Source organism: Thiomonas bhubaneswarensis, assembly GCF_001418255.1.
Taxonomy (GTDB): domain Bacteria; phylum Pseudomonadota; class Gammaproteobacteria; order Burkholderiales; family Burkholderiaceae_C; genus Thiomonas; species Thiomonas bhubaneswarensis.
Map to the genome: position 1 here is coordinate 1 of NZ_LIPV01000009.1, position 164,777 is coordinate 164,777.

Below are 164,777 nucleotides of genomic sequence, written 5' to 3' on the forward strand. Positions count from 1 at the left end.
TATTGATCCGGCACGCTGAAGTTTTCAAGCTGCGTACCTGACGAAGGGGTCTTGGAAGTAGGAGCGCACGCGTTCGGGGTGTGCTGCGACGAAGGCCATATGCTCGTTGGCGGCAGCGTGCAGCTTGGCCTTGGTGCGCACAGGCACCTTGGTGCCGATGGCGTGCTTGAGGTCGGCGTTGAGCCGCTCATCGGGGTTGAGCTCGGGGCTGTAGCTGGGCAGGTAGAACACCTCGATGGCGGCCTGGTGCTCGGCCAGCCAGGCTTTGACGGGCTTGCAGTGATGCACGCCCAGGTTGTCCAGGATGAGAAAGACCTTCTGACCGCGCCTGCGGCCATCGGCCACCAGCGCCTCGAAGAACTCGATGAGCCGCTCGTGGTTGAAAGCACCGTCGATGATCATCCAGTTCGCCCGCCCCCGGTTGGTGACGGTGGAGATCATGGAGAGCTTCTGGCGCGTGCCGCCCACGGCCAGCGTCACCGGGGTCTTGCCGCGCGGGGCGTAGCTCCTGCCGCGCACGTCGGTGTTGACCAGCGCGGTCTCGTCACCCCAGTGGATTTCTCCGCCCTCGGCCCTGGCGCGACGCTCGATGGCCGGGTACTCGTGCTCGAGCCATTGCCGCACGGCCTCAGGTCGCTGCTCGTAGGCGCGCTTGATGGGCTTTTGCGGCGTCAAGCCCCAGCGCCGCAGGTACTCACCGGTGGCACGAATGGAGAGCTTCACACCGAACTCGCGCTCGATGAACTGCATGACCGCTGCGCGTGTCCACAGCGCGAACTCCATCTTCAACTGCTCGGGGCGCTTGTCGCAGATGGTGCGCCGAACAAACGCTTCCTGCTCGGGCTTGAGCAGGCGGCCTTGGCCTGCACTGCGCCCACGCGCTGCAGGCTTGAGGGCCGCCCAGCCACCAGCAGCGAACAGATCTATGGCTTTACGCACCGTCGGGTAGCTCAAACCCGTGAGCGCAACGATCTGCATCACCGGCACGCTCCTCACATGCAACCGCACGACTTGCTTGCGCCTCTCGTGCAGCTGCTCAAGCTTCTGGTAGCGAGCGTCTTCTTTGTCCATAACGCTCTGACTCCGGGATCACCGAAAAGTTCAAACTTCATGCGGCTGGATCAATAGTTCTGCTGCGGAACAACCTGGTGCACCACTTTATCGACCAGCACGACCTTTGGAGTCTGGACGGATGCCGTGGTGCGCAAGAGTCCTTGGTCGCGGCCTACAGTCGCGTCGATCAACACTTTGAGCAACTGCGAGGCTGGGCGGAGCACATGGATCAGGCCCGTCGTCTGGCGGCGGAGTTTGCCCAGTCCGATGCCTTCCGCGATCTGGTGATCAACGGCATAGCGCCGGATGGCTCGGTGGATTGGCCCGCAGCCGGAATTGTTCGCGCATTGCGTGAAGCGGCAGATCAGTTGGCTGTCGACGAGTGGACGCCGGTCGCTACTGCTGGACGATGGATTGCAGAAAGGTATCCCGATCAACTGCCGGCCAAGTATGGGTGCAGCAGTTGGCGGCAGGTCGTGCACGAATCCCGCCTTTTCGAGCTTCGGTATCGGGAAGTGAATGGCCAGCGCGCGGCTTGGTATAGGCCCAAAGAGACATAGCGCCAAACCCGCGCACTCACGCTAAATCACGTTACGCGAAGTGCCCTTGGTTTCTAGCATGAGCAGCGTTTTCCATCGGAACGCTTGCCATGACAGAAATCGAACCTATCTCCATTTGCACATCACCTGACCGGCCACGGCACGGGCATCAAGAAATCGCTGATCTGTTGGCTGCCGCGCTGCTGCGCCTTCGTGCCCGCCAATCGCGCGACATCCCCCAAAACAGCGAGCAGGTTTGCCTTGGCTTCCCCGGCCAACAGCGCGTGAATGCGAACCCCGATCACAACAACGGAGTTCGCCCATGACAGCACACGCAACCTCACCAACGCCCGCCTCAGTCGCCGCCCGCGTCGCGGCTATTCCCCATCTTTCGATGGATGATCTTTGGGCTCTCTGGGACGACCATTTCGATGAACGGCCGAATCACCACCATCGGGTCTGGCTGGAAAGTCGCCTGGCCTACCGGATGCAAGAGCGTGCGTTTGGTGGTTTGAAACCGTCACTGCGTAAGAAGCTCGAGGAGGTTGGGGAAACCGGCATCTTGCCCAAGCAACTGCGCGGCGATAGCCAACGCCTACTGCCCGGTACCGTCCTGACACGCATCTACGACGACATTGAACATCGTGTGCTGGTGCGCGGATCGAATGACTTCGAGTACCAGGGGCAACGCTTCAAGAGCCTGTCCGCTGTGGCCAAGCGCATCACAGGCAGCCATTGGTCAGGCCCGGTGTTCTTTGGTTTGAAGGCACCAGCTTCGAAGAAGGGGGCAGCATGAGCTCTGTGCGTCGAAACCAGATTCCCGCAGTCACGCCAAAGAAGCGCTGCGCCGTCTACACCCGCAAATCCACTGACGAAGGCCTCGATCAGGAATACAACAGCCTCGAGGCACAGCGTGATGCAGGATTGGCCTTCATTGCAAGCCAACGGCATGAAGGCTGGATAGCCGTCGATGACGGATACGACGACGGCGGCTACTCTGGCGGCAACATGGAACGGCCCGGGTTGCGCCGACTGATGATCGACATCGAGGCGGGGAAGATCGATACCGTGGTCGTCTACAAAATCGACCGCCTCACGCGCAGCCTGCCGGACTTCGCAAAGCTGGTCGAGGTCTTCGACCGCAACGGCGTCTCCTTTGTCTCTGTCACGCAGCAGTTCAACACAACCACATCGATGGGGCGATTGACGCTCAACATCCTTTTGTCATTCGCGCAGTTCGAACGCGAGGTCACGGGCGAACGCATCCGCGACAAGATCGCCGCCAGCAAGGCCAAGGGCATGTGGATGGGCGGAGTTCCACCGCTCGGATACGACGTGGTTGAACGCAAGCTCGTCATCAACGACCATGAAGCTGCGTTGGTACGTGACATCTTCCGCCGCTACGCCGAGCATGGCTCGGCTGCGCGACTCGTCCGCGAACTGGAAATCGAAGGGCATACCACCAAGGCATGGGTCACCCAGTCCGGCCGGGAGCGATTGGGGCGCAGCATCGATCAGCAGTACCTCTTTACCTTGCTGCGTAACCGCATTTACCTCGGTGAAATCTGTAATCACGAGACGTGGTACTCGGCCCAGCACGATCCCATCATTTCTCAAGAATTGTGGGACGCGGCACATGCCTTCATTGAGAGGCGAAAGCAGGCACCGCGCGAACACCGAGCCAAGCATCCGGCACTGCTGGCGGGACTTCTCTTCGCCCCGGATGGCCAACGCATGCTGCACTCCTTCGTCAAGAAGAAAAACGGTCGGCAGTACCGCTACTACGTGCCTTACCTGCACAAGCGGCGCAACGCAGGTGCCAGCCTGGCTCCGCATACCCCGGACGTGGGCCACCTGCCTGCCGCCGAGATCGAAGATGCCGTGTTGGCGCAAATTCATGCTGCGCTCTCATCGCCGCAAATGCTGATCGCAGTGTGGAGATCCTGCCAGCAGCATCCGGCGGGGTCGACGCTGGACGAGGCACAGGTGGTGGTCGCCATGCAGCGCATCGGTGACGTGTGGTCGCAACTGTTCCCCGCTGAGCAGCAACGGATCACACGGCTGTTGATCGAACGCGTGCAACTACACGGGCACGGCCTGGATATCGTTTGGCGGGAGGACGGTTGGATCGGATTCGGTGCGGACATCAGCACGCATCCCTTGATCGAAGAGTCCCAAGAGCGTGTCGAGGAGGCTTTGGCATGAATGCCACGACCCACCAGCGCCAGCGCGCCGTCCGCATCGAGATTGGAGCCGAGGCGCGAAGTTATGTCAGCGAGGGGCAGCGGGTCACCTTGGTGCCCCTGACGATCAAGCGCCGCCAGAACCGGAAGCTGCTGATACCGCCAGCCCCCGATATCGCGGACCGAATCGGTGGCTTCGATGTGCCGATGATCAAAACGCTGGGCAAGGCCTTCTACTGGAAGCGCTTGATCGACGATGGCACCTACTCGACGACAACGGACTTGGCGCACGCCATGAAAGTGGAGCCGGGCTGGGCTGCCGAGGTCTTGCGCATGACCATGCTGGCCCCCGATATCGTGGAGGCGATATTCGAAGGACGTCAGCCACGCCACTTGAATCTGCACACCTTGCGTGGCCGCCAAGAGCAACTGCCGCGCGATTGGGCTGCGCAGCGTCGATTGCTCGGTTTCTCCCACGCCTGATCTGCTTCCAGACACACCCGATGACGGCGAGCCATGTGCTCGCCGTTTGCTTTTCTGCACTGGGCCATTGGCGAACCTGGAGTTCCGTCGTGGTTCGCCATTGCGTCCCTTAAAGGTTCGCCACCCGAAGTTTGGAATGACACCTGTTACTCAACAACGTCACAGGAGCATTCCATGCAGACACTAACCAGCGGTATCCCCCGGTCGCCACAGCAGGCGATCAACACCATGTCACCCGGTGATCGCCGCGTGCTCAACGAAAACGAGCTCGCGCAACGCTGGGGCGTTAGCCCCAAGACTTTGCAGCGCTGGCGCAGTGAGGGTCGCGGTCCACGCTACCTGAAGCTGTCCAAGCGTGTCGGCTACCCGGTCGACGCGATCCTCGAGTTTGAGCGCGAAGCGCTGCACGACTCGACATCCGAACGCGCGGCGGTTTGAGGAGAGATGCGATGAATGACATCACCATCTTCCCTGCCGACATCGCTGAGATGTCGGTCAGCCAACTGGCCGCATTGCCGCCCGCGCAGAAACATGAGATCGACAAGAACCTCGATGCAGCCATCGACTGGCTGAAGAAGGCGCGCACCAAGTTCGATGCGGCACTGGATCAGTGCTACGGCGAGCAGGCACGCACTGCGCTGCGCGAATCCGGCCGTGACTTCGGCACCGCACACATCAGCGATGGCCTGCTGCACCTGAAGTACGAGCTGCCCAAGAAGGTCAGCTGGGATCAGAAGCAACTGGCTGAGATCGCTGAACGCATCGTCGCCTCAGGCGAGAAGGTCGAGGGTTACCTCGACATCAAGTTGTCCGTCTCCGAATCCCGCTTCACGAACTGGCCGCCTGCCTTGCAACAGCAGTTCGCCGCCGCTCGCACCGTGGATTCCGGCAAGCCGTCTTTCACCCTTTCCATCGATTCGGAGTAATGACCATGAGCACCAATCTCATCGCCTCGCTGCGTCAACAGCTGCCGTCCATCTACGGCGAACACCTCCCTGACGAAATCCGGTATCGCCGCGCGGACGGTCAGGACGTCGTTGTCCCGCTTGATGCCGCCACTGTGGACGAGCTGGCTTTTGCCATCCAGACGGCCAACGCGGAATCGCTGGCGCTCGGTCGCCGCCGCACCGCGCTGGAAGAACTCCACACCGAGGTACGCAAACGTGCCGCGCGTGGAGCCGACCGTATCGCCGACGTGTCGTGGGAGGGCTGATCATGAGCGCGATCATTCCCTTTCAGTTCGAAGCGCACGCCGTGCGCGTCCAGGTCGATGAATTCGGGCAGCCGTGGTTCAACGCCACCGATGTCTGCGACGCGCTGGAGATGGGCAATCCGTCTCAGGCGATTAAGTCCCACGTCGATGCCGAGGATCTCCAAAAATTGGAGACCCTTACGGCGGGTGGACGTCAACGCCAAAACCACGTCAACGAGTCGGGGCTTTACGCCCTGATCCTCGGCAGCACCAAGGATGCCGCCAAGCGCTTCAAGCGCTGGATCACCGGTGAAGTGCTGCCTGCAATCCGCAAGACAGGCACGTATTCCGCCGCCGCCACGATGGCTGCCTTGCCCGCGCCAACCCAAGATCGCGTCACCGCCATCCTGCTGATCGGCGAAGCGGTCGCCAAGGTACCGGGCGTCAAGACCGGCATTGCAATGGCTGCCACGTTGACCTGCATTCAGGAAAACACGGGCCTGACCACGGAAGTGCTGCGCCGCGCTTTGCCTGCCGCCAACGAGCCGATCTGCTCGCTCAACGCCACACAGCTCGGCAAATTGCTGAGTCGCTCAGCCAAGGCCACGAACCAGTTGCTGGCATCCGGCGGCCTTCAGTTCCGCAACGACCGAGACGAGTGGGAACTGACCGAGGCCGGTGAAGCATGGGCCGAAGCCATGCCGTACTCGCGCAACGGCCACAGCGGCTACCAGATCCTCTGGAATCCGGCGGTCGCGGAACAACTGAAGGAGGTGGCGTGATGTCCCTCCCGATCATTTCCGCACAGCAGCGCTTGGCCGAGCGCAAAGGTGTGAAGTTGCTGATGCTGGGCAAATCCGGCATCGGCAAGACCACCCGGCTCAAAGACCTCGACCCTGCCACCACCTTGTTCCTCGATATCGAGGCGGGCGATCTCGCCGTGGCCGACTGGCCAGGCGACACCATCCGCCCGGCCTCGTGGCCGGAAAGCCGCGACTTTTTCGTGTTCCTCGCAGGCCCGGACAGGTCACTGCCGCCGGAGAGCGCGTTTTCGCAGGCGCATTACGACCACGTCATCGAGAAATTTGGTAACCCGATGCAGCTCGACCGCTACCAGACCTTCTTTCTCGACTCGATCACGCAGCTGTCCCGGCAGTGCTTCGCATGGTGCAAGACGCAACCCGGTGCCACCAGCGACCGTAGCGGCAAACCCGATCTGCGCGCCGCATATGGCCTGCTTGGCCAGGAAATGATCGGCGCACTGACACATCTGCAGCACGCACGCGGCAAGAACGTGGTGTTCGTCGCCATCCTTGACGAACGTCTCGATGACTACAACCGCAAGGTGTTCGTGCCGCAGATCGAAGGCAGCAAGACCAGTCTGGAGCTGCCCGGCATCGTCGATGAGGTCGTGACGCTGGCCGAGATCAAGGCCGACGACGGCAGTGCCTACCGAGCCTTCATCACGCACACCGTCAATCCCTACGGTTTTCCTGCCAAAGACCGCAGCGGTCGCCTCGACCTGCTGGAGCCGCCGCATCTCGGCGCACTGATCGCCAAGTGCGCAGGCCAGTCGCCATTGCCCATGCCCGGCAGCAGCGGCACACCCACTACAGAAAACACCACCGAATCCAAGGAGTAATCGCCATGTCGTCCAACTATTTTGATTTCCAAGATGCCGATCCCCAACAGTCGGGCTTTGACCTGATCCCCAAGGGCGCGGTCGTGCCAGTGCGCATGACCATCAAGCCCGGTGGTTATGACGACCCGGGACAAGGCTGGGGCGGTGGTTACGCCACCGAGTCCTTCGAAACCGGCTCCATCTACCTCGCCGCCGAGTTCGTCGTCACGGGCGGTGATCATGCCAAGCGCAAGATGTGGAGCAACATCGGCCTGCACTCCAAGAAAGGGCCGACCTGGGGTCAGATGGGGCGCAGCTTCATCCGCGCCGCGCTCAACAGCGCCCGCAACGTCCACCCGCAGGACAACAGCCCGCAGGCCGCCGCCGCGCGCCGCATCCAGGGCTTTCATGAACTGGATGGCCTGGAGTTTCTGGCCCGCGTGGACATTGAGAAGGATAGCAAGGGCCAAGACCGCAACGTGGTCAAGATCGCGGTCGAGCCCGATCACCCCGACTACGCAAAACTGATGGGCGTGCCGCCCAAGGCTTCAGGCAGTGCAAGTCCCGGCGCACCGGCGCAGGCGGCTGCGCCTGCGTATCAGGCACCGGCTCCGCAACGCGCACCCGTGACCGGCAAGCCGTCTTGGGCGCAGTGAGGGAGGCCGATGAAATGCTGGGTCTGCAAACGACAGGCCCGGGGATTCGGCCACACCGACAACCGTCACGGTGTCGGCAATCCCCGGCGCTATCCCATCGACTGGGTGTTCTGCTCGCAACGCTGCCAAAACGCGTTTCACGCGCTGTACGGCAACTGGCTGCGGGTCAAGGAAGGTCGCGTCGACAGCAAGGAGGTCGTCATGATCGATCCGTCTGATGTCGAACTGGCCGCGATGAAGAAGTGCCTCAAGGCCTTCGGCGAGGCAGCAGGCGAGATTGGGTTTACCAAGCCGCTGGGCGACTACTCCGAAGCCGAGGCGCTGCAAGTGATCGACGCCATCGTCACTTGCTACACCGAGGCAATGGTCGCGCACCACGAGGCGAGCAAGCACCCGCCGGTACGCGGCATGACGCCTGCGCCCGACCCTATGGCCAACCCGTTCGCGGATCTGGAGGACGACCTCCCCTGGGAAGAGCCGAAGGGGAGGAAGCCATGATCGACTTCAACTCCACATCAAGCATCTCCGGTCAGGTCACCGTCTTGGTCGACGCCGGGATGCAGCGGGCTCGGGCCCGCCAGTCCGAGCGCCTGTACCTCGGGGCCTCGCGTCTGGGTGTGGCCTGTGAACGTGCGCTGCAGTTTGAATACGCCAAGGCTCCCATCGACCACGGGCGCGATATCCCTGGCCGGATGCTGCGGATCTTCGAACGTGGTCACGTCATGGAGGACTGCATGGTCGCATGGCTTAGGGACGGGGGCTTCGACCTGCGCACCCGCAAGGCCGACGGCGAGCAGTTCGGTTTCTCCGTGGCTGACGGCCGCCTGCAGGGCCACATCGACGGGGTCATCGTCGGCGGCCCAGCGGGCTTCGCCTATCCCGCGCTCTGGGAAAACAAGTGTCTGGGCAACAAGTCATGGCGCGAGCTGGAGAAAAACCGCCTCGCTGTGGCCAAGCCCGTCTACGCCGCGCAAGTGGCGATCTACCAAGCCTATCTCGAACTGCACGAGCACCCGGCGATCTTCACGGCGCTCAACGCCGACACGATGGAGATCTACACCGAGGCCGTGCCCTTTGACGCAGCCCTGGCCCAACGCATGTCGGATCGGGCGGTGAAGGTCATTACGGCCACCGAGGCGGGAGACCTCCTGCCGCGCGCCTTCAATGATCCGACCCACTTCGAGTGCCGGATGTGTGCCTGGCAAGACCGCTGCTGGAGGACCCAAGCATGAATACCTCGAATTTGAATCACGTACTTGGCGAGCAACTGATCGACGTGCGCCAGGCGGCACTGATGTTCAACCTGCCGTCGTATTGGCTCTCACAAGCCAAGGAGAGACAGGAGCGTCGCATTCCGCATTACCGCGTCGGCAAATTGGTTCGGTTCAAACCCAACGAGCTGGAAGCCTGGATCGCTGCGCAGCAGACATCACACGAGGGCGCTGCTGATGCTTGATTTCAATGACACATCACCAGCGGGAGAATCGGGCCGGCGCAACGTCAACGACAGCGAGCGGGACGAGATTCGCACCGAACTAATCGCACGCCTGGAATCGGTTCTCACCACGATTTTCCCGGCGGGAAAGAAGCGTCGGGGCAAGTTTTTGATTGGAGACATCCTCGGCAGTCCGGGCGACAGCCTCGAGGTGGTGCTCGAAGGCGAGAAGGCTGGTCTCTGGACGGATCGTGCCACGGGTGATGGCGGTGACATCTTTGCCTTGATCGCCGCTTACCACGGGGCCAACGTCCACACCGACTTTCCCCGGGTGCTCGACGAGGCTGCCGATCTGATCGGTCGTTCGCAATCAGTGCCGGTACGCCGCGCCAAGAAAGAAGCGCCGGTTGATGATCTCGGCCCGGCCACGGCCAAGTGGGACTACTTCGATGCCACCGGCAAACTGATTGCGGTCGTGTACCGCTACGACCCGCCCGGGCGCAAGAAGGAATTCCGGCCGTGGGATGCCAAGCGGCGCAAGATGGCTCCGCCCGATCCGCGCCCGCTGTACAACCAGCCGAGGCTGGCTGCAGCTGGTCACGTTGTGTTGGTCGAGGGCGAAAAATGCGCGCAGGCCTTGATCGCCATCGGCGTGGTGGCAACCACGGCAATGCATGGCGCGAATGCACCGGTCGATAAGACCGACTGGTCGCCGCTGGCGGGCAAATCCGTACTGATCTGGCCTGACCGTGATGCGCCGGGCTGGGATTACGCTGACCGTGCATCGCAGGCGATCCTGAACGCGGGCGCAACCACGGTCGCCATCCTGGTGCCACCCGATGACAAACCGGATGGATGGGATGCAGCCGACGCCATCCCGGAAGGCTTCGATGTGGGCGGCTTCCTCGCCGTCGGCGAGCGGATGCCGGTGATGCGATCGGTCGAGGAGACGCCACCACCGGATCTGCTGACCGGTGTCGACTGGACTACGGAGGACGGCTTGTCCTCGGCCTTCACACGCCGCTATGGCGAGGACTGGCGCTACTGCGCGCTGTGGGGCAAATGGCTGGTCTGGACGGGCGTGCGCTGGAATCCGGATCAGGTGCTCTACGTGTCTCACCTGGCACGCGGGATCTGCCGGATGGCTTCACTCAAGGCGGACAGTCCTCGGCTCAAAGGCAAGCTAGCCAGCTCCGCCACGATCTCGTCCGTCGAGAAAATCGCACGCTCCGATCCCAAGCACGCCTCCACCGCCGAGGAGTGGGATGCCGACGTCTGGTCGCTCAACACACCAGGCGGCGTGGTTGATCTGCGCACGGGCCGGATGCGACCGCACCGGCGCGATGATCGGATGACCAAGGTGAGCACGGCCACACCGCAGGGCGACAGTCCGACGTGGCGCGCTTTCCTGGCCGACGTCACTGGCGGCGACGCCGAGTTGATGGCCTACCTGCAACTGATGGTCGGCTACTGCCTGACGGGCGTGACTAGCGAGCACGCGCTGTTCTTTCTGTACGGGACGGGCGCGAACGGCAAGTCGGTGTTCGTCAACGTCCTGACCACCATCTTGGGCGACTACGCGGCCAACGCGCCGATGGACACGTTCATGGAGGCGCGCACTGACCGGCATCCGACCGATCTGGCGGGTCTGCGCGGCGCACGCTTTGTGTCATCCATCGAAACCGAACAGGGTCGGCGCTGGAACGAATCCAAGGTCAAGGCCATCACCGGTGGCGACAAGGTATCCGCGCGTTTCATGCGCCAGGACTTCTTCGAGTACGTGCCGCAGTTCAAGTTGGTGATCGCAGGCAACCACAAGCCATCGATCCGCAACGTGGACGAGGCGATGAAGCGCCGACTGCACCTGATCCCGTTCACGGTGACGATCCCGCCCGAACGGCGTGACGGCAGGCTGACCGAGAAGTTGCTCAAGGAGCGGGACGGCATTCTGGCGTGGGCAGTCGAGGGCTGCAGCCTTTGGCAACGCCAAGGCCTGAAGCCGCCCGCCAGTGTGGTGTCGGCGACCGAGGAGTATTTCGAGGCCGAGGACGCGCTCGGGCAGTGGATCGAAGAGCGCTGCCTGCTGGCCAAGACCCACCGCGAAGGCGTTTCCGAACTGTTCGCCGACTGGCGCGAATGGGCTGAGCGCGCGGGTGAGTACGTGGGCTCGGTCAAGCGCTTCTCCGAACTGATGGCGGCCCGCAAATTCGAGAAGTGTCGGCTGACCGGGGGCGCACGTGGCATCACGGGCATCGCCCTCAGGCCCAAGCCGTACAGCCACGGCTACCCCTACCGAGATGACTGAGCAATCCGGGCGAGTGACGGATTTGACGGGTTTCCTGATTGACGCGCTACGCGTGCGCGCACGTAAAGGCTGTTCTCCAGAGAACCCGTCGCATCCGTCACTCGCCCACGAACTGGAGCACGACGATGAACACGACGATCTTGGCCCTTGATCTGGGCACACACACCGGGTGGGCTTTGCTCCACCTGGACGGAACTATCACCAGCGGCACGGAGCACTTCAAGCCGCAGCGATTTGAGGGGGGCGGCATGCGTTTCCTCCGTTTCAAGCGCTGGCTCAACGAACTGCTCTCGGCCAGCAACCACATCAACGCGGTGTTCTTCGAAGAAGTTCGACGGCACGCTGGTGTTGATGCGGCGCACGCCTACGGCGGGTTCATGGGACACCTGACCGCGTGGTGTGAGCATCACAACATCCCATACCAAGGTGTTCCGGTCGGCACGATCAAAAAGCACGCGACCGGCAAGGGCAACGCGGGCAAGGACGAGATGATCGCGGCGATCCGCGCGCGTGGCCACACGCCCGGCGACGACAACGAGGCCGACGCGCTGGCGCTGCTGCATTGGGCCATCGCACAGCACGATCTGGAACAGGAGGCGTGAGATGAAGATTCCGACACCCACCTATCGCTGCCCCTTGGGCCGCCGCCAGCCCGCGACCACCGACCTCGAAGCGATGAAGCAACGTGGCTGGCGCGACCAGCACATCCTCGTCGTCAACGCCGCCGACGAACGCTTGGACTTCATCGAGCGCGAGTTCGTCCGGCGCATCGGCGAACGTCTCTACGGACAGGGAGGCGCACACCATGGTTGACCGTCGCGCTGCTTGGACAATCGAAGACGTGGCCGCGCGTTTCGAGGAGGCGGCCAGCACCGGACGACGCCTGCCGCCCGTGCGTGTGCAGGGCTACTTCAACACCTGGCCGATCATCGTGCGCAAGGAGTGGGAAGCCTTCGCGGCCGACGAGACGGTCTATCGACCGTTTCCTCCGACGCCGGACGCCATCGAGCGGATGCTGGAGACGATGAAGTGGGTGCAGTGGCTGGAGGTCGAGCAGCGCCACCTCGTGTGGATGCGCGCCAAGCGCTACGGCTGGCGCGACATCACCATCCGCTTCGCCTGCGACCGCACGACGGCATGGCGGCGCTGGCAGCGCGCCTTGCAGACGGTCACCGACCAACTCAATGGCGTCGTCACGGCGTAGTGATTTGGCGTGATTTGGCGCGCGGGGTCGGCAATGCGTGTGCATCAGCGGCAGTGAGCGGTTTTTGACCCTGCAACAGATTCGCCGATCCGGGGGTAGTATTTCAGCTATCTTCTGGACAGCGGTGACGGCGCGGCGAGCGGCCCGAGGCAAAAGGGGTCCTTCCTTCCCGAATCGCAATGCGGGGGGCGCGAGCGCGGCGCTTTTTTAGCGTCAGGGTGCGAACCAAGGTTCGCACGGTTCGCAGTTCGCACCCGCCAGTTCGCACTAACCCCCAAGACCCGCCCACGGTTTCGTCGGCGGGTTTTCTTTTTTCAGGACACCCTCTTTGAATACGCTCAACGTCGAGTACCGCAAGGTCGAGGCGCTGATTCCCTACGCCCGCAATCCGCGCACACATTCCGATGCGCAGATCGCCAAGATCGCCGCCAGCATCGTCGAATACGGCTGGACAAACCCGGTTCTGGTTGATGGCGACAACGGCATCATCGCCGGCCACGGTCGTCTGGCTGCTGCTCGCAAGCTTGGGCTGGATCAAGTGCCGGTGATCGAACTGGCTCACCTCAGCACCGCGCAGAAACGTGCGCTGGTCATCGCCGACAACAGATTGGCGCTCGACGCTGGCTGGGATGAGGAGATGTTGGCGCTCGAACTGGCGGAGCTTTCCGAAGCAGGTTACGAGTTGTCGCTGACCGGCTTCGAGAACATCGAGATCGACTCGCTGCTGGCTGATGCCACGTCCGCTGAAGCAGAACCGGTGGTGCAGGATGAAGCAGACGCCAACGAACCCGATGCAGCAGACGATGTGCCTGCTGCGCCAGTGGTCGCAGTGTCGCGCGAAGGCGATCTCTGGGCCATCGGCTCGCACCGCTTGATCTGTGGCGACGCCACCGACCCAGCCGTGGTCGCCACGCTGATGCAGGGTGACACCGCGCAGCTTTGCTTCACCTCGCCGCCGTATGGCAACCAGCGCGACTACACCTCCGGCGGCATTGCCGATTGGGATGCACTGATGCGCGGTGTGTTCGCACATCTGCCGATGGCGGGCGACGGACAAGTGCTGGTCAATCTTGGGCTGATCCACCGCGACAACGAAGTCATCCCCTATTGGGACGGCTGGCTGTCCTGGATGCGTCAGCAAGGGTGGCGGCGCTTCGCGTGGTACGTATGGGATCAGGGGCCAGGCATGCCCGGCGACTGGCAGGGCCGATTGGCTCCCAGCTTCGAGTTTGTCTTCCACTTCAATCGCAGCACCCGCAAACCCAACAAGATCGTGCCTTGCAAGCATGCGGGCCAGGAATCGCACCTGCGCGCTGACGGGTCGTCCACGGCGATGCGCGGTAAGGATGGCGAGGTCGGCGGCTGGACGCACAAGGGTCAGCCGACGCAGGACACCCGAATCCCCGACTCGGTGATTCGCGTGATGCGCCACAAGGGCAAGATCGGGCAGGACATTGATCACCCGGCTGTGTTCCCGGTCGCATTGCCTGAGTTCGCCATCGAGGCTTACACCGATTCGGGTGACGTCGTGTTCGAGCCCTTCGGCGGCAGTGGCACGACGATGCTGGCCGCGCAACGCACTGGTCGTATCTGCCGCAGCGTGGAAATTGCGCCGGAGTACGTGGACGTGGCCATCAAGCGTTTTCAGCAAAACCACCCCGGCGTGCCGGTCACGCTTATCGCAGGCTGTGGAATCAAATCGGGCCAGTCCTTCGACGACGTGGCCACAGAACGGCTGGCGCCCACGGAGGTAGAACAATGAGCGCGTCCTGGTTGGCAGACAAGATCGAGCAGTGGCCTACAGCCAAACTGCTGCCCTATGCCCGCAATGCGCGGACGCACTCAGATGATCAGGTGGCGCAGATCGCCGCATCGATTGCCGAGTTTGGCTTCACCAATCCGATCCTTGCAGGCAGTGACGGCATCATCGTCGCTGGGCATGGACGCTTGGCCGCTGCGCAGAAACTTGGGCTTGAGATCGTGCCCGTGGTCGTACTGGATCACCTGAGCCCGACCCAGCGCCGCGCCTTGGTCATCGCAGACAACCGCATCGCGGAGAACGCAGGCTGGGACGATGCGATGCTCCGGATCGAACTGGAAGCCTTGCAACTCGAAGGTTTCGATCTGGACATCACCGGCTTCGACGCCGACGCGCTGGCCGAACTGATCGCGGGCGACGAGCCGGACAATGAGGGCCAGACCGATGAGGATGCGATACCGGAGGTTGGCGAAACTCCAATATCGCGCCCGGGCGATGTCTGGATCATGGGCCAGCACCGCCTGCTGTGCGGCGACTCGACCGTGGCAGAGAGCTATGCCCGGCTGATGCAAGGCGACGTGGCAGACATGGTCTTCACCGACCCGCCGTACAACGTGAACTACGCCAACAGCGCCAAGGACAAGATGCGCGGCAAGGATCGCGCGATCCTCAACGACAACTTGGGCGATGGCTTCTACGACTTCCTGCTGGCAGCATTGACGCCCACCGTGGCGAACTGCCGGGGCGGCATCTATGTGGCGATGTCATCCAGCGAGCTGGATGTGCTGCAGGCCGCCTTTCGCGCCGCCGGTGGCAAGTGGTCGACGTTCATCATCTGGGCCAAGAACACCTTCACGCTGGGCCGTGCCGACTACCAGCGCCAGTACGAGCCGATCCTGTACGGATGGCCCGAGGGTGCGCAACGCCACTGGTGTGGTGACCGCGATCAGGGCGATGTGTGGGCGATCAAGAAGCCGCAGAAGAACGATCTGCATCCGACAATGAAGCCGGTGGAGCTGGTCGAGCGAGCCATCCGCAATTCGAGCCGCCCGGGTAACGTGGTGCTCGATCCGTTCGGTGGTTCTGGCACAACGTTGATTGCGGCCGAAAAGTCGGGGCGCGTCGCGCGGCTGATCGAACTCGATCCAAAGTACGTGGATGTGATCGTGCGCCGGTGGGAGGACTTCACCGGCCAGACGGCTGTCCGCGAGGCAGCAGACCAGGAATTGTGCGCCAGTTGAATGGCTGGCCGGGCTGCTTGGCCTCTTCTTCCTCGGCGATGCGCCGTAGGATTTGCAGGGTGGTGAGATCGCGCGGCAGTGCCATGCACATGACGCGCACAGCCTGCTCGATGGAGATGTCTGGACGCCGGTTGGCAATCAGCCAACGCAGTGCCTGCTCCCGTTCGGTGGCGAGCGCTTTCATCAGGCAGCCATCTCTTCGCAGATTTCGCAGTGGATCACAAAGCCTGTCAGGTAAGGCAGGCCGCGCGGGATGCCGTACTGCTTACTGGTCTGGCGGCCAATCGTCCAGCCCATCCGACGTTGGGTGGCGGCGTTGATCGCATCCTGCAAGGCTTGGCCTTGGTACAAGCCGTTCTGGACGTCGTCGGCAAAGTGGCGTCCGTGGCGACTGTCGAGGAAGGTCCGCACCGATTCGAGGGGCTGGTGGGTGGCGTCCGAAATGGCGTTCATGGCCAGGGGCCATGCGGCGCTGGCGTGTTCGTTCATCGTGCCCCAAAAACCCCAGGCTTCGTTCTGGGTGGTGGGGATCTGGTTGGTGGTCATGATGTTTTCTCCGGGTTGATCGTTGCGACACCTGTAGTAACGCGCTGTTCGATTGAGAAGCCAAGCTGTTCCTGGCTTCTTTCTCGATCAATTTTGCTTACCCGAGACGGGCTACGTAGCGGGCGTAATCACCGCCCTCGGGATTGACGTAGAGGTAAGGGCGTCCGGGAGCAGTGACCTCGACGCAGAGGTAGCCGTCGCCAGTGCCGCCACCCTTGCCACGCAGCCAGTCGCGTGAAACCAGCAGGCTGAGCCCAAAGGCGTCGAATTCGGCAGGGGTGAGCTCCTTGGTCTCGGTGACGTAGACCTTGTGCTGGTCGCTCCCGCCCAGTTCGCCGAGGTCGGCAGGTTTGCGTGCAAACGGCAGGCGGATGCTCAACTCTTCGACCTGGAGGCTTTGGCCTGCGAACTGAAGGGTGCGTGGGGTGCGTTCGATGGTGATGGTCATGGTGCTCATGGCGGTTCTCCTGGAATGGCGTCGTCAATCACGACATCTGTATGAACGCGCTGGTGGGGAGAGAAGCCAAGCTATTCATGGCTCCTCTCGCCATCTTTTTGGCTTCGCCGAAACTCGCTGTGCTAGTTCTCAGGCGATGCGGTAGATCCGCTCGCCACCCTGCGGCTTGTCCGAGACGATGTTCAGGCCGAGCTTTTTCTTGAAGGCTCCGGCGAAGGTGCCGCGCACCGTGTGCGCCTGCCAACCGGTGGCGGTGCAGATCTGGCCGATGGTTGCGCCCTCGGGGCGTTGCAGCATCCGGATCACTTCGGCCTGCTTGCTGTTCTCGCGGGTGCGCGGCTTGACCCACGTTGCTTCTGCGGCGGTAACAAAGGCTTCCAGTTCGGGATCGCTCGCGGCCGCAGGCGCGCCTTCAGCGTTGGCGATGATCCGGTCGAGATTGGCTTCGAACTGACCGACGCCCTTCCTGTTCACGTCGGGACGCGGAATGCCCAGGGCGTCGTAGCCCTCCGCAGCGACAAACCAGTCGGTGCCGTCGGTGGTGATCAGTGCGCGGTTGAAAAGTCCGTCGAGCACCTTCTTGCGTGCGCCGCCTTTGATGTTGTCGGGGAACCAGTCGATCTTGCCGCTGGTGTGTTCAACCGCGTGGGCCAGGATCGCGTGCTGGGCAGGGGTCAGTTGGGTGGTGGTCATGTCTTGCTCCTTCGATGTGGTGGACGGTGATGTGATGAACGCGCTGTTCTCAAGTGAAGCCAAGCGCTTTCTGCTTGGCTTCTTCGCTTCGCAATCAGGTGTTGGCCTTGTCTGACGGGTTGGCATTGCGCCCCTGCTCGAGACCCGCGTTGAAGGCGGCTTCAAGCGCATCGCGTAGGCACCAGACCGCCACATCGTGGAAATCGAGGCTGTCCGAGCGGCGGGTTTCCAGGGTTTCGATGCCCAGCTTGTTTTGTGCAATCTGGGTCAGGAGTTGTTCGAGCTTGCTCATGTCCGTGTCCTTTGATGGTGTTGATGACGAACGTATGAACGCGCTGTTCCAGACGGAAGCCAAGCTCAATCCGCAGGCGAATTTGGCAAATGAGCGAACAAATGATTGAAGGTGCCCCGAAGGGGAGATATGGGTATTTCGATTCGTGCCTACGCACGCCACCGAGGGGTGTCTGATGCAGCGGTGCGCAAGGCCATCGCTGCTGGGCGGATCACGCCGGAGGCAGACGGAACGATTGATGCCGAGCGCGTCGACCGCGAGTGGGCGCGCAATTCCGATGCACCGCGCAATGGCACGGCCACCCGCGCGGTCAAGGTCGCCGTCCAGGAATCCAGCGGGGCCACAGGAGACGGGCAAGCAGCCTCATTGGCAACATCCGCAGCAGGTGGCACGTCCTTGTTGCAAGCGCGGACGGTCAACGAAGTGGTCAAGGCGCAAACCAACAAGGTGCGCCTGGCCCGCCTCAAGGGCGAGCTGGTAGATCGGCCGCAGGCCATCGCCCATGTTTTCAAGCTGGCGCGCGCCGAACGCGATGCCTGGCTCAACTGGCCCGCACGCATCTCGGCACAGATGGCAGCCAAGCTCGGCGTCGATCCTCACACGATGCACATCGCCTTGGAGGCGGCGGTGCGTGAGCACCTGCAGGAACTGGGCGAGATGCGCCCGAGGGTGGATTGATGGACATGGACTACGAAGGCGCCGCCGAGATTGAACGCGCGTGGCGCGAAGGACTGACTCCCGACCCGCTGCTCACCGTGTCCGAATGGTCAGATCGCCACCGGATGCTCTCCAGCAAAGCCTCTGCCGAACCGGGTCGCTGGCGCACCAGCCGGACGCCTTACCTGAAAGCAATCATGGATTGCCTGTCGCCGACCTCGCCGGTCGAGCGCGTGGTGTTCATGAAGGCGGCACAGCTTGGCGCGACCGAGATGGGATCGAACTGGATCGGCTATGTGATCCACCACGCACCCGGGCCAATGATGGCGGTGTGGCCAACAGTGGAGATGGCCAAGCGCAACTCCAAGCAGCGGATCGATCCGCTGATTGAGGAGTCGTCCGCACTGGCTGAACTGATTGCACCGGCGCGCAGCCGGGATTCCGGCAACACCATCCTGGCCAAGGAGTTCCGGGGTGGCGTGCTGGTGATGACCGGGGCCAACAGCGCGGTCGGCCTGCGCTCGATGCCGGTGCGGTATCTGTTTCTAGACGAGGTCGACGGTTATCCGTTGGACGTCGAGGGTGAAGGGGATGCGATCTCGCTGGCCGAGGCGCGTACACGCACCTTCGCGCGGCGCAAGATCTTCATCGTCTCGACGCCGACGATCTCAGGTGCATCGGCTATCGAGCGCGAGTACGAGGCAAGTGACCAACGTCGCTACTTTGTGCCGTGTCCGCATTGCTCCCACCGTCAGTGGCTGCGTTTCGAGCAGCTGCGTTGGGACAAAGGGCAACCGGAGACCGCTGCCTACATCTGTGAGTCATGTGACACCGCGATTGCCGAGCATCACAAGACGTGGATGCTGGAGCACGGCGAGTGGCGCGCGATGATCACCGATGGCGCGGGCAAGACGGCAGGCTTCCACCTGTCGTCGCTGTACAGCCCGGTGGGCTGGCGTTCGTGGCGGGAGATCGCCGCTGCGTGGGAAGCCGCCGTCAGTAAAGAGTCGGGATCGGCCGCCGCCATCAAGACCTTCAAGAACACCGAGCTGGGTGAAACCTGGGTCGAGGAAGGCGAAGCGCCGGACTGGCAACGACTGGTCGAGCGTCGCGAGGACTACCGCGTCGGCAGCGTGCCGCAAGGCGGTCTGCTCTTGGTCGGCGCGGCAGACGTGCAGAAAGATCGCATCGAGGCGTCGGTCTGGGCCTTTGGGCGCGGTAAGGAGTCCTGGCTGGTTGAGCACCGCGTGCTGATGGGTGACACCGCCCGCGACGCGGTGTGGAAGCGCCTTGCTGAAATGCTGGCCGAAACCTGGACACACGCCTCCGGCGCGGCGATGCCGCTGGCCCGCTTTGCACTGGATACCGGCTTTGCAACGCAGGAGGCCTACGCCTTTGTGCGGGCCTGCCGCGATTCGCGTGTGATGGCGGTCAAGGGTGTGCCTCGCGGTGCAGCCTTGATCGGCACGCCGACCGCCATCGATGTCTCGCAGGGCGGCAAGAAGCTGCGCCGGGGCATCAAGGTGTACACGGTGGCGGTAAGCATCGCCAAGCTCGAGTTCTACAACAACCTGCGCAAGAGCGCAGATGTTGGCGAGGACGGATTGACCACGGTGTTCCCGGCCGGGTTCGTCCATCTGCCCAAGATCGACGCCGAGTTCATCCAGCAACTCTGCGCGGAGCAACTGATCACCCGCCGCGACCGCAACGGCTTCCCGGTGCGCGAGTGGCAAAAGATGCGCGAGCGCAATGAGGCGCTCGACTGCTACGTCTACGCCCGCGCGGCCGCATCGGCGGCGGGTCTGGATCGCTTCGAGGAACGTCACTGGCGGGAACTGGAGCGACAACTGGGGCTGGCCAGTCCGCCAGCCCTTGAAGCACCAACTGAATCTATCAACGAGGCCACCCAACGCGGTGGCCTTGCTGTTTCTGGCAACCGTAACACCGGTCGGCGCGTGATCAAAAGCCGCTGGCTGTCCTGACACCTCAAGGAGAAAACATGAGTCTTGCTACCCGTATCGAAAGCCTGGTCATCCGCGTCGCGCAGGAATTCAACGATGTGCGCGCCAAGGCAGGCAACCTGGCCAACCTCACCACCACCGACAAATCCAGCTTGGTCGCCGCCATCAACGAATTGAAGGCGGCCGTCGTTTCCTCGGCGGTGATCGACGATGCGCAGGTCGCCACTACCAGCACCTATTCGTCCAGCAAGATCGTCACGCTGCTCGACGCGCTCAAGGCGGAAATCCTCGGTGGAGCGGACGCCGCCTACGACACGCTGGTGGAAATCCAGCAGCTGCTGCAAAACGGCACCAGTGGCCTGGACGCGCTGCTGACGGCGGTGAACAACCGCGTGCGTTTCGACGCCGCTCAGACGCTGACCGCCCCGGAGCAGGCACAGGCGCGCAGCAACATCGGCGCGGTCGCCGCCAGCGATATTGGCAACACCGACACCGACTTTGTCGCAGTGTTCGAAGGCGCGCTGGTCTGATGAGCCTCGCATCGCGCATCAGTGCGTTGGCCAGTCGTGTCGGACTCGAGGTGAAGACCAAGATCGACGCGACCCACCCCGGCGTGGCCCGGGCGTGGGTGTGTTTCGGCTATGTCGGCACGCAGGTCGTCGTGCGTGCATCGCACAACGTGGCCAGCGTGACCCGGACGGCGGCGGGTCGCTACCGCGTGACCTTCGCCGTTGCCATGCCCGACGCCAACTATTGCTGGACGGCGCTTGCCCGCAGCAGCACCAACAGCGGCACGCAGCGCATTGCCATCGTGCGATCCAGCACCGACCAGAAGACCGCTCAGTACGTCGACATCAGTTGCGCCACCACGTCTGCATCGTTCGACGACTCATCCGAAATCAACCTCACGGTGTACCGCTGATGGCCTACACACAAGCACACCTCGACGCACTGGAAGCGGCGCTGGTCAAGGGCGAAAAGCGCGTGACCTTTGGCGACAAGACCGTCGAGTACCGCAGCGTCGATGAACTCCAGGCCGCCATTGCGGCGGTCAAGCGCGACCTCTTCGAGCAGGCCGTGGACACCGGACTGTGGCCCGGCGCACCACGCCAGATCCGGGTCACCACCGGCAAAGGGTTCTGAGCATGAAGTGGTTTGACCGAATGCGTGATCGGTTACGAAAAGGCGTCGGCATGCGCCTGCTTGGCGGCACGCCGTTCTATGACGGCATCGGCGGCGGCCGTCGCACCCTGGCGTGGCAGGTCGGCAATCCCGGTGCGGTTGCAGCGCTGGCGTTCACCCAGAACGAGTTGCGCGCCAAGAGCCGCGATCTGGTACGCCGCAATGCCTGGGCAGCGGCAGGCGTTGAAGCCTTTGTCTCGAACGCCATCGGCACCGGCATCAAGCCGCAGAGCATGCTGGCCGATCAGCCCCTGCGCGAAGCGATCCACAGCCTGTGGTGGGACTGGTGCGAGGAGGCCGATGCCGCCGGACTGACTGATTTCTACGGACTGCAGGCCTTGGCCTGTCGCGCCATGCTCGAAGGCGGGGAATGTCTGGTGCGGCTGCGCTATCGCCGCCCGGAAGATGGCCTGCCGGTGGGCCTGCAATTGCAGTTGCTCGAACCCGAACACCTGCCAGCCACTCTGAATCAGGAGTTGGCTTCCGGAAACGTCATCCGTGCGGGCATCGAATTCGACAAGCTCGGACGGCGGGTGGCTTACCACCTGTATCGCTCACACCCGGGCGATGGCTCACTGGCTCCGATGTCGGGCACTGGTGGCGTGGTAGGCGGTCTCGACACAGTGCGTGTCCCGGCTGGCGAAATCATCCACATGTTTCGTCCCTTGCGGCCTGGACAGATCCGGGGCGAACCATGGCTGGCGCGCGCACTGGTCAAGCTCAACGAACTCGACCAGTACGACGACGCCGAGCTCGTGCGCAAGAAAACCGCCGCGATGTTTGCGGGCTTCATCACGCGCCTGTCCCCCGAGGACAACCTGATGGGTGAAGGACTGCCGGATGCCAGTGGTGCAGCGTTGGCCGGGCTGGAGCCGGGCACGATGCAGATCCTGGAGCCCGGCGAGGACGTGAAGTTCAGTCAGCCCGCCGACGTTGGCGCGAGCTACGCCGAATTCCTGCGCATGCAGTTCCGGGCGGTGGCAGCGGCGATGGGCATCACCTACGAGATGCTGACCGGCGACCTGACGCAAGTGAACTATTCGTCGATCCGGGCCGGGCTGCTGGAGTTTCGCCGCCGCTGTGAGGCCATCCAGCACGGCGTGATCGTCCACCAGCTGTGCCGCCCGATCTGGCGTGCCTGGATGGAGCAGGCGCTACTTGAAGGCGCGCTGGCGCTGCCGCAGTTCACCGAGAAGAAGCGCGACTACTTCGCGGCCAAATGGATTCCACAGGGTTGGCAGTGGGTCGATCCCAAGAAGGAATTCGACGCGATGCTGACCGCCATTCGCGCCGGGCTGCTGTCTCGCTCGGAAGCCATCTCGGCCTTCGGCTACGACGCCGAGGACATCGACCGCGAGATCGCCGCCGACAACCAGCGCGCCGATGCGCTCGGTCTGGTCTTCGACTCCGACCCGCGCCACGACAAAGCGCCCCAACCATCGACGTTGGGCGCTCCCATGAATGCGGCCGCCACGGTGACCGTGCCGCAAGACCAACAGGACAACTGACATGCAACTCGTTCATCTGGCGTCCCGCCTCTACGGGACGCCGCTCCTCATTGCGCGTCCCAAACTCGACGTGATCCTCTCCGTGCTGGGTTCCCGCATCGGCTTGCCGGATCTGGACATGGCGATGCCGCTGCCCATGCCGCGCCAAAGCGCCACACCGGGTCAGGCTGGCATTGCCGTCATCCCGGTGGTCGGCACGCTGGTCAGACGTTCGATGGGTATCGAAGCCGCCTCTGGCCTGATGTCCTACGGCGAGATCGAAGCCCGACTGGACGCCGCGCTGGCCGACCCACAGGTGGCGGGCATCCTCCTCGATCTGGATTCGCCCGGCGGCGAGGCCTCGGGTGTGTTCGAACTGGCCGAGCGCATCCGCGCAGCCAGCGCCATCAAGCCGATCTGGGCGCACGCCAACGATGCCGCGTACTCGGCAGCTTTTGCCATCGCGGCTGCCTGCCAGCGCCTGACGCTGTCGCAGACCGCTGGCGTCGGCTCGATTGGCGTGATCGCGCTGCACGTCGACCAGTCGGTGAAGGACGCCAAAGACGGCCTGAACTACACCGCTGTCTTCGCGGGCAGCCACAAGAACGATTTCTCCCCGCACGAGCCACTCACTCCCCAGGCCACTACCGCGTTGCAGACCGAGGTGGATCGTCTCTACGACATCTTCGTGAATCAGGTCGGACAGATGCGCGGCCTCGATCCGGATGCCGTGCGCGCCACCGAGGCGGGGCTGTTCTACGGCGAGCAGGCGGTGGCAGCAGGCCTCGCCGACGCAGTGATGCCGTTTGATGCGGTGATGACCGAGTTCACCGACGCGCTGGCGGCCAAGCAGCGGCTGGCGCAGCCCGGCGTGGCCCGCGCCTCGCCGCGAAGCCTGTCCGCGCAAGCCATTTCAAACCCACCCCGAAGCAAACCTTTCACCCTGGAGAACACCATGACCGACCCCAAAGACGACCACGAAAACCCGAGTGATCTGGCCGACACCGACCCACAGGGCGACCAGTCGCAGCTTGAGAGCGATCCGCAATCGACGCCTGCCGCCCAAGCCGCACTGGCGCAGTCCTTCGCCAGCGGGCGCGGCCAAGCTCAGGCCATTGCAGAGATGTGCCTGATCGCAGGCCAGTCCCAACGCACGGCGGAATTCCTCGCAGCAGGCTTCTCGGAAGCGCAGGTGCGCCGCGCCTTGCTCGACGCCCGTGCCGACCAACCCGAAATCGCCTCGCGTATCACCGCCGATGCAGGAACCAGCCAGCACCCGGAAAACAGTCCGGTGGTCGCTGCCGTCAAGAAACTCACCGCCAAGGAGTAAGCCATGCCCACTGTCTCTCAACCCAAGAATCTCGGCGACCTGTTGAAGTACGAAGCGCCGAATCTCTACTCGCGTGACCAGGACACCGTCGCGGCCGCGCAGAACCTGTCGCTGGGCACCGTGGTGGGTCGCGAAGCGGCTACCGCCAAGCTCAAGGCCCTCGACCCGAGCGCCTCGGACGGCACGGAAACCGCCGTTGGCGTGCTCGGCAATGACGTCGATGCGACGCTGATCGACCGTGAGGACGCGATCCTGATCGCCCGCCACGCCATCGTCGCGCGCGGCGCATTGGTGTGGCCGACCGGCATCAGCACTGCGCACAAAGTGGCTGCCATCAAGCAACTCGCAGAACGTGGAGTCCTGGCCCGCGATAGCGCCTGACCCACTTCCAACGCTCCGTTTCACTCCCCCCAAAACCCGCCGCTGGCGGGTTTCGTCATTTCTGGAGATCCCAAATGCAGAACCCTTTTGAAAACCCCGGCTTCTCGATGGCCAGCCTGACGGCCGCCATCAACCTCCTGCCCAACCGCTATGGGCGGCTGGAGCAACTCAACCTGTTCCCTGCCAAGCCGGTGCGCACCCGGCAGATCATCGTCGAGGAGTACGCCGGTCGTCTGAACCTGCTGCCCACCCGCGCGCCCGGTTCGCCCGGCACGGTGGGTGAACGTGGCAAGCGCAATCTGCGATCCTTCGTGATCCCGCACATCCCCCACGACGACGTGGTGCTGCCCGAGGAAGTGCAAGGACTGCGCGCGTTCGGTTCCGAAACCGAAATGGAAGCCATCGGCGGTGTCATGGCCCGCCATCTGGAGACCATGCGCAACAAGCACGCGATCACTCTGGAGCATCTGCGCATGGGGGCGCTCAAGGGCAAGATTCTCGACGCTGATGGCAGTGAGCTCGTCGATCTGTTCGACGAGTTCGACATCACTGCGCAATCGGTGTCGTTTGAGTTTTCGACGGCGGCCGACAACGGGCAAATCAAGACTGCCTGCCTGGAACTGCTGGGGCTCATGGAAGATGGACTCACCGGAGAGTTCTCGACCGGTGTGCATGTGCTGTGCTCGACCGAGTTCTTCCGGGCGCTGACCACCCACAAGGAGGTCAAGACCGCCTACCAGAACTGGCAGCAGGGCGCGGTGCTGATCAACGACATGCGCTCGGGCTTCAGCTACAGCGGCATCACCTTCGAGGAATACCGTGGCCAGGCGTCCTTTGTGCAGGCCGACGGCACGCTGGGGTCGCGCCGCTTCATTGCCGCAGGGGAAGCCCATGCCTTCCCGGTCGGCACGGTGGATACCTTCGCCACGTACTTCGCGCCTGCGGACTTCAACGAGACCGTGAACACCATCGGCCAGCCGTTGTATGCCAAGCAGGAGCCGCGCAAGTTCGACCGGGGCACCGATCTGCACACGCAGTCGAACCCGCTGCCGATGTGCCACCGCCCGGGCGTGCTGATCAAGCTCGTTGCAGCCTGATGGATGTCGCGACGTTGTACGAGGCGGCCCGCAATGCCGGACTGCTGACCGCCGTCACGGTGGCGGGCACCACCGTGCACTGCGCCTTCCGTGCCCCGGATGAAGCCGTGCTGGATGGTTTTGCACTGTCGCGGGACTACCAGATCGACTACCCGGCGTCCTGGCTGACGCTGGCTGCCGGGGACACGGTCGAGGTGGCAGGCAATACCTATCAGGTGCGCGACGTGCGCGCCATCGGCGACGGCACCGAGCGTCGCGCCTCGCTCTCCCAACTCTGAGGAGCTCCACATGAACTCCGTCCGCGAGCGCGTCTTGCGGGAGATCGTCGCACGCCTGTCTTCTGCGATTGCACCGACACCGGTGCTGCGCATGCCTGCCGTGCCGGTCACCCGCGAGGCCAGTCCGGCGCTGCTGCTGTTCGTCGATGGCGACAGCATCACCACCCACGCCAACCACCTTGTCGACCGGCAGCTGTCTGTCCGGCTTGCCGTGGTGGCGCGCGGTGCGGACGCCTTCGACGTCGCCGACCAGGCGCTGGTCGCGGCCCACGCGGCCATGCTCGCCGACCCGAATCTGGGCGGTCTGGCCATCGCCGTGCGCGAGATCGACTGCGAATGGGAGTTCGACGACGCCGACGCCGGGGCCGTCGCGCTGCCCGCCCGCTACGAAATCCGCTACCGCACCCATGCCATCGACCTCACCCAAACAGGATGAACCCATGCACATCGAACTACTGAAACCCCATACCCACGCAGGCAAGCGCCTCGCCGTGGGTGATCGCCTTGATCTGAATGACGCCAGCGCCCGTTGGCTGATCACACAAGGCACGGCCAAAGCGGCCACCCCAGCCACCGATTCCAAACCCACCCGCCGTGATGCCACGTCCGGTGTTCCCACAACTGCAGCCACCCAAGGAGACTGAACATGGCTTACTTTTCCGGACAAGGCCGCGTCTACATCGGCGCACGTGATGAACTCGGCAACCCGGCCGGACTGACCTTCGTCGGCAACGTGCCTGAGCTGAAGGTGTCGCTGTCGGTGGACACCATCGAGCACCAGGAAGCGCAGTCGGGTCAGCGCCTGACCGACCTGCAACTCATCAAGACCAAGAAAGGCGAGTTCGCCTGCACGTTGGAAGAGCTGATCGCCACCAACCTGGCGCTCGCGCTCTATGGCACCACGACCACGATCACCCCCGGTACGGTGACTGGCGAACTACTGCCCAACCCTGTCACGCCGGGCAGTCTGTATCCGTTGACCATGCAAAACGTGTCGGCGGTGCAGATCCAGGACTCAGATGCCACGCCAAAGACGCTCCCGGCCAGCCAATACAGCGTCAATGCCAAGCACGGTTCACTGGTGGTGCTCGATGCCACGTCGGGCGGCCCGTACACCGAGCCGTTCACCGTCGATTACGCCTATGGCGCGGCGCAGAGCACGGCGATGTTCACCCAGCCCTTGCCCGAGCGCTGGATTCGCTTCGAGGGGCTCAACACCGCCGACGGCAACCGCGAGGTGGTGATTGACCTGTACCGCGTGGCCATCAACCCGGCGAAGGAACTCTCGATCATCACGGACGAACTGCTGAAGTTCGAGCTGTCGGGCCAGGTACTGGCGGATCTGACCAAACCAGTCGGCGGTGATCTCGGTCAGTTCGGACGTCTGGTGCTGCTGTGATGGACGGCTTCAAGACATTCCCCCCTGAGCCTGTGGTCGTGACGCTGTCCGGCACCGCGCTGGAACTGACGCCGATCCGTCTGGGTGAGTTGCCACGGCTGCTGGCCGTGGTGCGCCCGTTGGCCGAGGAAATCACCAGCGATCCGGACTGGATGGCGCTGCTGGGACGGCACGGCGATGCCGTGCTGGATTTGCTGGCGATCACTACCCGGCGTGAACGCGCGTGGATCAACGACCTGTCGCTGGAGGACGCCGTGCACCTGGCCGCCGCCGTGTTCGAGGTCAACGCGGATTTTTTCGTGGCGCACGTCGTCCCGGCGATTCAGGGCGCGGCCCAGCGACTCGCGCCGACGCTGCGCTCACTGACGACCTCGGCTGGGACAGTGCCGTCGCCCGCCTGATCCGCGCCGGGCACCGCCTCGGTGACTTGATGGGCTACACGCTCACGCAAGCCCAAGCCTTTCTGGATGCCGACGGACAAATCGAGCGGCAGCAACTTGCCCAGCTGCTCGGCATCAATGCTGTGGCAGCGCAGGGCGAGAAGCGTGGCATCGAACAACTGCAACGCGATCTGCTCAAGGACTGACCTATGCGCCTCTCGCTCACCACCACCGGCTTGTTGGACCCGCGCCAGTTGGCGGCGTGGAGCACCGAGCGGCGTCGTGCCATCCACGCTGCCGTCGCCAAGGGCATGCAATCGGGCGGGCGTGAAGTGCGTGACGCGGCGCGATCCGAGATGCGCAGTGCCTTCACCGTCAAGCGCAACAGCTTCATCTCCTCGATGGGCGTGAAGGTGTTCGACAAGAAGCCCGAACTGCTGCCCGCCTTGCTGGTCGGCAGCAAGATTCCTTGGCTCGGTCTGCATGAAAAAGGCGGTACGGTGAGCGGCAATTTGCTGATACCGCTGCTGCCCGGGCGCATCGGCCTCAAGCGCTTCAAGGCGGTCATTGACGGCCTGATGCGCTCGGGCAATGCCTTCTTCATCGAGAAGAACGGTCGCGTGCTGCTGATGGCCGAGAACATCAAAGAGAACGCCGGGCAGCTGGGCCGCTTCAAGCGTGCCGAGCGTGGTCGTACCGAGGCCAAGCAGATCAAGCGTGGCCAGGAGATTCCCATCGCCGTGCTGGTCAAGCGCGTCGATCTCAAACGACGACTGAATCTGACGGGTGGCGTGCAACGCGCACTACCTGCCTTGGCGCGGGCGATTCAACAAGAACTGGAAAAAGTCTGATGGCAAGCAATCGTGCCCAAATCCTGATCAGTGCCGTCGACCAGACCAAGACCGCTTTCGACTCGATCAAGCGGGGCCTGGGTGGCCTGACCGACACCGCCAAGAGCGTCAACGGCGTGCTGGCCAACCTTGGCGTTGGCGTTTCGTTGGCGGGCATCGGCGCCATGATCAAGTCCAGCATCGACTCAGCCGATGCACTGGACGAGATGGCGCAGCGTACTGGCATCGCGGTCGAATCGCTGTCGCTGCTGGTGCCTGCCGCCGAGTTGTCGGCGGTTTCCACCGAAAAGTTCGAAGCCGGGCTCAAGAAGTTGGCCACCGGCATGCTGGAGGCCGCCACCGGCTCGGAAACGTCCGCGCAGAAGTTCGGTGCGCTGGGCGTGGCGGTGCAGAACCAGGATGGCACCTTGCGCGACAGCGAACAGGTGCTGCTGGATCTGGCCGATCGCTTCAAGGCCATGCCAGATGGCGCGGAGAAGGCGGCGCTGGCGGTCGATATCTTCGGCAAGGCCGGTGCCGAAATGATCCCCTTCCTCAACCAAGGACGGGATGGCATCGGTGCGCTGAAGCAGGAGGCCGCTGAACTCGGGCTGCAGTTGTCTGCCGACACCGCCGCGCAGGCAGGCAACTTCAACGACGCGCTCGACAAGCTGAAATTGGCCACCCAGAGCATTGGCAATCAGATCATCGCGTCCTTGCTGCCTGCGCTGAATGACATGGCCGGTGGCATGGTCGAGTCGGCCAAGCAAGGCGGCACGCTGCGCGTGATCCTGGACGGCGTGGTGCTGGTGCTCAAGACCCTGGCGCTCGGTGTCGCCACGGTTGGCAAGGCCTTCGTCGCCTTGGGTGAAGCGATTGGTGGCGGTGTCGCGGCGGCGGTCGAAGCGCTCAAGGGCAACACCGACGGGGCCAAGGCCATCATTGCCGACCTCAAAGGCAGCCTGATCCAGCGGCTCGATGAGCTGGCGTCCTTCCGCGACAGCCTGTTCGACCCCAAACCCATCGAGGTCAAGGCACCCCGAATTCAGGCCGATCCGGAACTGTTGCAGCGGCTGACCAAACCCAAAGCGGGCAAGGCTGCGCAGGACTCCACTGGCGCGCAGACCACGCTGATGAAAGCGCAGCTGGACGCCGAGTTCGCGCTGCTCAAGGATGGTTTGGCACGGCAACAAATTGCGCTGGATGCTGCGCTCGAAGACCGTCTGGTCTCGGTGCGCGACTACTACACGCAGAAAACGGCCATCGAGCAGCGCGAGGTCGACGCCGAGATCGCCCGCAAGCAGCAGGAGCTGGCCCGCAGTCAGCAGATCGCCACCAACGGCAAGTCGGAAAACGACCGCCTGCGTGCCAAGGCCGAAGTGGCCAAGGCGGAAGCCGACCTGATCACGCTCAACAACCGGCGCACGGACATCGAGCAGGCCAATGCGCGCAAGGCCGCGCAAGCCGAGCGTGAGCTGGCCGATGCCCTGGCGCAGGCGCGTGAAGAACTGGCCCAGATCACCAGCACCGCAACCGATGCCGACCGCAAATCGGCCATCGAGCGCAGCTACCGGGATCTGCGGGCGCGCCTGGCGGCAGAAAGCGATGCCGACGGCGTGTCGCTCGTTGACCGGCTGATCGACGTGAAGGCCGCGCAAGCGAACCTCTCCGCACTGGAAGTCCAGTGGCGGCAGGTCACCGAGCGGATGCGCAATGCGCAGGAGTCGATCCAGACCCAGCAGCAGGCCGGTCTGCTGACCGAAGCGCAGGCGCGCCAACAGATCGTGACCTTGCAGCAGCAATCGGCCACCGAGATGGAGCGCCTGCTGCCGACCATGCAACAGGCGGCGCAGGCCATCGGGCCGGATGCTGTGATCCGCGTGCAGGCGTGGCGCAATGAACTGGAGCGCACCCGGCTCACGGTCGATGAAATGGCCCCGCTGTGGAATCGCATCGGCGAGAGCTTTGGTGGTGCGCTCAACGGGATGATCACCGGCGCGCAGACCTGGCGCAGTGCCTTAGCGAGCATCTTTCAGCAGGTGGCCGATGCCTTCCTGCAGCAGATCGTGATCCAGCCGTTTCAGCAGTGGATCGCCATGCAGGCGCGGATGCTGGCGCTCAAGCTCGGTTTCATCCAGCAGGAGCAGACCGTCGATGCGGCGGCCAGCGCCGCCAAGGTCGCCCAAAAGACCACCGAAACCACCGCCGTGGTGTCGATGGATGCGGCCAAGGCGGGAGCTGGGGCGGCGGCGTCGCAGGCTTCCATTCCCTACGTTGGCCCGGCACTCGCGGTGGCCGCGATGGTAGCCATGGTCGCCGCTGTGATGGCGCTCTTGGGTGGCATCAAGAAGTTCGCGGGTGGCGGTCTGGTCTCCGGCCCGGGTAGCGCCACCTCGGATTCGATCCCGGCACGTCTGTCCGCAGGCGAGTACGTGGTGCGGGCGGCCGCCGTGCGCCAAGTCGGTGTGGCCTTCCTCGACTCGCTCAACGGCTTGTCGGCAGGCCCACGTTTCAAGGGTGGCGAATTGGCCTTCGCAGCGGGCGGACTGGTGCCGGAGGTAAAAGTGCCGCCCGCGCAGCCGCAGATGAATCAGGCCGTGCGCATCGTCAACGCGGTCGATCCGGGTGTGACCCACGACCACCTGCAGTCGCCTGCCGGAGAAAAAGTCATCGTCAACATCATCGGGCGCAATGCACGGGCCATCCGTGCGGCGCTGCAAGGCTGAATTTTCAGGGGAAAGTCCAATGGCACTTCTGTTCATCGACGGTTTCGATCACTACGACCCGCAGGCCGTGGACAGCTTTGGCGATCCGTGGCTCGCACGTGGCAAGGCGGCGTATCTGTCGCCGCAGGCCACCCGGATCAATGGCCGTCGCCCGTCCTCCTATGCCCTGCGTTTGCCGGAAGGTTCGGGGGGTGGCTACGTCAAGAACCTCGACGCCACCAAGACCAGCCTGATCGTCGGGGCAGCCATTCGCGTGGTGCCGTACCAAAACACCTACACCGAGCCACTGCTGCTGGGCGTGCGTGACGCCAACTCGCAGGTCGCGCACCTCGTGAAAATCGGCGAGGACGGTCGGCTCAAGCTCTACCGCTGGCAATACGGCTATGACCAGTTGATCTCTGTCTCAGTCGCAAGCGCTCCGGCGCGCGGCTGGCACTACATCGAGTTGCAGGTCACGCAAGGCACCAGCAACGGTGTGTTGTCAGTGCGCATCAACGGCATCCTGGCCATCCAGATGACCGCGCAGAACACCATTCAGGGCGGCGGCCAACTGCTCACGGCGTTCGTGGGTGCAGTGCCTGGCCAGAGCTGTCCGCTCACCATCGACGTCGACGACTTCTACATCGCCGACACCAGCGGCACGATCAACAACACCTTCCTCGGTGATGTGCGCGTCGATGCCTTGCAGGCACAGGCCGATGGCAGCCTGAACCAGTGGACGGCCAGCCCGGTCGGCACCGCTGCCTGGGAAGCCGTCAGCGACGAGGATGAAGCCACAGCGATCAATGCGCCCAGCGTGGGGCTGCGCCAGTCCTTCGATGTCGAGCCGCTGCCGGTGATGGCCACGCCCGCCATCTACGGTGTGCAACTGACCATGCTGGCGCGCAAGACCGACGCCGGTCTGGGCAAGGTCAAAGGCCTCGTGGTCAGCGGTGCACAAAGCGCCGTCAGCGCCGACATCATTCTGCAGGAGCAACTGGCCTGGCAGAGCACGCTGTTTGAGCGTAATCCGAACGGCAACGTGCAGTGGACGGAGGCCGCCTTCAATGCTGCTGAGTTCGGCGTGGAGTCGGCATGACGGATCGCATCGTCGTTCAAGACCTCGCGGAGGTTTCCAGCAAACCGACGCCGGGAAGCGAACTGCCCGCCTTCCAGAGTGAAGTGCTCTCGCGCGCCACTTTTGGGGCGAGCGCAGCCAGCTTCATGCCGGAAACAGCTGTCGCTCCGCTGCCGCCCAATCTGGCGGCCAGCCTGCTGGCGGAATCCTTGGCGGGCCCCTGGCCACCCATCGATGCACCGATCTTTCTGGTCGAAGTGTTGCGCCGTGATACGGCCTCAAGCGCCATCGTCGCCACCGGTATGGATGCCTTTGGCGACCAGCCTTGGCCGGATGCGCAACGCGGCGTGTTTGCCTTCCGCCATGATTGGATGGAGCCCCTCGTGGAACGGCTGGAGTGGCAGACCAGCGTCACGCGGCTGGCCAGTGGCAACGAATCCCGTCAGGCACGCCGACGTGTTCCTCGGCGCTGGCTCACCTACAAGGTGGGCAACGCCCGGCAGACCGATGCCCTGGTGGCCGACTGGCTGGCCGATCATCTTGGTCAAATGGCGCTGTGGCCGCTGCCGCAGTACCCGGTTCACCTGACCGAGTCCTGCGAACGTGGCGCACTGGCGCTCAGCGTGACGGACGCTGACGGGCGACAGTTCGGGCCACTCTCGGCCAATGTGCATCTGACCTACGACGGGGTGCAGGGCTGGCAGGAAACGGAGAGCAATGGCCGCTGGATTTTGATCATCGCCGCCGATGGATGGCAGATCGCCCAACTTGAGCGTGTGGAAAGCGATCTGCTGTGGCTGACGGAGCCCTTGGCACGCGCCGCAGCCGTGGGCAGCACCATCATGCCCTTGGTGTGGGGCAAGGCCATCGACCCGGCGGATCTCACGCAGTGGGTACCCGGCATGGTCGGCGGCAACATTCCCACACAGATCCAGCCTGCGCCACTGCCCGACCAGGATGTTCTTGATGACCCATGGCTCGACGAGATCCCGGTCTGGCCAGATGGCAACTGGCGTGACGATCCAACGGCCGCAGCGCAAACCACGATCACCCGCCAAGACTTTTCGACTGCAGATCCGTGGGTGCGCCGGGACGATCCGTGGGCGACGACGACTTTGCAGCGGCGCTATCTGGCCAGCTCGCTCGATGAAATCGAGCTCTGGCGGGCGCGGCTATGGCGCACCCAGGGGCGTCTGGAAGCCTTCTGGCTGCCCGATGGCTTGGCCCCGATCCTGTGGGTGACCGTCGAAGCCGATCCCGAGGATGGCTTCCTGCGCGTGGATGGCAAAGACATCTCGGCGTTCTGGCATCGCCCTGCCGCTTGCTTGATCGTGCACCCAGACGGCTATCGGCAGTACGCCCTGACGGCGGCCTGCCATCTGGATCAAGGCGGTGTGCTGGTGCTGCGCTCGGGTCTCGACGACTGGGTGCCCGCAGGCAGCCGCGTCATTCGCCTCGTGCGCTGCCGCCTCGACCACGACGCAGTCGATCTGTACTGGCACAGCTCGACGCTGCTGGAGATCACCTTGACCGCGCGCCAGTTGCCCGAACCGCGTGGCAATGACCGTCAAACCTACGAGGGAGAGTAAGCACGATGAGCCAGAACCCATTGCTGGAAGTCGAGCTATACGCCTTCGCCAGCAACAGCGCGCAGTTCTATCTGACGCCGCACGAATTCGACGTTGATATCGACGGCAATCTCTACAAGAGCCTGGTCTTGGAACGCAACGAACTGGCGCTGGGTGCTGAAGCTGCGAAGGCTGGCTTGGATCTGAAACTGCCGCCGAACTGCGATCTCGTTCGCCATCTGCTCGCCAACTCGCTGACCGGCGACACCACCTCGATCACCCTGCGCATCGGACGGCGCGACACCTGGGGCGACTACTGGTGGATCTCCGGCACGCGCTGGATGGGCCGGGTGCTGGGCGTCGAAGTTGCTGACGATGTCGCTCGCGTTCGCTGCGAGTCGGCGCAAGTCAGTCTCAAACGTATCGGATTGCGGCGGCTCTATAGCCGCAAGTGCTCCCACGTTCTTTATTCCTCGGCCTGCGGGGCTTCGCCGATGACAGCCAGCGCCTTCGTCCTGGAGGTCTATGGCCGCAGTGTCGAACTCGATGGTGGTGTACCGGGTTGGGTCAGCGGCGGCCTGGCCGGTGGCTGGCTACAAACCCCGGACGGTGCGCGCCACATGATCATCGGCGACTACGGCAGCGGCGTCGAGCTGCTGTATCCAGCGGCCCTTGAGCCCGGCACGGAAGTGCTGCTGACCGTCGGCTGCGATCACAGCACGGCCACCTGTCAGACGCGCTTCGACAACCTCGACAACTACGGCGGCTTTCCCGCCATCCCAAGCAAGAACCCGTTTTCGACCGGCGTGTTCTGAATCCCTGGAGAAATCGCCATGTGGTACCTCGTCGTCATCGTGGTGGCGGCGCTGGTTTCGGTCGCGCTCGCGCCGAAGCCGCCCGAGCCCAAACCGGCATCGCTGTCCGATGTCGATGCCCCAACCGCAGAAGAAGGCAGACCGATTCCCGTCGTGTTCGGCACCGTGCTGCTGCGCGGCGCGAACGTGGTCTGGTACGGCGATCTGGAAGCCGAGCCGATCCGCAAGAAAGGCGGCAAGAAATGAGCACCAGCGTGATCGTCACTATCGACGACGTGCGCGCCGTCGGCCTGTGCGTGAACGGCTCGCGTACATGGTTCGAGCGGCATGGCCTGGACTTCCGCGCCTTTCTGCGGAAGGGACTTGATGCCGAAACCCTGCTGGCCACGAATGACGCGATGGCGCTGCGCGTGGTCGAGCACGCGCGTACCCGGCAGGAGATGCACTGATGGGTGGCAGCAGCAAGAAGCAAACCGTCGGCTACCGCTACCGGATGGGATTGCACCTGGTGCTATGCCAGGGGCCGGTCGATGCCGTGCAGGAGATCCAGATGGGCGACCGCACTGCGTGGGGTGATGCCGACCGCGCGCCGCTGTCCACCGGCCACGGGCTGACCAGCCTGAGCATCAACAAGCCAACCATGTTTGGCGGCGACGAGCGCGAAGGCGGCGTGGTCGGCACCATCGATGTGCTTTCTGGTCATGCCGGGCAAGGACGCAACGACTACCTGATGAGTCGCCTCGGCAGTTCCATTCCGGCATTTCGGGGCGTGTTGTCCTTGGTGGCGCGCAAGATCCTGTTCGCGGCCAACAACCCTTACATCAAGCCATGGGCGGTACGGGTGCGTCGCTTCACGGCGGGTTGGTTCGATGCGCCGTGGATGGAGTGGAACGCTGAAGTCCGCACCTGGGATGAGGACGAAGGCCAGGAAATCAGCGTCGGCATGAACCCGGCGCACATCCTGGTGCAGTGCCTCACCGATCCGCACTGGGGCATGGGCTATCCGCAGAGCACCATCGGCTGGAGTTTCTGGAACGCGGCATGGGCTTTGTCGAGTGAGGGCTTCGGCCTCAATCTGATCTGGACGCGCCAGCAGCCCATCGAGAGCTTCATCGGCCAGGTCATCGACCACATTGGCGGCATCCTCTACACCGATCCGGAGCAAGGCACGTTTGAGCTCAAGCTGCTGCGCGACGACTATTGGATCGACAGCCTGCCGCAGTTGGGGCCTGACGAGATTGTGCGGCTGGAACGCTTCGAACGCGCCCAGTGGGGCGAGCTGCCCAATGAACTGACCGTGGTCTACACCGACTGGCAGACCGGCGGTGATGCTGCCGCTACGGTCGAGAACCTGGCCGCCATCCAGTTGCAAGGCGGCGTGATCAATCAGCGCCGCGACTACCCAGGTGTCAACTATGGCCCTCTGGCCGCGCGTCTGGCGCTGCGAGATTTGCGTGCTTTGGGTTCACCCCTGGCGCGGATGAGCCTGACCGTGGCACCCGACACGCTGGAACGCGCGCCGCTGCCCGGTGACGTGTTCCTGCTCAACTGGCCGCGCTTGGGCATCGACCAGATGGTGGTGCGCGTGACCGGCATCGACACCGGCACACTGGGGTCATCTGAGTGGCGCATCGAGGCGATGGAAGATGTGTTCGGGCTGGATAACGCGGTGCTGGCACCGCCACCACCGATCATCGACGAGCCAACCCTGGAGCCGCTGCCGCCCGCGTTGGTGCTGGCGGTGGAAATTCCGTACTGGGAACTGGCGCGCACCTTGTCACGAGCCGAACTGGACTACCTGACCGACACCGATGCTGCGCTTGGCGCATTGGCCGCAGTGGGTGGTGCGGGCCAGCTCAATTGGCAGCTCGCCACCGGTGCCTCGGCCAGTGATATCGCCAGCGTGGCCAGCGAGGACTACGCGCCACTTCTCACGATCGATGTGGCACTGCCTGCCAGTGAGGCTGTTGCCGTCGGTGTGCCAGTGACCGCCATCAGTCAGCCGGAAAGGCTGACCGTGGGCGACTATGCCTATCTGGCCGATGGCAGCGGAGCAATCCGCGAAGCCGTCGCTGTCCTTGACTTCGATACCGCTGCGGCCACCCTTGTCCTTGCACGCGGTGTGCTCGACACCACACCCCAAGCACATGCCTCGGGGACTCGGTTGATCGGCGTTGGTGAATGGCTGGCGTCGGAGGGCGCTGAGCGCGCCCCGGGCGAGTCGGTGTTCGTGGGCGCGATCCCGCGCACATCGACCGATCAGGGCGATCCTGTGCTGGCCACCAATGGGCAGCCGATTGTGCTGACCGGTCGGCAGGCTTTGCCGTACCCACCCGGTCGTATCCGCCTCAATGGCCAGACCGAGCCTGTCGTGGTGGGCGGTGACCTCACCGTCGCGTGGGCACATCGCGACCGCACGCAGCAGACAGCCTATCTCGTGCAGCAAGACGAGGGCGACATCGGGCCGGAGCTGGGCGTGACCTACACGCTGCGCATCCGCAATCGCAGCAACGTGCTGGTTCGTACTGAGACGGGGCTGCTCGGCACCACTTACCTGTGGACGGCAGCAGTGGCCGCGCTGGATGCCGGTGCGCTGGGTGACCGCATCACGGTGGAGATCAGTGCCGAGCGCGATGGTTTGAGCAGCTGGCAGCCGCAGGTGCGGGTCATGGATCGCGCGGGCTACGGCCTGCGCTGGGGACAGTATTGGGGAGGTGTGTGATGGAGCCGCGCATCGATGTTCATCTGCTCACCCTGAACGAGCCTGCCGAATGGCGGGAGGCCTGCATCGCCAGCCTCGAGGACGCACCGATCCAGTTGCACGTTTTGCCCGGCGTTCCGGGGCGTATCGGCGAGGCACGCGCGGCAGGCTATGCACAAGGCACGCTGCCGCTGGTGTCCTTTGTCGATCCCGACGATTTGTACGAAGCCAGTGCCTTCACACAACTGGCCGATGCGCTGGATGCCTGCCCGCAGGCCGTGATGGTCTACACCGACGAAGCACTGACCGACGAGAACGGCCACGACATCGCGGTGCGGCGTCTGGCCTACAGCCGTTGGCAGCACGCGAACAGCGCCAGTCACGTGCACGGCCTGATCGTGATGCGTCGATCCGTCGTCGAAGCCGTGCTCAAGGAAACCACCGACCTCAACAACTTCGCCGACTGGCTGCTGACCCTGCTCGTAGCCAAGCGCGGTGGCGTGCTGTACCTGCCCATCGTCGGGCGTCATTGGCGGCAGCACCCGCAGCAAAGTCATCGCACCGGCGACCCGGAAGCAGTCCGGCGTATTCGTCAAGCATCGAATCTCTGGAGATAAGCCATGTCATCAACCGATCCGAACCTTGGACTCAATTACGGCTGGACGCTCGGCGAGAGCGGCTGGGACACCGGCATGGACGCCAATCTCAAGCGCCTCGGCGCAGTGGTTGGCCTGTCCGTGAAAGACCGCGACCTGACCACGCCACCGGCCAGCCCCGCCAACGGTGACCGCTACCTCATTCCTGCCGCTGCCACGGGCGTGTGGGCAGGCAAAACCAACCAGATCGCGGTGCGCATTGCCGATGCCTGGGAGTACCACCCGCCCAAGATCGGCTGGCTTTGCTACATCGAGGACGAGGCCAAGCTCTCAGCCTACAAGTCCACCGGCTGGAGCGCCGGCATCGCCATCTGATTTCCCATCTTCGTACCCACCAGAAACCCGCCCACGAGGCGGGTTTCGCATTTCTGGAGACTGCTATGACCGAACCCGAACAACAGCCTGCGCTCGTCGAGAACATGCTCCTGCTGCGACGCGAGGACTTCGACGAACTGCTCGACCGCGCTGCGGAACGCGGAGCCGAGCGTTGCCTCGCCCATCTCGGGCTGGAGAACGGCAGTGCCGCGAAGGACATTCGCGAACTGCGCGATCTGCTGGAAGCGTGGCGCGATGCCCGCCGCACGGCGTGGCAGACCACCATCAAGGTCGTGACCACCGGCATCCTGGCCGCGCTGCTGGTCGGTGCCGCCATCAAGCTCAAGCTGATGGGAGGTTCGCAATGATCGAGACCCTGCTTGGCGGCCTCCTCGGCGGAGCCTTCCGTCTCGCGCCCGAAATTCTCAAGTGGCTCGACCGCAAGGGCGAACGTGGCCACGAGCTGGCGATGCAGGACAAGGCGTTGGAGTTCGAGAAGCTGCGCGGCGCGCAGCGGATGGCCGAGATCGGCGCGAGTGCGGACGCAGCGTGGAACGTCGGTGCCATCGAGACGCTGCGTGACGCCGTGCGGACTCAGGGCGAGAAAACCGGCGTGCGTTGGGCCGATGCGTTGTCCTGCAGTGTGCGGCCCGTCATCACCTACTGGTTCATGGCGCTGTACTGCGCGGCCAAGACGGCGGCGTTCGCGGCCGCCGTGACTGCCGGCGCGGGCTGGGGCGTGGCCATCCTGCACGCGTGGACAGAGGCCGACCAGGCGCTGTGGGCCGGCGTCCTCAATTTCTGGTTCCTCGGCCGCGTGTTCGACCGGGTGCGGCCGTGATTGAGGTGCCACAATCGGCCATCGAACTGGCCAAGCGCTTCGAGGGGTTCCACAAGGTGGTGAGGGCTGATCCTGGTCGGGCACAGCCGTACATCTGCCCGGCCGGATACTGGACGATTGGCTACGGCCACCTGTGCGACCCGAAGCATCCGCCGATCAGCGAGGCCGAAGCCGAGGTCTATCTGGCGCGCGATTTACAAACGGCGCTGGCCGCCACTCTGCGCTACTGCCCGGTATTGGCCGCCGAGCCCGAGAGGCGACTCGCGGCCATCGTCGACTTCACCTTCAACCTCGGAGCGGGGCGTCTGCAGACCTCGACGCTACGGCGGCGGGTCAATCAGCGGGACTGGTCCAATGCTGGTGTCGAACTTGCTCGATGGGTCTACGGCGGTGGTAGGGTCCTGCCGGGGTTGGTTGCACGGCGGGCGGCTGAGGCTGCGCTCTTGTCGGGCAAAACAGCGGCCTGAGCAGATTCAATCCTCGCAATCTTGGCTTCTAGCGCAGCAACCTGATCCCGCAGGCGCTGAGCCTCCTTTTCCGCGGTCGCGCGCTGTCCACCGCCGTCCCGAACGGCAGCAATCAGTTCCGATTGCCACCTGTCGCCAGACTCGTTGTTGGTCTTGTCCTGGTAGTAGGCAAGGCCCGAGACAATCAACGCCAGCAGGGCCAGCACCGCGGAAACACCGACCGACCACACAGCGATGGTGATCTGCTTACGCGTTGAGTGATCGGCCTTCTTGTCTCGTTCGTCCAGCTGTTCCAGAAGGACCGTTGCCGCCTCGGCGAGGTCTTTGAGCGTCTTGGCCGACTCAGCCGTCATCTTCCCAGTCAGCCTGACCATCTCAAGCTCTTCGGCCCTTTCGCGTGCCTGGCGAGCAAACTGCTCGTTCATGGCATGGAAGTGATCCATGTTCGACGGGCGAATCTCGACGGCCGGTGAGCCTTTCGTCAATCGCTCAAACGCACTGAGAGTCGACCCGAGGGCGGAAGAACTCTTTCGGACCTGATCGAAGATGCTGCTGGTCGATGCAAGCATCTTCTCCTGCATCTTTCGCAACTGTTGCGAATGTTCTTGGGCTTCGAGCTTCAGCAGTCGCTCCAGGTAAGCCGCTACCGGTTCGGCGACTTCGCGTTCAGGCTTCGCCCCTTCATTACCATCTATCCGTGGCCCACGCAGCACCATTTCCGCGTAAGCCTCAGCCACACGTTCCACTTCTGCGTCCGAGAGCCGATCGACGTCCTCAGTCGCAAGCGGCGGTCGTTCGTCCTTGAAGCCCTTGGCCTCGAGCAAACTCGCAATGTGGGGCAGGAAAGCCCGGATGCGGGCCATAGGCTCCTCGCCGGGCAGCGTCTCCAAGGCGCTAAGGTCCGAAGTACGCAGACCGTACAGGTACAGCGTACCGACGGAGGTCGGTACGCTAGTTGCCGGTCTGAACAGCAGATCGAGATTGAGCCCTTTCTTCCCGGGCTCGCCCTGCTCGCTTCTGGATGAACTATCGTCCTGTGTCATCGCGTCTTCGTATCGAACTCATCGGTGCTGAACGTCACATTGCAATCAGAGTAGGGCCTGTTCGAGCCTATGCTTGCGGGCTTGCCAATCCGGCATCACCTGTCCAAGCAAGGCGAAGAACTCCGGACTGTGATTCTTGTGAATCAGATGGCAGAGTTCGTGGATGATCACGTACTCGACGCAGGGGCGAGGGGCTTGCACTAGGCGTGAGTTCAACGTCATTTGTCCGCCAGGGGACAGGCTTCCCCATCGGCTGCGCATCTCGCGCACCGCTATGCGCGGTTTCTCGTGTCCCAGCCGCTGGAACGTATCGAAGGCGCTTGTCAGAATGGTATCGAACACCTCTCTGGCGCGACCAAGATACCAACGCCGCAGCAGTTCCTTAACTTTTGCGGGCGAAAGCTTTCCAGGGCTGACGACCAGAATTTCCCCGCGCGTCAGCCTCACCTGATCTTGAAGAGCACCGGCCTCATTCGCCCTGACGCGCAAGCGGTACTGCCGCCCCAGGTAGCGATGCGATTCACCGCTCAGGTACTGTCTGGGCGCGGTGTGCCGCTCAAACCGAGAGAACGTTTCCAACTGACGACTAACCCAGCCTGCGCGCAGCCGAAGCTTCTCGACTATCGTTGCGTCGTTGCATCCCCTTGGAGCGAGCACGAGAACCCGCCCTCCCGGGTGTACCTCGATACCCAGCGTTCGCCTCGAGGGGCGTTCTACAACTTCATAGCGGATGACCTCGTCGCCGTAGCAAAACGAGCCGCTCCGTCCGTTCATACCGCCATCCGGTGCCTGGCCAGCTGCATCGTCCGGTCGATGATGTCGTCCATCTCGCCGGTCGTCAGCTGCACGCCTTTCTTGTCCTTGACCTCGTCGTACAGGTAGTCGTCGATCTCGTTCATCGTTCGACGTTGTGCGTCCAAATCGTCCCAAAAGCCCACCTTTTTGTTGCGTTGAATGATCGACCAGATGTCGACAGCAGAGTCGGCAGCAAGCGTCGCTGCTGCATCTTCCGCTTTCACATGGCCGAGCACATAGGGCTTGAGAACGCCGTACAAAGCAAGGGCATTGTCGTTACCGGCCAACTGCGCCGGGGCATCGTCACTGCGCCGGTTGACAACCGCGTCCTTGATCTCACTGACCTTGTTCAGGTACTCCAGATCGGAGATGCGTTTGGCGCGGAAGTCGTCGATAGCCTGCTGAATGAGCTTGGAGAACTTCTCGTAGAACGCGGGGTCCTGTTCCAAGCGCTCGCTGATGGCCTTCTTGGTCGCGTGCGCGATCATGTCCGCCCTGGCGGCCGTGGCCTTGGTCTCTCCTTGTTCTTCGACCACCTGCTTGAACGCCTTCTCATCGAAGATGTTCACAGGTTCATTCAGATGCACCACATCGCTCGCCGAAATGTGCGTGTCCAGCAGCTTCTTGATTTTTGGTTCGAAGTCCCGGTAGTCCACCGACTCGGCGTACCGCAACTTGACGGACGCCTTCAGATTCGTAAACCGCTTCAGATCATTCTTGTACGACTGGAGCTTCTTCTCGGGCGTCGATGCGATGAATTGCTCAGACGACATCGCAATTGACAGCGTCTTGCCGTAGGCCGCCAGTCGCTCATAGAAGGACTCACGCAGCTTTTCGTCCGCCAGCAGCTGCTCGTAGGCCTCCTCGTCGTGCTGGTTCTTGACTTCCTTGAAGAGGTCCCAAAGGTCGGCGTGGTGCTGAGGGAGCTTGCCCACCTCCTCGTTGATGCTGACCAAGGCGCCCGCGAGGTCGGCCTCGTCAAACCCGTCGAGTGCGCTGTAGGTGGTCAGAGCCTGATCGAGTTCACCCAGAATGCCAGCGTAGTCGATGATGTAGCCGAACTCTTTGGGTTGCGTGCCCTCGTCGTCGTCATACAACCGGTTCACGCGCGCGATGGCCTGCAGCAGGGTGTGCTCTCGCAGCTTGCGCGTCAGGTACAGAACCGTATTGCGTGGCGCGTCGAAGCCGGTCAGGAGCTTGTCGACGACGATGAGGACTTCCGGGTCGTCGCCGTACTTGAACAGGTTGATGACCTGCTTGTTGTACTCCTCCTCGGAGCCATACCGCTTCATCATTCGTTCCCAAAAGGCGACGACTTCATCAGCCGGCTCGTCGTCCGTCTCCTCGTTGCCCTCACGGGTATCCGGGGGCGAGATGATGACTTCGCTGGTCACGTGCCCGATCTCGTCGAGGAACTTCTTGTACGTCAACGCGGCCGCCTTGCTCGGGGCGACGAGTTGGGCCTTGAAGCCAGTGCCCTTCCAGTTCTGCCGGAAGTGCTCGCTGATGTCGAAGGCGCGCATGTAGATCACCTGGTCGGCCTTGTTGAGCATCTCCGCTCGGCTGTACTTTTTCTTCAGGTCCGCCTTCTGCGCGTCCGTCAAGCCTTGGGTGTGGCGCTCGAACCAGGTGTCGATGGCCTTCTCGTTCTGCTCCATCTCCACATGCCGCGCTTCGTAGAGCAGGGGAACCACCGCGCCGTCCTTGACTGCCTGATTGATCGCGTAGGTGTCGATCAAGCCGCCGAACTTCGCGAAGTTGTTCTTTTCCTTCTTCATCAGCGGTGTCCCGGTGAAGCCCAGGTAGCAGGCCATCGGGAACATCTGCCTCATGCGCGCGGAGAAACCGCCGAAGTTGGTGCGGTGACTCTCGTCGACGAGAATGAAGACGTCGGCCGACTCTTCGACGTGCTTCCTGATCGACAGCGCTTTGTCGAATTTGTGAATGAGCGTGGTGACGATGTGAGCTTTGTTCTCGGAGACAAGCTCCAGCAAGTGGCGTCCGCTGTCCGCCCGGTCAGGCGTCAGGCCGCAAGCGGCAAATGTGTTGCCGAGCTGCTTGTCCAAATCCACCCGATCCGTGACCAGGACGATGCGCGGGTTTCGGATGTCGGGGTCCAGCGCCAGCGCCCTAGCCAACATCACCATCGTCAGTGACTTGCCCGACCCTTGCGTGTGCCAGATGATGCCGCCCAAACGCCGTCCCACGTCGTCCCGGTGCTTCACCCGTTCGATCACGCGCTTGATTGCGAAGAACTGCTGGTAGCGGGCGACCTTGCGGATGCCCCCGTCAAAGACGGTGAACTGCAGTGCCAGATCCAGTAGGCGCTCAGGCCGGCACAGGCTGTAAAGCGTTCTGTCCTGCTCAGTGACCTGACGCTCGCCCTCCCGCTCCATCGCGTCGAAGAATGCGCGAGCCACGGCGAAGTCGCCCGAGAACAGGGCATCCCTGTCCTGTGGCTTCAGCGGAGCGTTGACCACCGCCGTGACTGCTTTCGCGTCGTCGAACTGCTCACGCCACAACGCCCAGAACTTGGCCGGGGTGCCTGTCGTCGCGTACTGCCCGCCATTCTTGTTCACGCCGACCAGCACTTGCGTGTACGTGAAGAGCTTGGGGATGTACTCCTCGCGCTGGTTGCGGATCATCTGCGACACCGCCTGACCGACCTCCACCTTGGGTGACTTGCACTCGATCACCGCGAAGGGGATGCCATTGACGAACAGCACGATGTCCGGACGGCAGGTTTCCGTGCTGCGCGTCCGCTCGACAGGAAACTCGGCGGTGACGTGGTACTCGTTGTTGGCCGGGTTTTTCCAGTCGATGTAGTTGAGTGTGAAGCTCTTGCTATCACCCTCGATGGACTGCTCCAGCGACACGCCCAGGGTCACCAAGTCATAGATCGCCTCGTTGGTCTTCAGCAGGCCGTCGTACTTGACGTTCTTCAGGCGCTGGATGGCGGTCTGGATGTTCTCCTCGGAGAAGAGATAGCTCTGCCCCTTGTACTGGATGCGGTTGTTCTTCTTCAGCCGCTCGCGCAGCACTTCCTCCAACAGCACCTGCCCAGGCTTGCCGCCCCTCGCTGCCAGCGCCTGCTCGGGTGTGAGATAGGTGTAGCCCAGGTTGATCAAGACCTGCAGGGCAGGGATCTGCGACAGGTACTTCTCATTGAATCGAAATCCTTCCATGTCAGGTCGCTCCCGTCCGAACGTGGGCCGGCATCGTGGCGATCACAACAACCTGGCTCTCTTCGTCCCAAAAGTAATAGATGCGCAAGCAGCGCCGTGGATCGCGGGTGTTGCCACCATTCTTGATGTGCCATTCCACTGGCACTTGGCGGCCACTCCAGGCGAAGTCAAACGTGTCGGCGCCGCAGCGTTCGTTGTGGATGCTATCGGCGATGGGCTTGCGGAGGTCTCCGGCGGCACCGTTCATCCGCGAATCGCGGTACTCGTTGGCCAGCCAGAGCAAGCAGCGGGCTGCCGTTTGTGGATCATCGAAATCGGCAGACTTGGTCTCTCGACGTGCCCTGCTGGAGAGCATGACGCGGCCGCTGAGGATCTCGTCGCACCAATCGGCAAACGTGTCCCAGCTTTCCGGGAGTTGGACGGCTGAGTCTGGCTCATCGCCGCGTTCCTTGATCTGCGCCAGCAGCTGTTGAATCCGGAATTGGGCAGCACGCAGCTGCTGCTGATAGTTCTGAGCCTCTTCGTCAGCGCGCTCGTACTCGGACAGCCACTGTTCAGTCTCAGCCTTGGAGCGTTCCAGATCGTCCTTCAATGCATCGACCTGGATCTGAGCGGCCTTGAGCTGCTCAGCCTCTGATGAACCAGCCTGCTTCAGCCGTTGCCGCTCAAAGTCGAGACTCGATTCCCGGACCGCAGAAAACGCAACAACGTCGTCGCCCAACCGCAAGCGACGTAAGCTTTCATTCGCGACGAGCCAACGCAGCGTTGTGAGGGTTGATCTAGCCCGTTCATCGTCCGCCGCCGGTTCGATGAAGAACAGCCGGTGTGCATACGGGTTCGCATCTTGCGAGAACCCCGGCATGTAGGCGCGCACAGCGCCGTTGTAGACCGACCGGGGCTTGCCAAGCTGCTCCGTCAAGACCCAGGTATGGGCTGGCGGCACGACAACCACCCTTGCAATTCCCAGGGCGGCCTTTGCCAACAAGCGAACATCGAGCCGGGGAGCGGATTCACCCTCAGCGATCGAGCACACCAAGTAGGGCATGGAACGGCTGGGGCTGGTCAGTTCGCCGACCAAGTCCTCCGCGTCGGCCTGGGAGGTGATGAACCAAGGCATTCCATCAATGCGAGCATCACCGTGCTGCAGACCGCAAGCCGTGGCAACTTGCCGTACCAATCCCGGAACAGAAGGTTCAATGGGCAGGAATGCCTCCGGCGTGCTGACCAGAAGCCGCAGGCTGAACAGGGCAGGTCCACTAGTAGGCGCGTATCCAATGACGATTTCGGTGGTCCATGTGCGCTGGGCGACGTTGGCATCCGGCCGATCCACCCGCAGGGCCCACAGTGCGCGGCGGCCATCTTCGAAGCTCGCCCCAAGGCAGGTTCGGCCGCCCCGAAGATGCTCGAAAGATCGCCCCTCTGCCGCAGCAGCCGGCAACTGATCGCCTACCTGTTTCGCGGCCCATGACAGCACCTCACTTCGGGCTGCCCTGGCTGCGGCGACAGCGTCGGTGCCGGAAAGCGCCGCCGCTACACGAAGCAGCTCGCGCTCAAGGACCCGTACGGGCTCCCTGCGCGTGAAGGCGGATGCCTCGCCAGTGCTCCGGAGTTCTGTTTCACTCATCGTCGGCCTCCCTCAGATCACCCACGCCGGATGCTTGATCGCGTTGTAGAAGTCGACGCACTCGGCTTTCGGCGTACGCCCAAGCCTTTCCCTTCGGCCATCGAGCTTGTGAACCAGACCCTCGTAGAACGCCTTTTCCCCCGGATAGGCTTCCGGTAGCGCCGTGAGCTCCAGCCATCTGCGATACACATACGAAACCGCATCGGCAATCTGCACCAGCGAGGAATGTTCCGACCTGATGGCGAATGCGGTGTTGATGACCTGGTCGAAGCGTTCGGGTTGCTTGAGCGGTTGCCACACCGTTTTGCCTTTGACGGTCCTGCTCTGCTGGTAGAGCCCATCGAACCAGGGATTCGCGTAATACAGCCCATCCGACAGCTTGGGCATGTGAACCTTGTTATCGTCGAAGATGATGACGGACAAACCCTTGTTGTTTGACTGCGTCTGCATCTTCTTTTGGATCAGTCCACTGATGAACATGCCGTTCAGAGGCCAGTAATCCTTCGAACCGGGGATCGCATAGGCGCCATCGGCGCACGCCGCATTGAAGGCCTGGAAAGACATACCGAATCCGTAGATCTTCGATACCTCGATGGCCAGATCGCACATGTCCGTGAGGAACTGTTTGCGCTCGTCGGGCGCAACGACGTTCCATCCGCCTTTGCCGTTGATGAAGGCCTTCGTCTTCAGCTCTTTCGGGGCAGCCGGGTGCTTCGCCAGGAACGCAGAAAGGGCCTGATCGAACTGGCTTGTGTACTTGCGCAGGCGATACGCATCGATCAGCAGCCCTGCCATGACGAACACATCACCTTCGCCGGCGTCCCCGGATTCATCGACGTACGCGAACTTCATGCGACCTCCGCTTCGGTGACGGGCACGCGCCAGTCGCCGGTCAGCAGCTTCTGCATGAGGCCGCGCTTTTGCCGACGGAGCATCTCAAGCTGCATCTGCAGCAAGCCGATCTCGCGTCGGGACTCATCAAGGATTGATGCAATCCATTCCTGGTCGGTGCGCTTGGGTAGATCCACTTCCATGCCGGCCAGGGCGGAAAAACGCAATGCCTTGCGGGTGCCACCCTGCGTCTCGCGGGCCAGCAGCTGTGCGAAGTAGCTGGAGTTCAGGAAGTGCGTCAGGAACTCCGGGCACACCTCTTTGGCATAGAAGACGCCATACGCCGGGCTGATGATCCCGGTGTCGTACTTCTCGAGCCGGTTGAAGACGAAGCGCCCGTCGTCGCTCATCGAGCGGAACGTGAAGTCGCCTCGCCGCATGATCTTGTAGCCGGTATTGTCCTGGCTGGTGACCTGCTTGGAGAAGTACTCCGACTGCAGAAACAGGCCGCGCCGCGAGGATGTGAGAACCGGATGCTCGTCATGCCCGGTACTGCGCTCGGAGCGCTCGAGAATCAAGGCACTAAGCTCCTGCGTTTCCCAGTGGGCACGTGCCGCCTTGTGTTCGATGAGCTGCTGAAGAAGCCACCTGTGTCGCTTCTCGCGTGCTGCGATCAATTCCTCGGAGGCATCGATGGCTCGGTCCCACTCGCGGATAAGCGAGTTGATTGCGTCTTGCTCAGCTTTGGGCGGAAGGAGAATAGGCAGCCTTTCTAGGGCGGCCTTGTTCAGCTTGTAGCGCCCAGCTCCCTGACGCGTAAGCGATGAGACGAGACTGCGATGCCTGAAGTAGTTGAAGAACCACTCGGCGCTACACGCGTCCGTAGAGGCGATTACATGCGCGTGATTGTTGACGTTGAACCTGCCTGACACGAGCAGGGTCTGCGGCTTGTTCTCAACGTCAAGGAAATGATCGCCGTCTTCTCCGATGAGGGCGAAAGTGCCTTCGAGCCGGTATTCGGAAAGGCGGTCAAGCTCACCGGTCGGGCCGTAATACGGGTAGCGGCCCGACATTCCTGCACGTTCTTCTTTGGAAATCGGAAGGCGCAGGTCGTTGCGGATGCTGCACGCCTGTCCCACAGCGACCTCGATCCAGTCTCGCGGTTTACCCCTCGCCATCAGGCCACCTCCACACCCAGTTCCAGGAGGTGCCGACGCATCCGGGCGCGGACTTCGGTGAGCTCCTGTTCCAGCTGGTCGATTTCGCGCTGCACTGCCGTGACGTCGATCTCTTCCTCCTCTTCGAAGGTGTCGACGTAACGGGGGATGTTCAGATTGAAATCGTTCTCGGCGATCTCGTCGAGAGACGCCACGTGTGCGTACTTGTCGGAGTTGCGACGCGCGGCCACCGCCGTGACGATCTTTTCGAAGTGCTCCTCGGAAAGCTGGTTCTGGTTCTTGCCGGGGATGAATTCGTTGCTGGCGTCGACGAACAGCACCTCGCGGACGTGTTCGCGCGGGCCGCCTTTCTCACGCGAGCGGTCGAAGAGCAAGATCGCCACTGGGATGGACGTGGTCGGGAACAGGTTGCCGGGCAGGCCCACGACCGCATCGAGCAGGTTTTCTTCGATGAGCTTCTGGCGAATGCGGCCTTCGGCGCCGCCGCGGAACAGCACCCCATGCGGCACGACGACCGCGACCCGGCCCTCCTGAGGCAGCGCGCGCTCGATCATGTTGGTGATGAACGCCCAGTCGCCCTTGGACTTGGGCGGCACGCCGCGCCAGAAGCGGTTGAAGCGGTCATTGTCTGCGTGGTCCGCGCCCCACTTGTCCAATGAGAACGGTGGGTTGGCGACAACCACGTTGAACTTCATCAGCCGGTCACCTTCGATGAGCGCCGGGCTATTGAGCGTGTCGCACCACTCGACGCGGGCGGCGTCCTTGCTGTGGATGAACATGTTCATCCGCGCCAGGGCCCAGGTGGCACCGTTAACCTCTTCACCGAAGAGGGCGTAGTTGTGGCTTCCCTGCGCCTCGACCATCTGCGCCGCCTCGATCAGCAAGCTGCCGGAACCGCAGGACGGGTCGCAGATGCGGTCGCCTGGCTTCGGGCGCGCCAGTGCCGACAACAGCCGTGAGACCATCTTCGGCGTGTAGAACTCGCCGGCCTTCTTGCCGGCATCCGATCCAAAGCGCTCGATCAGGTAGATGTAGGTGTTACCGATGACGTCTTCGGAGACCCGGGTCGGGCGCAGGTCGAGCTTGGCGAAGTCCTCCAGCAAGGTCTTCAAGCGGCGGTTGCGATCCTTGGCCTTGCCGAGGTTGGCCTCGCTGTTGAAGTCGATGTTGCGGAAGACGCCCTCGAGCTTGGCCTTGTTCGCGTCCTCGATGTGGTCGAGCACGATGTTGATCAGCTCGCCGATGTTGGGCTCATTCCGGCGCTCGTACAGCGCGTTGAAGTCGCCCACGAAGCGGTCGAGTACTTTGCCGGTATCGGCATCCTTCAGCTCGACGTAGGGCAGGACGAAGCGCTCGCGCTCGAGCTTGCGGCGGATGCGTTCGTCGTCATCGCCGTACTGCGCCTTGTATTCAGCGTAGTGGTCGTTCCAGAGGTCGCTGATGTACTTGAGGAACAGCATCACGAGGATGTAGTCCTTGTACTGCGCAGGATCGACAACCCCTCGGAACGTGTCGCAGGCGGCCCACGCGGTGGCGTTGACTTCTTGTTGAGACAGTTTTTCGGTCATTCCTTGCTCTCCTAGATGGTCGCTGGGCGGGGTTCCCAATACTGGGCACCCCGCTCTTTCATCAGCCGGGGATGTTCTTGGGATCGTTGCCGTGGCTGTCGGACTGACCGATCTTCCCGTCGCGGTTGTGGATCTTCAGTTCCGACCCCTCGCGCTGGCTCATACGCCGTGCGGCGTCGATGGCCTCCTGCTTGGTGTCGTGGTGAGATCCGGCACGAGTCGCCCCGCCGCGCTTGTTGTCCCAACCACCGTTGGGGTTCGGCACGACGTGCCGCGTGTTGCTGGATGAAACCTTGTTGGCCATAATTGATACCTCGAACGTTGTGTTGAACGACGTGCCGGTCTGAGTAGGTCCAGTACTCGGGCCGGCTTCCTCACCCGCCATATATCAGCGGGCCTCCTGCGCTTCTCGCAGCAGGATTCCTTCGAGAAGCGCCTTTCGGCGCTCCTTCAATTCTTGAAGCAGGGCTGCCTCGCGCGACGCGAGCTGTGCAATCTCGACGATGAGTCGCTGCCGATCAAGCGGCGGCAATGCCACTACGAGGCCATCGAGCACACTCTTGCCGATCATCTTCACGGCCGTTCCGGCTGCCTGCCCGGAAAGCACCGCCTGCGTAGCCGGGTGGTTGATGAACCACTGCAGGTAAGCCGGCTCGACGATTTCCGTCTTCGGCCGGATCAGAAGCATCGGGGCAGCAAGTACCGCGCGGCCAAGGTCTCCCCCAGCAAGCGCGGCCGAGTTGGTCATCCCCCGCGACCGAAACAACAGGTCTCTCTCCTGGACCAGATGGCGATCCTTCAGATCGGGCATCTGAACGCGCGCCAAGCCCTCGGGGTGGAGAAGGTTGGTGTCATCGATGTCCTTCATCTGGATCACGGCGACGTCGCCCTCCGCATCCGTCTCCAGACGGCTACGGAACGAGTAGCCCATGCGGACCTCGGCGATGTCGACCAGCAAGGCATTCATGGTGCTGTAATCTGATTTCTGTGTTCAAGAATTTGTTCCATGAGCGAATGGTAGGCGCACAAGACAAGCTCGTCAAGTGCTGTAACGGCTTTTCTGGAAATCCATGTCACCAGCCTTTGGCAGTGACTCTGGCGAGGGCAGGTGCGGCCAAATCATCGAATCCGCCCCTCAAGGCCGAGAACGGCAGCAGGCGCACGCCGATGCACGAGATAAATGGGGCCGCCTGGCAAGCCTGGTGGATGCACTGGCGGCGCATGGCTACGCGACCAAGTGCTTTTCCCGTCCCGGACAGGACAGACTTCGGGGTGGTGGCGGCCGCAGATTCGCAGGCCACCGGCGAAATTAGCGAAATCAGCGAAATTAGTGCCGTGACAAGCGCTTGCGGCCGATCCGCCAAAGCGAAACCAGCGAAAAAATCCCCCGTCCGCCACTACGCCGTCGCCAGCCGGTACACCCGCAGCGGCGCGCCCGGCGCACCGTCGGCGCGTACGCCCCACTGCACGGTGATCTTGGGCGGCGTGCTGACCAGCAGGTGCTCCAGGCTGGCGTCGATCCGCGCCTTGGTCACCTTGCCCCGGAAGCACTCCGCGCTGATCTGGCTGCGCGTGGCCTGGCCACGCTCGCGGAGGAAGGCCAGCACGCGGTTCGACAGTTCCAGCACCAGCGCCAGCTTCGCCTCCTCGGCGGCGCTGACGAACACGAAGCGCACGGATGCCGTGGCGTGGCGAATCCATGCCGTCGCCGCGTCGATGTGCTGGGCATCGATGCGGGTTTGCAGATCGGTCAGCGCCATCAGCATCGCCAGCCGTAGCAGCATCGGGGCGCGGCGCTCCAGCAACGCTCCGACTGCTCCGTCGCCGAAATCGTCGTTCAGTTCGCCCCGGTAGAGCTGGGCGTAGCGCCATTGCGCCTGCGGCGAGAGCTCCATCCGCAGGTGGTCGCGCTGGTCGTGCCGATTGGCACGAACGAAGGCCAACACCTCGAGCGTCCTGCGCGCCAGATGCTCCACCACCGCCTGCGGCGTCTCCTTCGGGAACGGCAGCATCCGCGTGCGTTCGGCCCAGATCATCAGGAAGCGATTGGCGAAACCGTTGGTGAGTTCGCGCGTGCTCATCAGGCCCGTCAGTTCGCTAGGCGAGATCGCGCCACTCAGGCAGACGTGCGGTTGGCTCGCGTAGAGCCGGTTCGACTTGGTGGCGGGCTTGAGATCGACGCCATCCCAACAGTCGCGCAGCGCCGCCGACAGCGTGTTGCCGTCGCGCCGCCCTTGATGTAGCACGTTGGCGAACTCGGATTCGACCACCCACAGCCGCTTATCCTCGATGGCGGGCACGTCCTGCCGACCTTGCCGGTAGCCGTCGTGCATCAGCGCCACCAACCCTTCGCGGCTGGACAAGCCGCCGCGATGGATCTGGGGCGCAAAGACTGCGTCCATCGCGCGCAGCGCCTGATCGATGCGCAGCACCAGAGACACCGCGTCGCCCTTGCGGCCACGGCCCGAGCGCCCGACGTGCAAGCAGAACAGCCGTGCGTGGTGCCAGGTGTTGCCGATGGGCAGGTACACGCCGCGTCCGACCGCACAGGACAGGTAGGCCATGAAGTTGGCGGCGATGGCGCAGGCGTTGGTCTCTGTGCCTTCGCTGCCCGCGTGAGCCACGTCGCCGATCAGGCCGTAGAGGCAAGCCGGATCGGCCTCGGGCGCGTTGCGGTGCGCGACCATCGCCGCACCGTCGCCGTCATCGGCGTCGTCGAACGGTGGTGCCGCGTGCGATGGCGAAATGGCATCGACGATCCGACGCATTCTTCATTTGCCGTCCAGCGCCACGGTCTGGATGATGTTCTCGAACTCGGCCAGCACGTCGGGCTGGCGCTGCGACAGGAAACGGAACACCGCCTTGTTGTCGATCAGCTTGCCGAGGTAGCCGCGCGCCAGCACGAGTAGCAGCACGTCCTGACCGTAGGATTTTTCGACCAGCTTCAGTTGCCCTTGGATGTTTCCCATCTCGCGCTCCATCTTCACCATCTGTTCCGCCGTGACGCCGGATATCTTCCGGGGCCGCTTCTCGCTGACCAGCAGGTGCGGCGGCGTGGCTGCGAGAAGGGCTTCGGCGTAGGCGACCGTCATGTTGTTGGCAGTGAGCATCAATTCCACGCACTCGACCTGCCGGGTCGGTTTGAGTTTGCGCAGCACCGAACCGAGGTTGGCAGAGAAGTGCTGATCCTTCAGCATCTCGACCGCCTCCGGGCAGATGCCTTCGAGCAGGCTCACCTTCTTGTGGATCTGGCTGATGTCCACATTCAGCGCCTTGGCCAGCCGCTCGGGCGAAACGCCACGCTCGACCGCTCGCCGAAGCATGTGGTGCTCCTGAATGGACGAGATGCGGTTGATCCGGTTGTTGTAGGTGTAGCTTTCGTCGTCGGTAGCGATCAGGCACGGTGCGTCGACATAGCCGAGCTGCCGCAGCGCCAGCAGGCGCATGTGCCCGTCGAGCAGGATGTGCTGGCCGGTGGCCTTATCGGCCTTGCCCACGCTCAAGGGTTCGATCAGTCCGACTGCTTCCATCGAGGCCATGATCTGCTTGAACTTGCGCGAGGTATTCAAGCCCTCCGGCGTCTTGCGCGACGGCAGAATCCGATCCAGCGCAAGCGTGATCGGCTCTGGGATGAACCCCAGTGGCAGTCGGCTCATGCCGCGTGGCCTCCAGCCCAGACGCGCTCGGCCAGTTGCTTGGGCAAGGTGTCCAGGCCTTCGGCGCGAAGTAGGTTGGAGAAGTGCTCGTCGGCCAGCAATTGGCGCAGCGCCTCGATCACGAACAGCAGGCGCTGCTGGGTGAATTCGGCCTTCTTGACCATCAGCTTCTGCCGCTCAACCTCGTGCTGGTAGTTGCGCACGAGGCTGGAGGTGGTGACGGACGCGCCCTTGCGTGCTGGCCGATGGGCCAGCGTTTTGCCCAGGGTGCTGCGCCGCTGAAGTACGCGCCGCGCCTGCATCAGTTGCCCGCCGCGCAACTGGCCGCTTTCGTAGGCGTCCTGCAAAGCGGCCTGCACCTCTTCTTCGTCGCTTGCGCCCGCAATGGTGATGGCGACGTTGAGCGGAACCCTGCCGGCCTCGACGGCGGCCAGCAGGCGTTCCTCGCTCTTTTCGAAGAGGAGCAGGATGCCTTTGATGTAGTCGAGGCTCAGGCCGGTTTTCTGGGCGATGACGCGCTTGTCGTAGCCCTGCTGGCTCAACTGCTCGATGCTCATCAGCAGTTCCAGCGCACTGTATTTCCGGCGGGCGATGTTCTCGGTCAGGCTCATGATGAAGGCGTCTTCGTCATTGACCCGCACCACCAGCGCAGGGATTTCTTTCTCGCCGAGCGACTTGAACGCCTTGAGCCGCCCTTCACCGCAGATCAGCAGGTAGCACTTGCCGTCTTCGAGATCGTCGCGCGGCGTGACCGTGACCGGCTTCTTCAGACCGACGTTCTTGATGTTGCCGACGATCTCCTCGAACACGCGGCCGTTGCGGTCGCGTGGGTTGAGCACCGCGATCTGGTCGACCGGGATCATTTGCAGCTCGGAAGCGTGGTGCATTTTGCTCATGCGACTCTCCTCAGACGGCTGCGCTCGGCCATGCCGTAGAGGTAGTCCAGGCTGTCGAAGCGGTAGCTCTCGAATTCGAGGCCGTTGTGATCGGCCAGGTGGATGCGTGCCCGACCGAAGTCCAGACGCGGCAGCAGGTAGTAATCCAATGCCGCCTGATTGCTGTCATCCAGACGCACGGCGACCGTGATGTCGGGCGCGAGGCTGGTGTCGAAGCGCACCTTCCAGCGGCGGCGGTCGTTGTCCAGCAACTGGCAGCGCGATAGCACCAGCGAGACGGTGAACTCGCGGTTGACCGTGAGCAGGTCGGTCGCCGGATCGCGCACGACCGCGCCGCCGACCTCAGCGATCATCCGCTCGGTCTGGCCGACGATCTCCGGGTGCAGGCGGCGCAGGAACTGGTTGACCTCCAGATACTGGTAGTCCCGATCCGGCGTGAAGCCCACCGTCTGGTACGCGCGGATCAGGCTGCCGAAGCGGTGCGCGTAGGCCGCTGCCGACGGCATCCCCTCGGCCTCGTCGATGATCAGGCCGGAGAGGTAACCGTGCTGCTGGAAGAGCCGTCGCAGTTTCTCGATCAGTTCCTCGTCGCTGAAGCGGTGGGCGCGCTCCCGCAGGATGCCTTGCGCCGTGTAGAACAGGTCGGGCGGCACGATGCCCTCGAACGCGCCTTCTTTCTTGATCCACATCTCCGGGCGGTTCACCACGCGCACCTTCTTGAGCTTGAAGGAGCGCCTGTTGTAGACGTTGTTGCCGATGTATTTCTCGTTGGACAACACCTCGCGCACCGTGGCCCGCGTCCAGTCGCGCCCGAGGTCGGTCCGGATGCCGCGGGTGTTGAGCCGGTCGGCGATCTCGGATTCGAACAGGCCGTCCTCGACGAACCAACGGTAGATCTGGTTCACGACGGCCACTTCCTCGTCCGGGCCAGGCTGCAGGATCACGCGGTCGGTTTGCAGGCTCTTGTGCTCACCACGCGAAAGCTGCCCCTTCACCGAGCCGGACTGGTCGATCAGCACGCGACGCAGACCGTAGCCCGCTGGCCCGCCTTGGCGGAATCCGAGTTCGATCAGGCGGCACTGCCCGGCGAACACCTTGGCCGAGAGCTCGCGGCTGTATTCGCCCGCCATTGCACGCTTGACGCCTTTGACGATGGTGGACACCGGCGAGCCGTCGTTCTCAAACTGCTCGGCGCAGTAGGCGACTTGAATCCCGGCGCGGCGGCAGATGTATTCGTAGTAGGCGCTTTCGTCGGCGTCCTGGAATCGGCCCCAGCGGCTGACGTCGTAGACGAGGATGATCTGGAAGTCGGCCTTGCCCGCCTGGACGTCGCCGATCAGTTGCTGGAGCGCCTGCCGACCGTCGATGCGCAGACCGCTCTTGCCCTCGTCGGCGTAGGTGCGGACGATCTCGATGTTGCGCCGGGCGGCGTACTCGCGGATTTTGTCGGCCTGGTTCTCCGTCGAGTATTGCTGGTGCTCGGTGGACATGCGCACGTACTGCGCGGCGCGGAATACCGGCCCCAGCTGGCTTATAGGCGATTCGTTCGATTGCATAGACCCGGTCACTCCGTGATTGGCGATCTCGGGTCTGCCGCCCCTTCAATGGACGCGCCGCCGCCGCACGGCGGCAACGCACACGGTTGGGATCGTTGCCATGCAGGATGTTCGAGAGAACCCGTTTTGGAAGCAAAGTTACGGGCGAATCGACGAGGCGTCGATCACGTCCTCTCTTGACACGTCCATCTTGCACGGACACGTCACGCAGACCGGCGTGATCTCGACGACCCACGAGTCGCCGTTTTCCCTCGGCAACGCCGGATGCCGCGTGATGCGGTACAGGCCGCTCGGCAGGTCGCACGCGTCCATCTTTGCAAGCTCCCCGTTTCGGCCCTGATCCCGCGAACGCTGCTGCTCGTGGTTGCGTTGTGCGTATTCGGGCCGAGCGTCACGGTAGTTGCGCCAGTAGCCCTGATTGCGCTGCGACCACGCCTGCTGCGCGGCGCGCTGGTTGATCCGGTAGTCGGGATCGGACTGGAGCTTCGCCCGCTGCCATTGGCGCTTGCGGGCGCGCTGGCAGTCGGGCGCGGAACAAAAGGATTGGTCGGGAACTTGCGGGCGGGGTTCGAAGGGCTTGCCGCAGCAGGTGCAGTGTCGGGTCATCGTCGGGTCTCCATGCAAATCCGCACGGAAGCCGCGACCGATCACCGTCGCCGGATGATCACGCGGGCGATCAGGCGCTCATGGGAGCGAGGCCGCGCAATTACTCATGGGCGACCACTTCCATATAGGGCCGTATCACGTTGGCGACCCGGCACACCTTGGCGTACCGCCACAGATCGTCCGCCGACGCCTTGCGCGCCCTCCAGGCATCTTTCAGCGCCTCCATCGCCACATCCCGACCGATCTTGTTGCGGTGCTTAAAGCAGTCCACGACCGTCTTGGCCGCGCTGTAGACCCGCAGCGTCACGCCGTCGTGCCGGTGTTCCTCGATGCCTGCTGCGTGGGCATCTCCCGTCATCTGCGTCATCCTGATCGGCGGCCAATCGATACGGGGCGCGTGGCAGCCTCGCGGCATGGCGATCCAGACTTGGCGTGGCAGTTGGGTGGTCAGCCCGTGGAATTGCAGCGCCGTCAGCAGGCAGAACACGGCCTGCGGCGCTTTGGCCGCCACCACCGCGAGGCTTTCGTGTTCCGAGACCGGATGGCCGGGTAGGCGGTACAGGCCGCGCCCGACCCGGTCCAGCAGGCCGGCGGCGATCAGGCGCGTCAGGGCGACCCGTGGCGCGTAGATGGCCTCCAGATCGCTGGCGCGCAGCAAACCCTTCTGGCTGGCCAGATCGAGCACGCGCTGGCTGTGGGTGTCGGCGGGCATGGCTGGGCATGTTCCATATATTCTCTCAATGTAGCATTTTGGAGAAAACTAGGAACATCGCGCTGCTGGATGCGGCTATTAGCTGCCGCATTCGCCGCATATCACGCGGAGAATGACTTGCCTTTGCGGCGAATAAGGTGTTTAATCTCCGCATGGATAGCGGAGAAAAACTCTACATCTGGCAGGCCGAAGACTGGCCCAACTGGCGCTACGACCTGTCGGCGCTCACTGGGCCGTTGACCGAGGTCAGCCGCGCCCAGGGCGTGCTGCTGGGCCGTCTGGCCGACGTGGGCATGGCGCTGCGCGATCAGGCCAGCCTTGCCGCGTTGACGGAGGACGTGGTCAAGACCAGCGAAATCGAAGGCGAAGTGCTGAACGTCGAATCGGTGCGTTCGTCGATTGCTCGCCGTCTGGGCGTGGACATTGGCGCGGTCGCGCCGGTGGATCGGCATGTCGAAGGCGTCGTGGAGATGGTGCTCGACGCCACTTCGCGCAGCGCCGAGCCACTGACCGTCGAGCGCCTGTTCGGCTGGCACGCGGCCTTGTTCCCGACCGGGTACTCGGGCATGAATAGGCTCGCCGTGGGCCAGTGGCGCGACGATGCCGCCGGGCCGATGCAGGTGGTTTCCGGCCCGGTGGGGCGGCGCAAGGTTCACTTCCAGGCTCCGCCCGCCGACGTGCTGCCCACCGAGACGGCGCGGTTTTTGGCATGGGCCAACGAGGAAACGGGCGAGCCCGCACTCATCAAGGCCGGGCTGGCGCATCTGTGGTTCGTGACGCTGCACCCCTTCGACGACGGCAACGGACGCATCGCCCGCGCCGTGGGCGATTTGTTCCTGGCCCGCGCCGACGGCAGCCCGCAACGCTTCTACAGCCTGTCGGCCCAGATCCAGCGCGAGCGCAAGGACTACTACGACGTGCTGGAGCGCACGCAGAAGAGCACGCTCGACGCCACCGGCTGGTTGTCGTGGTTCCTCGACACGCTCGGGCGCGCGGTCGCCAGCGCGCAGTCCACGCTGGACGCCGTGCTGGTCAAGGCGCGCTTCTGGCAACGCTGGCCGGGCATGTCGTTGAACGAACGGCAGGTGAAACTGCTCAACCGCCTGCTCGACGGCTTCGATGGCAAGCTCACCAGCAGCAAGTGGGCCGCCATCGCCAAGTGCTCGCCCGACACCGCGCTGCGCGACATCACGCAGTTGCTGGAACTGGGCGTGTTGAAGAAGTCGCCCGGCGGCGGGCGCAGCACCGGCTACGAGCTGGCGGGCCCGTAGACCGATGAGTGGATGCTGCGGTCAGACGGGCAGCGCTGCCAGGGCCTGCTGCAACGATCTGCGCTGCTCACCCGGATCGATCTGCGCGTGGATGCCCTGCTCCTCAGCCTCTTGCGACCAGCGTTTGACCCACGCGATCACTTCGTCGTAGTCGAAACGGATGAGTTTCTCGACCCGACGATGCGGGATGCCCAAAGCCTCTCGCACTTGCTTCTGCGTGAAGACGTACAGAGGCAGCGCAGTCACATACGAAATCTCGCGTGCATCCATCAGCTTCGGCCCGGAAGGATGACGTCGGTGGCTTTCGCCTAGGTTGCTGCCCGGAGGGCCCGGGACTCGAAATCGAAGATTTCGTCGATGGGATACACAACCCGCTTGGACATCTTCTTGACATCCTCCCCCGCCTAAAGTCGGGGTATTCCTACGGCGCTCACCCCGGCATCGAGCCGGAATGAGTCGCTTCGGTGGGTTCCTGGGCCGAGCGCGCAACCGCTGCTCGTATCTCCACAGGCGTTACTTCCGGCATGCCCTGCCGTAGGCTGCCTTGGTTGTCGGCAGCAACGCCATTATAGGACGGCGCAGCCGTCCGCGCTATCCCTCCCCGGCATGAATGCCGGGGTCTCTCGCGCAGAACGATGAATCGAGGCCCGCGGCCTTCGCTGCGCCAGCGCTGCAGCGTCTTGGGGCTGAGGTTCCAGCGCGCGGCCAGCTCGGTTTCGTTCATCATCATCTTCTGCATGGTTGACTCCGTCAGTGGTTGAAGGCAACGCATTCAGGCGTGAAGTCGGCCACGAAGCCAAGTCCTCGGCAGGGCCTCCATGCAGTTTCAGCGCAATGAGAACGTCAGCGGGTTTTATATATGTCCCTGTCCATTCCGCCGATACCCACCGCTATGGGGATGTCTCGGCATGGTTGAAGATAACGGGTTCAAGGATGCGGTAGAATCCACCACCAGTATGCTCGGGCCTCCTGTCACCAGGAGGCCCTTTTTCTTGGCTCGCAGATGTGCTTTCATGGCGACCATCATGAGCCTGTCCGAATCCCCTGACGCCCCGAACGACCGACCTGACGCCCTGGAGTTGTCCGCGCGCATCCGGCGCGGGGAGTTGAGTGCGCAAGAGGCCCTGCAACAGGCGCTTGCCCGGTGTGATGCGGTCAATCCGCGTGTCCAAGCCGTCAACAGCGATTTGCGCACTTACGCGCAGGGCCGCGTCGATCAGATCAACGGCTCGCTCGCGCCCTTTGCCGGTGTGCCATTCCTGCTCAAAGACTTGGGCATGGATCTGGCGGGCTACCCCACCAGTCAGGGCAACGCTCGCCTGGCCGAGCATCCGGCTACGCAGACCGATGCCGTCGTGCGTCGCTGGGAGCAGGCAGGTCTGGTGATTTTCGGCAAGACCAAGGTGCCGGAGCTGGGACTCAAGGCCATCACCGAGCCCACGGCTTTTGGTCCGACGCGCAACCCATGGAATCTCGACCACACACCTGGCGGCTCGTCCGGCGGTGCGGCCGCTGCCGTGGCGGTCGGCATCGTGCCAGTGGCTGCGGCGGCCGATGGCGGTGGTTCGATCCGCATCCCTGCGGCGTATTGTGGGCTGTTCGGGCTCAAACCCTCCCGAGGTCGGGTGAGCTGCGCACCGCAGTTCGACGAGTTGTGGGAAGGGGCGGTCAGCACGCACGTCATCTCGCGCAGCGTGCGCGACAGCGCGGCCCTGCTCGACGTGATCTCAGGCGCAGAGCCAGGCGATCCTTTCGTGGTTGCGCCTCCGGCACGTTGCTATGCCGAAGAAGTCCACCCACCGGCAGCACGCTTGCGCATCGCGCTGAGCACCGCCTCGCCGATTGGCGGCGAGGTCGATGCGGCCTGGTCGCGGGCGGCTGCCGATTGTGCGGCGCTGCTGCAATCGCTCGGTCATCGGGTGGAATGGGTCGACCCCGTGGGCGACGGCATGCAGTTGGCCCGCGACTACCTGACGATGTATTTCGGCCAGGTGGACGCCCAATTGCGCTACTGGAAGCAGCGCGGCGTGAGCGCCTCAGCCTTCGAGACCGACACACAGGCACTCGCGCTCATCGGCCGTGGGCTTCCTGCGGGAGAGTATGCGCTCTCGCGCGCACGCTGGAACGCGCCGATGCGCGCGCTGGGTGAGTTGTTCAGCCGCTCCGACCTCTATCTCACCCCGACCTGCGCGCAACCGCCGGCTCGCATTGGTGAGCTGGCCACGCCAGACTGGCAACGTGCGGTGTTAGGCGCTCTGTTGCGTTTCGGCCTGGGCGGGGTGTTGCGTCGCAGCGGCATGGTCGAGCGTCTGGCCTTCGAGAATCTTCATCGCACGCCGTTCACGCAGTTGGCCAACCTCACGGGCACACCGGCCATGTCGGTGCCCTGGGATCTGGACGCGGGCGGGCTGCCCCTCGGCGTCCAGTTCGTCGCACAGTGGGGGCGGGAAGACCTGCTGCTGCAGGTCGCCAGCGAACTTGAGCAGGCGCATCCCTGGGCGCACCGGCGCCCGCCCATTTTCGCCGCATGAAAAAAAGGACGCCGAAGCGTCCTTTTTTCGAGCAGACCCCGATCAGGCCGCGGCCAGTTGGGGCCTGGGCTTGAGCAGCAGCTTGGCGAACAGTCGCGCGTACACCTGAACGGTCTTGAACTGCACGAACACCAGCGGCGCCATGAGCAGGTAAAACACCCATGATCCCGCGCCGACCAACTTGGGCATGACCAGGCCGAAGGTGAGGAAGAACATGCCGAAGACGAAGAAGGCCACGCCCGGGCAGATCAGCGCGAAGGCGCCCGCGTTGGACTTGGCGCCGCCCGCGTAGTCGGCAAAGTAGTTGAGCTTTTTCATCACGGCATAGCCGATCATGCCGAACAGCACCTGCAGCGACACGATCACCGCGGTAAACAGTAGCAGATCGGTGGGGTGATGGGCATTGCCGAACTGGTGCGACAGACCCATCGACCAGCGAATCCAGGTGATGCCCAGCAGGGTGAGAATGGGGATCAGAATCCAGAGACTGCCCGCGGCCTGCGGCGCGATGCCGTGGCGCAGAATCGCATCGAAGCCCAGCACCACCTTGATGACCAGCAGCAAAATCGCCGCGCTGGCGAAGAAGATCGACAGCACCATCGCGATGGCGTTGATCTCGCGGTGATGACTCATTGCGCCTGGTGCGGCGAGGCCGACGGCAATCATCGCCAGCGCGAAGATCGACACCATGGGTGCGAGCGAATTGTTCTCGGCGAAATCAAACTGCGCGTGCACGAACAACCGGGTGAAGTAGGCGCCCAGGATGCGCAGCGCATAAATGCCCACGGCGAGGAAGGCCGCGATCGCACCGGGATACATCCACTCGACCACCGACCAGAGATTGGGCACGAACACGGCGCCGAGCACGAAACACACATTGATGGTCATGGCCAGCGTGAGCGGCACCGCCATCAGGCTGATCTCGGCGTTGGAGGTGAGCAGCTTCTGATAGGCCGCGGTCTGGCGGAAGAGCCGGAACTCACGCAGGTTCCACGCCAGCAGCCAGAAATGCAGCGCAGCAAACAGCGCGATGGCGACCAGATCGATGCCGATCAGCGCCGAGACCAGAGGATTGTCACCAGCCGTCAGCGCGGGCCACAGATGGTTGAACGTCACCATCGGCGTGTCCGGGTGCGGCAGCAGAAACATGGGATAGATGAAAAACGACACCGAAAGCCCGCCAGCGCCCAGCGCGGCAAGGAAGTACATCGGTGAATAGCGCTCTCGAAGGTTGTTGACCAGCATGGGTAGCACTCCTGGGAGAAAGGGGAAGACAAGGCCTGCGATATCTGGATACTGCAGGTTGCAAAGAGTTACATCATACCCGGTGGAGTATATCCCTACACATATGCGTCATTTTTGATGAATCGCAATGCACTGAAAAATGTTTCCGAAAAATCAAGGCACTCCGACTGCGGCGGGCTTGGAGGCCTACCGCCGCAGAGCGATGGGAGCCAAGCGGCTCAAGCGGTTTCCGGGAAGAAAAACACCTCGCTGACCCAGAGCGCCGAGCCCCGGTAAACAAAGGATGACCGGCGCGCCCAATGCGGACCATCGCGCTGTGCCGCGTGCCGAACGCGGCACAGCGGGTGAGAAGCGCGCAGCAGTCGCACCCGCAGATCGCTGCGCCTTGTCTGCGCGCGGGTAAATACCGCATCACCCACCGGCTTGATGCCAAGGTGGCGCAGCAGCCGCCAAGGCCCACGCAGAGCGTCCAGACGGCAGACGCTGTGACCCAGCACTCTGGGCACGCCGTCGGCGATCAAGAGCACATCGCGGCGCCAGACCTTGCGACCTTGCGGCAATCCGAGCAGCGGGTATTCGTCGCGCAGCGCCCGCGCCGCCCCATGCCGCAGCAGCCGCAGCTCGAACTGCGTGCTGTGCTGGCGCAGCCTGCGGGTGAGCGAGCCCGCGTCGGTCAGCCAGCTCTCCAGCCCGCTGCGCCGCGCTGCGGGCCGTGCCGGTGGCCAGGTCTCTGAAGGGGGGGAGGCGATGCGACGGACGCGGTGCACAGGCATGGTCAACGAAATAACGGATCGCGCAAGGCGTCAAACGAGATGGCGGCCGAAGAAGGCCAGCGCGCGCTCGCGGGCGAGCTGGGCAGCTGCCGGGTCGTAGCTGGCCCGCGCGTCGCAGTTGAAGCCATGTTCGGCGTCGTAGACATAGAACTCGGCCGTGGGATTGGCGGCACGCACGGCTTCGCGGTCGGCCTCGGAGATATGGGCATCGCGCAGGCCGTAATGGAATTGCAGCGGCCCCTGCGCCTTTTCATTCACCAGTTGAACATTACGCCCGCCGTAATAGCTCACCGCGGGCAGGCCCAGTCGAATGGCGGCGAGGTAGGCGATGCTGCCCCCCCAGCAGTAACCGACGACCCCAACCTTGCCCGCCGACGCCACGGCTTGCGCTGCGGCCTGCACCGACGCCAGCGCGCGGTCGAAACCCAGCGCAGAAACCAGCGTCCGGCCCTTTTCCATGCCGGGCCCGTCATAGTTCAGTTCGACATCTTTTTCCAGTGTGTCGAACACGGCAGGCGCAATGGCGAGATAGCCCGCCGCAGCATACCCGTCGACCACGCTGCGAATGTGTGCGTTAACTCCGAAAATCTCCTGTACCACGACAACGCCCCCCTTGGGCTTGCCCGCAGGTTCGGCAAGATAGGCGCCGATGGTCTGGCCATCGGCCGTTTGCAAGGTCAGTTTCTTGTTGGGCATGAAAAGGCTCCTTCAGGGAATGTGAACAGAGGAATGCAAGGGTCCCGCATTTGGCCACGGAAGGGTTTGCGCTCCATCCGCTTCCAAACAACCAACCATTGTGCGGCTGAATACGCCCCGATGCAGCGCTCCCGGCCTTACCCTGATCTGGCGATGGCCCATGCCCTACAGCAGTTGCACACCGTCGAGATGCGTAGCGACGCTGTGGCGCGCCATCTCCACGAGATCGTGCACATAGGAACGCTGCGCCAGCTCACGTGGCACCGTGGCGTGAAGCTCACTCCACAGACCGCGCACCCCGATGCGCCGCGCGACCACATAGCCGCTGTCGATTGAGGGTTTGAGCGCCCAGTTGGGCAGCGCGGCAACGCCTCTGCGGCTGGCGACGAGTTGCAGAATGGCGATGGTCAGCTCAGCCGTGCGCCGCGCCAGTTGAATGCCCGCAGGCTGCAACACTTCGCGGATCAAGTCGATGTGCTCGTCGGGCGCGGGGTAGGTGATCAGGGTCTCGCCCTGCAGATCCTGGGCACGGACACTGCGTCGCGCGGCAAGCGCATGCCCCGGCGGCAACGCGAGAAGGATCTCGAAGCGAAACAGCGGCAGCGTGGCCCATGATCGCCCGGTGCCGCGCCGCGCGCCGATCACCACGTCGGCCTTGTCCTTGCTCAGCAGCGTCAGCGGGTCGCGATGGAACCCAGAGACCAGATCGATCTCGACGTCGGGCCAGCGCTGGCGAAAGGCATCGAGCACAGGCATCAGCCACTCGAAACAGGTGTGGCACTCCAGCACGAGCCGCAGCGAGCCCGAGGTATCGCCCTGAATCCTCTGGAGATCCCTCTCCGCAGCCGTTTGCGCCTCGATCATATGCCGGGCCAGCGCCAGCAGGCGCTCGCCCGCGGGGGTGAAACGCAATCCCCGCGCATCGCGGAGCATCAAGAGCATGCCGTAATGGTCTTCAAGGGCGCGCAACTGATGCGACAGCGCCGAAGGCGTGAGATGCACGGTCTGTGCAGCAGCGTTGATGCGGCCGGTCTCGGCGATGGCGAGGAGAGAGCGCAAATGGCGGAGTTCGAGCATGGCAGGTTCAAGCGTGAATTTCATTCAGCATAACGCGAAAAATCATCGCTTGATTCATGCCACGCCATCTCCGACACTGCCGCCCGATCCGTTCTGATGAAGGAAAACCGCCATGACCACCACCCATATCCTGGGCTATCCCCGCATCGGCCCGAAGCGCGAACTCAAGTTCGCCCTCGAAGCCTTCTGGCAAGGCAGGAAGACCGCCGCCGAGCTGCAGTCCACCGCCGCAGCGCTGCGCAGCAGCCAATGGCGTGCGCAGCGCGATGCCGGCATGCGGTTCGTCAGCGTGGGCGACTTTGCGCTGTATGACCACATGCTCGACACGGCAGCGCTGCTGGGCGCTTTGCCCGCGCGCTTCGGCTTCGATGCCCCAACCCTCAGCCTGCAGCAGTCCTTCGAGCTGTCCCGAGGTAACGCCGCGCAGCCCGCGATGGAGATGACCAAGTGGTTCGACACCAATTACCACTATCTCGTCCCCGAGCTCGACGCGCAGACTTCGTTCGAGCGTGGCACGCAGAACCTGCTCGACCGCGTGCGGGAGGCGCTGGCGGCCGGTTACAAGCCCAAGCCCGTGCTGGTCGGGCCGCTGACCTTTCTCTGGCTGTCCAAATCGCACCAGAGCGAATTCGACCGCCTCAGCCTGGCCCCGGCGTTGAGCGCAGCCTATGCCCGCGTGCTCGCGCAGCTGGCCGAACTGGGCGTGGAATGGGTGCAGCTCGACGAACCCGCGCTCACCCTCGAACTCGACACGCCGTGGCGCGACGCCCTGCCGGTGCTCTATGGCGCGATTCCTGCCCAGCATGGCGCGGCGCGACCTCGGCTGTTGCTGACCACGTATTTCGCTTCGGTGACCCTCGCGCCCGCCACGCTAGCCACGTTGCCGGTTGACGGTGTGCATCTCGACCTGGTGCGGGCACCCGAGCAAATCGCCACCTGGCGCGACGCGCTGCCGCCGCAGTGGGTGCTGTCGGCCGGCATCATCGATGGCCGCAATGTGTGGCGTACCGACCTGGCCGCCGCCTTGCAGTCTCTGCGCCCGCTGCAAGCCGCTCTGGGAGAGCGGTTGTGGATCGCCCCTTCGTGCTCGCTGCTGCACGTGCCGGTGAGCCTGGGTGCAGAAGACGGCGCCGACGCAAGGCTCAACCCGGAAGTGCGCCCCTGGCTGGCTTTCGCCGAGGAGAAACTCGCCGAACTGGCCACCTTGGCGACCGCGCTCGACCAGGGAGAGGCCGCCGTCGCAGCGGCGTTGCAGGCGAACGCGACCGCGCTTGCTGCGCGGCGCGCCTGTCCGCGGGTGACCTTGCCCCAGGTGCGCAGGCGCGTGCAGTCTTTGACCGAAGCCGATGCCCGGCGCGCCTCGCCCTATCCGGCGCGCAGCGCCGTGCAGCGTGAGCGCCTGCACCTGCCCGTTTTGCCGACCACGACCATAGGCTCGTTTCCGCAGACCGCAGACATACGCGCCGCTCGCGCCGCCTGGCGGCGTGGCGAGTTGCGGCACACCGACTATCTGCAAAAAATGCGCGACGAGATCGCCGCAGTCATCCACAAACAGGAAGTCATCGGCCTCGACGTGCTGGTGCACGGCGAGCCCGAGCGCAACGACATGGTGGAGTTCTTCGGCGAGCAACTTTGGGGCTACACCTTCAGCGCCCACGGCTGGGTGCAGAGTTATGGTTCGCGCTGCGTCAAGCCGCCGATCATCTGGGGCGATGTGTGGCGCCCTGAGCCGATGACGGTGGACACCGCCCGCTACGCGCAGTCGCTCTCGGCCAAGCCGGTCAAGGGCATGCTCACCGGGCCGATCACCCTGCTGCAATGGAGCTTTGTGCGCGACGACCTGCCGCGCGATGAGGTGGCGTTGCAACTGGCGCTGGCCGTGCGCGACGAGGTGAACGACCTGCAGAACGCCGACATCTCCATCATCCAGATCGACGAGCCCGCACTGCGCGAAGGTCTGCCGCTGCAGCGCAGCGCCTGGGCCGCCTACCTCGGCTGGGCGGTGCGCGCCTTCGGCGTGGCCGCCGGGGTGGCGCGCGACCACACGCAGATCCACACGCATATGTGCTATTCAGAGTTCAACGACATCCTGCCGTCGATCGCGGCGCTGGACGCCGATGTCATCACCATCGAAACCGCGCGCTCGAACATGGCCCTGCTCGACGGCTTTGGCGCCTTCGCCTACCCGAATGAAATCGGCCCCGGGGTGTACGACATACACTCGCCCCGCGTGCCCACTGCCGACGACATGGCACGCCTGCTGCGCCGCGCAGCTCAGCTCATCCCACCCGAGCGCCTGTGGGTCAACCCCGACTGCGGCCTGAAAACCCGCGCCTGGCCCGAGACCGAGTCGGCGCTGCGCCATATGGTGCGGGCCGCAAGCGAACTGCGCGAGGAACTGCGGGTGCAAGGCCACATCACCCCGCCAGCGGTGCAAGACCTCACTCAGCCCAGGCCGCGCAGCACCTGCTGCGCCACCGACTGCGCCTGAGCGGCATACCCGCCGCCGAACAGCAACGCATGGTTGAGCAGGTGATAGAGCTGATACACCGGGCGGCGACGGGCGTAGCCGGGGTGCAGCCCGCGACCGGCAGCGGCATAGGCCGACCAGAAGGCCGGGGGCGGCCCGCCGAACAGATCCATCATCGCCAGCTCGGCCTCAGCGTCGCCGATATACACCGCGGGGTCGAACACCACCGGCTCGCCCGAGGCCAGCATGCCCCAGTTGCCGCTCCACAGATCGCCGTGCAAAAGACTGGGCTGCGGCGCGTAACCATCGTCGAACAAGGCCGGCCAGCTTGCGATGACCTGATCCACGCCATCGCAAAGCGCGGCGCAGCCTGAGCCGGCCTGTCGCAGACGCGAGCACAGCGCCCCCAGGCGTTGGCAGTTGAAAAAGTCGATCCAGTCGCGGCACGGGCGGTTGCACTGGGGCGTGGCGCCGAGCCAGTTGTCGGCAGGCCAGCCGTAACGCGCCTCGCCCGGCAGCACAGGCACAGCGGCGGCATGCAGCGCCGCCATGACGCGCCCGAACCTCGCACCGAACCCGGCCGCGGGCGGCCGCAGATCCAGCCACTCCAGCCCCAGCAGGCTCAGGCCGCTTTCGGCGTCGGTGTGCAGCCACAGCACCTCGGGCACGCGCACGGTTCGCGTGGCTGCCAGGGCGCGCAGCCCCTGCACCTCGGCCTGCAGCAAAGCTCCCTCCGCACCGCCCGCCGATTTCAGAAACGCGCTGTCGCGTCCGTCGTCGATACGCCACACCGCACAGAAGCCGCTGGACGCCAGCGCGTTGGCCCGCCAGGCTCGGCCCGTTGCGCGCTCGAGAGCCGCTTCGAGACGGCGAGCGCCTTGGTGATGGGCTGTATTCATGGTTCTCAATCAGGGCATGCCTGCTCGCGACGGATTGACGACTTGGCCTCAACCTTGCGCATCAAGCAGGAAATCACATCTGGATCGGTTTACATTGTGAACTATGCTCGTTTCGCATTCGGCCTAGGAGTCTGTCGGGCTCGGGGCGCGGATGGCGAAAAAGGGGCATGTGGATGCCATGTGGCGGCGGCTTTGCTGTCCCATTTTGCAGCCCGCGATCCTCAAGCCCGACAGACTCCTAGCTCGACTTTGCATCAACCCATGCTGCCCTCCGAGATCTTTCAGTCCTGTATCGACGACGCCATTCAGCGCTCCGACGAGCTGATGCGCTCGGTCGTGCGACAGGTCATCGAAGCCCTGGAGCAGCAGGCCGAAAACGCCGGATCGGGGCGGGACCGGCAGCAGTTTTCCGACATGAGCCACGCGCTGCGGCAGAACGAGGGGCCGCTCATACGCGCCTTCGTCGAGCGCTTTCATCAAGTGCTCGATGAGGAGATCCGCGGCCAGAAGCCGCTGTCACCCAGCGAGCTTCAGCTCGAAGCCCTCAGTCTGGTGGACGAGTCCGATCTGGAGGAGGGGGTGGAAGTCTCGCGGCTCACGCACATGCTCGAATCGGAGGCGCAGTGGGAGGTGCGCGACCTGGGGGCGCGGCTCGACAGCCTGCGCGCCGGCGAGCATGCCGCGCCGCAGTCCAACCCGCTGCGGCCCGAGGTCTTCAGCAAATCGCTGCACCATGCGCTCGGCGTGGTCGACCTCGATGCCGAAGAGCGCCTGGGCTTGCTGCGCGCTTTCGGCAAAGGCATGTCGGCGGCGTTGAAAGACACTTACGCGCTCTACAACAAGCGTCTGGCGGAGATGAAGGTCGAACCCGCGCAGTACCGGCAGCCTCGCCGCGCGGCGGCCCGCCCCGCTTTGGGCGCTGGAGATGGGTCGACCGCAGCTGCGGCTGCTCCTGGCGGTGCGGAGCTGAACCTCGAAGCCCTGCAGCAGATGCTTGCTGGGCGGGGCGGCATGGCGCAAGTTGGTCAGGCCGAGGGGTTTGCGCCATCGGGGTTCGGTCCGTCGAGTTTCGGGCCGTCGGGATTCGCGCCATCAGGCTTCGGCCCGTCGGTCTTCGGTCAGGCCTATGGGCTCAACCCCCAGTTGCGCGACGCGCTCGACCGCCTGCTGTTGACCGACCGCCTCGGCCTGCGTGAAGTGAACTGGCGCGATGAACCGGGCGCCGACGCCGCGGCGGTCAACCTCATCGAGCGCCATCGGCAGAGCCTGTACGAAGTGGCCAACCGCCCGCTGGAGCGGCTCACCATCGACGTGGTCTCGCTGCTGTTCGATCACATTCTGGCCGATCCCAAGCTGCTGCCTGCGGTCAAGGCGCAGCTCGCCCGGTTGCAGATTCCGGTGCTGCGTCTGGGTCTGCGCGATGCCAGCCTGTTCAGCTCGCGCAACCACCCCACGCGCAAGCTGCTCAACCGGGTGGCCGAATACAGCGCGGGCTTCTCCAGTGTCGATGAGCCCGCAGCCCAGCGTTTTCTGCCCTTTCTCTCGCGCATGGTCGAGGCGATCGTCAATGCCGAGGAGGAAGATGCCTCGGTCTTCGCGCAACAACTCGCCGACCTGCAGCGCCACATAGCCGAAAGCGCCGCGGCGGTCGAGCAGCAGCAGGCCGACGCCGTGGACGCGCTGCGCCGCGCCGAATTCCGCAGCCTGCTGCACGGCGCGCTCTACCGGCATCTGCACGATGTCTTCGCCCGTCTGCACACCCACCCGCAGTTGCGCGAGTTCATGCTCGAACACTGGTCGACGGTGCTGGCCGAGTCGGTGCTCAGGCATGGTGAAGATGCCGACGTCACCCAGACCTACAAACAGACCGCCAGCGATCTGATCTGGAGTGTGCAGCCCAAGACCCTCGATGCCGACCGCAAGGCCCTGCTGAAACTGCTTCCCATCCTGGTGCAGCGCCTGGGCCAGGGGCTCGACCTGATCTCGCTGCCCACAGACAAGCGCCAGGAGTTCATGTCCTGGCTGATGGACGCGCAGGCCCAGGCGATACGCGGTCAGGGCGAGGCGCAGCAGGCCACCTCGCGTGACGATGCCCTGCTGCTGCAGCGCGAGTGGGCGCGCCTGCTGCATCCGCAACCCACCGCCAACGCAGCCAGCGCCATGCCCGAGGCCGTGGTGCGTCATGAGGAAAAGCTCACCAGCGGGCTGATCGAGGCTGCCGACGTTCCGGCCGAGTCCGCGCCGCCTTCGGCAACCGCCCCCGCCGATTCGCAGCAGGGCCCGGCCAGCGCGCCTCCGGGCGAGGCGGCGCTGCTCTCGCCCGCCGAAGTGGCGGGGCTGATCGCCTCGCTCGACATCGGCACCTGGGTGCAGCTGCAGATTCAGGGACGCAGCGCCCGCGCCCAACTGACCTGGCGCAGCCCGCAAGGCCTGTTCTACATGTTTTCGAGCAAGGTCGGCGGCCGGGCGCACTCCATGACACGGCGCGCGCTCGAACGCATGGCGGCGCAAGGCCTCATCCTGCCGCTGGAAGCGCAAGGCCTGATGGATCGCGCCATGCAGGGCGTGGCAGAACAACTGCGCGAACGCCAGGGCGCCGAGCCCGGCTGAGTCGGGCAGGTCGCCTCAACCGACCTGCCGCGCCAGTGCGGCGCAGCGCTTACACCTGCAAACACCTTCAAACGACCTGCTTCGATATATTGCTGCAAACATTCCGCATGAGCGCCCAAGGCGCCATGCTCGTTCATGTTCATGCGAAAACATAGGAGCCATTGATGCAGCGTCGTATTTTGTTGAAACTTTCCCTCACCGCCGCCCTGGGCAGCATCAGCGGCCTGAGCGCCGTGAGTGCTGCCGCCGCCGAGCCGGTGTTGTCCGTGGCGTACGCGGGCTCCATGGGCGCCTTGATGGACAAGGCGCTGGGCCCGACCATCGCCAGGCAGGAGCATGTGCAGTACCAAGGCAAGGGTGCGGGCGCGTATGGTCTGGCTCACCTGATCGCCGCCAAGCAGATCAACCCGGACGTCTTCGTCTCGATCACCCCCGGCCCCATCGAAGTGCTGCAAAAGGCCGGGCTGATCGACACCGCCGTCCCCGTGGCCAGTACGCAGATGGTCATCGCCTACAGCGACAAGAGCAAATTCGCTGCGGACTTCAAGGCAGCCGCGGCGGGCAAGGTTCCCTGGTACGAGGTGCTGCAAAAGCCCGGCCTCCTGTTCGGCCGCACCGATCCCAAGACCGACCCGCAGGGCCGCAACATTGTGTTCACCATGCTGCTGGCCGAGCAGTATTACAAGCAGCCGGGTCTGGCCGACAAGATTCTGGGCCCGGTCGAGAACAAGCAGCAGATCTTCACCGAGCCTTCGCTGCTGTCGCGCCTGGAATCAGGACAACTCGACGCCACGTCCGGCTATCTGAGCGCCGTGATCTCGCACAAGCTGCCCTACATCAAGCTGCCCGAACAGATCAATCTGAGTGATCCGGGCATGATCCAGGACTGGTACAGCAAGGTCCACTTCAACATTACCCTGCCCGACGGCAAGACCGATACCCTGTCCACCCAGCCGCTGGTGTTCTATGCCGCCGTCCTGAAGAACGCACCCAACCCCAAGGCGGGCGCCGCTTTCGTCAAGCTCATGACCAGTGCCGAGGGTCAGGCGCTGTTCAAGCACTACGGCTACAGCGCGCCCAAGGGAGGCGATCTGCACCCCTGAGCGAATTCGCCAGCGTGGACACGGGGGCCCCGCCCGCACCATCGGCTGCGGCGACAATGTCGCCATGCCCATGAGCCCTCTCGACACGGTCGCTGCTCCGCTTGCCACTCACCCGCACGGCGCGCTGAATGCAAGGCGCGCCTGGGGCATCGCCGGGCTCGGGCTGGCTGGGCTGCTTTTTCTGAGCCTGCCCTTTCTCGGGCTTTTCTTGAGCACGCCCTGGCCGCGCCTGCACCTGCAGTCGGGCGACCTCGACGCCGTCTGGGTGTCGGTGAGCTACTCCCTCATCGCCGTGGCTGCCGTGGTGGTGTTCACCACGCCGGTGGCCTGGTGGCTGGCGCGGCACGACTTCCGCGGCAAGTGGTTCGTCGAGATGCTGGTGTTGCTGCCCTTGCTCACGCCTCCGCTGGCCATGGGCCTGCTGCTGGCGATGAGTTACGGGCCTTACAGCTGGCTGGGCCAGCCTCTGGGACATCTGGGCCTGAGCCTGACCAACACGCCTGCCGCCTTTCTGCTCGCCCAGGTCTATGGCAGCGCGCCGTATTACATCGTCGCGGCGCGATCGGCCTTCGAAGGCGTACCGCGCGAGCTGGAGCAGATTTCGCTTACTCTCGGGCAGTCGCCCTGGCGCACATTCTGGCGCATCACCGTACCGCTCGCCGGGCTGGGGCTGGCCGCGGGTGTGGCGCTGGCGTGGGTGCGGGCCTTGGGCGAGTTCGGCATCGTGCTGATCGTGGCCTACTACCCCCAGGGCATTCCGGTGAAGCTGTGGGTGAACTTGCAGGACACGGGCCTGCAGGCGGTCTATCCGCTGCTGTGGCTGTTTTTCCTCATCGGACTGCCTCTGCCCTTGCTGCTGGGCGCATGGTCCAGGCGCGCGCAGAGAGGGCATTGAGCCATGAGTCTGCCGGTCAGCCTTCGGGTGCGTCAACCGATTTCGCTCGACGTCGACTTCGAGGTGCGCGGGTTCACCGCGCTGCTGGGCGCCAGCGGCGAAGGCAAGTCCACCGTGTTGAAGGCGCTGGCGGGGCTGATTCCCAGTCAGGGCACACCGTTCGGCAACCTGCCGCCGCAACAGCGCCCCGTAGGTTATCTGCCGCAGGGCTATGCCCTGTTTCCGCACCTTCGCGCCTGGGAAAACGTGGCCTATGCCTGGGGCGGGCGACTGCTGGCGCGGCGAGATGTGGCGGTCGATCTGCTGCAATCGGTCGGCCTGGGTCAGCAAGCGGAGCTGCGGCCCTCGCAGCTCTCAGGTGGACAGCAGCAACGCGTGGCGCTGGCGAGGGCGCTGGCCCGTCATCCCCAGGTGCTGCTGCTCGACGAGCCAACCTCGGCGCTCGACGCCAATACCCGCGACGACGTTCTGGCCGAACTGGTCTCGCGCATGCACGAGCTGGGCATTCCGGCGCTGGCGGCCACGCACGACGCCAGCCTTGCGGCCATGTCCGACTGGGTGGTTCTGCTCTCTGACCGTCGCGTCATCCAGCAGGGGCCACCGGCCGAGGTGTTCGCGCATCCGGCCTCGGCCGCCGCGGCGGCGCTGCTCGGCGTGCGTAACCGCTTTTCGGGCCAGGTGGTGCAACACGCACCCGAGCGCGGCCTCACGCTGCTGCACTGGGCGCAGGCCGACCATTCCCTCTGGGTGCCCTTGCTGCCTTCGAGCAACATTGGCGATGGGGTCGACTGGGCCGTTTCCCCCGACGATGTGCGCCTGCCCTCGATCAAGCCGGGCCAATCGGCAGGTTCGGAAAACCCGTTGAGTTGCCAGGTCGAACACAGCGTGGTGCAAGGCGCCAGCGCCCTGCTCGCCCTGCGCTGCGGGCAGGCGCGGCTTTGGCTGCGGGCGCCGCTGCGGCTGATCACGCATTTAGGCCTGCATGTCGGCTCCGAGGTCACGGTACAGGCCCGGCCCGAGCATCTGCTGTGCTGGCCGCGAGCGAGCGATTAAGGTTCGCGCAGCAGCTTCTGCAGCACCTCCAGATCGGGCTGGATGGCGCGCAGCGCCTTGCGCTCCATGCGGCGATAGATCGAAAGCACCTCACGCCCCAGAGGGGTCAACTGGGCACCGCCGCCGCCTGCGCCGCCTTTGGAGGCTTCGACCAAGGGCTCTTTATAGGCCTGATTCACACTGTGGATCAGCAGCCAGGCCCGCCGGTAGCTCATGTCGAGCGACCTTCCGGCGGCGGAAATCGAGCCCGTGCGCTCAAGCGCTTCGAGCAGCGCGGCCTTGCCCGGGCCGAGCGCCACGCCTTGTTTGATCTGAAGTCGGACACGCGTCGAGTCGATGCTTTGCGCCTCGGTCGATGTCGGCGACCCGTCGGTCATTCCAGTCTTGTTCATAGGCGTAGCGTAGCGCCTGGCCTTGCCTTCGGGTAGGCCGTTGATGCACGCTTTTGCCCGACTTGCACCCGCGTTGGCAACAACTCTAAGAGGCTTTTTTGAGCAGTGCCAGTCCCTCGGGCACGTTCACCAGGGTCTGCACCACGTCGAGGCCGTAGCGCTCGCCCATGCCGAGAGCGATCTGCAGCGGCAGGCCGTCGCTTTGCCGCAGCCAGATGCGCAGGGTGGCGCTGCTCTGCTCGCTGCGGGCATCGAGCAGCACACAGGCGATTTCCTGCCCCTGCCAGCGCAGCGAGACCGGTTTCGGCACGACACGCGCAGTCTGCACCTTGTTGTTGATGAGCAGCGGCACGGTGAAGGGCTGCGAAGGCAGCGGCCGCTGCAGATAGCCCCAGCTCAGGGTCAGCGGATCGGTGAGTCCCCCTGGCGCCATTGCCGACTGCAGCTTGGCGGAGGACGCACTCTGGCTACCTGACGAAACCAGCATGCGGCCCTGTTCGATCTGCATCCGGGTGGCCGGGTCGTCTCCGCGCTGGTTGCTCGCGGCGAGCAGTTCGGGCACACCCCGGCGCACCTCGCCGCTGGCGCTGCGCACCCAGTGGAGCCTGCGCAACAGTGCGGCGAGCACACCGCGCGGCGAAAGCGTGCTGTCGATGCGGTAAGAGCCGTTGCCGTCGCTCGGCCAGGAGACCTTGTCCTGCGCCGTGGCGATGCCTTCCTGGCCGCCGAGCAAGGCCAGCAGTTGAGCGCCGCGCGCATCGCTGCCCTGGCCGTCGGCTTCGAGACGTACCTGCCATTGCGCCGTCAGGCTTGCATCCGCCCCGGCCTCTTGCGCCATGGCGGGATGCGGTTGAGCCAGCAGGCCAGCAGCGAGCAGCGGTGCCACGAGCAGCATCAGGCGCCAGCGGGCCCGGAAGCTGAGTAAGGGTATGGGGAGAGCGTTCATGACCGCACAACGCATGGCGAGTCTTGCTGGCCGACATGGGGATGGCCATAAAACACTATTTTGTGTTGAAAACACAAAAATAAGTCATTTTATTTATTTTATTGACTTGCCTAGCATCATCGCATGTCTTCACTGGTCGTGGTGCACATCATGTCATCCTGGAAACCGCTCAACCGCCTGCACTCTCCCGTCGAACTGGTGCGTCAGTTCACGCCCAACTGGTTCACCGTCAATATGGGCACGGGCATCACCTTCCTGCTGCTCGCCCAGTTTCCGGCGCACATCACGGGTCTGCACGCACTGGCTTACGGGCTTTTCATCGTAGATGCCGTCCTGTTCGCGGTGTTCATGGGTCTTTTCACCGCGCGTTGGGTCTTTTTCACCCAGGATGCGATGCCTCTTCTGCGCCATCCGGTGCAGTCCATGTTTCTGGGTGCGATTCCGATGGCGCTCATCCCGCTGGTCAATGGGCTGGTGCTGTTCTACCCAGCCCAGCCGCTTGCTGCGCAGTGGGCCCTGCACCTGTGGTGGATCGACGCCGCGCTCTCTCTGCTCACCGGCTGGCTGGTGCCCTGGTATCAATTCACTGCCCAGGATCACAGCCTGGACCGCATGACGGGCGTGTGGCTGCTGCCGGTCGTCCCGGCGGAAGTGGCGGCATCGAGCGCCGGTTATCTGGCGCAGCACCTGCCCGCCGCGCAGGCCCAGTCGCTGGTCGTGGCCGGCTATGCCCTCTGGGGCATGTCGGTGCCGATCGCCATGGGCATCCTGACCGTGCTCTACCTTCGCCTCGCGCTGCACAAACTTCCGCCCAAGGAACTGGGTGTCTCGACCTGGCTGAGCCTGGGCCCCATCGGCACGGGCGCGTTCGCCCTGCTCACCTTGGGCGCCGCCGCGCCACAGGCCTTTGTCGGCACCATCATGGCACCCGTGGCCAATCTGGCGGGGCCGCTGGGCGTGATCGGGGCGCTGATCCTCTGGGGGCTGGGGCTGTGGTGGCTGGCCACGGCCATTGTGCTCACGGCCATTCAGGTGCGCCGCGGCCTGCCCTTCAACCTCGGCTGGTGGGGATTCACCTTCCCGGTGGGGGTCTATACCGCCGCCAGTCTGACACTGGGGTTGCGCACGGGCATGCCGTTCTTCACGGCGTTCGCCGCCATGCTGATCGTCGCTCTGGCGGGCGCCTGCACGGTGGTCGCCGTCCGCAGCGCCCACGGTCTCTGGCACGGCCATCTGGTGCAGGCGCCCTGCCTGCGCAGTGCCGAACTGGTCACGGCCCAGGCGACGTCGAGCCGCTGAATCTACGCGAACGACAACGCCCGCGCGAAGCGGGCGTTGTCGTTGCGTATCGACCTGACCAGGGACACCATGCGCCCCGAGCCCCGCAGCCTCAGTCTGCCGCGTAGATGTCGCGGTCTTTGGTTTCAGGCAGGAAGAGCAGGCCGATGATGAAGGTGCCCGCAGCCACGATGACCGGATACCACAGGCCGTAGTAGATGTTGCCGTTCTGCGCCACCAGGGCAAAGGAGATGGTGGGCAGCAGTCCGCCGAACCAGCCATTGCCGATGTGATAGGGCAGGCTCATCGAGGTGTAGCGGATGCGGGTGGGGAACAGCTCCACCAGCGCGGCGGCGATGGGGCCGTACACCATGGTGACGAAGATCACCAGCAGTGCCAGGATGGCTACCACCATGAGCGTGTTCATCTGCGCCGGATCGGCCTTGGCCGGGTAGCCCGCAGCCTTGAGCGCGGCGCCGATTTCTTTCTTCAGCGCGGCTTCCTTGGCCTTGAACTCGTCGGGCGGAAGATCCTTAGCGCCGACCACGGTGATGGTCTTGTCGCCGATCTGGATCACGGCCGGTCCGGCGCCGTTCTTGGTCTCATAGTTGGCCGAGTTGGCCGCCAGCATCTGCTTGGCGATGTCGCACGACGAGGTGAACTTTGCCGTGCCGGTGGGGTTGAACTGGAAGGTGCACTGTGACGGGTCGGCCGTGAGCGTCACCGGCGAGTTCTGCACCGCCTGATACAGCGCCGGGTTGGCGTAATGCGTCAGCGCCTTGAACAGCGGGAAGTAGGTCAGCGCCGCGATCAGGCAGCCCGCCAGGATGATGGGCTTGCGGCCGATCTTGTCGGAAAGCGCACCGAACACGATGAAAAAGGGCGTGCCGATCAGCAAAGCGGCTGCGATGAGCAGGTTGGCCGTGACGGCATCGACCTTGAGCGTCTGCGTCAGGAAGAACAGGGCGTAGAACTGGCCCGTGTACCAGACCACCGCCTGACCGGCGACCAGGCCGAGCAGCGCCAGGATGACGTACTTCAGGTTGCCCCAGCGGGCGAAGGCTTCGGTCAACGGCGCCTTGGACGACTTGCCCTCGGCCTTCATCTTGACGAAGGCCGGAGACTCGTTGAGCTTCAAGCGAATCCACACCGAGATGCCCAGCAGCAGGATGGACACGAGGAAAGGCACGCGCCAGCCCCAGGCGTTGAACACCTCTTCACCCAGCAGGGTGCGCGTGCCCAGAATCACCAGCAGCGACAGGAACAGGCCCAGTGTCGCGGTGGTCTGGATCCAGGCAGTGTAAGCGCCGCGCTTGCCATGGGGCGCATGCTCGGCCACGTAGGTGGCCGCGCCGCCATACTCCCCGCCCAGCGCCAGACCTTGCAGCAACCGCAGCACGATGAGAATCACCGGCGCGGCCGCACCGATGGCCGCGTAGTTGGGCAGCACGCCGACGATGAAGGTCGACATCCCCATGATCAGGATGGTGACCAGAAAGGTGTACTTGCGCCCGATCATGTCGCCCAGGCGGCCGAACACCAGGGCGCCGAACGGACGCACGATGAAGCCGGCCGCGAAGGCCAGCAGCGCGAAGATGAAGGCCGAACCGGCGTCGAGCCCGGCGAAGAACTGCTTGGCGATGATGGCCGCCAGCGAACCGTACAAATAGAAGTCGTACCACTCGAATACCGTGCCGAGCGAGGAGGCGAAGATCACCTTTTTCTCGCCGGACGACATGGGGCGCGCCGCTGCGCCCATCGTGATGGAAGCCATGCTCAAGTCTCCTGTGTGTGGACATGGGCGTGGCGCTGCCCCGCAACGCTACGCATCAGCCTCGCCGCGGTGAATTGTTACCGCACGTCACGAGGATGACGGATTGTTTTCACGGTAACTGACCGCGCGCTGACAACGACGCCGATCAAAATTGAGGGAAATCACTTAGCTGCATCGCAGCAATTCTGTCTCCCTGCTGCTTTGCAACATGATCGGAGGCCCAAAGCCTCGGAAGATGGATGATTGTTGCATTGCACAAACCCAACTTCCCGCCAACGCGGAGCACAAAAAAACCGGCCCGCAGGCCGGTTTTTTCCAGGAGAACCGCTCAGCCGGGAAGACCCACGGTCGGATTGCCCAGGTTGGTCCACTCGTTCATCGAGTTGGCGTACAGCTTGCTGTTCTTGTTGCCCATGATCTCGTGCACCACGAACCACGCACCCGACGCCAGGTGGCCAGTGTTGCAGTAGGTGGTGGTGGGCGCATTGTCCATGATGTTGTACACGCCGAAGATGTGCTTGTAGTCGGCGGCCGTCATGAAACGGGTCACCCCGTCCTTGGTCTGGACGATGGCGTCGGTCGGGAAGGATTTGGCGCCAGGCAGATGACCGGCCGACTTGTCGATGCCCTTCTTGAATATGCCGAGATATTGCTGGGTCGGACGCGCGTCGATGAACTGCTCGGAGCCGCTTTTCAGACCAGCCTTGACCTGATCGATGGTAGCCAGGATCGCGTTGTCCTCACCCGTGGCCTTCCAGTCGCCCGCCGCCTTCGGCGCCGGCGCGGTGCTCACCTTGTAGCCGGCGTTGAGCCAGGCTGCCGTGCCGCCATTGAGAATTGCCACCTGGTCGGCGGGTTCGCCGAAATAGCGCAACTGGAAATACAGCCGGGTGCCCATGTCCATCGGCGCCAGGCCCTCACCCTCGGGCACGATGACAATGGGCTTGCCGGCGTTGAGTCCGGCCTTGTCCATGGCGGCGGTGAAAAAGTCCGCCGTGGGCATCAGGGCCTTGAGCTTGACGCCATCTTCCACGCGCGTCTGGCGGATATCGCCGAAGTCCACCATGATCGAACCCGGCACATGCCCGCCGACTTTCATCACAGCGTTGTTCTTGCCCATCTGGGGCTGGGAAGTGAACATCTTGGCGGGGTTGTCGCCGATGGTCACGACGGTGACTTCATTCAGGTGCGCCTTGAGCCACTGCGGCGTGACCAGCGGGCCGGGCACGTTGGCGGCGAAGGCAGCATGGGCAGCACCCAGTCCGATGGCTGCTGCGATCAGGGTTTTGGCAAGTTTCATTTGGCTCCTCACAAGGTTGGGACATTCGCCGATTTCAACGATCAGCGATAGGTTCGGCTCTGCTGCCCTTCGGGTCGCAGGGCGCTGCATCGTCCGCCGCACGGCACTGAGCTGTGCGGCGGTACGCATTCGGCGGGTGATGCGCGGTACGCGCAGTGCAGCGGCGCGCGCTGCGAAAAGTCTCCACACTCAGTCTTGTTGTGATCTGCGCCCCGGCCTTGGGGAAACCACGGCGCGCTCCCTGCTCAACGGGGCGGCGTCATCCGGCGGTACAACCGAATCACGCCTGGCCAAGCTTCACGGCAACGAGGAGCAAAACTTGGATGGCTGCACTTTATGCAGATGAAAGGGTGGAAACTAGGGCCAGTATGTATCAACTGTGACCTGGCGTTTCCAAGACACGCAGCCCTGCCCGGTTTTGCAGGGCGTGAAGCAATTCACGCTTTTGCCGAGGCGAGCGTAAAGCGACCCGCACAATCCTCGCGCCCGCGCTCACCTGATTTTTAAAGTACCGTCATGCGCAGTTCGAAGCTTCGTTCAGCGCCACGTTCAATCGGTCCACCCCCGACAAAACAAGGAAACACCATGGGACTGCTCGCCTGGCTGCGACGGCATGACGCCGGCCTTTTCCCCGCCACCGATACCCACCTCGCCCCGGACATCGATCCGCACGAGGATCTGTTTGAAGGCCTCTATCTCGGCCAGGCGGTGCAGGGCCACCTCGCCTGGAAGAAGCGGCTCAAGGGCATCGTGCTCGAAGGCCGACAGGATGACGCGGATATCTCTCAGGTTGCATCCGACGATCTGTGCGCGCTCGGCCAATGGCTGCATGGCCATGCCAGACAGCGCTACGGCAGATTGCCCCAGTACGCGCGCCTGCGCAAAATCCACGCCGAGTTTCATCTGACCGCAGGCAAAGTACTGCTTTACAGCAGCAACGGCCAACGCGACGAGGCCGAAAAGATGCTGCGTGGCGCGTTCAGCGCCCTTTCAGACCAGGTTCAACTCGAACTGGTGAGGTTCTACGCTAGCGTTCAGCCAAACTGAGGAAGCCCGAGGAATGTAAAAAATCTGTCGGCAAGGCAGGAACGCCGTAGGGATTTGCCAAGTTTTCCCGCAAAATCCAGGACGCGTGTGCGGTATTCGCGCACCTCCCCACCCCTACCAAGGAGCACCGTATGTCGCTGATGCAAGATTTCAAAGCCTTCGCCATGAAAGGCAACGTCGTCGATCTGGCCGTTGCCGTGATCATCGGTGGCGCGTTCGGCAAGATCGTCGAATCCCTCGTGAACGACATCATCATGCCCATCGTTGGCGCGCTGATTGGCAAGCTGGACTTCTCCAACCTGTTCCTGGTGCTGGGCAAGGTACCCGAGGGCACCGAGATGACCCTGGCGGCGGTGAAAAAAGCCGGCGTACCGGTGCTGGCGTACGGCAGCTTCATCACCGTGTCGGTGAACTTCCTCATTCTGGCCTTCATCATTTTCATGATGGTGCGCATGATCTCCAAGCTCAAGCACGCTGAGCCGCCTGCGCCGCCCGCCCCGACGCCGGAAGACACCCTGCTGCTGCGCGAAATCCGCGACGCGCTGAAGAAGTAAGAGTAAGCCCCCAAGCCCGACAGGCTCTTAGGTCACCCCTGGTTTGATTCACTCGATCCGGGGCAGCTCCACCCAGAAGGTGGCGCCTTGCCCTGGCGTGGACTGCACCCCGGCGGTGCCGCCGTGTTTCTCCGCCACCAGACGCACGTAGTAGAGACCCAGGCCGGTACTGCCGGAGTGCGAGCCGGCTTCATCGCCGCCACGGCTGAAGCGCTGAAAGAGGCGCTCTACCTGCGCCTCGCTCAATCCCGGCCCCTGATCGCGAACCCAGAAACGCACCGCCCGCGGCGTGAGCGCCGCGCCGATGGTGACCACGGCCTGGGCGGGGCTGTGCTGCACGGCATTGCGCAGCAGATTGGTGACCAGCCGCTCCAGCGCGTCGAAGTCGCCGCGCACCCAGATGGGCTCGTCGGGCAAGGAACGCTCGAAGCGCACACCCTGGGCCAAGGCCTCGTCGTAGGCGAAGTCAGCCGCCTGGTGCAGCACGGCGCCGAGGTCGAGTTCGACCAGCTCTGAGACTTCGATCGACTGCGCCCGCGAGAGATTGAGAAAGCCCTGGGCCAGATCGTGGGCGCGCCGCAACTGCCCCAGCAGCCGTAAGCGCCCTGCCTCGTCGAGCGTGCCGGACTGCAATTGCTGCACCGCCCCGGCCAGGGGCGCGCGCACGTCGTGGCTGATGAAGGCCAGCGCATCATCTCGTCGGGCCTGCAGATTGCGCAGACGGCGCTGCGCCGACTGCACCTCCAGAATGCGCCCCTCGAAGCTCAACCGACGTCGCGCCTGCTCCGCGTCGTCCGCGCCCGAATCACGACCGGCTTGACGCAACTGGCGCAGTTCCCCATCCAGATGGCGTCGCGCCGCTTCCAGCCTTCGCCAGCCCCACAGCGGATAGGACGACAGCGCGGCGATCAAGGCCCCTTGCGGCGCGAACCACCAGCCCGACAGCAGCGGTAATGCGGCTGAAGCCGCGACCAGCGTCACGATCCAGGCAACGCTTGCCAGCAGGCCCGTCAGCGGCATCAGCCGAGGCAGCCAGAGCAGCGGGGCGAGCGCGAGCAGGGCGGTGAGCAGCAGGCGCCAGCCCGGCGCAACGGGACGGATCAGAGTGCCGTCGCGCAGGGCGAGCAGGGTGTTGGCCAGAACCTCGACGCCGGGCATGGGCGCGCCCTGCGCGGTGACGGGCGTGGCGAGAAAATCGCCCAGACCCGCGGCGGTCGCGCCGATCAGCACCACCTTGCCCCGCAAGGCGCCATGAGGAATGGCCCCGTCGAGCACCGCGCTGGCCGACAACCGCGGCACCGTGCCGCTCGGCCCGACAAAACGCAACAATCGCCTGTCGGCGCCGACCAGTGCGTAGGGCTGGCGAGGCGGCAGGCTGGACTGCGCAGGGCGCGGCACGGTGCCGCGCACGGGCTCGTGGGCGAGGCCGAGCAGGGTCTGCGCCATCAGCGGCCAGACCGGGGCTCCCACGCCTTCCCAGAGATCGACGCTGCGCGCTACCCCATCGCTGTCCAGGCGCACGCCCACGCGGCCCAGGCCCGCCGCGGCGGTGGCCAGCGCCGGAATCGGCAGAGCTTCGACATACTGCCCGCCGCTGCGCAGGCTGTCGATCACCACGGGCAGGGCCACGCGGCCACATCGCCTCAAAGCCTGCGCCAGCGCGGCATTGCCTGCCGAATCGTCCCCCGTCTCGGTGAAGGCGACGTCAAGGCCGACCGCCGCGGCCCCGGCATGACACACGGCCTCGACCAGTCGGGCGTCGGAGGCGCGAGGCCAGGGCCAGGCGCCGATGCGATCGAGGCTTTGCTGATCGATGGCGACGATGACCACGCCCTGCGGCGTTGTCACCGGCTGCAAGCGCTGTCCCAGATCGAACACCGCATGGTCGATGCGCTGCAGCCACCCGCCCACACTCAGGCCGAGCGCCAGAATCAGCAGCAAGACTGCGACGAGAACGACGTCTTTCCAGGGCTGCCACGGCGGCTCGCCAGGTCGAGAGGCCTTGGTCGGCCCCCTTTGGGCCGCGGCCTTCTCGTGCAGACTCGGAGTGGTTCCCACGAGGCCCGTGCCTCAGAGCGCCGGCAAAAGCGGAATCAGAAGCAGCCAGAGGTAGGGATAGCGCGGCGGCACGTCGATGACCTGCACCACGGGCGGCCCCTGCGTGCCGTCGCTGTCGTCCACCAAATGCGCGCCCAGATAGCGCTTGCCCGAAGCCGGTCGGGGCAGCGAGATCGCGCCTCCCGAGGTCTGCGCCTGCGCCAGCGCCGGTTGCAGACTGGCGTGATCGGAGAGGGTCAGGGCGTAATGTTGTCCGGCGGGCGCGGGGGGCAGATCGAGCAGCAGATGGTCGCGGTCGAAGCGCATGGCGGCCTTCGACAGATCGGCAGGGCCCGGGCCAGGCAGGTAGCGGAAGGTCTGCGCCAGGCCCCACGGCCCTTGACGGCCCTCGGCATCGAGGCTGGCCGCGCGCCAGCGCAGCTCGCTCGGGGGCAGGTCGGCCGGAGGCGTCCAGCTATCGCCCTCGACGACGACATCGAACAACGGCTTGGCGAAATCGGCACCTGCTGCGATCTGAAGATGGGTTCGCGTCACCTCCACGACCTGCGACCAACGCAGCGCGGGCCGCGCCACGCGCACGGTACCGTCAGCGGCGGGGGCCGTCAGCATGGGGAAGAAGGGCCGCGCGAAAACGGTGAACGCATGCTTCGCGTCCAGGCCCTGCAGGCCGTTGGTATCGACCGCACGCACCGTCAAGACATAGCGGCCATTGGGCAGGTCGGCGATGTTGAGCGCATCGCCCTTGCTGGTTTTCTGCACCAGGATCTGCGCCGCGTCGCCCTCGGGCGAGACCTGCCCGAACCAGGCCACCGCGCCAGTCTGCGCGGGCAGGGTGAAGCGCAGCGGGAGCTGCTCGAACAAGCTCGGCAGGCCCGAGACATCGGGCGCGGCCAGCAGCGGTACCGGCGGCAGGGGCGGCTGACCCTGCCGCGCCAGCGAGCCCTGCCCGGCATCGACCCTTACCTGGGTACCAGCCGCCTGCAGGGCGACGGCGCCACCCAGGGTTTCTTCGCGGGTGATGCGGGCGTCCGCCGCGACGCGGAACTCGGTGCCCCGCACCACGGCCTGCGCCGATGGAGTGAGGATGCGCAGGTTCTGATTCGGCAGCTGGCGCGGGTTGTCGCGAATCTCCACCTGGCCTTGCTGCAGCCGCAGCCGGGTGTCGGCCATCAGCCCGTCAGCGTAGAGACTGAGGGTATCGAGCGCGAGCTCGCTGCCCGGTTGCAAGGTCAGACGGGTGCCATTGGCCAGTTCAATCACGGCGTTGCTCCCCTCGGGCGCCTGCACCTGCGATCCGGCCGCGAGCATCTGCCCGGCCTCGGCCACCTGCCAGACACCCTGCGCCTGAGCACGCCAGAGCACCTTGCCGAACACCTGAGCTAACCGCGCCGACGACGGCTGCTGGCGCAACAGATTGGCGGGTATGCGCAGCACCGTGCCTGGCGGAATCCGGCGGTCGTGGGCGATGCCGTTGTCGCGCTGGATCAGCGGCCACTGCGCCGGGTCACGCAGATACTTCCGACCCAGACCGATCAGGTTGTCGCCGGGCCGCACGGTGTATCGCCATACCGGCTCCTGAGCATCGGCCGAGGCCGCGAAGAGGGCTGAGGTCGTCGCTGCCGGTGTCGGCATCTGCGCCCGAGCCAGTGCGGGCGAAAGCGCCAGCAGAAGAAGGCTCAAGGCTTTCGCCAGACGGCGCGAGGGCATCGGTCTCGAAATCGCATCGGGTTCTATCGGGGCGGTCATGGCACTGGCCCCATTGTCGCCCGCGACCAGGTCAGTCGTCGAGTTCGGGCGGGACGGTCAGCGGGCCTTCGTCGGCGCTGCGGGCGCGTTCCAGCCGGTAGCCGCGGCCATAGACCGACACCAGACGCCAGCCCGACTCGGGCTGAAGCCGCAGCTTGCGCCGCAGGGCGCTGACATGCACGTCGATGGTGCGAGTCTCGACCTCGGGGCGCAGGCCCCAGATGGTCTGGATGAGAAAGTCGCGGGTCAGCAGGCGGTTGACGTTCTGCAGGAAGTACAGCGCCAGATCGGTTTCACGGTCGGTCAGGTCCACCCGCTGGCCCTGAACGAAGATCTGCCGCCGGGCGCAGTCGGCCTCGATCTCGCCCAGCCGCAGCCGGGCGGCGGGCAGAGCCGAGCCCGATCGCCGCAATACGGCCTGCAACCGCGCCAGCAACACCGGGCGCGACAGGGGCTTGACCAGATAGTCGTCGGCGCCGGATTCCAGCGCCTGCACCACATCGGTTTCGAGGTTGCGCCCGGTGAGAAAGATCACCGGCGGCACGTTCGCGCCAAGCTGCAGGCGCAGGCGACACAGCACATCCGGCCCGCTCATGCCGGGCAACATCCAGTCGAGCAGGCAGGCATCCGCCCCGCCGCGCTCGACGAAGCGGGCAAAATCCTGCCCGTCGCTGAAGTGCTGAACCGCATACCCGGCCTCTTTCAGCCAGCCCATCACTTCCTGGGCCACGAGCAGGTCATCTTCCAGATAGGCAATCCGCAAAGCGGAGACGGGGGGAACGGTGGAGCTGAAAAATGTCATGCGACGAGGCAGAGATAGGGCCGAAGCGGTGGGTCAGACATCGAATCGTCGTTATGAAATCAAATGCCAACAGACGCACCCATTTGGCAATAAACAAGCAAATTGTTCACACCTACGACTGTTACAAGCAAGAAATGTCATGGGGCGTTTACAAAGTCTTCGCTCAAATTCGATCGGGCGCAAGCGCTGCATGATCGTCGCTTGGCACTGACATCGACACGTCCCGACATCAACGATACATCAAACGGGCATGAATAATGCCGACATGCCCCGCAGACCAACCGATCAGTTCTCACTCACCGCAAACGCTGCGCGAAAGAGGCTGCAGCGGCTGGCGCTGGCGAGTCTTTTCTGCGCGACGGCAGGATTGACCTGGCCGCTGGACGCGGCAGCGGCGGAACCGGAGGCCCTAACGCCAGCCGCCCAGCCTGCTGTCAAGCCCAAGGTAGAGCCTCCGTTGTATGAAGTCAGGCTGGACGTGCCGAAGGACTTGCAGCCTCTTTTATCTAACAATCTTGATCTGTTGCGTTGGCGCGACTTTCCCGACCTGCAACGCGCCCAAGTGCAGCGGCTGGCCGATGACGCCCCCGCCCAGGTGCAGAGACTGCTTGAAACCCAGGGCTATTTCTCGCCGCAGATCAAAGTGCGGGTCGATTGCCCTGAATCCGGCCCCATCGAGGTGGTGCTGTCGGTCGAGACGGGCAGCCCCACGCAGGTGCAATCGGTCGATCTGCTCGTGGACGGTCCCGACGGCAAACCCGACGCCGCCTTGAGCGCGCGGCTGAGCCGTTTCTGGGCGCTCAAGCCAGGCGAAGTGTTCCGCGATGCCGACTGGGAAGCTGCCAAGTCGAAGGCACTCTCAAGCCTGCTGTCGGGACGCTGGCCTGCGGCGCGGCTCGCCGAAAGCCGGGCCACCGTCGATCCGCAAACGCACGAGGCGCGCCTGCTGGTGCGGCTGCAGACCGGCCCGGCTTATGTGTTCGGCGGTCTGCACTTCAGCGGGCAGCAACGCTATCCGGTCAGCATTGCCGAACGTCTGGCGCCGATGCGGCCGGGCGAGCCCTATTCGCAAAGCGCCCTGCTCGACTATCAGGCGGCGCTGCAGAACAGCCCTTATTACCGCAACGCCTTGGTCGACGCCGACCTGCACCAGGCCGAGGGCGACGCAGTGCCGGTGGACGTACGGCTGACGGAAAACCCCGCGCAGAAGCTCAGTTTCGGCGTGGGCGTGAGCAGCGACACCGGCGAACGCGTGCAAATGGGCTGGCAGGATCTCAACTTCCTCGGGCGCGCCTGGCGGCTGTCGAGCGACATCAAGCTGCAGACGCGCGAACAGAGCGGCAGCCTCAAGCTGGCCTTTCCGCGAACTGCCGACGGCTACGACGACAGTGTCTCGCTGTTGCAGGACCGCACCGACATCTCGGGTCTGGTCACGCGAAACTCCAGCGTCGGCGCGCAGCGCGAGCGCACCCGTGGCCGCATCGCCACCGCGCTGGCGCTGCAGTATCAGGCCGAGAGCCTGGAGCCCGCGGGCGCGGCTTCGAGCGAGGTGCATGCGCTGAGCCTCAACTACAGCTGGACGCGAACCGACGTCAACAGCGTGCTCTATCCCAGTCGTGGCAGCGTGATCAATCTGCAGCTCGGCGGCGCGAGCAAGGCGCTGCTGTCGAGCGCGAATTTCGTGCGGCTCTACGCGCGCGGGCTGGGCTATCTGCCCATCGACCGCAGCAATCAACTGGTCTTCCGCGCCGAGGCCGGTGCCGTGCTGGCCAACGGCGCCAACGGCATTCCGCAGAACTTCCTGTTCCGCGCCGGCGGCGCCAACTCGGTGCGCGGCTATGCCTATCAAAGCCTCGGGCTGGTGCAGGGCGACGCCATCGTCGGCGGACGTTATCTGTTCACCGCCAGCGCCGAGTTCGATCACTGGTTCACCCGCCAATGGGGCGGCGCCGTGTTCTACGACCTGGGCAACGCCGCCGACACCTGGGGCGCGCTCAAGCCCGTGCGCGGCTATGGCGCGGGCGTGCGCTGGCGCAGCCCGGTCGGGCTGATCGCAGTCGACCTGGCCTACGGGCAGGCGGTGCATCAATACCGCCTGAACTTCACCGCGGGGTTGTCGTTCTGATGGCCGACGATTCGACGCCCACTACCCACCCTCCGGCCCGGCCCCGGCGCGGTCTGCGCTTGGCTGCATGGACGCTGGCCGCAGCGGGCGCCGTCGTGCTCGGCGCCGCGGCTGCGGTCTTCTGGCTGGGCAGCGCCAGCGGTCTGCAATGGCTGGCCGCGCGCTCCCCGCTGCGCCTCGGCACCACCCAGATCACCCTCAAGGACGTGCAGGGCAGTCTGTGGGGCTCTTTGCGCATCGGGCAATTGCAGATCGTCACCGCCGATGTCACCACGACTCTGGATCAGGCGCAGCTGACATGGGCGCCCGCCGCGCTCTGGCAACGCACCCTGCACATCCAAAGTCTGAGCGCCAGGCAGATCGACATCACCCAGACCCACACCGGCCCGGCAGCAAGCCCGCCGCAACTGCCCGCCAGCCTGCGACTGCCGCTGCGCATCGACCTCGACCACTTCGACCTCGGTGCGTTCAGCATCGGCCCGCCCGGCGCGCTGCGGCCCTATGGCCATTTCAGCGGCGAGCTGCACTATGGTCAGGGCAGCTACCGCGCCCGCATCAAGGCCGACACCCCCTGGGCTCGGGCGACCTTGCAGGCGCAGTTGGCCGATGCCGCCCCCTACCCGCTGCAGGCCACGCTCAAGGCCACGCACATCGGCCCGAGAGGGCATGCCGCCGCAGGCAACGCCGCTGATCTGCGCGCTCAGGGCACGCTGCGCGACCTCGATCTGACGGGCACGCTGCAGATGGACGCGGCCCACGCCAGCCTGCAAGCCAGCCTCACGCCCTTCGACGCCACGCCGCTGCGCAGCGCCCGCCTCACCGCCCAGGCGCTCGATCCGGCGGCCTTTAGTGCTGGACTGCCCCGCGCCGCGCTCGACGTGCAATTCGACCTCGGGCCTTCGAGCGCGCAGCACCTGGCGGGCAGGCTGCAGGTGCGCAACGCACTGCCCGGGACTATCGATCAGCGCCGCCTGCCGCTGCGCAGCCTCAGCGCCACGCTGGCGGGTGACGGCGATGAGGCCACCGCGCGCGACCTGCACATCGACCTCGGCCCCGGCGGACGCATCCGCGGCACGCTGACCTGGACCCGGCCCACCCTGCAAGCCCGGCTGCAGGTCGACCAGCTCGACGCCCGCGCACTCGACGGCAAACTGACCACCACCCGCCTGTCCGGCCCGGTGACGATAGCCGCATCGGCGCAGCAGCAAAGCGCGCAGATCGCCCTCGCCCAGCCGGGCTGGGACGTGCGCCTGCAGGCGCAGCGCCAAGGCGACACCGTGCAAGTGCAGCGCCTGCGGCTGGCGGCGCCCGGCGGCCAGCTCGAGGCCAGCGGCAGCCTGACCACAAGCGGCGCTCAGCCCTTCGATCTGCGCGCCAGCCTGCGCCGCTTCGACCCGTCCCGCTTCGGCGCCTACCCGCAAGCCGAGCTCAGCGCCGATGTCACCGCCCGCGGCACCCTGGACCCGCGCCAGGCCAGGCTCGCGCTGCAACTCGAGCCCAGCGTCTGGCGCGGTCACACCTTCACTGGCCACGCCCGCCTGGCGCTCGACGCACAGCGCCTCTGGGACGTCGACGCCGTGCTGGCGCTGGGCGCCAACCAGCTTCAGGCCAAGGGCGCCTTCGGTCGGCCCCTTGATGTGCTGCAATGGACGTTGAACGCGCCGCAACTCGCGCAGATCGACCCCTCGCTGCAAGGCAATGCCCAGGCCGAGGGCCAGCTTCGCGGCGGCGTGCAGGCGCCCGCAGGCAAGGTCTCGCTGCAGGCCACCGGCCTGCGCTGGGGCAAGGCGCTGGCGCTGCAGCGCCTGAGCGCCCGCAGTACCTTCAGCACGGGGCAGGCGCGTCCCGGCACCACGGCCACCCTCGCCACCTTGCTCGACCGCCTCGCGGGGACGCTTGAGGTCGATCTCGATGGCCTCAACTGGCATCAGGGCGGGCAGACGGTGCAGCTTCACAGCCTGCAGACCCAGGCCCAGACCACGGCAGGCCTGAAGGGCCAGCTCGACCTGAGGATGCGCCTGCAGCAACTGCGGCTGGCCGGGCTGGGCAAGGCGCAGCGAGACACCACGCTGAACACCGCTTCGCTCGAAGTCACGGGCACCCGCGCCCAGCACAGCATCGCGCTGAACGCTCAGGGCCAGCTTCCCCTGGGCGGTGCAGAGGGTGCGTCCGCGACAGGCGCTAGCGCGTCGGCGCAACAGCCGCTGCCGCTCGATCTGCATCTGCGCGCGCAGGGCGGCTGGCTGGGTGAGCAACAAGGCTGGCGCGGCCAGATCACCGCCCTCGACAACGGCGGGCCGCTGGCCCTCAAGCTCCAGGCCCCGGCCGCGCTCGATCTGGCGTTTACGCCGCTGCGTCTGCAGCTCCAGCATGCGGCGCTGCAGCTTGAGGCGGGGCGCATCGACCTGAACAATCTGCAATGGGCACCGGGCCTGCTGCGCACCGAGGGCCGCATGAAAGCCGTCCAGACCGCCGATCTGCTGCGGCTTGCGGGCATCGCTCCGGCGCGGGTGCGCAACACCCTCGTGCTCTCGGGCGACTGGAACATCGACGCGGGCACGAGCGTCGAAGGCCATGTGCACCTGCAACGCGACAGCGGCGACATCGCCCTTCAGGTCGCCGCACCGCCCGCCCAGCGCGCGGGCACCGTGACCTTCGGCCCGACCTGCGACGCCACCTTCGGTCAGGCCGCGACGCGCGGCGGCTTCATGCCGCTGGACATCGGCCAGCTCGTGCTCGATCTCACCGCGCGCAACAATCGCCTGCAGGCGCAGGGTGTGCTGCAGACCGGCATCGGCACCGTCCAGGCCAGCGGTCAGGTGCAGCTCAGCCGACGCGGCAATCTCTGGGGCATCGCCGCCGACACGCCGCTGCAACTCGACGCCGGTGCCGACATGCCCAGCCTGGCCTGGGCCGCACCGCTGATCGGCCACGACTACCGCGCCGAAGGTCGGCTGCAACTGGCGGTGCAAGGCCACGGCACGCTGGCCGCGCCGCAGTTCAGCGGCTCGCTCGAAGGGCGGGCACTGCAGCTGGCCTGGCCCGCGCAGGGTCTCGATCTGAAGAACGGCGTGCTGCGCGCCCACTTCACCGGCGACAGGCTGGCGCTCGACCAGTTGCAGCTCCAGGGCGGCAAGGGACAGCTCACGGCCACCGGCGACGCCCGGCTGCAGAATGGCCTGCCCCGCGCCACCCTCGACCTCAAGGCCGACAGGCTGCAACTGCTCAGCCGCCCTGATCGACAGCTCGTGCTCAGCGGCACCGCACAGGCCCGCCTCGCCGACAAGGTGCTCGCGCTCACCACCGACCTCACCGCCGACCGTGCCGACATCGCCCTGCCGCGCGCCAGCGGTCCCACGTTGAGCAGCGACGTGGTGATCGAAGGCAGAACGCCGCCAGAGACCAAACCCGCCGCCGCCATGCCGCATGCGGTGCGGTTCGACGGCACCTTCAACCTCGGCTCGAACTTCCACATCTACGGCCAGGGGCTGGACGCGATGCTGGCTGGAAGCGTGCGCGTACGCGCCGAAGACGGCGCCACCCCCACGGCCACAGGCAGCATCGATGTCGTCAAGGGCGAATACACCGCCTACGGCCAGCAACTGCAGGTCACGACGGGGCGCGTCAACTTCGCCGGGCCGGTGGACAACCCGGGGCTGAACATCACCGCGACCCGGCCCAACCTGCCCACGGGCATCGAAGTCGGCGTGAACATCGGCGGCAGCGCGCGCCAACCCGTGGTCAAACTCACCTCGACGCCGACCATGCCCGACACCGAAATCCTGTCCTGGCTGGTGCTGGGTCAGCCGCTGAGCCAGGTCGGCGCCTCCGACATCGGCCTGCTGCAGACCGCCGCCGCAGCCCTGCTCGGCCCCAGCAACGGCCAGCCGCTGCAAACCCGGCTGGCGCATGCCGTGGGGCTGGACAGCATCAGCGTGCAAAGCGCCAACAGCACCACCGGCACCAACGGTACAACGGCGACCGGCACGGGAGGACTGTCCGGCACGGTGGTGACGCTGAGCAAGCGTCTGTCGTCCAACACCCTGGTGACCTTTTCGCGCGGGCTCGACGGCGTGTCCAACCTTTTCAACATCCAGTACCAGCTCACCCGGCGCCTCTCCATCCAGGCGCAGACCGGCACCGAGAACGCGCTCGACCTGTTCTATACCTTCGAGTTCCGCTGAAGCATGGCCGATCAGTTCCCTCTCCCGGATGGCGTGGAGGGTTTGAGCGTTTATCTAAGATGAGAGCATGACTGCTGAAGTGAGGTCCACCCATGGCGACCAAACCCCTGAAAATCGGCATTTCCGCGCGCATCGACCATCCCCAGCCGGGGCAGGTCGGGCTGCGCAGCAAAACCCTGCAGTATCTGGAGCAATCGGTGGCGCACTGGGCCATGTCGCGCGACGTGCTGGTGTTCATGGTGCCCACCGTGGCCACGGGCAGCGGACTGGTTCGCAGCAACATCCGTCTGAGCGACTACGCCGACGCGCTCGACGGGCTCATCCTTCAGGGCGGTTCCGACATGAGCCCGCACAGCTACGGCGAAGAACCGCTGAAGCCCGAGTGGGCCGGCGACCCGGTGCGCGACGGCTATGAAATGGAACTGCTGCACGAGTTCATCGAAGTGCGCAAGCCGGTGCTTGGCATCTGCCGCGGGGCGCAGCTCATCAACGTCGCCATGGGCGGCACGCTGTATCAAGACCTGCCCACCCAGCTCACCAGCAGCCAGACCCAGCACCTCAGCGACGCCTACGACCGGCATTACCACCCGGTGCGATTCACCGAAGGCGGCCTGCTCGCCCGCCTCTACCCCGAGGTCGATCCCGGCAGCCTGAACATCGTCTCGGTGCACCACCAGGCGGTGCGCACCCTGGGCCGCGATCTGGTGGTGGACGCAATCAGCCCCGAAGACGGCCTTGCGGAGGCCATACGCGGCACCGGCCGCAACTTTCTGCTGGGCCTGCAGTGGCACCCGGAATTCCACCATCCCTCCAACCCCGAGCTGCTCGACTGCACCCCCATTCTCGACGAGTTCCTGCGCAACGTGCGCAAGCGTCGCTGGTAAACCCATGCAGACCCATACCCTTTCCCGCCTCTGGGTGGCCGCACAGTTCGGACTCATCGGCCTGATGGTTCTCTGGCCTTCGCCGCATTGGAGCCGAGGCTGGGTGTCCTACCTGCTGCTGGCCGCAGGCGCCGCGCTGGTGCTTTGGGTGTTCTGGCACAACAGGCCGGGCAATTTCAACATCGTGCCCGAGCCGCGCCAGGGCGCGCATCTGGTGACGACGGGCCCGTACCGCTGGGTGCGTCACCCCATGTATGTGGCGCTGTTGCTGTTCATGGCCGGTGTGGCCGCTGCGGCGCACAGCCCGGTGCAGTGGGCCTTGTGGCTCGCCTTGTGCGTGGTGCTCAACTTCAAGGCCGCCATGGAAGAGCGTCTGCTGTCAGGCGTCTGGCCGGAGTACGTCGGGTATCAGCGCGTCACCCGGCGCTTCATTCCGGGCGTGTGGTGAGGCGGCGGCGAGAAGAAACGGAAACGCCAGACCGCCACAGAGGGTCTGCACGAAGATCGCGCCAAGCGCGTCGGTGCCGGGCAGAAAGTTCCAGCTCGGGCTGAAAGCCACCGCAGCCAGGGGCAGCAGCAGCGCGGCGACGCAGAGTTGGTAGAAGCGCCAGCGCATGAGATCCTGGGGCTGCATCTGGGCGCATTGCATCTGCGCAAACCCCAGAGCGAACGCCCATGCGGCAACCGCCGAGAGCAGCCCGGCGCCCCAATGTCCACCGAACCATGACCAGCCCACCAGCAGTGCCACCGCGCCCGCGCCAATCAAGAACCGCCACCACGCACTGCGCTGCCTGAGCCCTTGCAGCAATGCCAGAAACATCCCCAGCAGCAGCGCGAACACCACCGCCACGCGCCACAGCGGCATCCGGCCCACGGCGAGGTACAGGCAGGCCCATTGCAGGGTGAACAGACCACCACCCCAGAGCGCCGACCACAACGAGGCGCCCTGCGCAAACAGCGCCAGCCCGCGCCAGCGCGTGTAAAGCCAAAGCAGCAACATGGCCCAGGCCACCGCGATCGCAGCCTGGAACAAGGCCGCCACCTGCGGCGCCGCGTACTGCACACTGCCGTACTGCAGCAGCCAGCACAGGAGGGCCATGGCCAGCAAGACCATTGATTGGAGCCTCGGAATCTGGGGCGTAGCAAACAGAGCCATGCCGCGCATTGTGGCCGAAGTTCGGATTGGGCCAAGCCTGACGGCCTAGGAGCCTGTCGGGCTTGGGGCGCGGATAGCGAAAAATGGGCCTGTGGATGCCATGTGGCGGCGGGTTTGCAGCTCCATAGCCGTTGCTATGGGGCAAAAAGCCGCTGCCGCAGGGCGCCGCAGGGTCATTTTGCAGCCCGTGATCCTCAAGTCCGACAGGCTCCTAGGCTGCGAGCGCCGCGCACGTCCATCGCTGAGACACGTCAATTCACCGCCGCGCGAAATCTGCTGAAATGCAGATACGTCTGACGCTTCAACCCAGATTGTATGAGTGCATGGGATGATGGCCAGGCGGGTTGGGGATGGATTTGGCCCCGTGCTGCGCCCATAGCCCGAGCTATGGGCGCAGCACGGGGGCAAAGACGCCCCAAACCGACCGCCAGCACCCATGCAGGCGCAAAGCGCCGCCTCATGGACAATCTGGGTTCAACCACTGCCATGAACTGGACTTTTTTCGCGCAATCCCTTCACTTGCTCGCCGTGATCCTGTGGATCGGCGGCATCCTCTTCATGGACGGGTTTCTGGCGCCGGCGCTGCGTCGCGCCATCGCTCAGGCAGAGCCTCGGGCCCGGTTGCTTTACGTGCTGTTTCGCAACTTTTTCGCGGCAATCTGGGGCGCGGGTGCGACGCTGGTGATCACGGGTTACGGCATGGTGTTTCTGCGCGGTGGCTTCGGCGTGCTCGGGTCGGCGCAATGGGTCATGGTGGTGCTGGGCACCGTCATGGTCTTGCTGGCCCTCTATATCTTTTTCGTGCCCTTCCTGCGCATGCGGGCGGCGGTGCTCGGCGGCCGATGGGACGCCGCCTGCGCCCAGGCAGGGAGAATCCGTCTGCTGTCGAGCGTGAACATCGTGCTCGCCGTGCCGACGGTGTTGTCGGGCATCTGGTCGATTTTCGGCGCGCCGTTTTGACCCGAAGGTGAGCTCAGGCCTTCTTGGCCTCGCGCTCGGCGGCCAGGGTGGCGGCCACGCCGGGCCGGGCTTCCATGCGGGCCTGGTAGCGAGCCAGCGCGGGCCAGGGCGACAGATCGACGCCGACATAGCCTGCCCAGCTCATCACGGTGTAGAGATAGGCGTCGGCCACGCTGAAGCCGCTCGGCAGCAGGTAATCGTGCTTGTCCAGCGTCTGCGCAATCAGGGCGAAACGGTCTGCGAGTCTGGCCTTCTGCGCCGCCACCAGCTCGGCGCTGCTGGCCGGGTTGAACAGCGGGCTGAACTGTTTGTGCAGTTCGGTGGAGATGAAATTCAGCCACTCCTGCAACTGGTAGCGCGCCAGCGTGCCATTGGCCGGGGCGAGGTTCAGCTCGGGCTTGCGGTCGGCCAGGTACTGCACGATGGCCGGGCCTTCGGTGAGGATGGTGCCGTCGTCGAGTTCCAGGGTGGGCACGTAGCCCTTGGGGTTGATGGTGCGGAAATCGCGGCCGTCGCTGGTCTGCTTGGACTTGAGGTCGACCTTGACGCCGTCGAACGGCAGACCGAGTTCGTGCAGGACGATGTGCGGCGACAGTGAACAGGCGCCGGGGCTGAAGTAGAGCTTCATTGATGGGTCTCCAGGAAGTGCGCTGCGATCTGGCGCCGCAGCAGAGCCCATCCTAAGCCGCCATGAAGATTCGTGCAGGCGCTGCGATTCAGCCGGGTGCCGTGGCGCGCGCCTGCCGCGCCAGATCGACCAGCGCGGCGCGCGCGGCTTCGGCGTCGAGCACAGGCGTCGCAAAGTCGAAGCGCAGCACATGGCCGTCGGCGCGCACGTCGAAGCCGTCGCAGTCGATGCCCACCATGCTCGCGTCCAGCACGTCCACGCCATGTACATGGCGGCAGTATTCGCGCAGGTTGTGCGCATGGTCAGCGTTCATGTGCTCGAGGATGCCGTCTTCGGCCTCGGCCAGCGCGGGCGCGGCGGGCGGGGCATAGCGCTCGGGACGAATCCAGTGAATCTTGCCGAAGCCGCCGATGTAGCGCACGTCTTCCACGCGCAGGCGGTAGAAGTGAAAGTCGTGCATGGCGAAATAGTCCGCAGCCTGCGGCAGGTAGCGCAGATAGCGCGCGCCGAAGGCGGTCTTGTCGGGCAGGCGTTCGGCGCGCGCCACCAGGGTGACGCGGCCAGCGGCCTGCATGTCTTCGGCGCAGGGATGAACGATCAGACTCACCCTCGGGTCGGCGTCGATGTTCTTGGTGTGCTCGGCCAGGGTGGAAATGAGAATGACGGGATGACCCTCGTGATCGAGCACATAGGGCGAGACAGAGCCAAAGGGAAAACCGCCCAGCCGTTTCGACAGGGTGGACAGCACACCATTCTGATGCTGGCGCACGAACAGCCGGGCCTCCTGGCCCAGAGCCAGCGCGTGTTCGGTATCGGCCATGATGAGTTCTCCTTGTTGGGTTTAACCCAGATTGTTCATTAGGGCGCGGGATGATGGCGAGGCGGGTTGGGGATGGATTTGGCCCCGGGCGACAAGCCCATAGCCCAAGCTATGGGCGCGAAGCACGGGGGCAAAGACACCCCAAACCGACCGCCAGCGCCCGTGCAGGCGCGAAGCGCCGCCTCATGGACAATCTGGGTTTCATTCGAGCAGTGGCAGCTTAAGAGCCGCTGAATGCCGTTCAGCCATGCGGATCGACGACGTCGCGGGCGGTAATGGTGTCGCGCAGCCAGTAGATCAGCACCACGCCGGGCACGGCTGCGGCCACCGTGAACAGGTAGAAAGTGGGCCAGCCCAGCGCATCGACCAGATAGCCCGTGGCCGGGCCGACGTACACCCGGCCCACCGCCGAGAGCGCCGACAGCAGGGCGAACTGCGTGGCCGAAAACCGCACGTCGCACAGCGCCGAGAGCAGCGCGACGAAGGCCGCGGTACCCATGCCGCCGGTGAAGTTCTCCACCCCCACCGCCAGGCCCATCAGCGCCAGACTGGGCGGCGACACCGCCAGCATCCAGTACGCTAGGTTCGACGCCCCCTGCAAGACGCCAAACAGCAGCAGCGCGCGCCACAGCCCCAGCCGCGCCTGCAAGGCCCCGCCCAGCAGGGCGCCGACGATGGTAGCCGCCAGCCCCATGCTTTTGTTCATCAGCCCCACATCGGCCGGGCTGAAGCCCACGCCCCGGATCAGAAAAGTGGTGGAAAGCGCCCCGGCGAACGCATCGCCCAGCTTGTAGAACACGATGGCCAGCAGCAAGACCCAGGCCTCTTTGCGGCTGAAAAACTCCTGCAGCGGCTCGACCACGGCCTCGCGCAAGGTGCGCGGCGGACGGCCGTGCACCGGCGGGCGCGGCGCCCACAGCGTCACCAGCGTCAAGCCCAGCATCAGCGCGGCCATGAGGGCGTAGATGCCGCGCCAGCCGGTCACATCGGTGGCCAGCCACAGCGCCAGACCGCCGGAGACGATCATCGCCAGGCGATAGCCCAGCACCAGCACCGCGGCGCCGGCGGCCCGCTCCTGTGGCGGCAGCACGTCGGTGCGGTAGGCGTCGATCACGATGTCTTGCGAGGCCGAAAAGAAGGCCACGCCCACGGCCAGCAGCAGCAGGGGCACCGCGCGGGCACTGGCTGCGTCCACGCCCAGGCGCTCGGCTGCGTGCACCAGCCCAGGCCAGGCGGCGGCCTGATCGGGGCCAGGCACGCCCACCAGCGCCATCAGCCCCAGCGCGCCCGCGAGCAACAGTTGCGCCAGCAGCAGCCAGCCGCGACGCCGACCGAGCCAGTTGCCCCACAGCGGCACGGCGTACCGATCCATCGCCGGCGACCACAGGAACTTGAACACATAGGCCTGCCCCACCAGGGTGGCGAAGCCGATGGCCTTGAGGCTCAACCCCTCGACCGTCAGCCAGGCCTGCAGCGTGCCCGCAGTCAGCGCCAGCGGCAGCCCCGACGAAAACCCGAGCAGAAGAATGGCGGCGATGCGGCGATTGCCGAACACCGCCCAGGCCGAGACGGCGGGCGGTGTATCGTGGATGGATTCTGCGGGAGCGGACATCGGGCGGGGGAGGCAGAGTGAGCTCGCAGGATACCCAAGCCCGCGGCTCAACCCGGCGTCATGTCCCCCGGCAGCGGCCAGCCGAGCAATTCGGCCAGACGATTGACCACCCACTGCGCCTCGGTCAGATTCACGCCGGAGTCGGGCGCGCACAGCCCGCGATACACGCGCGACAACACATCGTCGTCGGTCACATGCAGACTGGACTTGATGTCCGCCGCGTGCTCGGTCAGCATGGTGGCGAGGTCTTCGCAGAACTCGTAGCGCGCGGCGATGACCTCGCGCTGGGCGCTGGGGCGGGTGCCATGCGGCGCCAGATACAGCGCGATGAAAGACGGCGGCACAATGAGCTGCGAGTCGTCGCTCATCATTCAAAACCCACCACGGGATGCGGGTGGTAAGGCGCTTCCAGCGCCGCGCGCTCGTCCGCGCCGAGCTCGACCGACAGCGCCGCCACCGCGTCGGTGAGGTGCTGCGGCTTGGACACGCCGACGATGGGCGCGGTCACGCCCGGCGTGCCCAGCAGCCAGGCCAGCGCCAGCTGCGCCCGGGGCAGGCCGCGCTGCTGCGCCAGTCTGCCGAGCGCCTCGGCCACTTCGCGGTCATTCTGCTCGGTGCGCTCGAACAGTTTGGCACCGAACACGTCGCTGGCTATGCGCGGGGTGTGCTCACCCCAGGGACGCGCCAGACGGCCGCGCGCCAGCGGGCTCCACGGCAGCACGGCCACGCCCTGATCGCGGCACAGCGGCAGCATCTCGCGCTCTTCCTCGCGGTAGAGCAGACTGAGTTCGGGCTGCATGCTGACGAACCGCGTCCAGCCGTGTCGCTCGGCCACCTGCTGCGCCTTGGCGAGCTGCCAGGCATGCATGCTAGAGGCGCCGATGTAGCGCGCTTTGCCCGCCTTGACCACGTCGTGCAGGGCCTCCATGGTCTCTTCGATGGGGGTGTGCGGGTCCCAGCGGTGGATCTGGTAGAGGTCGATATAGTCCATGCCGAGTCGCTTCAGGCTGGCATCGATCTCGAACAGAATCGCCTTGCGCGAAAGCCCCCCGATATTGGGCGCCTGCCGCGACGGAAAGCGCACCTTGGTCGCCACCACGATTTCCTCGCGGCGGGTGAACTCGGGCAGCACGCGACCGAGGATTTCCTCCGAGGTGCCATCCGAATAGGAATTGGCGGTATCGAAGAAGTTGATGCCCAGTTCCACCGCCTGTCGGATCAGCGGACGGCTGGCGGCTTCATCCAGCGTCCACGGATGATTGCCGCGCTCGGGCACGCCGTAGGTCATGCAACCCAGGCAGATGCGCGAGACTTCCAGGCCGGTGCGGCCGAGTCGGGTGAATTTCATGCGAGTCTCCTGTCGTTGGCGCAGAGTCTCATTGCAGCACGATCGCCGCGGTTTTGCCCGGCACCAACCTGATGCGCCTGAACCCGCCGTGGCTGATGCGACAAGCCGGATCAGCGCAACGTCTGTGCAGGTGATGAACCGGCGCCTGCGCGCAGCGACGTCATACCGTCGGCGAAGCGCCTGCAGGAAAAACGCGACACGCGTACAGTCCCTAGCTTTGCCCAAGGAGAATCGACATGTCCCTGAATCTCGCCCCCGCATCGCTGAAAGACCGCGTGGTGCTCATCACGGGCGCCTCCTCCGGTTTCGGTGAAGCCACCGCCGAGCTGTTCGCCCAGGCCGGTGCACGTCTGGCCCTGAGCGCACGCCGTGGCGACCGCCTCGACGCCCTTGCCGCCCGCCTGAGCGCACTGGGCTCCGAGGTGCTGGTGCTACCCGCCGACCTGGCCGACATCGGCGCCGCGCAAGCCATCGTGCACGACACCGAAGCGCATTTCGGCCGACTCGACATCCTCGTCAACAACGCCGGGGTGATGTACTTGGAGCCCATCGACAGCGCGGACATGGGGCGCTGGCAGCACATGATCCAGCTGAACCTGCTCGGGCTCATCGCCAGTTGCCAGGCCGCCTTGCCCGGCATGCGCGCGAGAAAAGACGGCCACATTTTCAACATGGCCTCCACCGCGGGGCGTCAGGCCAACCCCAACGGCGGCGGCTACTCAGCCTCGAAATGGGGTGTCGTTGGTTTCAGCGAATCGCTGCGGCGGGAGGTCTACAAAGACAACATCCGCGTCACCGTGATCGAGCCGGGCGTGGCACAGACCGAGCTGCGCGACCATATCGCTCACGCGCCCACGCAGACGGCCCTCAACAGTTGGGCCGACAGCATGCGCCAGTTGCAAAGCGCAGATATTGCCCGCGCCATCGTCTTCTGTGCCGGCCAGCCAGCGCATGTGAACATCAACGAAATCCTGATGCGCCCCACCGACCAGGAGCGCTGAAGCCCTTGCACAACCCAGGAGACCGCAAACCATGATTCATGAACTTGCCGATATTCAGATCAAACCCGGCGTTCAGGCCGAATTCGAAGCCGCCATCGTCCACGGCGTGAACACCGTCATCGCGCAGGCCAAGGGTTTCGAGGGCTACGAAATCCGCAAAGGCATCGAATCGCCCGACCGCTACCTGCTGATGATTCGCTGGACCACGCTGGAAGACCACACCGTGGGCTTCCGCCAGTCCGAGGCCTTCGCGCAATGGCGGGCGATAGTAGGCCCCTACTTCGCCCAGCCGCCGGTGGTACAGCATTTCTCGACCTTGAACCAAGGGTGAAGGCTCAGGAGCCTGTTGGGCTTGGGGCGCGAATGGCAAGAAATGGACCAAAGATTGCCCAATGCTCCGAGACTTCACCTCGTGCCCGTCTTACAGCCGACTGTCTGCATTCGCCCATGAACTCTGCGTATGCTCATCAACGCTGATTTTTCCCGTCGCGCCGTCGTGGCGGCCGATCAGTACTCGTGGGTTGCTTCGCCCCAGGTCGGGGTCGAGCGCGTGATGCTCGATCGCGTGGGGGCTGAGAAGGCACGCTCGACCAGCATCGTGCGCTATGCGCCCGGCTCCCATTTCCCGGCGCATGAACATCCGGGTGGTGAGGAGATTCTGGTGCTGTCGGGCACGTTTTCCGAAGACGGAAGGCACTATCCGGCGGGTTGGTATCTGCGTAATCCACCAGGCTCCAGCCACCAGCCATCCAGCGCAGAGGGTGCGGTCATCTTCGTCAAGCTGCGGCAGATGCGGCCCGGCGAGCAGTGCGCCACGCGTATCGACACAAGCGCCGCATCGGCCTGGACTGTGCGTGACGACCGTGAAGTGTGCCCCTTGTATGCGGACAAGGCGGAGCAGGTCTGCCTGCAGCGCTTGGCGCCGAACCAGGCGCTGTTCACCACCCCACTCGTTGGCGCCGAACTGCTGGTGTTGACCGGCAGTATCGTGATGGATGGCGACTCCTACGACCGCGGCAGTTGGATACGCCTGCCTGCGGGAGCGTATCGCGGAATCGTTGCGGGCCCAGGTGGCGTGACGTTCTATCTCAAGACCGGACGCCTCGGGGAAATGCCGACCGAAACCCGATGATCCAAACTGTGCGCATCGCCATCGTGGGTGGAGGTCTGGCCGGGCTCTATGCCGCCTATCTGCTGGAGCAAAAGGGCATACACGACTACGTGGTCTTGGAAGCTCGCGAGTATTGGGGCGGACGGATCACCACTACGCCCAGCTCTACTGAAAGCTCAGCACTGGATCGCTTCGACCTTGGCCCGACATGGTTCTGGCCCGCTTACCAGCCTCAGCTCGACCGCCTGATCCAGAACCTTGGTCTGGAGCGTTTCGCGCAGCATGAAACGGGAAGCATGCTCGTCGAGCGCACGCCCCACGGCGCACCGGAGCGGATGCCAGGCTACACCTACGCACCGCCGTCGATGCGGCTAATCGGAGGCATGAGCGCATTGATCGACGCCTTGCAGCGGCCTTTGCCACCGCACAAGCTCCTGCTGAATCATCGCGTGCGGCGCATGCGCAGCGAGGGTCAGCATGTCGAACTGGACGCCGAGGCGGCGCCACAGACTCTCACTTTCCGCGTTGAATCTTTGCTTCTGGCGGTACCGCCGCGTCTGGCGGCGACCACGATCGACTTCCTGCCCCCTTTGCCGGAGCCGCTGATGCAGGCCTGGTGCAACACCGCCACCTGGATGGCGCCCCATGCCAAGTATGTGGCCGTGCACGACCAGCCGTTCTGGCGTGCGCAGGGTTTGTCCGGTGAGGCGCGCAGCGCGTGTGGGCCACTCGGCGAAATTCACGATGCGTCCATGCCTGGAGGCAGTGCTGCCCTGTTCGGGTTTTTCGCTCTGCCCGCTGCTGTCCGCAAGGGCATTCCCGAAGAAACGCTGCGAATGCACTGCCGAGCGCAGTTCGCGCGACTGTTCGGAGAACAGGCCGCAACGCCCAGAGCGGACTTCATCAAGGATTGGGCCGCTGATCCCTGGACGGCGACCGAAGCGGATCAGAATGAGGTCAGCCAGCATGGTCTGGCCCCGCAATCCTCTGCGGCAGAAGACCCCTGGCGAGGACGACTCACGGGCATCGCCAGCGAATGGTCACCCCAGTTCCCAGGCTATGTTGCCGGCGCTATCGAAGCGGCTGCGCTCGGCGTTGACAAGCTTTTGCGACAAACGCCATGAAGACCACTTATCGCGCCATGCAAATCGTTCGCCCCGGAGTGCTGGAGCTGACCCAGCGCGACACACCCTCGCCCGGCCTCGGGCAGGTGCTGATCGCAGTCGAGGCCTGCGGTGTGTGCGGCGCCGATGCTGCAGACATCGACCGGGCCACTCCCGCTGAGCAGGCGCCGCGCGTGCCGGGGCATGAAGTCGTCGGGCGTATCGTGATGCTCGGAGAGGGCGTCTCCACGCGCTGGAAGATCGGCCAGCGTGTGGGCGTGGGACGTCTGGGCGGTCATTGCAACGAATGCGAGCCATGTAGACAAGGACGCTTTCAGCTATGCCAGAACCAGCCGGTGGTCGGCAGCAGCTGTGATGGCGGCTATGCCGAAATGCTCTTGGCGCGGAGTACCGGCCTGATCGCCATTCCAGACGAACTCAGTTCAGAGGAAGCCGCCCCCATCCTTTGCGCCGGTATCGCCACCTTCAACGCGCTGAAAAAATGCGGCGCACAGGCGGGCGATACGGTGGCCATTCTGGGCATCGGCGGCTTGGGGCATATGGCGCTCCAGTATGCGCGGCGCATGGGCTTCAGGGTGGTGGCCATAGGGCGCGGAAGTGACATCGCGGCCGATGCGTTGACCCTGGGCGCTCACGTCTACATCGACAACCGCGAAGAAGATGCCGTCGCCAGCCTCAAACGAGTGGGAGGCGCGCAGGCCATCGTGACCACGATCGACGACGCCGCGGTGGTGTCCGCGCTGCTCCCCGCCCTGGCGCCCGAAGGGCGGCTCGTGGTGCTCAATCCGGGCAAGACTCCCCTGCAGGTTCATGGCGGCTTGCTCGTGGGCGGCCAGCGCGGCATCGTCGGCTCGATCACCGGCACGCCTTACGACAGCGAGAAGGCGCTGGCCTTCAGTGCGCTGGTCAACGTGCGGCCTCGCATCGAAGTCCTCCCCCTGGAGATGGCGGCCGAGGCGCTGCGAAGATTACGGTCTGGCGAGGTCAGATACCGCATGGTGCTGACCACCGGGTGACTGAAGCTCCACCGAGGTGGTGCTGCATGAGTCCATGCCGTGCAGCTTGCCGGGTTGCAAGCGCTGGCGACATGACCGCGTTGCCTCAGAAGCGCGATCCACTATCAGGCACCACTGACGAAGAAGGCGCACCACACTGAAGTGCGCCTGTCACAAGATCGAAAGCCTTAAGGCGACGCTGAACAAGTTCGCGTGATGGCGCGGGCCTGGCCGCGGGAGGGGATGCAAGGCGCAAACCACAGCCCTAGCCCAAGCCAGGGCGAGGATTTGCAATGCCGCATACCGCCCGCAACCAGGATGCGCGACGCGCGAAGGACTTGTTCAGCGTTGCCTTAACCCTTCCGACCCCAGTGTGCTTCTGTTGGATAAAAATCAGGCCGAGTTGTTGTCCTCATCCTCATGATCCAACGGTACTTCTCTCATGATGTCGCGCACACCCTCAGGGTCGTCGGTTTTGATTGAACCTGCCAAGACGCTCTTGCAACCCGATGTATGGCGGTCGATGTGGAGCAGGCGCTCCCATCGGCTCATGCATCCCTCCATGACAGGCCGCTTCCTGCGCATTGCTTGTCTCAGTGCGCTGAGCGCGCTGCTCATGTGCAGCGCAGTTGACGCCGCGCAGCCTCCCGCCCCGTCCAGGAAAGACACCACGCCGCTCAATGTGCTGAATCAGCCTCTGCAAAGCTGCAGTAAGGCACCGCTCACGGGCTATTTGCGCAATGGGGCTTGCGAGGTGGGAGACGATGACGCCGGCGTGCATGGGGTCTGTGCTGTCATGAACGCCCGCTTTCTAGCGTTCACCAAATCACAGGGTAACGATCTGACCACCCCCAATCCCGGAACGCGGTTTCCAGGTCTCAAGCCCGGTGAACACTGGTGCGTCTGCGCCGGCCGTTGGCAGCAGGCGCTTGATGCTGGAGTGGCGCCCAAAGTCGTGCTCAAGGCGACCAGCAAACAGGTGTTGAATTCTCTTTTCCTGGACGATCTGGCACGCCACGCGATCGATCCGCCCAAGCGCTTGCCGGAACAACCGATGCCGTCCCGATGAAGGCGAAAGCGAATGTTGGCGCCAGGAAAACTCCTCTCTGAACCACGCCCGTCCCGAGAAAGAACGGTCGGAGCGAGTCTCAAACGCTGGCTCCCGACCGAATCCCAGACTTGCTGTGCCATGCCGCAGCAGGCTCACCCCTAAAACAACAGGCACTGCCAGACGGATGTCTGTGCAGTGCCTGTGGCGCTTCCTTGGGCAGAAGCGTTTCACGCCGCAGCGTGTTGGAGGGTCGGTACAGCTTCCAGAGGTTGGTCGATCGCGCTCCCCCTTGGACTGATGATGACGGCTTCAATCTACGCCGCATTCGAGCGGCATGCAAGTGCTTTCATCTAGCTTGCCGTCGTCAAAGTCGCTTCGGTTCAAGTTGACTTCTGGTCGCGCTGCACGAAACCATCGGCGTGCAATGGGCTCAGGCCAGACCATCAAATGCCAAGCACCGCTAAGTGCTTGGCTTCTTTGAGAACATTTTGGTTGCGGGGGCGGGTTGAACCAACGACCGTCGAGTTTTGAGGCAGAGACATGACCTCCAATTACCCAATCACGAACTTGGCGGAATCGGCAAGCTCAACCGCAGCATGTTCCAGTCGCGACCAGGGCACACCACGCAGGCGGGGGCGCAGAAGTTCAGGTCAAAGTGTCTCTGGTCAGAGCTAAATCAGCTCGGCGGCCCCTTTAGGTGGAACGCTCTCAGGGGCATGACCGCTTCGCGCTCAACCCGAACTCACGCAGCGCCGCAGGAAAGTTGCGGTTCTCATGTCCGGGTCGAGTGAGTTTGTAGAGGGTAAAGCGCTGCAGAGCGGTGAGATCGGCCCATTGGCGCGGTCCATCGAGGGCGATGCCCTTGTCGGCCGCGTTCTGTAACACCCGCTGTGGCGGCGCGGCTTGCTCCCATATTTCTCTTGCCTGCGGCAGCGGCATTCTGACAGCTGCGGAACCGGCTTCACGCGCGATGGCTGTGAGCAGGCGGCGGAGGTAGCGGCGGCGCGTCGCAGGATGGTCTGTGCCGTCGAGAATGAGCCGGGCCCGCGTGAAGAGACTGAAACTCTGCCATTGATGCAGCGACAACTTGATGCGGCAGACATCGAGCTGGTAGCGCACGATCATGGGCATGCAGCACAGCGATGTCGCGTAGTCCGCCTCGAAAGCGAACAGCCGCTGCGCGATCAGCGCCCTCTCTTGCGCGGGCAAGAACGGCGTGGCCTCGTGAGGGCGTACGGCAGTGAAGGCGACAACGGCATTCACGGCACTTGCGGCGCGACCGCCTGCTCTCCCGCATCGGCGGGCGGGTCGACGTAGGGCCCGGTACCGCTGTGCAGGGATTTGGACGCGGGAATGAAGTGCCCGCTCTGCACATCGAAGACATCCACCTGTCCGTCTTCGATGACGTAATGCCAGCCGTGCAGCGTCAGCCTGCGCTCCTCGACGCGGCGTCGCACCATGGGGTAGTCCATCAGGCGTTCGAGCTGAAGAATGACCGCGCGCTGCTCGGTGCGCCGCAACGCCTCGGGGCTGGGTTCGGCCACGGGCAGCATGGCATCCCTGCCCAGATTCAGCCAGGCCTTGAGATGGTGCGCTTCCTCGCAGGTCTCGCCGTAAAGGCCACGGATGGCGCCGCAATGGCTGTGTCCGCACACCACGATGCGCTGAACGCCCAGATTCAGCGTGGCATATTCGATCGCTGCGGCCGTGCCGTGATAGCCCGAGCTGCCGTCGAACGGTGGCACGAAGCCACCGACGTTGCGCACCAGGAACAGCTCCCCCGGACCTGCCCCGGTCAGCAAATAGGGCAAGACGCGCGAGTCCGAGCAGCCGATGAACAGGGTGCTCGGGCGTTGGCCGTCGTGCACCAGGTTTTCAAAGGTCGTTTGATACGCCGGAAAGCTGTCGGTATGGAAGCGGCGCAGCCGGGTGAGGAATTCATCGGGCATGGTCGTCCTCGATGGACAGAAAGCTGACAAAGCTGTCCGGCGCTGGGCGCGGGCGGATGGGCTTGCTGCGGCCTACGGTGCCGATGGCGATGAAGCACACCGCGCTTTCGTGGTCGCGCAGCGCGAACAAGCGGCGCAACGCCGTGGTTTGCATCGACTGGCCGCTGACCAGCCCGGAGCCGAAACCATCGGCGTGCGCGCTCAGCAGCATGTTCTGCAGCGCGCACCCCAGCGAGACGAGCCGCTCAGCCAGGGGAATTTCGGGATGATCGTCCGCCCCCTCGCGAACGATCGCCAGGGCGACGAAGGGTGCGCGATGAGCCTTGTCCCGCGCTTCGGCGAGTTCCTTCTCGCTCGCACTGGGATCACGCTCCAGCAAGGTCTGGGCAAACACTTCGCCAAGCGCCGCCCTGGCTTGCACGGGCACCACGACGAAGCGCCAGGGCAGGATTTGCCCATGGTCGGGTGCCGCCGCTGCGGCTTCGAAGTAGGACTGCACCTGCGCCGCACTCGGGCCGGGGCTGAACAGCCGTCTGGGAGCGCGCTGCTGCCGGGTGCGGATCAGCGTGGCGGTGAGATCGGCGACCTCGCTGTGCCGGTCTGCGACCGGCACCGACGGGTCGGCAAGCATGGAATCGGACATGGGGTATTCCTTGCCGCGTGCGCTTTCAGTGGACAGGCGCCGGGCAGGCCACGGCATCAGCGGTCTCCGCATCGGGTTCCGCATGAGCCTGCAGATCCTGGGCATACAGCTGCAGCGCGCGCACCAGCGATTGCTGCCGCAGCGCCTGCGCGATCTGCGCATGAACATGCTCGAACGGCGGCAGCTGTCCGTGTGCGATGCGGGCGATGCGCACCACGTGCAATCCGAAACGCGTCCGCACCAGGTGGGGCAGCAGGCCCGGTTGTCCAAATTCCATCAAGGCCTTCCAGAACTCGGGCACGCACTGGTCGGCGGTAAGTTGCCCCAGATTGCCTCCGACCTGCCCCGACGGGCAGTTGGAAAGACCGCGCGCCATTTCGGCAAAGCCGCTGGCATCAGCCATCAGGGCATAGAGGGTGTCTTCGGCCTTGACGCGCAGCGCGTCGATCGGGGTGGACGGCGTGACGGCAAACAGAATGTGATCGGCCTCGACCATGTCGCCCTGGCGCAATGCATCGGCGTGCTGGGCGTAGTAGCGCCTGCATTCCTCTTCGCCGGGCTCGGGAGTTTGCACATCGTGCTGCAGCACGGCTTCGAGCAGGGTTTCATCATCCTGCGGCGCAAGACCGAGCTCGGCAGCGCGCTGGCGCAGGCGGGCCAGCGCGGCCTCGACTTCGGGCATGGGTGGTATCTGTGTAGTGTTCATGATGGCCTTCCTTGATCAGCGTTTGCTGCGCACCAGTTGCCACGGGCGCAGCAGATAGCCCACCGAGGCAAATCCGCTCCAGATGTGCACCAATCGGGTAAAGGGGAAGATGAGGAACAGCGTCAGCCCGAAGAAGATGTGCACTTTGAACAGCCACGAGGCGTTCTGAATGTACCCAGCTGCCTGGATGCCCTGAAAGGTGACGATGTGCTTGGCCCAGTCCATCAGCTCGAGCATTTCGGCGCCGTCGGTATGTTGCGCCGAGACGAAGATGGTCGACAGTCCGAGCAGCAGGGTGGCCAGGATCCACAGCAGCGTCACCCAGTCCATGGGCTTGGTGTTGGCTGCGATGCGCGGATCGGACAGGCGGCGCCAGATCAGCAGCACCAGGCCGATGAAAATCAGCACACCCAGAGCACCGCCAGTGACCATGGCGATGATCTGCTTGTCGTGCGGCTCCAGCCCCAGCGCTTCGAAAAATGCCAATGGAGTGAGCAGACCGAACAGATGGCCGAAGAACAGGCCGATGATGCCAATGTGAAACAGGTTCGACCCCCAGCGCAGGGTGCCGGTGCGCAGCATCTGGCTCGATTCGCTGCGCCACAGATACTGGTCACGGTCGAAGCGCACCAGACTGACCCCGAGGAAAATGGTGCCGGCGATGTAGGGGTACACGCCGAAGAAAAAGTCGTTCCAGTTCATGATGTCAAACTCCTTGCGACTGCGGCTGCGTGGCGCGCGGGATGAATTGCACGGTCTGCACGGAAGGCACCGTGTGTTGCGGATTGCAGGCGCCGAGAAAGTCGACGGGCTCCTCGGCCCATACGGCGTCCAGGCCCGCGGGCGTCCAGTCGGGTGGCAGCCCTTCCTTGCGCACATCGCGCGGGCCGGGCGTGGGTGAGCGCATCTCCTGCGCGGCATCGTGCTCGATCAGATCGCGCCAGTCTGCCTTCCCCGCAAGGCGGCAGACTGCTGCAGTGGCAGCCATCCACGGTGATTCCCGACGGTCGAGCGCGGCAGTGAGATGCGCCACCAGGAGCGCGACCTCTTCCAGCGCTTCACGCGCCGCGCTCGTGTCGAGAACCGAGCAATATTCAAGATAGACCGGCAGGTAGTCGGGCAGCTCTCTGGCTTGCAGATCGAGCCCGACCTCCCTGTATTGCGACAGCAGATCGACCATGGCCTGACCACGATCACGCGAGTCGCCAAAGACATGCTCGAACAGGTTCAGCGAGGTGCTGCGACCCCGGTCGAAGGTGTCGACGAATTCGGCCTGCAGGTCCATCAGATCGGTTTCGGCCATGTGGGCAAGCAGAGCCTGCAGCGATTCGCGCGTCTGTGGCGTGGCGGGCTCAAGGGGTCGCAGCAACGCGTCAAGCTCGGCCAGATGCGGTTGCAAGCCTTCGCCCGGGTAGTCGAGCAGCAACGCCAGGGCGCGCAGATGTCGGGATAGGTCTTGCATGATCACATCTCCGCTTTGATGGCAAAGGTGCGGCGCTTCTTGCCGCTGAACAGCGAAGGCGCGGACTCGCCGTCGGAGCAACCGTTGCCGAAGGTGAAACCGCAGGAACCCTTGAGATCGAAGGCGTTTTCGGCATATTCGCGATGCGCCGTGGGAATGACGAAGCGGTCTTCGTAATTGGCGATGCCCAGAATGCGATACATGTCCTCCACCTTGTCGGCCGGCATGCCGACCTGCTCGATGGCAGCGACATCGGCCTGCCCGTCCACATGCTTGCCGCGCATGTAGGCGCGCATGGCCAGCATGCGTTCGAGCGCGCGCTGCACCGGCGCGGTGTCGCCAGCGGTGAGCAGATTGGCGAGGTACTGCAACGGAATGCGCAGTTGGGACACGTCGGGCAAGGCGCCGTGGTCACTGACCATGCCGCTTTGCACCGCGGTCTGGATGGGCGACAGCGGCGGCACGTACCACACCATCGGCAGGGTGCGGTATTCCGGGTGCAGAGGCAGGGCGATCTTCCAGTCCATCGCCATTTTGTAGACCGGCGAGCGGCGGGCTGCGTCGAGCCAGGCATCGGGCACGCCGTCGCGCCGTGCCTGAGCGATGACCTGCGGGTCGTGCGGGTCGAGGAAGATGCCGAGTTGCGCCTCGTACAGATCTTTCTCATTGGCCACGCTGGCCGCTTCTTCGATGCGGTCGGCGTCGTACAGCAGCACGCCCAGATAGCGGATGCGGCCTACGCAGGTCTCCGAGCACACCGTGGGCTGCCCAGCCTCGATGCGCGGATAGCAGAAGATGCACTTCTCCGACTTGCCGCTTTCCCAGTTGTAGTAAATCTTCTTGTACGGGCAGGCCGAGACACACATCCGCCAGCCGCGGCACTTGTCCTGGTCGATCAGCACGATGCCGTCTTCCTCGCGCTTGTAGATGGCTCCCGATGGGCAGGAGGCCACGCAGGCCGGGTTCAGGCAGTGCTCGCACAGCCGGGGCAGGTACATCATGAAGGTCTTTTCGAACTCGCCGTAAATCTCCTTCTGCATCGCCTCGAAGTTGGCGTCGCGGCTGCGTTTGGCGAACTCACCGCCGAGAATCTCCTCCCAGTTCGGCCCCCATTCGATCTTTTCCATGCGCTGGCCGCTGATCAGACTGCGCGGCCGTGCCGTGGGCGCCGCCTTCAGCTCGGGGGCCTTGTGCAGATGCTCGTAGTCGAAGGTGAAGGGCTCGTAATAGGCGTCGATTTCCGGCAGGTTGGGATTGGCGAAAATCTTCATCAGGATGGACAGGCGCGAGCCCTGGCGCGGCTGCAGCTTGCCGCCCGCTGTGCGGATCCAGCCGCCTTTCCACTTGTCCTGGTTTTCCCATTCCTTGGGGTAACCGATGCCGGGCTTGGACTCGACATTGTTGAACCAGGCGTATTCCATGCCTGGGCGCGAAGTCCAGACCTGTTTGCAGGTCACGGAACAGGTGTGGCAGCCGATGCATTTGTCGAGGTTGAGCACCATGCCGATCTGGGCGCGAACTTTCATTGTGTTTCTCCTGGGGGCGTGGGGTCAGGCTTGCGGTTCGATGTGGTGCGGGCGCTCGTGGCTGTACGCCGGGCCAACAGGCTCGTCCATCCAGTCCACCTTGTCCATCTTGCGCACGATGCAGAACTCGTCGCGGTTGGCGCCGACCGTGCCGTAATAGTTGAAGCCGTAGGCCTGCTGGGCATAGCCACCGATCATGTGCGTGGGCTTGGTGACGATGCGGGTGACGGCGTTGTGGATGCCGCCGCGCGCCTTGGTGACTTCGGAGGCCGGGGTATTCACGATGCGCTCCTGCGCGTGATACATCATCGCCATGCCGGGCTTGACCCGCTGGCTGACCACGGCGCGTGCGGCGATCGCGCCGTTGGCGTTGAACACCTCGATCCAGTCGTTGTCGACAATGCCAGCCACCTTGGCGTCGTCTTCCGAAATCCATACGCACGGGCCGCCCCGGCTCAGGGTGAGCAGGATCAGGTTTTCGGTGTAGGTGCTGTGGAAGCCCCATTTCTGATGCGGGGTGATCCAGTTCAGCACGATTTCCTTGTTGCCGTTGCCGAACTTGCCCAGCACCGGTTGCACCGCCTTGAGGTTGACCGGCGGGCGATAGCTGGCGAAGCCCTCGCCGAAGGCCAGCATCCAGGCATGGTCCTGATAGAACTGCTGGCGGCCGCTCAGCGTGCGCCACGGGATGTATTCGTGGACGTTGGTGTAGCCGGCGTTGTAGCAAATCTTCTCGTCCTCGATGCCCGACCAGGTGGGCGAGGTGATGATCTTGCGCGGCTGCGCCTGGATGTCGCGGAAGCGGATCTTCTCGTGCTCCTTCGGAATCGCCAGATGCGTATGGTCGCGCCCGGTGATCTTGGACAGCGCCTCCCAGGCCTTGACCGCCACATGGCCGTTGGTCTCCGGCGCCAGCATCATGATGGTCTCGGCTGCCTCGATGTCGGTCAGGATGCGCGGGCGGTCCTTGGTGGCGCCGTCCTCTGACACGGTGCCATTGAGCTCGGCCAAGGCCTTGACTTCGTCTTCGGTGTTCCAGGCAATGCCCTTGCCGCCATTGCCCACCTTGTCCATCAGCGGGCCAAGCGAGGTGAAGCGCTTGAAGGTGTTGGGGTAGTCGTGCTCGACGACGGTGATCTGCGGCGCGGTCTTGCCAGGGATCAGGTCGCATTCGCCTTTTTTCCATTCGCGCACCGCCATGGCCTGGCCGAGTTCAGCAGGGGTGTCGTGCATCAGCGGGGTCAGCACCACGTCCTGTTCCACCCCGAGGTGGCCGACGCAGACCTCGGAAAACTTGTGTGCGAAGCCCTTGAAGATCTCCCAGTCCGAACGCGCCTCCCACGAGGGATCGACCGCAGCCGACAGCGGATGGATGAACGGATGCATGTCGGTGGTGTTGAGGTCGTTCTTCTCGTACCAGGTGGCTGCCGGCAGCACGATGTCGGAGAACAGGCAGGTGGTGCTCATGCGGAAGTCCAGCGTGACAAGCAGGTCGAGCTTGCCCTCGGGCGCTTTGTCGTGCCACTGCACCTCGTGCGGGCGACCGTCGGCGGCACTCAGTTCCGTGTCGAGAACGCCGTTCTGCGCGCCCAGCAGATGCTTGAGAAAGTACTCCGAGCCCTTGCCCGACGAGCCCAGCAGGTTGGAGCGCCAGACAAACAGATTGCGCGGCCAGTTCACCGGGTTGTCCGGGTCTTCGCAGCTCATGCGCAGGCTGCCGTCCTTCAGTCCCTTGACCACGTAGTCCTTCGGGGACATGCCCGCCGCCGCGGCGTCGCGCGCCAGATGCAGCGGGTTGGTCTGCAGTTGCGGCGCTGAGGGCAGCCAGCCCATGCGTTCGGCGCGCACGTTGTAGTCGATCATGCTGCCGCCGAATGCCTTGGGGTCGGCCAGAGGCGAGAGGATTTCGTCGACGCCCAGCTTTTCGTAGCGCCACTGGTCGGTGTGGGCATACCAAAAGCTGGTGGAGTTCATCTGCCGTGGCGGGCGCCCCCAGTCCAGCGCGAAGGCCAGGGCGGTCCAGCCGGTTTGCGGACGCAGCTTCTCCTGGCCGACGTAATGCGCCCAACCGCCTCCGGGCACACCGATGCAACCGCACATCATCAGCATGTTCATGATGGCGCGGTAATGCATGTCCATGTGGTACCAGTGGTTCAGGCCCGCGCCCAGAATGACCATCGAGGTGCCGTGGGTCTTGTGGGCGTTGGTCGCGAACTCGCGAGCGATGCGCACCACCACATCGGCCGGAACGCCGGTGATGGGCTGCTGCCATGCCGGGGTGTACGGCACGTTGTCGGCATAGCTCTTGGCGCAGGGATTGGGCTCATCGCCCAGGCCACGGTCGATGCCGTAATGCGCGGCCATCAGGTCATAGACCGAGGCCACCTTGACGTCCTGCGCATGGCCTTCGGCGTCGACCAGTTGCAGCACGCGGTAAGGCACCTTGCGCACCAGCACGTCGTCCTGCACATTGCCGGGGTGATGCTCGGCGGGCACGCCGCCGAAGTAGGGGAAGCCGACTTCGGCCACGCCCTCTTTCATGTCGATCAGGCTGAGGGCGAGCTGGGTGTCGGAGCCGTCAAGTGCGTCGCGTGCTTCCAGATTCCATTTGCCCACCATGTCGCCCTGCTCGCCCCAGCGAAAGCCGACCGAGCCATGCGGCAGCGCGACCTTGCCGTCGGCGTTCAGCGCGACGGTCTTCCACTCGGGGTTGTTGGCCTGGCCGAGCTTGTCGGCGAAATCGCTGGCCCGTACATAGCGGTCGGCGGCCAGTACCTTGCGGCCCCCGGTAATCTCGCGCTCTTCCAGCCGCACCAGAAGCGGCATGTCGGTGTATTTGCGGCAATAGTCGATGAAGTAATCCGACTTGTGTTCGCCGAAGTGAAACTCGCGCAGCATCACATGGCCCATGGCCATGGCCAGAGCGGAGTCGGTGCCCTGCTTGGGGTGCACCCATTCGTCGCTGAGCTTGGCGACTTCGGAATAGTCGGGCGACACCGCCACGGTCTTGGCGCCACGATAGCGCGCCTCGGTGTAGAAGTGCGCGTCGGGCGTGCGGGTCTGCGGCACGTTCGAGCCCCAGGCCATGATGTAGTTGGAGTTGAACCACTCGGCCGATTCGGCCACGTCGGTCTGTTCGCCCCACACCTGCGGCGAGGCCGGGGGCAGATCGCAATACCAGTCGTAGAAGCTGCCCGGCACGCCGCCGATCAGGTTGAGGTAGCGCGAGCCCGCGGCATACGACACCATCGACATGGCCGGAATCGGCGAGAAGCCGTAGATGCGATCCGGGCCGTAAGTCTTGATGGTGTAGACGTTGGCCGCGGTGATGATCTCGTTGACCTCGTCCCAATGCGCGCGCACGAAGCCGCCCATGCCGCGCAATTTCTGGTATTCGCTGCGCTTGGCCTTGTCCTGCACGATGCTGGCCCAGGCGTCCACCGGGTCGAGGGTCTTGCGCGCTTCGCGCCACATTTTCATCAGACGGCCGCGCACCATGGGGTACTTCACCCGGTTGGCCGAATAGAGATACCAGCTCGCCGAAGCCCCGCGCTGGCAGCCGCGCGGCTCGTGGTTGGGCATGTCGGGACGGGTGCGCGGATAGTCGGTCTGCTGCGTCTCCCAGGTGACGATGCCGCCCTTCACGTAAATCTTCCACGAGCAAGAGCCGGTGCAGTTGGCGCCGTGGGTCGAGCGCACGATCTTGTCGTGCTGCCAGCGGCCGCGATAGGCGTCTTCCCAGGTACGGTCTTCGGTGGTGACTTCGCCGTGCCCATCGGCGAACTTCTGGCGCGATTTGGCAAAGTGGGTGAGGCGGTCGAGAAAGTGACTCATATCGGTCTCCTTGGATTCAGGGATCAGCAGGGCATGGGGGCGTTCTTGCGGCTGTAGTTCCACCAGGTGACCAGCACGCACAACACATAGAAGGCGATGAAGCCGTACAGCGCAGCCTGGGGACCGCCGGTCATGGAAATCGAGGTGCCATAGCTCTTCGGGATGAAGAAGGCGCCATAGGCCGCGACGGCGGAGGTGAAGCCAATCACCGCGGCTGCCTCCTTGTTGGCGTCTTTGACCGCCTGCTCCTGTGCGGCCGGGCCCTGGCCTTGCGCAGCGCGCTTGCGATCGGTGAGGAAGATCACCGGAATCATGCGGAAGGTCGAGCCGTTGCCGATGCCCGCAGTGGCGAACAGCAGAATGAAGGCGGCCAGAAAGCCGGTGAAGTTTCCACCCACGCCACCATGGGGCAGGAAATACAGCACAGCAACGACACCCAGCGCCATGAGGATGAAGTTCCAGAAGGTCACGCGGGCGCCGCCGAGCTTGTCCGCCAGCCAGCCACCGACCGGGCGAATGAGAGCGCCGACGAAGGGGCCGAGCCAGGCATAGTCGAGTGCGACGATGTCGGGAAACTGCGACTTGATCAGCAGCGGGAACCCGGCGGAATAGCCGATGAACGAGCCGAAGGTGCCGGTGTAGAGCAAGCTCATGATCCAGGTGTGGCTGCGCTTGAAAATGACGGCCTGATCGGCAAACGAAGCCTTGGCCTCCGCCAGATCATTCATGCCGAACCACGCAGCCAGCGTGGCGGCGATGATGAAGGGCACCCACACCAGACCGGCGTTCTGCAGCCAGAGCTGGGTGGACTTGCCGTTGGCGACCGCAGTCTGCGGATCGCCGCTAAGCACGCCATAGATCGCCGCAGTGATGACCAGCGGCACGATGAACTGGACGATGGACACGCCGAGATTGCCCAGACCGGCATTCAGCCCGAGCGCCAGGCCTTTCTGCGCCTTGGGAAAGAAGAAGTTGATGTTCGCCATCGACGAGGCGAAGTTGCCGCCGCCAAAACCGCTGAGCAGCGCCAGGATGACGAAGATCTCATACGGCGTATTCGGGTTCTGCACCGCGTAATAGATGCCCAGCGCGGGCAGCAGCAGCGAGGCAGTGGAAATCGCCGTCCAGCGCCTGCCGCCGAAAATCGGCACCATAAAGCTGTAGAAAATGCGCAGCGTGGCGCCGAACAGGCCGGGCAGCGCGGCCAGCCAGAACAACTGGTTGGTGGAGAACTTGAACCCCACCTGCGGCAGCTTGACGACGACCACCGACCACACCATCCACACCGCGAAGGCGAGGGTCAATGCCGGGATGGAAATCCATAGATTGCGCTGGGCAACCATCTGGCCTTCGCTCTTCCAGAAGGCCGCGTCTTCCGGGTTCCAATGTTTGATCACATGACTGGACATGTTGACTCTCCTGGGATTTCAGTGTTGAACGCGGCCTGCCGGCTGGCTCTGTATCGAACCGCCCGCGCTCGGCTTTGCTGCGTTGGGTGAGCCGGGCTTGAACACATCTTTGCGCCGCACTTCGGTGAAGAACATCCACACCAGCGACACCGAGACCACGCCGTACATCAGCATGAAAGCGGTAGAGCGGATGCCGGTGAGGTCGAGCAGTGCGCCGAACATGATGGGCAGGAGAAAGCCCCCCATGCCGCCAGCCAGACCGACGATGCCCGACACCGTGCCGATATTGGTCGGATAGTCGTCGGCGATGTACTTGAACACGCTGGCCTTGCCGAAGGCGAAGGCGATGCCGAGGATGAACATCAGCGCGGTGAAGGTATAGACATTGAGGCCGATATGGAATGTGCTCGGGCCGTCAGTGGTCTGCACGGTGAACTGCGTCTGCGGATAGGACAGCAGGAACAGCGCCACCCAGCTCACCCACAGCACCCACCAGGTCACGCTGTGCGCGCCGTATTTGTCGGACAGCCAGCCGCCCACCGCCCGCAACACCCCGCCCGGCAGAGAAAAGGCTGCGGCGAGCATTGCGGCCACGGGGAGGCTGAGCTTGTACTCGCCGACGTAGTACTGCACCATCCACAGCGCCAGCGCAACATAGCCACCGAACACGATGCTGTAGTACTGGCTGTACTTGAGCACGCCGGGGTCGCGCAGCGCCTTGAGCTGATCCATGAAGCTGGTCTGGCCCTGCACCACATGGCTCTTGTCGTGGTGGCTGAACAGCCAGAACAGAATGACCGTGCCGAGCATGACGGCGGCATAGACATGCGGCACCATGGTCCAGCCGAAGCTCACGACCAGCGCCGGAGCGAGAAACTTGTTGACCGCCGCGCCGGAATTGCCCGCGCCGAAAATGCCCATCGCCAGACCCTGACGGCTTTTCGGAAACCAGCGCGCGACATAGGGCGTCCCCACCGAGAACGAGCCGCCGGCCAGGCCAATGAACAGGCCGATGACCAAGTATTGCCAGTACTGTGTGGCATACGCCAGCAGCCAGATGGGGATGACAGTGGCCGCCATGATCGCGGCGAACACGATGCGCCCGCCATATTTGTCGGTCCAGATGCCCAGCGGCACCCGTACCAGCGAGCCGCTGAGCACCGGCATGGCGGTGAGCAGGCCGAATTCGGTGGCGTTCAGCCCCAGGGTCTTTTTGATGGGAATGCCGATGACGGCAAACATCATCCACACCATGAAGCACACGGTGAAGGCCCAGGTGCTGACGATCAGCACCGACCAGGCCTGGCGATTGTGTTGCTGCGCGCTCGCGCTCATGATCAAACTCCTTCACGTTACACCTGAAACTCTAGGTGTCGTGCGTCGTTTAGAACATTCGTCTGCGGACTAAGAGTAACATGCGAACGAACGAGCGCGTCGGCTGGGGCATCGTTCAAAAGAACTACGACCTTCGGAATCCGATAGCCCTCGCCAACGTGGCCACGGTCATTAAGAATCGAACCGACGAGTGATGTCAATCAGTCATTTCGGCCAACTCAACCCCTTCCCGCAAAACGCTAACGCTGATACAGGCGGACGATGTCGCCCTCGCGGTCAAAGGGCAGGAAACTGTCGATCTGCCCGAGGCGGATCATCTCGATCAGGCGGGCGAAGGTCTGCTCGATCTGTTCGCTGTCTGGCGGATAGCCGCCCTGAGCGGGCATGCTGGTGACGAACACGATGTCCCAGCGCACGCCCATTCGGTTCGATTCTTCGACGAGATCGACGAAGGTGCCGATCTCGTCAGGGGATTTGTCCACATAGACAACCGGCGTCAGCGCTCCTCCCCTTTTGGCCAGAAAGCGCTCCTGTTGCGTCTTGGTTGCGTCATCCGGCAACTCGGCTGCGGCAAAGATGAACAGCAGGCGCTGGGGCTCGTTCTGCGCTCTTGCCGCGTGCAGCAGGTCGGCGAAACTCGCGATGTCCATCGAGTGCTCCTTGGGGTTGGGAGGTCAGAAGCTGGGAATGAATGCGGCGCGGCATGAGCGGGAGAGGCGGATTGGCTCTCAGCTCATCAGTCCGCCAGGCCGCGCTCGCTGGCGTACACCGCGATCTGCACCCGCGAAGTGAGTTCGAGCTTGCGCAGAATGTTTTGCACATGCACTTTCACCGTGGTTTCAGCGATGTCGAGTTCGCGCGCGATCTGCTTGTTGCTGGCCCCATGGGCGATGGCCGCGGCGATTTCGCGCTCGCGCGCGGTGAGGTCGGACGGCGCCTCGACAGCGGAAGGCGGCGTAACGGCGGGCGCTTGCTGATCCTCATGGCTCATGGCTTGCGCCAGTTTCGGCGCCATGTCCGAACCGATCACGATCTGGCCGTGCGCAGCCCGGCGAATCGCCGCCACGAGTTCGGAGGTTTCGCTGGTCTTGAGCAGGTAGCCGCTGGCGCCCGCCCGCAACGCCGCGGCGAGGTCGGCGCTGTCGTCGCTGACGGTCAGCATCAGCACCCGTGTATTCGCGGCACTTTGCCGGATGCTCTGCACCGCATCGACGCCGCGCACTCCGGGCAGGTGGTTGTCCAGCAGCACGACATCGGGCTGCAGTTGCGTGCTCAGGCGCAGCGCCTCGCCGACGTCGGCGGCTTCGCCCACCACGCTCATCCCGGGTTCGGCGGCGATGAGCGCGCCAATGCCGCGGCGAAACAGGGGGTGGTCATCGACCAGGAGGATACGAATGTCAGGCGGCATGGGCGGGTTCGGCGGGGTTGGGCGCAGCCAGGCTGCGGACGGCGCCGCCATCGCTGAAGCTGTCGGGCAGTTCGAGCACGACGCGGGTTCCGCGGCCAGGGTGCGAGTCGATATTCACCGTGGCGCCGATCTGGCTGGCGCGCTCGCGCATGATATGCAGCCCGACGTGGGCCTGGGCGTCCGCGGGCATGTTTTGAAGGTCGGCGCCGACGCCGTCGTCAGCCACCTCGAAACGCCAGCGCGGCAGGCTGCTCACCTCGACCCTGACGGTCTTGGCGTGAGCATGTTTGCGCACGTTCGACAGCGCTTCCTGCACCACATGCAGCACCTGCACCTGAACGTCGGGGTCGAGCGGCTGGCCGTGGCCGTTGAAGGTCAGCTCAACCGGCACGCCGCTTTGCAGTTCGAACTTCTGCAGGGTGCTGCGCAGCGCGGGCTCGATGTCCTGATCTTGAGTGCGGGTGCGGAAATGCAGCAGCAGCTCGCGCACATCGGCCAGGCTCTCGCGCACCCCGGCGTCCAGTTCATCGACACTCGCCTCGATCCGCTGCGCATTGTTCGATTTCATCGCCGAGCGCAGAAGCTGCAGCTGAATTTTCATGAACGCCAACGCCTGCGCGATGGAATCATGCAGTTCGCGCGCGAGCAAGGCGCGCTCGCGGGCCACCGCCGCCTCGCGCTCGAGCGCCGCACTGCGCAGACTTTCCATCGCCGTGGCGAGGTGGCCTGCGAGAGTCTCGAGCAGGGTGCGTTGCTCCGGGGCGAGCGTGTGCTCGCGGCGGTAGAACAGGTCGATCTCGCCCAGCAACCGCTGCTGCACCGAGACCGGCACGCTCACCAAGGTGGCAAAGCCTTCGCGCACGCAGACGTCGTCCGGCGTTGTCGAGGCCTCGCTCATCGGCGGCCCAAAGCGCACGACCTGAGGCCCGGCCCCCGCTTGCGCCAGCCCACAATGACAATTGCCCGCGAGCAGGCAACGCTCTGCCTCGGTGATCTCGGCCGGCATGCCCTGTGCCGCGAGCAGCGCATAGCGCTGCGCGGTTTCATCCGCCCAGCGCAGCATGGCCGCATCGGCAGCGGCAATCTCCTGGATCGCTGCGGTAAAGCCCTTGGCCAGTTCTTCGAGATTCTGGGCCGTGGACACCAAGGCACTGATGCGATAGAGCGCGGCGAGCCGATGTTGTTCGGTCTGCAATGCGGCGGTTTTTTGTTGCACGCGCGCTTCGAGGTCTTGGTGGACCGACTGCAGCTGCCCGGCCATGCGGTTGAAACCCACGGCGAGTTCCCCAAGCTCATCGCTGGAGGTGATGTCGACCCGCGCCGAGTAATCTCCTCGTCCGAGCGCCTGCACCCCACGGCTGAGCCTGCCCACCGGGTCGAGCACGAACAGATAGGCGGCGTAAAACATCAGCAGCGCGCCGATCACCACCAGCGCAGCGAGTCCCATCTGGAACCCGTGCAGCACGGTGGTCCAGAAATCGAGTCGGTGCTCGATGGCACTGACAAACGCATCGATTAGCGCGACGAACCGATCGACCTCCTGCCGGGGCACGGCGGTGCCGAGCGGCGCCTGTTGCCACCGCGGCTGCAGACTCTGCCACTGCTGCTGCACCACATCGAAGCGCTCGCGTATGGTGCCGTCCCAAGGAACGCGCAAAGGTCGAGACGGACTGCCGTTGCGCAGCAAGTCGAGGTTGCGCTGGATGCGCTGCAATTCAACGCCCAGTTGCGCCGGATCGTGCGACGCGGCGGTCAGCGCCGTTTTGTAGCTGAGCATGCGCAGCTGTCCCGCCACATTCACTGCCGCCGCACCGCCTTCAAGATTCCAGGAAATCCACAAAGTCGCCCCCACCGACAGCAGCGACAGCAAGAGAAAGACGCCGGAGAACAGGGCGATCTTGGCGGTGAGTGTCCAGCGGAAGTTCATCACTTCAGGAGCAAGCAGTTTGCGGGCATTGTCGTCTTCGGCAGGAGCATTGTCGACGTTTAGGAGTCTGTCGAGCTTGAGGATCGCGGGCTGCAAAATGGCACAGCAAAGCCCTGCGGCAGCGGCTTTTTGCCCCTGAGCTGCGGCTTGCGGGCTGCAAACCCGCCGCCCTATGACACCACATAAGGCATCCGCATACCCATTTTTCGCCTTCCGCGCCCCAAGCCCGACTGGCTCCTAGAGTCTCCGTCGGCTTCAGGGTCATTGCATCGACCCGTTCAGAGTGGTAAAAATATTACCAGTTCAGTTGCGCGACACATCCACGGGGTTTTCGACATGATCAGCGCTTCCGCCCAGTTTCTGGCGTCCGCCCGACTTGAGGCGCGGCTGGCGGCCGTCCACCCCGCTGACGTCGCGGTGAATGCTGGTTCTGCGTGAGCCGCCTGTCGTTTGATCCACCCGGTTTCATCCACCCAGGATTTCGCCCAGGAACCGACCATGAGCAAGAGCAACGCCGCACTCGAACGCTTTCTGCAGCGCGACTACGAGGCTGGTTTCGTCTCGCCGATCGATGCCGATCTTGCGCCCAAGGGCTTGAGCGAAGACATCATCCGGCTGATTTCGCGCAAAAAGAACGAGCCTGATTTTTTGCTCGAGTGGCGGCTCAAGGCCTACCGCCATTGGCTGCAGATGACCGAGCCCGGCTGGGCCAAGATCCATCATCCGCCGATCGACTACCAGGCCATCCACTATTACGCCGCGCCCAAGCTGGCCAAGGCACCGAAAAGCCTGGACGAAGTCGATCCCGAGCTATTGCGGGTGTATGAAAAGCTCGGCATCCCGCTGCACGAGCGCGCCGCGCTGGCCGGGGTTGCGGTCGATGCGGTGTTCGACTCGGTGTCGGTGGCCACCACGTTCAAAGACAAACTGGCGGCGCTGGGCATCATTTTTTGCTCCTTTTCCGAGGCGGTGCAGAACCATCCGGATCTGGTGCGGCAGTACCTCGGCTCGGTCGTGCCACCGGGCGATAATTTCTTTGCCGCGCTCAACTCCGCGGTGTTCACCGACGGCAGCTTTGTCTACATTCCCAAGGGCGTGCGCTGTCCGATGGAGCTGTCCACCTACTTTCGCATCAACGCCAAGGATAGCGGGCAGTTCGAGCGCACGCTGATCATTGCCGACGAGGGAGCGCAGGTGTCGTACCTAGAAGGTTGCACCGCGCCGCGGCGCGACGAGAACCAGCTGCACGCCGCAGTGGTCGAGATCATCGCGCTCGAAGGCGCGCAGGTGAAGTATTCGACCGTGCAGAACTGGTATCCCGGCGACAAGGACGGCAGGGGCGGCATCTACAACTTCGTCACCAAGCGCGGCGACTGCCGCGGCGCGCGTTCGCGCATTTCCTGGACGCAGGTTGAAACCGGTTCGGCGATCACCTGGAAGTACCCGAGCGTGCTGCTGCGCGGTGACGATTCGGTCGGCGAGTTTTATTCGGTGGCGCTGACCAACCACCGCCAGCAGGCCGATACCGGCACCAAAATGATCCACATTGGCCGCAACACCCGCAGCACCATCGTGTCCAAAGGCATTTCCGCCGGGTATGGCAGCAATACCTACCGCGGCCTGGTCAAGGTGCTGCCCAAGGCAGCGGGCGCGCGCAATTACACCCAGTGCGACTCGCTGCTCATCGGAGCGCATTGCGGTGCGCACACCTTTCCCTATATCGAGGTGCGCCACCCCGGCGCGCAGGTCGAGCACGAGGCCACGACCTCGCGCGTCGGGGAAGGCCAGTTGTTCTACTGCATGCAACGGGGCATTTCTGCCGAGGACGCGGTGGCGATGATCGTCAACGGCTTCGCCCGGGAAGTGGTCAAGCAGTTGCCGATGGAATTCGCCGTCGAGGCGCGGAAGCTGCTGGGCGTCAGCCTCGAAGGCGCTGTCGGCTGACGCCGAAAAAAGGAAAGGATGATGATGTCCGAAAAAGCCTCTGCCCTCTCCGCGCCGCATGCCGCGCCGCTGCTCGCCGTGCGCGGGCTGCGCGCCAGTGTCGAGGGCAAGCCCGTGCTCGCCGGGGTGGATTTCGAACTACGCGCGGGCGAGGTGGTCGCGCTGATGGGCACCAACGGCTCGGGCAAGAGCACGCTGGCGCAGGTGCTCGCCGGGCGCGAGCTCTACCAGGTCGAAGCCGGCAGCGTGCAGTTCGACGGCAGCGATCTGCTGGCGCTGCCGCCGGAAGAGCGCGCGCGCCGAGGCCTGTTCCTCGCGTTCCAGTACCCGGTGGAAATCCCCGGGGTGGCGAACATCTACCTGCTCAAAGGCGCGGTGAACGCGCGGCGCAAGCATCTCGGTCTGCCCGAGCTCGACGCGATCGAGTTTCTGCAGCTCGTCAGGCGCCAGCTGGGGGCGCTCGGCATGGACGAGAGCTTTTTGCAACGCGGGGTCAACGAAGGCTTTTCCGGCGGCGAAAAGAAGCGCAATGAAATGCTGCAGATGGCGCTGCTCGAACCGCGGCTGGCCATCCTCGACGAAACCGACTCCGGGCTGGATGTCGATGCGCTCAAGACCGTCGCCGACCGGGTCAACGCGATGCGCGCGCCAGACCGTGCGTTTATGCTCATCACGCATTACGAGCGCTTGCTCGAACTCATCGTCCCCGATCGGGTGCTCGTGTTGCTCGGCGGGCGCATCGTCGCCAGCGGCGGGGCTGAACTGGCGCGGCGCATCGCCGCAGAAGGCTACGGCTGGCTGCAGGCGGAGGCCATCCCATGATCGCCATCGCACGGCCGCCCGAAGATGGCGCTCAACTCCCTCGGGGAGTCGAGCGTAGCGAGGAGGTAGTGCAGTGAGCATGGTCGATGCCCTGCTGCAGGCGTTCGCGCGCCTGCCCGCGCCGCCGCCCTTGGATCGTCAACGGCAGCAAGCGGCGCAAACGCTGCGCAAGCGCGGTCTGCCCACGCGCCACGACGAAGACTGGAAATACACCGCGCTGCGTGCGCTCGACGCGCTGCCGCTGGTGGCGGATGCGCCGTCGCGCGTGGTTTCCGCAGCCGATCTGAGCGCGATCGGCGCCATCGACAGCGACAACTGCACGCGACTGGTGTTCATTGACGGCCGGTTCGACCCGGCACTGTCGCGCGTGGAGGAACTGCCTGATGGGTTGCGGGTGTGGACGGGCGCGCAGGCGGCGGACGCAGCGCTGCTCGCCCCCACAGCCGATGACGCGTTCGACGCGCTCAACCGCATGTTCGCCGCAGGCGGCATCGACCTCGATCTGCCCGCAGGCATGCGCCTTGCCGCGCCGCTGCTCATCGTCACGGTGCAAACGCGCGCAGGCGGCAGCCATTTGCGCCACCGCGTGCGCCTCGGCACGGGCGCCCAGGCGCAGCTCATCGTGCAGCATCTGGTGCTGGCCGAGACACCCGGGTATTGGGCCAGCGAGGTCTGCAGCGTCGCACTCGACCGCAGGGCGAGGCTCGATCACGTGCGGCTGCAGCGCGAAGGTTTGGAAGCGGTGCATGTGTCGCAACTGCACGTCACGCAGGCCGAGGACAGCCGGTTCGGCGCACAGGCTTTGGTGACGGGTGCGGCGCTGTCGCGGCAGGAATGCGTGGTCGAGCAGTCGGCCGCGGGCTGCGCGACCGAACTGCGCGCCTGTGCCGTGCTTCGCGGCGCGCAGCATGGCGACGTGCACCTGCGCATCGCCCACCGCATGCCGCGCGGCAGCAGCCGCACCCAGGTGCGCACCGTGGTTGACGACAGCGCGCATGCGGTTTTCACCGGGCGCGTCGATGTGCTGCCCGGGGCGGACAAGACCGACGCGGCGATGATCAACCGCAACCTGCTGCTGTCTCCCGGCGCCGAGGTCGATACCCGGCCGCAGCTGCAGATCGACGCCGACGACGTGCAGTGCAGTCACGGCGCCGCCGTTGGCCAGCTCGACGCCGAAGCGCTGTTCTACCTCGCTGCGCGAGGCATCGCGCCCGAGCTGGCGCGGCAACTGCTGGTGCAGGGCTTCGTGACGCAGGTTCTGCCCGACCTCGGCTTAGCGCCGCTGACGGCAGCGGTACGCGCGCAGCTCGCTGCGCTGGGTCTGGCGCAATCGGCCTCGTTCAAGGAGGACACATGAACGCGCGCGACAGGCAACACATCAAGTCCGTCCAGGACTTCGGCCCGGACTTCGCCGCGCTGCGCGCGCAGTTTCCAGCGCTGGCGCAGACCGTGCGCGGCAGGCGCCTGGCCTACCTGGACAGTGCCGCCAGCGCCCTCAAGCCGCTTGCCGTGATCGATGCGATGTCCGCCTTCGACAGCCGCGATTACGCCAACATCCACCGCGGCGTGCACGCGCTGTCGCAACGCGCAACCGACGCCTTCGAGGCGGCCAGGCAGACGGTGGCGCGTTTCGTCAACGCTCGATCCGCCGACGAAATCGTCTTCGTGCGCAACGCCACCGAGGCGATCAACCTGGTCGCCGCGAGCTTTCTGCGCCCGCGGCTCGGCGCTGGCGACGAGGTGCTGATCTCGGCGATGGAACATCACGCCAACATCGTGCCGTGGCAGCTCGTATGCGAATCCGTCGGCGCGCGGCTGCGCGTCATGCCGATTTCGGACGATGGCTTACTTGACCTCGAACGGCTTCCGCAGCTGCTGGGCGCGCGCACCAGGCTGCTTGCCATCACCCATGCGTCGAACGTACTCGGCACGGTCAACGATGTCGCGGCGCTCACGCGCATCGCGCACGCGCGCGGTGTGCCTGTGCTGGTCGACGGTGCGCAAGCCGCGCCGCACCTGCGCGTCGACGTGCAGGCGCTGGATTGCGACTTTTACGCCTTCTCCGCGCACAAGGTCTATGGTCCGAGCGGCATCGGCGTGCTCTGGGGCAGGGCCGAACTGCTCGTCGGGATGCCGCCCTATCAAGGTGGCGGCGACATGATCCACACCGTGAGTTTCGAAGGCAGTACCTTTGCCGCGCCGCCGGCGCGATTCGAAGCCGGCACGCCGCACATCACCGGCGCCATCGGCCTGGCTGCGGCCGTGGACTTTTTGCAGGGCATCGGCTGGGAGCATGTCGCGGCGCATGAGCGCGTGCTACTCGCGCAGGCCGAGCAGGCGCTGCAGGAGATACCGGGGCTGCGCATCTACGGCCGCGCGCCGGGGAAAATCGGCGTGATCGCGTTCAACCTCGAAGGCGTGCACGCGCACGATCTGGGCACCATTGCCGACGCCAGCGGCGTGGCCATCCGCTCCGGGCACCATTGCGCGATGCCGCTGATGCAGCGCTACGGCGTGGCGGCGATGGCGCGCGCCTCGTTCGGCGTGTACAGCGACGCGCAGGATGTCGCCGCGCTCGTGGCCGCGGTGCGGCAGGCCCAGGCGATGTTCGCCGACAGGAGATGAGCATGGACGCGATCGACAGCGGCGATCTGCGCGATCTGTACCAGGAGGTCATCTTCGACCATTACCGCAGGCCGAGGCATTTCGGCCATCTGCCGCACCCGGATCGGGTCGCGCAGGGGTACAACCCCCTGTGCGGCGACCGCGTGGAGATCGAACTCGCGCTCGGCGACGACGGCGTCATCCGCGACATCTCGTTCAGCGGTGAGGGCTGCGCCATTTCGACCGCATCGGCCTCGCTGCTGACCGAGGCGGTCAAAGGCAAGCGCGTCGATGAAGCGCTGGCGCTGTTTGGGCAGATGCACGGCGCGCTGGTCGAAGGCAGGCCGCTCGACCCGGGCAGCGCGGGCAAACTGGCCGCGCTCGAGGGCGTCAAGCAGTTTCCGGCGCGGATCAAATGCGCGCTGCTGGCCTGGCATACGCTGCGCAACGCGCTCAACCGCAACGCGCAAGTGGCGAACACCGACACGGAGAACTGACATGGACTGGCCGACCGATGCAGGCCTCGTGACCGTGCGCCGCGACGTTGCGGCGATCCTCGTTCCCGACGGCATTCAGGGCATGCTGCTCGCGGGCACGCAAGTCCGCGTCACGCAGCGACTGGGCCATCACATCACCGTGGTGTCCGACGGACGCATGTACCGCATCGACGGCCGCGACGCCGACGCGCTGGGTCTGGACGGCGGTGAGACCGCCGAGATCGCTGCGCCGACCACGCGCGAAGAGGTCGAAGCCGCCGTGCGCGCGCAATTGGCCACCTGCTACGACCCGGAAATCCCGATCAACATCCTCGAACTCGGGCTGATTTACCGCATCGAGGTGCAACCCGCAGACGACACCGGCATTGGCTGGCGCGTGGACATCGACATGACGCTGACCGCTCCTGGCTGCGGCATGGGCGGCGTGCTGACGCAGGAAGTGCGCGACAAGGTCTTGCGCATTCCCGGGGTCGAGCTCGTCAATGTCGAGCTGGTGTGGGATCCGCAGTGGAGCGTCGAACGCATGAGCGAGGCTGCCCGGCTGCAATCCGGGCTGTGGTGAGCGGCGAGCCGCGCCTTGGGTTTGATCGCCGCGCTTTGTTCCTCCTTTTGATGATGCCATGCGACTGACCTCGTTTTCCGATTTCGGCCTGCGCGCCCTGCTCGTCCTGGCCGGAAGCGAGCGCGAAAAGTGGTCCAGCGTCGAGCTCGCTGCCAAGCTGGGCATCTCGCGCGAGCATCTCGTCAAGGTGCTGCAGCGCCTGGCCGCCGGCGGCTTCGTGGACACCCTGCGCGGCGCTGGCGGTGGCGTCAGGCTGGCCAGGAAAGCCGACCAGATCCGGCTCGGCGAGGTGCTTGCCTGGCTCGAAGACGATGGAGTGCTGACCGAATGCTTCCGCGACGACGGCGGGCATTGCCTGCTCAGCGGATTCTGCGCGCTTCGCCCCCGCCTGGAGCGCGCGCGGCAGGCGTTCTATGCCGAGCTCGATACCGCCACCCTGGCCGATTGCCTCAATCCCCGATTGCGCCGATTTGTTGCCGCTGCTGTTTGAAGCCGCCCTTGAGCGGCCTGCTCAAACAGCGGGATTCAAGCATTGATCTCGACAAACAGTCCTTTTTCCTCGCGCTCGAAGTGGTGTTCCAGCAAATGCTGGAGCGGCAGGCTTGCATCGAGCAGTTCGAGGCGATCCAGAGGCTCCACGACCAGGCGATCGTCGGCGGTCAGGCGACGTCGCCAATCCAGAATCATCTGTTCGAGTTTGGCATGTTCTGCCAGATAAACCTTGGGCTGCCAGCGCGCACCTGGCCCGAGACGCACGATCCAATGCGCCTCCTCCACAGCAATGTGCGCCGCATGCAGCCTTTGCAAGGTATCCAAGGCTTTGCAGGCATCGCCGATGCTCCCCTGCAGCAGGGCAAGCCGCATTTCGCGCACGGCGCGCAGCATCAACGCATGTTCATGCAGCAGCGTGGCAACCGTTTTGTCGACATTCGTTTCCATGATCGAAATGACTCCGTGAATCGATCAACCCCTGGTCGTTGAGCCGCTTGAGCAGCAGCAGGAAGTACACCATCCCGGCGGCGCCAGCCCAACGACTTGCGAGTTGCTCCATCGCCATCGCTTTCCATCCCAGCTATCGATGCCGTTGGTCGGCGCGGCGCCCATGCAGTGAGATCCAGCCGAAAGGGCGGATCGACCAGGAGCGAAAGGCGATGGCTCATCGCGGCTGCAAGACATCTTTCAGCACGACGGCGTTGTTGTGTGCTTCGTCATGCGCCGCATACAGCAGGGTCACCCGGTGATGCGCGCCCATCGTCTGGCGCAGCGCAGTGAGGGCCGAGGCCTTGTCGGGCTGGGTCAGCTCCCGCCGGTAACGCTGAGCAAACGGCTCCCACTTGCCTGGTTCATGCCCAAACCAGCGGCGCAGTTCGTCGCTGGGCGCGACCTCCTTGGCCCACAGATCGACACGCGCCGCGTCCTTGCTCAGACCCCGGGGCCACAGGCGATCGACGAGCACGCGAAATCCGTCCTGCTCGTCGGCTTGGGTGTAGATGCGTTTGAGCGCGAGCTCGCAGACCATGATGTCACCCCATTGTTTCGCCAAGCATCCATTTAAGGTATTCTAGTTACCACATTGAATGATGCCCAGTCTCTTCTGAGGGGAACAACCCGATGTCACTCGACACGCTTGTCGGCGGCCATGCCAACGCAGGTTTCGATGCGCCGCTGGCGCTGCTCTCGGCCTGCCATGAACGCATCTCCAAACAATGCGCGACGCTGCAGCGTCTGAGCGCCCACCTGGCGGCGCATGGCGCCGACGATGCCGCGCGGCAGGCTGCGGCCGGAGTGATCCGCTATTTCGAGACGGCAGGACACCAACACCACCAGGATGAAGAGGAAGATCTGTTCCCGGCATTGTTCGAGGCCATGGCAGGTTCGGACGCGGTGTGCCTGCGTGACATGCGCGAACGCGTGGTGCATGAACACCACGAACTTGATGCCGCGTGGCAGGTGCTGCATGCGCAGCTCGTCCGCGTCGAAATGGGCGATGCCGCCGCGCTCGACACGCGCAGTATGGAAGATTTTGTGCAACGTCATCGGCGGCACATCGATTTCGAGGAAGCCGAGCTTCTGCCTCTTGCCACGCGTCTGCTCAGCGACGAGCAACTTCAAATCATCGGCAGCGCGATGCGGGCTCGTCGGTCGCGCTGAGATAGCTCGACGCCCCTGAACTGCCCCCACGCCGACAAAAAAAGCCAAGCACCGTTAAGTGCTTGGCTTCATTGGGAAAATTCTGGTTGCGTGGGCCAGAAACGGCAGCACTCCGATCTGTACGGCGTCGAGCCTGATGAGCATCGCCTCGGCGTCGAAGTGGATGTACGCCGCCTATGTGGTGCAGAAGAAGCAGGGCGTGCTCAGCGCCGACGACGTGTCCTTCCTGCACTTCACCAGCGGCTATATCAAACTCAGCATGTGCCTGCCCATGCAGACGGTGGACAGCTGCGTGCAGTACCAGAGCAACGGCGTGCTGTCGCCCAATGCCGTGGGCTATTTCTCCTACGGCGGCGGACACATGGAAATGCACGCCGACCTCAACGGCCTGGGGCCGATGGACAGCGCTGCGTTGGCCACCGAGATCATGTCGCAGCTCGGCAGCGAAGTGTCCATCGCCTACAGTCAGCCGCAGCCCCCCGGTGGCGTGGTCACCACGCCCGCCGCCTACGCCGTGTTCCTGCGCAAGATGCTGTCCGGGCAGCTGTTGCTGGGCAGCATGCTGGGTGCCGACCAGGTCTGCACCAATCCCGCCACCTGCCCCACGGCGCTGTACACCCCGGTCCCTCAGACCGAGAGCTGGAGCTACGCGCTCGGCCACTGGGTCGAGTCCGATCCGGTGGTGGGCGACGGCGCCTTCAGCAGCGCCGGGGCCTTCGGCTTCTATCCCTGGATAGACGCCAGCAGGACCTTGTACGGCATCCTAGCGCCGCACGTCACCACCGGCAACAGCGTGGGCTACGCATCGGCGGAGTGCGGGCGGCTGATGCGCAAGGCCTGGATCAGCGGGGTAGAGCAGTGATGCAGGGTCCGGCGATACCTGAAGCCGCGCACGGCTCAGCGCGCTGACGACACCACCGCCTGCGCGCGCGCTCTGCGCCACGTCGCCGGTGGCTGGCCGGTCAGGCGTTTGAACGCGCGGCTGAAGGCGGCTTCTGAGTCGTAGCCGACCTCCAGCGCGATCGCCGCCACCGGCGCTCGGGTGTCGCGCAGCAGACGCGCGCCGAGCTGGATGCGCCAGTTGGCGAGGTAGCGCATCGGCGTGTCGCCGAGGAGTTTCTCGAAGCGTTCGTGCAGCGCTGAACGCGACAGTCCCGCCTCGCGCGCCAGATCGTCCACGTTCCAGTCGCGTTGTGGCTGCGCGTGCAGCAGCGCGAGGGCGCGGCCGACATGGCGGTCGCGCAGGCCGGCGAGCCAGCCGGAGGCGTCGTCGGTGAGGCTGTCAAGGTGGCGGCGCGCGGCGTCGACGAACATCATTTCCGCCAAACGTTCGAGCAGCGCGCCGCTGCCGGGCCGCGCCGCGTCCGATTCGGCGACCGCCAGATCGATGACTCGGCCCACCGTGTCGCCCGCCTGCGCAGCCGGCAGATGCAAGAGGCGCGGCAGCGCGGCGAGCAGCGGGTTGAAGGGCCTCGCGTCGCAGCCGAGAAAGCCGCACATGATCTCGGTATCGATCTCGAATGCGGGCAGCGTGCCGGGCTCGACCACGCCGTGATGGAATGCCACCGCCATCGGCTTGGGTGTGTCGCGCGTGGCGAACACCCAGTCCGCCTCGCGCCGGATCGGCGTCACCCCCGGCGCGCTGGACATCACATGCCCGTCGCCATGCGGAAACAGCACCACGTCGCCCGCGCCAAGCCGCACCGGAGGCTCGCCCTGCACCGCCGCCCAGCCGTGGCCGCGCGCGAGCATGTGGTACTCCATCACGTGCTCGCAGCCCGGCAGCACGATGCCAGCGATCTCGCCCACCGGCGGCGATTCGGCCGACCAGGGCGAGCGGCAATTGACGTGATAGAACACCGCACCGCGGATGCGCACGGCGCGCAGCAGGTCGGACAGGGCATCAGGGCGCATGGCTTGGGCCTTTCTTCCGGGCGGCGAAACCCCTGAAAGCGAAATTGCGGACGCCAGGTCAAATGCGGCGGACGCCGGGTGAAGCGGCGCGGGCTCGCGCTGCCGAGAATAGTCTCATCGGCACGGCATCGTGCCGCCAACCCCTGGAGAGCAGCCATGAACCTCACAAGCCCCGCCCCCGCGCAGCACCGCGCCCCGCCGCCCAACATCCCGCCCGGCGGCATCGACTACGCCGCGATCAAGCACAGGCAGCAGGCCACCTGGGCCAGCGGCGACTACGCCGTTCTCGGCACCACGCTGCAGATCGTCGGCGAACGGCTCGCCGAGGCGGCCGACGTGCGCGCCGACGAGCGCGTGCTCGATGTCGCCGCCGGCAACGGCAACGCCTCGCTTGCCGCGGCGCACCGCAACGCGCGCGTGGTGTCCACTGACTACGTGCCGCAGTTGCTGGAAAAGGGCGCAGCGCGCGCCAGGGCCGAGGCGCTGGACATCGCCTTCCAGACCGCCGATGCCGAATTGCTGCCGTTTGCCGACGCCAGTTTCGACGTCGCGCTGTCGAGCTTCGGCGTCATGTTCACGCCCAACCACCAGCAGGCTGCGCGCGAGCTGATCCGCGTGGTCCGTCCTGGCGGACGGATCGGCTTGGCGAACTGGACGCCAGACGGCTTCATCGGTCAGCTGTTCCGTCTGATCGGCGGTTACATCGCGCCGCCGCCGGGCGTGCAATCGCCCGCGCTGTGGGGCAGCGAGCCGTACCTCGTCGAACTCTTCGGTCCCAGCGCCGCGCACATGGCCAGCCAGCACATCAGCTTCACTTTCCGCTACCGCTCGCCGGAGCACTGGCTCGAAGTCTTCCGCACCTACTACGGTCCGCTGCACAAGACCTTCGCCGCGCTCGCGCCGGAGGACCGCGCCCGGCTGGAGGCGGACATCCTCGCCCTGCTCGAACGCCACAACAGCGGCGGCGCGCATTCGCTCGTGGTGCCGAGCGACTACCTGGAGGTCGTCATCGTCCGGCAGTGATGTCGACGCAAACCTCCGCTTCGGACAGCGGCATCCGCCGCAATGACCGCTGTCTGCGTTGCTGCTGCGGCCTGCAATAAGGAGACCGTCATGGAAACGCTCTATCAACGACTGAATGGGAAAGAAGGAATCACCCGCATCGTCGATGATTTCGTCGCCGCCCATCTCGCCAACCCTGCCATCAAGGCCCGCTTCGAGAACGTCAAGGACATCGACCATGCCAAACGCATGGGAGTGGAGTTCATGTGCGCCGGCGCGGGAGGTCCGCAAGCCTATACGGGCAAGGACATGCTGGAGGCGCACAAAGGCATGAACATCAGCGAACAGGAGTACCTCGCGGTCATGGACGATATTGTCGCGGGGATGACGCACGAAGGCGTGGATGACGCAACAAAAGGCGAGGTGATCGCCATTCTCTACTCGCTCAAGGGCGACATCATTCGCGTGTAAGTTCGCCCAAGCTGTCCGCCGAGCGTCAGCCGGAAGCCTTACTGATTGACTTCTTTCCACCCCACAAGCCACGGCCCCCTGTCACGCCCACGATGAATACCCGCCAAGGCGGCTGCGGGATACAAAGGCTGACGATCACCAACGCACCGGTGACCGCAGGAGCGGATAAAGTCTGTCTGCCACGTTTCGGCAGGCATCGATCCACCCGGTGAGCAAGCCCAGCACCCACCCGCAGACGATCCCCAGCGTGCCGGTAAAAAGGCGCACCGCTGCAAGCAGGGTGAAAACGTGCAGCGCAACCGCATGTAAACGACCGCTGTTCATGAGGTGAAGCCTGCGCCTGTCGGCGCTCGGGCTTCCCATCATCGCCATTTCAGATCAGGCGCCATGCCCAGCAGAGCGAGCAGGCCCCACACGCACAGCGCCAGGCCAGCGCAAACATACAGCAGCAGAAAAAAGTGAAACGCCAGTGGATTGTCTTCCCGGTTGGGGCGATAAGCCCGCCAGAAACTGGTTCCCGCAGGCAATTCACCCACTTGATAACCCTGATACGCCACTGCCAGCAATCCAGCGCCAAAACCCAGCAGAAAGGCCACACTCAGGCCATGGGGCATCATGATGACGCATCCTCGCCGAAGTATTTTCTGGCGAGCTTCAGACCGCCCATGATGGCTGCGCTAAGCGCACCGGCCATGAGGATCTCGAACGGCCACAAATTGTGCGAGGTCGGATCGCGTTGGGTATCGACGATGATCCGCAGCACCACAAAACCCATGATGATGGCTGGCACCGCCGCCGCCATCCGCCAGCCGCCCTGCCAGCGCCACAGTCCCCAGGCGGGGGCGGCGAAACCGGCCATACCGATGGCAAGCATGGTCAGCATGAACCCGTTGAACAGACCGACATCGCCTGCGGACACGGGCGTGTTCATCTGCTGGGCGTAAGCGGCCTGACGCGCGGCCTTGTCTTGCGCGCCAAGCCGACTCACCCAATCCGGCGTGTTCTGGCTGACGGCAGGCGCATCACCGCCGATGATCTGCACCGGGTAGGTCGCCACCACCGACGTTCCGGCCAGCGAGCCATCGCCGGCAGTGATGCGCACCTCATCCACGCGGTCGCCGGGCTTGAACAGAAAGAACCAGCCCAGGGCCTCGCCGCTGCCAGCGGGATAGACGCGCGACGGATTGTTGCCGGCGTCGGCTGGCTCGCCTTGATAGTAGGGTCGTGCCCAGATGTGCACCGGCTGGTCGCTCTGGTATTGGAGCCGCAGATAGAAGTTCTGGTTGCGACCGAGCGTGATGTTTTCGCCCGCGGGCTCGGTACCCACCACCTGAACGGTGGTGGCCGCAGAAGCGCTCGCCGCCGCGCCGAACAGGATGAACCATGCGAACAGACAGATCATGGCCAGTCTTGTCATGTCACCTCCAGTCGCATCCGTGAAGCCGGAATCTGCACTCAGGCCTTGAATTGTAGGGATGCCGATCCGGTCAGGACACCCGCAACGATGCGATCACAGCGCGCGCCATCGAATGCAAATGCATCCAGCAAGGTCTTGTCGACGGTGCTGGCCAGCCCTTCACGCAACAGGCTGCGCGCGCGGAAGAAGCGGGTGCGCACAGTGGCTTCCGGAATGTCCAGAGCTTGCGCGATTTCGGCGACATCCATCTCCTCCACGGCGCGTAGCATGAAAACCGTGCGGAACGCCTCTGGCAGCGCGTCGATGCGCGACTCCAGAATGCGACGCAGCATGACGCGCTCGGTTTGCGACTCCGGAGAGTCGACGGCTCTCGCGGTGAGTCTGGTCTGGATGTCTTGGTCAGGCGCGGACATGGCGGCCTCCAGGGGAATGATGTCGGCGCGTTGTCTGCGCAGGCGACCCAGCGCTTGGTTGGCGACGACACGCACCAGCCAGGTTGACAACTTGGCATCGGCCCGAAAAGTCGCCAAGGCCTGCCAGGCGCGCAGGTAGGCCTCCTGCAGCACATCCTCGGCTTCCGCATCGTCTTTCACGATACTGCGCGCGGTACGAAACAGGAGCCGGTTGTGGCGCCGCATGATGGCCTCAAACGCAACGGCATCGCCACCGGCGGCGCGGGCAATCAGCTCAGGCTCGGGGGTGCGGCTGGTGATGGGGGCGTCGGCCTGCTGTGGGTTCCGGGGCATGAGGGTCAGTATCCAAAGAATTCCTCGCTGCGCACATCCTCGTCGTCGATGCCCGCCTGCTCCAGGGTATGCCGCATCGCCTGCACCATGCCGGGCGGGCCGCTGACGTAAAAGATGGGATCGGGCAACTGCGCCGTGGCACGGTGGACGAAAGCCGCATCGATCAGGCCGGTAGCGCCATCCCAGGGCCGCGTCGAGTTTGCCATGTCCGTCATGGTGGCGTGCAAGGCAAAAGAGCGGAGCGTGCGCGCGTACACCTGCAGTTCGTCCAGGAAAGCGGCATCTTCTGGTCGGCGGTTGGAATACAGCAGTGCCAGCGGCTGCTCGGACGGGTTGTGCCTGGCGTGGCGAATCATGCTCATGAAGGGGGTGATGCCGATACCGCCGGCAATCATCACGCCGGCGCGCGCCGGGTTTTTGTGCAGGATCAGCGAACCGAACGGCCCGTCGATGTCCAGTTCGGCCCCGTCGGGCAGGGCGCGAAGCGCACGCTTGTAGGCGCTGTCGCGCATGCGCGTGGCAAAGACCAGTTCCTCTTCATGCGGCGCGCTGACGATGGAAAAGGCATGGCCGCGGTCCTCGCCGCTGGCTTCTGGTGCAGCGTTGGGGAGCAGGACTTCAAAGGCCTGCCCAGGGCGAAATGAAAATCCGCTTGGTTTGGCCAGATGAAACGCCATCGTGCCCTGCGCCACTTCCTGCCGAGAAAGTATCTTGCTGTCTTGGATCATGGCTGTTCCTTCAAGGTTGGCGCATCAAGTTGAGAAACTCGCTGCGCAGCACGGCGTCCTTCAGAAAACTGCCGCGCATGACCGAGCTCTTCATGAGGGCGTCGGCATCCTTCACACCGCGCCAGTGCAGGCAAAAGTGGTTGGCCTCCATGATGACGGCCAGGCCATCCGGGCGAATGCGCCGCTCCAGTTCATCGGCCAGCATGACCACGGCCTCCTCCTGAATCTGAGGTCGACTCATCACCCAGTTGACCAGCCTTGCGTACTTGGACAGGCCGATCAAGTCGGAGGCTGCATTGGGCAGCACGCCGATCCAGATCTTCCCCAGGATGGGGCACAAGTGATGCGAGCAGGCGCTGCGCACGCTGACCGGGCCCACGATCAGGAGCTCGTTGAGCCGTGAAACATTGGGGAAGGCGGTGACCTCCGGCGCTGGCGCGTAGCGGCCGTGAAACACTTCATCGACGAACATCCTGGCCACACGCCGGGCGGTATCGGCCGTGTTGTGGTCACTCTCGGTGTCGATCACAAGGGCTTGCAGCACCTCGTGCAGCCTGCTCTGCACTTCTGCGCGAAGTTCGTCGAGTTCGCCTTGCCCGATGAAGGCCGAGATGTTGTCGTTGGCGTGAAAGCGTTGTCTCGCCTCGATCAATCGGCGGCGAATCCGATCCGACACCGCCGCCGAAGCGGCATGGCGATCGGCTTCCAGGCTATCGATGGGTGCGATCGAAGACACGGTCAAACTCCTCAAACAACGCTTCTGACCATTGGATGGAGCGGACGACGCAGGCGTTCCCAAGGATAGGCGAAGGCATCGCCGACGACCCATGCGCTTCGCGCAGCGCTGCGCGCTGTCGAGCGCAACTCGGCCGACCGAAGGCAGGCTCACCACAAGGGCGCAAATGCCCAACCTCGCCCTCAACGCCCCATGACCGTCTGATCGAGGTGGCGCTCGCGCCAAGCTTTCAACAGATCGCTGCGCGTGAGCATGCCGATCACGCGGCTGCCGTTCGCGCCACTGACGACGGGCAGGCGACCGATGTCCTCGACCGTCATCAGCCGCAGGGCTTCGGCCAAGGTGTTCTGGGGGTGCACACAAAGGGGCCGCCGGGTGATCAGCGAAGACAGAGGCTGTGCTGGGTTCGTCCCACTTCTGAAGACATCCTTTCGCGTCACCACGCCAACGATATGGTCGACCTCATCGAGCACGGCATACCCCTGGTGCCTGCTGCCGTCGGCATCGACCTCCAGCCAGGCACGCACTTGTGCCACTGTTTGCGTCGCACGCAGCGTGATCGGAGCGTGACTGGCATGGTCGCGCACCAAGGCCTGGGAAAAGAGATCCGCGGTGTAGTCGGTTGGCACGCGCACCCCACGGCGCGCGATTTTCTCGGTCATGATGGTCTGCGGCATCAACAGGATGGAGACCAGATAGGCGGCACCGCAGCCAATGAGCAGCGGCAGAAGGGCAGGCATCTGCCAAGTGGTTTCCAGCGCGAACAATACGGACATGAACAAGGCGCGCGATGCACCGGCGAACACCGCCGCCATCCCCACCAGCGCCGCCAGCTCTGGACTGAGACCGATCTGTGGAAACAGTGCCGCCACGGCATGGCCCAGTGCGGCGCCAAGGCAGGCGCCCACGGTCATCAAGGGGGCAAGTGTGCCGCCCGAGGTGCCGCTGCCCAGGGCGATGGTCCACGACACCAGTTTGGCAGCGCCCAGGAGCCACAGCGCCGAACCAACCAAGACCGTGCCCGAAAGCGCATCGGTGATGTTGCCGTAACCCACACCCAGGGTGCGCGGCTGCCACCAGCCGATCAGCCCCACCGCCACGGCGCCCAGCGCGGGCCACCACATCCAGTGCAATGGGAGATGTTCAAAGGCGTCTTCGACGGCATACACCGCGCGGGTGATGAGCACCGCGACCAGGCCCACGACGGCCCCCAGGGGCAAACAAGCAAAGATGGCCCCCGCATGCGGCAAAGCCAGCGGTGGGATGGAAAAGAATGGAGTGAATCCATCGAAAATCGCACGCGTCACGGCCGCCGCGCCACAGGCAAGCAGCACGGGCAGAAACGACGCCGGGCGGTATTCGAACAACAGCAGTTCGATGGCCAGCGCCACGGAAGCCAGCGGCGTTCCGAAGACTGCCGTCATACCGGCCGCGGCGCCCGCAGCGAGCAAGACCTTGCGCTCGTCGGGGGTCAGCGGAATCCATTGCCCCAGTACCGAACCAAGGGCGCCGCCGGTAGCGATGATCGGCCCCTCGGCGCCGAACGGGCCGCCCGTGCCAATGGAGATCGCTGCCGACAAGGGCTTGAGGATAAGTACGCGCAGCGGGATGCGGCTGCGGTTGAGCAAGATTTGCTCCATGGCTTCGGGGATGCCATGCCCCCGAATCGCCGGTGAGCCGTACCGCGCCATGAAGCCGACGATCAGCGCCCCGACCACGGGCACGGCGATGACCCAGGCGCCAAGACTGTTGTGCGCCGGATCAGTCAACGTCCAGCCGATGCGCCCCTGAAAGGCCAGGTGGGTGATGAGACCGATCAGGGCCAGCAAGGCCTGGGCAATGAAGCTGGCTATGACGCCGACGCCGATGGCCAACAGGCAGATGAACAGGGTGCGTCGATTCACACCGCTCGAATGGGTGCCGATGTGAGCGGATTGCAGCGGGACGTCCAGTGAATATTCCTCAGGACGCGCGGTCGTGGGCTTTGAAAGGGCCATGTCGGTCGGATCGGTTGAAAGATCGTGTCCAAACCGCGACCGATCTGGCCTCAGCTCGGTCCGTGAGTTCAGAATACCGAATCCTTGGCTGTCCGGTTGTATCGAAACGCTGCGAAAAAGCGCTACCGATGCCACAACGCCGCGTAGAAGCGGTCTTTGCCGAAAGACCAGACATGGCCTTCGGGATCGAGGGCTTCGTAGCCGCGCGCCCCCGCTGCGACGGCCGTCCTGTCGTGGATAGCTGGGTCGTCGACGCACATGCTCAGTGCATGCGACTCGCGCCCAGCTCCTCAAGCCCGGCGGCTCCTAGGCGACCCGACTCAACGCGGCTTCCTGCAATTCTGCGGCCAGGAATTGTGCGACGTCGGACCCCATCGCACTCTCGGCGACGTCGCCGACGATCATGACGCAGGGGCTGGTCAAACCGCTTGCTTCAAGGCTTTGCGACAGCCAGCCCAGGCGGGTACGCAGGCGGCGCTCGGCCGCGCAACTCGCCGACTGCACCAGCAAGACAGGAGTGTGAGTCGCCATGCCCCCTTCGAGCAAGGACTGCTCGATGGTCTGAACCGTGGACACACCCATGTAGATCACCAGGGTCAGTCCACTGCGGGCCAGCGCGGCCCAGTCCACATGGTTGTCGGCCGCGGCATGGCCTGTCACGAAGGCGACGCCGCGGGCATGCTCGCGATGCGTGAGCGAGAGGTTCGACGACGCCGCCGCGGCAACGCCTGCCGTGATGCCGGGCACGACTTCGACGGCGATGCCCGCAGCTCGGAGCGCTTCGATTTCTTCGCCCCCACGGCCGAACAGCAGCGGGTCGCCCCCCTTGATGCGCACCACCCGCGCGCCGCGCAGCGCTTCACTCACCATCAGCTTCTCGATGAAGGCTTGCGGGGTACTGGCGCAGCCTCCGCGCTTGCCGACATGCACGATGCGGCAGTCTGCTGGCAGATGCTGGAGGCAAGCATCGCTGACCAGATCGTCCACGAGCGCCACGCTGGCTTGCTGCAAGACGCGCACCGCCTTGAGGGTGAGCAGCTCCGGGTCTCCCGGACCGGCGCCGACGAGGTAAACGGGGGGGCGGGCGATTTCAAGGGGTTGGGACATGGCGTGGACTCGTGGTCAGTGGTGACGTGGCGGCACCCAGGGCGCGCACGCGGGCGGAGGCTGCGCCCGAGCCAGCGAAGGATTCGCACATGGCGCGGATGCAGGCGGCCTGTCGCGCCAGGGGCTCGGGCGGGAGTCTGTAGCCATCGAGAATGGCGTGAATCCATTGGGCGCTGGCGCGCAGATCGAGGCCGTCGGGCAGGTCGGTTGGCGGCGTGAAGGGTGCCCCGACGGGCCAGGTCTGAACCTGTCCATCGGCATGCAGACCCAGTCGCTCCGCATCGCGGTTGGGATGGGCCACGGCCTCGCCCTCGCAGCCGCGCATCAACAGGGTGGGCTGGCGCAGCGCAAGCAACACGTCCTGCATCAGTCGCGCATATTCCGGATGGGTGTAGGCGGTCACCAGCAGGCTGGGCGACTGCAGCGGGTTGAGCATCTTGACCACCGAATGCCCGCCGTTGCGCACGCCGAGCACATGGCGCCATTGCAGCAGGCGGTCGAGTGCCGGGCTGAGCGTGGACAGGGGCAGCAGTACCGCGTCGTTCTGTTCGAGCGCGTGCTGCGCTTCTTCCACACTGTTGGCGATACGCATGCCCAGCTCCTGCCACAGCGGCGCGGTGGACAGGCGGCCCGACTCGGCGGACGGGGCGTCGATCACCAGCACGGGCATGCCCTGCTCGCGCAGCAGCGAGGCCAGCAGCGGCACCTGGTTGGGCAGGCGGCGCGCACCGTTGGCGCTGGGGATGACCACTACCTGGCGTTTGGTGCGCACATGCATGTGCGGCATGGCGTCGCGCACGGCCAGGGCGAAGCCTTCGAGTTCTTCGGCGCTCTCGCCCTTCATGCGCAGAGACAGCAGCACCGCGCCGAGCTGCGCGTCGGACAGTTCGCGTCGCAGCAGCCAGCCCATGAGGGTGCGGGCCTGCTCGCGCTCCAGACTGCGGCTGCCGTGGGCGCCGCGGCCGATGAGGCGCAGCATGGGCACGACGTCCGGGTTAAAGCGGCCCGGCCCGGTGTCCAGCGCGATAGGGTGTGAGGCTGCGGGGTTGAACATGGCGACGTCCTCCTGATCGATTCGCCGCAAGATTCAGGCCGGAACCGGCGCGGCGTCGCGTACCAGGCGCCGCAGCTCGGGCAGGCAGGAACCGCAGTTGGTGCCGCACTTGAGCCGGGCCTGCAACGCAGCCAGGCGCGCGGCGTCGTCGCCTTGCAGGGTGGGCAGCAGGGCGTCGATCTGGTGCTGGCGCACGTCGAAGCAGTTGCACACCTGGTGGCTGGTGGATGGCGCATTGCCTGGCGGTGTGGGCGAGGGCAGCAGCAGCCAGCGGCCGTAGGGCTTGGCGCTGGCTTCGCTTTGCAGCAGTTCGCGCAGCCAACCCTGCGCCACCACGCTGTCGACGGGGCCGGACAGCAGCGCGGCGTCGAGCGCCTCGCCATTCAGGCGCACGGCGCGGCGCACGCCGCGGCCGGGGTCGGCGTAATGCAGCGCGGCGCCGCCCTGCACGCCGAAATGGGTGTCGATGCGCGCCAGCAGCGCGGCCTCGGGCGCGCCGCGCGCGGCGGCGCGCAGCAGCAGGCCGGTGCGATGGCGGCCGAAGGGCACGCACAGCACGAAGGGCAGATCGGCCAGTTCGCGCATCAGCGTGGCGCGCAGCGTCTGGGCGCTTTCCTCGGGCATCCAGGCGAAGGCGGCGAGGTGCCAGGGCAGGTTGGCGGCCTCCACCCGCACCGCGCTGTGCTTGAGCTCGGGCTGGAACGAATGGGGGTCGAGCGCGGGCAGGGTCAGGCCGTTGACGCCCAGCCGCGCCACGCCTTCGGCATTGCGCCCGGCGAGGTATTCGGCGCCCCAGTGCATGGCGATGAAGGCCTGGCCGGGGCGCACGGTGTCGGTGGCGCGGGCGGGCAGCAGCAGATCGCCGCGGCGCGAAGCCACGCGCACCAATTCGCCGTCGCGCAGGCCGCGCCGCGCCAGTTCAGTGGGGTGCAGGTCGATGCTGGGCTCGGGGGCGTGGCTGAACAGCCGCGGCACCGAGCCGGTGCGGGTCATGCCATGCCACTGGTCGCGCAGCCGTCCGGTGGTCAGCGCCAGGGGATAGCGGGCGTCGCAGGGTTCGGCCACGGGCTTGAAGGGCTGGGCGAAGAAGCGGGCGCGGCCATCGGCGGTGGGGAAGATGCCGTCGGCGTAGAGCCGCGCCTTGCCGCCACTTGCGCCCTGCGGATAGGGCCATTGTTGCGGGCCGTCGCGTTCCAGCGCGGCCCAGCTCAGGCCGGTGATGTCGAGGTCGCGGCCGCGGGTGCTTTCGCGGTGCTCGTTCCACACGGCTTCGGGCGTGGCATAGGGAAACAGGGTGAGCCTGCCGTTCAGCCTGGCGGGCAGCAGCGCTTCGAGGCGACGGGCGAAGTCTGTGGCGATGGCCCAGTCGTCGCGTGCCGCACCGGGCGCGGCGGTGGCGGCGCGCACACGGCTGATGCGGCGCTCGGAGTTGGTGACGGTGCCTTCCTTTTCGCCCCAGGTGGTGGCAGGCAGCAGCAGATCGCCGTAGGGCACGGTGGCGGCGGTGGCGTAGACCTCCTGCACCACGACGAACTCGGCACGCTCCAGCGCGCGGCGCACCATGGCCTGGTCTGGCAGCGACTGCGCCGGGTTGGTGCAAGCGATCCACAGCGCCTTCACCTCGCCGTCGGCCGCAGCCTGGAACAGTTCGATGGCGGTCTTGCCGCGGCTTGCTGGCACGTCGGCCACGCCCCACAGCGCGGCCACTTCGGCGCGGTGTTCGGGGTTGGCCAGGTCGCGATGGGCCGACAGCAGATTGGCCATGCCGCCCACTTCGCGCCCCCCCATGGCGTTGGGCTGGCCGGTGAGCGAGAACGGCCCGGCCCCGGGCTTGCCGATCTGGCCGCAGGCCAGGTGCAGGTTGATGAGCCCGGCGTTCTTCGCCGTGCCGCTGCTGGACTGGTTCAGACCCTGGCAATACATCGACAGCGTGGGCTGGCGCGCTTGCACCGAGCCACTGGGCGCGCCGAGGGCGAACCAGCGCGCGGCGGTCACGATGTCGTCGGCCTTGAGGCCGCACAGATTGGCGGCCACCGCCGGGCTCATGTCGCGCACCAGATCGCGCAGCGCGGCAAAGCCGCTGGTGTGCGCGGCGATAAAGGCGGGGTCGATCAGGTCTTCCCACACCATGACGTGCAGCATGGCATGAAATAGCGCCACATCGGTGCCGGGCAGAAGCTGCAGGTGCAGGTCGGCGAGTTCGGCGGTTTCGGTACGGCGCGGATCGACCACGACGATGCGCATCTCGGGCCGCCGCGCCTTGGCCTGCTCGATGCGGCGAAACGCAATGGGGTGCGACCACGCCGCGTTGCTGCCGACGAAGAACAGACAGGCGGCGTGGTCGATGTCCTCATAGGCGCAAGGCGGGGCGTCGGCGCCCAGCGTGGCCTTGTATCCGGCCACCGCGCTGCTCATGCACACCCGGGAATTGGTGTCGACGTTGTTGGTGCCGATCAGACCCTTGGCCAGCTTGTTGAAGACGTAATAGTCCTCGGTGAGCATCTGGCCGGAGATGTAGAAACCCACGCTGTCGGGGCCGTGTGCAGTGATGAGATCGGCAAAGCGCTGCGCGGCATGGTCGAGCGCGGTGTCCCAGCTCACGGGGTTGCGCGGGGCGTCGCGCCGGGTGCGCAGCTCAGGCTGCAACAGGCGCACCTGCGGGGCCAACTCGGGCTTTGTGGTGAGATGCAGCGTGCTGCCCTTGGTGCACAGGCGGCCGAAGTTGGCCGGGTGGCCGGGGTCGCCGCGCACGCCGGTGATGCGCCCGCCCTCGCTCTCGATCAGCACGCCGCAGCCCACGCCGCAGTAGGGGCAGGTGGAGCGGGTGACGCGCGGCGCACTGGCGTCTTCCCCGGCGGGGACGATGGCGATGCTGCGGGCAGGGAGATCGGCGGCGTTCATAGCGTGTGGCGGCTTACTGCGCGCAGGTCGCGCCCTCGCACTGCGCGGTGCGCATCGCGGCAATCGGCGCGTGCAGTTGATCGCTGCGCAGATAGACCCGATCGCCTTCCACCTTGACGGCGAACGCCGGGGTGCAGCCTTCGTCGGGCGCCCTGGCGCGGCCGTCTTCCAGGCGGATGGTCCAGTTGTGCAGCGGGCAGGCCACGGCGTCGCCGAGCACGATGCCCTGGCTCAACGGGCCACCCTTGTGCGGGCAGCGGTCGAGCAGCGCGTAGATGCGATCGGCCTCGGCGCGGAACACGGCGATGTCCACGCCGTCGGGGCGGCGCACGCGGCGCGCGCCCAGCGCGGGGATGTCGTCGATGCGGCAGACGACGATCCATTCGGTCGAGCGGTTCATGCCGGTTCTCCTTGGGTCGTTGCGACGGGCACGATGGGGATGAACTGCCGCGTATCCACCTGGGCCTCCTCGAACTCGAACCACGGGTCGGGTTCGCCCTGCAGCGCGAACTGCAGCCGCTCCCACAAGGCCTTGCGGCCCTCGGCGTCGTCGAGCACGCGCTGCTTCACATAGTCGAGCCCGACGCGGCCCACGTAATGCACGGTGCGCTCCAGATACCAGCCCTCCTCGCGGTAGAGCTGAATGAAGGCGCCGGTGTATTCCAGCACCTCTTCCTGCGTCTTGAGCTTGACCAGGAACTGCGCCACCTCGGTCTTGATGCCGCCGTTGCCCGCCACATACATCTCCCAGCCGGAATCGACGCCGATGATGCCCACGTCCTTGATGCCGGCCTCGGCGCAATTGCGCGGGCAGCCGCTGACGGCGAACTTCACCTTGTGCGGGGCGTACATTCGCCAGGTGGCACGCTCCAGAATCTTGCCCATGGTCGTGCTGTCCTGCGTGCCGAAGCGGCACCATTCGCTGCCCACACAGGTCTTCACCGTGCGCAGCGCCTTGGCGTAGGCGTGGCCGCTGGGCATGCCGATGTCGCGCCACACCGCCTGCAAATCTTCCTTCTTCACGCCCAGCAGGTCGATGCGCTGGCCGCCGGTGACCTTCACCGTGGGGATGGCGTATTTGTCCACCACGTCGGCGATGCGGCGCAGCTCCGCCGCGCTGGTCTCGCCGCCCCACATGCGAGGAATCACACTGTAAGTGCCGTCCTTCTGGATGTTGGCGTGGCTGCGCTCGTTGATGAAACGGCTCTGCGGGTCGTCCTTCGCCTCGTGTGGCCAGGTGGAGATGAGGTAGTAGTTCAGCGCCGGGCGGCAGCTCGAACAACCTGCCGGGGTACGCCAGCCGAGGGTTTGCATGACCTCGGGGATGCTCAGCAGATGCTGCTCGCGGATGGCGTCGCGCACGTCCTGGTGGCTGGCTTCGGTGCAGCCGCACATGGCCTTTTTCTTCGGTGCGGCGGAGTAGTCGCCACCGGCGGTGAACATCAGGATCTGCTCGACCAGGCCCGTGCACGAGCCGCAGCTGGCGCTGGCCTTGGTGTGCTTGCGCACCTCTTCCAGGGTGAACAGACCCTTGTCCTTGATGGCCTTGACGATGGCGCCCTTGCACACGCCGTTGCAGCCGCAGACCTCGTCACTGTCGGCCATGGCCGCCGCCTTGTTCTGGCCCTGGTGGCCGGCGTCGCCCAGGTGGCTCTCGCCGAACATCAGCTTGTCGCGGATGTCGTGCACGGTGCGGCCTTCGCGCAGCAGCTTGAAGTACCACGAGCCGTCGACCGTGTCGCCATACAAGCAGGCGCCCACCAGCTTGTCGCCCTGGATCACCAAGCGTTTGTACACGCCGGAAAACGGGTCGGACAGCACGATGTCCTCGCAGCCCTCGCCGCCCATGAAGTTGCCCGCCGAGAACAGGTCGATACCGGTGACCTTGAGCTTGGTGCTGGTCTGGCTGCCGGTGTAGCGGCCGATGCCCATCTGTGCCAGATGGTTAGCCACCACCTTGCCCTGCTCGAACAGTGGCGCCACCAGGCCGTAGGCGATGCCACGGTGCGCGGCGCATTCGCCCACGGCGTAGATGCGCGGGTCGGTCACGGTCTGCAGGGTGTCGCTCACCACGATGCCGCGATTGCAGTGCAGGCCGGCGCTCTCTGCCAGCGCGGTGTTGGGGCGGATGCCCGCGGCCATCACCACCAGGTCGGCAGGGATCTCGCGACCGTCCTTGAACTGCACCGCGCGCACCCGGCCTTGTTCGTTGCCCAGCAGCGCCGCGGTCTGCGCGCCGATGAGGAATTTCAGGCCGCGGTCTTCGAGCGACTTCTGCAGCAGCTTGCCCGCCACCTCGTCGAGCTGGCGCTCCATCAGCCAGGGCATGATGTGCACCACGCTCACGTCCATGCCGCGCAGCATCAGACCGTTGGCCGCCTCCAGCCCGAGCAGACCGCCGCCGATGACCACCGCGTGCCTGTGCACCTTGGCGGCCTCGATCATGGTCTCGGTGTCCTTGATGTCGCGGTAGGCAATCACGCCATCCAGCTCCTTGCCTGGCACGGGCAGGATGAAGGGCAGCGAGCCGGTGGCCAGCAGCAGCCGGTCGTAAGGCGCCTCGGTGCCGTCATCGGCGCGCACGATGCGCCTGATGCGGTCGATCGTGATCACCGTCTTGCCGGTGTGCAGGGTGATGCCGTTGTCGGCATACCAGTCCAGCGGGTTGAGGATGATCTGCTCGATGGTCTGTTCCCCGGCCAGCACCGGCGAGAGCAGTATGCGGTTGTAGTTGGGGTGCGGCTCGGCGCCGAACACGGTGATGTCATAGAGATCGGGCGCGAGCTTGAGCAGCTCTTCCAGCGCCCGCACCCCGGCCATGCCGTTGCCGACGAGAACGAGTTTGGGTTTGGTCATGATGCGGATTCCGTGAAGCTTGGCAAGAACGCGGCGCCTGATCGTCGGTTCGTGGCCTGCGTCAAGCAGCGGACCTCGATTCCACCTGTTCGGCCGCGGCGATCATCACCCCGGACAGCAGGCCGTAGGCGTCGCTCCATGCCTGCTTCACCGCTGGCGTGAAGTCCTTGCCCAGGCCCTGCTCCAGCGCGTAGAGCAGGGCGCTGCCGACATAGGCGTAGTGTTCGCTGCGCACGCCGTAACCGACATGGCCGCGTGCGAGGTTCTGCGCTGCGGGAACGATGGCTTGCAGATTGTTCAAGCCGTTGACCACCGTGTTGAGCATGGCCATGAGCTTGCGGCCCTGCTCAACCATATCGCCCTTGAACATCGGCTTGACTTGGGGTGCGATCTCGAACAGACGGGCGTAAAACAAGGCTGCGGCCTGATCGGAAATCGGCTTGACCTTGGCGAAGCTGGACTGCACCAGCATGATTTGTTCGGCGTTGAGGGACATAATGAGCTCCTTGAGCTTGGGTGGGACGGGGAAAAGGGGGAAATCGGCCATCACGCGGCCTTGGCCTGCGGATGCGCCTGGCGCTTGTAGAGGAACTCCAGCACCTGCGCGCGCAGGTGGGCGTAGTGCGGGTCTTCCGAAAGCGCCAGACGTTCGCGCGGGCGCGGCAGGTCCACGGTGAGCACGTCGCCGATGGTGGCCGCCGGGCCGTTGGTCAGCATGACGATGCGGTCCGACAGCAGTACGGCTTCGTCCACGTCGTGCGTGACCATCACCACGGTGGCGCCGCTGGCGGCGACGATGGCCTGCAGCTCGTCCTGCAGTCTGGCGCGGGTGAGGGCGTCGAGCGCGCCGAAGGGCTCGTCCATCAGCAGCACCTTGGGCTGCATGGCCAGCGCCCGGGCGATGCCCACGCGCTGCTTCATGCCGCCGGAGATTTCGTGCGGATGCTTGTGCGCAGCGTGCGGCAGGCCCACGAGTTCGAGCGCGGCCTCGGTGCGCGCCTTGAGCTGCGCCTTGGTCTCGGTGGCGCCGAACACCCGCTCCACACCGAGGTAGATGTTGCCGTGGCAGGTCAGCCAGGGCAGCAGCGAATGGTTCTGGAACACCACGGCGCGGTCGGGCCCCGGGGCGTGGATCTCGCGGCCGTCGCACACCATCACGCCGCTGCTGGGCAGGGTGAGCCCGGCGATGAGGTTGAGCAGGGTGCTCTTGCCGCAGCCGGAGTGGCCGATCAGGCTAATGAACTCGCCGCGGGCGATGTCGAGGTTGATGCCCTTGAGGGCTTGAAACGGGCCGCGCGCGGTGTCGAACACCATCTCGACCTGCTCGATGCTGATGAAGCGTTCCATGAGGTTCTCCGGTGGACGCGGCTCAGCGCGCGTCGTCGTACTGAAAGCGGCGGGTCAGCAGCATGAGCAGGCCTTCGAGGGCCATGCCGGTGACGCCGATGACCAGGATGGCGATGAGGATGTGGGCGAGGTTGAGGTTGTTCCACTCGTTCCACAGCCAGAAGCCGATACCGGTGCCGCCGGTGAGCATTTCCGCGGCGACGATGACCAGCCAGGCCGTGCCCACCGACAGCCGCACTCCGGTCATCATGTAGGGCATGACCGAGGGCAGCAGAATCTTGGTGAACACCTTCCAGCCGGACAGATCGAGCACGCGGGCGACGTTGAGATAGTCGGCCGGAATGCGCTGCACGCCGATGGCGGTGTTGATCATCATCGGCCAGATGGAGCAGATGAAGATGGTGTAGATCGCCGCCGCCGGAGCGTTGCTGAACACGTACAGGCCGATGGGCAGCCAGGCCAGAGGCGACACCGGCCGCAGCAGGCTGATGATGGGCGCCATCATGCGGCCCAGAAACTTCAGGCGGCCGATGGCGAACCCCAGCGGAATGCCCACCAGCGCCGCCAGGCCGAAGCCGTAGGCCACACGCTGCAACGAGGCCAGCAGGTTCCAGCCTATGCCCACGTCGTTCGGCCCGTTGTCATAGAAGGGATGGGCGAAGACTTTCTGCGCCGAATGCCAGGTGGCCAGCGGCGAGGGAAACTGGCTGCTGTGCTCGGCGGCGAGTTCCCACACCAGCAGCAGCAGGCCTAGGCCCAGCAGCGGCGCAACGGCGGCGAGCAGCCATTGCCGGTTGCGCGCCCGCTGGCGCTCTTGCGGCGACTTGGGTACCACGCGTGGGCGGGCGGGTGCGGCCTCGACCGGCGCTTGCGCGGTGGACGGCTGGGGCGTTGCGCCGGGCTGGGTGGCGAGGACTGCAGTGTTCATCGGAGACTCCTGGGACATCGGGGGGTGTGTACAGACCTTCTCAGGTCGCCATGTCGTTGATCTTGAAGCCGTGGGCGTAGGCCTTGGGGTCTTTGCCGTCCCACACCGTGCCGTCGATCAGCTTGGAACTGCGCAGCAGGCTCTTGGGCACGGGCACCTTCAGCGCAGTGGCCACCTCGCTGTAAAGATCGACGCGGTTCACAGCCTTGGCCACGGCGAGATAGTCGGGGTCGGTCTTGATCAGACCCCAGCGGCGGAACTGGGTGAGGAACCACATGCCGTCGGACAACCACGGGTAGTTCACCTGGCCGTCCTCGTAGAAGGTCATGGGATGCTTGTCGTCCCAGCTCTTGCCCAAGCCGTTGGTGTAGCGACCGAGGATGCGCGGCAGGATGGTTTCCACCTGGGTGTTGACATAGCCGGGAGCGGCGATCGTTTCGGCCATCTTCGTACGGTTGGCGTCCGAGGCGTCGATCCAGCGGCATGCATCGAGCACGGCCGCCATTACGGCCTTGGTGGTGTTGGGATACTTCTGCACGAACTCGGCGGTGGTGCCCAACACCTTCTCGGGATGGTCGGGCCACACCTCCTGACTGGTTGCGGCGGTGAAGCCCACCTTCTGCGCGATGGCCACCGCGTTCCACGGCTCGCCCACGCAGCAGCCGTCCATGGCTCCCACGCGCATATTGGCCACCATCTGCGGCGGCGGCACGGTGATTTCCTTGGCGTCGCGCAGTGGGTTGATGCCGTAAGTCGCCAGCCAGTAGTACAGCCACATGGCGTGGGTGCTGGTGGGAAAGGTCTGGGCGAAGGTATAGGTTCGCTTTTTCGCCAGTACGGCCTTGGCCAACTCGGGCCCGGTGGTGATACCTTCCTTGGCCACCTTGTCCGACAGGGTGATGCCCTGGCCGTTCCGATTGATGGTCATCAGCATCGCCATATCGCGCTTCGGTCCGCCGATGCCCAGTTGCACGCCGTAGATCAGCCCGTAGAGCACGTCGGCCATCTGGATGCCGCCGGTGAGCAGGTTGTCGCGCACGGCGGCCCACGAGGCCTGCTTGCTCGGCACGATTTTCACGCCATACTTTTTGTCGAAGCCCAGCACGGCGGCCATGACCACCGGGGCGCAGTCGGTCAGCGGGATGAAACCGATCTTCACCTCCTCCATCTCGGGCTTGCCGAAAGCGGGAGCAGGCGCACTCGCTGCCTGCGCCGCAGGTTGCAGCGCGGCGGGCAGCATGCCGGCCATGGCGGCAGCGGCGCCAGACTTGATGAGGGTGCGGCGCAGAGGCTGCGCCGGGGCGATGGTCTTGGGCGTGGCTTGTTGAGGCGTGCGCATGAGGTGTCCTGAAAAAGTCGGGCGAAAAAAAAGCCTCCGGGCGCCTCACACGAGGTGAAGCACACGAAGGCGTCATTGCCGATCCGATCGGGGGAGACTCCCGATCAGTGGGATTTACATAGGCCGCCATTGGCCTACGGCTCTGAAAGAGCAAGCGGCGTGCCAGGTGTCTTGAACGGGTGGCGCAGAGGGAGGAACCGGCTTCGACCCGCTGTGGGCGATACGCGCGTGGTGCGCCGTGGGCCGATGTTGCGCCAGCGTGGTGCGGGGGCGCACGCAAATCGGGCAGACGCCCGTTCAGATCAAGCCGACGGTGTCGAGAATGCGCTGCGCCACGTCGGCGAGCCTCAGACCCTTTTCCATCGCCTGCTTTCGCATGCGCGCGTAGGCCTCGTCCTCCGTGCAGTTCAGGCGCTGCATGACGATGCCCTTGGCCCGTTCCACCAGCTTGCGCTCGGAAAGTTGGGCGCGCGCGGCGTCGAGTTCGGCGCGCAGCCCCTGCTCTCGCTCGAAGCGCGCCAGCGCCACCTCGATGACCGGCTTCACGCGGCTGGGCTTGAGGCCATCGACGATATAGGCCGTCACCCCGGCGGTGATGGCAAGCTGCGCGGTTTCGGTCTCGTCGTCGTCGGTGAACAGCACGATGGGGCGCGGCGTGTCGCGCGAGGCCAGCACCACATGCTCGAGCAGGTCGCGCACGCCCGACTCGGCATCGACGATCACCAGATCGGGCTTGAGCGCGGCGATGCGATCGTCCAGATCGGGCGAGGCCGGCAGCACCGCAACCACGGCATATCCGGCATCGCGCAGCGCCTGCTCCAGCACCGCGCAGCGCTGCGCTTGCCGCGCGTGGCCGAGCGCGTCCTCCTCCAGCGCCAGCGCCGGATCGGGCGAAATGATGGCGACGGCCAGGGTACGTTGCGAATGCGGCGGGGGTGACATATCAATAAACGTGCAAATTCCATGCCCCGGACTGCACCCTGACATCGTCGAACAAGGTGCGGCAAGAAGTCATGCATCGAGTCCGGTCGCACAGCGCAGGGCGTAGGCGGCCAGCGCGGCGAGCACCTCGGCATCGTCTCCTGCGGGCTGGCTGATGTCGATCCGCAGCGTCGGAAAACGCTCCTGCGCTTCGCGTGCGATCTGCGGAATGTCGCGCTGCAGATGGCCGCCCGCACCCAGAAACAATGGAGCCACGCGAACCTGGACGCAGCCGTCCTGCCCCGCCTCTTCCAATACCTGGCGAAGCGAGGGTTGCATGCTCTCGAGAAACGCGAGCCGCACGACCAAGGATGGGCGAGCGGCCAACACAGCTTGATGCACCACCTCGAACGGTCGCGCCCATTCAGGCTGGCGGGAGCCATGAGCCAGTAGGACAAGCAGGTGGTCAGCGTGAAGCATGTGACTGTAAGGGCGGAGTTGGTTGACAAGGGTACGCCATTTCGGTTCTCGATAAGATCGCTTGCCAGTGTGACCCAAGCCAACCCATGTGAACCCCAGCAGGAACATCCGGGAGCACTTGACCGCGCCCACGGCGGATGAATGGAATGCGTCCGAAGGTCGCAGTGAAAAAGTCCGGCCGTTCTTGCTGGGCACGAGATGGGCACGGATTGGGCACGGTGCCAAAAATGCGCAGACAACAAAAAAGCCAAGCACCGCTAAGTGCTTGGCTTCATTGAGAAAATGTTGGTTGCGGGGGCTGGATTTGAACCAACGACCTTCGGGTTATGAGCCCGACGAGCTACCGAGCTGCTCCACCCCGCGCCGGAAGCTTTGAATCATACTTGAAGACCATCTTTTTTGCAAGGCACCCGTTCGCCCGAAGGCTCGTGGCGAACGGGGTGTCCATGCTTCAGGACTGGTCCGATGCGTTGTCGGACTCTGCCGAGTGCAGGGTGCTGTCTTCGAGCGCCTGCAGTTCGGCGGCGGCCTGGGCGGCGCGGTCGGCCTGCTCCATCGCGTCCTTGGCCTTGCGTGCCTGGTGGAACGCCAGACCGGTGCCTGCGGGGATGAGGCGACCGACGATAACGTTTTCCTTCAAGCCGCGCAGTTCGTCGCGCTTGCCCATGATGGCGGCTTCGGTCAGCACGCGCGTGGTTTCCTGGAAGGACGCGGCGGAGATGAAGCTGTCGGTGGACAGGCTGGCCTTGGTGATACCCAGCAGCAGGTTGTTGAAGGTCGCGGGCAGTTTGCCTTCGTGGATGAGTTGGTCGTTGGTCGCCAGTACCTGCGAACGCTCGACCTGCTCACCGGCGATGTAGTCGCTGTCGCCCGGATCCTTGATTTCAACGCGGCGCAGCATCTGGCGAACGATCACCTCGATGTGCTTGTCGTTGATCTTCACGCCCTGCAGACGGTAGACGTCCTGCACCTCGTCGACGATGTAGCGCGCCAGCGCCTCCACGCCCAGCAGGCGAAGGATGTCTTGTGGCTCGGCCGGGCCGTCGACGATGAGTTCGCCCTTGTTGACCACCTGGCCCTCGTGCACCAGCACGTTCTTTTCCTTCGGGATGAGGAACTCGCTGGAATTGCCGTCGAGGTCGGTGATGACCAGGCGGACCTTGCCTTTGGTTTCCTTGCCGAAGGAGACGGTGCCGGTGGTCTCGGCCAGCATGCCGGCATCCTTGGGTGAACGAGCTTCGAACAGCTCGGCCACGCGAGGCAGACCCCCCGTGATGTCGCGGGTCTTCTGGCCTTCCATCGGGATACGCGCCAGCACCTCGCCGGGGCCCACGTCCTGGCCGTCGCGCACCTGGATCAGCGCACCCACGGTGAAACCGATGGTCACGGCGTGATCGGTGCCGGGAATCTTGACCTCGTGGCCTTGCTCGTTGAGCAGCTTGACCTGCGGACGCACCACCTTGGCAGAGCCGCGGCGTTTCGGGTCGATCACGACGAGGGTGGAAAGGCCGGTGACTTCGTCGACCTGCTTGGCCACGGTCACGCCTTCTTCGACGTTCTCGAACTTGATCTGGCCAGCGTACTCGGTGATGATGGGGCGGGTCAGCGGATCCCAGTTGGCCACCAGGGTGCCGGCCTTGATGACCATGCCGTCCTTGACGAACAGGGTCGCGCCGTAGGGCACCTTGTGGCGCTCGCGCTCGCGGCCGTGGTCGTCGGTGACCAGCACTTCGCCAGAGCGGGTGATGACCACCTGCTCGCCCTTGGTGTTGGTGACGTAACGCATGGTGGCGGTAAAGCGCACGGTACCGGCACTCTTGGCCTCCACGCTCGACACCACCGCCGCACGCGACGCCGCACCACCGATGTGGAAGGTGCGCATGGTCAGCTGGGTGCCGGGTTCGCCGATGGACTGCGCGGCAATCACGCCGACCGCTTCACCGTTGGTGACCAGCGTGCCGCGGCCGAGATCGCGGCCGTAGCACTTGGCGCAGATGCCGTAGCGGGTTTCGCAGGTGAGCGCGGTGCGCACCTTGATCTCGTCGATGCCCGCGGCCTCGACCAGGTCGAGCATGTCCTCGTCGAGCATCTCGCCCGCGGGCACGATGACCTCCTGCGTTTCGGGATTGACGACATCCACCGCCGCAACGCGGCCGAGGACGCGGTCGCGCAGCGATTCGATGACTTCACCGCCTTCGACCAGGGCGCGCATATTCGTGCCATTGGCCGTGCCGCAATCGGTTTCGGTGACCACCAGATCCTGGGTCACGTCCACCAGACGGCGGGTCAGGTAGCCGGAGTTCGCGGTCTTCAGCGCCGTGTCGGCCAGGCCCTTGCGGGCACCGTGCGTGGAGATGAAGTACTGCAGCACGTTGAGGCCCTCACGGAAGTTGGCCGTGATGGGGGTCTCGATGATGGAGCCGTCAGGCTTGGCCATCAGGCCGCGCATGCCGGCCAGCTGGCGGATCTGGGCTGCGGAACCGCGGGCGCCCGAGTCGGCCATCATGTAGATGGAGTTGAACGACTCCTGGCGCACGTCCTTGCCGTGACGGTCCTTGACCGTCTGGTTGGAGAGATGGTTCATCAGCGCCTTGCCGACTTCGTCACCGGCGCGGCCCCAGATGTCCACGACCTTGTTGTAGCGCTCGCCTTGCGTCACCAGACCGGAGGAGTACTGCTGCTCGATCTCCTTGACTTCCTTCTCGGCGCGGGCGATGACCTTGTACTTCTCTTCCGGGATCAGCATGTCGTCGATGCTGATGGAGATGCCGGCCTTGGTCGCCAGCGAGAAGCCCGACTGCAGCAGCTTGTCGGCGAAGATCGCGGTGTCGCGCAGGCCGCAGCGGCGGAACGAGGCATTGATCAGGCGCGAGATTTCCTTCTTCTTCAGCGCCTTGTTCATGATGCTGAACGGCAGGCCCTTGGGCAGGATTTCGGACAGCAGCGCGCGGCCGACGGTGGTTTCCACCACGGCGGTCTTGGGCGTGAGGCTGCCCGTGGCCTTGTCCTTCTCGAACTCGGTCAGGCGAACGCTGATGCGGCTGGTGATCTCGACCTGCTTGGCATCGAGCGCGCGCTGCACTTCGGCCACATCGGCGAACACGATGCCTTCGCCGCGGCCGTTGATGCGCTCACGGGTGGCGTAGTACAGGCCGAGCACCATGTCCTGCGACGGCACGATGGAAGGTTCGCCGTTGGCCGGGAACAGGATGTTGTTCGAGGCCAGCATGAGCGCGCGGGCTTCGATCTGCGCCTCGAGCGACAGCGGCACGTGCACGGCCATCTGGTCTCCGTCGAAGTCGGCATTGAACGCGGCGCAGACCAGCGGGTGCAGCTGGATGGCCTTGCCTTCGATCAGCAACGGCTCGAAGGCCTGAATGCCCAGGCGGTGCAGCGTGGGCGCGCGGTTGAGCATCACCGGATGCTCGCGGATCACGTCTTCGAGAATGTCCCAGACGATGGGGGTCTGCGATTCGACTTCCTTCTTGGCCGCCTTGATGGTGGTGGCCACGCCCATGGTTTCGAGCTTGTGGAAGATGAAGGGCTTGAACAGCTCCAGGGCCATCAGCTTGGGCAGGCCGCACTGATGCAGCTTGAGCGTGGGGCCCACGGTGATGACCGAACGGCCCGAGTAGTCGACGCGCTTGCCCAGCAGGTTCTGGCGGAAGCGGCCGCTCTTGCCCTTGATCATGTCGGCCAGCGACTTGAGCGGGCGCTTGTTCTGCCCCACCATCGCCTTGCCGCGACGGCCGTTGTCCATCAGCGAATCCACCGCCTCCTGCAGCATGCGCTTTTCGTTGCGCACGATGATTTCAGGCGCGGACAGCTCCAGCAGACGGCGCAGGCGGTTGTTGCGGTTGATGACGCGGCGGTAGAGGTCGTTCAGGTCGGAAGTGGCGAAGCGGCCGCCGTCCAGCGGAACGAGCGGACGCAGATCGGGCGGCAGCACGGGCAGCACCGTCATGACCATCCACTCGGGCTTGGTGCCGGAGTCTTTGAACGCCTGCATCACCTTGAGGCGTTTGACGTTCTTCTTCACCTTGGTGTCGGAGCCGGTCATGTCGCCGCGCAGCTTCTCGATCTCCAGGTCGAGATCCATGTTGTGCAGCAGCGCGTGAATGCCTTCGGCGCCCATGAAGGCGACGAACTCGTCGCCGAACTCGGTGCGCTTGGCGGCGAACTCGTCTTCAGAGAGCACCTGGCCGGCCTTGAGCGGTGTCATGCCGGGGTCGGTGACCACATAGGCCTCGAAGTACAGCACGCGCTCGATGTCGCGCAGCGCCATGTCGAGCACGATGCCCAGGCGGGACGGCAGGCTCTTGAGGAACCAGATGTGCGCCACCGGGCTGGCCATGTCGATATGGCCCATGCGCTCGCGGCGCACCTTGCTCTGGGTGACTTCGACCCCGCACTTCTCGCAGATCACACCGCGGTGCTTGAGGCGCTTGTACTTGCCGCACAGGCATTCGTAGTCCTTGATCGGGCCGAAGATCTTGGCGCAGAACAGGCCGTCGCGCTCGGGCTTGAACGTGCGGTAGTTGATGGTCTCAGGCTTCTTCACCTCACCGAACGACCAGGAACGGATTTTCTCCGGCGACGCCAGGCCGATGCGAATGGCGTCGAAATGCTCATCCTGATGAAACTGCTTGAACAGGTCGAGTAGCGCTTTCATGCTTTCACTCCTTCAGTTGCCAGCCCGATGCGCCACCGAGGCGCACCGGGTGCGGCATCAATCAATTGCGTTCGAGTTCGATGTCCAGACCCAGGGAACGGATTTCCTTGATCAGCACGTTGAACGACTCGGGCATCCCGGCTTCGATGATGTGATCGCCCTTGACGATGCTCTCGTACATCTTGGTGCGACCCTGCGTATCGTCGGACTTGACCGTGAGCATCTCCTGCAGCACGTAGGACGCGCCGTAGGCTTCGAGCGCCCAGACTTCCATCTCGCCGAAACGCTGGCCACCGAACTGTGCCTTGCCGCCCAGCGGCTGCTGGGTGACGAGCGAGTACGGGCCGGTGGAGCGGGCGTGCATCTTGTCGTCGACCAGGTGGTGCAGCTTGAGCATGTGCATGATGCCCACGGTCACCGGACGCTCGAACTGCTCGCCGGTACGGCCGTCGGTCAGCATGACCTGTTTCTTCGCGGCGGTGAGCTGCAGCTTCTCGGCGATGTCGTCGGGGTAGGCCAGGTCGAGCATCTGCCCGATTTCGGCTTCGCTGGCGCCGTCGAACACCGGGCTGGCGATGGGCAGGCCGGCCTTGAGGTTGCCCGCCAGTTCGAGCACCTCGGCATCGCTGAGCTTGTCCAGCGCTTCCTGTTTGCCGCTGAAGTTGTAGAGCGTGCCCAGGAGCTTGCGCAGCTCGGTCGCCTTGGCGTGCGCCTGCAGCATGTCGTTGACGCGCTTGCCGATGCCGATCGAGGCCCAGCCCAGATGGGTTTCGAGAATCTGGCCGATGTTCATGCGCGAGGGCACGCCCAGCGGGTTCAGCACGATGTCCACCGTGGTGCCATCGGGCATGTGCGGCATGTCCTCGACCGGAACGATCTTGGAGACCACGCCCTTGTTGCCGTGACGGCCGGCCATCTTGTCGCCGGGCTGCAGACGGCGCTTGACGGCCAGATAGACCTTGACCATCTTGAGCACGCCGGTGGGCAGTTCATCGCCCTGGGTGAGCTTGCGGCGCTTTTCTTCGAACATCAGGTCGAACTCGTGGCGACGCTTTTCCAGCGACTCCTTGAGCTGTTCCATCTGCTGCGCCAGGGCTTCGTCGGCGGGGCGGATGTCGAACCAGTGATAGCGATCGGTCTCGCCCAGGTAATCGGAAGTGATGGTCGAGCCCTTGGGCAGCTTGTTCGGGCCGCCGTTGGCGGTCTTGCCCGTGAGCAGCTTGCCCAGACGGTCGAAGGTGTCGGCCTCGACGATGCGCATCTGGTCGTTCAGATCGAGGCGGTAGCGCTTGAGTTCGTCGTCGATGATCTGCTGGGCGCGCTTGTCGCGCGGAATGCCCTCGCGGGTGAAGACCTGCACGTCGATGACGGTACCGTACATGCCCGAGGGCACGCGCAGCGAAGTGTCCTTCACGTCGGAAGCCTTCTCGCCGAAGATGGCGCGAAGCAGCTTCTCTTCGGGCGTGAGCTGGGTTTCGCCCTTGGGCGTGACCTTGCCCACGAGCACGTCGCCCGCCTCGACTTCGGCACCCACGTAGATGATGCCCGACTCGTCCAGGCGCGCAAGCTGATGCTCGGACAGGTTGGGAATGTCGCGCGTGATTTCTTCGGAGCCCAGCTTGGTGTCGCGGGCCGGCACGTTCAGCTCTTCGATGTGGATCGAGGTGAAGCGGTCTTCGGCCACCACGCGCTCGGACAGCAGGATCGAGTCTTCGTAGTTGTAGCCGTTCCAGGGCATGAAGGCCACCAGCATGTTCTGGCCCAGCGCGAGTTCGCCCAGGTCGGTCGAGGCGCCGTCGGCGATCACATCGCCCTTGGCCAGCTTGTCGCCGCGCTTGACCAGGGGACGCTGGTGAATGTTGGTGTTCTGGTTGGAGCGCTGGTACTTGATGAGGTTGTAGATGTCCACGCCGACTTCGCCCGCCTGGGTTTCGGCATCAAAGACGCGCACCACGATACGGGCACTGTCCACATAGTCCACCACGCCACCACGCAGGGCGGTGACCACGGTGCCCGAGTCGACCGCGGTGACACGCTCGACGCCGGTGCCGACCAGCGGCTTTTCAGGGCGCAGCACGGGCACGGCCTGGCGCTGCATATTGGCGCCCATCAGGGCGCGGTTGGCGTCGTCGTGTTCGAGGAAGGGCACGAGCGAAGCCGCGACCGACACGATCTGGCTGGGCGACACGTCCATGTACTGCACGCGCTCGGGCGAGACGAGGATGGATTCACCCTTCTCACGGGCCGAAACCAGCTCGTCGTTGAGCAGGCCGTTTTCATCCATGCCGGCGTTGGCCTGGGCGATAACGTACTTGCCCTCCTCGATCGCCGAGAGGTAGTCGATCTGGTCGGTGACCTTGCGGTCGATCACGCGGCGATACGGCGTTTCGATGAAACCGTATTCGTTCAGGCGCGCAAACAGCGCCAGCGAGTTGATCAGACCGATGTTCGGGCCTTCTGGCGTTTCGATCGGGCAGACGCGACCGTAATGCGTGGGGTGCACGTCGCGCACCTCGAAACCGGCGCGCTCGCGCGTCAGACCGCCCGGGCCCAGGGCCGAGACGCGACGCTTGTGGGTGATCTCCGACAGCGGGTTGGTCTGGTCCATGAACTGCGACAGCTGACTCGAGCCGAAGAACTCCTTGATCGCCGCCGAGATGGGCTTGGAGTTGATGAAGTCGTGCGGCATCAGGTTTTCGGTCTCGGCCTGGCCCAGACGCTCCTTGACCGCGCGCTCGATGCGCGACAGACCGGCGCGGAACTGGTTCTCGGCCAGTTCGCCGACGCAGCGCACGCGGCGGTTGCCGAGGTGGTCGATGTCGTCCACCTCACCGCGGCCGTTGCGCAGATCGACCAGCAGCTTGATGACCGCCATGATGTCTTCGTGCGACAACACCATCTCGCCTTCGATCTCCTCGCGGCCGAGGCGGCGATTGAACTTCATGCGACCCACACGCGACAGGTCGTAGGCGTCGGCGTCGAAGAACAGGCGGTTGAACAGGGCCTCGACCGCGTCTTCGGTCGGCGGCTCGCCGGGGCGCATCATGCGGTAGATCGCCACCTTGGCGCCGAGCTGATCGGCCACTTCATCGATGCGCAGGGTCTGCGAGATGAAGGCGCCCTGGTCGAGGTCGTTGACGTACAGGGTCTGGATTTGCTGGACCCCGGCTTCGCGGATCTTTTTCAGCAGCGGCTCGGTCAGCTCGTCGTTGGCGCGCGCCACGATCTCGCCGGTCTCCTGCGACACCAGATTGCGCGCCAGCACCTTGCCAATGAGGAAATCCTCGGGAACGGACAGACGCGAGGTGCCGCTTTGCTCCAGATCGCGCAGGTTGCGCGTATTGATGCGCTTGTCCTTGGCGACGACCACCTTGCCGTTTTTGTCAACGATGTCGAAACGCGCCACCTCGCCCTTGAAGTGATCGGGCACGAATTCGAGCAGCGCGCCATCGTCCATCAGTTGCATGTGGTCGAAGGCGAAGAAATGCGCCAGGATCTGCTCGGGGTTCAGGCCCAGGGCCTTGAGCAGAATGGTGACCGGCATCTTACGGCGACGGTCGACGCGGAAATACAGAATGTCCTTGGCGTCGAACTCGAAATCGAGCCAGGAGCCACGGTAGGGAATGATGCGGGCGCTGAACAACAGCTTGCCCGAGCTGTGCGTCTTGCCCTTGTCATGCTCGAAAAACACGCCTGGCGAGCGATGCAGCTGGCTGACGATGACGCGCTCGGTGCCGTTGATGATGAAGGAACCCTTGTCGGTCATGAGCGGAATCTCGCCCATGTAGACCTCCTGCTCCTTCACCTCCTTGACCGTGGGCTTGGCCGCCTCGCGGTCCATCACGATCAGGCGCACCTTGGCCCGCAGCGCCGACGCAAAGGTCAGTCCGCGCTGCTGGCACTCGCGCACGTCGAACACGGGCTTGGCCAGGGTGTAGCCGTTGTATTCCATGCGCACGTTCTGGTTGTGCGACACGATGGGGAAAATGGCGCGGAACGCCGCTTCCAGTCCTTCGTCCTGGCGCTGCGCCGGGGGAAGGTCTTTCTGCAGAAAGGCCTCGTAGGAGTTGATCTGCGTAGCCAGCAGATAGGGAACATCCAGGACGCTCTGGCGGCTGCCAAAACTTTTCCGAATGCGCTTTTTCTCAGTGAACGAGTAGGACATGGATACGCTCCGCTCCACAGGGACAAAATCAGTTATCGCATGCCCCGGGAAGAACCCAGACCATGCGATAACTGCTTACGCAGTGACGACCAAAACGCCTCGCCAGTTCGAACCGACAGAAGGCGCGAAAGCCCGGAAGGCCAATTGACCTTCCGGGCCCACACCAAACCGGCGACTTACTTGATTTCAGCCTTGGCGCCAGCTTCTTCCAGCTTCTTCTTGGCCGCTTCGGCGTCAGCCTTGGCGATGCCTTCCTTGACGGCCTTGGGCGCGCCATCCACCAGGTCCTTGGCTTCCTTCAGACCCAGGCCCGTCAGTTCACGCACGGCCTTGATCACGCTGACCTTGTTGGCACCGGCTTCGAGCAGCATCACGTTGAATTCGGTCTGCTCTTCAGCCGGGGCAGCTGCGCCGCCACCCGCGCCAGGAGCGGCCACTGCCATGGCGGCTGCGGACACGCCGAATTTTTCTTCGAACGCCTTGACCAGGTCGTTCAGTTCGAGAACGGTCATGCCACCGACGGCGTCGAGGATGTCTTGTTGGTTCATTGCCATTTGTTGACTCCGAGATAAATGTTTGAAAAGAGAATGTTGAAAGCTTCAGCCTGATCAGGCTGCTTCGGCTTCGCGTTTTTTCGCCAGCTGGCCCAGCGCCACGGCAAAGCCGGACACGGGGGCTTGCATCACACCCAGCAGACGCGCCAGCAGGACTTCGCGCGGCGGAATGCTGGCAAGGGCCTTGACCCCGGCGGCGTCGAGCGCCTTGCCGTTGACGACACCCGAGCGGATGACCAGCTTTTCATTGGATTTGGCAAAGTCGTTGATGACCCGCGCGGCGGCCACTGCGTCTTCGGAAAAACCGTAGATCAGCGGACCTGCCATCTCACCGGCAAGAACCTCGCACGGGGTACCCGTGACGGCGCGCCGCGCCAGGGTGTTCTTGAACACCTGGAGATGCACGCCGTTGTTGCGAGCCTGCTTGCGCAGTTGTGTCATCTGCTCGACTGCAATGCCGCGATACTCGGCCAGAACCAGGGACTGCGCCTTGGCTGCCAGCGCCGAGATTTCCTCGACTGAAGCTTGCTTTTCAGAGCGGTTGAGACTCAAGATTGACTCCTGAAGAAATTGCCTCGAACCCTGCGGTTCGCGGCGCCTAAACAAGCGTCCTCTGGAGTGACTACAGACATGGCTCGCACCTTGCCCATTCTCTCGTCCAGCGGGTTCGCCATCTGCGCAGACCCGACACCCAAGGCTGATGTCGAATTAAGCGAGACCCTGGTCTCGCGCCTGCGGTCTTGGATCGCCCGAGGCGGCAAAACATCACCGCCTCGGCCCACCAATTCCTGCACGACCCACCCGACCGTTGCGTCAGGCGAGGCCGTTTCAAACATTTATTGCCCAGCGACAGCCGCGTTCACCGTGGCGGTATCGACGCGCACGCCGATGCCCATGGTGGACGAAACCGCGACCTTTTTCAGGTAGATGCCTTTGGCGGCTGCGGGACGCGCCTTTTGCAGCGCCTCGATCAACGCCGTCAGGTTGTTGCGCAGCGCATCCGGGCCGAACGAAGCACGGCCGATCGTGCCGTGCACGATGCCCGCCTTGTCGGCGCGGAACTGCACCTGACCGGCCTTGGCGTTTTTCACCGCACCGGCCACGTCCGGCGTCACCGTGCCAACCTTGGGGTTGGGCATCATGCCGCGCGGGCCGAGAATCTGACCCAGCGCGCCGACCACGCGCATGGCATCGGGCGAGGCGATGACGATGTCGAAATTGAGGTTACCGGCCTTGACCTGCTCGGCCAGATCGTCGAAACCGACAATATCGGCGCCAGCGGCCTTGGCCTCTTCGGCCTTGGCACCTTGAGCGAACACGGCCACGCGCTTGACTTTGCCGGTACCGGCGGGCAGCACGACCGAACCGCGCACCACCTGATCGGACTTGCGGGTATCCACGCCAAGGCTCACGGCCACGTCGATGGATTCGTCGAACTTGGCGACCGCGCATTCCTTGACCAGCGCCAGCGCCTCATCGAGCGCGTAGAGCTTGTTGGAATCGACCTTGGCACGCAAGGCGGCATAACGTTTGGACATCTTGGCCATTTACACGCCCTCCACAGTCACGCCCATCGAACGGGCCGTGCCCGCAATGGTGCGAACAGCCGCGTCCAGATCGGCGGCCGTCAGGTCTTTCATCTTGGTGTTGGCGATCTCTTCGAGCTGGGCCCGGGTGATCTTGCCCACCTTGTCGGTATGCGGCTTGGCCGAGCCCTTGTCGAGCTTGATGGCCTTCTTGATCAGCACGCCGGCGGGCGGCGTCTTGATGATGAAGGTGAAGGACTTGTCCGCGAAAGCGGTGATGACCACCGGCAGCGCCAGACCTGGCTCGACACCCTGGGTCTGCGCGTTGAACGCCTTGCAGAACTCCATGATGTTGAGGCCGCGCTGACCGAGCGCCGGGCCGATCGGCGGCGAGGGATTGGCTTTACCAGCTGGCACTTGCAGCTTGATGAAGCCGACAATTTTCTTTGCCATGTTGACTCCGTATGGGTACGAGCGCCGACGTTTTCACGAGGCTCCCCGAAACCCGCCCTTTGCATTGCCTCTGCAGCCCGGGCGGGAAGGGCCGCAGTTGAGGATTCTGGACAGACCAGCTGCCCGCAATCTGTTGGTCAGGTGGATTGCAAGCGTCAGAGACGCTCGACCTGCTGAAACTCCAGCTCCACCGGGGTGGCGCGACCGAAGATGGTGACGGAGACGCGAAGCCGCGACTTCTCGTAGTTCACCTCCTCGACATTGCCATTGAAGTCGGTGAACGGGCCCTCCTTGATGCGGACCATTTCTCCAACCTCGAACTGCACCTTGGGACGCGGCTTGTCCGCACCCTCCTGCATCTGGCTCATGATCTTGTTGACATCAGCCTCGCTGATCGGAACGGGGCGGTTCTTGGCACCGCCTACGAATCCGGTCACCTTGCTGGTGTGCTTGACCAGATGCCACGTGGCGTCGTCCATCTCCATCTCGACGAGGACATACCCCGGAAAGAATCGACGCTCGGTAATGCTCTTGTGGCCATTCTTGATCTCGACGACCTCCTCGGTCGGCACCAGAATGCGGCCGAATTTGCTTTGCATCCCCGCGCGCTCAATGCGCTCGGCAAGGTTGCGCTGCACCGCCTTCTCCATGCCCGAATAGGCATGAACGACATACCACTGCTTGCCCGCCTGCGCGGCCATTGTTTGTGCCTCAGCCATACTCATGCTCCCAGCCCGTACTCTTAACGCTTCCAACCGAGAATCAGGTTGTAGAGCACATATTCCAGCGTCTTGTCCGTCAGCCAGAGGAAAAGGGCCATCAGGATGACGAAGGCAAACACAATACCAGTCATCTGGATCGCCTCCTTGCGCGAAGGCCAGACGACCTTCTTGGTTTCGCGCACGGAATCCTGTCCGTAAGCGATGAGCGCACGACCCGGCTCGGAGAAGAAAAACACCACCACCGCCGCAGCCAACAAAACCAGCAACGCGACGACCCGCACCCACATCGGCTGGCCGCCCAGTCCATAGAACAGGCCGAGCGCCGCGATCAGCAGAACCGCCGCCGCCCCCAACTTCGCTTTGTCCGCCCCAGTGGAGACGGTTTCGACAGACGGATTTGCCATATGGATTTACGGGAATTACGCGCGTTCAATACCGTTCAATACCAAAACGCCGCGTCGTGGCAGGGGCAGAGGGAATCGAACCCCCAACCTTCGGTTTTGGAGACCGACGCTCTGCCAATTGAGCTATGCCCCTGTACCTTCAGCACCAAGGCCGCTGCCTGAAAACAGGTAGCGGCCGCAATTCAAACAGATCCGGGCACGGTCTGCAGATCCCACCCGGAAAACCCGCGACGACAAGCGTCGCTTACTCGATGATCTTCGCCACCACCCCGGCGCCGACGGTGCGGCCACCTTCGCGGATGGCAAAGCGCAGGCCTTCTTCCATGGCGATGGGGGCGATCAGCTTGACGGTGATGCTGACGTTGTCGCCGGGCATGACCATTTCCTTGTCCTTGGGCAGCTCCACGGCACCGGTGACGTCGGTGGTGCGGAAGTAGAACTGGGGACGGTAGTTGTTGAAGAAGGGGGTGTGGCGGCCGCCTTCGTCTTTTGAGAGGACGTAGATCTCGGCGGTGAAGTGGGTGTGGGGCTTGACGGAGCCGGGCTTGCACAGCACCTGGCCGCGCTCGACGTCTTCACGCTTGGTGCCGCGCAGCAGAATG

General features: G+C 64.6%; 164 protein-coding genes and 2 tRNA genes. 81 read left to right on the top strand and 85 right to left on the bottom strand.

Annotated elements, in window-relative coordinates:
• Nucleotides 1–24: 24 nt before the first annotated feature.
• Nucleotides 25–1,071 (bottom strand): IS630 family transposase, encoded by a 1,047-nt coding sequence (locus ASC45_RS11875; RefSeq protein ID WP_055451265.1) that lies wholly within the window; start codon nt 1,069–1,071, stop codon nt 25–27.
• Between the two features lie 206 nt (nt 1,072–1,277).
• On the opposite strand from ASC45_RS11875, the gene ASC45_RS11880 reads away from it, so the two are divergent.
• The 20 genes from ASC45_RS11880 to ASC45_RS11970 all read left to right on the top strand — a co-directional run bounded on the left by ASC45_RS11880 (nt 1,278) and on the right by ASC45_RS11970 (nt 15,671).
• Complete coding sequence (locus ASC45_RS11880; RefSeq protein ID WP_245610059.1) at nt 1,278–1,613, top strand: OST-HTH/LOTUS domain-containing protein; 336 nt, start codon at nt 1,278–1,280, stop codon at nt 1,611–1,613.
• 89 nt (nt 1,614–1,702) lie between these two features.
• On the top strand, nt 1,703–1,918 hold the full coding sequence (locus ASC45_RS15555) for a hypothetical protein (RefSeq protein WP_072243056.1): 216 nt from the start codon (nt 1,703–1,705) through the stop codon (nt 1,916–1,918).
• A complete protein-coding gene (locus ASC45_RS11885; RefSeq protein ID WP_055451266.1) occupies nt 1,915–2,388 on the top strand; it encodes a DUF2924 domain-containing protein in 474 nt (157 codons plus the stop codon). The genes ASC45_RS15555 and ASC45_RS11885 overlap by 4 nt, the downstream gene beginning before the upstream one ends.
• On the top strand, nt 2,385–3,797 hold the full coding sequence (locus ASC45_RS11890) for a recombinase family protein (RefSeq protein WP_055451267.1): 1,413 nt from the start codon (nt 2,385–2,387) through the stop codon (nt 3,795–3,797). Before ASC45_RS11885 ends, ASC45_RS11890 begins: the two co-directional genes overlap by 4 nt.
• The gene (locus ASC45_RS11895; protein WP_055451268.1) at nt 3,794–4,258 is read left to right on the top strand and encodes a hypothetical protein; all 465 of its coding nucleotides are present in this window, start codon (nt 3,794–3,796) and stop codon (nt 4,256–4,258) included. Before ASC45_RS11890 ends, ASC45_RS11895 begins: the two co-directional genes overlap by 4 nt.
• A 174-nt stretch (nt 4,259–4,432) precedes the next feature.
• Entirely contained in the window at nt 4,433–4,696 is a 264-nt protein-coding gene (locus tag ASC45_RS11900) for a helix-turn-helix transcriptional regulator (RefSeq protein WP_055451269.1), read from the top strand.
• Nucleotides 4,697–4,707: 11 nt separating this feature from the next.
• The gene (locus tag ASC45_RS11905) at nt 4,708–5,184 is read left to right on the top strand and encodes a hypothetical protein (RefSeq protein WP_055451270.1); all 477 of its coding nucleotides are present in this window, start codon (nt 4,708–4,710) and stop codon (nt 5,182–5,184) included.
• Nucleotides 5,185–5,189: 5 nt separating this feature from the next.
• A complete protein-coding gene (locus ASC45_RS11910; protein WP_015914475.1) occupies nt 5,190–5,471 on the top strand; it encodes a hypothetical protein in 282 nt (93 codons plus the stop codon).
• A 2-nt stretch (nt 5,472–5,473) separates the two neighbouring features.
• Nucleotides 5,474–6,232 (top strand): BRO-N domain-containing protein, encoded by a 759-nt coding sequence (locus tag ASC45_RS11915; protein ID WP_055451271.1) that lies wholly within the window; start codon nt 5,474–5,476, stop codon nt 6,230–6,232.
• A complete protein-coding gene (locus ASC45_RS11920) occupies nt 6,232–7,092 on the top strand; it encodes an ATP-binding protein (RefSeq protein ID WP_055451272.1) in 861 nt (286 codons plus the stop codon). The genes ASC45_RS11915 and ASC45_RS11920 overlap by 1 nt, the downstream gene beginning before the upstream one ends.
• A 5-nt stretch (nt 7,093–7,097) precedes the next feature.
• Entirely contained in the window at nt 7,098–7,727 is a 630-nt protein-coding gene (locus ASC45_RS11925; protein WP_024541977.1) for a hypothetical protein, read from the top strand.
• Nucleotides 7,728–7,736: 9 nt separating this feature from the next.
• A complete protein-coding gene (locus tag ASC45_RS11930) occupies nt 7,737–8,225 on the top strand; it encodes a DUF6511 domain-containing protein (RefSeq protein ID WP_055451273.1) in 489 nt (162 codons plus the stop codon).
• A complete protein-coding gene (locus tag ASC45_RS11935; protein ID WP_055451274.1) occupies nt 8,222–8,959 on the top strand; it encodes a hypothetical protein in 738 nt (245 codons plus the stop codon). The genes ASC45_RS11930 and ASC45_RS11935 overlap by 4 nt, the downstream gene beginning before the upstream one ends.
• Nucleotides 8,956–9,183: a helix-turn-helix domain-containing protein gene (locus ASC45_RS11940; protein ID WP_024541980.1), complete on the top strand. Its 228-nt coding sequence runs from the start codon at nt 8,956–8,958 to the stop codon at nt 9,181–9,183. Before ASC45_RS11935 ends, ASC45_RS11940 begins: the two co-directional genes overlap by 4 nt.
• Complete coding sequence (locus ASC45_RS11945; protein WP_055451275.1) at nt 9,176–11,467, top strand: phage/plasmid primase, P4 family; 2,292 nt, start codon at nt 9,176–9,178, stop codon at nt 11,465–11,467. The genes ASC45_RS11940 and ASC45_RS11945 overlap by 8 nt, the downstream gene beginning before the upstream one ends.
• A 125-nt stretch (nt 11,468–11,592) precedes the next feature.
• Complete coding sequence (locus ASC45_RS11950; protein WP_024541982.1) at nt 11,593–12,069, top strand: crossover junction endodeoxyribonuclease RuvC; 477 nt, start codon at nt 11,593–11,595, stop codon at nt 12,067–12,069.
• A gap of 1 nt (nt 12,070) precedes the next feature.
• Nucleotides 12,071–12,280, top strand: coding sequence for a hypothetical protein (locus tag ASC45_RS11955; protein WP_055451276.1), 210 nt, complete (start codon nt 12,071–12,073; stop codon nt 12,278–12,280).
• The gene (locus ASC45_RS11960) at nt 12,273–12,671 is read left to right on the top strand and encodes a DUF6362 family protein (RefSeq protein ID WP_055451277.1); all 399 of its coding nucleotides are present in this window, start codon (nt 12,273–12,275) and stop codon (nt 12,669–12,671) included. The genes ASC45_RS11955 and ASC45_RS11960 overlap by 8 nt, the downstream gene beginning before the upstream one ends.
• 328 nt (nt 12,672–12,999) lie before the next feature.
• On the top strand, nt 13,000–14,433 hold the full coding sequence (locus ASC45_RS11965; protein ID WP_055451278.1) for a site-specific DNA-methyltransferase: 1,434 nt from the start codon (nt 13,000–13,002) through the stop codon (nt 14,431–14,433).
• On the top strand, nt 14,430–15,671 hold the full coding sequence (locus ASC45_RS11970) for a site-specific DNA-methyltransferase (protein WP_055451279.1): 1,242 nt from the start codon (nt 14,430–14,432) through the stop codon (nt 15,669–15,671). The genes ASC45_RS11965 and ASC45_RS11970 overlap by 4 nt, the downstream gene beginning before the upstream one ends.
• Here ASC45_RS11970 and ASC45_RS11975 read toward each other — a convergent pair.
• The 5 genes from ASC45_RS11975 to ASC45_RS11995 all read right to left on the bottom strand — a co-directional run bounded on the left by ASC45_RS11975 (nt 15,616) and on the right by ASC45_RS11995 (nt 17,659).
• Nucleotides 15,616–15,855, bottom strand: coding sequence for a hypothetical protein (locus tag ASC45_RS11975; protein ID WP_055451280.1), 240 nt, complete (start codon nt 15,853–15,855; stop codon nt 15,616–15,618). The genes ASC45_RS11970 and ASC45_RS11975 overlap by 56 nt on opposite strands.
• Nucleotides 15,855–16,217, bottom strand: coding sequence for a hypothetical protein (locus ASC45_RS11980; protein WP_055451281.1), 363 nt, complete (start codon nt 16,215–16,217; stop codon nt 15,855–15,857). Before ASC45_RS11980 ends, ASC45_RS11975 begins: the two co-directional genes overlap by 1 nt.
• A gap of 97 nt (nt 16,218–16,314) precedes the next feature.
• Entirely contained in the window at nt 16,315–16,674 is a 360-nt protein-coding gene (locus ASC45_RS11985) for a hypothetical protein (protein WP_055451282.1), read from the bottom strand.
• A 129-nt stretch (nt 16,675–16,803) separates the two neighbouring features.
• Nucleotides 16,804–17,367, bottom strand: a complete 564-nt coding sequence (locus ASC45_RS11990) for a DUF3489 domain-containing protein (RefSeq protein ID WP_055451283.1) — start codon at nt 17,365–17,367, stop codon at nt 16,804–16,806.
• A gap of 94 nt (nt 17,368–17,461) precedes the next feature.
• Nucleotides 17,462–17,659 (bottom strand): DUF6900 domain-containing protein, encoded by a 198-nt coding sequence (locus tag ASC45_RS11995; protein ID WP_055451284.1) that lies wholly within the window; start codon nt 17,657–17,659, stop codon nt 17,462–17,464.
• Between the two features lie 129 nt (nt 17,660–17,788).
• On the opposite strand from ASC45_RS11995, the gene ASC45_RS12000 reads away from it, so the two are divergent.
• The 28 genes from ASC45_RS12000 to ASC45_RS12130 all read left to right on the top strand — a co-directional run bounded on the left by ASC45_RS12000 (nt 17,789) and on the right by ASC45_RS12130 (nt 39,787).
• The gene (locus ASC45_RS12000; RefSeq protein WP_055451285.1) at nt 17,789–18,337 is read left to right on the top strand and encodes a hypothetical protein; all 549 of its coding nucleotides are present in this window, start codon (nt 17,789–17,791) and stop codon (nt 18,335–18,337) included.
• On the top strand, nt 18,337–20,298 hold the full coding sequence (locus ASC45_RS12005) for a phage terminase large subunit family protein (RefSeq protein ID WP_055451286.1): 1,962 nt from the start codon (nt 18,337–18,339) through the stop codon (nt 20,296–20,298). The genes ASC45_RS12000 and ASC45_RS12005 overlap by 1 nt, the downstream gene beginning before the upstream one ends.
• 17 nt (nt 20,299–20,315) lie before the next feature.
• Nucleotides 20,316–20,807: a hypothetical protein gene (locus ASC45_RS12010; RefSeq protein ID WP_055451287.1), complete on the top strand. Its 492-nt coding sequence runs from the start codon at nt 20,316–20,318 to the stop codon at nt 20,805–20,807.
• The gene (locus ASC45_RS12015) at nt 20,807–21,199 is read left to right on the top strand and encodes a hypothetical protein (protein ID WP_012080618.1); all 393 of its coding nucleotides are present in this window, start codon (nt 20,807–20,809) and stop codon (nt 21,197–21,199) included. The genes ASC45_RS12010 and ASC45_RS12015 overlap by 1 nt, the downstream gene beginning before the upstream one ends.
• Nucleotides 21,199–21,420: a phage head-tail joining protein gene (locus tag ASC45_RS12020; protein WP_009521720.1), complete on the top strand. Its 222-nt coding sequence runs from the start codon at nt 21,199–21,201 to the stop codon at nt 21,418–21,420. The genes ASC45_RS12015 and ASC45_RS12020 overlap by 1 nt, the downstream gene beginning before the upstream one ends.
• 2 nt (nt 21,421–21,422) lie before the next feature.
• Nucleotides 21,423–22,967 carry a phage portal protein gene (locus ASC45_RS12025; RefSeq protein WP_055451288.1) on the top strand — a complete coding sequence of 515 codons (1,545 nt, stop codon included), beginning with the start codon at nt 21,423–21,425 and terminating at the stop codon, nt 22,965–22,967.
• Between the two features lies 1 nt (nt 22,968).
• Complete coding sequence (locus ASC45_RS12030) at nt 22,969–24,276, top strand: S49 family peptidase (RefSeq protein ID WP_055451289.1); 1,308 nt, start codon at nt 22,969–22,971, stop codon at nt 24,274–24,276.
• 3 nt (nt 24,277–24,279) lie between these two features.
• Entirely contained in the window at nt 24,280–24,657 is a 378-nt protein-coding gene (locus ASC45_RS12035; protein WP_055451290.1) for a head decoration protein, read from the top strand.
• Nucleotides 24,658–24,731: 74 nt separating this feature from the next.
• Nucleotides 24,732–25,754 carry a major capsid protein gene (locus ASC45_RS12040; RefSeq protein ID WP_020200538.1) on the top strand — a complete coding sequence of 341 codons (1,023 nt, stop codon included), beginning with the start codon at nt 24,732–24,734 and terminating at the stop codon, nt 25,752–25,754.
• Nucleotides 25,754–26,032, top strand: coding sequence for a head-tail joining protein (locus tag ASC45_RS12045; RefSeq protein WP_055451291.1), 279 nt, complete (start codon nt 25,754–25,756; stop codon nt 26,030–26,032). The genes ASC45_RS12040 and ASC45_RS12045 overlap by 1 nt, the downstream gene beginning before the upstream one ends.
• A 10-nt stretch (nt 26,033–26,042) precedes the next feature.
• Nucleotides 26,043–26,468 (top strand): hypothetical protein, encoded by a 426-nt coding sequence (locus tag ASC45_RS12050; protein WP_055451292.1) that lies wholly within the window; start codon nt 26,043–26,045, stop codon nt 26,466–26,468.
• A gap of 4 nt (nt 26,469–26,472) precedes the next feature.
• A complete protein-coding gene (locus ASC45_RS12055) occupies nt 26,473–26,676 on the top strand; it encodes a DUF7210 family protein (RefSeq protein WP_055451293.1) in 204 nt (67 codons plus the stop codon).
• A gap of 2 nt (nt 26,677–26,678) precedes the next feature.
• Nucleotides 26,679–27,431, top strand: a complete 753-nt coding sequence (locus ASC45_RS12060) for a phage tail tube protein (protein ID WP_012080626.1) — start codon at nt 26,679–26,681, stop codon at nt 27,429–27,431.
• The gene (locus ASC45_RS12065; RefSeq protein ID WP_055451294.1) at nt 27,431–27,832 is read left to right on the top strand and encodes a hypothetical protein; all 402 of its coding nucleotides are present in this window, start codon (nt 27,431–27,433) and stop codon (nt 27,830–27,832) included. Before ASC45_RS12060 ends, ASC45_RS12065 begins: the two co-directional genes overlap by 1 nt.
• Before the next feature lie 29 nt (nt 27,833–27,861).
• Complete coding sequence (locus ASC45_RS15880; RefSeq protein WP_167344855.1) at nt 27,862–28,017, top strand: hypothetical protein; 156 nt, start codon at nt 27,862–27,864, stop codon at nt 28,015–28,017.
• Between the two features lie 3 nt (nt 28,018–28,020).
• Complete coding sequence (locus ASC45_RS12070; RefSeq protein ID WP_055451295.1) at nt 28,021–28,662, top strand: DUF6441 family protein; 642 nt, start codon at nt 28,021–28,023, stop codon at nt 28,660–28,662.
• Nucleotides 28,662–31,367 carry a coiled-coil domain-containing protein gene (locus ASC45_RS12075; protein ID WP_055451296.1) on the top strand — a complete coding sequence of 902 codons (2,706 nt, stop codon included), beginning with the start codon at nt 28,662–28,664 and terminating at the stop codon, nt 31,365–31,367. Before ASC45_RS12070 ends, ASC45_RS12075 begins: the two co-directional genes overlap by 1 nt.
• Nucleotides 31,368–31,386: 19 nt before the next feature.
• Nucleotides 31,387–32,445, top strand: coding sequence for a hypothetical protein (locus ASC45_RS12080; RefSeq protein ID WP_055451297.1), 1,059 nt, complete (start codon nt 31,387–31,389; stop codon nt 32,443–32,445).
• Nucleotides 32,442–34,013: a hypothetical protein gene (locus ASC45_RS12085; RefSeq protein WP_055451298.1), complete on the top strand. Its 1,572-nt coding sequence runs from the start codon at nt 32,442–32,444 to the stop codon at nt 34,011–34,013. Before ASC45_RS12080 ends, ASC45_RS12085 begins: the two co-directional genes overlap by 4 nt.
• A gap of 5 nt (nt 34,014–34,018) precedes the next feature.
• Nucleotides 34,019–34,807 (top strand): DUF2163 domain-containing protein, encoded by a 789-nt coding sequence (locus ASC45_RS12090; RefSeq protein WP_055451299.1) that lies wholly within the window; start codon nt 34,019–34,021, stop codon nt 34,805–34,807.
• 18 nt (nt 34,808–34,825) lie between these two features.
• Nucleotides 34,826–35,053: a hypothetical protein gene (locus tag ASC45_RS12095; RefSeq protein ID WP_013246730.1), complete on the top strand. Its 228-nt coding sequence runs from the start codon at nt 34,826–34,828 to the stop codon at nt 35,051–35,053.
• A complete protein-coding gene (locus ASC45_RS12100; RefSeq protein ID WP_041186296.1) occupies nt 35,050–35,256 on the top strand; it encodes a hypothetical protein in 207 nt (68 codons plus the stop codon). The genes ASC45_RS12095 and ASC45_RS12100 overlap by 4 nt, the downstream gene beginning before the upstream one ends.
• Complete coding sequence (locus ASC45_RS12105; RefSeq protein ID WP_055451300.1) at nt 35,256–37,529, top strand: phage tail protein; 2,274 nt, start codon at nt 35,256–35,258, stop codon at nt 37,527–37,529. The genes ASC45_RS12100 and ASC45_RS12105 overlap by 1 nt, the downstream gene beginning before the upstream one ends.
• Nucleotides 37,529–38,125: a glycosyltransferase family protein gene (locus ASC45_RS12110; RefSeq protein ID WP_055451301.1), complete on the top strand. Its 597-nt coding sequence runs from the start codon at nt 37,529–37,531 to the stop codon at nt 38,123–38,125. Before ASC45_RS12105 ends, ASC45_RS12110 begins: the two co-directional genes overlap by 1 nt.
• 3 nt (nt 38,126–38,128) lie before the next feature.
• Complete coding sequence (locus ASC45_RS12115; RefSeq protein ID WP_055451302.1) at nt 38,129–38,479, top strand: DUF2793 domain-containing protein; 351 nt, start codon at nt 38,129–38,131, stop codon at nt 38,477–38,479.
• Nucleotides 38,480–38,544: 65 nt separating this feature from the next.
• The gene (locus tag ASC45_RS12120; protein WP_055451303.1) at nt 38,545–38,847 is read left to right on the top strand and encodes a DUF6127 family protein; all 303 of its coding nucleotides are present in this window, start codon (nt 38,545–38,547) and stop codon (nt 38,845–38,847) included.
• Nucleotides 38,844–39,320: a hypothetical protein gene (locus ASC45_RS12125; protein ID WP_055451304.1), complete on the top strand. Its 477-nt coding sequence runs from the start codon at nt 38,844–38,846 to the stop codon at nt 39,318–39,320. Before ASC45_RS12120 ends, ASC45_RS12125 begins: the two co-directional genes overlap by 4 nt.
• Nucleotides 39,317–39,787: a lysozyme gene (locus ASC45_RS12130; protein ID WP_055451305.1), complete on the top strand. Its 471-nt coding sequence runs from the start codon at nt 39,317–39,319 to the stop codon at nt 39,785–39,787. Before ASC45_RS12125 ends, ASC45_RS12130 begins: the two co-directional genes overlap by 4 nt.
• Here the strand turns inward: ASC45_RS12130 and ASC45_RS12135 are convergent.
• The 15 genes from ASC45_RS12135 to ASC45_RS12205 form a co-directional block, all read right to left on the bottom strand.
• A complete protein-coding gene (locus ASC45_RS12135; protein WP_055451306.1) occupies nt 39,703–40,830 on the bottom strand; it encodes a hypothetical protein in 1,128 nt (375 codons plus the stop codon). The genes ASC45_RS12130 and ASC45_RS12135 overlap by 85 nt on opposite strands.
• Nucleotides 40,831–40,875: 45 nt before the next feature.
• Nucleotides 40,876–41,604: a M48 family metallopeptidase gene (locus ASC45_RS12140; RefSeq protein ID WP_055451307.1), complete on the bottom strand. Its 729-nt coding sequence runs from the start codon at nt 41,602–41,604 to the stop codon at nt 40,876–40,878.
• Nucleotides 41,601–44,810 (bottom strand): type I restriction endonuclease subunit R, encoded by a 3,210-nt coding sequence (locus ASC45_RS12145; protein WP_055451308.1) that lies wholly within the window; start codon nt 44,808–44,810, stop codon nt 41,601–41,603. Before ASC45_RS12145 ends, ASC45_RS12140 begins: the two co-directional genes overlap by 4 nt.
• A gap of 1 nt (nt 44,811) precedes the next feature.
• Nucleotides 44,812–46,434, bottom strand: coding sequence for a hypothetical protein (locus ASC45_RS12150; protein WP_055451309.1), 1,623 nt, complete (start codon nt 46,432–46,434; stop codon nt 44,812–44,814).
• A gap of 12 nt (nt 46,435–46,446) precedes the next feature.
• The gene (locus ASC45_RS12155; RefSeq protein WP_055451310.1) at nt 46,447–47,286 is read right to left on the bottom strand and encodes a DUF3800 domain-containing protein; all 840 of its coding nucleotides are present in this window, start codon (nt 47,284–47,286) and stop codon (nt 46,447–46,449) included.
• Nucleotides 47,283–48,443: a restriction endonuclease subunit S gene (locus ASC45_RS12160; RefSeq protein ID WP_055451311.1), complete on the bottom strand. Its 1,161-nt coding sequence runs from the start codon at nt 48,441–48,443 to the stop codon at nt 47,283–47,285. The genes ASC45_RS12155 and ASC45_RS12160 overlap by 4 nt, the downstream gene beginning before the upstream one ends.
• Nucleotides 48,443–50,011 carry a type I restriction-modification system subunit M gene (locus ASC45_RS12165; RefSeq protein ID WP_055451312.1) on the bottom strand — a complete coding sequence of 523 codons (1,569 nt, stop codon included), beginning with the start codon at nt 50,009–50,011 and terminating at the stop codon, nt 48,443–48,445. Before ASC45_RS12165 ends, ASC45_RS12160 begins: the two co-directional genes overlap by 1 nt.
• 61 nt (nt 50,012–50,072) lie before the next feature.
• Nucleotides 50,073–50,315: a DUF2188 domain-containing protein gene (locus ASC45_RS12170; protein WP_055451313.1), complete on the bottom strand. Its 243-nt coding sequence runs from the start codon at nt 50,313–50,315 to the stop codon at nt 50,073–50,075.
• Nucleotides 50,316–50,399: 84 nt separating this feature from the next.
• Nucleotides 50,400–50,978 carry a restriction endonuclease subunit S gene (locus ASC45_RS12175; protein WP_055451314.1) on the bottom strand — a complete coding sequence of 193 codons (579 nt, stop codon included), beginning with the start codon at nt 50,976–50,978 and terminating at the stop codon, nt 50,400–50,402.
• A gap of 430 nt (nt 50,979–51,408) precedes the next feature.
• Nucleotides 51,409–52,779: a YfjI family protein gene (locus tag ASC45_RS12180; RefSeq protein WP_245610051.1), complete on the bottom strand. Its 1,371-nt coding sequence runs from the start codon at nt 52,777–52,779 to the stop codon at nt 51,409–51,411.
• Between the two features lie 3 nt (nt 52,780–52,782).
• Entirely contained in the window at nt 52,783–53,667 is an 885-nt protein-coding gene (locus ASC45_RS12185) for a plasmid partitioning protein RepB C-terminal domain-containing protein (RefSeq protein ID WP_055451315.1), read from the bottom strand.
• A complete protein-coding gene (locus ASC45_RS12190; RefSeq protein WP_055451316.1) occupies nt 53,664–54,563 on the bottom strand; it encodes a plasmid partitioning protein RepB C-terminal domain-containing protein in 900 nt (299 codons plus the stop codon). Before ASC45_RS12190 ends, ASC45_RS12185 begins: the two co-directional genes overlap by 4 nt.
• Nucleotides 54,560–56,119 (bottom strand): recombinase family protein, encoded by a 1,560-nt coding sequence (locus ASC45_RS12195; RefSeq protein ID WP_055451317.1) that lies wholly within the window; start codon nt 56,117–56,119, stop codon nt 54,560–54,562. Before ASC45_RS12195 ends, ASC45_RS12190 begins: the two co-directional genes overlap by 4 nt.
• A gap of 138 nt (nt 56,120–56,257) precedes the next feature.
• Entirely contained in the window at nt 56,258–56,725 is a 468-nt protein-coding gene (locus ASC45_RS12200) for a hypothetical protein (protein WP_055451318.1), read from the bottom strand.
• A 100-nt stretch (nt 56,726–56,825) separates the two neighbouring features.
• Nucleotides 56,826–57,437: a type IV toxin-antitoxin system AbiEi family antitoxin domain-containing protein gene (locus ASC45_RS12205; protein WP_055451319.1), complete on the bottom strand. Its 612-nt coding sequence runs from the start codon at nt 57,435–57,437 to the stop codon at nt 56,826–56,828.
• 152 nt (nt 57,438–57,589) lie between these two features.
• Between ASC45_RS12205 and ASC45_RS12210 the strand changes: the two genes are divergently transcribed.
• Nucleotides 57,590–58,708, top strand: coding sequence for a Fic family protein (locus tag ASC45_RS12210; protein ID WP_055451320.1), 1,119 nt, complete (start codon nt 57,590–57,592; stop codon nt 58,706–58,708).
• Between the two features lie 21 nt (nt 58,709–58,729).
• On the opposite strand, the gene ASC45_RS15915 is transcribed toward ASC45_RS12210, so the two are convergent.
• Both ASC45_RS15915 and ASC45_RS15920 read right to left on the bottom strand, forming a co-directional pair.
• The gene (locus tag ASC45_RS15915; protein WP_055451321.1) at nt 58,730–58,978 is read right to left on the bottom strand and encodes a hypothetical protein; all 249 of its coding nucleotides are present in this window, start codon (nt 58,976–58,978) and stop codon (nt 58,730–58,732) included.
• Nucleotides 58,979–59,138: 160 nt separating this feature from the next.
• Nucleotides 59,139–59,447 (bottom strand): hypothetical protein, encoded by a 309-nt coding sequence (locus ASC45_RS15920; protein ID WP_174514722.1) that lies wholly within the window; start codon nt 59,445–59,447, stop codon nt 59,139–59,141.
• Nucleotides 59,448–59,721: 274 nt separating this feature from the next.
• Here ASC45_RS15920 and ASC45_RS12220 point away from each other — a divergent pair, with 274 nt between their 5' ends.
• On the top strand, nt 59,722–61,239 hold the full coding sequence (locus ASC45_RS12220) for an amidase (protein ID WP_245610052.1): 1,518 nt from the start codon (nt 59,722–59,724) through the stop codon (nt 61,237–61,239).
• A 42-nt stretch (nt 61,240–61,281) separates the two neighbouring features.
• Here ASC45_RS12220 and ASC45_RS12225 read toward each other — a convergent pair whose 3' ends face one another.
• The 4 genes from ASC45_RS12225 to ASC45_RS12240 form a co-directional block, all read right to left on the bottom strand.
• Complete coding sequence (locus ASC45_RS12225; RefSeq protein WP_055451322.1) at nt 61,282–62,484, bottom strand: TsoY family (seleno)protein; 1,203 nt, start codon at nt 62,482–62,484, stop codon at nt 61,282–61,284.
• 218 nt (nt 62,485–62,702) lie between these two features.
• A complete protein-coding gene (locus ASC45_RS12230) occupies nt 62,703–63,257 on the bottom strand; it encodes a chorismate--pyruvate lyase family protein (RefSeq protein WP_055451323.1) in 555 nt (184 codons plus the stop codon).
• A gap of 30 nt (nt 63,258–63,287) precedes the next feature.
• Nucleotides 63,288–63,953, bottom strand: a complete 666-nt coding sequence (locus ASC45_RS12235; RefSeq protein WP_055451324.1) for a dienelactone hydrolase family protein — start codon at nt 63,951–63,953, stop codon at nt 63,288–63,290.
• 165 nt (nt 63,954–64,118) lie between these two features.
• Nucleotides 64,119–65,030, bottom strand: coding sequence for a LysR family transcriptional regulator (locus tag ASC45_RS12240; protein WP_055451398.1), 912 nt, complete (start codon nt 65,028–65,030; stop codon nt 64,119–64,121).
• Nucleotides 65,031–65,142: 112 nt separating this feature from the next.
• On the opposite strand from ASC45_RS12240, the gene metE reads away from it, so the two are divergent.
• Nucleotides 65,143–67,521, top strand: coding sequence for a 5-methyltetrahydropteroyltriglutamate--homocysteine S-methyltransferase (metE, locus tag ASC45_RS12245; protein ID WP_055451325.1), 2,379 nt, complete (start codon nt 65,143–65,145; stop codon nt 67,519–67,521).
• On the opposite strand, the gene ASC45_RS12250 is transcribed toward metE, so the two are convergent.
• The gene (locus ASC45_RS12250) at nt 67,476–68,399 is read right to left on the bottom strand and encodes a fructosamine kinase family protein (protein ID WP_055451326.1); all 924 of its coding nucleotides are present in this window, start codon (nt 68,397–68,399) and stop codon (nt 67,476–67,478) included. The two genes, metE and ASC45_RS12250, sit on opposite strands and share 46 nt — an antisense overlap.
• A gap of 261 nt (nt 68,400–68,660) precedes the next feature.
• Here ASC45_RS12250 and ASC45_RS12255 point away from each other — a divergent pair, with 261 nt between their 5' ends.
• The 4 genes from ASC45_RS12255 (at nt 68,661) to ASC45_RS12270 (ending at nt 74,060) form a co-directional block, all read left to right on the top strand.
• Nucleotides 68,661–71,009, top strand: coding sequence for a DUF1631 family protein (locus ASC45_RS12255; protein WP_055451327.1), 2,349 nt, complete (start codon nt 68,661–68,663; stop codon nt 71,007–71,009).
• A 164-nt stretch (nt 71,010–71,173) separates the two neighbouring features.
• Entirely contained in the window at nt 71,174–72,112 is a 939-nt protein-coding gene (locus tag ASC45_RS12260; protein ID WP_055451328.1) for an extracellular solute-binding protein, read from the top strand.
• Nucleotides 72,113–72,176: 64 nt separating this feature from the next.
• Entirely contained in the window at nt 72,177–73,007 is an 831-nt protein-coding gene (locus tag ASC45_RS12265) for an ABC transporter permease (RefSeq protein WP_055451329.1), read from the top strand.
• 3 nt (nt 73,008–73,010) lie between these two features.
• A complete protein-coding gene (locus ASC45_RS12270; protein ID WP_055451330.1) occupies nt 73,011–74,060 on the top strand; it encodes an ABC transporter ATP-binding protein in 1,050 nt (349 codons plus the stop codon).
• Here ASC45_RS12270 and ASC45_RS12275 read toward each other — a convergent pair.
• Nucleotides 74,057–74,452 (bottom strand): winged helix-turn-helix domain-containing protein, encoded by a 396-nt coding sequence (locus tag ASC45_RS12275; RefSeq protein ID WP_055451331.1) that lies wholly within the window; start codon nt 74,450–74,452, stop codon nt 74,057–74,059. The genes ASC45_RS12270 and ASC45_RS12275 overlap by 4 nt on opposite strands.
• A gap of 85 nt (nt 74,453–74,537) precedes the next feature.
• On the bottom strand, nt 74,538–75,398 hold the full coding sequence (locus ASC45_RS12280) for a hypothetical protein (RefSeq protein ID WP_055451332.1): 861 nt from the start codon (nt 75,396–75,398) through the stop codon (nt 74,538–74,540).
• Between the two features lie 123 nt (nt 75,399–75,521).
• Between ASC45_RS12280 and ASC45_RS12285 the strand changes: the two genes are divergently transcribed.
• Nucleotides 75,522–76,697, top strand: a complete 1,176-nt coding sequence (locus ASC45_RS12285) for a TDT family transporter (RefSeq protein WP_245610053.1) — start codon at nt 75,522–75,524, stop codon at nt 76,695–76,697.
• A 91-nt stretch (nt 76,698–76,788) separates the two neighbouring features.
• Here ASC45_RS12285 and ASC45_RS12290 read toward each other — a convergent pair whose 3' ends face one another.
• The gene (locus tag ASC45_RS12290; RefSeq protein ID WP_055451333.1) at nt 76,789–78,450 is read right to left on the bottom strand and encodes an MFS transporter; all 1,662 of its coding nucleotides are present in this window, start codon (nt 78,448–78,450) and stop codon (nt 76,789–76,791) included.
• Nucleotides 78,451–78,778: 328 nt separating this feature from the next.
• Nucleotides 78,779–79,750: a sulfurtransferase gene (locus ASC45_RS12295; RefSeq protein ID WP_055451334.1), complete on the bottom strand. Its 972-nt coding sequence runs from the start codon at nt 79,748–79,750 to the stop codon at nt 78,779–78,781.
• A gap of 516 nt (nt 79,751–80,266) precedes the next feature.
• On the opposite strand from ASC45_RS12295, the gene ASC45_RS12300 reads away from it, so the two are divergent.
• Nucleotides 80,267–80,797 (top strand): CZB domain-containing protein, encoded by a 531-nt coding sequence (locus ASC45_RS12300; RefSeq protein WP_245610054.1) that lies wholly within the window; start codon nt 80,267–80,269, stop codon nt 80,795–80,797.
• A 131-nt stretch (nt 80,798–80,928) separates the two neighbouring features.
• On the top strand, nt 80,929–81,351 hold the full coding sequence (mscL, locus tag ASC45_RS12305) for a large conductance mechanosensitive channel protein MscL (RefSeq protein WP_055451336.1): 423 nt from the start codon (nt 80,929–80,931) through the stop codon (nt 81,349–81,351).
• Nucleotides 81,352–81,399: 48 nt separating this feature from the next.
• Here mscL and ASC45_RS12310 read toward each other — a convergent pair whose 3' ends face one another.
• Genes ASC45_RS12310 through ASC45_RS12320 form a run of 3 tightly spaced genes read right to left on the bottom strand, consistent with a single transcriptional unit; the run spans nt 81,400 to nt 85,957 of the window.
• Nucleotides 81,400–83,409, bottom strand: a complete 2,010-nt coding sequence (locus ASC45_RS12310; RefSeq protein ID WP_082454394.1) for a CHASE2 domain-containing protein — start codon at nt 83,407–83,409, stop codon at nt 81,400–81,402.
• 12 nt (nt 83,410–83,421) lie between these two features.
• The gene (locus ASC45_RS12315) at nt 83,422–85,155 is read right to left on the bottom strand and encodes a FecR family protein (protein WP_055451337.1); all 1,734 of its coding nucleotides are present in this window, start codon (nt 85,153–85,155) and stop codon (nt 83,422–83,424) included.
• Nucleotides 85,156–85,186: 31 nt separating this feature from the next.
• Nucleotides 85,187–85,957 carry a response regulator transcription factor gene (locus ASC45_RS12320; protein ID WP_055451338.1) on the bottom strand — a complete coding sequence of 257 codons (771 nt, stop codon included), beginning with the start codon at nt 85,955–85,957 and terminating at the stop codon, nt 85,187–85,189.
• Between the two features lie 265 nt (nt 85,958–86,222).
• Between ASC45_RS12320 and ASC45_RS12325 the strand changes: the two genes are divergently transcribed.
• The 4 genes from ASC45_RS12325 to ASC45_RS12340 all read left to right on the top strand — a co-directional run bounded on the left by ASC45_RS12325 (nt 86,223) and on the right by ASC45_RS12340 (nt 93,598).
• Entirely contained in the window at nt 86,223–88,082 is a 1,860-nt protein-coding gene (locus tag ASC45_RS12325) for an autotransporter assembly complex protein TamA (protein ID WP_245610055.1), read from the top strand.
• Nucleotides 88,082–92,266 carry a translocation/assembly module TamB domain-containing protein gene (locus ASC45_RS12330; protein WP_055451339.1) on the top strand — a complete coding sequence of 1,395 codons (4,185 nt, stop codon included), beginning with the start codon at nt 88,082–88,084 and terminating at the stop codon, nt 92,264–92,266. Before ASC45_RS12325 ends, ASC45_RS12330 begins: the two co-directional genes overlap by 1 nt.
• A 92-nt stretch (nt 92,267–92,358) precedes the next feature.
• Nucleotides 92,359–93,150 carry a gamma-glutamyl-gamma-aminobutyrate hydrolase family protein gene (locus ASC45_RS12335; protein ID WP_055451340.1) on the top strand — a complete coding sequence of 264 codons (792 nt, stop codon included), beginning with the start codon at nt 92,359–92,361 and terminating at the stop codon, nt 93,148–93,150.
• Nucleotides 93,151–93,154: 4 nt separating this feature from the next.
• A complete protein-coding gene (locus tag ASC45_RS12340; RefSeq protein WP_055451341.1) occupies nt 93,155–93,598 on the top strand; it encodes a methyltransferase family protein in 444 nt (147 codons plus the stop codon).
• Here ASC45_RS12340 and ASC45_RS12345 read toward each other — a convergent pair.
• Complete coding sequence (locus ASC45_RS12345; protein ID WP_245610056.1) at nt 93,530–94,264, bottom strand: hypothetical protein; 735 nt, start codon at nt 94,262–94,264, stop codon at nt 93,530–93,532. The two genes, ASC45_RS12340 and ASC45_RS12345, sit on opposite strands and share 69 nt — an antisense overlap.
• 528 nt (nt 94,265–94,792) lie before the next feature.
• Here ASC45_RS12345 and ASC45_RS12350 point away from each other — a divergent pair.
• On the top strand, nt 94,793–95,266 hold the full coding sequence (locus ASC45_RS12350) for a hypothetical protein (RefSeq protein ID WP_055451401.1): 474 nt from the start codon (nt 94,793–94,795) through the stop codon (nt 95,264–95,266).
• A gap of 13 nt (nt 95,267–95,279) precedes the next feature.
• Here ASC45_RS12350 and gstA read toward each other — a convergent pair whose 3' ends face one another.
• The 5 genes from gstA to ASC45_RS12375 form a co-directional block, all read right to left on the bottom strand.
• Nucleotides 95,280–95,894 carry a glutathione transferase GstA gene (gstA, locus tag ASC45_RS12355; protein ID WP_055451342.1) on the bottom strand — a complete coding sequence of 205 codons (615 nt, stop codon included), beginning with the start codon at nt 95,892–95,894 and terminating at the stop codon, nt 95,280–95,282.
• Nucleotides 95,895–95,982: 88 nt separating this feature from the next.
• The gene (locus tag ASC45_RS12360; protein WP_055451343.1) at nt 95,983–96,714 is read right to left on the bottom strand and encodes a HugZ family pyridoxamine 5'-phosphate oxidase; all 732 of its coding nucleotides are present in this window, start codon (nt 96,712–96,714) and stop codon (nt 95,983–95,985) included.
• 241 nt (nt 96,715–96,955) lie between these two features.
• Nucleotides 96,956–98,326 carry an AmpG family muropeptide MFS transporter gene (locus tag ASC45_RS12365; RefSeq protein WP_174514723.1) on the bottom strand — a complete coding sequence of 457 codons (1,371 nt, stop codon included), beginning with the start codon at nt 98,324–98,326 and terminating at the stop codon, nt 96,956–96,958.
• Between the two features lie 47 nt (nt 98,327–98,373).
• A complete protein-coding gene (locus ASC45_RS12370; protein WP_055451344.1) occupies nt 98,374–98,694 on the bottom strand; it encodes a hypothetical protein in 321 nt (106 codons plus the stop codon).
• A complete protein-coding gene (locus ASC45_RS12375) occupies nt 98,694–99,674 on the bottom strand; it encodes an aldo/keto reductase (RefSeq protein ID WP_055451345.1) in 981 nt (326 codons plus the stop codon). The genes ASC45_RS12370 and ASC45_RS12375 overlap by 1 nt, the downstream gene beginning before the upstream one ends.
• Before the next feature lie 236 nt (nt 99,675–99,910).
• On the opposite strand from ASC45_RS12375, the gene ASC45_RS12380 reads away from it, so the two are divergent.
• The 6 genes from ASC45_RS12380 to ASC45_RS12405 all read left to right on the top strand — a co-directional run bounded on the left by ASC45_RS12380 (nt 99,911) and on the right by ASC45_RS12405 (nt 104,974).
• Nucleotides 99,911–100,675: an SDR family oxidoreductase gene (locus ASC45_RS12380; RefSeq protein WP_055451346.1), complete on the top strand. Its 765-nt coding sequence runs from the start codon at nt 99,911–99,913 to the stop codon at nt 100,673–100,675.
• A gap of 31 nt (nt 100,676–100,706) precedes the next feature.
• Nucleotides 100,707–101,006, top strand: a complete 300-nt coding sequence (locus ASC45_RS12385) for an antibiotic biosynthesis monooxygenase family protein (protein WP_055451347.1) — start codon at nt 100,707–100,709, stop codon at nt 101,004–101,006.
• Nucleotides 101,007–101,135: 129 nt separating this feature from the next.
• On the top strand, nt 101,136–101,807 hold the full coding sequence (locus tag ASC45_RS12390) for a cupin domain-containing protein (protein WP_055451348.1): 672 nt from the start codon (nt 101,136–101,138) through the stop codon (nt 101,805–101,807).
• Nucleotides 101,807–102,910, top strand: coding sequence for a flavin monoamine oxidase family protein (locus tag ASC45_RS12395; RefSeq protein WP_174514724.1), 1,104 nt, complete (start codon nt 101,807–101,809; stop codon nt 102,908–102,910). Before ASC45_RS12390 ends, ASC45_RS12395 begins: the two co-directional genes overlap by 1 nt.
• On the top strand, nt 102,907–103,926 hold the full coding sequence (locus ASC45_RS12400) for an alcohol dehydrogenase catalytic domain-containing protein (protein WP_055451350.1): 1,020 nt from the start codon (nt 102,907–102,909) through the stop codon (nt 103,924–103,926). Before ASC45_RS12395 ends, ASC45_RS12400 begins: the two co-directional genes overlap by 4 nt.
• Before the next feature lie 541 nt (nt 103,927–104,467).
• The gene (locus ASC45_RS12405) at nt 104,468–104,974 is read left to right on the top strand and encodes a DUF2237 family protein (RefSeq protein WP_342665705.1); all 507 of its coding nucleotides are present in this window, start codon (nt 104,468–104,470) and stop codon (nt 104,972–104,974) included.
• Nucleotides 104,975–105,664: 690 nt separating this feature from the next.
• Here ASC45_RS12405 and ASC45_RS12410 read toward each other — a convergent pair.
• The 13 genes from ASC45_RS12410 to ASC45_RS12470 all read right to left on the bottom strand — a co-directional run bounded on the left by ASC45_RS12410 (nt 105,665) and on the right by ASC45_RS12470 (nt 121,251).
• Nucleotides 105,665–106,219, bottom strand: a complete 555-nt coding sequence (locus tag ASC45_RS12410) for a nitrate reductase associated protein (RefSeq protein WP_055451351.1) — start codon at nt 106,217–106,219, stop codon at nt 105,665–105,667.
• Nucleotides 106,216–106,905, bottom strand: coding sequence for a carbonic anhydrase (locus tag ASC45_RS12415; RefSeq protein WP_055451352.1), 690 nt, complete (start codon nt 106,903–106,905; stop codon nt 106,216–106,218). Before ASC45_RS12415 ends, ASC45_RS12410 begins: the two co-directional genes overlap by 4 nt.
• Nucleotides 106,895–107,548, bottom strand: coding sequence for a nitroreductase family protein (locus ASC45_RS12420; RefSeq protein ID WP_055451404.1), 654 nt, complete (start codon nt 107,546–107,548; stop codon nt 106,895–106,897). The genes ASC45_RS12415 and ASC45_RS12420 overlap by 11 nt, the downstream gene beginning before the upstream one ends.
• Before the next feature lie 25 nt (nt 107,549–107,573).
• Nucleotides 107,574–108,254 (bottom strand): peptidylprolyl isomerase, encoded by a 681-nt coding sequence (locus ASC45_RS12425; RefSeq protein WP_055451353.1) that lies wholly within the window; start codon nt 108,252–108,254, stop codon nt 107,574–107,576.
• A gap of 15 nt (nt 108,255–108,269) precedes the next feature.
• A complete protein-coding gene (narI, locus tag ASC45_RS12430) occupies nt 108,270–108,956 on the bottom strand; it encodes a respiratory nitrate reductase subunit gamma (RefSeq protein ID WP_055451354.1) in 687 nt (228 codons plus the stop codon).
• A 4-nt stretch (nt 108,957–108,960) separates the two neighbouring features.
• Entirely contained in the window at nt 108,961–109,716 is a 756-nt protein-coding gene (gene narJ, locus ASC45_RS12435) for a nitrate reductase molybdenum cofactor assembly chaperone (RefSeq protein ID WP_055451355.1), read from the bottom strand.
• Nucleotides 109,717–109,718: 2 nt separating this feature from the next.
• Nucleotides 109,719–111,242, bottom strand: coding sequence for a nitrate reductase subunit beta (gene narH / locus ASC45_RS12440; protein WP_055451356.1), 1,524 nt, complete (start codon nt 111,240–111,242; stop codon nt 109,719–109,721).
• A gap of 24 nt (nt 111,243–111,266) precedes the next feature.
• On the bottom strand, nt 111,267–115,076 hold the full coding sequence (locus ASC45_RS12445; protein ID WP_055451357.1) for a nitrate reductase subunit alpha: 3,810 nt from the start codon (nt 115,074–115,076) through the stop codon (nt 111,267–111,269).
• A gap of 23 nt (nt 115,077–115,099) precedes the next feature.
• The gene (locus ASC45_RS12450; protein WP_055451358.1) at nt 115,100–116,485 is read right to left on the bottom strand and encodes a NarK family nitrate/nitrite MFS transporter; all 1,386 of its coding nucleotides are present in this window, start codon (nt 116,483–116,485) and stop codon (nt 115,100–115,102) included.
• Nucleotides 116,486–116,503: 18 nt separating this feature from the next.
• On the bottom strand, nt 116,504–117,820 hold the full coding sequence (locus ASC45_RS12455; protein ID WP_055451359.1) for an MFS transporter: 1,317 nt from the start codon (nt 117,818–117,820) through the stop codon (nt 116,504–116,506).
• 239 nt (nt 117,821–118,059) lie between these two features.
• Nucleotides 118,060–118,470: a hypothetical protein gene (locus tag ASC45_RS12460; protein WP_055451360.1), complete on the bottom strand. Its 411-nt coding sequence runs from the start codon at nt 118,468–118,470 to the stop codon at nt 118,060–118,062.
• A gap of 86 nt (nt 118,471–118,556) precedes the next feature.
• Nucleotides 118,557–119,228 (bottom strand): response regulator, encoded by a 672-nt coding sequence (locus tag ASC45_RS12465; RefSeq protein WP_055451405.1) that lies wholly within the window; start codon nt 119,226–119,228, stop codon nt 118,557–118,559.
• Nucleotides 119,218–121,251, bottom strand: coding sequence for a type IV pili methyl-accepting chemotaxis transducer N-terminal domain-containing protein (locus tag ASC45_RS12470; RefSeq protein WP_245610057.1), 2,034 nt, complete (start codon nt 121,249–121,251; stop codon nt 119,218–119,220). The genes ASC45_RS12465 and ASC45_RS12470 overlap by 11 nt, the downstream gene beginning before the upstream one ends.
• A gap of 402 nt (nt 121,252–121,653) precedes the next feature.
• Between ASC45_RS12470 and sufB the strand changes: the two genes are divergently transcribed.
• From sufB to ASC45_RS15765, 8 genes are all read left to right on the top strand, one after another.
• The gene (gene sufB, locus ASC45_RS12475) at nt 121,654–123,099 is read left to right on the top strand and encodes a Fe-S cluster assembly protein SufB (RefSeq protein ID WP_055451361.1); all 1,446 of its coding nucleotides are present in this window, start codon (nt 121,654–121,656) and stop codon (nt 123,097–123,099) included.
• 69 nt (nt 123,100–123,168) lie between these two features.
• Nucleotides 123,169–123,921 carry a Fe-S cluster assembly ATPase SufC gene (sufC, locus tag ASC45_RS12480; RefSeq protein WP_055451407.1) on the top strand — a complete coding sequence of 251 codons (753 nt, stop codon included), beginning with the start codon at nt 123,169–123,171 and terminating at the stop codon, nt 123,919–123,921.
• 79 nt (nt 123,922–124,000) lie between these two features.
• Nucleotides 124,001–125,278 carry a Fe-S cluster assembly protein SufD gene (sufD, locus tag ASC45_RS12485; RefSeq protein WP_055451362.1) on the top strand — a complete coding sequence of 426 codons (1,278 nt, stop codon included), beginning with the start codon at nt 124,001–124,003 and terminating at the stop codon, nt 125,276–125,278.
• Entirely contained in the window at nt 125,275–126,546 is a 1,272-nt protein-coding gene (locus ASC45_RS12490; RefSeq protein WP_055451363.1) for a cysteine desulfurase, read from the top strand. Before sufD ends, ASC45_RS12490 begins: the two co-directional genes overlap by 4 nt.
• Nucleotides 126,547–126,548: 2 nt before the next feature.
• Nucleotides 126,549–127,022, top strand: coding sequence for a Fe-S cluster assembly sulfur transfer protein SufU (gene sufU, locus ASC45_RS12495; RefSeq protein ID WP_055451364.1), 474 nt, complete (start codon nt 126,549–126,551; stop codon nt 127,020–127,022).
• A 1-nt stretch (nt 127,023) separates the two neighbouring features.
• Nucleotides 127,024–127,584 (top strand): putative Fe-S cluster assembly protein SufT, encoded by a 561-nt coding sequence (gene sufT / locus ASC45_RS12500; RefSeq protein WP_055451365.1) that lies wholly within the window; start codon nt 127,024–127,026, stop codon nt 127,582–127,584.
• A 58-nt stretch (nt 127,585–127,642) separates the two neighbouring features.
• Complete coding sequence (locus ASC45_RS12505; protein WP_055451366.1) at nt 127,643–128,074, top strand: RrF2 family transcriptional regulator; 432 nt, start codon at nt 127,643–127,645, stop codon at nt 128,072–128,074.
• A gap of 8 nt (nt 128,075–128,082) precedes the next feature.
• Nucleotides 128,083–128,565 carry a hypothetical protein gene (locus ASC45_RS15765; RefSeq protein WP_156346984.1) on the top strand — a complete coding sequence of 161 codons (483 nt, stop codon included), beginning with the start codon at nt 128,083–128,085 and terminating at the stop codon, nt 128,563–128,565.
• A gap of 175 nt (nt 128,566–128,740) precedes the next feature.
• Here the strand turns inward: ASC45_RS15765 and ASC45_RS12515 are convergent, their stop codons facing one another.
• On the bottom strand, nt 128,741–129,103 hold the full coding sequence (locus ASC45_RS12515) for a DUF488 domain-containing protein (protein ID WP_055451368.1): 363 nt from the start codon (nt 129,101–129,103) through the stop codon (nt 128,741–128,743).
• Between the two features lie 92 nt (nt 129,104–129,195).
• Here ASC45_RS12515 and ASC45_RS12520 point away from each other — a divergent pair, with 92 nt between their 5' ends.
• Both ASC45_RS12520 and ASC45_RS12525 read left to right on the top strand, forming a co-directional pair.
• Nucleotides 129,196–129,735 (top strand): hemerythrin domain-containing protein, encoded by a 540-nt coding sequence (locus ASC45_RS12520; protein WP_055451369.1) that lies wholly within the window; start codon nt 129,196–129,198, stop codon nt 129,733–129,735.
• Nucleotides 129,736–129,871: 136 nt separating this feature from the next.
• Nucleotides 129,872–130,597: a hypothetical protein gene (locus ASC45_RS12525; RefSeq protein WP_141655786.1), complete on the top strand. Its 726-nt coding sequence runs from the start codon at nt 129,872–129,874 to the stop codon at nt 130,595–130,597.
• Between the two features lie 35 nt (nt 130,598–130,632).
• Here the strand turns inward: ASC45_RS12525 and ASC45_RS12530 are convergent, their stop codons facing one another.
• Nucleotides 130,633–131,649, bottom strand: a complete 1,017-nt coding sequence (locus ASC45_RS12530; RefSeq protein ID WP_055451371.1) for an AraC family transcriptional regulator — start codon at nt 131,647–131,649, stop codon at nt 130,633–130,635.
• Nucleotides 131,650–131,805: 156 nt separating this feature from the next.
• On the opposite strand from ASC45_RS12530, the gene ASC45_RS12535 reads away from it, so the two are divergent.
• Complete coding sequence (locus ASC45_RS12535; protein WP_082454398.1) at nt 131,806–132,672, top strand: class I SAM-dependent methyltransferase; 867 nt, start codon at nt 131,806–131,808, stop codon at nt 132,670–132,672.
• Between the two features lie 90 nt (nt 132,673–132,762).
• On the top strand, nt 132,763–133,122 hold the full coding sequence (locus tag ASC45_RS12540; RefSeq protein WP_055451372.1) for a group I truncated hemoglobin: 360 nt from the start codon (nt 132,763–132,765) through the stop codon (nt 133,120–133,122).
• Nucleotides 133,123–133,257: 135 nt separating this feature from the next.
• Here the strand turns inward: ASC45_RS12540 and ASC45_RS12545 are convergent, their stop codons facing one another.
• The 29 genes from ASC45_RS12545 to ASC45_RS12685 all read right to left on the bottom strand — a co-directional run.
• Entirely contained in the window at nt 133,258–133,446 is a 189-nt protein-coding gene (locus tag ASC45_RS12545) for a hypothetical protein (protein ID WP_141655788.1), read from the bottom strand.
• Between the two features lie 38 nt (nt 133,447–133,484).
• Nucleotides 133,485–133,739 carry a hypothetical protein gene (locus ASC45_RS12550; protein WP_055451374.1) on the bottom strand — a complete coding sequence of 85 codons (255 nt, stop codon included), beginning with the start codon at nt 133,737–133,739 and terminating at the stop codon, nt 133,485–133,487.
• A complete protein-coding gene (locus ASC45_RS12555; protein WP_211263364.1) occupies nt 133,736–134,539 on the bottom strand; it encodes a hypothetical protein in 804 nt (267 codons plus the stop codon). The genes ASC45_RS12550 and ASC45_RS12555 overlap by 4 nt, the downstream gene beginning before the upstream one ends.
• Nucleotides 134,540–134,577: 38 nt before the next feature.
• Nucleotides 134,578–135,285, bottom strand: coding sequence for an RNA polymerase sigma factor (locus tag ASC45_RS12560; RefSeq protein WP_055451376.1), 708 nt, complete (start codon nt 135,283–135,285; stop codon nt 134,578–134,580).
• 5 nt (nt 135,286–135,290) lie between these two features.
• A complete protein-coding gene (locus ASC45_RS12565) occupies nt 135,291–136,013 on the bottom strand; it encodes a ferredoxin--NADP reductase (RefSeq protein WP_055451377.1) in 723 nt (240 codons plus the stop codon).
• Nucleotides 136,014–136,023: 10 nt separating this feature from the next.
• The gene (folE, locus tag ASC45_RS12570; protein ID WP_055451409.1) at nt 136,024–136,749 is read right to left on the bottom strand and encodes a GTP cyclohydrolase I; all 726 of its coding nucleotides are present in this window, start codon (nt 136,747–136,749) and stop codon (nt 136,024–136,026) included.
• 182 nt (nt 136,750–136,931) lie between these two features.
• The gene (locus ASC45_RS12575; protein WP_245610058.1) at nt 136,932–138,653 is read right to left on the bottom strand and encodes a chloride channel protein; all 1,722 of its coding nucleotides are present in this window, start codon (nt 138,651–138,653) and stop codon (nt 136,932–136,934) included.
• 399 nt (nt 138,654–139,052) lie between these two features.
• Nucleotides 139,053–139,853 (bottom strand): uroporphyrinogen-III C-methyltransferase, encoded by an 801-nt coding sequence (gene cobA / locus ASC45_RS12580; protein ID WP_055451379.1) that lies wholly within the window; start codon nt 139,851–139,853, stop codon nt 139,053–139,055.
• On the bottom strand, nt 139,837–140,907 hold the full coding sequence (gene ybiB / locus ASC45_RS12585; RefSeq protein ID WP_055451380.1) for a DNA-binding protein YbiB: 1,071 nt from the start codon (nt 140,905–140,907) through the stop codon (nt 139,837–139,839). The genes cobA and ybiB overlap by 17 nt, the downstream gene beginning before the upstream one ends.
• Before the next feature lie 33 nt (nt 140,908–140,940).
• Nucleotides 140,941–143,808: a nitrate reductase gene (locus ASC45_RS12590; protein ID WP_082454400.1), complete on the bottom strand. Its 2,868-nt coding sequence runs from the start codon at nt 143,806–143,808 to the stop codon at nt 140,941–140,943.
• Nucleotides 143,809–143,821: 13 nt separating this feature from the next.
• Nucleotides 143,822–144,208, bottom strand: a complete 387-nt coding sequence (gene nirD, locus ASC45_RS12595) for a nitrite reductase small subunit NirD (RefSeq protein WP_055451381.1) — start codon at nt 144,206–144,208, stop codon at nt 143,822–143,824.
• Nucleotides 144,205–146,664 (bottom strand): nitrite reductase large subunit NirB, encoded by a 2,460-nt coding sequence (nirB, locus tag ASC45_RS12600; RefSeq protein WP_055451382.1) that lies wholly within the window; start codon nt 146,662–146,664, stop codon nt 144,205–144,207. The genes nirD and nirB overlap by 4 nt, the downstream gene beginning before the upstream one ends.
• Before the next feature lie 61 nt (nt 146,665–146,725).
• On the bottom strand, nt 146,726–147,160 hold the full coding sequence (locus tag ASC45_RS12605; protein WP_055451383.1) for a globin family protein: 435 nt from the start codon (nt 147,158–147,160) through the stop codon (nt 146,726–146,728).
• A gap of 50 nt (nt 147,161–147,210) precedes the next feature.
• Nucleotides 147,211–148,011 carry an ABC transporter ATP-binding protein gene (locus ASC45_RS12610; protein WP_055451384.1) on the bottom strand — a complete coding sequence of 267 codons (801 nt, stop codon included), beginning with the start codon at nt 148,009–148,011 and terminating at the stop codon, nt 147,211–147,213.
• Between the two features lie 22 nt (nt 148,012–148,033).
• Nucleotides 148,034–148,939 (bottom strand): nitrate ABC transporter permease, encoded by a 906-nt coding sequence (gene ntrB, locus ASC45_RS12615; RefSeq protein WP_055451385.1) that lies wholly within the window; start codon nt 148,937–148,939, stop codon nt 148,034–148,036.
• 40 nt (nt 148,940–148,979) lie between these two features.
• Nucleotides 148,980–150,278: a CmpA/NrtA family ABC transporter substrate-binding protein gene (locus ASC45_RS12620; protein WP_055451386.1), complete on the bottom strand. Its 1,299-nt coding sequence runs from the start codon at nt 150,276–150,278 to the stop codon at nt 148,980–148,982.
• A 297-nt stretch (nt 150,279–150,575) separates the two neighbouring features.
• Entirely contained in the window at nt 150,576–151,220 is a 645-nt protein-coding gene (locus ASC45_RS12625; protein ID WP_055451387.1) for an ANTAR domain-containing response regulator, read from the bottom strand.
• Between the two features lie 69 nt (nt 151,221–151,289).
• Entirely contained in the window at nt 151,290–151,787 is a 498-nt protein-coding gene (locus ASC45_RS12630) for a sirohydrochlorin chelatase (protein ID WP_082454402.1), read from the bottom strand.
• 178 nt (nt 151,788–151,965) lie between these two features.
• Nucleotides 151,966–152,042: transfer RNA gene (locus tag ASC45_RS12635), tRNA-Met, on the bottom strand.
• A gap of 88 nt (nt 152,043–152,130) precedes the next feature.
• The gene (gene rpoC, locus ASC45_RS12640; protein ID WP_055451389.1) at nt 152,131–156,351 is read right to left on the bottom strand and encodes a DNA-directed RNA polymerase subunit beta'; all 4,221 of its coding nucleotides are present in this window, start codon (nt 156,349–156,351) and stop codon (nt 152,131–152,133) included.
• A gap of 61 nt (nt 156,352–156,412) precedes the next feature.
• The gene (rpoB, locus tag ASC45_RS12645) at nt 156,413–160,516 is read right to left on the bottom strand and encodes a DNA-directed RNA polymerase subunit beta (RefSeq protein ID WP_055451390.1); all 4,104 of its coding nucleotides are present in this window, start codon (nt 160,514–160,516) and stop codon (nt 156,413–156,415) included.
• 176 nt (nt 160,517–160,692) lie between these two features.
• Nucleotides 160,693–161,070 carry a 50S ribosomal protein L7/L12 gene (rplL, locus tag ASC45_RS12650; protein WP_055451391.1) on the bottom strand — a complete coding sequence of 126 codons (378 nt, stop codon included), beginning with the start codon at nt 161,068–161,070 and terminating at the stop codon, nt 160,693–160,695.
• Nucleotides 161,071–161,124: 54 nt separating this feature from the next.
• Nucleotides 161,125–161,622: a 50S ribosomal protein L10 gene (gene rplJ, locus ASC45_RS12655; protein ID WP_055451392.1), complete on the bottom strand. Its 498-nt coding sequence runs from the start codon at nt 161,620–161,622 to the stop codon at nt 161,125–161,127.
• 284 nt (nt 161,623–161,906) lie between these two features.
• Nucleotides 161,907–162,617, bottom strand: coding sequence for a 50S ribosomal protein L1 (gene rplA, locus ASC45_RS12660; protein WP_055451393.1), 711 nt, complete (start codon nt 162,615–162,617; stop codon nt 161,907–161,909).
• Complete coding sequence (rplK, locus tag ASC45_RS12665; RefSeq protein WP_013107509.1) at nt 162,618–163,049, bottom strand: 50S ribosomal protein L11; 432 nt, start codon at nt 163,047–163,049, stop codon at nt 162,618–162,620.
• A 155-nt stretch (nt 163,050–163,204) separates the two neighbouring features.
• Nucleotides 163,205–163,768, bottom strand: a complete 564-nt coding sequence (gene nusG / locus ASC45_RS12670; protein WP_055451394.1) for a transcription termination/antitermination protein NusG — start codon at nt 163,766–163,768, stop codon at nt 163,205–163,207.
• Nucleotides 163,769–163,791: 23 nt separating this feature from the next.
• Complete coding sequence (secE, locus tag ASC45_RS12675; RefSeq protein ID WP_055451395.1) at nt 163,792–164,175, bottom strand: preprotein translocase subunit SecE; 384 nt, start codon at nt 164,173–164,175, stop codon at nt 163,792–163,794.
• A gap of 57 nt (nt 164,176–164,232) precedes the next feature.
• Nucleotides 164,233–164,308: transfer RNA gene (locus tag ASC45_RS12680), tRNA-Trp, on the bottom strand.
• A gap of 111 nt (nt 164,309–164,419) precedes the next feature.
• Nucleotides 164,420–164,777: elongation factor Tu (locus ASC45_RS12685; protein WP_483855325.1), on the bottom strand; the 358-nt coding region annotated here is incomplete at its 5' end.

Bases quoted from the DNA above. Each gene is read 5' to 3' on its own strand.
- ASC45_RS11875 (WP_055451265.1), bottom strand. From the start codon at position 1,071: ATGGACAAAGAAGACGCTCGCTACCAGAAGCTTGAGCAGCTGCACGAG.
- ASC45_RS11880 (WP_245610059.1), top strand. From the start codon at position 1,278: ATGGATCAGGCCCGTCGTCTGGCGGCGGAGTTTGCCCAGTCCGATGCC.
- ASC45_RS15555 (WP_072243056.1), top strand. From the start codon at position 1,703: ATGACAGAAATCGAACCTATCTCCATTTGCACATCACCTGACCGGCCA.
- ASC45_RS11885 (WP_055451266.1), top strand. From the start codon at position 1,915: ATGACAGCACACGCAACCTCACCAACGCCCGCCTCAGTCGCCGCCCGC.
- ASC45_RS11890 (WP_055451267.1), top strand. From the start codon at position 2,385: ATGAGCTCTGTGCGTCGAAACCAGATTCCCGCAGTCACGCCAAAGAAG.
- ASC45_RS11895 (WP_055451268.1), top strand. From the start codon at position 3,794: ATGAATGCCACGACCCACCAGCGCCAGCGCGCCGTCCGCATCGAGATT.
- ASC45_RS11900 (WP_055451269.1), top strand. From the start codon at position 4,433: ATGCAGACACTAACCAGCGGTATCCCCCGGTCGCCACAGCAGGCGATC.
- ASC45_RS11905 (WP_055451270.1), top strand. From the start codon at position 4,708: ATGAATGACATCACCATCTTCCCTGCCGACATCGCTGAGATGTCGGTC.
- ASC45_RS11910 (WP_015914475.1), top strand. From the start codon at position 5,190: ATGAGCACCAATCTCATCGCCTCGCTGCGTCAACAGCTGCCGTCCATC.
- ASC45_RS11915 (WP_055451271.1), top strand. From the start codon at position 5,474: ATGAGCGCGATCATTCCCTTTCAGTTCGAAGCGCACGCCGTGCGCGTC.
- ASC45_RS11920 (WP_055451272.1), top strand. From the start codon at position 6,232: ATGTCCCTCCCGATCATTTCCGCACAGCAGCGCTTGGCCGAGCGCAAA.
- ASC45_RS11925 (WP_024541977.1), top strand. From the start codon at position 7,098: ATGTCGTCCAACTATTTTGATTTCCAAGATGCCGATCCCCAACAGTCG.
- ASC45_RS11930 (WP_055451273.1), top strand. From the start codon at position 7,737: ATGAAATGCTGGGTCTGCAAACGACAGGCCCGGGGATTCGGCCACACC.
- ASC45_RS11935 (WP_055451274.1), top strand. From the start codon at position 8,222: ATGATCGACTTCAACTCCACATCAAGCATCTCCGGTCAGGTCACCGTC.
- ASC45_RS11940 (WP_024541980.1), top strand. From the start codon at position 8,956: ATGAATACCTCGAATTTGAATCACGTACTTGGCGAGCAACTGATCGAC.
- ASC45_RS11945 (WP_055451275.1), top strand. From the start codon at position 9,176: ATGCTTGATTTCAATGACACATCACCAGCGGGAGAATCGGGCCGGCGC.
- ASC45_RS11950 (WP_024541982.1), top strand. From the start codon at position 11,593: ATGAACACGACGATCTTGGCCCTTGATCTGGGCACACACACCGGGTGG.
- ASC45_RS11955 (WP_055451276.1), top strand. From the start codon at position 12,071: ATGAAGATTCCGACACCCACCTATCGCTGCCCCTTGGGCCGCCGCCAG.
- ASC45_RS11960 (WP_055451277.1), top strand. From the start codon at position 12,273: ATGGTTGACCGTCGCGCTGCTTGGACAATCGAAGACGTGGCCGCGCGT.
- ASC45_RS11970 (WP_055451279.1), top strand. From the start codon at position 14,430: ATGAGCGCGTCCTGGTTGGCAGACAAGATCGAGCAGTGGCCTACAGCC.
- ASC45_RS11975 (WP_055451280.1), bottom strand. From the start codon at position 15,855: ATGAAAGCGCTCGCCACCGAACGGGAGCAGGCACTGCGTTGGCTGATT.
- ASC45_RS11980 (WP_055451281.1), bottom strand. From the start codon at position 16,217: ATGACCACCAACCAGATCCCCACCACCCAGAACGAAGCCTGGGGTTTT.
- ASC45_RS11985 (WP_055451282.1), bottom strand. From the start codon at position 16,674: ATGAGCACCATGACCATCACCATCGAACGCACCCCACGCACCCTTCAG.
- ASC45_RS11990 (WP_055451283.1), bottom strand. From the start codon at position 17,367: ATGACCACCACCCAACTGACCCCTGCCCAGCACGCGATCCTGGCCCAC.
- ASC45_RS11995 (WP_055451284.1), bottom strand. From the start codon at position 17,659: ATGAGCAAGCTCGAACAACTCCTGACCCAGATTGCACAAAACAAGCTG.
- ASC45_RS12000 (WP_055451285.1), top strand. From the start codon at position 17,789: ATGGGTATTTCGATTCGTGCCTACGCACGCCACCGAGGGGTGTCTGAT.
- ASC45_RS12005 (WP_055451286.1), top strand. From the start codon at position 18,337: ATGGACATGGACTACGAAGGCGCCGCCGAGATTGAACGCGCGTGGCGC.
- ASC45_RS12010 (WP_055451287.1), top strand. From the start codon at position 20,316: ATGAGTCTTGCTACCCGTATCGAAAGCCTGGTCATCCGCGTCGCGCAG.
- ASC45_RS12015 (WP_012080618.1), top strand. From the start codon at position 20,807: ATGAGCCTCGCATCGCGCATCAGTGCGTTGGCCAGTCGTGTCGGACTC.
- ASC45_RS12020 (WP_009521720.1), top strand. From the start codon at position 21,199: ATGGCCTACACACAAGCACACCTCGACGCACTGGAAGCGGCGCTGGTC.
- ASC45_RS12025 (WP_055451288.1), top strand. From the start codon at position 21,423: ATGAAGTGGTTTGACCGAATGCGTGATCGGTTACGAAAAGGCGTCGGC.
- ASC45_RS12030 (WP_055451289.1), top strand. From the start codon at position 22,969: ATGCAACTCGTTCATCTGGCGTCCCGCCTCTACGGGACGCCGCTCCTC.
- ASC45_RS12035 (WP_055451290.1), top strand. From the start codon at position 24,280: ATGCCCACTGTCTCTCAACCCAAGAATCTCGGCGACCTGTTGAAGTAC.
- ASC45_RS12040 (WP_020200538.1), top strand. From the start codon at position 24,732: ATGCAGAACCCTTTTGAAAACCCCGGCTTCTCGATGGCCAGCCTGACG.
- ASC45_RS12045 (WP_055451291.1), top strand. From the start codon at position 25,754: ATGGATGTCGCGACGTTGTACGAGGCGGCCCGCAATGCCGGACTGCTG.
- ASC45_RS12050 (WP_055451292.1), top strand. From the start codon at position 26,043: ATGAACTCCGTCCGCGAGCGCGTCTTGCGGGAGATCGTCGCACGCCTG.
- ASC45_RS12055 (WP_055451293.1), top strand. From the start codon at position 26,473: ATGCACATCGAACTACTGAAACCCCATACCCACGCAGGCAAGCGCCTC.
- ASC45_RS12060 (WP_012080626.1), top strand. From the start codon at position 26,679: ATGGCTTACTTTTCCGGACAAGGCCGCGTCTACATCGGCGCACGTGAT.
- ASC45_RS12065 (WP_055451294.1), top strand. From the start codon at position 27,431: ATGGACGGCTTCAAGACATTCCCCCCTGAGCCTGTGGTCGTGACGCTG.
- ASC45_RS15880 (WP_167344855.1), top strand. From the start codon at position 27,862: ATGGGCTACACGCTCACGCAAGCCCAAGCCTTTCTGGATGCCGACGGA.
- ASC45_RS12070 (WP_055451295.1), top strand. From the start codon at position 28,021: ATGCGCCTCTCGCTCACCACCACCGGCTTGTTGGACCCGCGCCAGTTG.
- ASC45_RS12075 (WP_055451296.1), top strand. From the start codon at position 28,662: ATGGCAAGCAATCGTGCCCAAATCCTGATCAGTGCCGTCGACCAGACC.
- ASC45_RS12080 (WP_055451297.1), top strand. From the start codon at position 31,387: ATGGCACTTCTGTTCATCGACGGTTTCGATCACTACGACCCGCAGGCC.
- ASC45_RS12085 (WP_055451298.1), top strand. From the start codon at position 32,442: ATGACGGATCGCATCGTCGTTCAAGACCTCGCGGAGGTTTCCAGCAAA.
- ASC45_RS12090 (WP_055451299.1), top strand. From the start codon at position 34,019: ATGAGCCAGAACCCATTGCTGGAAGTCGAGCTATACGCCTTCGCCAGC.
- ASC45_RS12095 (WP_013246730.1), top strand. From the start codon at position 34,826: ATGTGGTACCTCGTCGTCATCGTGGTGGCGGCGCTGGTTTCGGTCGCG.
- ASC45_RS12100 (WP_041186296.1), top strand. From the start codon at position 35,050: ATGAGCACCAGCGTGATCGTCACTATCGACGACGTGCGCGCCGTCGGC.
- ASC45_RS12105 (WP_055451300.1), top strand. From the start codon at position 35,256: ATGGGTGGCAGCAGCAAGAAGCAAACCGTCGGCTACCGCTACCGGATG.
- ASC45_RS12110 (WP_055451301.1), top strand. From the start codon at position 37,529: ATGGAGCCGCGCATCGATGTTCATCTGCTCACCCTGAACGAGCCTGCC.
- ASC45_RS12115 (WP_055451302.1), top strand. From the start codon at position 38,129: ATGTCATCAACCGATCCGAACCTTGGACTCAATTACGGCTGGACGCTC.
- ASC45_RS12120 (WP_055451303.1), top strand. From the start codon at position 38,545: ATGACCGAACCCGAACAACAGCCTGCGCTCGTCGAGAACATGCTCCTG.
- ASC45_RS12125 (WP_055451304.1), top strand. From the start codon at position 38,844: ATGATCGAGACCCTGCTTGGCGGCCTCCTCGGCGGAGCCTTCCGTCTC.
- ASC45_RS12135 (WP_055451306.1), bottom strand. From the start codon at position 40,830: ATGACACAGGACGATAGTTCATCCAGAAGCGAGCAGGGCGAGCCCGGG.
- ASC45_RS12140 (WP_055451307.1), bottom strand. From the start codon at position 41,604: ATGAACGGACGGAGCGGCTCGTTTTGCTACGGCGACGAGGTCATCCGC.
- ASC45_RS12145 (WP_055451308.1), bottom strand. From the start codon at position 44,810: ATGGAAGGATTTCGATTCAATGAGAAGTACCTGTCGCAGATCCCTGCC.
- ASC45_RS12150 (WP_055451309.1), bottom strand. From the start codon at position 46,434: ATGAGTGAAACAGAACTCCGGAGCACTGGCGAGGCATCCGCCTTCACG.
- ASC45_RS12155 (WP_055451310.1), bottom strand. From the start codon at position 47,286: ATGAAGTTCGCGTACGTCGATGAATCCGGGGACGCCGGCGAAGGTGAT.
- ASC45_RS12160 (WP_055451311.1), bottom strand. From the start codon at position 48,443: ATGGCGAGGGGTAAACCGCGAGACTGGATCGAGGTCGCTGTGGGACAG.
- ASC45_RS12165 (WP_055451312.1), bottom strand. From the start codon at position 50,011: ATGACCGAAAAACTGTCTCAACAAGAAGTCAACGCCACCGCGTGGGCC.
- ASC45_RS12170 (WP_055451313.1), bottom strand. From the start codon at position 50,315: ATGGCCAACAAGGTTTCATCCAGCAACACGCGGCACGTCGTGCCGAAC.
- ASC45_RS12175 (WP_055451314.1), bottom strand. From the start codon at position 50,978: ATGAATGCCTTGCTGGTCGACATCGCCGAGGTCCGCATGGGCTACTCG.
- ASC45_RS12180 (WP_245610051.1), bottom strand. From the start codon at position 52,779: ATGCGTCGGATCGTCGATGCCATTTCGCCATCGCACGCGGCACCACCG.
- ASC45_RS12185 (WP_055451315.1), bottom strand. From the start codon at position 53,667: ATGAGCCGACTGCCACTGGGGTTCATCCCAGAGCCGATCACGCTTGCG.
- ASC45_RS12190 (WP_055451316.1), bottom strand. From the start codon at position 54,563: ATGAGCAAAATGCACCACGCTTCCGAGCTGCAAATGATCCCGGTCGAC.
- ASC45_RS12195 (WP_055451317.1), bottom strand. From the start codon at position 56,119: ATGCAATCGAACGAATCGCCTATAAGCCAGCTGGGGCCGGTATTCCGC.
- ASC45_RS12200 (WP_055451318.1), bottom strand. From the start codon at position 56,725: ATGACCCGACACTGCACCTGCTGCGGCAAGCCCTTCGAACCCCGCCCG.
- ASC45_RS12205 (WP_055451319.1), bottom strand. From the start codon at position 57,437: ATGCCCGCCGACACCCACAGCCAGCGCGTGCTCGATCTGGCCAGCCAG.
- ASC45_RS12210 (WP_055451320.1), top strand. From the start codon at position 57,590: ATGGATAGCGGAGAAAAACTCTACATCTGGCAGGCCGAAGACTGGCCC.
- ASC45_RS15915 (WP_055451321.1), bottom strand. From the start codon at position 58,978: ATGGATGCACGCGAGATTTCGTATGTGACTGCGCTGCCTCTGTACGTC.
- ASC45_RS15920 (WP_174514722.1), bottom strand. From the start codon at position 59,447: ATGCAGAAGATGATGATGAACGAAACCGAGCTGGCCGCGCGCTGGAAC.
- ASC45_RS12220 (WP_245610052.1), top strand. From the start codon at position 59,722: ATGGCGACCATCATGAGCCTGTCCGAATCCCCTGACGCCCCGAACGAC.
- ASC45_RS12225 (WP_055451322.1), bottom strand. From the start codon at position 62,484: ATGCTGGTCAACAACCTTCGAGAGCGCTATTCACCGATGTACTTCCTT.
- ASC45_RS12230 (WP_055451323.1), bottom strand. From the start codon at position 63,257: ATGCCTGTGCACCGCGTCCGTCGCATCGCCTCCCCCCCTTCAGAGACC.
- ASC45_RS12235 (WP_055451324.1), bottom strand. From the start codon at position 63,953: ATGCCCAACAAGAAACTGACCTTGCAAACGGCCGATGGCCAGACCATC.
- ASC45_RS12240 (WP_055451398.1), bottom strand. From the start codon at position 65,030: ATGCTCGAACTCCGCCATTTGCGCTCTCTCCTCGCCATCGCCGAGACC.
- metE (WP_055451325.1), top strand. From the start codon at position 65,143: ATGACCACCACCCATATCCTGGGCTATCCCCGCATCGGCCCGAAGCGC.
- ASC45_RS12250 (WP_055451326.1), bottom strand. From the start codon at position 68,399: ATGAATACAGCCCATCACCAAGGCGCTCGCCGTCTCGAAGCGGCTCTC.
- ASC45_RS12255 (WP_055451327.1), top strand. From the start codon at position 68,661: ATGCTGCCCTCCGAGATCTTTCAGTCCTGTATCGACGACGCCATTCAG.
- ASC45_RS12260 (WP_055451328.1), top strand. From the start codon at position 71,174: ATGCAGCGTCGTATTTTGTTGAAACTTTCCCTCACCGCCGCCCTGGGC.
- ASC45_RS12265 (WP_055451329.1), top strand. From the start codon at position 72,177: ATGCCCATGAGCCCTCTCGACACGGTCGCTGCTCCGCTTGCCACTCAC.
- ASC45_RS12270 (WP_055451330.1), top strand. From the start codon at position 73,011: ATGAGTCTGCCGGTCAGCCTTCGGGTGCGTCAACCGATTTCGCTCGAC.
- ASC45_RS12275 (WP_055451331.1), bottom strand. From the start codon at position 74,452: ATGAACAAGACTGGAATGACCGACGGGTCGCCGACATCGACCGAGGCG.
- ASC45_RS12280 (WP_055451332.1), bottom strand. From the start codon at position 75,398: ATGAACGCTCTCCCCATACCCTTACTCAGCTTCCGGGCCCGCTGGCGC.
- ASC45_RS12285 (WP_245610053.1), top strand. From the start codon at position 75,522: ATGTCTTCACTGGTCGTGGTGCACATCATGTCATCCTGGAAACCGCTC.
- ASC45_RS12290 (WP_055451333.1), bottom strand. From the start codon at position 78,450: ATGGCTTCCATCACGATGGGCGCAGCGGCGCGCCCCATGTCGTCCGGC.
- ASC45_RS12295 (WP_055451334.1), bottom strand. From the start codon at position 79,750: ATGAAACTTGCCAAAACCCTGATCGCAGCAGCCATCGGACTGGGTGCT.
- ASC45_RS12300 (WP_245610054.1), top strand. From the start codon at position 80,267: ATGCGCAGTTCGAAGCTTCGTTCAGCGCCACGTTCAATCGGTCCACCC.
- mscL (WP_055451336.1), top strand. From the start codon at position 80,929: ATGTCGCTGATGCAAGATTTCAAAGCCTTCGCCATGAAAGGCAACGTC.
- ASC45_RS12315 (WP_055451337.1), bottom strand. From the start codon at position 85,155: ATGACCGCCCCGATAGAACCCGATGCGATTTCGAGACCGATGCCCTCG.
- ASC45_RS12320 (WP_055451338.1), bottom strand. From the start codon at position 85,957: ATGACATTTTTCAGCTCCACCGTTCCCCCCGTCTCCGCTTTGCGGATT.
- ASC45_RS12325 (WP_245610055.1), top strand. From the start codon at position 86,223: ATGCCCCGCAGACCAACCGATCAGTTCTCACTCACCGCAAACGCTGCG.
- ASC45_RS12330 (WP_055451339.1), top strand. From the start codon at position 88,082: ATGGCCGACGATTCGACGCCCACTACCCACCCTCCGGCCCGGCCCCGG.
- ASC45_RS12335 (WP_055451340.1), top strand. From the start codon at position 92,359: ATGGCGACCAAACCCCTGAAAATCGGCATTTCCGCGCGCATCGACCAT.
- ASC45_RS12340 (WP_055451341.1), top strand. From the start codon at position 93,155: ATGCAGACCCATACCCTTTCCCGCCTCTGGGTGGCCGCACAGTTCGGA.
- ASC45_RS12345 (WP_245610056.1), bottom strand. From the start codon at position 94,264: ATGGTCTTGCTGGCCATGGCCCTCCTGTGCTGGCTGCTGCAGTACGGC.
- ASC45_RS12350 (WP_055451401.1), top strand. From the start codon at position 94,793: ATGAACTGGACTTTTTTCGCGCAATCCCTTCACTTGCTCGCCGTGATC.
- gstA (WP_055451342.1), bottom strand. From the start codon at position 95,894: ATGAAGCTCTACTTCAGCCCCGGCGCCTGTTCACTGTCGCCGCACATC.
- ASC45_RS12360 (WP_055451343.1), bottom strand. From the start codon at position 96,714: ATGGCCGATACCGAACACGCGCTGGCTCTGGGCCAGGAGGCCCGGCTG.
- ASC45_RS12365 (WP_174514723.1), bottom strand. From the start codon at position 98,326: ATGTCCGCTCCCGCAGAATCCATCCACGATACACCGCCCGCCGTCTCG.
- ASC45_RS12370 (WP_055451344.1), bottom strand. From the start codon at position 98,694: ATGAGCGACGACTCGCAGCTCATTGTGCCGCCGTCTTTCATCGCGCTG.
- ASC45_RS12375 (WP_055451345.1), bottom strand. From the start codon at position 99,674: ATGAAATTCACCCGACTCGGCCGCACCGGCCTGGAAGTCTCGCGCATC.
- ASC45_RS12380 (WP_055451346.1), top strand. From the start codon at position 99,911: ATGTCCCTGAATCTCGCCCCCGCATCGCTGAAAGACCGCGTGGTGCTC.
- ASC45_RS12385 (WP_055451347.1), top strand. From the start codon at position 100,707: ATGATTCATGAACTTGCCGATATTCAGATCAAACCCGGCGTTCAGGCC.
- ASC45_RS12390 (WP_055451348.1), top strand. From the start codon at position 101,136: ATGCTCATCAACGCTGATTTTTCCCGTCGCGCCGTCGTGGCGGCCGAT.
- ASC45_RS12400 (WP_055451350.1), top strand. From the start codon at position 102,907: ATGAAGACCACTTATCGCGCCATGCAAATCGTTCGCCCCGGAGTGCTG.
- ASC45_RS12405 (WP_342665705.1), top strand. From the start codon at position 104,468: ATGACAGGCCGCTTCCTGCGCATTGCTTGTCTCAGTGCGCTGAGCGCG.
- ASC45_RS12415 (WP_055451352.1), bottom strand. From the start codon at position 106,905: ATGCCCGATGAATTCCTCACCCGGCTGCGCCGCTTCCATACCGACAGC.
- ASC45_RS12420 (WP_055451404.1), bottom strand. From the start codon at position 107,548: ATGTCCGATTCCATGCTTGCCGACCCGTCGGTGCCGGTCGCAGACCGG.
- ASC45_RS12425 (WP_055451353.1), bottom strand. From the start codon at position 108,254: ATGAACACTACACAGATACCACCCATGCCCGAAGTCGAGGCCGCGCTG.
- narI (WP_055451354.1), bottom strand. From the start codon at position 108,956: ATGAACTGGAACGACTTTTTCTTCGGCGTGTACCCCTACATCGCCGGC.
- narJ (WP_055451355.1), bottom strand. From the start codon at position 109,716: ATGCAAGACCTATCCCGACATCTGCGCGCCCTGGCGTTGCTGCTCGAC.
- narH (WP_055451356.1), bottom strand. From the start codon at position 111,242: ATGAAAGTTCGCGCCCAGATCGGCATGGTGCTCAACCTCGACAAATGC.
- ASC45_RS12445 (WP_055451357.1), bottom strand. From the start codon at position 115,076: ATGAGTCACTTTCTCGACCGCCTCACCCACTTTGCCAAATCGCGCCAG.
- ASC45_RS12450 (WP_055451358.1), bottom strand. From the start codon at position 116,485: ATGTCCAGTCATGTGATCAAACATTGGAACCCGGAAGACGCGGCCTTC.
- ASC45_RS12455 (WP_055451359.1), bottom strand. From the start codon at position 117,820: ATGAGCGCGAGCGCGCAGCAACACAATCGCCAGGCCTGGTCGGTGCTG.
- ASC45_RS12460 (WP_055451360.1), bottom strand. From the start codon at position 118,470: ATGGACATCGCGAGTTTCGCCGACCTGCTGCACGCGGCAAGAGCGCAG.
- ASC45_RS12465 (WP_055451405.1), bottom strand. From the start codon at position 119,228: ATGCCGCCTGACATTCGTATCCTCCTGGTCGATGACCACCCCCTGTTT.
- sufB (WP_055451361.1), top strand. From the start codon at position 121,654: ATGAGCAAGAGCAACGCCGCACTCGAACGCTTTCTGCAGCGCGACTAC.
- sufD (WP_055451362.1), top strand. From the start codon at position 124,001: ATGGTCGATGCCCTGCTGCAGGCGTTCGCGCGCCTGCCCGCGCCGCCG.
- ASC45_RS12490 (WP_055451363.1), top strand. From the start codon at position 125,275: ATGAACGCGCGCGACAGGCAACACATCAAGTCCGTCCAGGACTTCGGC.
- sufU (WP_055451364.1), top strand. From the start codon at position 126,549: ATGGACGCGATCGACAGCGGCGATCTGCGCGATCTGTACCAGGAGGTC.
- sufT (WP_055451365.1), top strand. From the start codon at position 127,024: ATGGACTGGCCGACCGATGCAGGCCTCGTGACCGTGCGCCGCGACGTT.
- ASC45_RS12505 (WP_055451366.1), top strand. From the start codon at position 127,643: ATGCGACTGACCTCGTTTTCCGATTTCGGCCTGCGCGCCCTGCTCGTC.
- ASC45_RS12515 (WP_055451368.1), bottom strand. From the start codon at position 129,103: ATGGTCTGCGAGCTCGCGCTCAAACGCATCTACACCCAAGCCGACGAG.
- ASC45_RS12520 (WP_055451369.1), top strand. From the start codon at position 129,196: ATGTCACTCGACACGCTTGTCGGCGGCCATGCCAACGCAGGTTTCGAT.
- ASC45_RS12525 (WP_141655786.1), top strand. From the start codon at position 129,872: ATGAGCATCGCCTCGGCGTCGAAGTGGATGTACGCCGCCTATGTGGTG.
- ASC45_RS12530 (WP_055451371.1), bottom strand. From the start codon at position 131,649: ATGCGCCCTGATGCCCTGTCCGACCTGCTGCGCGCCGTGCGCATCCGC.
- ASC45_RS12535 (WP_082454398.1), top strand. From the start codon at position 131,806: ATGAACCTCACAAGCCCCGCCCCCGCGCAGCACCGCGCCCCGCCGCCC.
- ASC45_RS12540 (WP_055451372.1), top strand. From the start codon at position 132,763: ATGGAAACGCTCTATCAACGACTGAATGGGAAAGAAGGAATCACCCGC.
- ASC45_RS12545 (WP_141655788.1), bottom strand. From the start codon at position 133,446: ATGAACAGCGGTCGTTTACATGCGGTTGCGCTGCACGTTTTCACCCTG.
- ASC45_RS12550 (WP_055451374.1), bottom strand. From the start codon at position 133,739: ATGATGCCCCATGGCCTGAGTGTGGCCTTTCTGCTGGGTTTTGGCGCT.
- ASC45_RS12555 (WP_211263364.1), bottom strand. From the start codon at position 134,539: ATGACAAGACTGGCCATGATCTGTCTGTTCGCATGGTTCATCCTGTTC.
- ASC45_RS12560 (WP_055451376.1), bottom strand. From the start codon at position 135,285: ATGCCCCGGAACCCACAGCAGGCCGACGCCCCCATCACCAGCCGCACC.
- ASC45_RS12565 (WP_055451377.1), bottom strand. From the start codon at position 136,013: ATGATCCAAGACAGCAAGATACTTTCTCGGCAGGAAGTGGCGCAGGGC.
- cobA (WP_055451379.1), bottom strand. From the start codon at position 139,853: ATGTCCCAACCCCTTGAAATCGCCCGCCCCCCCGTTTACCTCGTCGGC.
- ybiB (WP_055451380.1), bottom strand. From the start codon at position 140,907: ATGTTCAACCCCGCAGCCTCACACCCTATCGCGCTGGACACCGGGCCG.
- ASC45_RS12590 (WP_082454400.1), bottom strand. From the start codon at position 143,808: ATGAACGCCGCCGATCTCCCTGCCCGCAGCATCGCCATCGTCCCCGCC.
- nirD (WP_055451381.1), bottom strand. From the start codon at position 144,208: ATGAACCGCTCGACCGAATGGATCGTCGTCTGCCGCATCGACGACATC.
- nirB (WP_055451382.1), bottom strand. From the start codon at position 146,664: ATGACCAAACCCAAACTCGTTCTCGTCGGCAACGGCATGGCCGGGGTG.
- ASC45_RS12605 (WP_055451383.1), bottom strand. From the start codon at position 147,160: ATGTCCCTCAACGCCGAACAAATCATGCTGGTGCAGTCCAGCTTCGCC.
- ASC45_RS12610 (WP_055451384.1), bottom strand. From the start codon at position 148,011: ATGGAACGCTTCATCAGCATCGAGCAGGTCGAGATGGTGTTCGACACC.
- ntrB (WP_055451385.1), bottom strand. From the start codon at position 148,939: ATGAACACTGCAGTCCTCGCCACCCAGCCCGGCGCAACGCCCCAGCCG.
- ASC45_RS12620 (WP_055451386.1), bottom strand. From the start codon at position 150,278: ATGCGCACGCCTCAACAAGCCACGCCCAAGACCATCGCCCCGGCGCAG.
- ASC45_RS12625 (WP_055451387.1), bottom strand. From the start codon at position 151,220: ATGTCACCCCCGCCGCATTCGCAACGTACCCTGGCCGTCGCCATCATT.
- ASC45_RS12630 (WP_082454402.1), bottom strand. From the start codon at position 151,787: ATGTTCCTGCTGGGGTTCACATGGGTTGGCTTGGGTCACACTGGCAAG.
- rpoC (WP_055451389.1), bottom strand. From the start codon at position 156,351: ATGAAAGCGCTACTCGACCTGTTCAAGCAGTTTCATCAGGATGAGCAT.
- rpoB (WP_055451390.1), bottom strand. From the start codon at position 160,516: ATGTCCTACTCGTTCACTGAGAAAAAGCGCATTCGGAAAAGTTTTGGC.
- rplL (WP_055451391.1), bottom strand. From the start codon at position 161,070: ATGGCAATGAACCAACAAGACATCCTCGACGCCGTCGGTGGCATGACC.
- rplA (WP_055451393.1), bottom strand. From the start codon at position 162,617: ATGGCCAAGATGTCCAAACGTTATGCCGCCTTGCGTGCCAAGGTCGAT.
- rplK (WP_013107509.1), bottom strand. From the start codon at position 163,049: ATGGCAAAGAAAATTGTCGGCTTCATCAAGCTGCAAGTGCCAGCTGGT.
- nusG (WP_055451394.1), bottom strand. From the start codon at position 163,768: ATGGCTGAGGCACAAACAATGGCCGCGCAGGCGGGCAAGCAGTGGTAT.
- secE (WP_055451395.1), bottom strand. From the start codon at position 164,175: ATGGCAAATCCGTCTGTCGAAACCGTCTCCACTGGGGCGGACAAAGCG.